The sequence below is a fragment of the Kitasatospora sp. NPDC088779 genome (assembly GCF_040685395.1).
GTDB lineage: Bacteria > Actinomycetota > Actinomycetes > Streptomycetales > Streptomycetaceae > Kitasatospora.
In genome coordinates this window covers 113,236-321,193 of record NZ_JBFBHW010000002.1, presented here as the reverse complement: position 1 = coordinate 321,193, position 207,958 = coordinate 113,236, and the positions used below count along the sequence as shown (strand labels likewise).

The 207,958-nt window shown below is 73.8% G+C and carries 169 protein-coding genes and 1 riboswitch (1 of these 170 cut by a window edge); of the genes, 88 read left to right on the top strand and 81 right to left on the bottom strand.

What is annotated here, in order from left to right; all coding sequences use genetic code 11:
- Positions 1–271: 271 nt before the first annotated feature.
- Positions 272–847: a TerD family protein gene (locus AB0P03_RS02925; protein WP_350883073.1), complete on the top strand. Its 576-nt coding sequence runs from the start codon at positions 272–274 to the stop codon at positions 845–847.
- A gap of 69 nt (positions 848–916) precedes the next feature.
- Here AB0P03_RS02925 and AB0P03_RS02920 read toward each other — a convergent pair whose 3' ends face one another.
- Positions 917–2,176, bottom strand: a complete 1,260-nt coding sequence (locus AB0P03_RS02920; protein WP_363627635.1) for an FAD-dependent monooxygenase — start codon at positions 2,174–2,176, stop codon at positions 917–919.
- Positions 2,177–2,360: 184 nt separating this feature from the next.
- Here AB0P03_RS02920 and AB0P03_RS02915 point away from each other — a divergent pair, with 184 nt between their 5' ends.
- The 3 genes from AB0P03_RS02915 (at position 2,361) to AB0P03_RS02905 (ending at position 5,929) form a co-directional block, all read left to right on the top strand.
- A complete protein-coding gene (locus AB0P03_RS02915; RefSeq protein ID WP_363627634.1) occupies positions 2,361–4,415 on the top strand; it encodes an NADPH-dependent 2,4-dienoyl-CoA reductase in 2,055 nt (684 codons plus the stop codon).
- A 77-nt stretch (positions 4,416–4,492) separates the two neighbouring features.
- Positions 4,493–5,080, top strand: coding sequence for a PadR family transcriptional regulator (locus AB0P03_RS02910; RefSeq protein ID WP_363627633.1), 588 nt, complete (start codon positions 4,493–4,495; stop codon positions 5,078–5,080).
- 90 nt (positions 5,081–5,170) lie between these two features.
- Positions 5,171–5,929 (top strand): hypothetical protein, encoded by a 759-nt coding sequence (locus AB0P03_RS02905; RefSeq protein ID WP_363627632.1) that lies wholly within the window; start codon positions 5,171–5,173, stop codon positions 5,927–5,929.
- Between the two features lie 239 nt (positions 5,930–6,168).
- On the opposite strand, the gene AB0P03_RS02900 is transcribed toward AB0P03_RS02905, so the two are convergent.
- Positions 6,169–7,419 (bottom strand): acetylhydrolase, encoded by a 1,251-nt coding sequence (locus tag AB0P03_RS02900; RefSeq protein ID WP_363627631.1) that lies wholly within the window; start codon positions 7,417–7,419, stop codon positions 6,169–6,171.
- Between the two features lie 446 nt (positions 7,420–7,865).
- Between AB0P03_RS02900 and AB0P03_RS02895 the strand changes: the two genes are divergently transcribed.
- The 4 genes from AB0P03_RS02895 to AB0P03_RS02880 all read left to right on the top strand — a co-directional run bounded on the left by AB0P03_RS02895 (position 7,866) and on the right by AB0P03_RS02880 (position 11,428).
- Positions 7,866–8,537 carry a DUF4097 family beta strand repeat-containing protein gene (locus AB0P03_RS02895; protein WP_363579637.1) on the top strand — a complete coding sequence of 224 codons (672 nt, stop codon included), beginning with the start codon at positions 7,866–7,868 and terminating at the stop codon, positions 8,535–8,537.
- A 65-nt stretch (positions 8,538–8,602) separates the two neighbouring features.
- The gene (locus AB0P03_RS02890) at positions 8,603–9,724 is read left to right on the top strand and encodes a serine hydrolase domain-containing protein (protein ID WP_363627630.1); all 1,122 of its coding nucleotides are present in this window, start codon (positions 8,603–8,605) and stop codon (positions 9,722–9,724) included.
- Between the two features lie 376 nt (positions 9,725–10,100).
- Positions 10,101–11,069 (top strand): DUF4331 family protein, encoded by a 969-nt coding sequence (locus tag AB0P03_RS02885; protein WP_363627629.1) that lies wholly within the window; start codon positions 10,101–10,103, stop codon positions 11,067–11,069.
- A gap of 116 nt (positions 11,070–11,185) precedes the next feature.
- The gene (locus AB0P03_RS02880) at positions 11,186–11,428 is read left to right on the top strand and encodes a helix-turn-helix domain-containing protein (protein WP_363627628.1); all 243 of its coding nucleotides are present in this window, start codon (positions 11,186–11,188) and stop codon (positions 11,426–11,428) included.
- Between the two features lie 404 nt (positions 11,429–11,832).
- Here the strand turns inward: AB0P03_RS02880 and AB0P03_RS02875 are convergent, their stop codons facing one another.
- The 4 genes from AB0P03_RS02875 to AB0P03_RS02860 all read right to left on the bottom strand — a co-directional run bounded on the left by AB0P03_RS02875 (position 11,833) and on the right by AB0P03_RS02860 (position 22,530).
- Positions 11,833–12,159: a hypothetical protein gene (locus AB0P03_RS02875; protein ID WP_363579631.1), complete on the bottom strand. Its 327-nt coding sequence runs from the start codon at positions 12,157–12,159 to the stop codon at positions 11,833–11,835.
- A 20-nt stretch (positions 12,160–12,179) separates the two neighbouring features.
- Positions 12,180–20,630, bottom strand: coding sequence for a ricin-type beta-trefoil lectin domain protein (locus AB0P03_RS02870; protein WP_363627627.1), 8,451 nt, complete (start codon positions 20,628–20,630; stop codon positions 12,180–12,182).
- Positions 20,631–21,056: 426 nt separating this feature from the next.
- Positions 21,057–21,908 (bottom strand): hypothetical protein, encoded by an 852-nt coding sequence (locus tag AB0P03_RS02865; protein ID WP_363627626.1) that lies wholly within the window; start codon positions 21,906–21,908, stop codon positions 21,057–21,059.
- 4 nt (positions 21,909–21,912) lie between these two features.
- Positions 21,913–22,530, bottom strand: coding sequence for a papain-like cysteine protease family protein (locus tag AB0P03_RS02860; protein ID WP_363627625.1), 618 nt, complete (start codon positions 22,528–22,530; stop codon positions 21,913–21,915).
- A gap of 445 nt (positions 22,531–22,975) precedes the next feature.
- On the opposite strand from AB0P03_RS02860, the gene AB0P03_RS02855 reads away from it, so the two are divergent.
- Entirely contained in the window at positions 22,976–23,935 is a 960-nt protein-coding gene (locus tag AB0P03_RS02855; RefSeq protein ID WP_363579627.1) for a helix-turn-helix transcriptional regulator, read from the top strand.
- A gap of 72 nt (positions 23,936–24,007) precedes the next feature.
- Here the strand turns inward: AB0P03_RS02855 and AB0P03_RS02850 are convergent, their stop codons facing one another.
- Entirely contained in the window at positions 24,008–27,229 is a 3,222-nt protein-coding gene (locus AB0P03_RS02850; protein WP_363627624.1) for an EAL domain-containing protein, read from the bottom strand.
- Between the two features lie 160 nt (positions 27,230–27,389).
- Between AB0P03_RS02850 and AB0P03_RS02845 the strand changes: the two genes are divergently transcribed.
- The 5 genes from AB0P03_RS02845 to AB0P03_RS02825 all read left to right on the top strand — a co-directional run bounded on the left by AB0P03_RS02845 (position 27,390) and on the right by AB0P03_RS02825 (position 35,815).
- Entirely contained in the window at positions 27,390–30,860 is a 3,471-nt protein-coding gene (locus AB0P03_RS02845; RefSeq protein WP_363627623.1) for an amino acid adenylation domain-containing protein, read from the top strand.
- Complete coding sequence (locus AB0P03_RS02840; RefSeq protein ID WP_363579624.1) at positions 30,857–31,612, top strand: leucyl/phenylalanyl-tRNA--protein transferase; 756 nt, start codon at positions 30,857–30,859, stop codon at positions 31,610–31,612. Before AB0P03_RS02845 ends, AB0P03_RS02840 begins: the two co-directional genes overlap by 4 nt.
- Positions 31,613–31,679: 67 nt before the next feature.
- Positions 31,680–33,197, top strand: coding sequence for a hypothetical protein (locus AB0P03_RS02835; RefSeq protein WP_363627622.1), 1,518 nt, complete (start codon positions 31,680–31,682; stop codon positions 33,195–33,197).
- A gap of 208 nt (positions 33,198–33,405) precedes the next feature.
- Positions 33,406–34,980, top strand: coding sequence for an alpha/beta hydrolase (locus AB0P03_RS02830; protein WP_363627621.1), 1,575 nt, complete (start codon positions 33,406–33,408; stop codon positions 34,978–34,980).
- A gap of 73 nt (positions 34,981–35,053) precedes the next feature.
- Positions 35,054–35,815 (top strand): serine hydrolase, encoded by a 762-nt coding sequence (locus AB0P03_RS02825; RefSeq protein ID WP_363627620.1) that lies wholly within the window; start codon positions 35,054–35,056, stop codon positions 35,813–35,815.
- Between the two features lie 117 nt (positions 35,816–35,932).
- Here AB0P03_RS02825 and AB0P03_RS02820 read toward each other — a convergent pair whose 3' ends face one another.
- The 6 genes from AB0P03_RS02820 to AB0P03_RS02795 form a co-directional block, all read right to left on the bottom strand.
- On the bottom strand, positions 35,933–37,066 hold the full coding sequence (locus tag AB0P03_RS02820) for an FAD-dependent monooxygenase (RefSeq protein ID WP_363627619.1): 1,134 nt from the start codon (positions 37,064–37,066) through the stop codon (positions 35,933–35,935).
- Positions 37,067–37,105: 39 nt separating this feature from the next.
- Positions 37,106–37,708 carry an ATP/GTP-binding protein gene (locus AB0P03_RS02815; RefSeq protein WP_363579619.1) on the bottom strand — a complete coding sequence of 201 codons (603 nt, stop codon included), beginning with the start codon at positions 37,706–37,708 and terminating at the stop codon, positions 37,106–37,108.
- Positions 37,709–37,711: 3 nt separating this feature from the next.
- Entirely contained in the window at positions 37,712–38,077 is a 366-nt protein-coding gene (locus AB0P03_RS02810) for a DUF742 domain-containing protein (protein WP_363579675.1), read from the bottom strand.
- A gap of 104 nt (positions 38,078–38,181) precedes the next feature.
- Positions 38,182–38,637 carry a roadblock/LC7 domain-containing protein gene (locus AB0P03_RS02805; protein WP_363579618.1) on the bottom strand — a complete coding sequence of 152 codons (456 nt, stop codon included), beginning with the start codon at positions 38,635–38,637 and terminating at the stop codon, positions 38,182–38,184.
- A complete protein-coding gene (locus tag AB0P03_RS02800; RefSeq protein ID WP_363627618.1) occupies positions 38,634–41,669 on the bottom strand; it encodes a nitrate- and nitrite sensing domain-containing protein in 3,036 nt (1,011 codons plus the stop codon). Before AB0P03_RS02800 ends, AB0P03_RS02805 begins: the two co-directional genes overlap by 4 nt.
- 269 nt (positions 41,670–41,938) lie before the next feature.
- Positions 41,939–42,631, bottom strand: a complete 693-nt coding sequence (locus AB0P03_RS02795) for an FCD domain-containing protein (protein ID WP_363579616.1) — start codon at positions 42,629–42,631, stop codon at positions 41,939–41,941.
- A 181-nt stretch (positions 42,632–42,812) separates the two neighbouring features.
- Between AB0P03_RS02795 and AB0P03_RS02790 the strand changes: the two genes are divergently transcribed.
- Positions 42,813–44,543: a 2-isopropylmalate synthase gene (locus tag AB0P03_RS02790; protein WP_363627617.1), complete on the top strand. Its 1,731-nt coding sequence runs from the start codon at positions 42,813–42,815 to the stop codon at positions 44,541–44,543.
- Positions 44,544–44,643: 100 nt separating this feature from the next.
- On the opposite strand, the gene AB0P03_RS02785 is transcribed toward AB0P03_RS02790, so the two are convergent.
- The 5 genes from AB0P03_RS02785 to AB0P03_RS02765 all read right to left on the bottom strand — a co-directional run bounded on the left by AB0P03_RS02785 (position 44,644) and on the right by AB0P03_RS02765 (position 48,481).
- Entirely contained in the window at positions 44,644–45,423 is a 780-nt protein-coding gene (locus tag AB0P03_RS02785; RefSeq protein WP_363579614.1) for a VOC family protein, read from the bottom strand.
- A 279-nt stretch (positions 45,424–45,702) separates the two neighbouring features.
- Positions 45,703–46,851 carry an epoxide hydrolase family protein gene (locus AB0P03_RS02780; protein WP_363627616.1) on the bottom strand — a complete coding sequence of 383 codons (1,149 nt, stop codon included), beginning with the start codon at positions 46,849–46,851 and terminating at the stop codon, positions 45,703–45,705.
- Positions 46,852–46,880: 29 nt separating this feature from the next.
- The gene (locus AB0P03_RS02775; protein WP_363627615.1) at positions 46,881–47,468 is read right to left on the bottom strand and encodes a helix-turn-helix domain-containing protein; all 588 of its coding nucleotides are present in this window, start codon (positions 47,466–47,468) and stop codon (positions 46,881–46,883) included.
- Positions 47,469–47,575: 107 nt separating this feature from the next.
- Positions 47,576–48,013, bottom strand: coding sequence for a GNAT family N-acetyltransferase (locus AB0P03_RS02770; protein ID WP_363627614.1), 438 nt, complete (start codon positions 48,011–48,013; stop codon positions 47,576–47,578).
- A gap of 81 nt (positions 48,014–48,094) precedes the next feature.
- Positions 48,095–48,481: a nuclear transport factor 2 family protein gene (locus AB0P03_RS02765; protein ID WP_363579604.1), complete on the bottom strand. Its 387-nt coding sequence runs from the start codon at positions 48,479–48,481 to the stop codon at positions 48,095–48,097.
- 322 nt (positions 48,482–48,803) lie between these two features.
- Here AB0P03_RS02765 and AB0P03_RS02760 point away from each other — a divergent pair, with 322 nt between their 5' ends.
- From AB0P03_RS02760 to AB0P03_RS02750, 3 genes are all read left to right on the top strand, one after another.
- Complete coding sequence (locus AB0P03_RS02760; protein ID WP_363627613.1) at positions 48,804–49,307, top strand: DUF3592 domain-containing protein; 504 nt, start codon at positions 48,804–48,806, stop codon at positions 49,305–49,307.
- A 104-nt stretch (positions 49,308–49,411) separates the two neighbouring features.
- Positions 49,412–49,843 (top strand): Rrf2 family transcriptional regulator, encoded by a 432-nt coding sequence (locus tag AB0P03_RS02755; protein WP_363627612.1) that lies wholly within the window; start codon positions 49,412–49,414, stop codon positions 49,841–49,843.
- An 84-nt stretch (positions 49,844–49,927) separates the two neighbouring features.
- Complete coding sequence (locus AB0P03_RS02750; protein WP_363579601.1) at positions 49,928–50,665, top strand: SDR family oxidoreductase; 738 nt, start codon at positions 49,928–49,930, stop codon at positions 50,663–50,665.
- A 93-nt stretch (positions 50,666–50,758) separates the two neighbouring features.
- On the opposite strand, the gene AB0P03_RS02745 is transcribed toward AB0P03_RS02750, so the two are convergent.
- From AB0P03_RS02745 to AB0P03_RS02735, 3 genes are all read right to left on the bottom strand, one after another.
- Positions 50,759–51,832: a serine hydrolase domain-containing protein gene (locus tag AB0P03_RS02745; protein WP_363579674.1), complete on the bottom strand. Its 1,074-nt coding sequence runs from the start codon at positions 51,830–51,832 to the stop codon at positions 50,759–50,761.
- A gap of 435 nt (positions 51,833–52,267) precedes the next feature.
- Positions 52,268–53,212 carry a hypothetical protein gene (locus AB0P03_RS02740; RefSeq protein WP_363579600.1) on the bottom strand — a complete coding sequence of 315 codons (945 nt, stop codon included), beginning with the start codon at positions 53,210–53,212 and terminating at the stop codon, positions 52,268–52,270.
- Positions 53,209–53,742 (bottom strand): SigE family RNA polymerase sigma factor, encoded by a 534-nt coding sequence (locus tag AB0P03_RS02735; protein WP_363579599.1) that lies wholly within the window; start codon positions 53,740–53,742, stop codon positions 53,209–53,211. Before AB0P03_RS02735 ends, AB0P03_RS02740 begins: the two co-directional genes overlap by 4 nt.
- A 105-nt stretch (positions 53,743–53,847) precedes the next feature.
- On the opposite strand from AB0P03_RS02735, the gene AB0P03_RS02730 reads away from it, so the two are divergent.
- Positions 53,848–54,609 (top strand): alpha/beta fold hydrolase, encoded by a 762-nt coding sequence (locus tag AB0P03_RS02730; protein ID WP_363579598.1) that lies wholly within the window; start codon positions 53,848–53,850, stop codon positions 54,607–54,609.
- A 20-nt stretch (positions 54,610–54,629) separates the two neighbouring features.
- Here the strand turns inward: AB0P03_RS02730 and AB0P03_RS02725 are convergent, their stop codons facing one another.
- Both AB0P03_RS02725 and AB0P03_RS02720 read right to left on the bottom strand, forming a co-directional pair.
- Entirely contained in the window at positions 54,630–55,286 is a 657-nt protein-coding gene (locus tag AB0P03_RS02725) for a MarR family transcriptional regulator (protein ID WP_363627611.1), read from the bottom strand.
- Complete coding sequence (locus AB0P03_RS02720) at positions 55,283–57,031, bottom strand: MFS transporter (RefSeq protein ID WP_363579596.1); 1,749 nt, start codon at positions 57,029–57,031, stop codon at positions 55,283–55,285. The genes AB0P03_RS02725 and AB0P03_RS02720 overlap by 4 nt, the downstream gene beginning before the upstream one ends.
- Positions 57,032–57,730: 699 nt before the next feature.
- On the opposite strand from AB0P03_RS02720, the gene AB0P03_RS02715 reads away from it, so the two are divergent.
- The 10 genes from AB0P03_RS02715 to AB0P03_RS02670 all read left to right on the top strand — a co-directional run bounded on the left by AB0P03_RS02715 (position 57,731) and on the right by AB0P03_RS02670 (position 66,488).
- Positions 57,731–58,702, top strand: coding sequence for an urea transporter (locus tag AB0P03_RS02715; protein WP_363579595.1), 972 nt, complete (start codon positions 57,731–57,733; stop codon positions 58,700–58,702).
- A 90-nt stretch (positions 58,703–58,792) separates the two neighbouring features.
- On the top strand, positions 58,793–59,098 hold the full coding sequence (locus AB0P03_RS02710) for an urease subunit gamma (protein ID WP_063349823.1): 306 nt from the start codon (positions 58,793–58,795) through the stop codon (positions 59,096–59,098).
- A gap of 3 nt (positions 59,099–59,101) precedes the next feature.
- Positions 59,102–59,968, top strand: a complete 867-nt coding sequence (locus AB0P03_RS02705; RefSeq protein ID WP_363627610.1) for a cobalamin biosynthesis protein CbiX — start codon at positions 59,102–59,104, stop codon at positions 59,966–59,968.
- 24 nt (positions 59,969–59,992) lie between these two features.
- Positions 59,993–60,391: an urease subunit beta gene (locus AB0P03_RS02700; protein WP_350887002.1), complete on the top strand. Its 399-nt coding sequence runs from the start codon at positions 59,993–59,995 to the stop codon at positions 60,389–60,391.
- Positions 60,391–62,115 (top strand): urease subunit alpha, encoded by a 1,725-nt coding sequence (gene ureC / locus AB0P03_RS02695; protein WP_363627609.1) that lies wholly within the window; start codon positions 60,391–60,393, stop codon positions 62,113–62,115. The genes AB0P03_RS02700 and ureC overlap by 1 nt, the downstream gene beginning before the upstream one ends.
- A gap of 86 nt (positions 62,116–62,201) precedes the next feature.
- Positions 62,202–62,882 (top strand): urease accessory UreF family protein, encoded by a 681-nt coding sequence (locus AB0P03_RS02690; RefSeq protein WP_363627642.1) that lies wholly within the window; start codon positions 62,202–62,204, stop codon positions 62,880–62,882.
- Positions 62,883–62,979: 97 nt separating this feature from the next.
- The gene (gene ureG / locus AB0P03_RS02685; RefSeq protein ID WP_063349828.1) at positions 62,980–63,600 is read left to right on the top strand and encodes an urease accessory protein UreG; all 621 of its coding nucleotides are present in this window, start codon (positions 62,980–62,982) and stop codon (positions 63,598–63,600) included.
- The gene (locus AB0P03_RS02680; protein WP_363616436.1) at positions 63,597–64,571 is read left to right on the top strand and encodes an urease accessory protein UreD; all 975 of its coding nucleotides are present in this window, start codon (positions 63,597–63,599) and stop codon (positions 64,569–64,571) included. The genes ureG and AB0P03_RS02680 overlap by 4 nt, the downstream gene beginning before the upstream one ends.
- 312 nt (positions 64,572–64,883) lie before the next feature.
- On the top strand, positions 64,884–65,420 hold the full coding sequence (locus AB0P03_RS02675; protein WP_363579592.1) for a hypothetical protein: 537 nt from the start codon (positions 64,884–64,886) through the stop codon (positions 65,418–65,420).
- Between the two features lie 162 nt (positions 65,421–65,582).
- The gene (locus tag AB0P03_RS02670) at positions 65,583–66,488 is read left to right on the top strand and encodes a class I SAM-dependent methyltransferase (protein WP_363627608.1); all 906 of its coding nucleotides are present in this window, start codon (positions 65,583–65,585) and stop codon (positions 66,486–66,488) included.
- Between the two features lie 24 nt (positions 66,489–66,512).
- Here AB0P03_RS02670 and AB0P03_RS02665 read toward each other — a convergent pair whose 3' ends face one another.
- The 5 genes from AB0P03_RS02665 to AB0P03_RS02645 form a co-directional block, all read right to left on the bottom strand.
- Positions 66,513–67,670 carry an NAD(P)-dependent alcohol dehydrogenase gene (locus AB0P03_RS02665; RefSeq protein WP_363627607.1) on the bottom strand — a complete coding sequence of 386 codons (1,158 nt, stop codon included), beginning with the start codon at positions 67,668–67,670 and terminating at the stop codon, positions 66,513–66,515.
- Between the two features lie 21 nt (positions 67,671–67,691).
- On the bottom strand, positions 67,692–69,107 hold the full coding sequence (locus AB0P03_RS02660) for an aldehyde dehydrogenase family protein (RefSeq protein WP_363627606.1): 1,416 nt from the start codon (positions 69,105–69,107) through the stop codon (positions 67,692–67,694).
- Positions 69,104–69,859 (bottom strand): (5-formylfuran-3-yl)methyl phosphate synthase, encoded by a 756-nt coding sequence (locus AB0P03_RS02655; RefSeq protein WP_363579672.1) that lies wholly within the window; start codon positions 69,857–69,859, stop codon positions 69,104–69,106. The genes AB0P03_RS02660 and AB0P03_RS02655 overlap by 4 nt, the downstream gene beginning before the upstream one ends.
- A gap of 248 nt (positions 69,860–70,107) precedes the next feature.
- Positions 70,108–70,572: a protein-tyrosine phosphatase family protein gene (locus tag AB0P03_RS02650; protein ID WP_363579588.1), complete on the bottom strand. Its 465-nt coding sequence runs from the start codon at positions 70,570–70,572 to the stop codon at positions 70,108–70,110.
- Between the two features lie 13 nt (positions 70,573–70,585).
- Positions 70,586–72,016 carry a LuxR C-terminal-related transcriptional regulator gene (locus tag AB0P03_RS02645; protein WP_363579587.1) on the bottom strand — a complete coding sequence of 477 codons (1,431 nt, stop codon included), beginning with the start codon at positions 72,014–72,016 and terminating at the stop codon, positions 70,586–70,588.
- A 147-nt stretch (positions 72,017–72,163) separates the two neighbouring features.
- On the opposite strand from AB0P03_RS02645, the gene AB0P03_RS02640 reads away from it, so the two are divergent.
- Together AB0P03_RS02640 and AB0P03_RS02635 are read left to right on the top strand one after the other, a co-directional pair.
- Positions 72,164–73,093, top strand: a complete 930-nt coding sequence (locus AB0P03_RS02640; protein WP_363627605.1) for an NADP-dependent oxidoreductase — start codon at positions 72,164–72,166, stop codon at positions 73,091–73,093.
- 104 nt (positions 73,094–73,197) lie between these two features.
- The gene (locus AB0P03_RS02635) at positions 73,198–73,986 is read left to right on the top strand and encodes an SDR family NAD(P)-dependent oxidoreductase (RefSeq protein ID WP_363579585.1); all 789 of its coding nucleotides are present in this window, start codon (positions 73,198–73,200) and stop codon (positions 73,984–73,986) included.
- Positions 73,987–74,057: 71 nt separating this feature from the next.
- On the opposite strand, the gene AB0P03_RS02630 is transcribed toward AB0P03_RS02635, so the two are convergent.
- The 3 genes from AB0P03_RS02630 to AB0P03_RS02620 form a co-directional block, all read right to left on the bottom strand.
- Positions 74,058–75,239: a PP2C family protein-serine/threonine phosphatase gene (locus AB0P03_RS02630; protein ID WP_363627604.1), complete on the bottom strand. Its 1,182-nt coding sequence runs from the start codon at positions 75,237–75,239 to the stop codon at positions 74,058–74,060.
- A gap of 94 nt (positions 75,240–75,333) precedes the next feature.
- Positions 75,334–75,756, bottom strand: a complete 423-nt coding sequence (locus AB0P03_RS02625; protein ID WP_063349838.1) for a MarR family transcriptional regulator — start codon at positions 75,754–75,756, stop codon at positions 75,334–75,336.
- Between the two features lie 31 nt (positions 75,757–75,787).
- Positions 75,788–77,020 (bottom strand): M48 family metalloprotease, encoded by a 1,233-nt coding sequence (locus AB0P03_RS02620; RefSeq protein WP_363627603.1) that lies wholly within the window; start codon positions 77,018–77,020, stop codon positions 75,788–75,790.
- A 282-nt stretch (positions 77,021–77,302) separates the two neighbouring features.
- On the opposite strand from AB0P03_RS02620, the gene AB0P03_RS02615 reads away from it, so the two are divergent.
- From AB0P03_RS02615 to AB0P03_RS02585, 7 genes are all read left to right on the top strand, one after another.
- Complete coding sequence (locus tag AB0P03_RS02615) at positions 77,303–78,496, top strand: CapA family protein (RefSeq protein ID WP_363627602.1); 1,194 nt, start codon at positions 77,303–77,305, stop codon at positions 78,494–78,496.
- A gap of 285 nt (positions 78,497–78,781) precedes the next feature.
- Positions 78,782–79,567, top strand: a complete 786-nt coding sequence (locus AB0P03_RS02610) for a 2,3-dihydro-2,3-dihydroxybenzoate dehydrogenase (RefSeq protein ID WP_363627601.1) — start codon at positions 78,782–78,784, stop codon at positions 79,565–79,567.
- A gap of 276 nt (positions 79,568–79,843) precedes the next feature.
- On the top strand, positions 79,844–80,995 hold the full coding sequence (gene dhbC, locus AB0P03_RS02605) for an isochorismate synthase DhbC (protein ID WP_363627641.1): 1,152 nt from the start codon (positions 79,844–79,846) through the stop codon (positions 80,993–80,995).
- 41 nt (positions 80,996–81,036) lie between these two features.
- On the top strand, positions 81,037–82,707 hold the full coding sequence (locus AB0P03_RS02600; RefSeq protein ID WP_363627640.1) for a (2,3-dihydroxybenzoyl)adenylate synthase: 1,671 nt from the start codon (positions 81,037–81,039) through the stop codon (positions 82,705–82,707).
- Positions 82,708–82,720: 13 nt separating this feature from the next.
- Complete coding sequence (locus AB0P03_RS02595) at positions 82,721–83,362, top strand: isochorismatase family protein (RefSeq protein ID WP_363579580.1); 642 nt, start codon at positions 82,721–82,723, stop codon at positions 83,360–83,362.
- Between the two features lie 5 nt (positions 83,363–83,367).
- Positions 83,368–83,592, top strand: a complete 225-nt coding sequence (locus AB0P03_RS02590; protein ID WP_063349844.1) for a phosphopantetheine-binding protein — start codon at positions 83,368–83,370, stop codon at positions 83,590–83,592.
- Positions 83,592–84,353: an AMP-binding protein gene (locus tag AB0P03_RS02585; RefSeq protein ID WP_363627600.1), complete on the top strand. Its 762-nt coding sequence runs from the start codon at positions 83,592–83,594 to the stop codon at positions 84,351–84,353. The genes AB0P03_RS02590 and AB0P03_RS02585 overlap by 1 nt, the downstream gene beginning before the upstream one ends.
- 152 nt (positions 84,354–84,505) lie before the next feature.
- On the opposite strand, the gene AB0P03_RS02580 is transcribed toward AB0P03_RS02585, so the two are convergent.
- Positions 84,506–85,630, bottom strand: a complete 1,125-nt coding sequence (locus tag AB0P03_RS02580) for an amidohydrolase (protein ID WP_363627599.1) — start codon at positions 85,628–85,630, stop codon at positions 84,506–84,508.
- A 124-nt stretch (positions 85,631–85,754) separates the two neighbouring features.
- On the opposite strand from AB0P03_RS02580, the gene AB0P03_RS02575 reads away from it, so the two are divergent.
- From AB0P03_RS02575 to AB0P03_RS02565, 3 genes are read left to right on the top strand one after another with little or no spacing between them, the layout of a single operon-like run.
- On the top strand, positions 85,755–93,077 hold the full coding sequence (locus tag AB0P03_RS02575; protein WP_363627598.1) for an amino acid adenylation domain-containing protein: 7,323 nt from the start codon (positions 85,755–85,757) through the stop codon (positions 93,075–93,077).
- Entirely contained in the window at positions 93,070–93,255 is a 186-nt protein-coding gene (locus AB0P03_RS02570; protein ID WP_063349847.1) for an MbtH family protein, read from the top strand. Before AB0P03_RS02575 ends, AB0P03_RS02570 begins: the two co-directional genes overlap by 8 nt.
- A complete protein-coding gene (locus tag AB0P03_RS02565) occupies positions 93,252–94,652 on the top strand; it encodes a DHA2 family efflux MFS transporter permease subunit (protein WP_363579576.1) in 1,401 nt (466 codons plus the stop codon). Before AB0P03_RS02570 ends, AB0P03_RS02565 begins: the two co-directional genes overlap by 4 nt.
- Before the next feature lie 65 nt (positions 94,653–94,717).
- Here AB0P03_RS02565 and AB0P03_RS02560 read toward each other — a convergent pair whose 3' ends face one another.
- The 3 genes from AB0P03_RS02560 to fhuB form a co-directional block, all read right to left on the bottom strand.
- A complete protein-coding gene (locus AB0P03_RS02560) occupies positions 94,718–95,572 on the bottom strand; it encodes an MBL fold metallo-hydrolase (RefSeq protein ID WP_363579575.1) in 855 nt (284 codons plus the stop codon).
- A gap of 12 nt (positions 95,573–95,584) precedes the next feature.
- Positions 95,585–95,645, bottom strand: a riboswitch (guanidine-III (ykkC-III) riboswitch).
- A 77-nt stretch (positions 95,646–95,722) separates the two neighbouring features.
- Complete coding sequence (fes, locus tag AB0P03_RS02555) at positions 95,723–96,838, bottom strand: enterochelin esterase (RefSeq protein ID WP_363579574.1); 1,116 nt, start codon at positions 96,836–96,838, stop codon at positions 95,723–95,725.
- A 21-nt stretch (positions 96,839–96,859) separates the two neighbouring features.
- Entirely contained in the window at positions 96,860–99,025 is a 2,166-nt protein-coding gene (gene fhuB / locus AB0P03_RS02550) for a Fe(3+)-hydroxamate ABC transporter permease FhuB (RefSeq protein WP_363627597.1), read from the bottom strand.
- Positions 99,026–99,130: 105 nt separating this feature from the next.
- Here fhuB and AB0P03_RS02545 point away from each other — a divergent pair, with 105 nt between their 5' ends.
- The 8 genes from AB0P03_RS02545 to AB0P03_RS02510 all read left to right on the top strand — a co-directional run bounded on the left by AB0P03_RS02545 (position 99,131) and on the right by AB0P03_RS02510 (position 114,851).
- Entirely contained in the window at positions 99,131–100,156 is a 1,026-nt protein-coding gene (locus AB0P03_RS02545) for an iron-siderophore ABC transporter substrate-binding protein (protein WP_363579571.1), read from the top strand.
- Between the two features lie 159 nt (positions 100,157–100,315).
- Positions 100,316–101,101 carry an ABC transporter ATP-binding protein gene (locus tag AB0P03_RS02540; protein ID WP_363579569.1) on the top strand — a complete coding sequence of 262 codons (786 nt, stop codon included), beginning with the start codon at positions 100,316–100,318 and terminating at the stop codon, positions 101,099–101,101.
- 200 nt (positions 101,102–101,301) lie between these two features.
- Positions 101,302–102,150 carry a DUF4132 domain-containing protein gene (locus AB0P03_RS02535; RefSeq protein ID WP_363579669.1) on the top strand — a complete coding sequence of 283 codons (849 nt, stop codon included), beginning with the start codon at positions 101,302–101,304 and terminating at the stop codon, positions 102,148–102,150.
- Positions 102,147–107,339: a hypothetical protein gene (locus tag AB0P03_RS02530; RefSeq protein WP_363579568.1), complete on the top strand. Its 5,193-nt coding sequence runs from the start codon at positions 102,147–102,149 to the stop codon at positions 107,337–107,339. Before AB0P03_RS02535 ends, AB0P03_RS02530 begins: the two co-directional genes overlap by 4 nt.
- A complete protein-coding gene (locus AB0P03_RS02525) occupies positions 107,336–108,535 on the top strand; it encodes an AAA family ATPase (protein ID WP_363579566.1) in 1,200 nt (399 codons plus the stop codon). Before AB0P03_RS02530 ends, AB0P03_RS02525 begins: the two co-directional genes overlap by 4 nt.
- 4 nt (positions 108,536–108,539) lie before the next feature.
- On the top strand, positions 108,540–112,310 hold the full coding sequence (locus AB0P03_RS02520) for a DUF5682 family protein (RefSeq protein ID WP_363627596.1): 3,771 nt from the start codon (positions 108,540–108,542) through the stop codon (positions 112,308–112,310).
- The gene (locus AB0P03_RS02515; protein WP_363579562.1) at positions 112,307–114,271 is read left to right on the top strand and encodes a hypothetical protein; all 1,965 of its coding nucleotides are present in this window, start codon (positions 112,307–112,309) and stop codon (positions 114,269–114,271) included. Before AB0P03_RS02520 ends, AB0P03_RS02515 begins: the two co-directional genes overlap by 4 nt.
- Positions 114,272–114,371: 100 nt before the next feature.
- Positions 114,372–114,851, top strand: a complete 480-nt coding sequence (locus tag AB0P03_RS02510; protein ID WP_363579560.1) for a MarR family transcriptional regulator — start codon at positions 114,372–114,374, stop codon at positions 114,849–114,851.
- Positions 114,852–114,996: 145 nt separating this feature from the next.
- On the opposite strand, the gene AB0P03_RS02505 is transcribed toward AB0P03_RS02510, so the two are convergent.
- The 5 genes from AB0P03_RS02505 to AB0P03_RS02485 all read right to left on the bottom strand — a co-directional run bounded on the left by AB0P03_RS02505 (position 114,997) and on the right by AB0P03_RS02485 (position 120,340).
- A complete protein-coding gene (locus tag AB0P03_RS02505; RefSeq protein WP_363579559.1) occupies positions 114,997–115,572 on the bottom strand; it encodes an ATP/GTP-binding protein in 576 nt (191 codons plus the stop codon).
- Between the two features lie 53 nt (positions 115,573–115,625).
- The gene (locus AB0P03_RS02500; protein ID WP_363579557.1) at positions 115,626–116,006 is read right to left on the bottom strand and encodes a DUF742 domain-containing protein; all 381 of its coding nucleotides are present in this window, start codon (positions 116,004–116,006) and stop codon (positions 115,626–115,628) included.
- Entirely contained in the window at positions 116,003–116,434 is a 432-nt protein-coding gene (locus tag AB0P03_RS02495; protein ID WP_360205186.1) for a roadblock/LC7 domain-containing protein, read from the bottom strand. The genes AB0P03_RS02500 and AB0P03_RS02495 overlap by 4 nt, the downstream gene beginning before the upstream one ends.
- A complete protein-coding gene (locus AB0P03_RS02490; RefSeq protein WP_363579555.1) occupies positions 116,434–118,575 on the bottom strand; it encodes an ATP-binding protein in 2,142 nt (713 codons plus the stop codon). The genes AB0P03_RS02495 and AB0P03_RS02490 overlap by 1 nt, the downstream gene beginning before the upstream one ends.
- Before the next feature lie 496 nt (positions 118,576–119,071).
- Positions 119,072–120,340 (bottom strand): acyl-CoA dehydrogenase family protein, encoded by a 1,269-nt coding sequence (locus AB0P03_RS02485; protein WP_363579668.1) that lies wholly within the window; start codon positions 120,338–120,340, stop codon positions 119,072–119,074.
- Positions 120,341–120,766: 426 nt separating this feature from the next.
- Between AB0P03_RS02485 and AB0P03_RS02480 the strand changes: the two genes are divergently transcribed.
- The 3 genes from AB0P03_RS02480 to AB0P03_RS02470 all read left to right on the top strand — a co-directional run bounded on the left by AB0P03_RS02480 (position 120,767) and on the right by AB0P03_RS02470 (position 126,060).
- Positions 120,767–121,840, top strand: coding sequence for a GAF domain-containing protein (locus tag AB0P03_RS02480; RefSeq protein WP_363579553.1), 1,074 nt, complete (start codon positions 120,767–120,769; stop codon positions 121,838–121,840).
- 235 nt (positions 121,841–122,075) lie between these two features.
- Positions 122,076–123,665 carry a lipase maturation factor family protein gene (locus AB0P03_RS02475; protein WP_363579667.1) on the top strand — a complete coding sequence of 530 codons (1,590 nt, stop codon included), beginning with the start codon at positions 122,076–122,078 and terminating at the stop codon, positions 123,663–123,665.
- Positions 123,666–123,870: 205 nt separating this feature from the next.
- Positions 123,871–126,060, top strand: coding sequence for a hypothetical protein (locus AB0P03_RS02470; protein WP_363579551.1), 2,190 nt, complete (start codon positions 123,871–123,873; stop codon positions 126,058–126,060).
- Positions 126,061–126,148: 88 nt separating this feature from the next.
- On the opposite strand, the gene AB0P03_RS02465 is transcribed toward AB0P03_RS02470, so the two are convergent.
- Positions 126,149–127,177 carry a transglycosylase SLT domain-containing protein gene (locus AB0P03_RS02465; protein ID WP_363579549.1) on the bottom strand — a complete coding sequence of 343 codons (1,029 nt, stop codon included), beginning with the start codon at positions 127,175–127,177 and terminating at the stop codon, positions 126,149–126,151.
- Between the two features lie 49 nt (positions 127,178–127,226).
- Positions 127,227–128,033, bottom strand: coding sequence for a helical backbone metal receptor (locus AB0P03_RS02460; protein WP_363579547.1), 807 nt, complete (start codon positions 128,031–128,033; stop codon positions 127,227–127,229).
- A 186-nt stretch (positions 128,034–128,219) separates the two neighbouring features.
- Here AB0P03_RS02460 and AB0P03_RS02455 point away from each other — a divergent pair, with 186 nt between their 5' ends.
- Genes AB0P03_RS02455 through AB0P03_RS02445 form a run of 3 tightly spaced genes read left to right on the top strand, consistent with a single transcriptional unit; the run spans position 128,220 to position 131,314 of the window.
- Positions 128,220–129,332 (top strand): ABC transporter substrate-binding protein, encoded by a 1,113-nt coding sequence (locus tag AB0P03_RS02455; RefSeq protein ID WP_363579545.1) that lies wholly within the window; start codon positions 128,220–128,222, stop codon positions 129,330–129,332.
- 3 nt (positions 129,333–129,335) lie between these two features.
- Positions 129,336–130,424, top strand: a complete 1,089-nt coding sequence (locus AB0P03_RS02450; protein WP_363579543.1) for an iron ABC transporter permease — start codon at positions 129,336–129,338, stop codon at positions 130,422–130,424.
- Entirely contained in the window at positions 130,421–131,314 is an 894-nt protein-coding gene (locus AB0P03_RS02445) for an ABC transporter ATP-binding protein (RefSeq protein ID WP_363579542.1), read from the top strand. Before AB0P03_RS02450 ends, AB0P03_RS02445 begins: the two co-directional genes overlap by 4 nt.
- Here AB0P03_RS02445 and AB0P03_RS02440 read toward each other — a convergent pair.
- From AB0P03_RS02440 to AB0P03_RS02425, 4 genes are all read right to left on the bottom strand, one after another.
- Positions 131,299–132,321, bottom strand: a complete 1,023-nt coding sequence (locus tag AB0P03_RS02440; protein WP_363579541.1) for an isocyanide synthase family protein — start codon at positions 132,319–132,321, stop codon at positions 131,299–131,301. The genes AB0P03_RS02445 and AB0P03_RS02440 overlap by 16 nt on opposite strands.
- 99 nt (positions 132,322–132,420) lie before the next feature.
- Positions 132,421–133,791 (bottom strand): cytochrome P450, encoded by a 1,371-nt coding sequence (locus tag AB0P03_RS02435; RefSeq protein WP_363579540.1) that lies wholly within the window; start codon positions 133,789–133,791, stop codon positions 132,421–132,423.
- A gap of 104 nt (positions 133,792–133,895) precedes the next feature.
- Positions 133,896–135,269: an MFS transporter gene (locus AB0P03_RS02430; RefSeq protein ID WP_363579538.1), complete on the bottom strand. Its 1,374-nt coding sequence runs from the start codon at positions 135,267–135,269 to the stop codon at positions 133,896–133,898.
- 257 nt (positions 135,270–135,526) lie between these two features.
- Positions 135,527–136,090 (bottom strand): sigma-70 family RNA polymerase sigma factor, encoded by a 564-nt coding sequence (locus AB0P03_RS02425; RefSeq protein WP_363579536.1) that lies wholly within the window; start codon positions 136,088–136,090, stop codon positions 135,527–135,529.
- A 55-nt stretch (positions 136,091–136,145) separates the two neighbouring features.
- Here AB0P03_RS02425 and AB0P03_RS02420 point away from each other — a divergent pair, with 55 nt between their 5' ends.
- A complete protein-coding gene (locus tag AB0P03_RS02420; RefSeq protein WP_363579534.1) occupies positions 136,146–136,415 on the top strand; it encodes a zf-HC2 domain-containing protein in 270 nt (89 codons plus the stop codon).
- A 310-nt stretch (positions 136,416–136,725) separates the two neighbouring features.
- On the opposite strand, the gene AB0P03_RS02415 is transcribed toward AB0P03_RS02420, so the two are convergent.
- On the bottom strand, positions 136,726–137,655 hold the full coding sequence (locus AB0P03_RS02415) for a hypothetical protein (protein WP_363579532.1): 930 nt from the start codon (positions 137,653–137,655) through the stop codon (positions 136,726–136,728).
- A 243-nt stretch (positions 137,656–137,898) separates the two neighbouring features.
- Here AB0P03_RS02415 and AB0P03_RS02410 point away from each other — a divergent pair, with 243 nt between their 5' ends.
- Positions 137,899–139,149 carry a cytochrome P450 gene (locus AB0P03_RS02410; protein ID WP_363579530.1) on the top strand — a complete coding sequence of 417 codons (1,251 nt, stop codon included), beginning with the start codon at positions 137,899–137,901 and terminating at the stop codon, positions 139,147–139,149.
- 68 nt (positions 139,150–139,217) lie between these two features.
- On the opposite strand, the gene AB0P03_RS02405 is transcribed toward AB0P03_RS02410, so the two are convergent.
- Entirely contained in the window at positions 139,218–139,676 is a 459-nt protein-coding gene (locus AB0P03_RS02405; RefSeq protein ID WP_063349872.1) for an Lrp/AsnC family transcriptional regulator, read from the bottom strand.
- 167 nt (positions 139,677–139,843) lie between these two features.
- Between AB0P03_RS02405 and AB0P03_RS02400 the strand changes: the two genes are divergently transcribed.
- The 3 genes from AB0P03_RS02400 to AB0P03_RS02390 are packed head-to-tail and all read left to right on the top strand — an operon-like array spanning position 139,844 to position 142,703.
- A complete protein-coding gene (locus AB0P03_RS02400; protein WP_363579528.1) occupies positions 139,844–140,473 on the top strand; it encodes a LysE family translocator in 630 nt (209 codons plus the stop codon).
- Positions 140,474–140,495: 22 nt separating this feature from the next.
- The gene (locus tag AB0P03_RS02395; protein ID WP_363579526.1) at positions 140,496–142,007 is read left to right on the top strand and encodes a CoA transferase; all 1,512 of its coding nucleotides are present in this window, start codon (positions 140,496–140,498) and stop codon (positions 142,005–142,007) included.
- A 60-nt stretch (positions 142,008–142,067) separates the two neighbouring features.
- Entirely contained in the window at positions 142,068–142,703 is a 636-nt protein-coding gene (locus tag AB0P03_RS02390; protein ID WP_363579524.1) for a DUF6461 domain-containing protein, read from the top strand.
- 63 nt (positions 142,704–142,766) lie between these two features.
- On the opposite strand, the gene AB0P03_RS02385 is transcribed toward AB0P03_RS02390, so the two are convergent.
- Entirely contained in the window at positions 142,767–143,366 is a 600-nt protein-coding gene (locus tag AB0P03_RS02385; protein ID WP_363579522.1) for an HdeD family acid-resistance protein, read from the bottom strand.
- Between the two features lie 263 nt (positions 143,367–143,629).
- On the opposite strand from AB0P03_RS02385, the gene AB0P03_RS02380 reads away from it, so the two are divergent.
- Positions 143,630–145,462, top strand: a complete 1,833-nt coding sequence (locus AB0P03_RS02380; protein WP_363579520.1) for an NAD-binding protein — start codon at positions 143,630–143,632, stop codon at positions 145,460–145,462.
- A gap of 136 nt (positions 145,463–145,598) precedes the next feature.
- On the opposite strand, the gene AB0P03_RS02375 is transcribed toward AB0P03_RS02380, so the two are convergent.
- The 5 genes from AB0P03_RS02375 to AB0P03_RS02355 form a co-directional block, all read right to left on the bottom strand.
- Positions 145,599–146,384, bottom strand: a complete 786-nt coding sequence (locus AB0P03_RS02375; RefSeq protein WP_063349877.1) for an enoyl-CoA hydratase — start codon at positions 146,382–146,384, stop codon at positions 145,599–145,601.
- 171 nt (positions 146,385–146,555) lie between these two features.
- Entirely contained in the window at positions 146,556–149,282 is a 2,727-nt protein-coding gene (aceE, locus tag AB0P03_RS02370; protein ID WP_363579518.1) for a pyruvate dehydrogenase (acetyl-transferring), homodimeric type, read from the bottom strand.
- A gap of 195 nt (positions 149,283–149,477) precedes the next feature.
- Positions 149,478–150,140 carry a GntR family transcriptional regulator gene (locus AB0P03_RS02365; RefSeq protein WP_363579516.1) on the bottom strand — a complete coding sequence of 221 codons (663 nt, stop codon included), beginning with the start codon at positions 150,138–150,140 and terminating at the stop codon, positions 149,478–149,480.
- A gap of 74 nt (positions 150,141–150,214) precedes the next feature.
- Positions 150,215–151,261, bottom strand: a complete 1,047-nt coding sequence (locus AB0P03_RS02360; RefSeq protein WP_363579514.1) for an enoyl-CoA hydratase/isomerase family protein — start codon at positions 151,259–151,261, stop codon at positions 150,215–150,217.
- Between the two features lie 148 nt (positions 151,262–151,409).
- The gene (locus AB0P03_RS02355; RefSeq protein WP_363579512.1) at positions 151,410–152,021 is read right to left on the bottom strand and encodes a TetR/AcrR family transcriptional regulator; all 612 of its coding nucleotides are present in this window, start codon (positions 152,019–152,021) and stop codon (positions 151,410–151,412) included.
- A 97-nt stretch (positions 152,022–152,118) separates the two neighbouring features.
- Between AB0P03_RS02355 and AB0P03_RS02350 the strand changes: the two genes are divergently transcribed.
- A complete protein-coding gene (locus AB0P03_RS02350) occupies positions 152,119–152,892 on the top strand; it encodes an SDR family oxidoreductase (protein WP_363579510.1) in 774 nt (257 codons plus the stop codon).
- Positions 152,893–153,029: 137 nt separating this feature from the next.
- On the opposite strand, the gene fahA is transcribed toward AB0P03_RS02350, so the two are convergent.
- From fahA to AB0P03_RS02315, 7 genes are all read right to left on the bottom strand, one after another.
- Complete coding sequence (gene fahA, locus AB0P03_RS02345) at positions 153,030–154,253, bottom strand: fumarylacetoacetase (protein WP_363579508.1); 1,224 nt, start codon at positions 154,251–154,253, stop codon at positions 153,030–153,032.
- Positions 154,250–155,128 (bottom strand): hypothetical protein, encoded by an 879-nt coding sequence (locus AB0P03_RS02340; protein WP_363579506.1) that lies wholly within the window; start codon positions 155,126–155,128, stop codon positions 154,250–154,252. The genes fahA and AB0P03_RS02340 overlap by 4 nt, the downstream gene beginning before the upstream one ends.
- Positions 155,125–156,339 (bottom strand): cupin domain-containing protein, encoded by a 1,215-nt coding sequence (locus tag AB0P03_RS02335; protein ID WP_363579504.1) that lies wholly within the window; start codon positions 156,337–156,339, stop codon positions 155,125–155,127. Before AB0P03_RS02335 ends, AB0P03_RS02340 begins: the two co-directional genes overlap by 4 nt.
- 76 nt (positions 156,340–156,415) lie before the next feature.
- Positions 156,416–157,630: a 4-hydroxyphenylpyruvate dioxygenase gene (hppD, locus tag AB0P03_RS02330; protein WP_363579502.1), complete on the bottom strand. Its 1,215-nt coding sequence runs from the start codon at positions 157,628–157,630 to the stop codon at positions 156,416–156,418.
- A gap of 206 nt (positions 157,631–157,836) precedes the next feature.
- Entirely contained in the window at positions 157,837–159,183 is a 1,347-nt protein-coding gene (locus AB0P03_RS02325; RefSeq protein ID WP_363627595.1) for a phosphoribosyltransferase family protein, read from the bottom strand.
- Between the two features lie 156 nt (positions 159,184–159,339).
- Positions 159,340–161,040, bottom strand: coding sequence for an acyl-CoA dehydrogenase family protein (locus AB0P03_RS02320; protein ID WP_363579498.1), 1,701 nt, complete (start codon positions 161,038–161,040; stop codon positions 159,340–159,342).
- 141 nt (positions 161,041–161,181) lie between these two features.
- Complete coding sequence (locus AB0P03_RS02315; protein ID WP_363579496.1) at positions 161,182–161,754, bottom strand: PadR family transcriptional regulator; 573 nt, start codon at positions 161,752–161,754, stop codon at positions 161,182–161,184.
- 186 nt (positions 161,755–161,940) lie between these two features.
- On the opposite strand from AB0P03_RS02315, the gene AB0P03_RS02310 reads away from it, so the two are divergent.
- Positions 161,941–162,411: an SPW repeat protein gene (locus AB0P03_RS02310; protein WP_063349890.1), complete on the top strand. Its 471-nt coding sequence runs from the start codon at positions 161,941–161,943 to the stop codon at positions 162,409–162,411.
- Positions 162,412–162,515: 104 nt separating this feature from the next.
- Here the strand turns inward: AB0P03_RS02310 and AB0P03_RS02305 are convergent, their stop codons facing one another.
- Both AB0P03_RS02305 and AB0P03_RS02300 read right to left on the bottom strand, forming a co-directional pair.
- The gene (locus AB0P03_RS02305) at positions 162,516–163,922 is read right to left on the bottom strand and encodes a class II fumarate hydratase (protein ID WP_363579494.1); all 1,407 of its coding nucleotides are present in this window, start codon (positions 163,920–163,922) and stop codon (positions 162,516–162,518) included.
- Positions 163,923–164,111: 189 nt separating this feature from the next.
- Positions 164,112–164,855 (bottom strand): carbon-nitrogen hydrolase family protein, encoded by a 744-nt coding sequence (locus AB0P03_RS02300; protein ID WP_363579492.1) that lies wholly within the window; start codon positions 164,853–164,855, stop codon positions 164,112–164,114.
- A 487-nt stretch (positions 164,856–165,342) separates the two neighbouring features.
- Here AB0P03_RS02300 and AB0P03_RS02295 point away from each other — a divergent pair, with 487 nt between their 5' ends.
- Positions 165,343–167,154, top strand: a complete 1,812-nt coding sequence (locus tag AB0P03_RS02295; RefSeq protein WP_363579490.1) for a cholesterol oxidase substrate-binding domain-containing protein — start codon at positions 165,343–165,345, stop codon at positions 167,152–167,154.
- Between the two features lie 21 nt (positions 167,155–167,175).
- Here AB0P03_RS02295 and AB0P03_RS02290 read toward each other — a convergent pair whose 3' ends face one another.
- Complete coding sequence (locus tag AB0P03_RS02290) at positions 167,176–167,757, bottom strand: helix-turn-helix domain-containing protein (protein ID WP_363579666.1); 582 nt, start codon at positions 167,755–167,757, stop codon at positions 167,176–167,178.
- Between the two features lie 164 nt (positions 167,758–167,921).
- Between AB0P03_RS02290 and AB0P03_RS02285 the strand changes: the two genes are divergently transcribed.
- Together AB0P03_RS02285 and AB0P03_RS02280 are read left to right on the top strand one after the other, a co-directional pair.
- Complete coding sequence (locus AB0P03_RS02285) at positions 167,922–168,788, top strand: AzlC family ABC transporter permease (protein ID WP_363579488.1); 867 nt, start codon at positions 167,922–167,924, stop codon at positions 168,786–168,788.
- The gene (locus tag AB0P03_RS02280; protein WP_363579486.1) at positions 168,785–169,096 is read left to right on the top strand and encodes an AzlD domain-containing protein; all 312 of its coding nucleotides are present in this window, start codon (positions 168,785–168,787) and stop codon (positions 169,094–169,096) included. The genes AB0P03_RS02285 and AB0P03_RS02280 overlap by 4 nt, the downstream gene beginning before the upstream one ends.
- 11 nt (positions 169,097–169,107) lie before the next feature.
- Here AB0P03_RS02280 and AB0P03_RS02275 read toward each other — a convergent pair whose 3' ends face one another.
- The gene (locus tag AB0P03_RS02275) at positions 169,108–169,647 is read right to left on the bottom strand and encodes a GNAT family N-acetyltransferase (RefSeq protein WP_363579484.1); all 540 of its coding nucleotides are present in this window, start codon (positions 169,645–169,647) and stop codon (positions 169,108–169,110) included.
- 117 nt (positions 169,648–169,764) lie between these two features.
- Here AB0P03_RS02275 and AB0P03_RS02270 point away from each other — a divergent pair, with 117 nt between their 5' ends.
- From AB0P03_RS02270 to AB0P03_RS02245, 6 genes are all read left to right on the top strand, one after another.
- Positions 169,765–170,943: an acyl-CoA dehydrogenase family protein gene (locus AB0P03_RS02270; RefSeq protein WP_363579482.1), complete on the top strand. Its 1,179-nt coding sequence runs from the start codon at positions 169,765–169,767 to the stop codon at positions 170,941–170,943.
- A 63-nt stretch (positions 170,944–171,006) separates the two neighbouring features.
- On the top strand, positions 171,007–171,387 hold the full coding sequence (locus AB0P03_RS02265) for an ADP-ribosylation/crystallin J1 (protein ID WP_363579480.1): 381 nt from the start codon (positions 171,007–171,009) through the stop codon (positions 171,385–171,387).
- A gap of 86 nt (positions 171,388–171,473) precedes the next feature.
- Positions 171,474–172,292: an ATP-grasp domain-containing protein gene (locus tag AB0P03_RS02260; RefSeq protein WP_363579478.1), complete on the top strand. Its 819-nt coding sequence runs from the start codon at positions 171,474–171,476 to the stop codon at positions 172,290–172,292.
- Between the two features lie 127 nt (positions 172,293–172,419).
- Positions 172,420–173,310, top strand: a complete 891-nt coding sequence (locus AB0P03_RS02255; protein WP_363579476.1) for an alkaline phosphatase family protein — start codon at positions 172,420–172,422, stop codon at positions 173,308–173,310.
- 407 nt (positions 173,311–173,717) lie between these two features.
- On the top strand, positions 173,718–174,200 hold the full coding sequence (locus AB0P03_RS02250) for a hypothetical protein (RefSeq protein ID WP_363579474.1): 483 nt from the start codon (positions 173,718–173,720) through the stop codon (positions 174,198–174,200).
- A 318-nt stretch (positions 174,201–174,518) separates the two neighbouring features.
- A complete protein-coding gene (locus tag AB0P03_RS02245; RefSeq protein WP_363579473.1) occupies positions 174,519–175,811 on the top strand; it encodes a multidrug effflux MFS transporter in 1,293 nt (430 codons plus the stop codon).
- Between the two features lie 139 nt (positions 175,812–175,950).
- Here the strand turns inward: AB0P03_RS02245 and AB0P03_RS02240 are convergent, their stop codons facing one another.
- The 9 genes from AB0P03_RS02240 to AB0P03_RS02200 all read right to left on the bottom strand — a co-directional run bounded on the left by AB0P03_RS02240 (position 175,951) and on the right by AB0P03_RS02200 (position 184,600).
- Complete coding sequence (locus tag AB0P03_RS02240; RefSeq protein WP_363579471.1) at positions 175,951–178,008, bottom strand: glycosyl hydrolase family 18 protein; 2,058 nt, start codon at positions 178,006–178,008, stop codon at positions 175,951–175,953.
- Between the two features lie 622 nt (positions 178,009–178,630).
- The gene (locus AB0P03_RS02235; protein WP_363579469.1) at positions 178,631–179,269 is read right to left on the bottom strand and encodes a hypothetical protein; all 639 of its coding nucleotides are present in this window, start codon (positions 179,267–179,269) and stop codon (positions 178,631–178,633) included.
- 210 nt (positions 179,270–179,479) lie between these two features.
- Positions 179,480–180,421 carry an ABC transporter substrate-binding protein gene (locus AB0P03_RS02230; RefSeq protein ID WP_363579467.1) on the bottom strand — a complete coding sequence of 314 codons (942 nt, stop codon included), beginning with the start codon at positions 180,419–180,421 and terminating at the stop codon, positions 179,480–179,482.
- Positions 180,422–180,460: 39 nt separating this feature from the next.
- Positions 180,461–181,138: an ABC transporter permease gene (locus tag AB0P03_RS02225; RefSeq protein WP_363579465.1), complete on the bottom strand. Its 678-nt coding sequence runs from the start codon at positions 181,136–181,138 to the stop codon at positions 180,461–180,463.
- Positions 181,135–181,803 carry an ABC transporter permease gene (locus tag AB0P03_RS02220; protein ID WP_363579463.1) on the bottom strand — a complete coding sequence of 223 codons (669 nt, stop codon included), beginning with the start codon at positions 181,801–181,803 and terminating at the stop codon, positions 181,135–181,137. The genes AB0P03_RS02225 and AB0P03_RS02220 overlap by 4 nt, the downstream gene beginning before the upstream one ends.
- The gene (locus AB0P03_RS02215; RefSeq protein WP_363579461.1) at positions 181,793–182,959 is read right to left on the bottom strand and encodes an ATP-binding cassette domain-containing protein; all 1,167 of its coding nucleotides are present in this window, start codon (positions 182,957–182,959) and stop codon (positions 181,793–181,795) included. The genes AB0P03_RS02220 and AB0P03_RS02215 overlap by 11 nt, the downstream gene beginning before the upstream one ends.
- 398 nt (positions 182,960–183,357) lie before the next feature.
- Positions 183,358–183,744: a rhodanese-like domain-containing protein gene (locus AB0P03_RS02210; RefSeq protein ID WP_363579460.1), complete on the bottom strand. Its 387-nt coding sequence runs from the start codon at positions 183,742–183,744 to the stop codon at positions 183,358–183,360.
- Positions 183,738–184,328 (bottom strand): cysteine dioxygenase family protein, encoded by a 591-nt coding sequence (locus tag AB0P03_RS02205; RefSeq protein ID WP_363579458.1) that lies wholly within the window; start codon positions 184,326–184,328, stop codon positions 183,738–183,740. Before AB0P03_RS02205 ends, AB0P03_RS02210 begins: the two co-directional genes overlap by 7 nt.
- Before the next feature lie 194 nt (positions 184,329–184,522).
- Positions 184,523–184,600 (bottom strand): putative leader peptide, encoded by a 78-nt coding sequence (locus AB0P03_RS02200; RefSeq protein WP_106981192.1) that lies wholly within the window; start codon positions 184,598–184,600, stop codon positions 184,523–184,525.
- A gap of 470 nt (positions 184,601–185,070) precedes the next feature.
- On the opposite strand from AB0P03_RS02200, the gene AB0P03_RS02195 reads away from it, so the two are divergent.
- The 4 genes from AB0P03_RS02195 (at position 185,071) to AB0P03_RS02180 (ending at position 190,037) form a co-directional block, all read left to right on the top strand.
- A complete protein-coding gene (locus tag AB0P03_RS02195) occupies positions 185,071–185,913 on the top strand; it encodes a nitrilase-related carbon-nitrogen hydrolase (protein ID WP_363579456.1) in 843 nt (280 codons plus the stop codon).
- Positions 185,914–185,924: 11 nt separating this feature from the next.
- Positions 185,925–187,355 carry a dihydropyrimidinase gene (hydA, locus tag AB0P03_RS02190; protein ID WP_363579454.1) on the top strand — a complete coding sequence of 477 codons (1,431 nt, stop codon included), beginning with the start codon at positions 185,925–185,927 and terminating at the stop codon, positions 187,353–187,355.
- A gap of 75 nt (positions 187,356–187,430) precedes the next feature.
- Positions 187,431–188,462 carry a TIGR03842 family LLM class F420-dependent oxidoreductase gene (locus tag AB0P03_RS02185; protein WP_363616574.1) on the top strand — a complete coding sequence of 344 codons (1,032 nt, stop codon included), beginning with the start codon at positions 187,431–187,433 and terminating at the stop codon, positions 188,460–188,462.
- A gap of 27 nt (positions 188,463–188,489) precedes the next feature.
- Positions 188,490–190,037 carry an NCS1 family nucleobase:cation symporter-1 gene (locus AB0P03_RS02180; RefSeq protein WP_363579450.1) on the top strand — a complete coding sequence of 516 codons (1,548 nt, stop codon included), beginning with the start codon at positions 188,490–188,492 and terminating at the stop codon, positions 190,035–190,037.
- A gap of 100 nt (positions 190,038–190,137) precedes the next feature.
- Here AB0P03_RS02180 and AB0P03_RS02175 read toward each other — a convergent pair whose 3' ends face one another.
- Positions 190,138–191,382: a glycosyltransferase gene (locus AB0P03_RS02175; RefSeq protein ID WP_363627594.1), complete on the bottom strand. Its 1,245-nt coding sequence runs from the start codon at positions 191,380–191,382 to the stop codon at positions 190,138–190,140.
- 178 nt (positions 191,383–191,560) lie between these two features.
- Here AB0P03_RS02175 and AB0P03_RS02170 point away from each other — a divergent pair, with 178 nt between their 5' ends.
- Complete coding sequence (locus AB0P03_RS02170) at positions 191,561–191,827, top strand: GlsB/YeaQ/YmgE family stress response membrane protein (RefSeq protein WP_350875097.1); 267 nt, start codon at positions 191,561–191,563, stop codon at positions 191,825–191,827.
- 87 nt (positions 191,828–191,914) lie between these two features.
- Here AB0P03_RS02170 and AB0P03_RS02165 read toward each other — a convergent pair whose 3' ends face one another.
- From AB0P03_RS02165 to AB0P03_RS02150, 4 genes are all read right to left on the bottom strand, one after another.
- A complete protein-coding gene (locus AB0P03_RS02165; protein WP_363627593.1) occupies positions 191,915–192,862 on the bottom strand; it encodes an ADP-ribosylglycohydrolase family protein in 948 nt (315 codons plus the stop codon).
- A 139-nt stretch (positions 192,863–193,001) separates the two neighbouring features.
- Positions 193,002–193,589 (bottom strand): TetR family transcriptional regulator, encoded by a 588-nt coding sequence (locus tag AB0P03_RS02160; RefSeq protein WP_363579444.1) that lies wholly within the window; start codon positions 193,587–193,589, stop codon positions 193,002–193,004.
- Between the two features lie 75 nt (positions 193,590–193,664).
- Positions 193,665–194,678 carry an aldo/keto reductase gene (locus AB0P03_RS02155; protein ID WP_363627592.1) on the bottom strand — a complete coding sequence of 338 codons (1,014 nt, stop codon included), beginning with the start codon at positions 194,676–194,678 and terminating at the stop codon, positions 193,665–193,667.
- Between the two features lie 132 nt (positions 194,679–194,810).
- Entirely contained in the window at positions 194,811–195,653 is an 843-nt protein-coding gene (locus AB0P03_RS02150; protein ID WP_363579440.1) for a methyltransferase domain-containing protein, read from the bottom strand.
- Positions 195,654–195,863: 210 nt separating this feature from the next.
- Between AB0P03_RS02150 and AB0P03_RS02145 the strand changes: the two genes are divergently transcribed.
- The 8 genes from AB0P03_RS02145 (at position 195,864) to paaE (ending at position 204,361) form a co-directional block, all read left to right on the top strand.
- On the top strand, positions 195,864–197,213 hold the full coding sequence (locus AB0P03_RS02145) for a histidine kinase (protein WP_363627591.1): 1,350 nt from the start codon (positions 195,864–195,866) through the stop codon (positions 197,211–197,213).
- A complete protein-coding gene (locus AB0P03_RS02140) occupies positions 197,210–197,869 on the top strand; it encodes a response regulator transcription factor (RefSeq protein ID WP_363579436.1) in 660 nt (219 codons plus the stop codon). Before AB0P03_RS02145 ends, AB0P03_RS02140 begins: the two co-directional genes overlap by 4 nt.
- A 732-nt stretch (positions 197,870–198,601) precedes the next feature.
- Positions 198,602–199,993: a M20/M25/M40 family metallo-hydrolase gene (locus AB0P03_RS02135; RefSeq protein ID WP_363627590.1), complete on the top strand. Its 1,392-nt coding sequence runs from the start codon at positions 198,602–198,604 to the stop codon at positions 199,991–199,993.
- Between the two features lie 313 nt (positions 199,994–200,306).
- The gene (gene paaA / locus AB0P03_RS02130) at positions 200,307–201,362 is read left to right on the top strand and encodes a 1,2-phenylacetyl-CoA epoxidase subunit PaaA (protein WP_363627589.1); all 1,056 of its coding nucleotides are present in this window, start codon (positions 200,307–200,309) and stop codon (positions 201,360–201,362) included.
- Positions 201,359–201,652: a 1,2-phenylacetyl-CoA epoxidase subunit PaaB gene (gene paaB, locus AB0P03_RS02125; protein ID WP_030056311.1), complete on the top strand. Its 294-nt coding sequence runs from the start codon at positions 201,359–201,361 to the stop codon at positions 201,650–201,652. The genes paaA and paaB overlap by 4 nt, the downstream gene beginning before the upstream one ends.
- Before the next feature lie 13 nt (positions 201,653–201,665).
- On the top strand, positions 201,666–202,583 hold the full coding sequence (gene paaC, locus AB0P03_RS02120) for a 1,2-phenylacetyl-CoA epoxidase subunit PaaC (RefSeq protein ID WP_363627588.1): 918 nt from the start codon (positions 201,666–201,668) through the stop codon (positions 202,581–202,583).
- Positions 202,577–203,143: a 1,2-phenylacetyl-CoA epoxidase subunit PaaD gene (gene paaD, locus AB0P03_RS02115; RefSeq protein WP_363627587.1), complete on the top strand. Its 567-nt coding sequence runs from the start codon at positions 202,577–202,579 to the stop codon at positions 203,141–203,143. Before paaC ends, paaD begins: the two co-directional genes overlap by 7 nt.
- Positions 203,144–204,361, top strand: a complete 1,218-nt coding sequence (gene paaE / locus AB0P03_RS02110; RefSeq protein WP_363627586.1) for a 1,2-phenylacetyl-CoA epoxidase subunit PaaE — start codon at positions 203,144–203,146, stop codon at positions 204,359–204,361.
- Positions 204,362–204,397: 36 nt separating this feature from the next.
- Here paaE and AB0P03_RS02105 read toward each other — a convergent pair whose 3' ends face one another.
- Together AB0P03_RS02105 and AB0P03_RS02100 are read right to left on the bottom strand one after the other, a co-directional pair.
- Entirely contained in the window at positions 204,398–205,501 is a 1,104-nt protein-coding gene (locus AB0P03_RS02105) for an NAD(P)-binding domain-containing protein (protein ID WP_363627639.1), read from the bottom strand.
- Between the two features lie 154 nt (positions 205,502–205,655).
- On the bottom strand, positions 205,656–206,027 hold the full coding sequence (locus AB0P03_RS02100) for a YbjQ family protein (RefSeq protein WP_363579424.1): 372 nt from the start codon (positions 206,025–206,027) through the stop codon (positions 205,656–205,658).
- 122 nt (positions 206,028–206,149) lie between these two features.
- On the opposite strand from AB0P03_RS02100, the gene AB0P03_RS02095 reads away from it, so the two are divergent.
- The 3 genes from AB0P03_RS02095 to AB0P03_RS02085 all read left to right on the top strand — a co-directional run.
- Positions 206,150–207,082, top strand: a complete 933-nt coding sequence (locus AB0P03_RS02095) for a hypothetical protein (RefSeq protein WP_363627585.1) — start codon at positions 206,150–206,152, stop codon at positions 207,080–207,082.
- Between the two features lie 86 nt (positions 207,083–207,168).
- Positions 207,169–207,708 carry a hypothetical protein gene (locus tag AB0P03_RS02090; protein ID WP_363627584.1) on the top strand — a complete coding sequence of 180 codons (540 nt, stop codon included), beginning with the start codon at positions 207,169–207,171 and terminating at the stop codon, positions 207,706–207,708.
- 165 nt (positions 207,709–207,873) lie between these two features.
- Positions 207,874–207,958, top strand: partial view of a peptidyl-tRNA hydrolase gene (locus AB0P03_RS02085; RefSeq protein WP_363579420.1) — the 5' end (the start) only. The gene runs 689 nt beyond the window's last position; only the first 85 of its 774 coding nucleotides appear in the window; it begins with the start codon at positions 207,874–207,876; the stop codon falls past the right edge of the window.

The window sequence follows — 207,958 nt, the reverse complement described above, 5'->3', positions numbered from 1 at the left end:
ATCGACACGCCAGGCTCAACGACCGGCACCCCACCGGGGTACCGGTCGCATCACCACATCATCCGAACTCGTTATGTGCGAAGGACGGGTCTAGGGCGTGTCTTCCAACCCCCGCCTGCGCGGCGGCGTGGGGGTGGTGCGGGCCGGGATGATGGGTGGTTCCCGGTGGAGCCCCTGAGAAATCCCCGGGGTGGGGCCCGACCGCAGGTGGATTCCCGTGATCTCTACAGTGTTGTAGATTCGTCCGCAGGGAGAGATCGAGGAGGGCATTGTGGGAGTTTCACTGGCCAAGGGCGGCAACGTCTCGCTGAGCAAGGAGGCGCCCGGTCTGAGCGCCGTGATCGTGGGTCTCGGCTGGGACGTGCGCACCACCACGGGCGCCGACTACGACCTGGACGCCAGTGCGCTGCTCTGCAACGCGCTCGGCAAGGTGGTCTCGGACCAGCACTTCGTCTTCTTCAACAACCTGCGCAGCCCCGACGGTTCGGTCGAGCACAGCGGCGACAACCTGACCGGTGGCGGCGACGGCGACGACGAGCAGATCAAGGTCGACCTGGCGCGGGTGCCGGCCGACGTGGCGAAGGTGGTCTTCCCGGTGTCGATCTACGACGCCGACGCCCGGCTGCAGAACTTCGGGCAGGTCCGCAACGCGTTCATCCGGGTGCTGAACCAGGCCAACGGCCAGGAGATCGCCCGCTACGACCTCAGCGAGGACGCGTCCACGGAGACCGCGATGGTCTTCGGTGAGCTGTACCGCAACGGCGCGGAGTGGAAGTTCCGCGCGATAGGGCAGGGTTACGCCTCCGGTCTGCGCGGCATCGCGACCGACTACGGCGTCAACGTCTGATCGCGGCAGGTGAATCGCGGCAGGTGATCTGACGGGGTTTCGGCGGCCACCGGCCTTTGCGGCCCACGCTCACTCGGGACGCCCGAGGGCGTGGCCGCCGAAACCCCCGCTGCCGGTGAGCTGACGGCGCCACCAGGCGTCCATCCCCGGTCCGTCCATGGCCGACCAGTCCGGTGCGGCGGCGACCTGCTCCCGGCCGAGCCGTCGGCCCAGTTCCACCAGCTCCCGCCCGACCACGCCCCGCTCCTGGTCGTACGCGGCCAGCAGGGCCGGCCAGGACCCGCCGTCCGCGGCGGCGGCCCGCCCGGCCTGCTCGAAGGCGTGCGCGTCCTGCAAGGCCTTCACGGCGCCGCTGGTGTTGTGCGGGCGGACGACGGTGGCCGCGTCCCCGCCGAGGAGCAGCCGGCCGGCCGTGCGGCGCGGGGTCTCCAGGTCGTAGACGGGCTGGAGGAAGGTCCGCTCGCGCGGGGTGAGGGTGACCAGGGCGGCCCAGTACGGCGGCAGGTGCCGTTCGGCGAGCTGGCGCAGGTCGTCCAGCCGCCCGTCGGTGAGGGTGCCCGCCGGGATGCTGGTCGGGCCGTCGAGGCGCAGCCAGGCGGGGGTGGGCGCGTAGAAGACCCAGTTCACCTGGGTGGTGCCGGGGGTGAGCCCGGGGATGCGGTAGATCACGACCTGGCCGCCGGGGTAGCAGACGGTGGCGCACTCGTCCTCCGGCCAGGCCGCGGCCCCGCCGGGCAGCTCCGCCAGCAGTGCGGCGTCGTAGCTGCCGCGCCAGCACACGTACCCGGCGTATGCGGGTCGGGCCTGCGGGCAGACCGCCGCGCGGACCACCGAGCGGTAGCCGTCGGCGCCGATCACCAGGTCGTACGGTTCGCGGGTGCCGTCGGGGCCGGCCGTCCAGGCGCCGTCCCGGTCGGTGCCGGCCGCGGTGACGGTGTGGCCTTGCCGGAACTCGACCCGGTCGGGGGTGCGTTCGCGCAGGGCCTGCCAGAGGACGGCCCAGTGGTGGGAGTGGAACGGCATCGGCTGGTTCCAGAGCACCCGCCCGCGCCCGTCCGGTCCGTCGCCGCCGCGGTCCTCGGCCGTCTCCCGGGTGACCCAGCGGCGGACGGTGAGGCGGTGGCGGCGGACGCCGTCGTGGAGGTGGCCGGCGTGGACCAGTTCGTCGAAGCGGTCGTCGTTGATGCAGATCCCGACGCCGCGGTCCTCCAACTGGCCCTCGCTGCGTTCCAGGACCACGATCCGGTCCGCTCCCAGCCGGGCGGCGGCCCCGGCGAAGGCGCTTCCGGCGATGCTGCCGCCGATCACGGCTATCGAGCTATCCCGCATGGCGGTCCTCTCCCAGCTGCCCACACTGCCGATCTGACAATACGCGGATCATGTCCGCGAGTTGGTGGGAACCGGCAGAGCGCGGGGCCTCGGCCCGCGGCCCCCTTATGCAACTAGTTGCACATCGAGCCGCCGTCCCCTACTCTGCGGTAACACCGACCCCCGCCGCCCCCAGGAGACGTCGATGAGCGCGTCGATGAGCACCACCCCCGGCAGCAGCCGCTACCCGCACCTGCTCAGCCCGCTCGACCTCGGCTTCACCACCCTGCCCAACCGCGTCGTCATGGGCTCCATGCACGTCGGCCTGGAGGAGGCCCCCGACGGCTACCGGCGGATGGCCGAGTTCTACGCCGAGCGGGCCCGCGGCGGCGTCGGCCTCATCGTCACCGGCGGCATCGCCCCCAACGAGGCCGGGCGCCCCTGGGAGGGCGGCGCGATGCTCACCACCGGGGCCGAAGCCGACCGCCACCGCGTCGTCACCGACGCCGTGCACGCCGCCGGCGGGAAGATCGCCCTGCAGATCCTGCACTTCGGCCGCTACGCCTACCACCGCGACCTGGTCGCCCCCAGCGCCCTCCAGGCCCCGATCAGTCCCTTCGTCCCGCACGAGCTCACCGCCGCACAGGTCGAGCAGACCATCCAGGACTTCGTCCGCTGCGCCGAACTCGCCCGCCGCGCCGGGTACGACGGCGTCGAGATCATGGGCTCCGAGGGCTACCTGATCAACGAGTTCGTCGTCGCGGCCACCAACCGGCGCGAGGACGAATGGGGCGGCCCGTACGAGCGCCGGATGCGCTTCCCGGTGGAGATCGTCCGCCGGGTCCGCGAGCGGGTCGGCGAGGACTTCATCATCGTCTACCGCCTCTCCATGCTCGACCTGGTGCCCGGCGGCTCCACCCTCGACGAGGTCGTCCGCCTCGCCCAGGCCGTCGAGGCCGCCGGGGCGACCATCATCAACACCGGCATCGGCTGGCACGAGGCCCGCATCCCCACCATCGCCACCTCCGTGCCGCGCGGCGCCTTCGCCTGGGCGACCAGGAAGGTGATGGGCACCGTCGGCATCCCGCTGGTCACCACCAACCGCATCAACACACCGGAAATCGCCGAGCAGTTGCTCGCCGACGGCTGCGCCGACCTGGTCTCGCTGGCCCGCCCGCTGCTCGCCGACGCCGACTTCGTCGCCAAGGCGGAGGACGGCCGCGCCGACGCCATCAACACCTGCATCGGCTGCAACCAGGCCTGCCTCGACCACACCTTCAGCGGCCTGATCACCTCCTGCCTGGTCAACCCGCGCGCCTGCCACGAGACCGAACTCGTGCTCACGCTCACCAGGTCGCGCAAGCGCATCGGCGTCGTCGGAGCCGGCCCGGCCGGGCTCGCCTTCGCCGTCTCCGCCGCCGAACGCGGCCACGACGTCACCCTGTTCGACGCCGCCGCGGCGATCGGCGGGCAGCTGAACACCGCCCGGCTCGTGCCCGGCAAGGAGGAGTTCGACGAGACGCTGCGCTACTACCGCACCCGGCTCGCCGAGTTGGCCGTCACCCAGCGCCTCGGCACCACCGCCACCGCCGACCGGCTCGCCGCCGAGAACTTCGACGAACTCGTCCTCGCCACCGGCGTCACCCCGCGAACCCCCGGCGACCTGCCGGGAGTTGACCACCCCAGCGTCGTCGGCTACCTCGACGTCCTGCGCGACGGCGCCCCCGTCGGCGAGCGGGTCGCCATCCTCGGCGCGGGCGGCATCGGCTTCGACGTGGCAGGCTTCCTCACCGACCCGGGTGACGCGGCCAGCCTCGACCCGGCCGTGTTCCAGGCCAAGTGGGGCATCGACCCGGAGTACCGCGAGCGCGGCGGACTGCGCCGCCCCGAGCGGCCCGCACCGCCGCGCGCCGTCCACCTGCTCCAGCGCAAGACCAGCAAGGTCGGTGCCGGGCTCGGCAAGACCACCGGCTGGATCCACCGCACCGAACTCCGGCACCGCGGCGTCACCATGGTCGCCGGGGCGACGTACGACCTGATCGACGACGCCGGCCTGCACTTCACCGTCGACGGCGAGCGCCAACTGCTGCCCGTGGACACCGTGGTGCTCTGCACCGGCCAGGAGCCGCGCCGCGACCTCTACGAGGCGCTGCGCGAGCGCGGCCTGGAGGCCCACCTGATCGGCGGCGCCGACGTCGCCGCCGAACTCGACGCCAAGCGGGCCATCAAGCAGGGCACCGAACTGGCCGCCGCGATCTGACCCTTCCTTGCGCGCTGGGTCCCTGTTCGGCCGGACAGGACCTGGGCACGCCTTGGGCACGCCCTAGGATCGACGGCATGTCGCTGCCGCACGCCATCCTCACCGCCCTGCTGGAGAAACCGTCCTCGGGGCTGGAGCTGACCCGGCGCTTCGACAAGTCGATCGGCTTCTTCTGGCCCGCCACCCACCAGCAGATCTACCGCGAACTGGGCCGGCTGGAGGCCTCCGGGCAGATCCGGGCCCTCCCGCCGTCCGGCCCCGTCCGCGGGCAGAAGAAGGAGTACGAGGTCCTGCCCGAGGGCCGTGCCGAACTCGCCCGCTGGACGGCCGAGGGCGCCGAGCCGCGCGCCGTCCGCGAACCGCTGCTGCTACGGCTGCGCGCCGCCGCGGTGGTCGGCACGGACGGCCTGGCGGCCGAGGTGCGGCGGCACCTGGCGCTGCACCGCGCGCAGTTGGACGACTACCGGGAGATCGAGCGGCACGACTTCCCGGCCGAGGCGACGGCCGGGGAGAACCGCCTCCAGCACGCCGTGCTGCGGGCGGGCATCGGGCTGGAGGCCTTCTGGGTGCAGTGGCTCGCCGAAACCCTCGAAACCCTTGAAGCGCTCGAAACCCCCGGCCCGCCCCCGGTGGACCAGGGGGACCAGCCGGACCAAGGGGTCTGACCTGCGGCGATCCGCGCCCGCGAGCCCCTTGCCAGGCCCGGTGGGACACTGGTGCCTGTCCCTGCCCGCACCCTCGACCGGGGGGCCCGCATGTCCCACCCGAAGCCGCTCCACGCCCTCGCCGCCGCCGCCCTCGCCGCGGCGGTCGCCTTGGGCCCGGCCCACCTCGCCGCGGCCGCGACGCCCGGCCAGTCCGTCCAGGGCCTGCCCACCTCCGACCAACTCACCGCGGCCCTGCTCACCGTCGACGACGTCGGCCCAGGCTTCACCCAGGTCCCCAGCACGGCCAGCCCCAGCCCCAGCGCCGGCCCCAGTACGATGCCCTCCCCGGCCAACGGCTGCGACGCCCTCAGCGACCTGATCAACATGCACACCGGCATTCCCGGCCCCGAGACCCCGCACGCCGAGGCCGAACTGGACGGCCCGGGCGGCAACCCGATGGTGACCGAGTCCCTCACCGCCGAGGACGCGGGAAAGCTCACCACCGACCTCGACGCCGCCACCGCGGCCCTCAAGAGCTGCCACACCATCACCTTCAACGCCGGCACCAACGACTCGGTGACGTTCACCGTCACCCCGGTCACCCTCGGCGACCGCCAGGACGCGCCCGCCGTCCGCCTCGACGGCACCCTGGCCGGCGTCCAACTGAACGCCTTCGTCGGCGTCGAGCGCTTCGGCACCGTCGGCATGGCCTTCGGCTTCTTCCAGCGCGGCGGCGACTCCCCCCAACTGGCCTCCTTCCAGTACCGCGCCGCCGTCGCCAAGGTCCAGCGCGCCCTCGGCACCACCGCCGGCAGCACCACCCCGCCCACCGCCACGGCCCCCGTCACCCAGGGCGCCTTGGTCTGAGCCGGACAACGCGACAGCCCCCGCCGAGCACGGAGCTCGACGGGGGCCGCGGCGTGCGGGGGCGCCGGTGCTGAGCGGATCGGCGCGCTGTTCGCCGACTACACGCCGGACGAGATCGCGGTGATCGCCGACTGGTTCACCCGGGCCAAGGGGGTGCTGGGGGAGTCGCTGGACGAGATCCGGGCCGAAACGCCGTAGCGGCCGGCCCCGGGGAGGGGCCGGCCGCCACGGTCGCGGGTTCACGGCAAGTAGGTCACCTCGGGGAAGGCCGCGGACGGGCCGTCGAGGAGGCGGCTGGCACGGTGCCGCAGGTGCAGGTCGAAGAAGGCCACCGGGTACGCCTGCTGGATCTTCACCGCGCGGGCCGGGTCGAGGGTGCCGATCATGCCCCGGACCTGCTCGTCGGTCAGGCCGAGGAGCTTCGCGGCCTGCGGGATCAGCACCTGGTTGTCGCCGTACGAGACGTGCACGGCGCCCTGGGCCTGGACATCGAGGCGCCAGCCGCGCAGGTGCGGCCAGAACTCGGCGACGTCCGGCTGGCCGGCCCGGGTGAACGCGGCGGTCATCATCATGAACGGCCGGTCCAGGTCGGTGGTGATGGTCGGCTGCATCGGGCCGTCCAGGCTCAGCCCGGCGCGGACGCGCCGGTCGGTGAGCATGGTGTAGGCGGTGGCCGTACCGCCCTTCGACCAGCCGAACATGCCGATCCGGTCCGGGTCGAGGGCGTGCAGCAGCCCGGCGGGCAGCGGCCTGCCGTCGACGTCGGGGTTGCACCCGGCGGCGAGGGCGTCGACCTGGTCGAGGAGGAAGCGGATGTCCGCGGCGAAGTCCTTCGGCCCCATCGGGACGCTCCGGTCCGGGGTGAGGACCAGGCCGTCGGGGAACTCGGTGATCGCGTCGCGGGTGTGGTCGACGGTGACCACCACGTAGCCGTGGCTGGCGAGTTCCTGGACCATCACGGTGTGGTCGGCGCGGTGGCTGTGCGCGCCGTGCGAGTAGACGACGACGGGCAGGCGGCGGCCCGCGCGGTGGACCGGGGCGCCCACGCGGCCGGAGGTGAGCGGGGCGAGGGCGGGGTCGATGGCGAAGCCCGTGTCCGCGAGGAACGCCCGCAGTGCGCCGTCGGCCATCCAGGGCGCGAGCGGGTGCTCACCGGCCTCGCGAGCGGGGTACCAGACGCTCGCCATCAGCTCGCGGAACCGGCCCGGGCCGGCCAGCGGGTCCGGGCGGGAGGCGTCGAGCAGGTGCAGCGGGACGGTGCCCACGGGGTGCGGCCCGGTGGGCTCGGGCAGGGTGAGGCGCGCCGGGCCGCCGGTGGCGGTGGTGGCGGCGGGCGTGGTGGTCCCGGGGGTGGTGGCCCCGTCCGCCGCCCACGCGGGGCGGGCGAGGGCGAGCGGTGCGGCGGCCCCGGTGGCCCCGGCGGCCAGTGCGGCCCCCAGCAGGCGGCGGCGCGTCATGGCGTGTCGGCTCGTGAACGGCGTGGTGGTCATGGGCCCTCCCTGGGTGTGCTGGACAGAACCGGGCCGAGGCGCGCGGTCTTCGCAGGTGCGGCCGTCGTTCGACACCGGACCTCCGGGGAAGCGCCCCTGACGGACCGTCCGATGGATCTCCGTGCACCTGAGCGGAAGGCTGTCATCGCGGCGCACCCGGCCACATCCGACCACCGGATGACAGTGCGGCCGGGCGCATTGGCCTGGGGGTTTACATCCGTGGGCTGATGCGGCGGCGCGCCGGGGCGGGGCCGCGCATAGCGTTCACGTGCAATCCAATGCAACGGTCGGCGCGACTGACGTTGCGTTAAATCTGCAACTGTTGCAACGATAATGAGGCATTGACCTGCGATGATGCTGATTGTACGCAACATGACTGTTGCCAGGAATCTTGAAGGCAACGTAGCGTTTCCGTTGTCAGAAACAACGAGCCGCAGGAGAGCATCATGCAGAAGTTCGCCACCCCCGCCCCGGTCTCCACCGTCCTCGACATCCCCGCCGGGCGCATCCGGTTCATCGCCGCCGACCGGGCCGACACCACGGTCGAGGTCCTGCCCGCCGACGCCTCGAAGAGCCGCGACGTGAAGGCGGCGGAGCGGACCACCGTCGAATACGCCGACGGCGTCCTGCGGATCGAGGCGGCGGCGGCCGAGAACCGGATCCTCGGCCAGTCCGGCACCGTCGAGGTGACCGTCCAACTGCCCGCCGGCTCCCGCATCCAGGCGAAGACGGCCAGCGCCGAACTCCGGGGCGTCGGGCGCCTCGGCGACGTCACCTTCGAAGGCGCGCAGGCCTCGGTCAAGCTCGACGAGACCGCCGGCGCCCACCTCGCCGTCCTCGCCGGCGACATCTCCGTCGGCCGCCTCAACGGCCCCGCCGAGATCACCACCGCCAAGGGCGACATCCACATCACCGAAGCCGTGCACGGCACGATCACGCTGCGCACCGAGGCCGGCGACGTCTCCGTCGGCGCAGCCCGCGGAGTCTCCGCCTCCCTGGACGCCGGCACCACCTACGGCCGGATCCACAACGCGCTCAAGAACGCCGACGGCGCCGCCGCCGGCCTGAGCATCCACGCGACCACCGCCTACGGCGACATCACCGCCCGCAGTCTCTGACGCGGCACCGCTCACCCACCCCTGAACTGCGCCGCGCACATCCCACCGCGAGACGAGGAACGACCATGACCAGCACCCTCCACACCGTCGAGAACGACACCGCCCAGGACCGCCCGGAACTGCAGCAGGCCACCCAGGAGTTCGTCGACGCCGGCTTCGCCGGGATACAGCTGCGCGTGCACGACGAGCGCGGGGAGTGGGTCGGCAGCGCCGGGGTGCGCAAGCTGGGCGAGGCCGCGAAGCCGTCGGTGGACGGGAAGTTCTGGGTCGGCAGCACCACCAAGACCTTCGTCGCGACCCTGGTGCTGCACCTGGTGGCCGACGGCGCCATCGGGCTGGACACCCCGGTGGCCGACCACCTGCCGCAGTTCGGGCTGGACCGGCGGATCACCGTGCGGATGCTGCTCCAGCACACCAGCGGATTGGCCAGCTACACCGGCGACCTCGAACCCGACGGGACGTTCGTACCGGGGATCCCCGCGATGGGCAAGGAGTGGGTGGACAACCGGTTCCACAGCTACCGGCCCGGGGAACTCGTGCAGTTCGCCCTCTCCAGGCCGGCACGGTTCGAACCGGGCACCGACCAGAGCTACTCCAACACCAACTACACGCTGGCCGTGCTCCTGATCGAGCAGGCCACCGGCCGCCCGTACGCCGAGGAGATGCGGCGGCGGATCCTGCGGCCGCTCGGACTGCGGGACACCGTGGTGCCCGGCGACTCGCCGGAGCTCCCCCGGCCGCACGCCCACGGCTACTACCGCTACCAGGACGGCGACCAGTGGAAGGTGGCCGACGTCGCCCGCCAGAACCTCTCCCTCCTGGTCGGCGCCGGCGACCTGATCTCGACCACCCGGGATCTCCACACGTTCTTCGCCGCACTCCTGGGCGGCACGCTCCTGCCCGCCCCGCTGCTGGACGAGATGCGCACGCCGCACGGGATGCTCGGCTACGGCCTGGGCCTGTTCGTCCAGGACCTCGGCCCGGACGGCGGCACCATCGTCCACCACAACGGCGGCGCCCCCGGGGGCTACGGGGCACTGATGATCGGCACCCCCGACGGCAGCAAGATCCTGACCGCCGGACTGACCACCGGCGACTCCGCATCCGACCCGGCGCAGGAGTTCCCGAAGGCGCTGGACCGGCTCATCAAGGCGGTGTTCGGCGGCGGCGAGCGGGCCGAGGGCTGACGGAGTGCGGTTTCGGCGTGAGGAGTGAAGCGGAGCGGCGCAATAGAGCCAATGGAAACTCAAGTCCAGCTCACCATTGGGAAATTGACTCTATGTCAAATGCCGAGTAGCGCCGACGCCGTAGCGGCCCGGGCCGCCGACGAAACCTTCGCCGGCCCGGAGGAAACGGCGGCGCCCTGGACGTATGCTGACCACGGATTCGGTGAGTGCTCGGCGCGCCTATCCGGATGCGGAGGGTTGGCCCGTCGCTTCCGCGCGGCGGGCGTCGGCGTTCCGTCGGCGGTCCGCCGGGAGATGACGGCCAATCGGCGGACGGGCGGGCGGAGTGCGGGTGTCGTCGGGCCGGTGCCGGGTGGGGGCTGCTACCAACGGTCCCATGTCCCATCACCTCAGTGGCCCCAACCTGCGCTCCCCCCGGGGCGACGCGCGGCTCGACCTGACCGACGTGTTCGCCTTCCCGGCCGCCGATGCGCCCGGCCGGACCGTCCTGATCATGAACGCGAACCCCTACGCCCCCACCCAGGCGGCCGAGTTCCACCCCGACGCCGTCTACCGCATCAACATCGACAACGACGGCGACCACCGCGCCGACGTCGCCTACTCCTTCACCTTCTCCGCCCCCACCCACACCGGCGCCCAGACCGTCACCGTCCACCGCGCGACCGGCGCCGCCGCGCAGAAGCACGAGCCCACCGGGGACGTCCTGTTCTCCGAAGCCCCGGTCGCCTTCGGGGACGCGCCCGACGTCATCGAGGTGAACGGCCGCAAGCTCTCCGTCGGCCTGCGCAGCGATCCCTTCTTCGCCGACCTCGAAGGGATCGTCAACGACTTCACCTGGACCGGCAAGGACGCCATGGCCGACGCCAACGTCTTCGGCATCGCCCTCGAAGTCCCCGACACCGACCTCGGCCCCGACCCGACGATCGGCGTCTGGGCCCGGGTCAGCCTCCGCCAGGACGGCCGGCTCGTCTCCGTCGACCGTGGCGCGCACCCCTCCCTCACCGCCTACTTCAACAAGGAGGAGGTGAAGGACGCGTACAACGCGGGCGAGCCGGCCGACGACTGGGAAACCTACCGCGAGGCCTGGACGGCCGTCCTCCAGCACACCGGGGACTACACCACTGCGGCCGCCACCGAGACCCTCAAGCTCGTCCTCCCGGACATCCTCCGCTACGACCGCTCCCGCCCCGCCGCCTACCCCAACGGCCGCACCCTCGTCGACGACGTGACCTCGGCCCGCCTCACCATGGTCTCCGGCGGCAAGATCACCAGCGACCACATCCCCCCGCACACCGACGTCCTCCCCGTCTTCCCCCACCTCGGCCACCCGCACCCCGTCAAGTAGCGAGTCAAGTGGCCGGACGACAAAGCGGCGGTCAAGAATCCTTGACCGCCGCTTCGCACTTCCCGCTCTGATCATGTGCCAGGCTGTGCGCCCCCACCCGCGTATGAGGAGGTTCGGTGAACCACGCGCGCCCCCTGATCGAGGACTTCCCCGCCCACCCGGACGGAGACCCGGCCGGCGCCCTCGCCCGGGTCGTCCGCGAGCGCCGCACCGCCCTCGGCCTCTCCACCGCGGACCTCGCCAAGCGCGCCGACCTCACCGACGCCCAGATCCGCGCCATCGAGGCCGGCCACGTCGCCCCCACCCTCTCCCTCCTCACCGCCCTCTCCCGGGCGCTGGAGGTTGCGCCGAAGCCGTGAGCGCGGCGGCCCGCGCCCGGAGCAGCCCGCAGTACTTCACGCTGTCCGCGCCGAAGGAGACCCCGTGGACCGGGGAGCGGAGCGTCAGGACCAGGCCCGGAACCCCGGCGAGGACGATCGGCATGAGGTCGTCGACCCTGGTGAAGAACGCCGCCGACGAGGCCGCGATCAGTGCGCACACGAGCCCGATCGGGAAGTACGCGAGAGCCCAGGGACTGCGCCTCTTCTGCATGTCCCACCCCAGTTGCGTTGTGCGTAGGGGCGCCATCCGAACTTCGGATGGCGCCCCTACGGGTTCGTTCAGTAGATCAATGGTTGGTCGAGCCGCAGGGGGACGCGCCCCCTGCGGCCGATGTGCTTCGAGAGGAAGTGGGAAAGCCGAGGACTTCCGGGGACGGGGCCCCTCAGTCTCCAGCGACGTAGACGAAGGTGCCGGGCGCCTCACTGCATTTGCTCAGCAGTGTGTCCAGGCGCACCAACTGCGGATTCTCCCTCCAATCGGGAATCGTTCGCACCTCTGCGCGTGCGGTCGCACACTGTCGGGAGTCCAGCAGTGTGTCGCCGTAGAGGTCGATGCGGAACAGTGTCGGGAAACCCTCGCGGGGGAGGTTGGCAATGGCGTCCATGAGCACGTCATCCTCATCCCCGAACGATTCGGTGACCGTCCTCTGCGAGAGTCCCCAGCTTGTCAGATCGGGGAGTTCGGAATTCCAGAAGACATCCAGCCCCATGTAGTGACCTCCAACTCGTGTCAAACCGGGTAGGCAGTGACGACCTTGCCATGGCGCACCACCACCTTGATGCTGGTCTTCCGTATGCCGTTCTTGTTGTGGCCGACCGTCCTGTTGCCGAAGTCGTAGACGTGGAAGTGGCCGGGCGTGCCATTGGTGTTCGGCTGAGCCGGGGCCTTCTTGATGGCCGTCTTGATCATTCGCTTGATCGTTCGCGGATTGCTCGTGGCGAACTTCGACTTCCAGGGGTTGGCCAACCGGAGCACGTGGCGCGGGAAGATGTGGCCCATGTACGTCAGGTGGGAAAGGCTGGCGCCTGAGCAGTTGTGCACCACGACGTCGTTGCTCGCGTCGCGCACCGAGTAGGTGTGCCGGTTGCCGACGTTGAGGTTGACGACCAGTTGCCCGTCCAGGTCACCGAGGTCGTCGACCGCAGTGACCACCGGCGTGGTGCCGTCGGGTGAGCGCAGCCGGTCTCCCGGTCGGACCTCCAGGGCCTTCACCCAGCCGCGGCCCTCCACCCAGATCGGGTGGCCGTCAGTGGCCTGTAGCGGGGCGGCCGAGGCGTCCGCGTCGGTGCTGATCTCGACGATGTGTCGAGTGCCGTAGCCGGTGATGACGTCCAGCACCGGCTCGGCGGAGGTGGTTCCGGTCTCCGGATCCGTTGCCGCCACATGGTCACCCACCCGCACGTCACCGATCGGCAGGTAGGTGCCGTCGGCCATGAGTACGGGAGTGTCGGGCGTGAAGGAGTTCCCGATCGGGCAGGCAACGGCCTCCGTGCGCCGGAAGACCGTTCTGGCGGCCGAGGCGATCTTGCCCGCCTTGGCCGCGACCCTGGTCGTCGTGGCGGCTGCCGCGACGGCCTTGACCACCGGGCCGGCGCCGACGGTGGCGGCGACCGCGGTGATGGCCATCTCCGCGGCCTTCCCCCAGTTGCCGGTCGCGGCGTAGGAGACCGCCGAGACGGTGGCGGCGACGGCGCCGATGGGGCCGGGGATGTAGGACGCGACTTCAGCGACCTTGGCGACGACCTCCACTGTCTTCTTCAGCCACTTGGGCATGCCCCAGTTGCCGTCGAGGTCGGTGCAGTTGACCGGATCGCCGGTGCAGTAGTCGTACGGACTGGCGTTGCCGCCGGGGACGGGGTCGATCTGGAGGAAGCGGCCCAGGGCCGGGCTGTAGAGGCGGGCACCCATGAGGATGTCGCCGTCCAGCGCCTCCGCGGAGCGCTCCTTGCCGCCGAGCCAGCCGTAGCGGACGTTGGCCTGGCCGTCCTGGGGGATGCCGAACTCGTCGAAGTCCAGCACGACCGGCTTGGTCAGCGCGGTGTCCGTGGTGACGACCACCGACCCGAACAGGTTGGTCAGTTGGAGCTGGATGTCACCGGTCCTGCTGGTGGTGGCGGCCAGACCGGCGTCCGGACCCGTGACGTTACGGGTCAGGTTGCCCTGGGTGGTGTCTTCGACCGTCCAGCGGACCTGGTCGGAGTCGTCGCCGTAGTGGTTGAGCTTCGACGTGGCGTTGGCCCAGGTGCCGTCGGCCTGCTTCTTGCTGGTGGTGAACGCGGTGAGGCGGTGGGCGGCGTCGACGGCCCACTCCTGCTTGGTGTCCCCCTTCTCCTGGACGGCGACCTTGTCGTTCGCCCAGTAGGTGTTGGTCGCGCCGGTGGCCGTCTTCACGGTGCGCCCGAACGCGTCGTAGACGAAGCCCGCGTCGGTGAGCCGGTCGGCGCTGTCGTAGGTGTGGTTCTCCGCCGTGGCCCCGGCCGTGCTGCACTCGCCGGCCGCCCCGCGCGGGGAGGTCTGCTTGGACAGGCGGTTGGAGTGGGCGTCGAAGGCGTACTGCCGGGTGACGCAGCCGGTGGCGGCCGTGGTCTGCTCGGCCTTCACCAGCCGGCCGAGCCGGTCGTACTGGTAGGAACGGGTGGCGGTGGAGCTGGTGTCCTTGGCGACCTGGCCCTGGGTGGACATGTCGGTGGTCTGGGCCCAGACCACCGTGTTGTCCGAGGTGCGGGTGTAGGTGCGGCCGGTGGCCTCACCGACGGCGTTGAAGGTGTCCTTGCGGACGATGCCGCCGGGGTAGGTCTGCTCGACCAGCTGGCCGTCCGGACCGTACTTGGCGGTGAACTCGCCTGCCACGCTGTCGGTCACGGAGGTGACCAGCCCGCGGGGCTCCTTCACCCGGTCGTAGGCGTAGCCGGTGGACCCGGTCGGGTCGCTCACCTTCACCGGCTTGCCGAACCGGTCGAACTCCGTGGTGGTGGTGCCGCCGTCGGCGTCCGTGTAGGAGATCAGTCGGCCCAGTTGGTCCATGACCCGGGTCAGGGACTTGCCGTCGGAGGTGGTCTTCACCGCGTCGCCGGTGGCCGGGTCGTACTCGACGGTGACCTTCGGCAGCGGCTTGCCCTCGTCCGAGGTGATCTCGGTCGAGAGGATCCGGTCCAGCTCGTTGTAGACGGTGACGGTCTTGCGGGACTTGCCCGCGTTGGTCTCGGTGACCTCCTCCGGCTCGTTGAACGCCGAGTACCGCGTGACCCGCTTCACCGGCAGGGTGGTGGGCATCCGCGAGGCGTCGGCCCCGGTGACGGCCCCGCCCGGCAGCGTGACGCAGGGCAGGCCCGCCCACTCGGGACGGTTGGCGCACGCGGCGTCGTCCGCATTGGTCCCGGCGGTGTAGAACACCGACTTGACCGTTCCGGCGTCGGTGCCGTTGGAGCCCGGCTTGCGGGATTCCAGCGCCCGCCCGGAGGCGTCGAACTTGACGTAGGCGGTCAGCTTGGCGCCGAGGGCGTCGGTGGTGACCGAGGTCGCCTTCTTCAGCGTCCAGCCGGGGGTGCCGCCGATCGGAGTGTCGAAACCGTGCTTGGTGACGCGCAGCTCCACGTCGTCGGCGTAGCCGTCGATGCGGGCGCCGTCGGTGGCGGTGGTGACCAGGTGGTAGGCCTGGCCGTCGGGCTTCCCTTCGTCGTAGGTGTTGGTGTTGTGGTCCCGCGCGACGACCGAGGTCCCGGCGGCGAGCGTCGGGTTGACGGTCGCCTTGGTGAGGGTGACGGTGTCGATGCCGGTGTGGAACCGCTCGCCGCTGCTGGCCGCGTTGGTGTCGACCACGGTGAGCTTCAGCTCGTGGTCGCCGCGCGTCAGCTTCACGGGTGCGCCGGTGGTGTACGGGGCCACCGCGGCGCTGGCGCTGTAGGTGTCGAGCCGCTGGCCGACGTCCTTGCCGTCGATCGCCCACTGGATGACGCCGTGGTCGCTGTTCTTCGTCAGCTGGCCGGAGAGGACGTACTCGCCCTCCTCGGGAACGGTGACGCGCATGGCGTCGAACGCTCCCGCCGCCGTGCCGCGGATGCCCAGCTGGGCACCGCCGGACCAGGTGACGCCGCAGCAGTCGTTGTCGATCTGGACCTTGGCGTTGGTCCCCAGCTGCGGCAGCTTCTCGGCCTCGGCCGTGACGACGGCCGGGTTGGTCTGCCCGTTGACCTGTTCGGCGAGCGAGGCTCGGTAGACCGGTCCGAGGATCTCCGTCACGTCCAGGCCGTCGGCCGTGTAGACGGTGCGGGAGTCCAGCAGCCGGGCGCGCGAGACGGAGTCGGCCGTCGTCAGGTTCAGCTCGGCAGCGAGCTTGTCCGCGTCCGGGTGGACGCCGAGCGCGATGGAGCGGTTGGTGGCCGACAGGCCGCGCACGGCGTGGCCGTAGCGGTCGTACTCGGTGGTGCTGATGTCACCGCCCGGTGTAGTGGACGGTGCCGCGGTGTTGACCTCGTTGCCGGAGGCGTTGAGGTAGTGGACGGTGGCCGGCTTGTAGCCGTCCGGACCGGGCTTCGCTGCCGAGGCGGTGTTGGCGCCAGGGTCGTCCTCGGGGCCGAACACGGCGGTGGCGTCGGTCGGCGCATCGGTCTGCGCCCACTTGGCGACGTCCGCGCCCGCCAGGTCGTTCGGACCGCCGGCGCCGCGGGTCAGCGGCACCTCGTAGACGACCGACGTCGCGTTCTCGCCGGTGACCTGGTCCTTGCTGCCCGGCGCGAGCGTGCCGCGACGGACCTTCAGCAGGCGGCCAGGATCCTGGTCGGCCGCTGCCTTGCCGTAGTCGAAGTTCCACGGCAGCTCACCGGCGGCGCCGATCCGGGTGACCCGGCCGGCGTCGTCGTAGCTGTACGCGGTCTTCAGCGGGGTGGCCAGGCGCGGGTCCCAGACCTGGGCGAGGCGGCCGCGGTCGTCGTACGCGTAGTGCGCGACCTCGACGGCCTCCTGCTTGGAGGTGGCCGGGTTCCACGTCCAGACCTTCACGCCCCGGACGCGGTCCAGATAGTCACCCGGGGTCGCGGCCGTGGCGGTGGTCGCCTTGGCGTAGTCGTACTCCATCACCTCGCAGCCGCGCGGCAGCGGGTCGACGGTGCAGCCGTTGACGTCGTCGACGCCCGGCTCGACGGCCGGGATGATGCGCTTGACGAGCGAGCGGCCGTCGGTGGTGTCGTACTGGTAGCGGGTGGTCGAGGCCGCGTCGGGCCCCGTCTCGCTCACCACCTGGTAGATGTTCGAACCGGCCTGGCGGGCGAAGACGGTCTTGGAACCGTCGAGCTCGCCGAGCTCGTAGGCGGTGCCGGAGGTCTGGAGGTCCCAGACCTGGTTGGGCCCGGTCCAGCAGACCCAGATCGAGGCGCCCTTGTCGGCGTCGAGGCACTGGCCCGACTGGCGGTTCATGACCGTGCCGTTGGTGCGCACCTCCCACTGCTGGTTGGCGCCGCCGTTGCAGTCCCAGAGCGTGAGCGCGGTGGCGTTGGCGGTCTGGCCCCAGGGGTTGTCCAGGCAGTAGCCGAGCAGGCGCAGGGTCAGGTCGTCCCCACGGGTCCACTGCTGGTTCGACCCGCCCGTGCAGGCGGCGGGCCGCAGTCCGGCGCCGTTGCCGGCGGCCCCGTTCGGGACCTCCAGGCACTGGCCGGTGGCCGACAGGACGATCGCGCCGGACTTGGCCGGCACGGCCTTGAGCGACATCGACTCGGCGCCCGGCTCGGGGAAGAACGTTCCGTCCGTGCCCTTGGCGAAGGTCAGCGAGTTGTCGTCGTTGCTCTTGATCTCGACCAGGTCGGACTGCGGGAAGGACAGCGCCCGGTAGTCCGAGCCGGTGCCCGCGTCCGGGCCGCCGGCCCACTGCGGGCCGAACGGGGCGACGATCTCCTTCAGCGACAGGTCGTCGAAGAAGACCTCCTTGCCGCTGCCGGCGGTGTTGCCGTTGTAGAGGCGGAACCAGGCCTCGGTGGCGTCCTTGGGCACCGTCAGGTCCAGCGTCAGCTGTTGCCAGCCGTCGGTGAACGACGCCTTCGGAGAGGCGGTCTCGCCGTAGCCGGCCGGGGTGCGGTAGACGCCGACCATCCGCAGGCCGCGGTTGGCCAGCGGGTTGTCCAGGCCGGTCGCGCCGGGGACGTAGATCCAACCGGTGAGCCGGTAGGTCCTGCCGGGCTGCATGCCCTGGCCGAGCGTGTACTCGGGGCCGAGCGCGGCGAAGGAGTCCCACCCGGAGCCGGCCGGGACGACCAGGAGCGAGTCGGGCGAGTTGTCGTGGCCGCGGACCGTGGAGCGGGACAGCGCCGCCTGCCCGGCGGTGAAGCCGGTGAGGTCGGTGCCGATCTGCCGCTGGTTGAGCGTCAGACGCTCGCCCTGGGGCTGCCAGCCGCGGCCGAGGTCACGCGAGGAGGCGGTGCGCTTGACCGACAGGCCGCGTTCGTCGGCGTCGGTGATGTCGGTCGAGTAGTCACCGGTGAGCAGGTTGACCGAGCCGGGGCCGATGCCGGCGCCGGCCGCGCCGTCGGCGTTGCGGTCGACCGTGATGGTGTTCCAGACGGTGGCGTAGCCGTTGCCGGAGCCGTCCTCGGGGAAGAGGAGAGCGCGGACCTGGACGACGCCGCCGACCTGGCCGAGCGTGTCGAGGACGCTCCAGTTGGCGTGCGGGCCGAGGTCCGCGAGACGCGGCTTGTCCTCGGTGACCGCGGTGTTGTCCGCCTTGGTCAGGTTGGTGCGCGGGACGTTGTACTCCGCGGCGCCGGGGCCCCGGCGGTACTGGTAGACGACGCGCTGGAACTGCGCCTGGGCGTCGACCGCGAGCTTGACGCGCTTCGCGGACTGGGTGCCGTTGACCGGCGAGCTCATGCCCGCCTGGCCGACCTGGAAGGTGTACGTCGCGGGCGGGGACAGGTTGCCCGCGCGGTCCTTGGACTGCACGCTGAGCACGCGCCGACCCTCGGTGGTCGGCGTGATCGACGTGGTCAGCGCGCCGGTGGCGGCGACCGTCACCGGGGTGCCGCCGTCCAGGGTGTAGACGTAGGCTGCGGTGTCGTCGGTGCCCGGGGCGGGGGAGAAGGTGAACGACCCGGCCTGGTTGGCGGTGCCGTGCCAGAGCCCATCCGCCGGGTAGTCCGCCGAACTCACGAACGGCGTACCGGGCTTGACGGTGTCGGCGATGACGTTGGTGCCGACCCAGCCGGAGCGGGACTTGCCGTCGTCGAGCATGGCCCAGATCGTGTACTGCACGCCCTCGTCGAGCTTGGCGATGCCGTAGTCGGAGGGGCGGACGGTCGCGATCGCGCCGTTCGGGGTGTCCCGGACGATGCTGCCGATGAACGTGCCGCCGCGCCACAGGTCCAGGTAGATCTTCAGCGGGTCGCCGTCGGGGTCGGCCGCCTGCACCTGGAAGCGCGGGTTCGCGTCCGAGGTGTAGCGCGGGTTGCCCTGCTGGGACGGCTGCACCTCCACTGTCGCCGGGGTGGCCGGGACGGTGTTGTAGGTGATCGAGAGGTACGGAGGCCAGTAGCCCTCGGCGGAGCTGAACTTCTTCCAGGACAGGTTGCTCGACTCGTCGGCCGCCTTGAGGGCGAACCCGTATTCGTTGTGACCGAACCCGGCGAAGTACCGGATCATCTCGGTGACGTCGGCCTTGGCCCAGAACGTGCCGTCGGAGGCGTAGCAGTCGTGGGTGTCACCGTCGTTCGCCACGTCGTACGTGTCGTTCGAGGTGGCCCACTTGCGCTCCATCGCGGGCTGGTTGCCCCAGCGGGTCCACCAGGCCGCGCCGGGCGCGTTCCAGACCTCCCACTGCTTCGGGATGCAGGACGAGGAGTGATGGTTGGCGAGGTTGAGCGTGGCGCCCAGGATCTGCTTGCCGTTGAACGACCCGCCCGGGACGGTCAGGAACGACCGGGCCACGACCTTGCCGTCGTAGCTGCCCAGTTTGAGGTCCGTCGACGAGGAGGCGTCGATGTTCTCGTTGGTCTGGACGTAGGTGTCGAAGGTCGTGCCGACGTCCACCACCGGGTCGACGGTGACCGGGAACTGGGTCTTCGGGTCCGCGAGGAAGGCGGCGTCCGGGGTGAACACCAGCTCGGTGTCCGCGCCCTGGCCGCGCACCTCCATCGTCACCGGGCCGCGGTTCAGGTGCTCCTGCGAGGCAGGGTCGACCGCGGCGTCCCACATGACGGGGGTCGGGATCTTGACCGCCGCCTTGCCGGTCGCCTTGTCGAGCAGCTGGATCGAACCGTCCTGCTGCGGCGAGACGGTGAGCCCGGTGGTGTCCAGCGGGAGCGTCACCGTGCCGGTCTGGGCGACGGCGGAGCGGTCCTTGACGATCAGGAACTGCTCGAAGCCGGTCCGGGTGGCTTCGAGGACCAGGTCGACGCCGGGGCGGGCGTTGACGTAGGTGGCCTTGTTGCCCTCCAGCTTGGGCTTGGGCAGCTTGCCCAGCCAGCCGAACTTGACCTGCTGCTCACCGGAGCCGATCCTGACCAGCTCGCGCTCGGCGGGGACCGGGGCCGGGGCGGACTGCGGGTCGGCGGCCGGGGCGGCGGCGCGGGCGCCGCTGCGGGAGGCCCGGCTCGCGTCGGCCGAAGCCGAAGCCGAGGTCGAAGCCGAAGCCGAAGCCGACGCCGACGGAGACGACGACGGGGACGCGGAAGCGGGGGCCGTCGGTATCGCACTGGGCGACGTCGCCGGTGCCGTGGTCGGCGCAGTGGTGGCTGCGGCGCTCGGTGCCGTGGTCGGTGCGGTCGTCGGTATCGCGGCGCCCGGCAGGCTGTCGCCCACCGTCACCCCGGCGTCGCCGCCCTCGAAGACCACCCCGCCCGGGTGCGCCTTCGGCGCCACCTTGCCGTCCGGGGTCTGCACCAGCGTGGTGTCGACGGGCACCCAGGCCTCGCCGAGCTTCATCCGGATCGGGCCGGTGGAGCGGTCGGAGGTCAGCGTGCCGTCCGGGTTCGCCCACAGCGTGGTGAACTCCGTCCGGGCGTTGGTGACCTCGATCCGTCGCTTCTGCAGCCGGGCCGAGAGCAGCGCCGAAGCCTCGTCAGGCGCCTCGGTGGCCGGAGCAGTGGGCGGAGTGGTGGGTGAGGGTGCGGCGGTGGCCGGAGCGGCTGTCACCGCGTCCACCACCACGCCGGCCTGCACCAGCAGGCCGAGCGTCAGGAGCGCTGATACGGGGCGCATCCGACGCGTAGAGAAGGCCCCGCCCGCAAAAGCGGACGAGGCCCGAGACCGTCGTTTCATCAAAAACTCTCTCAAGGGATGTGCATTGTTTTGAATGGCCTGATCGAAGCCGAAGCACAATCTCTCACCCCCAGCTGACTCCCAGTGACCAATCAGGATGACGATTGCGTAACAGATCGCTTACGCTGAGAAGCCGTGAGAAATGGAGTCATTTTGATGACATCGCCCCAGGTGAGCGAGGTGTCCGACATGCGAAGAGGGTCCCCAATCGCGTGCGCGAAAGGGCCTGGGACGGTCGTGAAATTAGTAAGTGACGTGCAGTCAATTGCTGTGCGGGCTTTCCACCGCTACCCGCCGATGGCGGGACACCCGGAGGTGCCCCGCCATCGGCGCTGTTCGCAAAGTGGAACCCGAGCACAGGTGCCGTCAGGCGGTGCCGCGGCCCGCCCGGCGGCGGCGCAGCAGCGCTGTGCCGAGCCCGAGGGCGGCGAGCAGGGTGCCGGCCCCGGTGAGCAGGGCGGCGGTCGGGGTGGAGTCGCCGGCCGGCGCCGCGACGGGGGCCGTTCCCCGGTCGAAGCCGCCGAGCAGGTGCGCCTTGGCGTAGTCGGTGCCGGGCAGCTTGTCGGCGTACCGGTCGTGGACCACCTGCTGGTACTGGGCGAGGGTGATGCCCGCGTCGCCCACGGACCGGACCGCGTCCGGGTTGAGCGGCCGTACCTGGCCGTCGACCAGGGCGTACCAGGCCCGGATCTGCGGTTCCTCGAAGGCCACGGCGCCCCGGCCCAGTGCTGCCGCGGCGGCGGCGTGGTCGGTCTCGTCGCTGCCGGAGGCTATGTTGATCTCGGCCCAGGACCCGCTGGCGTGCGGGTCGGGGGCCGTCCACACCGAGGCCTTGCGGCCGTCGGCCGCGTCGGCCTCGGTCGCCATGAACGCGAACTTCGCGACCGGCGCCCCGACGGAGGCCGCCGCGACGAAGTCCGGGTTGAGGTAGTACACGGGGACGGTGTCGCCGACCACCCGGGCCGGGGCGGCGGCCTGCGCCTGGCGGGCGTCGGAGGAGCCCTGGCCGGAGCCGTGGGCGAAGAACCCGCCGAGGGTCTGCACGACGGGGGCGGCCTTCGCCGCCGCGGCGGCCGCGGTGACGTCGGCCGCGGACGGGGCGGACGGGGCGCCGGCTGCCGTGGCCGAGGTGGCGGCGAGGGCGGGGGCGGCGGCGAGCAGTCCGCTGCCGGCCAGGGCGATGGCGGCGAGGGCGCGCGGGGCGCGGAAGTGCGTCATCGTGTCACGCCCCGATCCGGTACAGCGAGTCGTTCCAGTTGAACTGGCCGTTGTAGCCGGCGTAGTAGCTGTACGACGCCAGGTTGTAGCGGTTGCTGCTGGGCCACGGGTCGCCCCAGTAGATGGACTTGTTGCTCTGGTCGTAGCCGTAGATGACCTGGGCGTGCCCGCCGCCGGCCAGCCAGGAGATGCCGGTCTCGATCGGCCGGCCCGCGTTGATCTCGCTGACGATGGTGTTGAAGGACAGGGCGCCGGTCTCCTGGCCGGGGGACACCCCGAGGGCGGAGAGCGCGTTCTGCACCCAGGAGAGCTGGCCGGGCTGGTTGGGGCACTGGTACGAGGTGTCCTGGCCGTAGGCGAGGTCGCAGAACGAGTTCTGGTCGGTGCCGTGGCCGAGGAAGGTGGCGATGGTGTCGCCGGAGGCGGCCCAGCACCACTGGTCCTGCTCCTGCGTCTGCATGGAGATGTTGAGCCGGGAACTGGCGGCGAAGGTCTGGGAACTTCCGACGGCGGCCTGGGGGGAGGCCGAGGCGGTGCCGGCGCCGGTGGTCACGACGGCGGCCAGCATGCACAGCGCGGCCAGTGCGGCGCGCAGGGACGACCCACGGATGGGTCCGCTCATGGGGGAACTCCTTCGTGCGGGGGCACGGGCGGCTCCGTGTGCACCCGGCGCCGCCCTGGGGTGTGCCTTGTGTGGGGGTGTGCTGTGTGGGGGTGTGCCGCGCGGCCGACGCGGCGGGCCCGGACCGGGGTTGCTAGGAAGAGTAGGCAGCCCGCCGGGCCTCTCCCAGACCCCCCGGAGGGGCGCGGGCGGTGCTGTGAACGGGGCTGTGAAGAGGGGTGCTGCGGCGGAGGTGCTGAGCCGCAGACGGGCGGCCGGGAGCGGGGCTCCCGGATATGGACGCGGCCGGGGTAAGCCGGTAATTTCACAGCGCGCCGCGTCCCCCCGTACCGCGTCCCCCCGCCCCCGCGCCGCCGTCCCCCGCACCCCCCGCCCCCGCACCGCCGCCGTGTCCCCTCGGCCCCGCCGCCGCGTGCCGGCCGGGCCAGTAGCCCCGGGAGTCCCGATGGTCAGTCGTCAGGAACCGCCGCCCGGTGTTGCCCCGGAGAGCGCCGCCGTGCTGGCCGCGCTGCGGAGCGGGCCCTTCGGTCTCGCGCTGCGCACCGCGATCGAGGCCCGCGGGCTGCCGCTGGAGCGGCTGCGCAGCCGGCTGGCCGAGCGCGGACTGCGGATCGCCGTCACGACCCTGAGCTACTGGCAGCGCGGGCTGCGCCGACCTGAGCGCCCGGAGTCGTTACGGGTGGTGGCCGCGCTGGAGGAGATCCTCGGGCTGCCGACGCACGCGCTCACCGCCCTGCTGGGTGCGCCGCGGCCGCGCGGCGGGGCGGACCGCGACGGCGGCGGGCCGCGTCCGTACCCGCAGATGGTGCGCACCCCCGGTGATCTGGGCGGGCTGCTCGCGGATCTGGACAGCCCGGCGGCCGGGAAGCTCCAGGTGGTCACCGAGTGCGCGACGGTGACGGTCGGGCCGCATCGTGAACTGGCGGCGCTCAGTTCGATGGTGGCGGTCCGGGCCCGTCAGGACGGGGTCGACCGGGCGCTGCTGATCTACGACTGCGACGAGGGGGTGGACGAGGGGGCCGTCGAGATCGTGGCGGGGGACAGCTGCCGGCTGGGCCGGGTGCGCCGGGATCCGGTGGCCCGGGTGGTGCTCGCGGAGCTGCTGTTCGACCGCTCGCTGCACTGCTCCGAGACCCAGGTGTTCTCCTTCGAGGTGCGCCCGCACAGCGCGGCCGAGTGCTGCCGCTACCGTGCGGCCTTCCGCTTCCCGGCGGACCACTACGTCCTGCGGGTGCGCTTCGATCCGGGTGAACTCCCGGTGCAGTGCCAGTGGTTCACGGCGAGTGACTCGGAGGGTCCGGACGACAGCCTGGCCGACCTCACCCTGGACAGCCACCACCTGGCGCACGTGGTGGCGACCGCGCTGGGGCCCGGGGTCGCGGGCATCCGCTGGGCGTGGACCTGAGGCGGCCCTGAGGTGTGGACCTGAGGCGCGGCCCTGAGGTGTGGACCTGAGGTGTGGACCTGAGATCGGGGGTCAGGCCGGTTCGTGCGCGGTGCCGCCGACGAGGGCGCGGGCCTGCGGGGCGGTCATGGGGTGGGCGAAGAGGTAGCCCTGGCCGAGCGGGCAGCCCATGGCGGCGAGGAGGTCGCGCTGTTCGGGGTGTTCGATGCCTTCGGCGATGACCCGGACGCCGAGGGTGTCGGCGATGCGGGTGATGCCTTCGACGAGGGCGTACTGCTGCGGGGAGAGGCCGAGGCAGTCGATGAAGGACTTGTCGATCTTGAGGATGGAGATCGGGAACTCGCGCAGGTAGGAGAGCGAGGAGTAGCCGGTGCCGAAGTCGTCGATGGCGATGCCGACGCCGAGGTCGCCGAGGGTGGCCATGTCGGCGTGGACGCGGTCGTCGCGGCGCATCAGGACGGATTCGGTGAGTTCGAGGACGAGGGTGTGGGGGTCGATGCCGGAGCTGCGCAGGGCGCCGCGGACGACGTCGACGAAGCCGGCGTCGCGGAACTGGCGGGCGGAGACGTTGACGTTGACCCGCAGCGGGGGGAGGCCGGCGGCGGCGCGGTCGGCGGAGCTGGCGGCGTGCCAGGCGGCGGCCTCCTGGGCGGCGCGTTCCAGGACCCAGGCGCCGAGGGGGACGATCTGGCCACTCTCCTCGGCGAGGGCGATGAACTCGTCGGGCAGCACCATGCCGCGCCGCTGGTGCGGCCAGCGGACGAGCGCCTCGAAGGCGACCAGGCCGCCGGTGCGCAGGTCGACGATCGGCTGGTAGTACAGCTGGAAGGAGGATTCGGCGATCGCCGCGTCCAGGTTCTCGTTCAGCTCGTGCCGCTCCACCAGCCCGGTCTGGAGGGCGGGCTGGTAGTGGCGCCACTGGCGGCGGCCGGCCGCCTTGGCGGAGTAGAGCGCGAGGTCGGCATGGGTGAGCAGTTCGGCCGCGTCGACGCTGTCCTCGGTGGTGGCGACGCCGATGCTGGCCGTCACCCGGACGGCCCCCGCGCTCAGCTTGAACGGTTCTGCGAACACCGCCAGTACGGTGTCCGCGATGGCGTCCACGTCGGCCGGGCGCAGCGCGTCCTCGACCAGGACGGCGAACTCGTCGCCGCCGAGCCGGGCGGCGGTGTCCGAGCTGCGCAGCGCGGTGGAGACCCGCAGCGAGACGGCGATCAGCAGTTCGTCGCCGACCGCGTGCCCCTGGGTGTCGTTGACCACCTTGAAGTCGTCGAGGTCGAGGAAGAGCACCCCGGTGACGGCGCCGCTGCGCTCGCCGCGGGACAGCGCGTGGCCGACCCGGTCCAGGAACAGCACCCGGTTGGCGAGGCCGGTGAGGGAGTCGTGGAAGGCCCGGTGGGTGAGTTCACGCTCCATCTGGCGCTGCTCGGTCACGTCGCGCAGGGTGAGCACCAGGCCGCCGACCGTCGGGTCGGCGCGCAGGTCGTTGAAGCGGACCTCGGCCTCGATCGGGGTCCGGTCCTGCCGCAGCAGCCGCCAGTGCTCACGGGGCTGCTCGCGCAGCGGTTCGCGTGTCGGCGAGTGCGGAGGCGAGTGCGGCGGTTCGCGCGGCGGCGAGTGCTCCGGCGCGTGGGCCGGGGCGGCGTCCACCGGGCCGCGCATCCGGGCCAGCGCCCTGCCGACGGCCCGGCTGTCCTCGGGCGGGACGAGCTCGGTGAGCAGGGTGCCGTCCAGGCTGGGGTAGCCGAGGACCCGTTCGGCGGAGGAGGAGGCGTAGCGGACGCCGTCGTCGGCGTCCAGGATCAGGATGACGTCGCTGGCGTTCTGCACCAGGGTGCGGAAGTACAGCTCGCTGTTGCGGCGGTTGACCTCCTGGCTCAGCATGACCCGTTCGACGGCCAGCGCGGCCTGCGCGGCCAGGATCTCCAGCGAGCCCCACAGGCTGGTGAGCTCCTGCGCGGTGCCGGTGACGATGAGCGCGCCGATCAGCGGGTCGCCGGAGGGGCGCTCGTCGAGGGTGAGCGGGCACAGCAGGGCGGAGGGCATGCCGTCGAGGCGGGCGGCGAGGTCGCTGCCGATGTCCTCGACGGGCAGCAGCCGGGTCTCCCGGTAGGCGGCGAGGGCGAGCGCCTCGTCGGAGTCGGTGACGGGGCCGAGGTGGTGCTGGGCGGCGCCGCGTTCGGCGTGCCGCACGTGCAGGACGCCGGCCTCGGTGACGGCGAGCAGGGCGACGTGCCCGGGCTCGGTGGGCATCAGGGTGGAGGCGGTGGCCTGGACGGCGTCCGCGACCTCCTCGACGGTGACGGCCGCGGTGAGTCTGGCGCCGGCCTCGCGCAGGGCCCGCTCGCGGGCGATCGCCTGTCGGCGGGCGACCACGACGACCGCCAGCCGGGCCAGCACCAGCAGGTACAGGAGGGCGGAGAAGGCGCCGATCACGCCCGCGTTGCTGGTGTTGCCGTTCAGCGACTCGATGATCAGGATCGCCGGGGCGATCAGCGAGGCCAGGGTGAGCAGGGCGAGGCGGCCGGCGCTCAGGTCGGGCTGCTGGGTGGGGACGGGTCTGGTCAGCTCGACCATGGACGGGTGCAGCGCTGCCGCGCCCCAGGCGGTGTAGAAGGCGGCCCAGCCGAAGTCGACGGGGGTGCCGATGTGCCAGTTGCCGTGCAACTGGATCAGCCCGTAGAGGGTGTCCGCGACCAGCATGCCGACGGTGCCGACGGTGAGCAGTTGCAGCGCCCGGCTGTTGCCGCCGCGCGGGGTCAGCAGCCGCAGCAGCAGGGCGAGGACGACCACGTCGCCGAGCGGGTAGCCGATCGAGACGGCCTTCCGGAACCAGGAGAGGTCGGGGTTGCGGGCGTACGGGAGGATCAGGTAGATCCAGGCGAGCAGCGCCAGGCCCATGGTGAGGATCAGCGCGTCGAGCAGGCCGGCGCGGTCCTGACGGGCCGTGCGCCAGCGGATGAATCCGAGCACACCGGCCGCGTACAGCACGAACTCGGCCAGGTAGAAGCCGTCGGCGACGGACGGGAACGGGTTGTGCAGGTGCAGGAACTGGGTCTGGACGACCTGGACGACCTCGCCCGCGGTGAAGCTCAGGTTGGCGAGCGCCAGCACGTACCAGAACAGCGCGTGCGCGGGGCGGTTGAGGCGGACGCCGGCCACGATGGCCGCGCTGCTGCCGAGTCCGATGCCCGTCCACCAGATGATCCGCTGCGAGGGGTTGACGTAGTAGACGCCGGTGAACAGCACCATCCACAGCAGGTAACAGACCATCAGGCGTTGTCGCCGACGTGTCAACGGGGCTACCTCCTCCGCGACGCCACCCGGCCGGTGGGACGGGGGAGTTCGGGCGAGGACGGGTCTTGGCGGTCGCAGGGTCGTCTCGCCCCGGGCTGACGGGCACACGGCAGCGTCGCGTCCGGTCGGGTTGCGATCGGACGTTCGTCCTGTGCCCTGAGTGCGTATAGTCGGAAATGTCGCACCTCCCAGGAAACTGCCGCCACAGCACGAGGTCAAGCCGGTGGACGACGCAGCAGACAGCGCACAGGGCGTACGAACGGATGTGAACTCCGGGCGTCACGCCGTGGTTCGCAACGACAGCGGTCAGTACGCGATCTGGCCCGGCGACTTGACCGTGCCGGGTGGCTGGCACCTGGTGTACGGGCCGGCCGGCCGCGACGACTGCCGGGCCCACGTGGCCCGCGAATGGCGCCCGCCCGGGCTCGGCTTCCCCGGGCTCGGCTCCCCCGGGGAGCGCGGCCGCGGGCGGGCCGAGGGCGACGGCGGCACCGTGCCCGGACTGCTGCGCTCCCGCGCCGCGCAGCACCCGGACGCGGTCGCCGTCGTCGCCGACGACGCCACGCTGAGCTACCGCGAGCTGGACCGGCGCAGCGACCGCCTGGCCAGGGCACTGCGGGCGCGCGGGGCCGGCCCCGAGCAGGTGGTGCCGGTCTGCCTCGAACGCGGTGCGGGCCTGGTCGTCGCCTGGCTCGGCGTGCTGAAGGCGGGCGCGGCGCTGCTGCCGCTGGATCCGGCGTACCCGGCGCGGCGGCTGGCCCGGCTGGTCGAGGACAGCGGGGCGCGGGTGGCGGTCACCGAGGGCGGGGCGCTGCCGGGCGTCGAGCCGGTGCCGGTGGACGCCGAGGACGGGCCGGACGGCGGCGGTGAGCCGGTCCTCGCCGGGTTATGCGGCGCGGGCGGGCCCGACGGCGCGGGTGAGCCCGACGGTGCCGCGCCCGACGACCTCGCCTACCTGATCTACACCTCCGGCACCACCGGCACCCCCAAGGGCGTCCCCGTCACCCACCGCGCCCTGGTGTTCACCCTCGACCGGGTCGTCCACGCCTACGGCCTCGCCCCCGGCGAACGCGTCCTGCAACTCGCCGCGCTCGGCTTCGACACCGCACTGGAGCAGGTCTTCGCGACCCTGCTCGCCGGGGCCACCCTCGTCCTCGGCGGCGGCCGCACCTGGGCGCCCACCGAACTCGTCCACCGGATGCGCGGACTCGGCCTCGCCGTCGCCGACCTCACCCCCGCCTACTGGCACCACGTGCTCACGCTGCTCCCGCCCGGCGGGCCCGGCCCGGAGGGGCTGCGGCTGGTCGTCGTCGGCGGGGACGTCGTGCACGCCGACGACTGCCGCAGTTGCCTGGACCGGCTGCCCGGCGTCCGGCTGGTCAACGCCTACGGGGTCACCGAGGCCGCCGTCACCTCCACGCTCTGCGAGGTCACCCCCGCCCTGCTGGACGGCGCCGGCCCGGGCGGCCCGGCCGCGCCGGTGCCGATCGGCCGCCCACTGCCCGGCGTGCGGGTGCACGTCCTGGACGCCCGACTGTCCCCCGTACGGCCCGGCGAGAAGGGCGAGATCCACCTCGGCGGGCCCGGCCTCGCCCGGGGCTACTGGCGCGCCCCCGTGGCGACCGCCGAGGCCTTCGTCCCCGACCCGTACGCGCCGGTGCCCGGCGAGCGGATGTACCGCACCGGCGACGCCGGGCGCTGGCGGGCCGACGGGCAGCTGGAGATCCTCGGCCGCTTCGACGACCAGGTGAAGGTGCTCGGCCACCGCGTCGACCCCGCCGAGATCGAGGCCGCCCTCGCCGCCCACCCCGACGTCCGGCAGGCCCGCGTCGCCGCCGACGGCGGCGACCCCGACGGGGGCCGCGCGCTCACCGCCTACTACACGCTCGCCGACCACGCCGACGCCGGTGCAGAAGCCGGGGTCCGCCGCGACCGGCTCCGCGCCTACCTGGCCGAACGGCTGCCGGAGTACATGCTCCCGGCCGCCTTCGTGGCGCTGGACCGCATGCCGCTCACCCCGGCCGGAAAGGTCGACCGCCGCCGGCTGCCGCACGCCGAGCCGCGCACCCCGGGCCGGCCCGGCCCGGGCGGCACCGGGGCGGCGGGCGGTGGGGGAGCCGTCGAGGACGCCATCGGCCGGCTGTGGGCCGAACTGCTCGGCGTCGAGGAGGTCGGGCCCGCCGACGACTTCTTCGCCCTCGGCGGCAACTCCCTGCTGGCCATGGAGATGCTCGCCCGCGCCCGGATCATGCTCGGCCTCGACGTCACCCGCGTCCGCGCCCTCACCCGCGCCCTGCTGCGCGACGCCACCCTGCGCGCCTTCGCGACCGCCGTCCAGGCCGCCCGCGCCGACGGAGCCGCGCGCACCGCCCGCGTCGACGGAACCGACCCTGGCTCCGGCTCCGGCTCCGGCTCCGGCGAGGCCGCCGTCGACTGGGCCGCCGAAGCCCGGCTCGCCCACCCCGTCCAGCAGTCCTGGAGCCCGGCGCCCAGCCGGGCCGAACCCGCCGAGATCCTGCTCACCGGCGCCACCGGCTTCTGCGGCGCCCACCTGCTGCACGCGCTGCTCGCCACCACCGGGGCCCGGATCCACTGCCTGGTCCGCGCCCCCGACGAGGAGCACGCGCTGGAACGCCTGCGCGCCGCCCAGCAGCGCTTCCTGCGCCACGACCTGACCGACAGCCGGGTGGTGCCCCTGGTCGGCGACCTCGCCGCACCCCGACTAGGACTGACGCAGCGTCAGTTCGACGGTTTGGCCGGGAGTCTGGACGCCGTCCACCACCTCGGCGGACAGGTCAACTTCCTCTATCCGTACCACCAGCTGCGCGCGCCCAACGTCGGCGGCACCCGCGAGATCATCCGCCTCGCCGGGCACAGCCGGGGCGTGCCCGTGCACTACCTGTCCACCCTCGCCGTGCTGGCCGGCTTCGGCGCGGCCGGCGTCCGCGAGGTCACCGAACGGACCCCGCTCGCCCACCCCGACCGGCTCGGCGTCGGCTACGTCGAGAGCAAGTGGGTCGCCGAACAGCTGCTGCACGAGGCAGCCGCCGCCGGTCTCCCGGTCACCGTGCTGCGCACCAACGACGTCACCGGGGACCTCGCCACCGGTGTGATGAACACCGGCACCGAGATCTGCGCGCTCATCGCGTACCTGGCGGACAGCGGCACCTGCCCGGACGTGCTGCTGCCGCTCGACTTCGTCCCGGCCGACCGCTTCGCGCGCGCCGTCGCCCACATCGCCGCCCACGCCCCCGCCGACGGCGAGGTCTACCACCTCACCTCGCCGCGCCCGGCCGACCTCGCCGATCTCGCCGAACGGCTCCGGGCCCGGGGCCACCCGATCGCCGAACTCCCTTACCGCGACTGGGTGCAGGGCCTGGTCCGGTTCGCCGCCAGGCACCCCGCCCACCCCATCACGCCGTTCGTCCCGCTGTTCGTCGACCGCGCTCCCGGGTCGGCGCTGTCGATCAGCGAGCTGTACTTCCGGCCCGTCTTCCCGCTGTTCGACCGCGCCAACACCGACGCCGCGCTCGCCGGCAGCGGCATCGACCTGCCCGCCGTGGACGCCGGCCTGCTCGACCACTACCTGGGGCGGCTGGCGGCGGAGGGCTTCCTCGGGCCGCCGGCGTGAGCCCCTTCGACGGGCTGGACGTCCAACGCGGGCCCGGGGACGGGCCGGTGGCGTTCGGCGCCGGCCTGGGCGCGTCGGACCTGCTGGCGGCGTACCGTCGCGGCCTGTTCCCGATGCCCGCGGCGGACGAGTACGCAGGCGCCTACAACGAGGCGCGCTACGAACAAGCCGTCGAGGCGGGCGAGGTGGCGCTGCTGCCCGGCGGGAACGACCCGTACGCGCTGGCCTGGTGGTCGCCCGACCCCCGGCCCGTCCTGCCGCCCGACGGCGTCCGGCTCGGCAGCCGCCTCGCCCGGCGGCTGCGCCACCGGCCGCAGTGGTGGACCAGCGCCGACCGGGCCTTCGGCGAGGTGGTGGCCCGCTGTGCCGAGGGCCGCCAACCGGCCTGGCTGACCGGAGAGTTGCGGTCCGCACTGGAGCGGCTGCATGCGCTCGGGGCCGCCCACAGCGGCGAGGTGTGGGAGGGCGAGGAGCTGATCGGCGGGGTGTTCGGCGTCGCCGCCGGGCCCGTCCTCAGCCTCGACTCGATGTTCCACCGCCGCCCCGACGCCGCCCGCGTCGCCGTCGCCGACCTCGGGGTGCGCTTCGGCGCGGCCGGCGGTCGGCTGCTCGACGCCCAGTGGGACAGTCCGCACATCCGCAGTCTCGGCGCCGAGCCGGTGCCCCGCTCCCGGTACCTGGCCGCGTTGGCGGCGGACGCCGCGGTGGGCCCGCTGCCGGGAGCTCCGCTGCCCGTGGCCCGACTGGTCTGACCTGCGCCTTTTACCCTGCCTGGCCTGTCTTCGACAAACTTATTCCCCGTCAGTAACATGACGCCGCGTGTTCAAAAGCTCCATAGGCAGGGCCGTCGGCCCCGCCCTCCTCACCCTCGCCCTCGCCGGGGTCGCCGCCTGTGGGCCGACCACCTCCGGCACTCCGCAGGCCGCCGCCGGCACCACCGAAGCGGCCGTCACCACCGGCACGACCACGACCGCGTCCGCCGCCGGCAGTCAGGCCCCGACAGCCCAGGCCGCCGGCACCCCCCGCGCCCGGGCCGCCGCCGCCCCGACCACCGCCGCTGCCACCGCACGGCCGACCGGTACGGCCGGTACGCCGGTCACCGCCGCCCCGGCCGGCGACCGGCAGGCCGCCGTGGCCGCTCCCGCCAAGGACGGCGGCGCGGCCACCCCCGCCGGGCAGAACCTCCAGCTCACCGCGTACGACCCGGCGGGCGGCACGGCCGTCCTCTCGGCGCCGCCGGCCGCCGGGCCCACCGCGACCGCCGGCGCGACGCCGACCCCCGCCCCCGCCGTTCAGCCCGGGCAGCTCATCGCCAGCCCGCCCACCGCCGCCGCGCCCCAGGGCGCGCTGGTCGCCGTCACCGGCGTCCGCCCCGGCGCGGGCGCCAGCCTCAACCTGACCACCCGCCCCGCCACCCTCGCCGAACTCCTCGGCGGCACCGAGGCCGACGGCCCGGTGCCCGTCGACCCGCACGGCATCACCGTCACCCCGCTGGTCAAGGACCTCAAGGCCGTCGTCGGTGCGGACGGCGGCGGTGTGAAGGCCGACGCCTCCGGCACCCTGGAGGTCGACGTCAAGGCCCCCGTCCCGCTGCCCGACGGCGCGAGCGTGGACGCCTCCGGCTCCCTCCAGCTGCACCCCGCCGTCCACTTCGCCTACCACGGCGCCGCCGCCGGCAGCCCGCGCACGGCCTCCATCGGCTTCGACCTCGGCGCCCACGCCCAGTGGAAGGTCACCGGCGACGTCGCGCGCAGCACCGGCGCCGCGCCCGTCCGGCTGCCCTTCGCCACGTTGCAGGCCAGCCCGGTGCTCACCGTCGCCGGACTGCCCGTCGTGGTCAACCTGAAGCTCACCTGCTACCTGGAGGTCGGCGCCGACGGCCAGGTCCACCTGGAGGCCGAACAGGAGGCCACCGGCACCTGGGCCGTCCGCGCCGACTACACCGGCGGCAAGGGCTGGACCCCGACCACCGACGCCGACACCAAGGTCTCCCCGGTCCGGGTGCGCCTCACCGGCAGGGCCGGGGTGCGGGCCGCGCTCGGCGCCGAGGTCTCCGTCGGCCTCTACGACACCGTCGGCGTCCAGACCACCGTCGCCCCCTACCTGCGGGCCCGGGCCGAGGGCTCGCTGATCGCCGACTCCTCTGGCAACCCGCCTCAGGCCCAAGGGAGTTGGTCGCTGGTCGGCGGCGTCGACCTGACCGGCTCGCTGCTCGCCCACCTCAAGGTCTTCGGCACCCCGGTCATCGAGGGCACGTACCCGCTGCCGCCGTTCCACCGCGAATGGCCCCTGGCGGCGGGCTCCGCGGCCCTGCCGTCCCCGCGCCCGAGCGGCTGACCCGGGCACGCTCCGGCCCCGGGGTCCGGTTACTGCCCGGGTGGTACGCCGGGCAGCGGGGCTACTGCTCCTGACGTACCGACAGTTCGTGTCCCAGGGCGATGATCCGGCGCCGGGTGCGCTGGAAGGCTGACGCGCAGGAAGTCGGCCTGACCGACTTCCTGCGCATCCGCACCCGCATCCGCACCCGTCATCGTCAGGAGACCGCATGACCACCCCCAAGGCCCTGCGCCGCGTCGCGGCCGCGGGCCTCGCCCTCACCGCCTGCCTCGCCACGGCGCCCGCCGCCACGGCCGCCGCCGCCGAGCGTGACGGCGGCCCCGCGAGCGCCGGAGCCGGACTCGACCGCTACCACCACCAGCGCCTCGACTGGCGCAGCTGCGTCCTGGGCCCCGACGACGAGGTGGGCCGCGGCCTGGAGAGCGCGGGCGCGCGCTGCGCGGACGTGACCGTGCCGCTCGACTACAGCGACCCCCGGGGGCGGACGATCACCGTCGCGATCTCCCGGCTCAAGGCCACCGACACCCGGCACCGGATCGGCTCCCTCCTGCTCAACTTCGGCGGCCCCGGCGGGCCGGGCCTCGCCAACTCCGTACTGGTGCGCGGGGCGATGAAGGAGGCCGGCGCCCGCTACGACGTGATCGGCATGGACCCGCGCTTCGTCGGCCGCAGCACTCCGCTGGACTGCGGCCTGTCCACCGGCCCCGTCCTGCCCTCGGCCAGCGCCGACCGGGCGGTCTTCGACCGCCAGACGGCGTGGGCCAGGAGCGTGGCCGACCGGTGCCGCGCCACCAACGGCTCGGTGCTGCCGCACGTCACGACCCGGAACACGGCCCGCGACCTGGACGTCGTCCGGGCCGCGCTCGGCGAACGGAAGATCTCCTACCTGGGCTACTCGTACGGCACCTACCTGGGCACGGCCTACACCCAGCTGTTCCCCGGCCGCTACGACCGGGTGGTCCTCGACGGCGGGATCGACCCGCGCGGCTACAACCCCCGGCTGATGCGGGGCACCGAGAACGAGCACGAGCGGGCGCTCGACGGCTGGGCCGACTGGGCGGCCGCGCACCACGCCGACTACGGCCTCGGCGACACCCGCGCGCAGGTGCGCGCCACGATCGACCGCGTCGTCGCGGCGGCCGAGCGGGAGCCGCTCACCGTCGGTACCGCCCCCGACGTCTTCCGGCTCGACGGCAGCCAGGTCCCCTCCCTGGTGTTCGCCGGGATCGCGAGCGACCTCGATCCGGCGCGGGCGGGCCTCGCCGAGCAGCTGTCCGTGCTGGCCGGGGCCGCGGACGGGCGGCCCACCCGGGTGTCGCCCGGCTTCGCCGCCTTCCTGCGGGGGACGTTCACCAGCGCGGGTTCGGCCACCGGCAGCGTGCAGACCGCCATCCTGTGCGGGGACGTGGCCGCCCCGCGCGACCCGGAGCAGTACTGGCGCGACATCGAGCGCGGCCGGGCCGCCCACCCGCTGTTCAGCCCGATGACCGAGAACATCACCCCGTGCGCGTTCTGGGACGCGCCGCGCGAGGAGCCCACCCGGGTCCGGCGCGACACCGCGGCGCTGATCGTGGCCGCCAGCAACGACCCGCGCACCCCGTACCGGGGCAGTGTGGCCCTGCACGGCATGCTGCCCAGCTCCCGGCTGGTCACCCTCGAAGGCGCTTTCCAGCACACCAGCTTCGGCGTCTACGGCAACGCCTGCGTCGACGACTCGGTGAACACCTACCTGGCCACCGGCCGGCTGCCGGGCAGGGACCGCACCTGCGCCAAGCAGTCCTGAGCAGCCCTCAACAGTGCCGAGCAGCCGTGGGCAGCCCTTCCTGACCAGCCGAAGGCTGCCCTAGGCTGCGGCCATGCTCTCTGTGGTGGTGGCCCCCTGGGCGGGCGAGGCGGAGCCGGTGTTCGTGCGGGCGCCGGACGAACTGCACGATGCCGCGAGCACGATGAAGGTCGCGGTGTTGGCGGCGCTCGCCCGTGGCGGGGCGGATCTCGATGCCGAGGTGCCGGTGGTGAACCGGTTCGAGTCCGTGGTGGGCGGGGAGTTCGGCAACGATCCCGACTGGGACAGCGATCCGCTGCCGTGGGAGCTGCTGGGCACGCACGTGCCGCTGCGGCTGCTCGCCGAACGGATGATCACGCACTCCTCCAACCTGGCCACCAACCTGTGCCTGGCCCGGGTCGACCGGGCGGCGGTGGCCGAGGCGTGGCGGCGGGCCGGGGCGACGCGCAGCGCGAGCCCGCGCGGGATCGAGGACTACGCGGCGCGCGACGCCGGGGTGCACAACCTGGTGAGCGCGCGGGACCTGGTGCGGCTGCTGCACTCCCTGGGCGGGGAGCCGGAGTTGCTGGCGCTGCTGGAGCGCAACGCGTTCCGGGTGGACCTGGCGGCGGGCCTGCCGCCGGGCACCCGGATCGCCTTCAAGAACGGCTGGGTGCCCGGCGCCCGGCACAGCGTGGGCCTGGTCCACCCGCAGGACTGCCCGCCCTACCTGATCGCGGTCTGCTACACCGGCCCGCTGGCCTCGGGCGAGGACCGCACGGACCCGGCGGCCCGGCTGCTGGCCCGGGTCTCGGCGGCGGTGTGGCAGCGGCGGCACGAGCTCGCCGACGCGTGAGCCGACGCGTGAGCCGACGCGTGAGCCGACGCGTGAGCTGCCGCGCGAGCCGACGCGAGACCTGGCCGGCCGCCCGCCCGCCTGCTGCGAGGCTTCGCGCAGCAGGCGGGACAGCGGTCAGTACGGCTGGACGAGGACGTGGGCGGCGCCGGGGATGCCGACCTTGAGGAGTTCGTCCTCCTCCGGGGTGGTGGGCGTGCCGGTCTCCTGCTTGAGGACGGCCCGGGAGAGTGCCTGGACCCACATGGCGCGGGGCCGGCGGCGCTCCTCCCAGGCGGCGAGCGCGGCGGGGACGGCCTCGGCGGCGTCCAGGCTCTGGGCGAGGACGAGGGCGTCCTCGACGGCCATCGCGGCGCCCTGGGCGAGGTGCGGGGTGGAGGCGTGGGCGGCGTCGCCGGCGAGCGCGATCCGGCCGACGTGCCAGGGCTCCTCGACGCTGACCTGGGAGATCCGCGAGTAGACCACGGCGGACGGGTCGGTGACCTGGGCGAGGGCCTCGGAGATCGGGCCGCCGAAGCCGGCCAGGCGCTCGGCGAGCTGCTCGTGGGCGTGCCCGGGGTCGGGCCGGAAGTCCTCGGCCTCGGCGAACACCGAGCCCAGGTACATGAGGTCGTCGGTGATCGGGGTGAGCAGTGCCTTGGCCTTGAGGTTGCCGGTGGACATCACCACGCCCTGGACCTCGGGTGAACGCGGCAGGGTGACGCGCCAGTTGGCGAAGCCGGTGTACTCGGGCGCGTACTTCTCCCCGTAGAGGCGCTTGCGCAGCGGGGAGCCGATGCCGTCGAAGCCGACGACGAGGTCGTAGCGGTCGCGGTGCCCGTCGGTGAGGGTGGCGTCGACGCCGTCGGCGTCCTCGGCGAGGTCGGCGATGGTGGTGCCGAAGCGCAGGGTGGCGCCGGCCCGGGTGGCGGCGGTGGCGAGTACCTGGGCGAGGGCGGGGCGGGGGATGCCGTTGTTGGAGGGGGCGTCGCCCATCCGGGGCTGCGGGATCTTGGCGAGGGTGGCACCGGTCGGGTCGCAGATGGTGAGCACCTCCCACTCGAAGCCGGCGGCGAGGCAGTCGTCGAGGACGCCTATCTCGCGCATCACGTGGAGGGCGTTGGAGGGCTGGATGATGCCGACGCCGAGGGCTTCCAGCTGGTCGCGGAGTTCGGCGACGTCGACGTGGTGGCCGCGCTTGGCGAGGGCGGTGGCGAGGGTGAGCCCGCCGATGCCGCCGCCGTGGACGAGGACGCGCAGGGGTGAGGTCATGGGGTAGCTCCTGGGGAAGGGAGGTGGTTCAGCCGACGTTCAGCCGACGGGGGCGGCGGAGAGGTCCATCAGGTGGTCGACCAGGGCGAGCAGCAGGTCGCGTCCGAAGGCGCGTTCGCGGACGTCGCCGAGGAGCATCGGTACCTGCGGGTCCAGGTCGAGGGCGGCGCGGATCTCGTCGGGGGTGCGGGTGTTGTGGCTGTGGAAGCAGTTGATGGCGACGACGAAGGGGATGCCCCGACTCTCGAAGAAGTCGATGGAGGCGAAGCTGGTGTCGAGCCGGCGGGTGTCGGCGATGACGATGCCGCCGAGGGCGCCGTTGACGAGGTCGTTCCACATGAACCAGAAGCGTTCCTGCCCGGGGGTGCCGAACAGGTAGACGACGAGGTCCGGGTTGACGGTGATCCGGCCGAAGTCGAGGGCGACGGTGGTGGTGTCCTTCTGGTCGACGCCGGACAGGTCGTCCACGCCGACGCTGGCCCGGGTCAGGTACTCCTCGGTGCGCAGCGGGGCGACCTCGCTGACGGAGCCGACGAGGGTGGTCTTGCCGACGCCGAAGCCGCCCGCGATGAGGATCTTGACGGCGGCCGGCGCGGTGGCGACGCCGGCGTCAGCGGCACTGCTGGGGTGGGGTGTTGCCATGGTTCAGAGTCTCCGGAGTCCTTCGCGAACGGCCGTGAGCAGGCCGAGGTCCACGCCTCCGGCGGCCCGGGCCACCGAGAGCGGTGCCCGGGCCCGCAGCAGGCCCTGGGCGACCAGGTCGCCCAACAGGATCTTGGTGACCGAGACCGGGAGGTCCAGGCCGGCCGACACCTCGGCGACGGCGGCGGGCCGCCGGCAGTGGTCGAGGATCATCCGGTGCTCGGGCTGGAGGCCGCGGGCACCGGCGCGGCTGCCCCGCGCCAGGGCCCGGGTGGCCTCGTCCTCGACGGTGGTGAGCACGGTGATCAGGGTGAGGTCGTCGCGCTCGGGCGCGGTGCGGCCGCGGGTGATGGTGTACGGGCGCACCATGGCGCCCGACTCGTCCTCGGCGTCCTCGTCCGGCAGTTCGCTCCAGTGCGGGACCCCGCCGCGCTGCCCGCTCCCGTTTCCGCTCCCGTACGGGCCCACCGGTGTCAGCTCCGGTTCCGGGCGGCGAAGGCGTCGAAGCCGGCGGGGGAGGCGGCGCCGGCCTCGGCACGCACCGGGGTGGTCATCTTCTGGCCGACCTGCTGCACCAGGGTGTGCATGGCGACCGACATGACCTCGGCGTCGACCTCCTGGGAGGCGACGACGGCCAGGTGGGTGCCCCGGGCGGCGGCGATGATGAACAGCCAGCACTCGGCGAGTTCGACGATCACCTGGTGGACGGCCCCGCCGTCGAAGAGCTGGCCGACGCCGCGGGCCAGGCTCTGCTGGCCGGTGGCGACGGCGGCGAGGCGTTCGGCGTCGGCCCGTTCGATGGTGCGGGAGTGGCTGACGACCAGGCCGTCGTCGGAGAGCAGGACGGCGTTCCTGGTCCCGGGCACCGAGTCGACGAGTCCGTCCAGCAGCCAGTCCAGGTCCTGGTGGGTGGCGATCGTTCGGTTCATGACTGGTCATCCGTTCGTGTGGTTCGGGGGTCCGCGGCCGGCAGGGCCCAGGGGGAGGGGCCGGGCGCGGGCGTCGGGGAGCCGGCGGGGGCGGTGGGGGGAGCCGGTGGGGTCACGGCCCCGGGCAGCGGGTGCTCGCCGCTGTCCTGGGCGCGGGCGGCACGGGACTGGCGCTGGAAGGCGCCGATCGTCGCACCGGAACGCTTCGCCGGGCGCTGGAAGGGGCCGCCGGCGGGCTCGGTGGCCGGGGCGGCGGGTTCGGCGGCGGGCTCGGCCCACTGCGGGCGGGGCGCCGGCGGGACGCGCAGTTCGGCGGCCAGGCTGGCCTGCCGGACGCGCTGGGGCAGCGGGGGCTGCTCGGTCTCGGTGGGGCTGAGCGGCACCGCGGAGGCGTACTCGCGGCGCCGGCGCCGTTCGGCCAGCCGGTAGTGGTCGGCCGGGCGGTACTGCTCGTCGGCGTACGGGGCCTCGGCGTCGGTGACCCGGGCGTAGGCGATGTCCGGGTAGGCGGGCACGTCGTGCGAGGGCAGCTGGTCGACCGGGGCGTCGGGGGCCGGCGAGCTGTGCTCGATCGGCTGCTCGGCGTACGGGGCGGGGAACGGCGCGGGCTCGGCGGCGGGCGCGGCCTCGGGCTGGACGTACTCGACGTGCCCGAAGGCCTGGAGGGGGGCGGTCAGCGGGTCGTGCGGGAGCTGCTGGGTCTGCCCGAGCGGTTCCGCGTACCCGAGCGATTCCGCGTACCCGAGCGGTGCGACGTACCCGGGCTGCTCCACGTGCTGGACCTGCCCGAACGCCTCCACCGGGGGGAAGGATTCGGCCGCGGCGAAGGCCTCCACCGGTGGGAGGGGCTCCGCCGGCGCGAAGGACTCTCCCGGCGGGAAGGAGTCCACGGGCGCGACCGGCGGCCCCGCCGGCTCCGGCTCCGGGGCCTCGTTGGAGGCGGTGAGCAGCGCCTTGCGGGAGCGCCGCACGAGCGGGATCGGTTCGACGGGGGCGGCGTCGGGGAGTCCGGCGTCGCCGTCGATGACGAGCTCGTCGGGGACGAGCACGACGACCCGGGTGCCGCCGAAGGCGGACGGCCGGAACTCGATCTTGAGTCCGTTGTGCGCGGCCAGCCGGGCGATGACGTAGAAGCCGAGGCGGACGTCGTCCGCCCGGGCGAGCACGTCGGTGCGGGGCGGGCGGCTCATCAGTTCGTTGGCGGCGTCGTACTGCTCGGGGTCCATGCCGAGGCCGCGGTCCTCGATCTCGACGGCGAGTCCGCGGCCGACCATGGCGGCCCGGACCTCGACCGGGGTGGGCGGCTTGGAGAAGGTGGTGGCGTTCTCCATCAGCTCGGCGAGCACGTGCGCGACCGGGCCGACGGCCCGCTCGGACAGCCACGGGTGGCCCTCGACGTCGATCATGATCCGGCGGTAGTCCTGCACCTCGCCCTGCGCGGCGCGCAGCACGTCCAGCAGCGGGACGGGCTTGCGCCAGCGCCGCTGCGGCTGGCCGCCGGCCATGATGACGAGGTTCTCCTCGTAGCGGCGCAGGCGGGCGGTGAGGTGGTCGAGGTCGAACAGGCCCTCCAGGACCTCAGGGTCCTCGTGCTTGCGCTCCAGCTCGTCGAGCTTGCGCAGCTGGCGGCCGATCAGCAGCTGGGTGCGGCGGGCGATGCGCTGGAGCAGCCGCTCGAAGCCTCGGTGCTGCTCGGCCTGCTTGACGGCGGCCTCGACGGCGGAGGCGCGGGCCAGGTTGAGGGCCTGGCCGAGGCGGGCGAGCTCGTCGGTGCCGTTGCCGTGCGGGCCGGCGGTGATGGTGCGGCTGTCGGTCTCGACGTCGACCTGCTCGCCGCGGCCGAGGCGTTCGACGACCTCGGGGAGGGTGCGCTCCATCTCCTCGGCCTGGGTCTGGAGTTCCTTGATGCGCCGGCGCAGCGAGCGGCTGAGCCGCCAGGAGGCGATGATCACCGCGACGACGGTGATCAGGCCGACGACGGTGGTCAGGACGACCTTGGTGAGGAGGGAGAGGATGGTGCCCTTGCCGACGTCGACGATGGCGCTGGTGCGGTTCTCGATGGCCTTGACCAGCTGCGGGTTGAGCTGGTCGAGGGCCTGGCGCCACTGGTCCTGGGCGGCGGGGAGCTTGACGGTGCCGTTGGCCTCGGCGGCGGTGGGCTTGGTGAGCGACTGCTCGACGGCGGCCTTGGCCTGCCAGGCGGGGCTGTTCATCAGGTCGTGCCAGGCGGCGGCCTCGCCGTCCGGGATGTACGGGAGGACCTGGACGGTGAAGAGGTGCTCCTGCGCCCCGACGGCCTGCTGCACCTGCTGGTAGTCGGCGGCGGAGAGTCGCCCGGTGGGCCAGCCGCGGGCCAGGATGGCGTCCTCGCGGGCGAGCATCTCCTTGGCCCAGAAGGTGTTCACCAGGGTCTTGGAGACCCAGGTGACCTCGCCGGCGTCGACGCGGCTGAGTGCGGTGAACAGCCGCAGGTCGACGGCGATCAGGTCGGTGTAGTACGCGTAGAGGGCCTGCTGGTCGATCGAGCCGTGGTCGACGGCGGTGCGCTGCTCGGCGAGCTTGCCCATCGCCTGGCGGGCTTCGGTGACGGCGGTTCGGACCTCTTCGGGGGCGCTGTCGGCGGTCTCGCCGGAGAGGACCTGGAACTGGCGGACCGCGTCGTCGGTCTGCTGGCGCTGGCGGCGCAGCTGGTCGGTGTTGCCGCCGGGCCGGGCGAGCGCCTCGGCGCTGAGCCGGCGTTCTTCCTGGAGGCTGTAGTAGACGATGTTGGACGGCTGGCCGGCCTTCTGGGCGAGCAGGCCCTGGGCGGCCTGGCGCTGGAAGTCGAAGACGGTCTCGCCGCTGGTGACCGCCCACAGGGCGGCCAGGGCGATGCTGGGGACGACGGCGAGGACGAGCAGCGCCGTCCGCAGTGACAGGCGCGGACGCCTGCGGGGGGCCTTCGGCGTCGGGGGCCGCCGATTCGCACGCGCGCGCAGAGCAGTCTCCTTGGGGATGGCGGCCGGCCTGAGCGGGGCGGCCGTCCGGGGCACGGGCTTGACGAGGCGATACTAGTCATACCGTGTGATTGGAGTGAAAGTGCGTTCGCCGCCTGGGCCGTGGTCACACACGCTCCGGACACAATGTCATCTGACGGTTGATCGTGCGTGCTCGAAGCATCCCAGTTCGGAGCGGGTTGACGAGGCGTCGGCCATCGGAGCGGGCGGCCGGGTGGCCGCCGTGTGAAAACTGTGTGTCCGCGCTCCGGATATTCGCCCGACCGGTCGGTCGGTGGCCCCGGTGCCCGCTCCGCCCGCTCCGCTCAGTCGGCCAGCAGGCGCGACCGGGTGGCCTCCAGCTCGGCCGCCAGCACCCGCCCGGCCTCCTCGGGATCGCCCCGGTGCAGCGCCCCGACGAGGTCCGCGTGCGACGCGTAGCCGTGGTTCGGGTCCCCGCTGCGCAGCCCCAGCACCCCCACCAGGTCCACCAGGTGCTCCCTCAGGACCGGCGCGAACTGGGCGAACAGGTCGTCCAGCACCGGGTTGTGCGCGGCCGCCACCACGGCGGTGTGCAGCGCGATGTCGGCGTCCACGAAGGCCGCGTCGTCCGCGCCGCCCGCCGCCAGCCGGGTGGCCAGCGCCGTGTCCACGGAGGTGAGGTCCGTCTCCGTGCGGCGCGCGGCCGCCAGTCGGGCCGCCTGCACCTCGACCATGGTGCGCACCTCGTAGACGTGCGCCAGCTCCGCCCGGCGCAGCCGGGTCGGCCAGTCCAGGGCGGGCCGGTCCGCCGTCACGAACACGCCCGACCCCTGTCGGCTCTGCACCATCCCGGCGCCGGCCAGCGCGCGCAGCGCCTCCCGGACGGTCGAGCGGCCGACGCCCAGCTCCTTCGCCAGGGTCACCTCGCCCGGCAGCTTCCCGCCCACCGGCCAGTGTCCGGCGGTGATCTGCTCCTCCAGGCGTCGGGTGGCCTGGTCGACCAGGGGGGAGCGGTGGAGGGGGCCGAGCGGGGGCATTCGCGTTCACCTGTCAGCTTGTCTGAGGACTTGGTTCGTGGTTAGTCTACCCGGCATGCAGCCGTGGAGTCTCCCTCTGGGTGGCCTTCTTCTTGGTGGCCGCAGCGGGGCGTGACCGGACCGGCACCCCGCTGCGGGGCGCCGTCCTGCCGGTCCACCGGTACCTCCGTAAGGACTCATCATGCGATTCCCGACCCTGCGTACCCCCGCCGGCCCCGTCCCGGTCACCGCCCCCGCCTGGAACCCGCAGCGCCCGGGTGCCATGCCCTCCCACCGCTACCGGCCCGCCCACGAGCGCGTGCACGTCCCCGCGCTGATGCGGCGCTGGCCCGGCCGACGGATCGACCACGCCCCGCTGTGGGTCCCCGTCGACCTGCGCGACGGCAACCAGGCACTGGCCGAACCCATGGACCCGGCACGCAAACAGCGGATGTTCGACCTGCTCCTGGCCATGGGCTTCAAGGAGATCGAGGTCGGCTACCCCTCCGCCAGCCGCACCGACTTCGACTTCGTCCGGCAACTGGCCACCGTGCCCGGCGCGGTGCCCGAGGACGTCACCGTCGTCGTCTTCACGGCGGCGCGCGCCGACCTGATCGACCGCACCTTCGAGGCCGTCGAAGGCCTGCCCCGCGTCGTCGTCCACCTCTACACCGCCACCGCCCCGCTCTGGCGCGAGGTCGTCCTCGGGCGCGACCGGCACGAACTGCGGGCCCTGATCACCGAGGCCGCCACCCACCTGGCACGGCGGGCCGACGGCCGGCCCGGGGTGCGCTTCCAGTTCTCGCCCGAGGTGTTCAACCTGACCGAACCGGACTACGTCCTGGAGGTCTGCAACGGACTCACCGAACTGTGGGACGCCGGCCCCGACCGGCCCGTCGTCCACAACCTGCCCGCCACCGTCGAGATCGCCACCCCCAACGTCTACGCCGACCAGATCGAGTACCTGCACCGGCACCTGGAGCGCCGCGAGTCGGTGATCCTCTCCGTCCACCCGCACAACGACCGGGGAACGGGCGTCGCCTGCGCCGAACTGGCCGTGCTGGCCGGCGCTCAGCGGGTGGAGGGGTGCCTGTTCGGCAACGGCGAGCGGACGGGCAACGTCGACCTGGTGACGCTGGCGCTCAACCTGCACACCCAGGGCGTCGACCCCATGCTCGACTTCTCCGACCTCGACGAGATCCGCCGCACCGTCGAGCACTGCAACCGGCTGCCCGTGCACGAGCGCCACCCCTACGCGGGGGACCTGGTGCACACCGCCTTCTCCGGCACCCACCAGGACGCCATCAAGAAGGGCTTCGCCCACCACGCCAAGGTGGCGGCCGAGTCCGGCGTCCCGGCGCGCGAGGCGCCCTGGTCGGTGCCGTACCTGCCGATCGACCCGGCCGACCTCGGCCGCGACTACGAGGCGGTCATCCGGGTCAACAGCCAGTCCGGCAAGGGGGGCATCGCCTACCTGCTCCAGACCGGGCACGGGCTGGAACTGCCGAGGCGGCTCCAGATCGAGTTCTCCCGGGTTGTGCAGGAGGCCACCGACGACAGCGGGCGGGAGGTGACGGCGGAGGGACTGTACGGGCTCTTCCGCGCGGAGTACCTGGACGCGGCGCCGGACTGGCCGTGGCAGGCCGGCGACGACTGGGCGGAGGTGGACGGCCGGCGCGGCGAGGGCGCCGGGCCGCTCGACGCGGTGGCCGACGCGCTGCGGGTCGACATCCTGCACTTCAGCGAGCACGCCGTCGGGGCTGGTGCGGGTGCGGGTGCGGGCGCTGGTGCCGGCTCCGGTACCGACGCCGTCGCCTACGTCGAGGCCCGGGTCGGGGGACAGGTGGTGTGGGGCGCCGGGCGGGACGGCTCGGTGCTCACGGCGGGCGTACGGGCGGTGCTCAGCGCCGTCGGCCGCGCGCAGCGGGGGTGACGGACGGGGTGCCGTCGGCCGTCGCGCCGGAGTGACCCGTACGGACGGGAGTTGTACGGAGACGGCCCACCGCGACACCGCGCGCGGTGGGCCGCGCCGCCTACATCGGTTTCGGTGCGATCACCGCGAACGGCGCGCCCTGCGGGTCGGTCACCACCGACATCCGGCCCGCCACCATGTCGAACGGCGGGGCGAGGACGGTGCCGCCGTGCTTGACCAGGGCGTCGACGGTGGAGTCGACGTCGTCCACCGCGAAGTACGTCAGCCAGTGCGCGGGCGTGCCGGACGGGTCGTCGGCGAGCAGCGAGACCCCGCCGACGGCCCGGCCGCCGACCCGCAGCTCCCAGTACTGCTCGGCGCCCTGCGCCGGCTCGATCTCGATGCCGAACGCCTCGCCGTAGAAGGCGGTGGCGCCGGGCAGGTCGCTGGTGTGCAGCTCGTTCCAGATCAGCGCGCCACTCTCGTTGACGACCCGGGCGCCGAAGAACTCGCCCGGCTGCCAGACGCCGAACACCGCGCCCTGCGGGTCGGCGGCGATCAGCATCCGGCCGAGCTCGCCGACGTCCATCGCCGGGACGAGCAGGGTGCCGCCCGCGCCGACGATCGCGTCCTGGGTGGCCTGGGCGTCGGTGGTGGACAGGTAGCTGGTCCACACGGTCGGCGGGGTGGGCATCCCCTCCGGCGCCATCGCCGGTCCGATCCCGGCCGACGGCTTGCCGTTCAGCTCGCAGACCGCGTACCCGCCGAACTCGGCCGGGCCGACCTGCCCCTGCCAGCCCAACAGGTCGCGGTAGAAATCCAGTGCCGCCTGCTGGTCCTGCGCCATCAGATCGACCCAGCACGGGGTGCCGGTCGGGTACGGAGTGGTGACTTCGGGCATTCTCGCTCCTTCAGGTGAGGTCCTGCGTCGGTCACCCTCTCGTCGCGGACCGTGCGCCGCCACTCGACACGCTGTCACGACCCGGTGGCCGCCGCTCGGCGTCATCAGGCCGCCTGCCGCCCGCCCACGCGTAGCAGTGCCAGCGGAGGCCGGGCCTGTCCGAGTCCCGGGATGCGGCCGCGTCCCGAACGCCGGAGCAGATCTTCGAGAGCTACCTCTACGCCGGTACGTGCTGCACGCGACCGCCGATCCCGACGTCCCGACCAGTCACGGGTGGCGTCACGCCAGGGTGCGGAAGAAGGTCCGGATGTCGGTCACCAGCAACTCGGGCTGTTCCAAGGCGGCGAAGTGGCCGCCGTGGTCGAACTCCGTCCAGTGCACGATGTTGTCGATGCGTTCGGCGAAGGCGCGGACCGGCAGGGTGATGTCGTGGGGGAAGACGGCCATGCCGGTGGGGACGGTGGAGGGGGCGGCCTCGGTCCAGCCGTTGCGGGCCGACTCCTTGTACAGCCGCGCGGAGGAGCCGGCGGTGGCGGTCAGCCAGTACAGCATCACGTTGGTGAGGAGGTGGTCCCGGGGCACGGCACCTTCGGGAACGCCGCCGTCGCAGTCCGTCCATTCGCGGAACTTCTCGACAATCCAGGCGAGTTGGCCGACCGGTGAGTCGGTGAGCGCGTAGCCGACGGTGTGCGGGCGGGTCGCCTGGACGGCGGTGTAGCCGGAGGTTTCGGCCTGGTGGCGGGCCCAGGTGTCGAGCCGTTCGCGGTCGAGGGCGTCGAGGGTGGACGAGTCGCCGGTGGGGAAGGTGGGGGAGGTGTTGACGTGCACGCCGATGACCCGGGTGGGGGCGGCGAGGCCGAGTTCGCGGGAGATGCCGGAGCCCCAGTCGCCGCCCTGGGCGCCGTAGCGCGGGTAGCCGAGGCGGTCCATCAGTTCGGCCCAGGCACGTGCCACGCGCCGGTAGTCCCAGTCGAGTTGGCTGGTCGGTCCGGAGAAGCCGTAGCCCGGGATGGAGGGCGCGACCACGTGGAAGGCGTCGCGCGGGTCGCCGCCGTGGGCGCGGGGGTCGGTGAGCGGGCCCAGGATGTCCAGGAATTCGGCCACCGAGCCGGGCCAGCCGTGCGTGATGATCAGCGGGGTGGCGTCGGGTTCGGGTGAACGGACGTGCAGGAAGTGCACGTTGGCGCCGTCGAGGGTGGTGGTGTACTGCGGGAAGGTGTTGAGCCTGGTTTCGTGTTCGCGCCAGTCGTAGCCGGTCCGCCAGTACTCGGCCAGGTCCTGGAGGTAGTGGAGCGGGACGCCGTAGTCCCAGTCGGCGCCGGGCAACGAGTCGGGCCAGCGGGTGCGGGCGAGGCGGTCGCGCAGGTCGTCGAGCTGGTGCTGTTCGATGGCGATGCGGTAGGGGCGGATGTCGGTTTCGGCGGTCATGGCGGGGCCTTTCGAAGCATGGGGTGGGGTCAGGTCGTCGGCAGGATGTGGGCGAGCAGGGCCGCTTCCAGGTCGCGCAGCGGGAAGGCCGGGTCCTCGGCGGCGAGGGTGAGGCCGCCGCGGATGCCGGCGAGGAGGAGCAGGCGGGCGGCGGCGGGGTCGGGGACGCGGCAGGCCGCCAGGGCTTCGTCCAAGGCCTGTAGGAGGTCGGCGGAGGCGAGGTCGGCGCCTGCGGCGACCAGGACAGCGCGGGCTTCGGGGTCGGCGAGCAGGGCGGAGACGGCCCGGCTCTCCTCGACCTCCTCGGGGGCGGAGTCCAGGCCGAGCAGGGCGGAGCGGACCAGGAGTTGCAGGGTGGCGGCGGGGCTGTCGGCCGGTTGGGCGGCGAGCGCCGCGCGGGTCCGTTCGCGCCAGCCGTCGGCGATGTCGATCAGCAGGCCGTCCTTGCTGCCGAAGTAGCGGGAGGGCAGTCCGTCGGCGACGCCGGCCCGGGTGGCGACCTGGCGCAGGGTGGTGGCGCGGTAGCCCTGTTCGGCCATGAGCAGGACGGCGGCGCGCCGGATCTTGGCGCGGGTCGCTTCGCGGACGGCCGCCGAGGCCTCAGGCGTGCGGGGCATGGGGGCGTCCGGTGTTTGGTTGAACCATTGTTCAATATAAACACACGGCAAAGGTCCGCGTCACGCCCGGCGCGGGCCCCGGGGAGTCGGAGCTGGCGGGGCAGCCGCTAGCCCAGTTCGTAGCGGACGATCTCGTCGGTCGCGGTGGTCACGACGAAGCCGGTCTTCACCAGGACCCTTCCCGAAGCGGGGTTGCCCACGCGGTGCTCGGCGGTGACCCGTGGGGTGCGGTGGTGGGCGAGGAACCGGCGCACCGCTGTGGTGGCGTAGCCGTGACCCCAGGCGTCCTCGCGCAGGATGTAGCTGAGGCTGCCCGTGTGGCCGGTGATGCGGAGCCGGACGATGCCGAGCAGGTCGTCGTGGACGTCGATGCCGAGGATGCGTGCGGTGCGCGGCCGGCGGGCGTCGGCCTCCTGGGCTTCGCGTATGTAGTCGTGGGCCTGGGCGGCGGTCATCTGGCCGAACCACAGGTCGGCGACCGACCTGCCGCTGTAGATGCGGCGGACGGCGTGGGCGTCGCCCGGCCGGAGCTCGCGCAGGTGCACCCTTCCTCCAAGTCGTGGCGTCGGTCCGGGGCTTCCGCGCGCCGCGCGGGAAGCCGACGGGAGGCCCCGGGCCCGGACGGCTCAGGCGAAGATGAGGCGGAAGATCTGGTTGTGGACGAAGAAGCCGCCGGGCTGGCCGGGGATCGGCTGCAGGTTGAACGTCTCGGCGAACTGCAGGGGCTTGTCGAAGGCGTTGTCGATGAGGAGGTTGCCCGTGACGGTGACCAGTACGCCGTTGCCCGGGGCGGGCTGTGCGTCGGTGGTGTTCACCTTGTGCTTGACGGTGGCCAGTTGGGGCGTCGTCAGCTTCGCGAGGATGTTCTGCTGTCCCTGGACCTGGGCGTTCTCCCAGGTGAGCATCGACTCGGGTCGGTAGAGGCTGTTGAGGTTCGGGCGACCCGAGATGCCGGAGTCGAAGGTGTTGTAGTAGTGCGGCACGAACGAGTTGGCAACGGCGTTGAAGTCCATGCGCGGAACGTACCAGTCCGCTCACAGCGGGTGTGCGCTGTTTGACGGAACTGCCACCGGGGTGACCGGATCCCCTTATCCTGGACGGCTCCTGACGAGCCCGGTGCCCGTGCCCGCCTTGACCCTCCCGTCGTGGGAGAGCCGACAGTGGAGCGCAAGCACGTCGATGAGGTCGATGAAGCGGTGCTGTTGAGCCTCGGAGAGGTCGCGCGGCTGCGAGCGCCCTGCTGCCGGCGGCCAGTGTTCCGGCGCACCGCCGGTGTCGGTGGGTGCGGGTAGCGTGAGCGCACGTGGGCAGTTGGGCCGACACCCGGGGGGACCGATGGAGAACGCGCCGGACCACGGCCGGACCGTGCGGAACGGTTCGCTCGCCATGATCGGCCTGGGGGTCCTGCTGTTCGTCCTCAGCCTGGTCTACCTGATACCGCACGACATGGGGGTGACGTCGGCTCTCCGCAGTCGCGGCGTCCACATGCCGGCGGTCGTCACCGAGTGCACTGAGGTGAGCGCGCCGCAGGACAACCCGGCGGGCAACGCCAACTGCCGGGTGCGGTTCACGACCTCCGAGGGGGCGTCCGTCGAGACCCGACTCGCCTACGTGACCGACACCGTCAAGGCCCGCGACACCGTGGCGGTGGTGTACGACCCCCGGCACACGGACGTCGCCGCCCTTGCTTCAAGCATCGGTTTCTGGAACTCACTGGGCCGGAACGCGCTCGATGTGGTCGCACTGGTGGCGTCCGTCGTCATGACCCTGCTGGGCCTCGCGGTCCATCTCGCGTACCGCCGGCTCACCCGGGCACGCAGGCGGCCCACCGCTCTTTAGGCGGTGAGGAGTGGGAAGTCGGCCCCGCCGATGTGGCCGTGCCGCGCTTGCCGCCAGTCGATGTAACTATTACAGTTACGACATGGAGAGGGGTGATGGGCGGCATGAGCGCGAACAGTAGGTTGACCGTCGCCGCACACGCCCTGACCTGGATCGGGCTGTACCAGCGCCGTGGCCACGAGGTCGCCACCTCCGAGCAGATCGCGACGAGCGTCAACACCAACCCCGTGGTGATCCGCCGCCTGCTGGCCCAGCTGCGCACGGCGGGCCTGGTCGACTCGCGAAGGGGTGCCGGGGCCGGCTGGACGCTGTCGCGGGACCTGTCGGCGATCACCCTGCTCGACGTCTACGAGGCGGTGGAGCCAGGGCCGATCTTCGCCCTGCACCCCGCCACGCCCGACCCCGAGTGCGTCGTGGGCCACGGCATCGCTCCGGTGATGGCCGCCGTCTACGACGGGATCGAGGCCACCCTCCGCCGGGAGCTGTCGGGAACCACGCTGGAGGATGTGCTGCGCGATGTGCTGAAGGCCGCCTAGCCTCGGCCGTGGCAGTGCTTCCTGCGCCGGTTTTTGCGCCCAAAAATGTAACAAGAATAGTTACGTCAAGATTCGGAGAATCTCATGGGACAGCTGGACAACAAGACCGCCCTCGTCACCGGCGCCTCCACCGGCATCGGCCTGGCCATCGCCCGCCGCTTCGCCGCCGAGGGGGCGACCGTCTACCTCACCGGCCGCCGTGAAGCCGAGCTGGCGGCCGCCGTCGAGCAGGTCGGCAGCCGGGGCATCGGCGTCCGGGGCGACGTGTCGAAGCTCGACGACCTCGACCGGCTCTTCGCCGAGATCACCGAACGCAGCGGCCGGCTCGACATCGTCGTGGCCAACGCGGGCCTCGGGGACTTCGGCCCGCTCGGCGAGATCACCGAGGAGGAGTACGACCACACCACCTCCGTGAACCTCAAGGGCACGGTGTTCACCGTGCAGAAGGCGCTTCCGCTGCTGTCGGCCGGCGCCTCGGTGATCCTGCTCTCGTCCAGTGCGGCCCTGCGCGGCGTCCCGGGTCTGGGCGTCTACGCCGCGACCAAGGCCGCGATCCGCAGCCTCGCCCGCACCTGGGCCACCGAACTCGCCGGTCGCGGCATCCGGGTCAACGCCCTCACCCCGGGCCCGGTCACGACCCCCGGCGCCGACGAGCTGCGGGCCGCGTCCCCCCAGGTCGATCAGGCCGTCGCCACGACCCCGCTCGGCCGCGTCGGCCGACCCGAGGAGGTCGCCGCCACCGCCCTCTACCTGGCCGGGGACCAGAGCTCCTTCACCACCGGCGCGGAACTGCTCGTCGACGGCGGCCTCACGCAGCTCTAGGGCTGTTCCGTCTCGGCACGGAACCTGAGCGGGGTGGAAAGGCGGAGTGGGAAGTCGGCCCAGCCGACTTCCCACTCCCTCACCGGACTTCGGTCAGCGGCACAGGGCCGTGTCCACGACGTTCTCGACGTGCTCCGAGCCGGCGGCGTCCGGCGGGACGGTGGTCACCGCGATGTTGACGGCGCGGCCGTCGTCCGTCGCCCCGCCCCGGGTCTCGTAGCCGGGGATGTCGCCGCCGTGGCCCCAGTAGACGCCGCCGCAGGACAGCGGTCGGCTGATGAGCCCCAGGCCGTAGGCGGCGCCGCTGTCGCCGATGGGGACGGTGGTGCGCATCTGGGCGAGCTGGGCCGGTTGCAGGAGGCGGCCGCCGAGGAGGGCGGTGAAGAACTGGTTGACGTCGGAGTTGGTGGAGATCATCTGGCCCGCCGCCCCGCCCGCGGAGGGGTCCAGCTCGGTGAAGTCGATCAGGTGCCCGTCGGTCGCGTCCTTGAGGTAGCCCTGGGGGTGGGCCTCGCGGATGGTCCGGTCGCCCTGGGCGGGGTAGTAGGTGTGCCGCAGGCCGAGGGGCTTGATGATGCGCTGGTCGATCTGTTCGGCGATGGGGCGGCCGGTGACCTTCTGGACGACCAGGCCGGCGAGCACGTAGTTGGTGCTGCTGTACTTGAAGCTCGCCCCCGGGGCGAAGTCGGCCTTGTGCTGGAAGGCGATGTCCAGCAGGTCGCGCGGCTCGAAGTACCGGTGCTGGATGGAGGGTTCGTCGATGTAGCCCTCGTAGTCCGGGAGCCCGCTGGTGTGCTGGAGGAGCTGGCGGACCGTGATGTGGCGCCCGTCGATGCCGTCGCCGCGGACCAGGCCGGGGAGGTAGGACTCGACGGGCTCGTCGAGCCCGATCTTCCCCTCGCCGACCAGCTGCAGCACGACCACCGCGGTGAACGTCTTGGTGTTGCTGCCGATCCGCACCTGGCCGTCGACCGGCACCTTCGCGCGGGTGGTGACGTCGCCGACCCCCGCGGTGTAGGTGCGGGTGCGGCCGTCACGGCCCTGGACGCCGGCCAGCGCGGCGGGCAGGCCGTCGTCACGGACCAGCGCGTTCAGCCCCTGCTGGACGGCGTCCGGGCGGGGGGCGGCGGCTGCCGTGGACGGTGCCAGGGCGGTGCCCGCGGTCATGAGGCCGACGGCCACCGCGGCCGCCGCCGCCACGACGACCCCGCGCCGACCGGCCTGCGGGCGCCGGGAGGAGAGCCGGGACGAACGCCGGGAAGAAGGCCGGGAGGAAAGCGGCTGCCACATCTGCTCACGCACGAGTCAACTCCGGTGCAATCAAGGGGAGGCCGGGAGGTCCTCCCCGGGTGTGATCGCCAGTCTGCTCGGGCGGCTCGTCGATGACCTCCCCCGACCGGGGGAGCACTTTCTCCCACGTTTCCGCGATGCGCACCGACCGCGCCGACCGTCCCGCACGCCGACCGCCCGCACGCCGACGCGGGGCCGGCCCGACGGGGGTGCGGGCCGGCCCCGCGGGCCTGGTCGGGCGGTCGTGATCGGCCCGGTCGTGATCGGCCCGGTCGTGATCGGCCGGTCGTGTTCAGCCGGTCGCGCCGACCGCTACTCGGTCAGCATCTTCTCGCCGGCGTCCGGCAGCTTGGCGCCGTTCTTGTCGAAGAACTGCCACGACGTCACCTTCTTGCCCGGCTGCTCGGGGACCACCAGCCGCTGGTACGGGGAGTCCCCGACGGCCTTCAGCCACGGTTCCATGACCGAGCCGTCCGACCAGGTCACCAGGACCTTGCCGACGTCCGGGCCGAGGGCCATCACGGCGAGCTTGATCGGGAGCGGACCGGGCGTGCCGGCCTTGTCCCGGGCGCCCATCAGGCCGCCGCTGAACGTGTCGGCCATCCGCGGGTCGACGTGGCCCGGCGCCGGGTAGCTGCCCGCGTTGTCGTACGGCTGGCGCACGTCGTCCAGGGTGACGTAGTCGTTCACGACGTCCTCGGTGGGCTGCCAGTACTGCTGGATGAACGCCTCCGTCGGCTTGTCGAGTGAGGAGTCGACGGCGTGGCGCTCCTCCCAGACGGCCACCGCCTGCTCGTACGCCCGCTCCTTCGGGGCGACCGGCCAGAGTGCCGTCCAGAGCTTCCACGTCTTGCCGTCGGGGGTGCTGCCCTGGGCCAGCGTCACCCGGACCGGGGTGAACGGATCCCGCTCGGCCGTCGCCGTGCCGGACGGCTGGGCGGCCGGACCGCCCCCGGTGCCGCCGCCGGGACCGCCGTTGGCCGGGACGAGCGACTGGGTGCCGCTGCTCGCGGGGGAACTGTGCAGACCCGCCATCGTCCCGCCGCCCAGCACCACCACGGAGGCCAGCGCGAGCGCGCCGACCACCGACCGGCGACGGCGCCGGATCCGGCGGCCGCCCGCCATGATGTCCGCCATCGGCGCCGGGCCGACCTTGGCCCCGGCCGCCACCTCCGCCAGGCCGAGCCCGACCCACACGTCGCCGTCGTCGCCCGCCGCGCCCATGCCGACCGTCCCGCCGTTGCCACCCGCGCTCATACCGCACCTCCGATGCTCGTCATGCCCTTGATTTCCTTCAGCGCTGCGGCCCCCCGCAGTCTCGCGATCCCCTTGGCCGCGTGGCTGCGCACGGCTCCGGCCGAGCAGCCCATCGCCTCGGCGGCCTGACTGTCGCTCAGGTCCTCCCAGTACCGCAGCACCACGGCCTCGCGCTGGCGGGCCGGCAGGGCGGCCAGCGCCGTCATCAGCGCGCCGCGCTGGTCGGAGCGGGCGTAGCAGTCCTCCGCTCCGGCCTCGTCCGGCACCGCGTACACCAGCAGCTCCGGCGCGCGGCGGCGCCAGCGGCGGGCGTGTTCGTTCACCAGGATCCGCCGCACGTAGCTGTGCGGATCGCCGGCCCGTCGCACCTTCGCCCAGGCCGCGCAGGCCTTCTCCGCCGCGGACTGCACCAGGTCCTCGGCCGCGTACTGCTCCCCGGCCAACAGGTACGCCGTCCGCAGCAGCCGTGGCCAGGCCCCGACGATGAACGCCTGGAACTCCTCGTCCCGGTCGGTCTTCGTGCCTCCCATGAGCACCTCCTCACCCACCTAGAGCCCGGAAGCGGCCCAAAGCGCTTACTCCCGCCGATCACCAAACCGGTTGGCGCCCCCCGGGGGCGTCGATACGATCCGCGGATGATCCTCTCCCATGACGTATCTCATGACCTGCCGGGCAACCGCCCCACCGTGGTGCTGCTGCACTCGTCCGTGTGCGACCGGAGGATGTGGGACCCGCAGTGGCAGGGGCTGGTCGACGCGGGCTACCGGGTGATCCGGGGCGACTTCCGGGCCTTCGGCGACACGCCGCCGGCCGACGCCCCGTACAGCGACGCGCAGGACGTGCTGGCGCTCCTCGACCACCTGGGCGTCGAGAGCACCGCGCTGATCGGCGCCTCGTACGGGGGGAAGGTCGCCATGGACGTGGCGGCGCTGCGCCCCGGGGCCGTCACCGCGCTGGCCCTGCTCTGCTCCGGGGCGTCCGGGCACGTCGCCGGTGACGCCCTGATGGCCTTCGCCGCGCGGGAGCGGGAACTCCTCGCGACCGGGGACGTGGAGGGCGCCGTCGAGCTCAACGTCGAGAGCTGGCTGGGCCCGGAGGCGGGCGACGAGGCCCGCGAACTCGTCCGCCGGATGCAGCGGCGCGCCTTCGAGGTGCAGGCGGACGCCGAGGTCGGCCCCACCGACGACGAAGCGGACCTCTCCCGGATCACGGCGCCCTGCCTGGTCGTGACCGGCGGCCACGACCTGGACGACTTCCGGCAGATCGCCGACTCCTTGGCGACCCGGATCCCCGGTGCCCGCCGGCTCGAACTGCCCTGGGCCGGCCACTTCCCCGGTCTGGAGCGGCCCGAGGAGACCTTCGAGCTGCTCACCGGATTCCTCCGCGAGACGGCGTAGGCGCCCCGAGCAGCGCTGCCTCAGCCGGCGGAGCCGCGCCGGCCGGGGCGGGGCGGGTCTGGGCAGGCCGGGTCGGGGGAGGACGGATCGGGACAGGCTTGGCTGGGGCAGGCTGCGTCGGGATCGTCCAGCAGCAGCTCCAACAGCGGTACGGCCGCCTCCAGTCGGCGGCACTGCTGCGGGGTGAGCCGCGTGCTGCGGCGGGCCAGCAGAGCGGAGCGCTCCCGGCGGATCCGGGTGATCGCCGCCAGGCCGGCCGGGGTGAGTTCGAGCAACTGGGAGCGGCCGTCCAGCGGGTCGGGGGTCTTGGCGATCAGGCCGTCGGCGGTCAGCGGGGCGATCGTACGGAGCACGGACGGCACGGCCACCCCCTCCCGCGCGGCGAGTTCGCCGAGCCGCAGCGGGCCGTGCACCTCCACCCGGGCCAGGGCGGAGAGTTGGGCGACGGTGAGGTCCTGGCCGCCGGAGGCGCGGGCCATCTGCCGGTTGAGCCGGCCGATCGCCAGCCGCAGCCGGACGAGGGCCTCGGCGGAGAGACCGGCCCCGGCTCCGCTGTGGCTCCCGGTCCCGGTGTCGGCCCCGGCATCGGCATCGGGGTCGGTCACGGTGTCGGCGTCAGTCACGGCGTCAGTCACGGCGTCGGTGTCGGCGTCGGTCGCGGCATCGCGCCCGGTCATGGCCTGCGGGCCTTTCCGTGCGGTGCGGGCCGGTTCGCGCCGGGCCGTCCGGCGGCCTCGCCCGCGCCCGGCCGGGGGCGGCGGGGGCGGCGCGGCCCGGTCCGCTCGCGCACCAGCGAGGCCGCCGCGGCGACCAGCGACATGGCGATCGCCAGCCAGAACACCACGACCAGGCCGTCGTGGAAGGGGCCCGAGATCAGTTGCGGGAAGAACTCCCGGCCGGTCAGCGTCCGGGCGTTGGCCGCCGGGAGCATGCCGAGCACGTGCGGGCCCAGCAGCTGCTGGATCGGGTTGTAGCCGAGGAACGCGGCGAAGAGCGTGCCGACCGGTGGCAGCGAGGCGATGGTGTGCGCGTCGGCGGCGGGCACGCCCTGCGAGGTCAGCCCGGCGGTGAGGGTGTGCGGCAGCGAGCCGGCCAGGCCGGCCACCATCAGGGAGAAGAAGACGCCGATCGAGAGCACCATGCCGGCGTTCTGGAAGGTGGCCCGCATGCCGGAGGCGGCGCCGCGGGCCTCGGCCGGCACGCTCGACATGATCAGCGAGGTGTTGGGGGCCGCGAACAGGCCGCCGCCCAGGCCGTTGAGGAACACCAGGACGGCGAACCACGGGTAGCCGAAGTCGGTGGGCAGGAGCAGCAGTCCGGCGAAGGACAGGGCCATCACCACCAGCCCGCCGGAGGCGAACAGCCGGGCCCCGGCCCGGTCGGAGAGGTAGCCCGAGACCGGCCCGGCGGCCAGGAAGCCGACGGTCAGCGGGACGAGGTAGATGCCCGCCCACAGCGGGGTGTCGGCGTAGTCGTAGCCGTGCAGCGGCAGCCAGATGCCCTGGAGCCAGATGATCAGCATGAACTGGAGGCCGCCGCGGGCGATCGAGCCCAGCAGGGTGGCCGCGTTGCCGCCGGCGAAGACCGGGTCGCGGAACAGCGCCAGCGGGAACATCGGCTCGGCGACCCTGGACTCGACCAGGCAGAAGGCGATCAGCAGCGCCACACCGCCGAACAGCCCGCCCAGCACCCAGGGGCTGGTCCAGCCCATGGTGTGGCCGCCGTAGGGCTGGATGCCGTAGGTGATCGCGGCGAGCAGGGCGGTCAGGCCGACGGCGAAGGTGATGTTGCCCCACCAGTCGATCCGGGCGGGCCGCCGTACGCCGGTCTCGCGCAGCGACCGGTAGGCCCAGACCGTGCCGAGGATGCCGATCGGCACGTTGACCCAGAAGATCGACCGCCAGTTCCACTCGGCCAGCAGCCCGCCCAGCACCAGGCCGATGAAGGAGCCGGCGATGCCCGCGACGATGTTCACCCCCAGCGCCATGCCGCGCCGGTGGGCGGGGAACGCGTCGGTGATGATCGCGGCCGAGTTGGCCATCAGCATCGAGCCGCCGATCGCCTGCACCACCCGCCAGCCGATCAGCCACAGCGCGCCCGGCCCGCCGTGCAGCGGGTCGAGGGAGAGGGCCACCGAGGTGAGGGTGAAGATCAGGAAGCCGGCGTTGTAGATCCGCACCCGGCCGTGGATGTCGCCCAGCCTGCCGAGGGTGACCACCAGGACGGCGGTGACCAGCATGTAGCCCATCAGCATCCACAACAGGTAGCTGACGTTGCCGGGTTGGAGCGGGTCCAGGCCGATGCCGTTGAAGATCGCGGGGAGGGAGATCAGGACGATCGAGGCGTTGATGGTGGCGATCAGGGTGCCGAGAGTGGTGTTGGAGAGTGCGACCCACTTGTAGCGCGGATGGTCCGCCGCCACGGCCCCGCGGACCGTGCGGACGCGCCTGCCTCTGCCGTTGTTCGGGATCTTCGTCGCCACCGCTGCCCCCAGGTGAGTGGCAGGCCGGGGGGCCGCCAGTCGGAGAGTACTTCGATAGCTTTCGCTAACTAACGATAGTCCGACCATCCTGCTGCCGATAGCCCGCAGGCATCCCGGGGCCGCCACCGGCCACCGACCGTCGGCCACCGACCGTCGGTGGCCGGTGGCCGGCGGCCCGCTCCCGCGCGGCCGGGGCCCGGAGGCCGGCTCGTACGCACAGGCTCACGTCCGGCGGCCCCTGCTTTCCGACGCGGCGCATACACATTTCCGCCACATTCCCGCAGTGCTGCGCCGCCTTTTCGTGGCGCCGGATGTCCGAATTGCCTGACCGGGGCGGCTTCGTGTCGAATTCCTTGACATGACCACCTTCTCATTTTCGTCTGCCGCAAGTAAAACTTCGCAAAGAATGGCTCTCCGCAGGGGGGTCGCTGACCTGCGCAATCAACATATTGTTGCAGCTCAGAGGCCTGATGATCACCCTTCGCCATACGGGTGTAACCGGTCGTGTCCGCGCCGACCGGCATTCCGCAGGAGTACGGTTCCGGAGGAATCGCCGGGCGTGCTCGCGAGTAAAGTCGAGCAGCCTTGCGGGACTATTCGCCATGCCGTGGAAAGACGTACCGGGAATTGGTGCGAAGTATGGGTCAGAAAAAGGGTGAGCCGGGGGCCTCGGAGGCCGCCCGCCCGATATCCCTCAAGTTAGCCGTCGAAGTCCTGCGCGGCGTCGCGCAGGTGGACTTCATGCCGTCCGCCGTCTGCGGCCTGTTCTTCGTGGCCGCACTCTTCGCGGCCGGCTGGCGCTACGGCGTCTACGGCCTGCTCGGCAGCGCCGTCGGCACTGCCGTCGCGTACGGCCTGCGGTTGGCGCGCGACGCCGTCGAGGCCGGGCTGCACGGTTACAACGGCTGCCTCGTGGCGCTGGGGTGCGCGGTGTTCCTCGGCCCCGACCACCCCGCCACCGTCGCGGCGGCCGTCCTCGGCGCCGTCGTCGCCGTGGTGGTCACCGCGGGCCTCGGCGCGGTGCTCGACACCTGGAAACTGCCCGCGCTCACCGCGCCGTTCTGCCTGGTCGCCACCGCGACGACGGCCGCGGCGCCCGGCTTCCGCCACCTGTGGCACGGCACCGGCGCCCCGACCGCCCTGGCCGGGCCGGCCGCCGGCCCGACCGGGCTGACCTGGGACCAGCTGTGGCACGGGTTCTTCGCCAACATCGGCCAGATCTTCTTCATGCCCCAGTGGTACGTCGGCCTGCTGTTCCTGGCAGGCATCTTCGCGGCCAGCCGCCCGGCCGGCCTGCTGGCCTGCGCGGGCAGTGCGACCGGGCTGCTCACCGCCTGGACGCTCGGCGCGCCCGCCGACGCCGTCGGCCAGGGGCTGCTCGGGTACAGCGGGGTGCTCGTCGCGATGGCGCTGTGCGGCGTGTTCGTCGCCCCCGGCGGGTGGAGCGCGGCCTACGCCGTCCTCGGCGCGGCCGCCGCCACCGTCCTGACCCCGGCGCTGGCCGCCGCCACCGTGCCGTTCGGCGGCCACGCCTTCACCTGGCCGTTCGTCCTGACCACCATGCTGTTCCTGGCGGCGGTGCCGGCCATTCCCCGGCTGCGCAGGGTCTGACCGGGTTTCGGTAGTCCGAATTCCCGCTCGTGACAGGCGTGTTCATTCGGAGTTCCTGCGGAGTTCCCTCGGAAAGGAAGAGTGATTCCCGTGAATCTCGCCCCGCGTGAGATGGACAAGCTGTACATCTACGTTGTGGCCGATCTGGCCCGCAAACGCCGCGACCGCGGTGTGAAACTGAACTACAGCGAGGCCTGCGCGCTGATCAGCGAGGCGATCATGGAGGGCGCCCGGGACGGGCGCACCGTCGCCGAGTGCATGGAGATCGGCAAGCAGGTCGTCAGCGGCGAGGACGTCATGCCCGGCGTCCGCGAGATGCTGCCACTGCTCCAGGTCGAGGCCGCGTTCCTGGACGGCACCAAGCTGGTCTCCTGCCACGACCCGGTGGGTGCCTGAGCCATGACCGTACGTCAGGCGGAAGCGGCGACCGGTCCGACGCCGGCGCCGACCTCGGCCCCGCCGCCCGCCGCCACGGTGGTGCTGGCCGGCGGGCACGAGAGCGACGGCGGCCGGGACCTGGCCGCCCTGGTGGAGCGCGAGCCCGCCGTCCACGCCGCGGCCGCCGCCGGCCGGGCGCTCGGCGAGGCCGTCCGCTCGGCGCTGGCCGCCACCGACGGCCCGGTGTGCGTCGTCCCGATGACGCTGGGCCGCGACCCGAAGCTGGTGGCCGACACCGCCCGGGCGCTGCGCTGGCTGGCAGCAGGGGAGGGGCGCGGACGACTCGCCCTGACCGGGGCGTTCGGCGGCAAGGACCACCTCGTCGGCTGGCTGCGGGCCGCGGCCTCCGCCGCCCCCGGGCCCGACGGCGCCGTGCTGGTCACCGCCCCGGCGGCCGGCCCGTTCGAGGACGCGGACCTGTTCCGGATCGCCCGGCTGGTCCGCCAGTACGGCCACCACCGCTGGGTCGAGGTGGCCTTCGCGGGCGGCGACCCCGACCTCGCCGAGGGCGTCGAACGCTGCCGGCTGCTCGGCGCCCGCGAAGTGACGGCCGTACCGGCCTCGTTCGGACCGGCGCTGCGCACCGAACTGCCCGGGGTGCGGGACGGCGGGCCGCTGCTGCGGCCGTCCGCGATCGCCGGCGTCGTCGCGGCCCGCACCGCGGCGGCCCTGCACCTGCTCGGCCACGGCGAGGACGGCATCCTGGCCGGCCTCGACGCCGAGCACGGGCACGGCTACGCCCACAGCCACGGCCCCGGCGGGGACCACTCGCACGGCCACGGCCACGGTGCCACCGATGGACACACCCACGGCCACACACATCACTGAACCGACAGAGAGGAAGGGCCCGCCATGTCTGGTGGCGCCACGTACCTGTACGGCGACGACCCGGTGGAGATCAACGCCGGTCGCGCCCAGGTCACCATCACGGTCAGCAACACCGGCGACCGGGCGATCCAGGTCGGCTCGCACTACCACTTCTTCGAGGTCAACCGCGCCCTCGACTTCGACCGCAACGCCGCCTACGGCAAGCACCTGGACATCCCGGCCGGCACCGCCGTCCGCTTCGAGCCGGGCGACACCAAGGACGTCACGCTCGCCGAGTTCGGCGGCCACGGCCGCCTGATCGGCTTCAGCAACCTCGTCGACGGCGGCATCAGGTCGGCCGACACCCGCGCCCGGGCGATCGACCGGGCGATCGCCCTCGGGTTCAAGGGCACCAACCTCGACCACAAGGAAGGCGACCGCTGATGGCCACGCTGTCCCGCAAGCAGTACACCGATCTCTTCGGGCCCACGGTCGGTGACCGCTTCCACCTCGCCGACACCAACCTCGTCGTCGAGATCGAGAAGGACTTCAACCAGGGCCACTACGGCGACGAGGCCGTCTACGGCGGCGGCAAGGGCATCCGCGACGGCATGGCCCAGGACCCGGCCGCCACCTCCGCCCAGGGCGCGCTGGACCTGGTGATCACCAACGTCGTCGTGATGGACGCCGTCCTCGGCGTGGTCAAGGGCGACATCGGCGTCAAGGACGGCTTCATCACCGCCGTCGGCAAGGCCGGCAACCCGCACACCCAGAGCGGCGTGCACCCCCAGCTGGTCATCGGCCCCGGCACCGAGGTGATCTCCGGCGAGCACCTGATCGCCACCGCCGGCGGCATCGACACCCACATCCACTTCATCGCCCCGCAGCAGGTTCAGGAGGCGCTGAGCAACGGCATCACCACCCTCATCGGCGGCGGCACCGGCCCCTCCGACGGCACCAACGGCACCACCTGCACCCCCGGCCCGTGGAACATCCACCGGATGTACCAGGCGGTCGAGGACCTCCCGGTCAACGTCGGACTCCTCGGCAAGGGCAACGGCTCGCTGCCCGGCGCCCTGCGCGAGCAGGTCGAGGCCGGCGTCTGCGGCCTCAAGGTGCACGAGGACTGGGGCAGCACCCCCGCCGCCATCGACAGCGCGCTCGGCGTCGCCGACGAGTACGACGTCCAGGTGGCCATCCACACGGACACCCTCAACGAGGGCGGCTTCTTCGAGGACACCCTCTCCGCCATCGACGGCCGCACCATCCACACCTTCCACACCGAGGGCGCGGGCGGCGGCCACGCCCCCGACATCATGCGGATCGCCGGCGAGCCCAACGTCCTGCCGTCCTCCACCAACCCCACGCTGCCCTACACCGTCAACTCGGTCGACGAGCTGCTGGACATGGTGATGGTCTGCCACCACCTCAGCCACGACATCCCCGAGGACGTCTCCTTCGCCGACTCCCGGGTCCGCGCCGAGACGATCGCCGCCGAGACCGTCCTGCACGACGAGGGCGTCATCTCGATCTTCTCCTCGGACTCGCAGGCGATGGGTCGGATCGGGGAGTCCTTCACCCGCGCCTTCCAGACCGCCCACCACTGCAAGGACCAGCGCGGCAAGCTCGACGGCGACAGCGAGCGCAACGACAACTTCCGCGTCCTGCGCTACCTCGCCAAGCTCACCATCAACCCGGCCATCGCCTCCGGCACCGCCGACCACATCGGCTCGCTGGAGAGCGGCAAGCTCGCCGACATCGTGCTCTGGCCGATCAACTCCTTCGGCGCCAAGCCCAAGATGGTCATCAAGGGCGGCGTCATCAACTGGGCGCTGATGGGCGACCCGAACGCCTCGCTGCCCACCCCGCAGCCGGTCTACTACCGCCCGATGTACGGCGCGCTCGGCCGGGCCAAGCAGGCCACCCGGGTCTCCTTCATGTCGCAGGCCGCCATCGACCTCGGCGTCCCGGCCCGACTCGGGCTGGACAGCCGGGTCCTGCCCGTGCGGCGCTGCCGCTCGGTCGGCAAGCAGCACATGGTCCGCAACGACGCGCTGCCGAAGATCGCCGTCGACCCGGAGACCTACAAGGTCACCCTGGACGGCGAGCCGGCCACCATCGAGCCCGCCCGCGAACTCCCGCTCAACCACCTGTTCTACCTCGCGTGAGCGGCTCTCCAGGGCTCGGTACTTCGGGGCCCGGTACTTCGGGGCCCGGTTCTTCGGGGCCTGGCTCTCCCGGGCTCGGGGGAGGCCTGGACACCCTGCTGGTCAGCCTCCAGCTGACCGACTCCGCCTTCCCCAGCGGCTTCTACACCCTCTCGCACGGCCTGGAGGGCTACGCGCAGGCCAAGGCCGTCACCCCGGACACCATGCCCGACCTGCTCACCGACCTGCTGCGCCACTCGGTCGGCCCCGGCGACGCCACCGCGCTCGCCCTCGCCCACGGCGCCGCCCGGGCCGGCGACTGGGGCCTGCTGGTCGACGTGGACCAGCGGCTGCACGCCACCAAACTCAACCGCGAGCTGCGCCTGGCATCCACCCGGACCGGGCGCCAACTCCTCGACATCGCCCGGGAGTCGATCGGCGGCGAACCGCTGGACCGGTACGCCGAACTGGTCGCCGCTAAGCAGGCCCCCGGCTCCCAGCCGGTGGCCGCCGGAGTCGCCTACGCCTCTGCCGCCGTGCCCGTCGACCAGGCCGTCGCCAGCGACCTGTTCGCCTTCTGCACCAGCTTCGTCGGCGCCGCCCTGCGGTTGCGGCTGACCGACCACCGCAAGGCGCAGGTGGTGCTGCGGGCCGCGGCGCCGGTGATCGAGGAGACCGTACGGGCCGCCCTCGCCCGGGAGTTGGAAGACCTGGGCGGGTGCGTGCCGGTCGCGGACGCGATGTCCGGGCGGCACGAACGGGCCGAGGCCCGGCTGTTCGCCAGCTGAACCGCGTCCGGGAGGTGCGGGCGGGCGCCGGAGTGTCGCAGCTCCCGTTCCTCCCGGACGCAGAACCAACGTCACACCGCATCAGAAGGAGACAGCAATGACCGAGAACGTGCTCCGCGTGGGCATCGGCGGGCCGGTCGGCTCCGGCAAGACGGCGCTCATCGAGGCCCTCGTCCCGGTGCTGATCGCCAACGGCCACCGCCCGGCGGTCATCACCAACGACATCTACACCCAGGAGGACGCGCAGCACGTGCGTCGCACCCTGGCCGGCGTCCTCGACCCCGAGCGGGTCGTCGGCGTCGAGACCGGCGCCTGCCCGCACACCGCCGTCCGGGACGACCCGACGATGAACCTCGCGGCCGGCGCCGAGATGCTGGAGCGCTTCCCCGACGTCGACACCCTGCTGTTCGAGTCCGGTGGCGACAACCTCACGCTGACCTTCAGCCCCGTCCTGGTCGACCTCTTCCTCTTCGTCCTGGACACCGCCGAGGGCGAGAAGATGCCCCGCAAGCGCGGCCCGGGCATCACCGAGTCCGACCTGCTGGTCATCAACAAGATCGACATCGCCCAGTACGTCCGTGCGGACCTCGGCATCATGGAGTCCGACGCCCACCGCGTCCGCGAGGGCGGGCCGGTCGTGCTCACCAACTGCCTCACCGGGCACGGGCTGGACGAGATCGCCACCTTCCTGGAGACCTTCCGCAAGGTCCCGGCATGACCGTCACGGTGGCCGCGGGGGAAGCGGCTGCGGGGGAGGCCGCCGTGCCCCGGCTCGATCCGCGGCACTACGAGCCGGCCCGCGTCCCGTACGCCGTCCGCCGGTACGCCGGGACGCCCGACACCCTGGGTGTCGGGCGCCCCGGCAAGGTCGGCCTGCTGGAGCTGGCCTTCGAACGGATCGGCGAACGCACCGAACTCACCGGCCACTACCAGAAGTCGCCGCTGCAGATCATGCGCCCGCTCTACTTCGACCCGGCCCGCCCGGACCTCGCCGTCACCTTCCTGATGTCCACCGGCGGCGGCATCCTCCAGGCCGACCGGCTCCGCACCGACCTGCGCTGCGGCGCCGACACCGCGACCCACCTCACCACCCAGGCGGCCACCAAGGTCTACCGGATGGAGTTCGACTACGCGACGCAGCTGGTCAACCTGGACGCCGGCCCCCGCGCCTACGTCGAGTACCTGCCCGAGCCCGTCATCCCCTTCGTCGATTCCCGGCTCTACCAGCGCACCGTCCTCACCGTCGACCCCACCGCCACCGTGCTGGCCGGCGAGACCGTCCTCGCCGGCCGCCTCGCCCGGGGCGAGCGCAACGCCTACCAGGTGTTCGCCTCCGACCTCGAAGTGCGGCGCCCCGACGGCCAGTTGATCGCCCTCGACACCGTCCGGCTGGAGCCCCCGGAGGCCGGCGTGACCGGCCCGGCGGTCCTGGCCGGCCACGACGTCATGGCCAGCCTCTACGTCGTCACGCCGCTCGCCCCCGCCGCGCAGGTCGCCGACACCCTGCACGAGGCCCTGGCCGGCAGCGGCCTGCTCCACGGCGTCAGCGTCCTCCCGCACGACAGCGGCGCCTGGCTCCGCCTGCTCGGCTCCGACACCCGCGCCTGCGCCGCCGCCCAGCGCACCGCCTGGGACGCCGTCCGCCGGCTCCTCATCGGCGCCCCGGCTCCGGCCCTGCGCAAGACCTGACCCCGCTCCGCACCTCCCCGTACCTCCCCGCACCTCCCCGAAGCGCCCCGGCGCCTCGGGGAGGGGGCGCGAGGGGGCGAGGGGGCGAGGGGGCGAGGGCGGCCCCGGATGCAGCCGGACCGGCCTGGTCGCAGCATGGAACCGGAGGCTCTCATGCACCGACCCACGTTCGGACCTTCCCCACCCGACCCCGCATCCGGCGGCCCGGCATCCGGCGCGGCAGTCGATCCCGCCCCCGTCCCCGCCCCCGGTCCGGGGCCGGGACGCCAGAGCCGGGGCGGTCTGCGATCCGGCTCGGTCTTCCTCTCGTTCGTGCCGTGGATCGTGTTCGACGTCATCGCCGGGCCGAGCACCTGGAAACTGGCGGCCCTGACGGCGCTGGTCGCCGCGCTCGTCCTCGCCGTACCGGACGCGCGCCACCATGCGCTCAAGGTGCTCAGCATCGTCGGCGTGGCCTTCTTCGCCGTGCTCTGCGTGCTGGGCCTGGCGCTCGACCGGCACAGCCTGATCTGGCTGGAGACCTACGCGCAGGTGCTGTCCAGCGGCGTGCTCGCGGTGGTGGCCCTGGGGTCGCTGGCGTTCACACCGTTCACCGAGCAGTACGCCCGGGAGTCCACGCCGCCGGAGGTCTGGGGTACGCCGCGGTTCCAGCGCACCAACCGGTTGCTGACCGCGCTCTGGGGCGCGGTCTTCCTGATCACCGCGCTCCTGGGGCTGGCGGCCCTGCACGTCGGCTCGGCGAAGGACTGGCTGACCTGGGTTATCCCGGTGATCCTGCTGGTGCTGGCGTTCCGGATCACCCGTTGGTACCCCGAGCACGTGCGCGAACAGGCCCGGCGCGGTCGGTGAGCAGCACACCCGGGGGGCGTCCGGGCGCCGCGGCGGCGGGATTCACCCGGTCGGGTGGATCCGGTGGGACCGCTCCCGGACGGGCGAGGGCCGGCTGGATAGTGAGGAGGCAGTCGCATTCCTCGCTGTTCGCGTTCTCAACTCGCTTCAAGGGGAGGACACATGGTCGGTACGGCGCACCGGAGCACCGGTGTGGAGGGGGTGGAGGGCGGTGTCGGTCTGACGGCTCTCCTGGTCGCCGCGGCGCGCGCGATCGAGACCCACCGGCACGACACCCTGGCGCAGGACGTCTACGCGGAGCACTTCGTGCTCGCCGCGCCGGCGTCCGCGGGCTGGCCGGTCCGGATGCACCAGGTGCCGGACGGGGACGCGAACCCGCTGTGGGGGCGGTTCGCGCGCTACTTCGGCCTGCGGACGAGGGTCCTCGACGACTTCCTGCTCCGGTCGGTGCACGCGGGCGCCCGCCAAGTGGTCCTGCTCGGCGCCGGGTTGGACACGCGGGCGTTCCGGCTCGACTGGCCTCCCGGCTGCACGGTCTTCGAGGTCGACCGGGAGGGCGTACTGGCCTTCAAGCACGGGGTGCTCGGAGGGCTGTCGGCCTCCCCGAAGGCGGCGCGCGTACCGGTCGTCGCCGACCTGTGCGCCGACTGGGCCGGAGCGCTGACCGAGGCCGGCTTCGACGCGGCCGTACCGAGCGTCTGGCTGGCGGAGGGGTTGCTCTTCTACCTGCCCAACGGTGTCGAGGCGCAACTCATCGACACGGTCGACCGGTTGAGTGCGGGCGGCAGTGCCATGGCGTACGAGGTCAAGCTGGAGAAGAGCCTGTTGGAGTACCGCGAGAGCCCGCTCTACACCTCGACGAAACACCAGATCGGCATCGACCTGCTCGATCTGTTCGACGGAGAGCCGCGGCCCGACTCCGCGGGCGCCCTGGCCGGCAAGGGCTGGATCACCTCGGTCCACACCCCCTTCGACTTCACCCACCAGCACGGTCGCGGTCCCCTGCCCGAGCCGAACGACGCGCTGGAGGGCAACCGCTGGGTGTTCGCGCACAAGCCCCGGGTGTAGGTGCAGGAGGGCGGAGCGCCTCGCTCAGCGGGCGCTCCGCTCCGGGACCAGGACGGGTTTGACCACCCGGCCCGCGTCGCAGTCGCGTTCGGCCTCGTTGATGGCGGCGAGCGGGTACCGGCGGATCAGCTGGTCGAAGGGGAACCGCCCGGCCTGCCACAGCCGGGTCAGCCGGGGGATCAGCAGCGCCGGCACCGCGTCCCCCTCGCAGATGTGCGAGATCCGCCGGCCCCGGTCCAGTGTCCCCGGATCGAGCGACAGCGCGGTGCGGAGCCGGGCCACCAGCCCGAGGTGGCCGGTCGGGCGCAGGGCCCGGAGCGCCTCGTTGATCAGCGGGCCGGAGGCCGTGGTGTCCAGCGCGTACTGGGCGCCACCGTCGGTCAGCCGCTGGATCCGCTCGGCCAGGCCGGGCCGGGGGACAAGGCCGGGCCGGGAGGCCAGGTCGGGCCCGGAGGCGTGGTCGGCCGGTCCGGCGCGCAGCGGGATCGCGCCGAACCGCTCGGCGAGGTTCAGCCGTTCGGTGTAGCGGTCGACGGCCACGGCCACCGCCCCGGCGGCCGTGGCCGCCATCACCGCGGCGAGGCCAACCGCCCCCGCGCCGAGGACCAGGACGGTGTCGCCGGGGCCGGCGCCGAAGGAGTTGAACACCGCCCCGGCACCGGTCAGGAAGCCGCAGCCGAGGGGCCCGAGCAGGTCGACGGGCAGCGAGCGGTCGACCCGGACGGCGTTGCGCGCCGGAACCATCGCGTACTCGCCGAACGAGGACTGGCCGAACCACCGGGGGGCCAGCTCGCCCCCGGCCGCGTCGGTGAACCGCGCCGCCTCCTCCTCGCGCCCGCCGAAGAGGTTGAGCGCGGCGAAGGAGTCGCAGTAGGCGGGGGCCGCACCTAGGCAGTTCCGGCAGTGTCCGCACGAGTCGAAGCTCAGCACGACGTGGTCGCCGACGCTCAGCCCGGTGCCCGGGCCGCCGGTCTCCACCACGACCCCGGCCCCCTCGTGCCCGAGCACCGCAGGCAACGGCGAGCGGCCCGCCGAACGCCGGACCGCGAGATCGGTGCGGCACATCCCGCAACCCGCGATCCGCACCAGCACCTCGCCGTCGGCCGGCCCCCCGTTCAGGACCACCTCCTCGACGACGAACCCGCCCTCGTACGAGCGCAGTACCGCCGCGTCGAACCTCATCGTCACGCCTCCTCCGGATCGTCAAGCCTCCTCAGGCCGGTGCACGACGAACGGCCTGAGGTTCCCGTAGAGCCCCCACGGCCCGCCCGCGACGCCGACACCGCTGTCCTTGATGCCCGCGAAGGGCTGGGCGAGGGACAGCTCGGCGTGGTGGTTGATCCACGCCGTCCCGCACTCCAGCCGGTCGGCCACCGCCTCGGCCCGGTCGAGGTCCGTCCCCCACACCGAGCCGCCCAGCCCGAATCCGGTGTCGTTGGCCGCCTCGACGGCCTCGTCGACGCTCCGGTACGGCAGCACCGGCAGGACCGGGCCGAACTGCTCCTCCGTCACCACCGGACTGTCGGAGGGGACGTCGGCCAGCACCGTCGGGGCGAAGAAGTAGCCCGGCCGGTCCAGCCGGTGGCCACCGGCCGCGGCCCGGGCGCCGTCCGCCAGGGCCCGGGCCGTGTAGCGCTCGACCCTGGCCAGCTGGGGGGCGTTGTTGACCGGCCCCAGCTGGGTGCCCGGGTCGAGTCCGGCGCCGACGACGACGCTCTTCGCCCGTTCCGCGAGGGCCTCGACCACGTGGGAGTGGAGCCGGGCCGGGGCGTAGACGCGCTTGACCGCCATGCAGACCTGCCCGCAGTTGCGGAACGCCGCCCAGAACAGCCGGTCCGCGATCCGGTCCACGTCCACGTCGTCCAGCAGGACGGCGGCGTCGTTGCCGCCCAGCTCCAGGGTGACCCGGGCGAGCGAGACGGCCGCGCCCGCCGCGACGGCCCGTCCGGTGGGGACCGAGCCGGTGAAGGTCACGTGGCGGATCCCCGGGTGGGAGGCGAGCCGGGCGCCGAGGGGTTCGCGGCCGGTGACGATCGTCAGGACGCCCTCGGGGAGGGCGGTGGCGAGGACGGACCCCAGCAGCCGGGTGGCGAGGGGGGTGAACGGGGAGGGCTTGAGCACCATCGTGTTGCCCGCGGCGAGTGCGGGCGCGAACTTCGCCGCCGCGAGCTGGAGCGGGAAGTTCCACGGGACGATCGCGGCGACCGGCCCCAGCGGCCGCCAGCGGATCTCGCTGCGCACCGGACGGCCGTCCGCGATCGACTGGGGCCCGGGGGCCAGGTCGGCGAAGTAGCGCAGGCGGGCCGCCGTCCGGGCGACCTCGGCGGCCGACTCGGCCAGGGGTTTGCCCTGTTCCCGGGTGAGCAGCGGGGCGAGGTCGGCTCCGGCCGCCTCCACGGCGTCGGCTGCCGCGCGCAACGCGGCGGCGCGGGCGGCGGGGTCGGCCCGCCAGCTGCGCCAGGCCTCGTGGGCCCGGCCGACGACGGCGTCCAGCGCGTCCGGCTGCTGGTCGGGGGCCTCGGCGAAGGCCTTGCCCGTCGCCGGGTCGACGACGGCGAAGCGACCGCCGTCGGGCCCGGGCGGGCGGCCGGGCCGGCTCGCCGGCCTGCCGGGGGTCAACTCGCGGCGGTGACGACGGCCGCGTGGTCCCGGGCGTGCCGGTCCATCTCCGCCCGGAAGTCGGCCACCAGCTGCGGCCGGATCCTTCCGGCGGTGCGGTCGCCGCCCTCGCAGACGGCCCCGCGCACTCCCACGATGTCCGTGCCGATACGGGTCAGCGTGCCGAGGTCCGCCGCCTTGACGCTGCCCGCGAGCGCGGCGAGCAGATCGGCTTCGTGGGCCAGCCGGACGAACTCCGCGCAGACCTCGGGCGGAACGTGGTCGAACAGCCTGGTCCCGTCCTTGATCGCGGTGTCGAGCATGGCCGCGTCGGAGCCGGAGCGACGGGCGATGTCGGGCAACGCGAGCGGGTTGACGCAGCCGATCCGGTGGGCGTCGGCGTAGCCCGAGGCGACGACGAACGCGTCCGGCCGGTAGTCCTTCACGGCCCGGACGACCCCTCGCATGACGTCGACGGCCTGTTCGGGCGTCGTGCACCCGTAGAGGCCGACCTTGATGTACGTGGCGCCGGAGACGGCCGCACCGAGCGCGGCCTGGGCCACCGTGCCGGGCTTGTACGGGACGTCCCCCACGGTGGCGGACAACGGCTTGTCCGCCGGGACGGCGTCACGGATCTCCCTGATCACCCACGGGAAGTTCGCGCCGAGCGAGCCCTCGTCCGGCTTCTTGACGTCGACGATGTCGAGGTGCTCCGCCGCCTTCGCGCAGTCGAGGGCCTCCTCGACGCCGTCCGGGGAGATGAGCAGCAACAACGTGGGCTCCTTCCACCGCAGGTCCACCGGCCGGGGGCAGGTGTGCGGAGTCGTCTGGATCACGTGCGGTCCGCTCATCATTCCTTCGGCCCGTGGCCCCCGGTAGGGCGCGCGGAACCCGAACGGGTCACTGTCGTGGCGCGATCACCCCCCGACGCGCCGGACACGCCAGTTCGAACCCGTCGCACACGGGCGCGGTCGGGTCGCCGGGGTCGGGATTCCTGCTCCTGGCCGCCCGGGACGGCCGTTCAGGCCCACCGCTCCACGAAGCGGCGCTGCCAGGGCGTCTCCACCGCGTGCCGGTCGTAGTGCTCCCGGACGTACGCGACGGCCTCGGCGGCCGGGACGCCGTCCAGGATCGCGACGCAGGCGAGGGCGGTGCCGGTGCGGCCGTGGCCGCCGGCGCAGGCGAGTTCGACGCGTTCGGTCGCCGACCGCCGCCAGACCTCGCGGAAGGCGTCGGCCGCGTCCGCCCGGTCGGCGGGGAGCCGGAAGTCGGGCCAGTGCACCCAACGGCCCTCCCACGGGAACGGCTTGGGCGGGCGGCCCAGCAGGTAGAGCCCGAAGGAGGGGTGCGGGCCGGGCGGCAGCGGGCGGCTGAGGCCGCGCCCGCGCAGCAGCCGCCCGGAGGGCAGGCGCAGCACGCCGGGGGCGGCCGGGTCCCAGGGCGCGGTCGGCCCGGTCGGCCCGGTGGTCTCGGTGGTCTCGGTCATCTCGCGGTTCTCCTCAGGACGCCACGTGCAGGGCCGGGGTGCCCGGCATCCCGGCCCGGTGGGCCAGGGCCGCCGCCTCGCCGCGCGAGGAGACGCCGAGCTTGGCCAGGATGTTGGCGACGTGGAACTTCACCGTCGACTCGCTGATGTGCAGCGCCGCGGCGATGTCCCGGTTTCGCCGGCCCTGGGCCAGTTGGTCGAGCACTTCCAGCTCGCGCGGCTGGAGGCCGTCCAACGGGTCGGTGGCGCGCGGTTGTTCGGGCAGGCCGAGCGGCAGGTCGACGCTCACCGTGGTGCCCCAGCCGGGGACGGCCTCGATGGCGCAGCGCCCGCCGAGGGCGGCGATCCGGTCGGCGGTGCGGTGGACGGCCAGCGCGTCGGTGGCCAGCAGGCCGGGGCCGTCGTCCCGGACCACCGCCCGCAGCGTGTCACCGGTGAACCGCCAGCTCACGTGCAGCCTGGTCACGGCGTCCTGCTCCAGCATCACGAGGACGGCCGCCCGGACGGCGTCCCGGGCGGCGTGCGCGGTGTCCGCCGGCACGGACCGGCCTGCCTCCGCCGGCGGCGCGACGTCCAGCCGCACCCGGGTGTGCCGCAGCAGCGGGCGCAACTGCTGGTCGAGCCGGGCGAACGCGGCGTCGGCGGGCTCCTCGCTGAGCGCCCGGTCCAGGTCGGCGCCCCGGCGAAGGTCGAGCAGCGCCGTCACGGCCAGTTCGGTGGCGGCGCGGCGCGCGGTGGCGTCGTCCAGCGCGGCGGAGCGCAGCGGCGCGAGGATCGCGGTGAGCGCCGCGCCGTGGGAGCCGGTGAACTCGGCGATCGCCCGGGCGCGGGCGTTGGCGGAGGCCCGGGAGGCCACCGCGTGGGTGGGGCCGGCGTCGGTGGCGCGGTGGTGCGAGTGGGTGGTGACCAAGTCCCACAGCTGCTGGAGGACGGCGAGCGCCCCGGCCGCCACCGGGTCGGCGCCGCCGTCCCGGACCAGCACCAGCACCGCGGTGGTGGCGTCCGACGCCGACGCCGTGACCACCACGACGGACCTCGCCCGCCCGGCCAGCTGCGCCTCGCCCTGCCAGGCCCGGCCGTCGGCCGTCGCCGAGGTGGTCGTCTCGGCCAGCTTGGCGAGCTCCAGGCCGCTGACGGCGGCGGTCAGCTCGGGTGGGCCGAAGGCGAGCGTGGGGGAATAGGTGCAGATGCCGCTGAGCTGGGCGATCGCCACGTGCGGGACGAGGGTGGCGACCACCTCGGAGAGCCGGTCCATCAGGTGCGGCCGGGGGGTGCGCAGCACCTCGACGGCCCGCGCCAGCGCCTCCTCGGGGCGGCCCCAGTGCTGCCGCCACCGCTCGTCCGCGCCGTCCCCATCCCCGTTCCCGTGGTCCAGGTCCCTGCCGTCCACGTCCTCGCCCGTCTCGTTGCGCACGTCCTTGTCAACGCCGATGCCGTCGCCCATGCCGGCCAGCCTAGCCCGGGGGCCGGGGCGGGGGCCTGGCCGTTCGGACAGGTGGAACCATCCGAAAGGCGGGCCTGGCGACCACCCCGGACGATCCAGGATGGAGCCGTCGGAAGAAACAACTCACCGAACCCGCAAGGACATTCCATGACCAAGGCGATCGCCTTCTCCGAGTACGGCGGCGTGGACGTGCTGCGCCCGACCGACGTCGAGCTGCCCGCCCCGGGCCCCGGCCAGGTGCGGGTCGCGGTCCGCACGGTGGGCGTCAACCCGCTGGACCACAAGGTGCGCAGCGGCTCGATGGTGGCGGCCTTCCCGGTCTCCTTCCCGCACGTCGGCGGCTACGAGCTGGCCGGTGCGGTGGAGGCCGTCGGCCCGGACGTGACCGCGTGGGCGCCCGGCGACGAGGTGTTCGGCGCCGTCATGGGCGGCGCGTACGCCGAACAGGCGCTCGTGGACGCCGACCTGCTGGCCCGCAAGCCCGCCGCGCTGAGCTGGGAGGAGGCTGCGGCGATCCCGGTGGCGGCCGAGACCGCCGAGCGGGTGCTCGGCGTCCTGGGCGTGCGGGCCGGCGAGACGCTGCTGGTGCACGGCGCGGCCGGCGGGGTCGGCACCCTGCTGCTGCAACTGGCCCGGGCACGCGGGATCACCGTGGTCGGCACCGCCGGCGAGGCCAACCACGGCTACCTGCGCGAGCTGGGCGCGATCCCGGTGGCCTACGGCGACGGCCTGGCGGACCGGGTGCGGGCCGCCGCCCCGGGCGGGGTGGACCGGGCGCTGGACGCGGCGGGCAAGGGCGGGGTGCTGCCGCTCTCCATCGAGCTGACCGGCTCCGCGGACCGGGTGGTGACGATCGTCGACTTCGCCGGCTCCGCCGAGTACGGCGTCCGCTTCAGCGGCGGGGCGGAGGGCGTCGAGTCCTACCACCAGCGCGCCTACGCCGCCGTGCTGGCGCTGCACGAGGCGGGCACCCTGCGGCTGCCGCTGCACCAGGTGCTGCCGCTGGCGGAGGCGGCCGAGGCGCACCGGCTCAGCGAGCACGGGCACCTGCGCGGCAAGATCGTGCTCACGGTCTGAGCCATGGGTGCCGGGGTCGTCGACGACCGGCAGTCGGCCCGGTGCACTGGTCAACTGGTCGATGCACCGGGCGTTCTGACGCGGAATCGGTAGAGTCCGGTGGCATGGTGACTGAGAACGCATCAGGGGTGTCGGCGGGCCGCCTGGCCGGGCGGTCCTGCGTGGTGACGGGTGCGGCCAACGGCATCGGCCGGGCCGTCGCCGAACGCTTCGTGCGCGAGGGCGCGTCGGTGGTCGGCACCGACATCGACGTCGAGGGCCTGCGCCGGCTGGCCGACCGGTTCCCGCACGCCGTCAGCACGGTGGTCGGCGACGTGGCCAGCGACGAGGACGCCCGCCGGATGGTCGACGCCGCCGTCGAACGGCACGGCCGCCTCGACGTCCTGGTGGCCAACGCCGGGGTGATCCCGCTCATGGAGGTCACCGAGGCCACCGCCGAGGAGTGGGACCAGGTCATGGCCGTCGACGGCCGCGGCATGTTCCTCACCTGCAAGTACGGCATCCAGGCGATGGCCGCCCAGGAACGGCCGGGTGGGGCGATCGTCTGCGTCTCCTCCATCTCCGGCGAGGCCGGCCAGCGCGGCCAGGCGGTCTACGGGCCCGCCAAGTTCGTCGCCTCCGGCCTCACCCGGCACCTCGCCGTCGAATGGGCCGACCGCGGCATCCGGATCAACGCCGTCGCCCCCGGCACCATCGCCACCGACCGCGTCGCCCGCCTGTACGACGAACCCGGCGGGACGGAGTACCTCGCCGCGATCGAGAAGCGCCACCCGATGGGCCGCCTCGGGGCCCCGGCGGAGGTCGCGGCGGCCGTCCTGTTCCTCGCCTCCGACGACGCCTCCTTCATCACCGGCGCGGTGCTGCCCGTCGACGGCGGCTACCTCGCGCAGTAGCCGTCAGCCCCCGGTGTTCGCGACAGGGGAGCCAGGGGAGAGAGCCGGGCGAGCCGGGGGAGCCGGGGGAGCTAGGGAAGCCGGGGGAGCCGCTCGACGATGACCATCGCCGCGTCGTCGTCCAGCCGGCCGCCGACGTGGGCGAGCAGGTCGCGGCGCAGGTGGTGGAGCAGGGCGGTCGGGCGTTCGTCCTGCCAGGCGGTGACGCGGTCGGTGAGCGGGTAGAAGCGCCGGTCGGCGTCTCGGGCCTCGATCACGCCGTCGGTGTAGATCAGCAGCCGGTCGCCGGGGTGGAACGGGAAGGTCTCCACCTCGTACCGGACCGGGGCGAGCTCGCCCAGGCCCAGCGGCGGCGCCGGGTGGCGGGCGGCCAGCGTGGTGATGCCGTCGGGGCGCAGCAGCAGCGGGGGCGGGTGGCCGCAGTCGATCAGCCGGACCGCCGTGCCGTCGTCGGGGATGTCGAGCAGGACGGCGGTGATGAAGGACTCGCCGCTGTCCTCCGGCGGGGCCGCCTCGTCCGGGTCCTCGCCGCTCAGGCGGCGTCGGCGGGCCTGTTCGCCGAGCTGGGCGAGGTCCCAGCAGACGCTGCCGTCCAGGTAGGCGGCGAGCCCGGGCAGGTCGGCGTGCAGGTGGGCGGCGGCGCGGAAGGCGCCGAGCAGCAGGGCCGCGTCGCCGAGCGAGGACAGGCCCTTGCCGCGGACGTCACCGACCAGCAGCCGGGTGCCGGTGGCGGTGCGGGCGGCCGCGTACAGGTCGCCGCCGACCTGTGCCTCGGCCTCGGCGGCGAGGTAGACGGAGGCCAGGTGCAGCGGCCCGATCCGGTCCGGCAGCGGGCGCAGCAGGACCCGCTGGGCGGCCTCGGACACTGAGCGGACCTGGGCCAGCTCGCGTTCGTACCGTTCGCGCAGCGCCCGCAGTCCGATGATCAGGGCGGAGACGACGACCTGCGCGCCCAGCTGGGTCTCGATGTTGGCGCTGGTGAGGCCGTCCCGGGTGATGCCGATGACGGTGAGCGCGGCGAGGGCCAGCAGGGCGACGCCGGCGGTGGCCCGGGCGCCGGCGTAGGAGGCGGTGAGCGCGGGGGCGACGATCAGCAGCGGGCCGAGGTGGATCTGCGCGGGGGAGAGGATGTCGACGACGGTGATCACGACGATCAGCGCGAGCGACAGCGCCGTCAGCGCGCGGCGGTCGGGCCGCCGGGGGCGGCGGCGGTCGCGGGGCTGCGGGTCACGGGGACGCTGCCGGAGTGGCACCTTTCCTCTGTACACCGTCGGGGCGGTGGGGCGCACCCCGGGCGCTCCTCGGGTACACCCCGGAGGCCCCCGGGCGCACCCCGTACAGGGGGTCTCAGCCCTCTTCGCCGTAGCGGGCCAGGTAGGCGGCGAAGCGGGCGACGTCCTCGTCGGACCAGTCGGTGAAGCGGGCGGTGAAGGCCAGGCGGCGCTGCTCGTTGGCGTCCTGCAGCAGGGCGAGCCCGGCCTCGGTGGCGCGCAGGATCTGGCCGCGCTGGTCGTCCGGGTCGGCCTCGCGCCGCAGCAGGCCGAGCTTCTCCAGGGCGGTGACCTGGCGGCTGACGGTCGACTTGTCGAGCATGAAGTGGGCGGCCACGTCGGCGGCCCGACAGCCGCCGCGCTCGGTGATCAGGTCGAGGATGCTGTAGGTGACCAGGGAGAGGTCGGGGTGCAGCTGGGAGGCCTTGTGCCGGGCGCGCCGGGCGAAGGCGGTCAGCTCGCGCTGGATGGCGTCGATGGACGACTGGCGGCCGGGCACGGGCGTTCCTACCTCCTCGATATTTGTTGCACTATACAACGGATTCCCCCGGGTTCGCGCGCCGCTCCGGGCCTCCCTGTCCCTGAGTGGCCTGCCAGGCGCGGGCGGCGGCAATCCGGCGGGTCGCACTCGGGTGAGTGGCGAACAGTAGCTCAAGCGCCCTCGGCGGGTCGACATCGGAGACGTTCGCCAAGGCCAGTCTGCGTTGCATTGCGACGAACTGCTCGGCGTCCGACGTCAGTTCGAGCGCATGCCGGTCCGCCCTGGCCTCGATCCGGCGGCTCACTGCGCACTGGGCCGGCCCCGACAGCGCCCCCAGCAGCGCCGCGCACGCCGCCAGCAGCGGCAGCGCCCGCGGATCGGCCGCATCCGCCGCCCCCGCCGCCGACAGCAGAGGTCGCCAGGAGCCCAGCACCCCCAGCACGGCCACCGCCGCGGCCGCGCCCACCGCGCCCAGCAAGGTGCCGAACGGCACGTCCCGGTGCTTCACGTGGCCCAGCTCGTGCGCCACCACCAGTTCCACCTCGCGCGGCGTGGCCGTCGACAGCAGCGTGTCGTACGCGACGATCCGGCGGGTCGCGCCCAGCCCCGACACGTACGCGTTGAGCGCGGTGGTCCGCCGCGAGGCGTCCGCCACCAGGACGTCCCGCACCCGTACGCCGTCCCGCTCGGCCAGCGCCAGCAGGGCGCTGCGCAGCGGGCCCGGCGGCATCGGGGTGAAGCGGTTGAACACCGGCTCGATCAGCAGCGGGTGCAGGAAGGACAGCGCCGCCGTCAGCACCGCCGCCGCGCCCGCCGCCGGCAGCCACCAGTGCCGCGGCGACCAGGCGGTCAGCGCGAACAGCCCGAGCGCGAGCGGAAGGACCAGCACGAGGGCCAGCCCCAGGCCGCGCAGCGCGTCCACCGTCCAGCCGACCCAGCCCTGCGTCACCAGCCCGTACCGGGCCCGGACCACCCGCAGTCGGGCGCCGAACGGCAGCTGCAACGCCTGGCCGAGCACCACCAGGGCCGCCGCGCCCGCCAGCACCCCGGCCGTCCGGGAGCCGCCGAACCAGCCGCCGACGGCCGAGACCAGGCCGGCCCCGGCCGGGGTCAGGCCGAGCAGCAGGGTGAGCGCCAGGCCCGCCAGCCGACCGCCCAGTGCCCAGGGGAGCTGGGCGCGGCGCAGCGCGCGGCCACGGGCGCGCTCGGCGGGGGTGAAGTCGGCTGGTGGGCGGCCGGTGGGGGCGGGGCCGGCGGAGGCGGTGGTATCGGTGTCGTCCATGGGGTGGGTGCGGCTCCGGGCTCTGGCGGACGGGGGCGGTTCAGCATCTCCTACCGCGCCGGGGCGGCGCTCAGTCCTCGGCGCCCGGTGCTCCAGTCTTTGGTGTCCGGCCGTGGGTGTCCGGCCGTGGGTGTTCGTCGGCTCGTGTCCGGCCGTGGGTGTTCGGGGGTGGGTGTCCGGCCCGCCGGTGTTGTGCTCGGAATGTTGCGGAACCGAGGCGGATGGGTGCGGAACCCGTGCCGTAGGCTGACCGCTTCTGGATCGACCCGGGGGGAACCACTCATGCGCCGTGCCGCGGCCGCCGTCGCGCTGTTCGTCGGCCTGACCGCCGTCGCCGCCTGCGGGCCCGACGACCCCGCCCCGGCGCCGGCCGCCGCGCCCGGCTCGACCGCGGCCTCCTCGGGTGGGGCGGCGGGCGCGTCCACCAGCCCGGGTGCGACGCCGTCCGGAACCGCCGCCGGGAAGAACGCCGCGCCCCGGCCCGACGGCAGCATCACCGTCGCGTTCGCCGGAGACGTCCACTTCGAGGGCCGCACCGAGGCCCGGCTCGCCGTCCAGCCGCCGGAGCAGGCCCTCGGCCCGCTCTCCCGGACGCTCGCCGACGCCGACCTGTCCGTCCTCAACCTGGAGACGGCGATCACCGGGCGCGGCGCCCCCGAGCCGAAGACCTACACCTTTCGCACCTCGCCCAAGGCGCTCTCGGCGCTCAAGGACTCCGGCGTCGACGTCGTCTCCATGGCCAACAACCACGCCGTCGACTTCGGCGCCGACGGCCTCACCGACACCCTCGCCGCCAAGGACTCCTCGCCGATCCCGGTCGTCGGCGTCGGCCGCAACGCCAAGGAGGCGTACGCCCCGTACGTCACCACCGTGCGCGGTGTGAAGGTCGCCGTCGTCGCCGCCAGCCAGGTCGAGGACCTGACCAACCAGAAGTGGCGGGCCGGTGCCAACAAGCCGGGAATCGCCTCCGCGCTGGACGTCCCCGCGCTGGTCAAGGCGGTCGAGGCGGCCAAGCAGCAGGCGCCCGTCGTCCTCGTCTACCTGCACTGGGGCGACGAGGGCAAGGCCTGCCCCACCGGCCCGCAGACCGCCATCGCCAAGAAGCTCGCCACCGCCGGCGCCACCGCCGTGGTCGGCACCCACGCCCACACCATGGTCGGCTCGGGCATGCTCGGCAACACGTACATCGGCTACGGCTTCGGCAACTTCCTCTGGTACGGCACCTCCAACTACGCCTTCTCCAACGAGACCGGCGTCACCACCCTCACCCTCACCCGCGACGGCAAGGTCACCGGCGAGGCCTTCGCCCCGGCGACCATCGACGACAAGGGCGTCCCCGTCCCGGCCACCGGCGCCACCGCCGAGGCGGCCCGCAAGCGCCGCGACGCCCTCCGGGGCTGCACCGGCCTCGCCCCGGCCCCGGCGGCTCCGTCGGCTCCGGCTCCGTCGGCTCCGGCGACGGGCGCGACGGGCTGAGTCGCCTCCGGGGGCCCGTGGCCCTCTCGTGAGCGACCGGTAGCCGTCCTCAGCTCTCGGTCGCCGTCGGGCAGTTCACCGCCCTCCAGTCGCCGCGGCACCGCGGCCGTGGGGGTTCGATCCATGCTCTCGGCGAGACGAAACGTCTCGTACCGGTGTGCCCGGAAATGGCGGAGATCGGACCGGAGTCGAGAGGGTGGCGGTGAGTTGACGACTGCACAGGGCATCGGCGCAGCCGAACATATGTGTTAGGTTAGGCTTACCTAATATTGCTGGTCGGAGGGGATGTCCGTGCAAAAGTCCGAATTCGCCGGTGCCGTCGCGATGGTCACCGGGGCCGGGCAGGGCATCGGTGCGGCCGTGGCCCGGGCGCTCGTCGCCGAGGGTGCCGTCGTCGCCGCGGTGGACCGCAACCCCGGCCCGCTCGCCGCCCTCGCGGCGGAGTCGCCCGCCGTGCACCCGTACGTCCTGGACGTCGCCGACGGCCGGGCGGTGGACGACACGGTCGACCTGATCGAGCGCCAACTCGGGCCGATCGCCGCGCTGGTGAACGTCGCCGGGATCCTGCGCACCGCACCCGTCGTCGAACTCACCGACCAGGACTGGGCGGAGACCTTCGCGGTCAACACCACCGGCGTCTTCCACACCGGCCGCGCGGTCGGCCGCCGGATGGCCGACCGCGGTCGCGGCGCCGTGGTCACTGTCGGCTCCAACGCCGCCGGGGTGCCGCGCGCCGGCATGGCCGCGTACGCGGCGTCCAAGGCGGCGGCCACCATGTTCACCCGCTGCCTCGGGCTGGAACTCGCCCGCTCCGGCGTGCGGTGCAACATCGTCTCGCCCGGCTCGACCGACACCGGGATGCAGCGCGCGCTCTGGGGCGAGGACGCCGAGGCCGCCGAACGGCGGGTCATCGACGGCGACTTGGGCGCCTGGCGGGTCGGCATCCCGCTCGGGCGGATCGCCGCACCCGCCGACATCGCCGAGGCGGTGGTCTTCCTGGCCTCCGACCGGGCCCGGCACATCACCATGCACGACCTCTACGTCGACGGCGGCGCGACCCTGCGCGCCTGAGCGCCCTCGCCGTCCCCACGCCTTCCTCGCAGCTTCCCTCCGCTCCCCTCCGCGCCCCGGGCAACCCCCGGGCGTCGGCCATGCCCTGACTTCCTTCCCCGACCTTCCACCCCGACGTCCAGACCGTCCAGACCGTCCCAGACTGGAGACTTCACGGTGACCACGGTGCACCACGCCCCCGCCGGGGGTGTCGTCGAGCACGCCGCTCCCGTCCCCGCTGCCCCGGCCCCCGCCGGGTCCGCCGACCCTTCCGCCCCGGCCCCCGACCACGCCGTCATCGGCGCGGCCAGCGGCCTGCTCGGCCAGTACCGGGCCGCGGCCGACGAGGCGTTCTTCGCCTCGCCGACCCGCACCCTGCTCACCGCCGGGGTGCACGCCCGGGTCCCGCAGGACGGGCGCCCGCTGCCCGTCCGGGTCGCCGCGACGCTGGCCGAGGCCCGTCGTGCCGGGGTCGAACGGCCGCTGGTGGTCGGCGCAGTGGCGTTCGACCACGACAGCCGGGTCGAACTCGCCGTCCCCGAGAGAGTCCGCAGAGCCGGGGCGCTGCGCGACGACCCGCTGATCGCGCTGCCCGCGCCGCCGGCCGAGGTGGTCGACTGGCAGGTGCGTCCGATCCCCGAGCCGGCCGCGTACGGCGCGGGCGTCGCGGCGGCCGTCGAGCGGTTGCGCGGCGGCGAGTTGAGCAAGGTCGTGCTGGCCCGCACGCTGGAGCTGAGCGCCGACCGCCCGCTGGACCTGCCCGCGATCCTCCAGCGGCTCGGCCGCCGTGACCCGGGCGGCTACACCTTCGCCGTCCCCGCCGGCGGCGGGCGGACGCTGATCGGGGCCAGCCCCGAACTCCTGCTCTCCCGGCGCGGAACGGCCGTCCTGGCCAACCCGCTGGCCGGTTCGGTGCCGCGCAGCGCCGACCTCGGCGAGGACGTCCGGCGCGCCGCCGCGCTGCTGGAATCGCCCAAGGACCTGCACGAGCACGCCGTCGTGGTGGACGCGATCCGCGCCGCGCTGGCGCCGTACTGCCGCACCCTGGACGTGCCGGCGCGGCCGACCCTGGTGCGCACCGCCGCGATGTGGCACCTGGCCACCACCATCACCGGCGAACTGGCCGATCCGGCGGTCTCCGCCCTGGAGTTGGCCACCGCCCTGCACCCGACCCCGGCGGTCTGCGGCGCGCCGACGGCCGTCGCCCGGCGGGTGATCGGCGAGGTCGAGCCCTTCGACCGGGGCCTGTACACCGGCATGGTCGGCTGGGGTGACGCGGACGGCGACGGCGAGTGGGTGGTCACCATCCGCTGCGCGGAGGCGGACGAGCGGACCCTGCGGGTGTACGCGGGTGCGGGCGTCGTCGACCGGTCCCGGCCCGAGGACGAACTCGCCGAGACCAGTGCCAAGTTCCGCACCTTCCTGGACGCCGCGGGGGTGTCGCAGTGACGGCGACGGAGAGCTTTCTGACGCAGAACCAGTCCGCCGTTGTGGGCCGGACCTCCGTTCAGGAGTCCGCCTTCACCCCGTACCCCGCCGAGTTCGCCGAGCGCTACCGGGCCGCCGGGTACTGGCGCGGCGAGACCTTCGGGCGAATGCTGCGTGAGCGCGCCGCCGCGCACGGCGAGCGGATCGCGATCGTCGACCCGGCGGGGGAGGGGCGGCGCTGGACGTACGCCGAACTCGACCGCCGCGCCGACCGGATGGCCGCCGGGCTGCTCGCCCGGGGGATCGGGCGCGGCGACCGCGTGGTGGTCCAACTGCCCAACGTGGCCGAGTTCTTCGAGGTGGTCTTCGCGCTGTTCCGGATCGGCGCGCTGCCGGTCTTCGCGCTGCCCGCCCACCGCGCCACCGAGATCGGCTACTTCTGCTCCTTCACCGGGGCGGCCGGCTACGTCGTCGCGGCCGTCGACAACGGCTTCGACTACCGCGAACTGGCCTCCCGGGTCAAGGCGGAGAGCCCGGCGCTGCGGCTGGTCCTGGTGGCCGGGGACGACCCGGGCGAGCACCTCCGGTTGGCGGACGTGCCCTGCGACGGGCCCGGGCCGGTCGAGGAGCCGGAGCCCGGGAGCGTCGCCTTCCTCCAGCTCTCCGGCGGCAGCACCGGCGTGCCCAAGCTGATCCCGCGCACCCACGACGACTACATCTACTCGCTGCGCGGCTCGGTCGAGCTGTGCGCGCTCGACGAGGACAGCGTCTACCTGTGTGCGCTGCCCGCCGCCCACAACTTCCCGCTCAGCTCGCCCGGTTCGCTCGGCACGCTGTACGCGGGCGGCCGGGTGGTGCTGTGCCCGCGGCCCAACCCGGAGACGGCCTTCCCGCTGATCGAGCGCGAGGGCGTGACCATCACCGGGCTGGTGCCGCCGCTGGCCCTGCTCTGGCTGGACGCCGCCGAGCGCGACGCGGGCGGCCCCGGCGCGGGGGACCTGGACAGCCTGGAGGTGCTGCTGGTCGGCGGTGCCAAGTTCAGCGCCGAGGCTGCCCGGAGGGTGGGCCCGGTGCTCGGCTGCACGCTTCAGCAGGTGTTCGGGATGGCGGAGGGGCTGGTCAACTACACCCGCCTGGACGACCCGGAGGAGCTGATCACCACCACCCAGGGCCGGCCGATCTCCCCCGACGACGAGGTCCGGGTGGTCGACGACCAGGACCAGGACCTGCCCGACGGCGCCACCGGCCACCTGCTCACCCGCGGCCCGTACACCATCCGCGGCTACTGGAACGCGCCCGAGCACAACGCCAACTCCTTCACGGCCGAGGGCTTCTACCGCACCGGCGACCTCGTCCGCCGCACCCCGACCGGCCACCTGGTGGTCGAGGGCCGGGCCAAGGACCAGATCAACCGGGGCGGCGAGAAGGTCGCCGCCGAGGAGATCGAGAACCACCTGCTCGCCCACCCCGCCGTGCACGACGCGGCGGTGGTGTCGATGCCCGACCCCTACCTCGGCGAACGCACCTGCGCCTACGTCGTCCTGCGTACCGAGCATCGCGAACAGCCGCCGAAGAGCATCGAGTTGAAGCGCTTCGTACGGCAGCGCGGACTGGCCGAGTACAAGGTGCCGGACCGGGTCGAGTTCGTCGACGCCTTCCCCGCCACCGGGATCGGCAAGGTCAGCAAGAAGGACCTGCGCGCCGCCATCGCGGCCGCACTCCCTACTCACTGAAGGAAAGACCACCGTGGGCCTGCCCCGCATTCCCTCCTATCCCCTGCCCGCCGCCACCGAACTGCCCGCCAACCGGGTCGAGTGGACGGTCGACCCGGACCGCGCCGTGCTGCTGGTGCACGACCTGCAGAACCACTTCCTGGACGCCTTCGACGCCGCCGCCGCGCCGGTGCCCGAACTCCTCGGGAACGTCGGCCGGTTGGCCGGGGCGGCGCGTGCCCACGGCATACCGGTGCTCTACTCGGCCCAGCCCGGCGGGCAGAGCCCGGCCGAACGTGGCCTCCAGCAGGACTTCTGGGGCCCGGGCATCCCGGACGACCCTCGTGCGACGGCGATCGCCGACGCCGTCGCCCCCGCACCGGGCGACACGCTGCTCACCAAGTGGAAGTACAGCGCCTTCGTGCGCACCGATCTGGACCGGCTGCTGCGCGAACAGGGCCGGGACCAGCTGGTGATCACCGGCGTGTACGCGCACATCGGGGTACAGGCCACCGCCTGCGACGCCTGGATGCGCGACCTGCCGGCCTTCGTGGTGGCCGACGCGGTCGCCGACTTCGGCCCGGACGAGCACCGCGCGGCGCTGTCCTGGGTGGCCGGCCGCTGCGGGCAGGTCACCACCACCGACGCCGTCCTGGCGATGCTGGAAGGGAAGTGACGGGCATGGCCTTCACCGTGGAGCGGATCCGGGCCGAGGTCGCCGACCTGCTCGGCGAGGACCCGGCGGACGTCCCGCTGGACGAGAACCTGGCCGACTGGGGCCTGGACTCGGTCCGGCTGATGGCGCTCGCCGAGCGCTGGCGGGCCGAGGGCGCCGAGGTGGCGTTCGTGCAACTGGCCGAGCGCCCGGCCGTCGAGGCCTGGGCCGCACTGCTCGGCGCGGCCTGATGGAGACGGTGCTGCTGGAGGCCGCCGGGCCGCAGGCGCCCCCGCGCACGGACCGGGCGGCGAAGTACCCGCCGACCACCGTCGTGGGGCCGGTCGAGGCGCAGGCCGCCCGGACCCCGGACGCCCCCGCCGTGCTGCTCGCGGGCGGCGCGGCCGTCACGTACCGGGACCTGAACGCCGCGGCCAACCGGCTGGCGCGCGCCCTGGCCGCGCGCGGCGCCCGGCCGGGGGCGGTGGTCGGCCTGGCGCCGGCCCGCCACCCGGCGCAGCTGCTGACCGCGCTGCTCGCGGTGGCCAAGTCCGGCGCGGCGTACCTGCCGCTGGACCCGGCGGACGCACCCGGGCGCCGGGAGCGGCTGCTCGCGGAGACCGCGCCGGTCTGCGTGCTGGGGGAGGGGGTGCCGGAGGCGCTGGCCGGGCTGGACGTGGACGGCGAGCTGGCCACCGACCCGCCCCGGGCGCTCACGCCGCAGCACCTGCTCTGCGTCGGGTACGGCCCGGGCGGGCGACCGGACGCCGTCGGGCTCACCCACGCCGAGGCCGACCGCCGGGTGCGCGAGCTCCAGGCGGCCCACCCGCTCGGCCCGGGTGACCGGGTGCTGCAACTGGGCCTGCCGCTCTGGGAGTTCCTCTGGCCGCTGCGGACCGGCGCCGCCGTGGTGCTGGCCGACCCGCAGCGGTCGGGCGAGGTCGGGGAGCTGGTGAGGGAGCTGGGCGTCACAGCGGTGCGGGCGTCGTCGGCGGCGCTGCTGGGCGACTGACGGGGGCGGGGCGAGGGCGGCGAACAGATGACAACGTTCGGTGAACAACTTTCAGATAACAGATGATGAAATCTGTTATCTGAAAGTTGTCATCTGTCAGTCGTCAGTCGTCAGTCGTCGATCGGCGGCCGTCGGTCGGCATGCGTCGGCTGTCAGGCGTGTGCCGCCAGGTCGGCCGCCGTCCAGGCCATGGCGACCGCGCCGTCGAGCACCGCCCGGTCGGCCTCCGCCCCCACCGCGGCCTCGGCGAACGCGGCCTCGTGCGGGGCGCAGGCACCACCGGTGATGTCCAGCACCGGGTGGATGGCGGGCACGGCGTGGGAGACGTTCCCCATGTCGGTGCACGCGAACGGCCCGCTCTCGACCGGCTCCGGCCGGCCGAGCGCCGCCGCGTTGGCCCGCCAGAGGGCGAGCAGGGCGGGGTCGGAGCGCATGTCCAGGTAGTCCGGTTCGGGCCGGTCGAGCGTCACCTCGCAACCGGTGGCGAGCGCCCCGGCCCGGAAGCAGTCCTCGACCCGGGCCCGCAACTGCGCGAGGTCCTCGGCCGCCGAGGCGCGGATCTCGTACTCCGCGCTCGCGCTGTCGGGGATCAGGTTGGGCGCGGTGCCGGCGGCGGTGGTGATGCCGTGCACCCGCCACTGCGGCGGCAGGTGCTGGCGCAGCAGCCCGAGGGCGACCTGGGCGACGGTGAGGGCGTCGGCGGCGTTGCGGCCCTGGTGCGGGTTGAGGCTCGGGTGGGCGGCGCGGCCGGTGTAGCGGACGGAGAGGGTGCCGAGCGCGAAGGAGCGGAAGTCGGCGACCTCGACCGGGCAGGGGTGCACCATCATCGCCGCGTCCACGCCGTCGAAGGCGCCCGCCTCCAGCAGGAGTGCCTTTCCGGCTCCGCGTTCTTCGGCCGGCGCGCCGATCACCCGTACGGTGAGCCCGAGTTGGTCGGCGTACGGGGCGAGGCCGAGTGCCGCGCCGAGGCCGGCGGCGGCGATCAGGTTGTGCCCGCAGGCGTGCCCGAGGCCGGGCAGCGCGTCGTACTCGCAGACGAGTGCGACGGTGACCGGCCCGCTGCCGAGGCTCGCGGTGAACGCGGTGTCCAGTCCGTGCGCGGGCGCGGTGACGGCGTAGCCGTGGGCGCGCAGGAGTTCGGCGCACCAGGCGGCCGCGCGGTGCTCCTCGAACGCGGTCTCGGGGTGGGCGTGGATGCGGTGGCTGAGCGCGAGCAGTTCCGCGCGGTGCGCGTGGACGCGTTCGCGGACGGCCTGTTTGGTCGCGGTCAGGGGCATGGGCGGCGCCTCCGTGATGTCAGGGCCCCCGCGCTGGGGGGCCGTTGACCAGATCATATGAAGTTAGATTAGGCTAACCTAACTAGGCGTTTCGTTCGCCGGACCCCGAGGAGCACCCCGAACCATGCCTGCCGTCGAAACCCAGGCCGTCGATGTCCCGCTGCTCGCCGCCCAGGCCGCCATCTGGTACGCGCAGTCACTCGACCCCGACAGCCCGGTCTACAACACCGGCGACGCCGTCGAGATCACCGGCCCGCTCGACGAGGCCCGGTTCGAGGACGCGCTGCGGCAGGCGGTCGACGAGGCCGAGGCACTGAGCGCCGTCGTCGTCACCGGCCCGGACGGCACGCCCCGCCAGCAGCCGCGCCCCGGCCGCCGCTGGCCGCTGCACCACCTCGACCTGCGCGCCGCGCACGACCCGGCCGCCGAGGCCGAGGCCTGGATGCGCGCCGACCTCGCCCGCCCGGCCGACCTCGCCGAGGGCCCGCTGTTCACCCACGCGCTGATCCGCCTCGCCGAAGACCGGTACCAGTGGTACCGGCGGATCCACCATCTCGCCGTCGACGCCTACGCGTTGAACCTCCTCGGCGAGCGCCTCGCCGAGCTGTACACCGCGCACGCCACCGGCACCGAGCCCGCCGCACGCCCGTTCGCCACCCTCGCCGAGGTCGCCGCCGAGGAGGCCGCCTACCGGGACGGCGAGGAGTACCCGGCCGACCGCGCCTACTGGGCCGACCGCCTGGCCGGAGCCGACACCCCGGCGACCCTGCCGGGCAGCCCGGCGCCCGCACTGTCCGCAACCCCGGCCCAGGCCCCCCTGCGCCTCACCGCCGAGCTGCCCGCCGGCACCCGCGACCGGCTGGAGCGCGCCGCCGCCACCGCCCGCGCCACCTGGGCCGAACTGCTCCTCGCCGCCACCGCCGGCTACCTGCACCGCCTGGCCGGCACCGAGGACGTCGTGCTCGGCCTGCCGCTCGCCAACCGCCGCGGACCGGCCGCCCTGCGCACCCCCGTCGCCGCCGCCAACGTCCTCCCGCTGCGCCTGGCCGTCCGTCCCGCCGACAGCGCCGAGGCGCTGCTGCGCCGGGTGGTCCGCGAACTGCGCGCCGTCCGCCGCCACCAGCGCTACCCCCTGGAGGACCTGCGCCGCGACCTCGGGCTGACCGGCGAGCGGCGCGCCCTGTTCGGCCCGATGGTCAACATCAAGGCCTTCGAGGGCGATCTCGACCTGGCCGGCCTGCCCGGCGTCGTCCGCAACCTCGCCGCCGGGCCCGTCGACGACCTCGCCGTCGGCGTCTCGCCCGCCCCCGGCGGCGCGCTGCGCCTCGTCCTGGACGCCGACCCCGCCCGCCACGACACCGCCTCACTCGCCGCCCACCGCGACGGGCTGCTGCGCTACCTCGACGCCCTCGCCGACCTGCTGCTCACCGCCCCGCAGACGCCCATCGCCCGGATCGACCTGCTCGACCCGGACGGCCTGCGCCGCGCCACCGCCGGCCGCACGGAGCCGCCGCTCGGCCGGACGCTGCCCGAGCTGTTCGCCGCACAGGCCGCCCGCACCCCGGCCGCCGTCGCCGTCCGCAGCGGCAAAGTCGCCCTCACCTTCGCCGAGTTGGACGCCGCCGCCAACCGCCTCGGCCACCGCCTGAACGCCCTCGGCGTGCGCGCCGGTGCGCCGGTCGCGCTCGCCCTGCCGCGCGGCGTGGACACCCTGGTCGCGATGCTCGGCGTGCTCAAGGCCGGCGGCGCCTGCGTCTCCCTCGACCTCGCGCACCCCCGGCAGCGCCTGGCCGCCGTCCTGGACGACGCCCGCCCGGTCTGCGCGGTCGGCACCGCCGAGGCCCTCGCCCAACTGGACCTGCCGGCCGGCCTGCCCGCCGTGCTGCCCGGGGACGCGGACGCCGAGCCCGCCACCGCACCCCCGGCCCCCCGGCCCCACCACGCCGCCTACGTGCTGCACACCTCCGGTTCCACCGGCCGCCCCAAGGGCGTCGTCGTCACCCACGCCTCGCTGGCCAACCTGTACGCGGGCCACGGCGAGGACCACATCGCCCCGGCCGTGCGCCGCACCGGCCGCGAGCGCCTGCGTGTCGCGCACAGCGCCTCGTTCGCCTTCGACGCCTCCTGGGACCCGGTGCTGTGGATGGTCCACGGCCACGAGCTGCACCTGCTCGACGACGCCACCTACCGCGACCCGGCCGCCCTGGCCGGCCACCTGCACCGGGAACGCGTCGACTACCTCGACGTCACCCCCTCCTACCTCGAAGTCCTGCTCTCCGAAGGCATCCTGGACGAGGAGTGGCACCGCCCGGCGGTCATCGCGGTCGGCGGCGAGGCCACCCCGCCCGCCCTCTGGCAGCGCCTCACCGCCGCACCCGGCCTGCACCCGATCGACCTCTACGGCCCGACCGAGACCACGGTCGACGCCTACGCCTGGACGCCCGGCCCGGACGGCGCCCCGGTCGGCCGGGTGGTGCGCGGCTCCCGCGCCTACGTCCTCGACGGCTCGCTGCGCCCCGCGCCCGACGGCGTCGCCGGCGAACTGTACGTCGCCGGGGCGTGCCTGGCCCGCGGCTACCTCGGCCGCCCCGACCTCACCGCCGAACGCTTCCTCGCCGACCCGTTCGGCCCGCCCGGCGACCGGATGTACCGCACCGGCGACCTCGCCCGCCGCCGACCGGACGGCACCCTGGAATTCCTCGGCCGCGCCGACGACCAGGTGAAGATCCGCGGCTTCCGGATCGAGCCCGGCGAGATCGCCGCCGTCCTCGCCCAACTGCCGGGCGTCGCGCAGGCCGTGGTGATCGCCCGCTCCGGTCCGCAGGGCAAGCGGCTGCTCGGCTACGTCGTGCCCGAGGTGCTCTCCGAGGCGGCTCCCGAGGCAGCCTCCGAGGCGGTTTCCGAGGCGGTCTCCGAGTCCGAGGCCATGCCGGAGGACACCGCCGAACCCGCCCCCGCCCCCGCCCCCCGCGTCGCCCTCGACCCGGCCGCGCTGCGGGCCGCCCTCGCCGCCCGGCTGCCCGGACACATGGTCCCGGCCGCCGTCCTGGTCCTCGACGAACTGCCGCGCACCGCCCACGACAAGCTCGACCACCGCGCCCTGCCCGAGCCCGCCGCGGCCGAGCCCGGCACGGCCCCGGCCACGCCGCAGGAGGAACTGGTCTGCGGGCTGTTCGCCGACGTCCTCGACCTGCCGCAGGCACCCGGGCGGGACACCTCCTTCTTCGACCTCGGCGGCCACTCGCTGCTGGCCGGCCGCCTCGCGGCCCGGCTGCGCGAGACCTTCGCCGCCGCCGTCGGGTTCGCCGACGTCTTCCGCCACCCGACCCCGGCCGCGCTCGCCGCCCTGCTCGACGCGCACCCCGGCGGCGAGCCCGAGGCCCGCCCCGCGCTGGTGCCCGTGCCGCGCACCGACCGGATGCCGCTGTCGCCCGCCCAGCGCGGCCTGTGGTTCCTGCACCGGCTCCAGGGCCCCAGCCCCACCTACAACATCCCGCTCGCCCTCACCCTCACCGGCCCGCTCGACCGGACCGCCCTCACCCTCGCCCTCGGCGACCTCGCCGCCCGGCACGAGGTGCTGCGCACGGTCTACGGCGAGGAGCCGGACGGCACGCCGTACCAGCGGGTGCTGCCCGCCGAGCCCGTCGAACTGCACGACGGCACCGAGCTCGCCGAAGCCGTGCGGCACGCCTTCGACCTCACCGGCCGGCCGCCGCTGCGCACCACCCTGTTCACCCACGGCCCGGCCGAACACACCCTGCTCCTGCTGCTCCACCACATCGCGAGCGACGGCGCCTCCACCACCCCGCTGGTCCGCGACCTGTCCGCCGCCTACACCGCCCGGTTGGCCGGCCGCGCACCGGAACTCCCGTTGCCCGCCGTGCAGTTCGCCGACCACGCGGCCTGGCAGCGGCAGCTGCTCGGCACCGCCGAGGCGCCCAGCCCGCTCGCCGCGCGGCAGTCGGAGTACTGGCGCACCGCCCTGGCCGGCCTGCCCGACCAGCTGGAACTGCCCACCGACCGACCGCGCCCCGTCGTCGCCGGCCACCACGGCGCCACCGTGCCCTTCACCCTCGACGCCGAGGCCCACGCCGCCCTCGCCGCGCTCGCCCGGGCGGCCGGCGGCACCGTCTTCATGGCCGTCCAGGCCGGACTCGCCGCCCTGCTCACCCGGCACGGCTGCGGCACCGACATTCCCGTCGGCACCCCGGTCGCCGGCCGCGACGACCCCGAAACCGCCGACCTGGTCGGCTACTTCGTCAACTCCGTGGTCCTGCGCACCGACACCTCGGGCGACCCGACCTTCCGCGAGCTGCTCGGCAAGGTCAGAGGCACCGTCCTCGCCGCCCACGAGCACGCCGACCTGCCCTTCGACCGCCTGGTCGAGGAGCTCAACCCGCCGCGCTCCCTCGCCCGCCACCCGCTGTTCCAGGTGATGCTTGCCTGGCAGAGCCGCCCCGACGAGCTCCACCCGCTGGGCGGCGGCCTCACCGCCCGGATCGCCGCCGTCCCCAGCGGCACCGCCAAGTTCGACCTCACCCTCAACGCGGGCGAGCTCCCCGACGGCGGCATCGGCGGCTTCCTGGAGTACCGCACCGACCTCTTCGACGCCGCCACCGTCGAAGGGCTCGCCACCCGCCTCGCCCGGCTGCTCGCCGCCGCCGCCACCGCCCCCGACACCGCGATCGGCCGGCTCCCGCTGATCGGCGAGGAGGAGCGGCTGCGCGCCCTCGTCGAGTGGAACGGCACCCCGTACACGTCGGCGCTGCACACCTCGGCGCTGCACACCTCGGCTCCGCACACGTCGGCCCCGGACGCCACCCTGGCCGGGCTGTTCGAGGCCGCCGCAGCCGCCAACCCGCGGGCCGTCGCCGTCAGTTGCGGTGACGAGCAGCTCGACTACACCGAACTCGCCACCCGCGCCGACCGCTTGGCCCGGCTGCTGGCCGCCAACGGCATCGGCCCCGGCACCATCGTCGCCCTCGCCCTGCCGCGCTCGCTCGAACTCGTCGTCGCCCTCCTCGCGGTGGCCAAGTCCGGCGCCGCCTACCTGCCGCTCGACCCCGACTACCCGGCCGACCGCCTCGCCTACATGCTGGCCGACGCCGCCCCCGCCGCCCTGCTCACCGACCGCGCCACCGCGCCCCGGCTGCCCGCCCACCAGGTGCCCCAACTGCTCGTCGACGGACCGGAGTCGGCCACCCACCCGGCCGCCCCGCTGGCCCAGCACGAGCGCACCCGCCCGCTGCGCGCCGAGGACACCGCCTACGTCATCTACACCTCCGGCTCCACCGGCCGCCCCAAGGGCGTCCCCGTCACCCACCACAACGTGGTCCGGCTGTTCAGCTCCACCGACCGCTGGTTCGGCTTCGGCGCCGACGACGTCTGGACCCTCTTCCACTCCTACGCCTTCGACTTCTCCGTCTGGGAGCTGTGGGGGGCCCTGCTGCACGGAGGCCGCCTGGTCGTCGTCCCGCACCTGGTCAGTCGCGACCCGGCGGCCTTCCTCGACCTGCTCGCCCGCGAACGCGTCACCGTGCTCAACCAGACCCCGTCCGCCTTCTACCAGCTCAGCGCCGCCGACCGGGACCGCCCCGGATCCGAACTCGCCCTGCGCTACGTGGTGTTCGGCGGCGAGGCGCTCGAACTGGCCCGGCTCGACGACTGGTACGCCCGCCACCCGGAGGACGCGCCCACCCTGGTCAACATGTACGGCATCACCGAGACCACCGTGCACGTCTCCTACATCGCCCTCGACCGGGCCACCGCCGCCGCCGGAAGCAGCAGCACCATCGGCGTCAACATCCCCGACCTGCGGGTCTACGTCCTGGACCAGCACCTCCAGCCCGTCCCGCCCGGCGTCACCGGCGAGATGTACGTCGCCGGGGCCGGCCTGGCCCGCGGCTACCTCGGCCGCCCCGACCTCACCGCCGGACGCTTCGTCGCCGACCCGTACGCCGAACTGTTCGGCGAACGCGGCACCCGGATGTACCGCTCCGGCGACCTCGCCCGCCGCCGCGCCGACGGCGTCCTGGAGTACTTCGGCCGCGCCGACCAGCAGGTGAAGCTGCGCGGCTTCCGGATCGAACTCGGCGAGATCGAGGCCGTGCTGGCCGCCCACCCGGGCGTCGCCGACGCCGCCGTGGTCGTCCGCGAGGACGCCCCGGGCGACAAGCGACTGGTCGGCTACGCGGTCACCACGGCGAGCCCCGAGGACCCGAGCGCCGTCGCCGCCCCCACCCCCGAGGACCTGCGCGCCCACGCCGCCGCCGGACTGCCCGCCCACATGGTGCCCTCCGCCGTCGTCCTGCTCGACCGGCTGCCGCTCACCGCCAACGGCAAGCTCGACCGCCGCGCCCTGCCGGCCCCCGACGCGCCCGCCACCGGCGCCGGACGCCCGCCGCGCACCCCGCGCGAACAGCAGCTGTGCGAACTCTTCGCCGAGGTGCTGGGCGTCGCGGCGGTCGGCGTCGACGACGACTTCTTCGCCCTTGGCGGCCACTCGCTGCTGGTCGTCCGCCTCGCCGGGCGGATCCGCGAACTGCTCGGCCTGGACGTCGGCATCGGCACCCTGTTCCAGTCGCCCACCGTCGCCGCCCTCGACACGGCCCTGGCGGCCGGCTCGCAGAGCGCCGACGCGCTGGACGTCCTGCTCCCGCTGCGGCCCGCCGCGCCCGGACGCCGTACCCCGCTGTTCGCCGTCCACCCCGCCGGCGGCCTCAGCTGGTGCTACACCGGCCTGATCCGCCACCTGCCCGCCGACCTGCCGATCTACGGCCTCCAGGCCCAGGGCGTCGGCGCGGCCACGGCGGCCCGGCCCCTGCCGCAGACCCTGGACGAGCTGGCCGCGCACTACGTCGACCGGCTGCGCGAGGTCCAGCCCGAGGGCCCGTACCGGCTGCTCGGCTGGTCCACCGGCGGGATCATCGCGCACGCCGTCGCCGTCCGGCTCCAGGACCTCGGCCACGCCGTCGAGTTGCTCGCGATCCTGGACGCCTACCCCGCCGAGGGCTTCCGCGACCTGCCCGTCCCCGACCAGGCCGAGGCGCTGGAGGCGCTGCTCACCATGGGCGGCTACGGCCCCGAGGACCTCGCCGGGCGGCCGCTCGAACTCGCCGCCGTCACCGAGCTGCTGCGCCGCGAGGGCAGCCCGCTCGCCGGACTCGACGACGCCACCGTGGCCGCCCTCAACCGGATCTACCTCAACACCAACCACCTCGTCCGGGGCCACGACCACCGCCCCTTCGACGGCGACGTGCTGTTCTTCCGCGCCACCGTCGACACCATCGACGAGACCCTGGTGCCCGAACTCTGGACCCCGTACGTGTCCGGCCGCATCGACAACACCGACGTCGCCTGCTCGCACAAGGACATGACCCTGCCCGCCCCGATCGCGCACATCGCCCGCGTGATCACCGACCACCTGGAGAAGTCCTCCGATGAGTGACGCCCCCGCCAACCCCTTCGACGGCGACGGCGAGTTCCTCGCCCTCGTCAACGACCAGGGCCAGCACTCGCTCTGGCCGGCCTTCGCCGCCGTCCCGGCCGGCTGGAACGTCTCCCACGGCCCGTGCGAGCGCGCCGACGCCGTGCAGTGGATCACCGCCCACTGGACCGACCTGTGACCCCTCCGGCCGTCGAGGCCGCCCCGGCGCGCCCCCTGCTCGCGGGGCGCGCCGCGGTGGTCGTGGTCTACACCGCCGCGATGTGCATGAACGGCCTGGACTCGACCATCGTCAACCCCGCGCTGTTCACCATCGCCGAGGACTTCGGGCGGCCCGTCTCGGCCGCCAACGCCGTCGAGACGGCCTTCCTGGTCGGCCTCGCCGTCGGCCTGCCGGTGGCGGGCTGGCTCGGCGACCGGTTCGGCGTGAAACGGGTCTTCCTCGGCTCCCTGGCCGCGTTCACCCTCGCCTCCGCCCTGTGCGCCGCCGCCCCCGGCCTCGGCTCGCTCGCCGCCGCGCGGGCCGTCCAGGGCGTGGCCGGCGGGCTGCTCACCCCGGTCGGGATGACCCTGCTGTTCCGGGCCTTCGCCCCGCACGAGCGGGCCGGCCTGGGCCGGATCCTGATCGTCCCGACCGCCCTGATGCCCGCCCTCGGCCCGCCGCTCGGCGGCCTCCTGACCGAACACCTCTCCTGGCACTGGCTGTTCCTGGTCAACGTGCCGGTCGGGGTCGCGGCCGTCGTGACCGGGCTCATCGGCCTGCGCGCGGCGGACGAGCCCCCGGCCGGCCGCTTCGACACCACCGGCTTCCTGCTCGCCACCCCCGGCCTCGGACTGCTCACCTACGCGCTCGGCTTCGGCCCGGCGCACGGCTGGTCCTCGCCGGGAGTGGCGCTCAGCGGCGTGGCCGGTCTCCTCCTGCTCGTCATCGCCGTGCGCCACCAACTCCGCTCCGCCGAACCACTGGTGGATCTTCGGCAGCTCGCCGACCGCACCTTCGGCACCGCCACCTGGCTGGCCCTGCTCACCTCGGCCGGCCTGATGGGCGCCCTGTTCGTCCTCCCGCTGCTCTACCAGGCCGCCCTCGGGGCCTCGGCCCTCGACGCCGGGCTGAGCGTCTTCCCCGAGGCGATCGGCCTGATGGCCGCCTCCCAGGTGGTCGACCGCCTGCTGCCCCGGTTCGGTCCCCGCCGCCTCGCGCTGCCCGCGCTGCTGCTCGCCGCCCTCGTCCTGGCCGCCCTCGGCTTCGCCGAGAACCCCTGGGCCGTACGGGCGTTGATGTTCGCGGTCGGGCTCGTCCTGGGCACCGCCGTGCTCACCGTCCAGATCGCCGGCTTCGCCGACGTCCCCGGGCCCGCGATGGGCCGCGCCATGGGCCTGTTCACCATCGTCCGCACCCTCGGCGGCGCCCTCGGCATCGCCGCCACCGCCGCCCTCATCGGCGCCCTGGACACCGACGGCGGCTCACTCGGCCCCTACCGCCTCGCCCTTCTGCTCACCGCCGCCCTGGTCGCCGCCGGCACCCTCCTCACCACCCGCCTCCCCCGGGAGGCGCCGGCACCACCCCTCGCCGACTGAACAGCCACGCCGCACCCCGCGATCGCGGGGTGCGGCGTCAGTTCGTTGGACGCGGCCTTCCGGGCTCAGGCGCTCGGCCAGAGGATCAGGTCGGGCAGGGCGTGCCGGCGCGGTCGGTCGCCGAGGTCGGCGAGTGCGGTGCGGATGGCCCGGAGGTGTCCGACGGTCAGCTGCAGGGGCGGCTCGTCGGGTTGGTGGGTCGTGCGGATGGGGTAGTCGACGCCGGGGGTGCGGGTCATCTCGATGTGGCAGCCGAGCAGGTGCGTCACCGGGCGGCGTTCGGCGAAGTCGATCAGCCGGTCGACGGTGCGGGTGAAGGCAGGCCAGTCGTCGATGTAGAGGCGGCCCGGGTAGACGGTGTCGCCGGTGAGCAGCAGGCCCGTCCACGGGTCGTAGTAGGTGACGGCCGCCGGGTGGTGGCCCGGGGTGGCCAGGCATTCGAGCACCCGGCCGCCGCCCAGGTCCACCCGCGCGACGGCGTCCGGGTCCTGGTCGAAGCCGAAGTACGGCCAGGCCGTGGCCGGGTCGGCGCCGACCAGGGTCGTCGCGGGCCGGTCGGCGAACTGCCCGTCGCCCGCGACGTGGTCGCCGTGCGGGTGGGTGTGCAGGACGAGCAGTCCGTAGCCGTCGCGGGGGTGGTCGGCGAGCCACTGGTCGATGAGTCCGTCGACCACGGTGCGCAGGGGGAAGTACGCGGCGGAGGCGGTGGCCCCGGTGTCGATCAGGACCGCCCGCTCGCCCCCGAACAGCAGGAACAGGAACGGCGCCTCGTAGTCGACCGCCTTGTTCTGCCGCAGGATGACGGTGTGCTCGTCGTACGCGTGGACCTGGATGTCCGGGTCCGTGTTGTGCTTCGCGGACGGGGACCCGTGGATCCACCGCACGTCGAGCGGACGGGCGATCGGGGCACCGGCGGCCATGACGTCTCCCTCGGTGCGTCGTCTTGGCGGGCCGGGTACGGCGCACATCTCGTCCGGGGCGGTCACCGGCGCGCCGCCACCGGGACGCTAGCACGCCCGGGTGGCGGGACGCCTCGGCCGCCGTCGGTCCGGATGGTCCACCGGGAGTTCTCAGGCACGCCCCAGCAGGTGCGCCAGCCCGTCCGCCAGCCCGCCGCGCCAACAGGCGTAGTCGTGGCCGCCGTTGAACTCGCGGTACGCGAGGTCGTAGCCGCGGGCGGTGAGGACGTCGCGCAGGTGACGGTTCTGCGGGAGCAGCATCCACTCCTGGAGGCCGACCTCGACGTAGAACCGGGCCTCCCGCCTTTGCTCGCGGGCGAATTGGCGGGTCAGCCACTCACTGCCCTCGTCGAACTCGGTCTCGTCCGGCCACCAGAAGGAACCGGACTGACAGAGCGCGCCGCCGAAGCGGTCGGGGCGCCGGAACGCGGCGAAGGCGGCGGTGAGGCCGCCCGCGCTCTGGCCGGCGATCACGGTGGCGGCCGGGTCGGTGGTGGTGCCGAACTCCGCCGCCGCCCAGGGGAGGAGGCGGTCGGCGAGGAGGTCGACGAAGGCCGGGTTGCAGCTGAGGTCGTCGGGTCGGCAGGGGCCCATGGTGTGGACGAGCAGGGCGACGGTGGGCGGGATGGCGCCGTCCGCCGCCAGGTTGTCGAGGGTGTCGCCGACCGACAGCACCTCGCCCCACATCTCGCCGTCCAGCAGCACGGCCACCGCGAACGGCCCGCCACCGGCGGAAGGCCCGCCCCCGGCGGGGAGGTGGACGTCCACCCGCCGCCCGGCCACCTCGTGGGCCACCGTCCGCCCGCGCGGCACGCCGTCGCGCCGCCGGACGTACGGCTGGGCGGGGGCGTCGGGCAGGCTGAGCACGGACGACGGGTGGCGCCCGTCGCGGGCGGGCAGCCGGGGGGCGGCGTCGTGCGGGTCGGGGCGGGCGTGGTCGAGGACGCGCAGCCAGTCCGCCCGGGCGGTGCCGGGGGCGTCCCCCCGGAACGGGTACAGCTGGTAGGACGCCCGGTGGTCGGCGCGCAGCCGGTAGGTGATCGACCAGCGGCCGTCGTCGCGGCGGGTCATCAGGTGCGGGGCGAGGTCGCCGGCGTGCCGGTCCTTGTCGGTGACGGTGTGCAGGAGGGCGAGCACGCCGTCGCACGACGCGTCCTCGTGCACGAAGGTGACCAGGCGGTAGGCGGGGTCGGCCGGATCGGGCTCGACGAGGGGAAGGGTTTCCATCTGCGGTACTCCTCGGGAAGGTTAAGCGGGGGTGCCCTTGCGGCCGAGCAGCACCCAGAGCAGGAAGGGGCCACCGAGGACGGTGGTGACGATGCCGACCGGGATCTCCACCCCGTCGATCAGCACCCGCCCCACGGTGTCGGCGAGCACGACGAGGACGGCGCCGGTCAGTGCCGAGCCGAGGACCGGCACGCGCGCCGGCCCGGCCAGCCGCCCGGCGATCACGGGCGCGGCCAGCGCGACGAAGCCGACCGGCCCGCACACGCCGACGGCCAGCCCGGCCAGCGCGACGGCCAGCAGCAGGCAGCCGAGCCGGACCCGGCCCGGGTCGACGCCCAGCGAGGCGGCCACGCTGTCGTCGAAGCGCAGCACCGCAAGCCGCCGGGCCACCGCCAGCGCGAGCGGCACGAGTACGGCCAGCCCGATCAGGACCGGGGTGGCGACGGCGTAGTCCCGCCCGTTGAGACTGCCGGAGGTCCAGACGTACAGCGAGCCGGCCGAGTTGAGCGAGCGGCGGGCGAGCGCGACCTGGATGACGGCCGAGGCGAGCGCGGACATCGCGAGGCCGACGACCAGCACCCGGTAGCCCTGCGCGCCGAGCCCGCCGGAGACCAGGGTGACGACCAGGACGGCGGCCAGCGCGCCGAGCGGGCCGGCCCACCAGGCGCCGAAGGTGCCGGAGACGGTGGCGGAGATCAGGACGGCGGCGGTGGCACCGTCGTTGACGCCGAGCAGTTCGGGGGTGGCGAGGCGGTTGCGGGCGAGGGTCTGGGTGAGGCAGCCGGCCAGGCCGAGGGCGGCGCCGGCGGCGAGCCCGGCGACGATCCGGCCGAGCCGGAACTTCTGCACCAGCAGCACGTCCAGCCGGTCGCCGTAGCCGAACACGGCCTGGAGGGTGCGGCCGAGGCCGAGTTCGCTCTGCCCGGCGTGGGCGGACACGACGACGACGGCGAGCAGCGCCGCGGCCAGGGCGAGCGAGGCGAGCAGCGCCCGGCGGGGGAGCAGCAGCGACCAGGCGCCGCGCCGCAGCACCAGGTCGGGTTTCGGCGCGGGCGGCTCGGACCGCCGGACGGGGGCGGGCTCGGCCGGGTCGGCCATGCCGAGCGCGGCGGTCCGGCGGGAGCGGACGATCGCGATCAGCGTGGGGGCGCCGACCAGGGAGACGATCACCGACACCGGCGCCTCGAACGGGCGGGCCACCAGCCGGGCCAGCACATCGGCCCCGGTGAGCACGGCGGCACCGAACAGGCCGGCGAGCACGGTGAGTTGCCCGACCCTGGGGCCGGCGACGGCCCGCGCCAGGAACCCGGCGAGCAGACCGAGGAAGGAGATCGGGCCGGCCAGCGCGACGGCCGAGGCGGTCAGCAGGGTGACGGCGAAGGCGACCGCGGCCCGGGTGGCGCCGGGCCGGTGGCCGAGACCGCGGGCGAGGTCGTCGCCGAGCGCGAGCGCGGTGAGCGGCCGGGTGGCGAGCAGGGCGAGCAGGAAGCCCACGCCGAGCACCGGGGCGAGCTGGCGCAGCGTCGTCCAGCCCTCCACCCCGGCCAGCGAGCCCAGCACCCACACCCGGTACCGGTCGTACGCCTCGGGCGAGTTGACGATCAGCACGCCGGTGAGCCCGCCGAAGGTGGCGCCGACCGCCGAGCCGCCGAGCACCAGTCGCATCGGGGACCCGCCCCGGGCACCCGCGATGAGCAGCACCAGCGTGCTGGCGAGCACGGCGCCGCCGAAGGCGAAGGCCAGGTACCCGTACGAGGTCTGGATGCCGAGCACGGCGATGCCGAGCACGACCCCCAGCGAGGCGCCGGCGTTGACGCCGAGCAGTCCGGTCTCGGCGAGCGGGTTGCGGGTGACGGACTGCAACTGCGCCCCGGCGACCCCGAGCGCGGCGCCGACCAGCAGGGCGGTGGCCGTGCGGGGCAGGCGCAGGTCGCCGACGACGAGGGCGAGCCGGCCGTCCGCGCGGGCCCCGTGGCGGTCCAGCAGGTAGTCCAGCACCCGCCCGGGGCCGACCTCCCCGGCGCCGACGGACAGCGAGAGCGCGGCGAGGGCGAGCAGGACCGCGACCGCGCCGAGGGCGATCGGCCAGGCGGCGCGGCGGCCGTCCCCGCGCGGTGGCGTCGGCGGCGGCGGGGCGTCCGGCTCGGTGCGGGACTCCCCGGGGGCGCCCACTTGCGACAATGTCATAAGGTAAGGCTAACCTAATGAGCGCATCGTCCTGTGGGCACCGTCACCGTGCCGGGTCGCCCGGACGCCGCCCAACCCCCGTACCACCGCTGCCCGGAGGCACCCATGCCGTTCGCCCAGAGCCCGCTCCACCCCGTCCGCCGCCGCGCGGCCCGGGCGCTGGCCGTCACCGGGGCGGCCGCCCTCCTGCTCGCCGGGTGCGGCTCCTCCGGGTCCTCCTCCGGATCCTCGGGCTCCGCGGGCGGCTCCTCCGCCGCCGGCAGCCCGGCGGCGGACGCGGCCGGCGGCAAGCGCACCGTCAAGGACGCGACCGGCAAGGCCGTCGAGATCCCCGCCGCGCCCCAGCGGATCGTCACCCTCACCCAGGAGGACCTCGACGCGGTGCTCGCCCTCGGCGTCAAGCCCGTCGGCATCACCAACGGCCAGGGGCTCAACGAGCCGCCCGCCTACCTCAAGGACAAGGTCCAGGGCGTCCCGGTGGTCGGCAACCTGCTGCAGCCCGTGATGGACAAGGTCATCGCCGCCAAGCCCGACCTCATCCTGGCCGGCGACATGCAGGACGAGCAGATGCTCAAGCAGCTGCGCGAGATCACCCCCGCCACCCTCGTCACCATGGCGCCCACCGACGACTGGAAGCTCGCCTTCCGCGGCATCGGAAACGCCGTCAACAAGCTCGACCAGACCAACAAGGTGATCGCCGACTACGAGGCCAAGGCGGCCAAGGCCGGTGGCGACCTCGGCAAGAACAAGGGCGCGGCCGTCTCCATCGTCCGCTGGAACCCGACCGGGCCGAGCTGGATGGAGAAGAAGCAGTTCGCCAGCGGCGTCGCCCTCGACATGGGCCTCACCCGCCCGGCCGCGCAGGACAAGGACGGCAACGCGCACAGCCCGGCGCTCAGCCTGGAGAAGCTCGCCGAGATCGACGGCGACTGGCTGTTCCTGTCCACCCTCACCGACGACGGCAAGACCGCGCTCAAGGACGTCCAGTCCAAGCCCGCCTACCAGGAGCTGGGCGCGGTGAAGAACAAGCACGCCGTCACCGTGGACGGTTCGGTCTGGTCCACCCGCGGCGGGCCGCTCGCGGCCGACGTGGTCATCGGCGACATCGGCAAGGCGCTCGCCGCCTCCTGACCGGTCCGCGTTCGGGCCCGTGCCCGCGTTCGGGCCCTGTTCGGGCTCGTACCCGCGCTCGGGCCCTGTTCGGGCCCGTGCCCGCGTTCGGGCCCGTACCCGGTCGGCCGGCACCTTGCCCGGTCGGCCCGCAGCCCCCTCCAACCGAAGGAACCCTCGATGGAGTTGACGATCCAGGGCCTCACCGCCGGCTACGGCCCCGGCCGCCCGGTGCTCGCCGGCGTCGACCTCACCGTCCCGGCCGGCCGGGTGGTGGCCGTCGTCGGCCCGAACGGCTGCGGCAAGTCCACCCTGCTGCGGGCCGTCGCCCGGCTGCACCGGCCGGACGGCGGGCGGGTGCTGGTCGGCGGCGAGGACGTCTGGCGGCTGCGGCCGCGCCAGGCCGCGCACCGGGTCGCGCTGCTCCCGCAGAGCCCGCAGGCCCCCGAGGCGGTCACCGTCGCCGGACTCGTCCGCTATGGCCGCCACCCGCACCAGGGGCTCTTCCGCCAGTGGTCGGCCGACGACGAGCGGCTCACCGCCGGGGCGCTGCGCGCCACCGGCGTCGAGGAACTCGCCGACCGCCGGCTGGACCGCCTCTCCGGCGGCCAGCGGCAGCGCTGCTGGCTCGCCATGGTGCTCGCCCAGGACGCGCCCGTCGTGCTGCTCGACGAACCCACCAGCGCGCTCGACCTCGGGCACGCCGTCGAGGTGCTGGAACTGGTCCGCGAGGTCGCCGCCGGCGGGCGGACGGTCGTCATGGTGCTCCACGACCTCGCGGCGGCGGCCCGCTACGCCGACCTGGTCGTCGCCCTGCGCGACGGCTCGGTGGTGGCCTGCGGCCCGCCCCGCGAGGTGGTCGACGCACCGCTCGTGCGCGCGCTGTACGACATCGACAGCGACGTGCTCGCCGCCCCCGGGGACGGCGCGCCGGTGATCGTTCCCCGTGCGGCGCCGGTGCGTTGACGATGCGTCAGGCATGACCTGGCGCGCGACGGGAGGCGGGTGGCGGGGCAGGCGGCGTGCCGTCTGCCCCGTTCACTCGTTCGACGGGTTTGCGCCCAGGAAGCCGCGGAGCGGCCTCTCCGGCTGCCGCTTTGTCAGTGGGCCTCGCTACGTTCCTCGCATCGCTGACCGGCAGGTGGGAGGAGACGTCCGTGGCATGGGTGGAAACAGGCGCGGGAGGGTACCGCGTCGCGCTCGACGGGGAGGGCAAGGTGGTCTGCCGCAACGCGGCGGGCCGCGAGCTGAAGTCCCTGCCGTCGAAGCTCGGTGACGATCCGGTGGTCGTCCAGCTCAGGCAGCTCACCGAGTGGCTGGCCGCGCACGAGCGGCGCTGCCAGGAGGACGTCGAGCGGTGGATGGTGCGCTCGCTGCCGGTGCCCGCCGCCGTGCTGACCGCGGTCTGGGCGGACGAGGCCTGGCAGGCCGTCCTGCGCGACCTGGTGGTCACCGGCTCGGACGGCGCCGTCGCCGGCTTCCTGCGCGGTGCGGACGCCGAGCGCGGGATCGGCCTGGTGGACCTGGACGGCGACACCGTCCGGCTCACCGACGGAGAGATCCTGATACCCCACCCCGTGCTGCTCCCGGACCTCGACGACCTGCGCGAGTTCGCCGTCGAGCTCGGCGTCTCCCAGCGCGTGCCGCAGCTCTACCGGGAGGTCTGGCACCGGCCGGACGAACTGCCGGCCGGCACCGAGGTCACCACCTACGCCGGCGGCCGCTACCGGGAGCTGCGCGAGCTGCTCGGACGCTGCGCCCGGCTCGGCCACCGGGTGCGCGGCGGCTCCGCCGTCCAGCCCGTGGTGGAGGCGGGGCGCACCGTCGAGGCCCGCGTCTGGGTGGGCGACTACTACGAGTACGACGCCTGCGAGACGGGTGCGCTCAGCTGGGCGGGCCCGGACGGCCGGGTGCTGCCGCTCGCCGAGGTCGGCCCGATCGCCTGGTCCGAGGGCATGCGGATGGCCGCCGCACTGTACGCAGGCCGCACCATCGAAGGGGAGGACGCCGCATGACCGCCACCGGACTCGACCAGAGGGCCGTTCAGGACGCCGACCGGGCGGCTGCCCAGGACACCGGGCCGCACGAGCGGCTGCTCGACGCGGGGGCCGTGCTCCCGCCCGGCACCCTGCCCGGCGCCGGCCGCCCCGACAGCGCCGCCGACGTGCTCACCGCCCGCGCCTACACCCACCCCGCGCTCGACGGGCGCCGGATCGTCCGGCTGGTCCCCGGCGCGCTCGGACCGGCCGAGGACCTCGCCGTCGACTTCCTCGGGCTCGTCCCCGACGGCGCGCCCGCCGAGGTCGGCCAGGTCCGCCAGGAGGCGCTCGGCTTCCCCGCCTGGGCGCTGGTCCACGACCCGGCCAACGGGCACCACGCGCTCGCCCTGGTCAAGGAGATGGAACGGCTCTCCCGCCAGGCCCGGTCCAAGCCCGGCACCGCCAAGGACGGGTTCGAGGCGCTGGCCGCCCGTCTCGGCCGCGCCGTGCCGCACTTCCTGCCCACCTTCTGCGAGGAGGTCGGCCGGATCTTCCTCGCCCACGGCAACCAGACCTACGCCGCCAGCTACTTCGGCAAGGCCCGCGAGGCCGAGCGCACCTACCGCCTGACGGTCGACGAGGAGCGGCTGCGCGCCGTCTTCCTGGAGTTCGCCCTGGCCGGCGCGCTCACCGTCAAGTCCCTGCGCCAGTACGTCAAGGAGCTCACCGGGCGGCTCGACGCGCTGACCGCCTGGCAGCGCTTCCGCCAGCTGTGCACCGAGCGCTCCGCCGCCGGCATGGCCCCCTACGCCGGGGTCGCCGAGGACGCCCGCGCGCTGATCAAGGCCGCCGGGCTGGACCGCGCCGAGCACGAACAGGCGCTGCTCGCCGAACTGCTGGCCGCCCCGGGCGTCAACCGGGCGCCCGGCGCGTTCTGGAAGTCCTGGCACGGTTCCCTGACCGAACTCGGCCGGCGCGACCCGGCGGTCCGGGCCCGGCTGCTGGAGCTGATGCCCGACCCGGCCGGCACCGACGCCGCCCTGAACGACACCGCCTGGCTCGGCCTGCTCGCCGAGACCGGGGCCGAGCAGCTGCTCACCGGCCCGCGCCCCGAGGGCGCCGAGGACTCCGAGCCTGCCGCCGCGTGGCTCCGGCGCTGGTGCCACCACCTCGGGCGCGGCTGGCGCTCCCGGCCCAGTTGCGCCGCCACCGTCGCCCTGGCCGGCCGGATGGCCGAGCGGCTGCGGGCCGACGGAGTCCCGGTGGACCTGTACACCGACGTCCGCCGCAGTCAGACCCAACTCGACCTGCTGGACCAACTGCTCGCCGACGGCGTGCCCGTCGCCGACCCGTCGGCCACCCACCGGTTCGACCTCAAGGACTGGGTCGACCAGTGCGGCGCCGACAGCACCGGCCTCGCGGCCGTCGCCGCCGACCCGCGCTTCCGGCCCGCCCTGCGCGCCGCGACCGCGCCCGCCTGGGACACCGCCGTCAAGCGGCAGGTGCCCGCCCTGCCGCTGCTGCGCCGCCTGTTCGAGGAGTGGGCCGAACTCCGGGCCGACGAGCTGACCGCCGCCCGCGGCCTGGCCGGCGCCGCCGACCTGGTGCAGTCGCTGAGCCCGTACCGCACCGCCGTGCGGGCCGTCGCCCCGGACGCCGCCGAGCGGATCGCCGCCCTCGACGTCACCGCCCTGCTCGCCGGGGCGCTCGGCGCCGGCATCCTCGACGAACTCGGCTGGCCCGCCCTGGAAGAGGCCCTGGCCACGCTCGCCGACCCGGCCGACCCGACCGACCCGACCGACCCGACCGACCCGACCGACCCCGCCAAACCCGTGGACCCTGCGGACCCCGAATCCGCCGGGCCGGACTCGGAGTCGCCCGACACCCCCGGCCTCAACGGCGGGCGCCTCACCGGCCTGATCGTCGAGGACGCCTGGCCGCACCTGATCCTCGCCCGCCACGACCAGGCCGTCGTGGTCGGCCCGCAGGGCGTCCTGCTGGAGCACACCCTGCGCCTGCCCCCGGCGAAGGAACGCTGGAACCAGCCCCGGTTGCGCTTCGTCGACGGCGAACTCCTCGTCGCCTGGTACCAGGACGGAAAGCAGCACGCCTACTGGTCCAGCCGGCCCGGGGAGGTCACCGAACTCACCGGCGAGACCATCGCCGGCTACTACTACGGCGACCGGGATCCCGAGCCCCCCTCCCTCCCGCTGCCCGGCGGCGGCCGCACCACCGGCGAACGCCCGCTGCACCCCGGCGACACCCGGATGCCCGGCGAACACCGGGTCCTCGGAGACGGCACCGGCCACTGGACGCTGCGCTACGGCCAGGACGGCGCCGTCCTGCGCGAACTCGACCCGCACACCGGCGCCCTCGGCCGCGCCGCCGAACCACCGGTGATCGCCGCCACCGCGGCCGCAGGCTGGCTGCCCGCTGCTCGCGCCCGACTGCTGCCGCTCCAGCCCGGCCTGGAGCAGACGCCGCTCGGCACCGACGGCACCGTGCTCGGCAGCTGGGTCCGGATCGACCCCGGCCGCGCCGTCACCACCACGACCGCCGACGGACAGGCCATCGTCCTGCCGATCACCGACGGCCACCCGGACCACGTCCCGGTCGGCCGCCTCACCCTCCCCGGCCAGGCCCGACCGGTCGTCACCGAGGCGCAGCGCGGCGGCCTCGCCCTCACCCTGCCCGACCTGGCCACGGACACCGACCGCACCGCCGACCTGCGCCCCTGCCGCCCGGGGGACTTCGCCGCCGCCGGCACCGGGCTCGTCCCCCCGCTCGACCACTGGCACGCCCTGCGGCCCCGCGACGAGGCAGGCTCCCGCGTCCTGCGTGGCGTCGACACCGAGCAGGCCGCCCGCCTGATCGACGCCGCCTGGCCGACCGACAGCCGGCCCGCGCCCGAGGAGGAGCAGCGCTGGATCACCGTCCAGGGCGTCCGGCGCCCGCTCGCCCGCTCCGGTGGCGCCCGCCGCGCCCTGCCCGTTCAGGCGGTCGGCACCGTCCTGCCCGGCATCAGCCACCCGCTGCTGCTCGCCGGGGTCGCCGGGCTCGCCCGCACCGCCGCCGACCTGCTCGACCGGACCGCACGGTTCGTCCCGCAGCCGGAGGCCGAGAAGCCGTCCAAGGCCGAGGCCGCCGAGTACCGGCCCGAGCACGGCCGTGACCACGAACTGCGCGAGGCCGTCACCACCCTCCTGCCCGACGTCGCCTGCTTCGGCCCCAACTGGGGCGACGGAGACCGGTGGCGGGTGCTCACCAACCTGCGCGCCGTCACCGCCGTCCTGGCCGACCCGCCGACCGCCACCGGCGAGGGCTGGAGCACCCCGGCCACCGTCACCCTGCAACACGGCGACACCCACCACGGCTGGCTCCACCTGCTCGGCCGTCTCGACACCCTCGCCTACGCGGTGGCCGCCCCGCTCACCGAACCGGCCCACCGCGCCAGCCTCGTGCTGCTCCTCGGCGAACTGACCGAGGGAGTGCTCGCCGACCGCGGCGCCACCCTGCGCGAGATCGTCCTCGGCGAACCCGCCGACCGCGCCGACCGCCGCCGGCCCGCCGTCCCCCGCGAGGGGCAGGTGCTGCGCCACGGCGACCGCACCGTCGTCATCCTCGGCCACCGCCGGCACCACGAGGGCACGGAGCAGTGGTACGCCGTCGACCACGACCCGAGCGGCGCGTTCGGCCCCGTCGCCCACTTCACCACCGTCAAGGAACGCGGCACCGAGGAGCGGGTCGACGCCGCCTGGATCGCCGCGCTCCGGCAGGCGGCCGTGCTGCACGGCGGCGCCCCCTGGCAGCCCGCCCGTGCCATCGCCTTCGGCGGGCTCACCGGGATCGGTGCCGCCCGCGCCGCCCTGCTGCTCAGCCCGCCGCCCGGGCTCTTCCAGTGGCACAGCGCCGTCCTGTCCGCCGACCGCCTCGCCGAGTACGGCCTCAAGTCCACCGAGGCCAAGGCCGCCCGGGACTGGCTGCGCGGTCGCGACCGGACCGCCCTCACCGACGTCTGGGGCGCCCTGCTGCCCGCCGACCCGAAGACCCTCTGGACGGAGGGCCCCGACGTCGACGCCGGCGCCGCCGCCTGGATCCGGCACTTCGGCCGGCTGGTCACCCTCCCCGAGGCCGCCCAGGCCACCGTCACGGGCGCGCGGATCGAACACATCGAGGCGGTGCTCAACCTCGCACAGACCCCCTGGCTGACCGGCACCACGGCCTTCCGGCTCAGCGACGACGGCGGGTCCACCCCCCAGCTGCTCGCCGAGGACCAGAGCGCCGCACCGGCCTCCGGCGACCTCGGGCACGCCGTCGACGCCCTGCGCTGGCTCGCCTACCACCTGCCCGCCGACAGCCCGCTGCGCCCGCTGCTGCCCGCGGCCGCCGCCGCGCTGCGAAGCCGCCTCGCCGACCCCGACCTGCTGCTCGACCTCCACCTCGTCCACACCACCAAGGGCGCCTCGATGTCGGCCGTCCTGCGCACCCACTTCGGCCTGCCGGCCGCGGGCGGAGTCGACCCGAACGGACTGGTCGACTGCGGCCCGGCCCTCGTCCTGACGCCCTACCACGGCGAGTACGAGCGGGTCTGGCTGCGCCCGGCCGGGCTCACCGGCCCCGACGACCCGGTGCTCGAACTGCTCGGCGGGCTGGGCGCCAGCTACTGGCTGGAAACCGAGCGGGGCGCCATCGAGGCCGTCCTGCGCGGCGAAGTGGAGCGTCTGGCGGCCTCCGCCGCCGGCCCCGCCGCCGCGGCCGGTGACGCCGCGGCCTGGCTACAGCACCCGCAGCTCACCGTCCCCGACCTGGTCGCCGAGGCGGCCCGGGCCCACGGCCTCGGCGAGGACGCCGCGGTGCTCTACCTCCAACTGCTGGCCCTGCCCGACCCCACCGACCGCAACATCGCCCGCTGGACGGGCTGGAAGCCGGCCAGGCTCAAGCGCGCCCGCGCCGAACTCGCCGCCACCGACCTGGTGCTGGAGGCCAAGCGGGCCCGGGCCGGCCGCACCCTCTTCCTGCCCGGCGGCTGGCAGGAGGCCAAGGCCCCCGCCCTGCCCGCCGAGACCTGGAAGGCCGCGCTCTACGAACTGCCCACCCACCGCGTCTCGCTGCCCTACCTGCCCGTCCCGGAGCTGTTCGCCCGGGCCTGGCAGCGGACCCTCGACGGCGACGCCCCCGGCTACGAAGAGCTCCAGACCAGCAAGCGCAGGAAGGCCCGCCGATGAGCGCCACGCCGACGAACAGCATGCCGACCAACAGCACACCGACGGGCAGCACACCGGGGAGTGCCGACGCCGCCCCCGCGAGCCGGCAAATCATCCCGCCCGAGGAGAAGCACGCCGCCGAACTGGAGTTCCTGGCCGCGTACGACACCGGCCCGCGCCCGCCCGGCTGGCGGCTCACCCCGCGCGCCGTCGTCACCTTCGTCATGGGCAGCGACGGCGAGAAGCTCAAGGCCGGCCGCCGCGGCCTCGCCATCGAGCAGAAGTTCGTCGGCGAGCGCGCCCTCGTCGAACGCTGCGTCGTCACCCTCGCCGGGGAGCGCGGCCTGCTGCTCGTCGGCGAGCCCGGCACCGCCAAGTCCATGCTCTCCGAACTGCTCGCCGCCGCCGTCTGCGGCACCAGCGCGCTCACCGTCCAGGGCACCGCCGGCACCACCGAGGACCAGCTCAAGTACGGCTGGAACTATGCCCTCCTGCTCGCCAAGGGGCCCAGCCGGGACGCCCTGGTGCCCTCCCCGGTGCTCACCGCGATGACCGGCGGGGCGGTGGCCCGCGTCGAGGAGGTGACCCGCTGCCTGCCCGAGGTGCAGGACGCGCTGGTCTCCCTGCTCTCCGAACGGCGGGTCGCCGTTCCAGAGTTGGCCGGCACCCCGGACGGACAACTGCACGCCGCCGCCGGTTTCACCCTGATCGCCACCGCCAACCTGAGGGACAAGGGCGTCAGCGAGATGTCCGCGGCGCTCAAGCGGCGGTTCAACTTCGAGACGGTCGGCCCGATCGCCAGCCTCGCCGCCGAGGTCGAACTCGTCCGCCGGCAGTCGACCGTCGCCGTCGCCCGCGCCGGAGCCACCTACGCGGTGGACGACGCCGTCCTGGAGGCCCTCGTCACCGCCTTCCGCGACCTGCGCACCGGCCGCTCCACCGAAGGCTGGGACGTCGAGCGCCCGTCCACCGTGATGAGCACCGCGGAAGCCGTCTCGGTCGCCACCGCGCTCGGTGTCACCGCCGCCTACCTGCCCGACGGCGGCGACCTGCTCGGCCGCCTCCCCGGCCAGCTCATCGGCGTCGTGCGCAAGGACGACCCGGCCGACGCCGCCCGGCTGCTCGGCTACTGGGACGGACCGGTCCGCCGGCGCGCCGAACAGGGCGCCGGCACCTGGCGCACCCTGTGGGACCTCCGCTCGGCCCTGGAGGCATGAGGCCATGACCAGCACGGTGACGCCCGCCCCGGCCGGCCCTGATCGCCAGGCCGGCCGCGACCGCCAGGACGGCCCCGCCCGTCCGCTCGGTCCTGACCACCTGGACGGCCTGGACGGCTTGGACGACCCGCGCCAGGCCGTCCGGGCCGCGGCCGACCAACTGGCGGCCTCCGGCACCGGCCGGCCCGGGCCCTACCTGATCGGCGTGCGGCACCACGCGCCGTCGCTCAGCGCGGTCCTCCCCGCGCTGCTCGACGCCGCCAAGCCCGAGGTGGTGCTGGTCGAACTCCCCGCCGAGTTCCAGCCCTGGCTCGGCTGGCTGGCGGACGAGGCCACCCAGGCCCCCGTCGCCCTCGCGGCCGCCCCGGCCGGCCGCGAGGGCGGTCGGGGCACCGCGGCCGATTCCGGCCCCGGCCGGCTCGCCTTCTACCCGTTCGCCGACTTCTCCCCGGAGCTGGTCGCCCTGCGCTGGGCCCGGCGCAACGGCGTCGAGACACTCGCCTGCGACCTCCCGCTCGCCCACCGCACCACACTCCACGGGGAACAACAGCCCGTCGCCGACGCCCCGGGCACCCCCGGCGTCGCCGACGCGCTGCGCCACCGCCTCACCGGGCGCGCCTTTGACGACGACCTGTGGGACCGCCTCGTCGAGACCGCAGCCCCCGGTTCCACCCCCGACGCCGTCCGGCGCGCCGCCCTGCTGGTCGGCTGGGCGCTGCGCCGCGACGCCGAGACCGGCTCCGGCGTCGACCCGTACGACCTGCGGCGCGAAGCCTGGATGCGGGCCCGGATCCGGGCCGCGGCGGCCGACGGGCGCCGGGTCGCCGTCGTCGTCGGTGCCTTCCACGCGCCCGCCCTGCTCGACGGGCCCGCCGCCACCGAGGAACCGCCGCACCCGGACGACCTCGGGCACGCCCTCTCCCTGATCCCCTACACGTACCCGCTGCTCGACGCCCGCTCCGGCTATCCGGCGGGCATCCGCGATCCCGAGTGGCAGCACACCGTCCTCGACGCCGGCGGCGACCCCGACCGCCTCACCCTGGCCCTCACCACCACCGCCGTCCGGATCTGCGAGGCACTGCGCAGCCAGGACCACCCCTCCGGCCCGGCCGACGCCCGCGAGATCGTCCGCCTCGCCGGAGACCTCGCCCGCCTGCGCGGCCACGCGGCCCCCGGCCGCGGCGAACTCGTCGAAGCCGTCCAGACCGTCCTCGCCCAAGGCGAACCCCTCGGCCGCGGCCGGGCCGTCGCCCGGGCGCTCGAACGCGTCCTGGTCGGCACCCGAACCGGCCGCGCCACCCCCGCGGCCCCGCGCAGCGGGCTCGCCCCCGCCGTCGAAACCCTCCTCGCCGACCTCGGCCTCCCCGGCCCCGCCGACCCCGAGCCCCGCGAACTCCGCCTCGACCCGCTGCGCACCCCCCTCGACCGCCGCCGCGAGATCCTCCTCCACCGCCTCACCACCTGCGGGGTCCCCTACGCCGACCCCGTCACCACCACCGGCGCGGGCGGCACCGAAACCATCGGCACGCGCTGGAGCCTCCACTGGACCCCGGCCACTGCCGCGATGCTCACCGTCGCGGGCACCCGGGGCGTCACTCTCGCGCAGGCCGCCGAAGGCACCCTGCGCGAACGCCTCCGCCGAGAACAGCAGGCCGACGGTCCCACCGCCCGCGAGGTCCTCCAAGGCCTCACCGACGCGGCCGCCTGCGGCCTCCCGGCCCTCGCCGACACCCGCCTCACCCAACTCGCCGCCGTCCTCCCGTCCTCCGGCACCCTCCCCGAACTCCTCGACGCCCTGGCCCTCCTCGACCGCCTCGCCGCCGGCCACCTCCCGGGATACCCCTCACCCGACACCCCCGACGGCTCCGCACCGTTGCCCGATGCACCCGATGCACCCGATGCACCCGATGCACCCGATGCACCCGATGCACCCGATGCACCCGATGCGGGCGGGTCGTCGGCCGTGCGGGCGGGGCGGTTGGGGGCGGTGGGCGAGGTGTTGACCGTGGCGGCCGTACGGCAGCTGGAGGGGCTGGGCGGGTCGGACGATCCGGCGGATGCGCGGGCACTGGTGGAGCTGGCGCGGCGGGCGGACCTGGACGGCGGGTTGCGGCTGGGGCACGTGCTGGCCGAACTCGCGGACCGGGGGAGTCCGTTGGTGCGAGGTGCGGTCGGAGCGGTGCGGGTGCTGCTGGGCCGGGAGCGGGCGGAGGTGCTGGGCGGGCGGGCGGCTTCGTGGGTGGACGGGGCGACCGGTCCGGAGGCCCGGCACGCGCTCGGTCGGGGGCTGGTCGGCCTGCTGACGGCGGCGGAGGGGCTGTTCGCCGCCGCACCGGAGGCGCTGGAGCCCGTGCTGGAGCGGATCACCTCGCTGCCCGACGCCGCCTTCCTGGACCGGCTGCCGGCGCTGCGCGGCGGCTTCGACACGCTCAGTCCGGCCGCCCGGGACCGGTTGCTGGTCCTGGTCGAGGAACGTCTGGGCACCCGGCTCGCGAGCCTGCCCGAGGACGTCCCACCGGCGGTGGTGGCCGGCTGGGTCCGCGCGGATCTGGCCGCCCGCGCGGCGCTGGCCCGGCGCGGCCTGCTGCCGGCGCCCGGGGACGACCCGGTGCCCGAGCCTCCGCACCACGTCGGCCCTCTCCCTTCCGCACCTGTCGCCACGCGGCACGCCCTCGCCCCGGCCGAGCGCTGGCGGCTGCTCCTCGGTCGCCCCGGCAGCGGCCTGAACGGGCGTTGCGCCCGACTCGCCACCGCCCTGGACGAGTTGTACGGCAGCGGGCGAGGCGAGGGCTCCGGCCCGGGCCTGGACGGGCGGTCCGGGCGAGGAGGCCGCGAGGCGCCCTTTCCGGGGGTGCGGGAGTGGGCCGAGGAACTGTCGGCGCTGTTCGGGCCGGGCGTTCGGGAGGAGGTGCTGGCGGCCGCCGTGGCGCAGGGCCGGACGGACGTCCTGGAGGCGATCGAGCCGGGCGCCGTCCGCCCGTCGGTCGACTTGCTGCGCACGGTGTTGGAGCATGCGGGCGGCCTGCCGGAGGCGAGGGTGGCGCGGCTGCGTCCGCTGGTGCGGCGTCTGGTGGACGAGCTGACGCGCGCGTTGGCGACCAGGCTGCGTCCGGCGCTGACCGGGATCAGCGTGCCGCGTCCGACGCGTCGGCCGGGTGGCGGATTGGACCTGGACCGGACCATTCGCGCCAATCTCGCCACGGCCCGCCCGTCGGGGGACGGCGGCACGCTCATCGTGCCCGAGCGCCCGGTGTTCCGGACCAGGGCCCGGCAGTCGGCCGACTGGCGGCTGATCCTGGTCGTGGACGTCTCCGGGTCGATGGAGGCGTCGACGGTCTGGGCGGCGCTGACGGCGTCGATCCTGGCCGGAGTGCCTTCGCTGAGCACCCACTTCGTGGCGTTCTCCACCGAGATCGTCGACCTGACCGAGCGGGTGGAGGATCCGCTGAGTGTGCTGCTGGAGGTGCGGATCGGTGGTGGCACCAGCATCGCGGGCGGCCTGCGGTACGCGCGGAAGCTGGTGACGGTGCCGTCCCGGACGCTGGTCGTGGTGGTCAGCGACTTCGAGGAGGGCGGTCCGGTGGGCGGGCTGCTGGGCCAGACCCGGGCACTGGTGGATTCCGGTGTGCACCTGCTCGGTTGCGCGGCGCTGGACGACACGGGGACGGCCCGCTATTCGAAGGCGGTCGCGGGCCAGCTGGTCGCGGCCGGCATGCCCGTGGCGGCGTTGAGTCCGCTGGAACTGGCCCGCTGGGTGGGGGAGAAGGTGCGATGAGTGTGACGGAGCGGACGAGCGGCTGGCCGGTGGTCCGGCCGGAGGTGGTCGCGGAGGTGGTGGCCGGGTTGAGCGCCCGGCTGCAGAAGCGGCTGGACGGTGCGGCGGCGAAGCTGGCGGAGCGGCCGGTGATCCGTTGCGGCGACGAGTGGCGGGTGGAGGTGGACGAGGAGACGGCGCTCGTGCTGCACGCCCCGGGCGCGGTGGTCGCGGATGCGGCCGACGTGCGCTGCGGCTGCCTGCTGGCCCCGGCCTGCGTGCACCGGGCCGCTGCGGTCACGCTCTGCCCGTTGGCCGAACTGGCCGAACTGGCCGAGGAGACCGAGGAGACCGAGGAGACCGAGGAGGTCACGCCGACCGAGGCCGCCCCAGCGTCCTCGGAGGAGGCGCAGCCCGAGGCCGGGCCCACCCCGGTGGAGGTGGCGGCGGCCCATCATCTCCACCGAGCCGGGTGTGCCGTGCTGGCCGCCGGGGTGAGCGGCGCGGGGGCGGTCGCGCAGGCCGAGCTGCTGCGGGCGGCCCACCGGGCGCGGCTGGCGGGGTTGTACCGCCCGGCCGTGGCGGCGGTCGCGGTGGTGACGAGGGTGCGCGCGGCCCGGTCCGGGGCGCCGGACCACCGGCTGGCGGACCTGGTGGCCGGTCTGCGTGAGCTGCTGGACCTGACCACCGCTCTGAGCACCGGCTGCGGCCCGGTCTCCGAGCTGCGCGGCACCGCCCGCCAGGCGTACGGCGAGGAGGGCGGGTTGCGGCTGTACGGGCTCTTCGCCGAGCCGGTGCTGACGGCCACGCATGCGGGAGTGGTGAGTTGGGCGGTGGACGCCGGGGGGCGGCTCAGCACGGTGGCCGAGGTGATGCCGCACGGTGATGCGGCGGACGCGGCCCCGCAGGCGGTCGGTGCGGGCAACCGGACGGTCCGGCTGGGGGAGGCCCCGCTCAGCCACCGGGAGTTCAGCCGCGCCGGGCTGGCCGTCCAGGGCGCCACCCGGTCCGCCGCCGGGCGGCTGGGCGCGGGTGCTTCCGTCCGGGCGGTTCGGGCGGCGGGCGCGGCGTGGACGGCGGAGCCGGTGGCCGCGCTCTGGGCCGAACCGGCGGCCGCCCAGGTGGCGCGGGTGCTCGCGGCGGAGCCGCTGCCGTACGAGGGCCGTCCGGCCGGGAGCGACCTGCTGTTCCTGGACGTGACTCTGCTGGGCCCGGCTCCGGCCGGCCCGGGCGGGGCGCCGAGGCTGCTGGCGCGCTGCGAGGGCGGTGCCGACGGCGCCGACGGCGGCGACGGCGGCTTGGTGGTCGGTCTGTGCACGGGGCACGAGCACCCGGGGCTGGCCTTCCGGGCGAACCTCGCACTGCTCGCCACCGCGCCCGGCCTGCGGCTGCGGGTGATCGGCCGTCTGGAGCGATCGGACCGGCCGGAGCTTCGCCTGCTCGCGATCGGTACACCCCCGGAGCCCTCGATGGCCCCCGAGATCCCCGGCCTTCCCTCGCTCGCCGTCCCCGCGGACCGGGCCGACCGGGTCAATCTCGGCCTCGAACGCCTCCAGACCGCCGACCTCCGGACCGCCGACCAGCGGACCGCCGCACCCGCCGATGCCGGGCCCGGCTTCCCGGCCGGTCTCCCGAACGAGGCCCCTTACGGTCCACCCGTCCACGTGCTCGGCCGCCGGGTCGAGCAGGCGGTCACCACGGGGCGCCACGCCCTGGCCCCGAGCGCGGCCACGGCGGCCGCCGACGGGAGCCTGCTGCGCGCCGCCGGGCTGGTGACGGCCGCCGAGCTCCTGGACGCCCTGCGGGCCGCCGCGGCCGACCGGCGCCGCGACGTGTTCGGCCGGGTGGTCCCGGACGACCACGACGCCTTCGCTGGGTCCTGGCTGGCGGCCGCCTGCTACACGGAGGAGCTGGCCGCCGCGCTCTGCGCCGCCGCCTGGGCCGGGGAGCCCGCTCTGGACCGGCATCGGGGGGAGGTATAAGGAAAAGTATTTGCATAGACAGCTAATCCGCGTCAGCTGGCATACTTGTCGCAGGGAAGACGTCGCGAGACGTGCAGGGACGTGGAAGGGAAGGCGAGCTATGGGTATCCGCGACGACGCGGCCGAGGTCCGGGCCCGTGGCTGGCGAACTCTCGCCGCGCTGCACGGGCTGATCGACGCGGCGCTGGAGAAGGCGCTGCAGGCGGAGCACCGGCTCTCGGTGGTCGAGTACACGGTGCTGGACGCCCTGTCGCGGCAGGACGGGTGGCACATGCGGATGCAGCAGCTGGCCCGCGCCGCGGCGCTGAGCAGCAGCGCGACGACCCGCCTGGTGACCAGGCTGGAGGACCGTGGGCTGCTCAGCCGCTACCTCTGCGCCGACGACCGGCGCGGGATCTACACCGAGCTGACGCCGGAGGGCCGCACCCTGCTGACGTCCGCCCGCCCGGTGCACGACGCCACCCTGGAGGCGACGCTGGCGCAGGCCGCCGAGGTGCCGGAGCTGGCACCGCTGGTCCACGCGCTCTCCGGACTCGACGACCCGGCCGGGCTCACCGGCCGCACTCCGGCCAACGCCTGAACCCTGGCCAACGCCTGAACCCCGGCCCTGACCTGACCCCCGACCCCGACCTGGCCCCCGACCCCGACCTGGCCCCCGACCCCGACCCCGACATCAAGGTCGGCGCCGGCCCCGGCAAGCCGGCAAGCCCGTACGGACCGGACGCTCAACGCCGCCCGGCGGACAGGGCGTTGCGGTGCACCTGGTCGAGCAAGGCGAGCAGCAGCTCCTTGCTGGACGCCCGTTCCCGCACGTCGCAGAGCACGATCGGGACCTCGGGGTCGAGGTCGAGGGCGCGCCGGACGTCCTCGGGGCTGGCGTCGCGGCGGCCGTGGAAGCAGTTGACGCCGATCGCGAACGGGATGCCGCGCTGCTCGAAGAAGTCCACGGCGGCGAAGCTGGATTCGAGCCGCCGGGTGTCGGCGAGGACGATCGCCCCGAGGGCGCCGAGCGCGAGGTCGTCCCACATGAACCAGAACCGGAACTGGCCGGGTGTGCCGAACAGGTAGAGCACCAGGTCCTCGCGGACGGTGATCCGGCCGAAGTCCATCGCCACGGTGGTGGTGGACTTGCCCTGGACGCCGTCGAGGCTGTCGACCCCGATGCTGGCGCGGGTCATCCGCTCCTCGGTCTGCAGCGGTTCGATCTCGCTGACCGAGCCGACCATGGTGGTCTTGCCGACGCCGAAGCCGCCGGCGACGAGGATCTTGACCGCGCCCGGCACCAGGCTCTGGGTCGTCAATTCGGTTCTCCTGGAGTGGGACTGAGAGGTGCGGGGCGGTCGGGTCCGCAGGGTCAGAGCCGGCGGACGCCCTCGATCACGGCCTGGATCAGCGAGATGTCCGGCGCCTCGGCGAGCTGGACCGGGGCGCGGGTGAGGATCAGCCGGGCCTCGGCGAGGTCGTCGAGCAGCACCTTGACGACGCTGACCGGCAGGTCGAGGGTGGCCGCGATCTCGGCCACGGCCAGCGGGCGTTCGCGGCACAGGTCGAGGATCGCGGCCGGTTCGGGCGTGAGCCGGCTGGTGTCGGTGCGCGGGTCGGAGGTGACCACCAGGGTGATCAGCGCGAATCCGTCACGGACCGGGCCGGTGCGCCCGTTGGTGATCGCGTAGGGGCGGACCAGATGGCCTGCGTCCTTGTCGTAGAACCAGGCCTCGTCGGCGTCGGCGGTCACGCACCGCCGCCCGCGCCGGCCTGGCCTGCGTCGCTGCGCGGCGCCGCGGTGAGGTACTGGCCGACCTGCTTGACCAGCATGTTGATCTCGTAGGCCATCAGCCCGGCGTCCACCTGCTCGCTGGTGAGGACGGCGAGCCGGGCGCCCTGCCCGGCGGTGGTGACGAACAGGAACAGCTGGTCCATCTCGACCACGGTCTGCCGGACCCGGCCGCCGTTGAAGCGGTGGCCGGCGCCGCGGGCGAGGCTCTGCAGGCCGGAGGCGACGGCGGAGAGGTGTTCGGCGTCGGCCCGGTCGAGACCCTGGGACATGCCGACCAGCAGGCCGTCCTCGGAGAGGACGATGGCGTGCCGGGTCTCGGGTACCCGCGCCACCAGCTGGTCCAGCAGCCAGTTGAGGTCGCGCTGGGTGTCGGTGTGCTGCGTCATCACTGCTGTTCCTTGGCTTCCTGAACGGCGGAGGCTTCCCGGGCGGCGGAAGGTGCGGCCGGGAAGTGGGGCGCGGCGGGCGCCTGGGGGGCGGTGGGGCTGGTCGGCGCGTCGGGGTCGGCCGCGCGGGCGGTCCGGGTGCCGCGCTGGATGGCGGCCATGGTGGTGCGGGATCGCTGTGGCGACGGGTCGTCGGCCCTGGCGGCCCCGGTTTCTCCGGTGGCCCCGGCGGCTCCGTGCCAGGGCCCGGCCTGGGTCGGCGGGCCGACCACGGGGGGCGGCATGGCGCCGGGAGCGTGGGCCTCGCGGAGCTGTTCGGCGAGGCTGGCGTTGCGGACCCGCTGCGGCAGGACCCGCGGGGTGCGCAGTTCGCCGTCCGGTCCGTGGTTCAACTGCTCCTCCTGGGCGCGTTCGTGCGCGGGCGCAGGGGGCTCGGCGGTGGCACCGTAGAAGGGCCCGGCCGTGGTCCCGGCCGTGGTTCCGGCCGGCACGTCCGCAGCACGGCCGTCGGCCGACGGCTCACCGGGCGAACTGTCGGACGGGGCCTCGTACGGGCGCGGGAGAACGGGCCGGGGGACGACCACGGCCCCGGGCAGTCCGGGTATCTCGGCACCGACCGGCAGACCGCCGTTGGCCGGGCCGGGGGCGGCTCCCCCGGCCGGGCCGCCCTCCAGGGGGTACTGGGCGAGCAGTTCGCCGATGATCACACCGCTGCCACCCGCACCGGGCACGCCGGGAACGCCGGGAGCTCCGGGAACGCCAGGCGCCACCAGGCCGCCGGCGACACCACCAGTCCCGGGCTCGCCGGGCCCGCCGGGCGCACCCGGCTCGGCCCCGGGCGCCGGAGCGCCCGGTCCGGTGCCGATCAGCCCGCCGAGCACTCCGGCGAGCGCGCCGGTCAGCCCCCCGTCCGGACCGCCGGGGTCGTTGCCGCCCGCCGCCCGCAGGGGCTCGGGGACGGGGGTCCGGGTGACCCGCGCGCCGGACGGCAGCCCGGCCATGGCGGCCGGCTGTTCGGCCTGCTCCAGCAGCACCGACGGCACCAGCACCACGGCCCGGGTGCCGCCGTAGGGCGAGGGCCGCAGGGTGACCTGGATGTCGTGCCGGGCGGCCAGCCGTGCGACGACGAACAGGCCGAGGCGCAGGTCGTCGCCGAGGGCGGAGACGTCCAGCTCGGGCGGGTTGGCCAGGTAGTCGTTGAGCCGCTCGTACTCGTCCTCGCCCATGCCGAGGCCGCGGTCCTCGACCTCGACCGCCAGGCCCTTGGGGACTTCCTGCGCGGAGACCTGCACCTGGGTGTACGGCGGGGAGAAGGTGGTGCCGTTCTCGATGAGTTCGGCGATCAGGTGGATGACGTCTGCGACGGCCTGTCCGCTGAGTGAGGCGCGCGGCACGCCCTGGACGACGACGCGGGCGTAGTTCTCGGTCTCGGAGACGGCACTGCGCAGCACGTTGACCATGGGCACGGCGTTGCGCCAGCGCCGGGCGGGCAGGGCGCCGCCGAGGATGACGAGGTTCTCGGCGTTGCGCCGCATCCGGGTGGCGAGGTGGTCGACCGCGAACAGTTCGCGCAGCAGCTCGGGTTCCTCGTGCTCGCGCTCCAGGGCGTCGAGCATGCTGATCTGCCGGTGGATCAGGATCTGGGTGCGGCGGGCGATGTTGAGGAAGACCTTCTTCGTCCCCTCGCGGCCCTGGGCCTGGTGGATGATGGCGGCGACGGCTGCCTGGCGGACGGCGGCGAGGCCGTCGGAGGTCTGCTGGACCTCGTCGCCGGTCCGGCGGGACGGCGACCAGGCGGGCGGTGTGGGCACGGGCTCCCCGGCGCGCAGCCGTCCGACGACCTCGGGGATCTCGTCCTGGGCGAGCGCGAGGGTGTCGGCGCGCAGTGCGCCGAGGCGGGCGGACAGGGTTCGCGCGGTCCGGATGCCGTGGACCAGGCTGATCAGCAGGACCAGGGCGACGACGGCGCTTCCGGCGATCACGGTGGTGCGGTGTTCGGCGCCGCGCAGCAGGTAGGCGGCGTAGCCCCAGGCGGCGGCGAGGCCCAGGCTGGGGACCAGGACGAGGGCGAGGAGCGAGCTGCGGAGCGAGCCGGACCGGCCGGCGCGGTGGGCCGTGCGGGGGGCCGATATGCCTGGCATCTGATTCCTTGGTGCAGGGCCGAGTCGCTGGGCCGAACGGCGGGTCGGCCTGAACGAGGTCCGGCCGGGGCTTCAGGGCGCCACGGCCGGGGTGGCCGGACGGGGTGACGCGGTGTCATCGCCCGGGCGGGGGTGCAGCACGGCCGCCGACGGCAGGAACGGTATCAGTCCCAAGTGCCCTCATCGCAACATCAACTGACGATATGTGGGCGGGTGATGGCGATGGCGGAGGTGCCCGGAAGGAGTGTCCGCCGGCGGAACGTCGCAGCTCACGTCGGCCGCGGGCGGCGCGTGGGCGGTGCGCGGACGGCTCTCCGGGAGCCGGGAGAACCTCCCGGAGAGTCGTCAGGAACAGGTCAATTCACCGCCGCGCCGAACGTTCGCCCTCGTCCGACAGCCCGGCCCGCCGGTCCGCCGGTGCGCAGGTCGGTCGGTGTACAGGTCCGTCGGTGCGCAGGTCGGTCGGTGTACAGGTCCGTCGGTGCGCAGCGCCGGTTCAGCCCGCCAGCGGTATCGGTACCACCTGCCCGCCGCCGATGGCCTGAAGCTCCACTGCGGCCTCCCGCTGGGACAGTTCGGTCCACGCCCAGCTCGCCAGGTCGGACAGCTCCGCCGACCACTGCTTGCCGTAGGTGCCGCAGGCGACCTGGCCGAGCCGCAGCCGCTGGACGTCCGAGGTCCCGGCCGGCGGGTAGACGTGGGTGGCGTCGCGCAGGTAGCGCTCGATGCTGAACTCGGTTTGCAGGCCCCGGGCGGCGTGGATCTCCATGGCGTTGCGCGCGGAGTCCAGCGCGTACTCGGTGTTGATGAGTTTGGCGTTCATCAGCTCGGCATCGCAGGCCTTGCCGTGGTCGAGCAGGTGCGAGGCGTGGTAGGCGGCCAGCTTGGCGGTCATCAGCCTGGACTGCATCTCGCCGAGCTTCAGCGCGATGTTGGGCAGGCGGTTGATCGGCTTGCCGTAGAGCACCCGCTCCTCGGCGAAGCGCGCGGTGTCCTCGACGATCGCGGTGTGGATCCCGAGCGCGACGGCGGCGAGGTTGAGCCGGCCGTAGAGGGTGGAGGAGGAGTAGGCGACGTCCAGGCCCTGGCCCTCCAGGCCCAGCCGGTTGCCGACGGGGATGCGGCAGTCCTCGAAGACGATCTCGCCGAAGCTGAAGCCGTGCAGGCCGCTCTGCGAGCCGAGTTCGCCGACGCGGAAGCCGGGGCGCTCGCTCTCGACCAGGAACGCGGACAGGCCCCTGCTGCCCTCGCCGGTGCGGAGGACCACGCCGTGCACGTCGCCGATGTGGGAGTTGCCGACGAACCACTTGCGGCCGTTGAGCACGTACTGGTCGCCCTCGCGGCGGGCGGTGCCGGACATGCCGAGCACGTGGCCGCCGCACTCCGGCTCCGTGACGGCGATGGTCGGCAGCGACTCGCCGGAGGCGAACCTCGGCAGCCACTTGCGCCGCTGGACGTCCGAGCCGAAGTGGATGACCTTGGCGACACCGAGCTGTGAGGCCTGCGCCACCGCGCCCATGGCGCCGCTGACCCGGGCGAGTTCCTCCACGATGACGGTCTTGGCGAGGTGCCCCAGCCCCAGTCCGCCGAATTCGCGCGGAATGGTCACCCCGATCCAGCCCCGCCGGGCGATCTCCCGCGACAGTTCGAACTCGACGGTCCGTTCGGCCTCCATTCGGGCCACGTGCGGGCGTACCTCCTTCTCCGCGAACTCCCGGACCTCCGCTCGGAGACTCTCGTGGCGCTCGTCGGTGAAGTAGTCCATCGCCATGCTGGGGTCCTCTCGTGTCAGTGGATGTGCCGTGCCTCCGTCCGTGCTGTCGAAGTCGCTCCAGCCGCTCCCCGGGGATGAGTGGGGGTTCGAGGTGGTGGCGGCCGACTGCCCCGTCGCAATCGGTGCATGCGGAACTCGGGGCGGCTTCCCGGGGATTGGGAATGCCGCCCGTGTCTTCGGCAGGGCTCATTGTCGTATGGGCCTCCTGTGCTGACCCAGAGTCGATCTTGAATTGGCGGAAATCGGCCCGTCCTTACGCTGAGGAGTTTTGCCATGGCTCTGAGTGGGAAGTGATCTTGACCCGCCGCGGCAACCTGCTGAGCGGCCGCTCACATGCGGCTTTGACTGTCCATCAGCAACGGTGATGAGCCGGACCGGGAGCACCGAACCGCCCGGATGTCTGATTACATGTGCGCCATGACTGATGTGATGAGCACTCAAGGCCAGTTCCCGGGTGCCGCCGGGGAGTCCGAGCGGACCCGCAGGCTGCGCAGCCTTGGTCTCAACGAACCGTCCGCGGACGAGGCCTTCGACCGCTTCGCCCACCTGGCCGCCAGCATCACCCGCGCTCCCATCGCGATGGTCAACTTCATCAACGACGAGCGCCAGATGTTCCGGGGGCTCTACATTCCGCCAAACTCGAACGACGTCGCGGTCGACGACGGCGCTTCCTGGGCCGATCGGGGCATCGCCTTCGACCTCCCCACCCGTCAGATGCCGCTGAGTCACGGTTTCTGCCCGCACGTCGTCGCCCAGCGCTCCCCCCTCGCGCTCGACGACATCCTCGCCTACCCCCGGTTCTCCGGGAACCCGGTCGTCGACGAACTGGGCGTGCGCGCCTACCTCGGCGCCCCGCTCGTCGACGACACCAACACCGTCATCGGCACCGTCTGCGTCCTCGACCGGGAACCCCGGCAGTGGGGGCGCGAGCGGCTGCGCGACATCCAGCACCTCGCCGAGGCGCTGCTCTCCGAGATCCGGCTGCGCGACAACCTGCTCGCCCAGCAGCAGGAGATGTTCGCCGCCTTCGACGGCTCCCCGTTCCCCATCATGCTGACCGACGGTCCCGGTCAGGAGATCCGCTACGCCAACGCCCAGCACGCCGACACCTTCGGCGCCCCGGTGGCGTACGGCGCGATCGGCCTGGCCTACCCGCAGCTCGGCGCCGCCGGCCTCCAGCAGGCCATCGTCGAGGCCTACCACACCGGGCGCAGCACCGTCCTCAACGACGTCCGGATCCAGTCAGGCCGCCCCGACGCCCAGCGCGGCCAGCAGGTCTTCAGCTTCACCTGCACCCCGCTGCGGGCCGCGCGCACCGGCCAGGTCAACGGTGTCCTCACCGTCGGCATGGACGTCACCGCGCAGTCCCGCACGGAGGAGGAACTCGGCACGCTGGCCGCCCTGCTGGTCGACCGGCTCCAACAGAACGGCGCCACCCCCGTCGGCCGCCCGGGCATCGCCGGGGAGTCCGGACTCGTCCTGCCGAACTGAGCCGCCGACCCGCCGACCCGCCGTCCGCGTGCGGCGTCGCCGTCCCCCTCCGCACCATCGCTCGCCGATCCGCACCACCGCGCACCACCCGCCACCGTGGCGGGGCGCCTCTCACCCCCGAGGAGAGGCTCCCCGCCACGGTGCCGTCCGGGTGCGGGCCCGAGCGGGTGAACCGTCCCCGCCCGCACCCCGGCCGCGTCCCGCCCGGCGGCCGCCGATGGTAGGCATGGGCCGCATGGACTGGTTCGCCGCCCCCGACCACTGGCTGAGCCGACTGCTCGTCCAACGCCTGCTCGCCGGCCTCTACCTGATCGGATTCCTCGCCGCCGCCGCACAGTTCCGCGCCCTCATCGGCAGCGACGGCATGCTGCCGGTGCCCCGCTTCACCGCCCGGGTCCCGTTCCGCCACGCGCCCGGACTGTTCCACCTCCACTACAGCGACCGCTTCTTCGCCGCCGTCGCCTGGAGCGGCGCCGCGCTCGCCGCCGCCGTGACCGCCGGACTCGGTGACGCCGTCCCGCTCTGGGCGTCCGTCCTGCTGTGGGCGGTGCTCTGGGGGTTCTACCTCTCGATCGTCAACGTCGGACAGACCTGGTACTCCTTCGGCTGGGAGTCGCTGCTGCTCGAAGCCGGCTTCCTCGCCGCCTTCCTCGGCAACGCCGACACCGCGCCGCCCACCCTGGTGCTCTGGCTGATGCGCTGGCTGGTCTTCCGGGTCGAGTTCGGCGCCGGACTGATCAAACTGCGCGGTGACCGCTGCTGGCGCGACCTCACCTGCCTGCGCTACCACCACGAGACCCAGCCCATGCCCGGGCCGCTCAGCTGGTTCTTCCACCACCTGCCCGACCCGCTGCACCGCGTCGAGGTCGCCGCCAACCACTTCGTCCAACTCGTCGTCCCCGTCGGACTCCTCCTCCCGCAGCCGGTCGCGAGCTACGCCGCCTGCGCCGTCGTCGCCACCCAGCTGTGGCTGATCGCCTCGGGCAACTTCGCCTGGCTCAACTGGCTCACGATCACGCTCGCCCTCGCCGCCGTCGACCCGGCCCGCATCGGACTGCCCGTCCACGCCCGCGTCCACCCCGCCACGCCCGTCTGGTTCGAGGCGCTGGTGATCGCCCTGACCGCGGCCGTCGCCGTCCTGAGCTACTGGCCGGTCCGCAACCTCGTCTCCCGCCGCCAGGCCATGAACCGCTCCTTCAACCGGCTGCACCTCGTCAACACCTACGGCGCCTTCGGCAGCATCAGCCGCGTCCGCCAGGAGGTCGTCGTCGAAGGCACCGACGAACCGACCCTCACCCCGCACACCGTCTGGCACGAGTACGGCTTCAAGGGCAAACCCGGCGACGTGCGCCGTCTCCCGCGCCAGTACGCCCCCTACCACCTGCGGCTCGACTGGCTGATGTGGTTCGCCGGCATCTCACCCGCCTACGCCCGCCCCTGGTTCCTGCCCTTCGTCGCGCGCCTGCTCGCCGGCGATCCCGCCACCCTCCGCCTGCTGCGCCACAACCCCTTTCCCGGCACCCCGCCGACCCACGTCCGGGCGACCCTCTACCTCTACCGGTTCACCAGTTGGCGCGAACTGCGGGAAACCGGCGCATGGTGGCACCGCACCGCGCTCCACGAGTACCTCGCGCCGGTCGACCTCACCTCCCTCGGCCACGCCGGGTACCGCCCACCCCTCGGCCGACGGCTCCGCGCCGTCCCGCTGGACCGGCTGCGGCGGCCCGGGGCCCGCCCGGGGGCCCCGCCCGCCCGGCCCGACGGCCGTGGGCCCCAGTACCCGTCCGGCCCAACGTCCCACCACCCGTGCGGCCCTCCCGGGTAGCGGCCAGGCGGGGGGTATGGCACACGACACCGGCCCGTCGGGCGGTGGGTGCGTGCAAGGCTCGAACGGGCACCCGTATTCTGGGCGTCCACAACCGGCGGCCCGCCCGCGCGCCCCCCAGCCCCGCCCCCGGGGCACCCCGCGCAACCGGTCCGCCGCCCCCTCGCCGCCAGCCCCGCCGTCGTCGCCCAGAACCGGACCTCACATGACAGTGCTTCACTCGCGCAACGCCGACGCAGCCGACCCGGCGGACGTCGCCGACGCCGCAGACGTCAAGGACCCCCAGGACGCCAAGGCCACCACGGCGGAGACCGACCTCCGCGAGGACCTCGGCCGCTACGCCGAACTCGGGGCCTTCACCCTCACCGCCGACACCCACGCCTGGTACGCGGCCGTCGACACCGTCGCCACCCCCGAGGACGCCCGGGCCGCCTCCACCGCCCTCGCCGAACTGCGCGGCCGCGACCTCCGCCAGACCTGGGACGCCGTCACCGTCCTCGCCGCCGACGCCAAGCTCGACGAACCCGACACCGTCGCCAAGGCCGCACTCCTCGTCGAGATGCTCCAGCGCGTCCACCGCACATCCGCCACCCTCACCCCCGCCGCCTACGACGCCGACCTCGGCGCCCTCGCCGCCGCCACCGCGGACGGCACCTGGCGCCGCGAGAACGGCGTCAAGCTCTCCTGGCTGCGCGCCCGCTCCCTGCGCAAGCAGGCCACGGCCCTCGCCGCCGACCGCCGCATCCGCCGCGAGGACCTGCACGAGGCACTCGCCTCCGCCGAGGTCGAGCGCCGCGCCTGGGCCGCCCTCGCCCCCGCCGGCACCCTGCCGGTCGTCCCCGCCGACGGCGCCCTGGTCGAGCGGACCGCCCAGGCCTTCGAGGCGATCAACACCGGACTGCGCGGCCTCGCCCGGCTGCTCCCCGACCACGACCTCGACGGGCTGGCCTTCGCCGAGCTCGTCGACCTCGTCGAGCGGCTCGCCGCGGACGAGGGCACGCTCTACCGCCTGCCCACCATCCGCGGGCTGCGCACCACCCTGGAGGAAGCCGGCCTCGGCGACCTGCTCACCGAACTCGCCGCCGCCCGGGCCGACCGCCGCGCCGCCGAAGCCGCGTTCGCCGCCCGCCAGGCCCTGGCCGGCGGCCAGCGCGATGGGCTCGCGGGGGAGGGCAGCACCGTCGAGGTTCCGGCTTCGGTTCCGGGTCCGGGTCCGGTTTCGGTCGAGGAGACGGTGACCGACGCGGACACGGAAGCGGAAGCGGAAGCAGACTCGGGCGAGGCTGAGGCCGTGGTCGAGACGGCCGAGGCAGCCGAGGAGGAGGTGACGGAGGAAGCCCCGTCCGCTGTCGTGGTCTCCCTCCCGGCACCGTCCCCGGCCGCCGACGACCTGGTGGTCGCCGCGACCGCCGCCCTGGCGGAGGCCGCGGAAACCACGGAGGCCGAGGCCGCCGTCGAGGTTTCCGCTGTCGAGGCCGTGGCCGACGCCAAGGCCGAGGTCGAGCTTGCGGAGGAAGCTCCGCTCCTGGAGGACGCGCCCGTCGTCGAGCCGGAGACGATCGAGCCGGCTGCGGAGCCTGAGACGGTTGCCGAGGTCGACGCGGTCGAGGTTCCCGTGGCCGAGGTTGAGCCGGTCGCTGAGCCTGCCGTTGTCGTGGAGCCGGTGGTCGAGGTCGAGGCCGTCGAGGAGGCGCCCGCCGTCGCCGTTGCGGAGCTGGTGGTCGAGGTCGAGGAAGCTGCGGAGCCTGAGACGGTTGCCGAGGTCGACGCGGTCGAGGTTCCCGTGGCCGAGGTTGAGCCGGTCGCTGAGCCCGCCGCTGTCGTGGAGCCGGTGGCCGAGGTCGAGCCGGTTGCTGAGCCTGCCGCTGTTGCGGAGCCGGTGGTCGAGGCTGAGGCCGTCGAGGAGGCGCCCGCCGCTGTCGTCGTGGAGTCGGTTGAAGCGACCGAGGCCATTGAGGACGTGCAGCCGGTGGCTGAGGCCGAGGCCGTCGAGGAGGCGCCTGCTGTCGCCGTCGCGGAGCCGGTGGCCGAGGTCGAGCCGGTTGCTGAGCCCGCCGCCGTTGCTGAGCCCGCCGCCGTTGCTGAGCCCGCCGCCGTTGCGGAGCCGGTGGCCGAGGTCGTCGAGCCCGCGCCCGCCGTCGAGCCCGCGCCCGCCGTCGAGCCCGCGCCCGTCGCGGCCGGCCGGCCCGAGAAGCCGGACTTCACGCCCGGCCGGCCCGTGACCGCCTACTCGGCCGACGAGCTGCTCGCCGTCGTCCGGTGGGTGGACGGTGACGGTGTGAAGCGTACGGAGGAGGAACTGCTGCGGGCGGCGATGAAGGAGCTGGGCTTCGCCCGCCTCGGGCCGCGGATCAAGGAGGCGCTGGGCGCCGCCGTCACTACCGCGCGGGGCTGACGTACCAGCGGGGAACAACGGCGAAGGGCCCGGGACGCGAGACCGCGTTCCGGGCCCTTCCGCCGTCCCGCGCGGGTTCGGGGGTTTGTCAGCCGGTCTTGGTCCACGGCTGGCCGGTCATCAACGCCTTGACGTTGGCCACGTATCCCGGGTTGGGGATGACCAGGCTGCCGACGACCTGGCCGGTGGCCGGGTCGGTGACGGTGTTGTAGTGCACGTTGCCCGCCCCGGCGTTGTACGCGGAGATGACGAGGTCGAGCAGCGGCGTCTTGCCGGTGGCCGGGTCGGGGGAGAGGTCGTATTTGCCGTCGAAGGAGGAGTCGCCGTAGTAGGCGACCAGCCAGTCGAGCAGCTGGGTGCCGAGCTGGACGTTCCCGGGGAGGGTCTTCGCATCGGAGGTGGTGCCGAACTTGCTGTTCATCCAGCTGATCGTGTTCGGCATGATCTGCATGGTGCCGATCCCGCCGTCGCAGGCGAGGATGCCGGACTGCCAGCCGCTCTCCTGCCAGGCGATCGCCTTGACCAGGTTGACGGGCAGCGGCGGGAGCTTGTCGGTGCCGCCGCTGCTGAGGTTGAGCGTGCGGGCCTGGCCGGCGGCGGTGGCGAGGGCCGCGCCGACGGCCTCCTTGGGCTCGTCGGGCTGGGGCTTGCTGGGCTGGCAGCTGCTCTGCAGCGGCGGGACGTGCGGGGTCGGCGGAGCGGGCGGCGGCGGGGGAGCGACCGGGCCGGGCTTGGCGACGGGCACGGGGGCCACGACGGCGGGCTTGGCGACCGGGGGCGGTGTGGTGGGAGCGGCGGGCGGGCTGCTCGGGGCGCCGGGCTTGGTGGCGGTCGGGGCCGGGGTGGTCGGGGCGGGCTTGCTGGACTTGCTCGCGGACGGGTTCGGGCTGTGGGAGGCACTGGCCGTCGGGGAGGCGGTCGGCGTCGGGGTGGCGGTCGCGGACGGGCTCGCGCTCGGCGTCTCGGTCGGCGTCCCGGTGGCGGCGACCGCCGTGGTGTCCGGCGCGCTGTTCTGGTGGTTGTCGGCGTGCTTGGTGCCGCAGCCGGCCAGGACGGCCGTCGAGACTGCTGCGGCCGACACCATGACCAGTGCTCTCCGGGATGCGCTGACTGCCACTGTGGTTCCCCCCACTCGTCACCGGCGGTCCCGGTGAGTGGCGGTCATCCTACGATGTGCCGTTCGAGCCCCGTACGAACGGGTGGTCCAACGCGTGCGCGAGGACCGTCGGCGCCGTCACCAGGGACGGTCCGTACCAGGTCAGGTGGCGTCCGCTGACCAGCGCCGACGGGACGCCGGGGAACGCCTCGGGGCCGTCCTGTGCCGTGAAGCGGTACGGCTCGTCCGGGAGGACCACCAACTCAGGGCGGCAGGCGAGCAGTTCGGGCAGCGGGATGGCGGGGTAGCGCTCGGCGTGCCCGGCGTGGACGAGCCGGAGGCCGAGGCGGCGCAGCAGGTCCCCGGCGAAGGTGTCGCGGCCCAGGACCATCCACGGGCGGCGCCAGACCGGAACGATCGCCCGCGGGCCGTCCGGCGGGCGCCGGACCGGGGACCACGCTGCCTCGGCCCGGTCCAGCCAGTCCGGGCGCGGGAGCGCACAGGCGGCGGTGAGCAGCCGGTCGAGCGAGCGGAACGCGTCGTCCAGGGTGCGGATGTCGGTGACCCAGACCGGCAGGCCGGCCGCCCGCAGCGCGTCCAGGTCGGGGCGCCGGTTCTCCTCGTCGTTGGCGAGGACGAGGTCCGGGGCGAGGGCGAGGATGCCCGGCACGTCCGGGTTCTTGGTGCCGCCGATCCTGGTGACCGCCAGGTCGGCCGGATGGCTGCACCAGTCGGTGGCGCCGACCAGCAGCCCGGGTGCGGTGGCGGCGACCGCCTCGGTCAGCGACGGCACCAACGACACCACCCGGCGCGGCGGGCGCGGGCCGAACCGGACGGGCAGGTCGAGATCGTCCCGCAGGACGGTGGGATCGGCCATCCGGTCACCCTACGCCGGGGGTTCGCGGATGGGCGGCGGTCGGGCGGCGAACGGGCAGCGGCCGGCGGGTGAACGGGAGCCGGGCGGTGCGGAAATCCCCGGGAACCCCCCGGACGGTCCGGCCGACTACCTGGTCCGGGTTCGCAGGACGGGCCCCGAGCACGATCACCGACCAGGAGAATTGTCATGCGCCCTCGCGTTGTCTGCGGAATCGCGGCCGCCGTCGCCCTGTTCGCCACGGCCTGCGGAAGCGGCGCCGGAAACGGCGTCGGAAACGGCGGCGGGGGAGGCGGAGAGCGCGGCGCGGCCGGCGCCGCCCAGACCGCCCCGGCCGGCGGCTATCCCGTCAAGGTGGCCGACTGCGCGGACCGCGAGTCCACCATCGCCAAGGCCCCCGCCAAGATCGTCACCAGCAACGCCGCCGCCCTGGAGATACTGCTCCAACTCGGCGCGGGCGACCGGGTGATCGGCACCGGCTTCCCGCCCGGCAAGGGCACTCTCCCGCCGGCCCTGGCCGAACAGGGCGCCAAGGTGCCGGTGCTCGGCGACAAGACCATCCCCAAGGAGAAGCTGCTCGGCTCCGGCGCCGACCTGTACGTCGACACCTTCGGCGCGATGCCGATGATGGGCGGTGGCGCCACCGGGCCCAGCGAGGAGGAGTTCGCGGCGGCCGGCATCCAGCACGTCTACCTCCTCTCGACCGCCTGCGCCGGCACCCCCAAGGCCGCCAAGGCGCCGCGCACCGACCTGTCCGGGGTCGAGAACGACATCCACCGCCTCGGCGCGGTCACCGGCACGGCCGCCCGTGCGGAGGAACTCGTCACCGGGATGGAGAAGCAGATCGGCGAGGTGCGCACCGCCCTCGCCGGCGTTGCGGAGGCGCAGCGGCCCGGCTACTTCGTCTTCGACTTCGACGCCGGCACCAAGCAGCCGGTGGCGGTCTGCGGTCGGCAGGTCGCCAACGCGGTGATCACCCAGGCCGGCGCCCGCAACGTGTTCGCCGACTGCGACGCCGACTTCAAGCCCGGCTCCTGGGAGGACGTCGTCGCCAAGAACCCGGACTGGATCCAGCTCGCCGTCCGCAACCGGGGCAGTGAGGAGGCCACCCGCAAGGCCTTCGACGACGCCGAGGCGTTCCTGCGTGGCTTTCCCGCGACCCAGGGCCTGAAGGCCGTCCAGGAGGGCCACTTCGTGCGGCTCGGCTCCGAGGTCACCACCATCGCGGGCGTGCGCAACGCCGATGCCGTCCGGCAGATCGCCGCCACCGTCCACCCCGACCTCGTCAAGAACGGGCAGTAGCCGGTGACGTCGGCCGTCTCCGCCGAACGGCGCGACGAGCCCCGCCCGGCCCGCACCCTGCGGGCCGGGCCGCTGGCCGTCGCGCTGATCGCCGCCTTGGTACTCGCGCTGACCGCCGCCGTGTCGTTCGGCGCAGTGGACATCCCGCCCGGCGAGGTCTGGTCGGTGGTCGCCCACCACCTCACCGGGCGGGCCCCCGAACCCGGCACCCGCGACCTCATCGTCTGGCAGCTGCGCGTCCCGCGCGCCCTGCTGGCGGCGATGGTCGGGGCCGGGCTCGGCCTGGTCGGCACGGCCGTGCAGGCCCTGGTCCGCAACCCGCTCGCCGACCCCTACCTGCTCGGCATCTCCTCCGGCGCCTCCCTCGGGGCGGTCGCCGCGATCGTCCTCGGCACCTCGCTCGGCCTCGACCTCGCCTTCGGCAGCGCGCTCGGCCTCACCGTCTCCCTGGCGGCCTTCGCCGGCGCGCTCGCCGCGTTCTCCCTGGTCTGGCTGGCGGCCCGGCGCGGCGGCGGCTTCTCCCCGCTGCGCCTGGTCCTCGCGGGCATCGCCATCGCCCAGTTCCTCGGCGGCATCACCAGCTACCTCGTCCTGCAGACCCGCGACGAGCAGCAGACCCGTGGCGTGCTGTTCTGGCTGATGGGCAGTCTCGGCGGCGCCGTCTGGGCCCAACTCGCCGTCCCCGCCGTCGCGGTGGCGCTCGGATTGGCCCTGCTCCAGGCCCGTGCCCGCGGGCTCAACGCGATGCTCATGGGCGACGAGACGGCCGCCGGGCTCGGCGTGGACGTCACCCGGCTGCGGCGGGAGGTCTTCGTCGTCACCAGCGTGCTGACCGGCGTGCTGGTCGCGGTCTCCGGCGCGATCGGCTTCGTCGGACTGATGGTGCCGCACGTCTGCCGTCTGCTCGTCGGCGGCGACCACCGGCGCCTGCTGCCGCTGTCCGCGCTCACCGGCGCGCTGCTGCTGGTCGTGGTCGACACCGTGGCCCGCACCGCGCTGGACGGCCAGGAACTGCCGATCGGCGTGGTCACCGCCGTCCTCGGCGCCCCCACCCTGCTCTACCTGCTGGACCGACGACTGGAGCGCACGTGAGGATCGCCGTCGAGGACCTGAGCGTCACCCTGTCCGGGCGGGCGGTGGTGGCCGGCGTCCACCTGGTCGCCGAGGAGGGGGAGATCGCCGGCCTGGTCGGGCCCAACGGCAGCGGAAAGTCCAGCCTGCTGCGCACCGTCTACCGGCACCTGCGGCCGAGCGCCGGGCGGGTGCTGCTGGCCGGGCGCGACCTGGCCGGGCTGCGCCCCGCGCAGTCCGCCCGGCACATCGCTGCGTTGCCGCAGGAGCGGGGCGGGGACTTCGAGTTGAGCGTCCGCGAAGTGGTCGCGATGGGCCGCACCCCCTACAAGCGGTCGTTCGCCGCCGACGACGCCGAGGACCACCGGATCACCGCCGACGCGCTGGCACGCGTCGGCATGGCGGATGCCGCCGACCGCCGCTTCGCCCAACTGTCCGGGGGCGAACGGCAACGGGTGCTGCTGGCCCGCGCGCTCGCCCAGCAGCCTGACGTCCTGGTGCTGGACGAGCCGACCAACCATCTGGACGTCCGCCACCAGGTCGAACTCCTCGCCCTGCTGCGGGACCAGCGCCGCACCACCCTGGTCGCGCTGCACGACCTCAACGCCGCCGCCTCCGTCTGCGACCGGCTGCACGTCCTGCACCGCGGCGCCCTGGTGGCCTCCGGGGCGCCGCGCGAGGTGCTGACCGCGGAGCTGCTGGCCGAGGTTTTCGGCGTTCGGGCCGCGGTGGTCGAACACCCGCTCACCGGCGACCCGTTGATCGCCTTCGACCACCGCACGCCGGCCGTCCCGACCGCCCCGGCCCCGGCCCCGGTGGAGGGTGCCGGGGCCGGGGCGGACGCTGGTGGGGCGGGGGTCGAGGGGGTGCAGGCTGCCGAGGTGGGGCCCGCGCGTCAGAACGCCTCGTAGTGGCTCGGCCGGCCGTCGAGTTCGACCAGCCGGCCGCGCTGCGCGGCGTCCTCGCTGCGCAGCAACTCCCAGTCCCCGTCGGCACGGTGGAGTACCGATGAGTGCCAGGGCGTCATCCAGGCGTCGGCGGCCTCCAGCAGCCGGATGCCGAACTTCGGTGCGCCCGCCGGTTGCGGGTGGATGGAGAGCCGGACCGACCGGGGGTGCTGCTCGGCGATCAACTCGCCCCAGGCGCGGCTGCGCTGGATCACCCCGTACGCGCGGCGGCGGCAGTCGCGTTGCAGGGCGGAGCGGGTGCCGGTGAAGCCGACGGTGTCGTCGGTCAGGAAGCGGGTGATGCCGCGGTAGAGCCGCAGGGTCTCCTCGTCCGTCAGCACCAGCTCGCGCAACTCCTCGACGCTCGGCGCGTACTGGGCGTGCACCCGGGCGCGTTTGTCGTCGTACGGCAGGTCGCCGAGGACGTCCCGCAGGTCGAAGGTGGCGAGGTGGGAGAGGTCCTCGCGTGCGATCATCGCCGTCAACTCGTCGGAGTACTCGTCGATGTGGTCGTCGGGGACGTGGACGAGGTCGCCGAAGATGTGGCCGTCCGAGCAGATCAGGATCCGCGCGCCGGGCTCGTAGTACCCGCCGATCTCCGCGCAGAGCCCGTCGAGGAAGGTGAGCGACAGCCGCTCGCCCTCGTCGGGCAGGTGGCTGAGCACCTTCGCGGGATTCGGCGACTTGCAGGGGAAACCGGGCAGGGTGAACAGGATCGGGTCGCCGGCGGTGATGAAGTCCGTCAACTGGGCTATCTGGAACGGGAAATGCTCGGGCTTGGCGTCCAGCCTCGGGTCGGAGGCGCGGCGGTGCGGCAGCAGCAGGCCGAGGATCCGGGCGGCGAGCCGCGCGGCGGACTGCGGGTCGGACTGCGGGTCGGCGCCGCCCCCGGTGTTCGCGGGCTCGGGCGCGGGTGTGGGCCCGGGTGCGGTGTGGTGGTGGCGGGTGGAAACGGTGCCGGCGGGCGGCATGGTGGTCCTCCGTGGAAGGTGGTGCGGGTGTGGAGCGGACGCCGGGTAGACGTCGGCGGGCGGCCTCGGGGTGTTCGTGCGGTGGCCGAGGGCCCCGGCTCAGACGCGCCGGTCGTAGCCGACGGGCAGCCGGTTGACCCCGCGCGCCAGGACGGCGGGGATCCAGGCGAGGGAGTCCAGGCCCTCACCGGCGGCCGCGGACGGGCGCAGCCCGGGCAGCCGGGTGAGCAGGGTGGCGATGGCGGTCTGGAGTTCGGCCCGGGCCAGGGCGGCGCCGGGGCAGTAGTGGATGCCGTGGCCGAAGGCGAGATGGGCGTTGGGCGTGCGGTCGAGGTCGAGGCGGTCCGCGTCCGGGAACCGCGTCTCGTCCCGGTTGGCGGCACACAGCGAGACGATCACCGAGTCGCCGGCCGGGACGGTGGTCCCGAACAGGTCTCCGTCCTCGGCGAGGAAACGCCAGGTGGTGAGCTCGAACGCGGCGTCGTGGCGCAGCAGTTCCTCCACCGCGCGGGCCAGCAGGCCGGGGTCGTGGGCGGGCCCCTCGGAGAGGGAGCCGCGCAGCCGGGCGAGCTGGTCGGGGTGGCGCAGCAGGGTGATCAGCATGGTGGTGATCTGGTTGGTGACCGGCTCCTGGCCCGCGACCAGCAGCTGGAACACCATGGAGTCGAGTTCCTCGCGGCTCAACTCGCCCGCGTCGTGGGCGGCGACGAGGCGGCCCAACAGGTCGGCGCCGGCCGTGGCCGGGCCGTGCCGGTCGTGATCATCGGCGGGGTTCCCGGCGCGCTTGTGGGCGACGACGTCGGCGATGTACGTCTGGAGGCCGCGCAGCCGCGCCTCGTACGCCGGGCGGCCCGGGTCGTGCGGGCCGACGGGCTGCACGACCTTGCCCCAGTCGCGGTCGAATCGCCTCGCCAACTCGGATGGCAGGCCGATCACTTCGGCGAGCACCCGGAACGGGAAGTGTGCCGCGAAGCCGGCCACCAGGTCGGCGCCGCCGGCCTCGGGCAGTTCGTCGACCAGTGCGTCGGCCAGCTCCTGGAAGCGCGGGCGCAACGACTCCACCCGGCGCGGCGCGAAGGCGTCCAGGACGAGCCTGCGCATTGTGGTGTGCTTGGGCGGGTCCTGGTGCAGCAGGTGGACCTGCAACTGGGAGTGCTGCGGCTCCGGCATGATCGACGCCAGCTTGCGCCAGTCCTCGTTGCCCAGCGCGTGGTTCTTGCCGAACCGGGGGTCGTTGAGGGCCTCGTGGGCGGCTTGGTAGCCGGTCACCAGCCAGGCGTGGATGCCGCTCGGGAACTCCACCCGGTGTACCGGCCCGGCCTCGCGCATCCGCCGGTAGAGCGGGTACGGGTCGCTCTTGTACGCGGGGCCGTACAGCGGTACGGGGTCCGGGAGCTGGTCGTACCCGTACGGGCAGCGCGGCTCGTCCGCCGGGTGGGCCGGCGCCGGGTCGTGGACGGTGTCGGTCATCTGCGGTGTTCCTCCGGTCGTGCGGGCATGACGGGGTGCGGGCTCTGGGGGCACGGGCCCCGGGGTGCGGGCGAGGGGAGTCGGGGAGACGCGGTCCGGCGGTCTCAGGTCCGTGGACGGCGGTGCAGGGCGAGCAGGACCACGGCCGTCGCCGCGACCAGGGCGGCCATGGCGATACCCGCCCGGGTGCCGGTGGTGGCGCGGTCGCCGGCCAGCGCGGCGGCGCCGGCCAGGGCCGGGCCGAGGGCGAAGCCCAGGCTGCGGGCCAGTTGGACGGCGGAGCCCGCGGTGGCGAGCTTCCCGGGGGGCGAGGCGGTCATCACCAGGGCCTGGGTGGGGCCGCCGTTGAGGCCCATCCCGACACCGGCCAGGGCGAGCCGCCAGGCGACGTCGGCGGCGGACCAGCCGGTGTCCAGCGGGACGAGCAGCGCCAGGCCGAGGGTGGTGACGGCGGCGCCGGCGAGCGCGGTCGGGCGGGCGCCCCAGCGGTCGGCCAGCCGCCCGCCGACCCGGCCGGCCAGCACCATGCCGAGCGGGAAGGCCAGCATGGTGAGCGCGGTGGCGGTGGCGCTCTCGCCACCCGGGCCGCGCAGGTGCTGGGCGAGCAGGTAGTGGCAGGCCGCGAAGCCGGCGGCGAGGGCCAGCACCGACGCGTTGACCCCGACGGTTCCGGCGGCCCGCAGTACCTCGGCGACCGGCCTGCCCCCGGGGCGGCGCAGCCAGACCAGCACCAGAGGGGCGGCGGGCAGCGCCAGCAGCAGCCACAGCGGCGCCTCCGGGGCCAGGGTCAGCGCGAGCAGCACGGCGGCGACGGCCGCGCCTATCAGGGCGGCGTCGCCGAGTGATGCCCGGTCGGGCGGGCGCAGGCGGCCCCGCCGCGGGGCGTACCGGCGCACGATCAGCACGGCGGCCAGACAGACCGGCAGCTTGATCAGGAAGACCGCCCGCCAGCCGAAGTGGTCCAGCAGCAGGCCGCCGATGACCGGCCCGGTGACGGCGCCGAGCGGGCCGAGCGTCGCCGGGACGCTCATCGCCCGTCCGCGGGACTCGGGGCGGACGGAGGTGGCGGCCAGCACAGGCATCAGGACGAACAGCACCGCGCCGAAGGCGCCCTGGAGCAGCCGGGCGGCGATCAGCCAGCCCGCCCAGGGGGCGAGGGAGGCCAGCACGCTGCACGCGGCGAAGCAGCTGACGGCGAGCAGCAGCGCCGAGCGGGTGCCCACCTGGTCCAGCCAGCGCCCGGCGGGCAGGAGGAGCGCCACCAGAGGGAGTTGGTAGCCGAGGGTGGCCCACTGGGCGACCCCGGCGGACACGTGCAGGCTGGCCGAGATATCGGTGAGGGCCAGGTTGACCACGTTCATGTCGAGCATCGCGACGAACGAGAGCAGCCCGGCGGCCACGACCAGGATCCACCGGTCCGCTGCATCGGATTGACGGTTCGTCAGCGTGGCGGCGGCCAGTGGCTGTTGCGCTGCCATGGAGTCCCTCCGTTGCCCGACTGCTGTCCCGGACACCGCCTCGGCGGCGGGGTCCGGTACAGCAGTCGGAGGCGCGGGGGCTCCAGTTCCGAACATGTGGGGGAATTTTCGGATGGGCCGACGGATGGGCGGGTGGGGGTGGCAGGTGGCGGGCGGCGGACAGATGGCAACCGACAACTAACAGATAACAGATGACAGATTTCGAAATCTGTTATCTGTTAGTTGTCATCTGTTACCGCCACCTGCCGTCCGTCCGCTCAGCAGGCCGCTGCGAGTTCCCCGCCCTCGGCCGCGCGGAGCCGGGCTATCAGCTCCTCCCGGGCGCGGGCGACTCGGGAGCGTACGGTGCCGATCGGGCAGCCGGCGACCTCGGCCGCCTCGGCGTAGCTCAGGCCGACCACCTGGGTGAGCACGAAGGCCTCCCGCCGCTGGGCGGGCACCCGGTCGAGCAGGTCCCCGAGCGCGACGCCGTCCTCGAACCCGGCCGCCGGTTCGGCCCCCTGCCGCTCCGCCGCCTCCTGCCAGTCCGGCAGCGCCGCGCAGCGAGGTCGGGCGGCAGCCGTCCGGTACCGGTCGATCACCGTGCGCCGGGCGATCGACAGCAGCCAGGTGCGGGCCGAGGAGCGGCCGGCGAACGCGGGCAGGCCGCGCAGCGCGCGCAGGAAGGTCTCCTGTGCGAGGTCGTCGGCGGACTGGACGTCGGTGAGGTGGGCGACGAACCGCCAGACGTCCCGCTGGGTGGCACGGACGAAGGCCTCGACGTCCGGGGCCCGGCCCGCGCGGGCGGTCAGCGCGAGCGCGGTGAGCTGCTCGTCATCCACGGCGGCCTCCCACCCGGCCGGTCCCACCGCGAGGGCAGTGCGGGACGATGGTCGTATGAGATGCGCGCAGTTCCGTACCGCCCTGTCGGCCCGGCTCGACGGCGAACCGACCGGACTGCCGGTTGGCCGGCTGGACGGGCACGTCGCGCGCTGCGCCGGCTGCCGAGCGTGGCTGGAGCGGGCCGAGCAACTGCGCGGCCGCGTCCGGGTGAGCGCTGCTGCCGGCCCGTCGGAGGAGTGGTCGGCCCGCTTGCTGGACGGGCTCGGCGTGAGGGGGCTCGGGGGCGGTCAGGCTCCGGACGGGCCGGAGGCCGTGGAGCGGTAGGACGGTGGCGCTGGCCCAAGCCGGTGCGCCGTCGTAGTCAGGCATGCGAAGGTCCTGAGGGGAGGGCTGGGAGCGGCGCCACCCGAGGCGGCGCCGCCGGCGGTCCATGGGACTTCCGCGCGGCCCACGGCGCCTCCACGGAGGAGACGGCGGGCGGGCGGGCGCGGGCCCGGGCCCTGGCGGCACGGCGGCGAAGGCGCGGCCGAGCGGCAGGGCGACCTGCCCGCCGAGCGAACCCCGTGGGCCCTGCGGTCCCCGGCGGCGGTGGGCTGCCGGGGCGGTGGGCGGAGGAGTGGGGGCGGCGGGCGCGTCAGCAGGCGAGGGCGAGCGCCGGCGGGCCGCGCCGGACCACGGCATGGGTGAGCAGCACCGACCGGGATGGCCGGGTCCGGCCGCCGGTGGGCCGGGGCGCAGTCGGCGGGCGGTAGCCGAAGGGGCGCGCGAACAGCGCCAGCAGCGGGAGCACCAGCACTCCCGCGACCACGGTGCCGAGCGCGCCGAGCAGGTCGAAGAGCCGGACCAGCGCGGCGTCACCGCGCCACAGCAGCAGCGCGCAGGCCAGCGCGGCGAGCGCGTGGGCGGCGATCATCCCGAGGGGCATCCCGTGCGCCATCCCGTGGGCCATGCCGTGTGTCGTCCCGGAGGGCATCCCCGCCATCCCGGCCACGTCCAGCGCCGTCCCATCGGCCGAAGCCGAAGCCGAAGCCGAAGCCGAAGCGGACGCGGAGACCGACATGGAGACCGACGCGGACGTGGATACCGATACCGGGGCGGAAACCACACCCGCCGCCGTCCCGTGGTGCATGCCCGCCATGGCGTGCAGGCCGTTGGCGGCGGGCGGGACGTCCGGGTCGAGGCCCGCCATCCGGGCCAGCTCGACGGGGGAGAGCCCGCCGGGGATCCGCTCGGGGTTGCAGAGCAGCAGCGAGGCCCAGTCCGTGGTGGCGAGCCGGCCGAGCCCGCCGCCTCCCCGGCCGAGCGCCGCGGCCTGTTCGAACAGCAGGTGCAGCGCGCTCTGCGCCGCGACCATCCAGGCGCTGATCGCGCCGAGCCCGCGCCGCCTGCCGGCGAGCAGCCAGGTCAGACCGAGGACGGCCCCGAACGCGCCGGCCAGCACCGGCGGTGAGACCCCGGCTCCGGCCATGGCGACGTGCGCCGCGGCGGCCAGCGCCACGCACAGCGCGGCGAAGACCACGGCGCGCAGCAGGCGGATCCGGTCGGTCATCACGATGGCACTCATCGTCGCACCCGTCCCGCCCGGCCCGGACCGCACCCTCCGGTATTGGCCGGTTCCACCCCGTGAGACCATGCCCGGCCCCGTGCCGCCGCGCGTCGAGACACCCGGTCCGGCCGCCGCACCAACCCGTTCGTACGACCATCGACGCGGTTTGACATCGCCCTCCGCTTGCTCACTAAATGTGCACACCCCGGCACCGATGGTGGCCGCCGGGCGAACCCCGAACGCGAAGCAGGAGGCCCGGCCATGGAGACCTCGACCGGCTTGGCGGCCCCCGCCGCCGACCTCGCCGACCCCCGCTTCTGGCAGCTGCCCGCCCCCGCCCGCGCGGTCGCCTTCGCCGAACTGCGCCGACTCCCCGCGCCGGTGTTCTTCGGAGATCCCGCCACCGGTCGGGGCTTCCACGCGCTGGTCCGCCACGCCGACGTGGTCGAGGCCAGCCGCACCCCCGCGGTGTTCCTCAGCGGCCCCGGCGTCACCACCCCGGAACCGCCCCGCTGGGTCCGGCTGGTGTTCGGCGACTCGATGGTCAACCTCGACGACCCCCGGCACGCCCAGCTGCGCAGGATCGTCTCGCGAGCCTTCACCCCCCGGCTGCTCGGCCAGGTAGAGGAGGACATCCGCCGCGTCGCCACCCGTCTGGTCGACGACGTCGAGCGGCGGCGGCCGGAGGACTTCGTCACCTCCGTGGCCGCCGAGCTCCCCTTCCAGGTGATCTGCACCATGATGGGGATCCCGGAACACCCGCGCCGAATGATCCTGGACCAGGTCAACCACGCTTCCGAGAACATCGGCGTGGCCCGCCCGCTGCGCCGCCGGATCCGGATGCCCGGGCGCGGGCTGCTGGCACTGGCCCGCATGCAGGGCATGGTCGCCTCGATCGGCCGTGAGCGCCGCCGCAGGCCCACCGAGGACCTGATCTCCGCCCTGGTCACCGCCGACGTGGACGGCCGTCGGCTCACCGGACGCGAACTCGGCGCGTTCTTCTCCCTGCTGCTGGTGGCCGGCGTGGAGACCACCCGCAACGCGCTCGCCCACGGCCTGCACCTGCTGACCGCGCACCCGGAGCAGCGCGCCCTGCTGCTCGCGGACCTCGACGGGGGGCTCGGCGGTGCGGTCGACGAGATCATCCGCCACGCCACGCCGATCATCCACTTCCGCCGGACCCTCGCCGTCGACCACGAGCTCGGCGGCCCCGGGGGCCCGCTGCTGCGCGCGGGAGAGAAGGTCGCACTGTTCTTCGGCTCGGCCAACCGGGACGAGACGGTCTTCCCCGACCCGGACGCGTTCGACATCACCCGCACGCCCAACCCCCACCTCGGCTTCGGCGGCGGAGGGCCGCACTACTGCATCGGGGCGCACCTGGCCCGGCAGGAGATGAAGGTGCTGTTCCGCGAGCTGTTCGCCCGGCTGCCCGAGGTGCGGTCGGTCGGCGAGCCGGACATCGTTCCGTCCAACTTCGACCACCGGGTCCGGTCGCTGCGCTTCACGTTCTGAACCGTCCGAGCCCTCCGAGCCCTCCGAGCCCTCCGAACCCTCCAGCCCTCCGAGCCCCCGTTCGCGCCCTACCCGCCGATCGGCAGCCCCCGGTCGGCCTTCACCTGCTTCATCGTCAGATGGGAGTTGACCTGCGCGATCCCCGGCAGGCCGGAGAGCACGTCGGTGATGAAGCGCTCGTACGCGGCGATGTCGGCCACCGCGATGCGCAGCAGGTAGTCGGGTTCCCCGAAGAGGCGGTGCGCCTCCACCACTTCCGGCAGCTCCGCCACCCGGCGTTCGAACTCGGCGACCGTCACCTGATCCTCGTGACGCATGGTGATCGTGACGAAGGGTTGGAAGCCGCGTCCGACCGCCGTGCCGTCCAGGAGCGCGCGGTAGCCGCGAATCACGCCGTCCTGCTCCAGTTGTCGGACCCGGCGCAGGCAGGGGGAGGGGGTGAGGTCCACCCGGGCGGCCAGGTCGGCGTTGGTCAGGCGGCCGTCCTGCTGGAGCTCGCGGAGGATTCTGCGGTCGATTCGGTCCATGGCGCAATATTCTGCCAAAACGCGGGCCGGGCGAGCAGGAAGTGGCCATCGTGTGCCAGGGCTATCCGGCTACCTTCAGTGACCGAACGCACCGGACAGGTGCCGCGAGGATCACCGGACCAACGGCCGGGACCCGCCCGAACGAGCACGACAGGTCACCGCCACCCATGGACACCCACGCCCTCCTCCTCTTCCTCGGAGTCGACCTGCTGCTGGTCTGCACACCGGGGCCCGACTGGCTCTACATCGCCGCCCGGGGCCTCGGCCAGGGCCGGCGCGCCGCCTTCACCGCGGTCGGCGGCGTCTGCGCCGGCTACGCCGTCCACACCCTGCTCTCCAGCGCCGGCCTGGCCGCCGCGCTGCGTGCCGTCCCCGCCGCCCTGCCCGTCCTGCGCCTCACCGGCGCCGCGTACCTGCTGGTGCTGGCCGTCACCATGCTGCTCGCGCTGCGCAAGGGCGGGGGCGCCACGGCCCTCACCGAGCCCAAGCCGCAGCCCACCGCGACCGTGCTGCGCCAGAGCATGCTGACCGCCCTGCTCAACCCCAAGGGGCTGCTGCTCTACCTCTCCCTGGTGCCGCAGTTCGTCGAGCCGGGCGCCGCGCTGCCGGTCGGCGGGCAGGTGCTCGCCCTCGGCTCGCTCAACGTGCTGGCCTGCGCCGTCGTGTACGGGCTGGTCGCGCACGCCAGCGGACGCCTGGGCGGACGGCTCGGCGGCACCCCGCGCGCGGCGCGCCGGATGACCCTCGTCTCGGCGGTGCTGCTGATGCTGGTGGCGGGCGTCACGGCGAGCGCCTGAGAACGGGAGCACAATGCCGGGCATGACAGAGCGTCCGACCTTCCCCGGCACCCGGCCCGCCGATCAGCCCGCCTCCACCGATCAGGCCGTGCCCGCCGATCAGCCCGCCTCCACCGATCAGGCCGTGCCCACCGAACAGCCCGCCCCCGGCGGGGAACCCACGGACCGGCCCACCGCCGAACTCTGGACCGCCCTCGGCGGATCGGCCGACCTGCTGGGGCGGGTCTCCTTCCACGGCCCCGGCGACGTCCTGCCCTCCGGCCTGCCGGTGCGCCGGCTCGCCCGGGCCACCGTGGCCGCCTGCTCGCTGGCCGCCGCCGAACTCGCCGCCCACCGCGCCGGCGGCCCGGTCCCCGCTGTCCGGGTGGACCAGGGCGCCGTCGCCACCGCCTTCGTCAGCGAACGCCACCTGACCGTCGACGGTCGCACGCCCGTCAGCTTCGCCCCGCACTCCGGCTTCTGGCGCACCGCCGACGGCTGGGTCCGCACCCACGCCAACTACCCGCACCACCGCACCCGACTGCTCGCCGCCCTCGACCTGCCCGCCGACGCCGGGCCCGAACAACTCGCCGAGCTGCTGGGCGGACTGCCGGCGGGGCAGGTCCAGGAGCGGGCGTTCGAAGCGGGGGCGCTCGCCGTCGCCGTCGCGCCGGCGAGTGCCACCATGCACCCCCTGGTGGAGAGCCGGGTGACCGGCACCGCGCCCGTCCGCCCGCTCGGCGACGCCGGCCCGGAGCGGCCCGCCGCCGGGATCCGCGTCCTCGACCTCACCCGGGTCATCGCCGGACCGGTCGCCACCCGCACCCTCGCCCTGCTGGGCGCCGACGTCCTGCGCGTCGACCCGCCCCAGCTCCCCGAGGCCGACGACGCCCACGCCGACACCGGCTTCGGCAAGCGCTCCACCCGCCTCGACCTCGCCGATCCCGCCGACCGAGCCGTCTTCGACGGCCTGCTCGCCACCGCCGACGTCCTCGTCACCGGCTACCGCCCCGGCGCCCTCGACGAGCACGGCCTCGCCCCCGACGCACTGTCGGCCCGCCACCCCGGCCTGATCGTCGCGCAGCTCTGCGCCTGGGGCTGGACCGGCCCCTGGGCCGGCCGGCGCGGCTTCGACAGCCTCGTCCAGGCCGGCGTCGGCATCGCCGCCCACGAGGCCGGCCCCGACGGCCGCCCCGGCGTACTGCCCGCCCAGGCCCTCGACCACGGCACCGGCTACCTCGTCGCCGCCGCCGTCCTGCGCGCCCTCACCGAGCAGCGCACCGGTCGGCCCGGCGGCCGCCACCTGCGGTTCTCCCTCGCCGGTACGGCCTCGTGGCTGCTGCACGGCATCCCGCCCGAGGCGCCCGCCCCTGCTACCCCGGCGGACGGCGCTCCGGACACCGGGGCGTACGACCCGGCCCGGTGGCTCGCCGAGACCGACTCCGCCTACGGACGGCTGCGCCACGCCCTGCCGCCCATCGCCTACACCGGCGCGCCCACCGACTGGTCCCGCCCGCCGGGGCGCTGGGGGACGGACGCGCCGGTCTGGCTCTGAGGACGCCGCGCAACCGCCGCCCCGGCCGGCGGTGTCACAGGCAGCTGGCAGCATCGGCGCATGACTGCACACGCCACCGACTACACCTGGTTCGAGCAGCGCTACCCCATCCCCGGGGCGGCCCACTGCCTGACGCTGGTCGAGGGGATCACCGCCGACGAACTGCTGCGCCGCTTCGGCGCCCTGCCCGGTCGGGAGGTCACCGGCCTGGACGCCGTGGTCGCCGCCTGGGAGACCTTCGACGACGGGGAGGACGAGGAGGCGGAGGCCCGGATCGAGCCGGAGGATGACCGGCTGCTCGTCGCCGTCACCGAACTCGACGGGTGGGCCGTCGTCGTCGAGGTCTTCGGCTACCTCGGCAGCCTGCCCGACGTCATCCGCCGCCTCGCCGACGGCACCCGGCTGGTCTCGCACTTCCGGAACGCCGTCGCGGTGGACCACTTCAACTGGTGGGAGCAGGGCAGCTGCCGGCTCCAGTTCGAGCCGCTGTTCCCCACCCAGCGGCACGGTTCGGACGCCGACGCCCCCGGTGTCCCCGCGCTGCTGACGGCCTGCGGCTTCCAGCTCGACGGGGAGGGTCATGACCTGCACACCGAGGCCGCGTTCGCGCTGGCCGAGCGGCTGACGGACGTCCGGCTCACGCCGGAACGGCTGGAGGCCGCCACGTTCCGGATCGGCTACGCGCCGATGCGCTAGCTGCGGAGTGAGGCCCGTGAAGTCAGGCCCGTGAAGTCAGGCCCGTGAAGTCAGGTCGTGAAGTCAGACCCCCGCCGGGATCTGCTTGGCCCGGCCTCGCATCTGGAGGGCCGTCACGATCTCGATCAGCCCGAGGATCAGTAGCCAGCAGCCGGCCAGGACGGTCAACGCGGCGATCGAACCGACCGGCCAGACCAGCAGCAGCACACCGGCCACCGTGTTGGCCGCTCCTGCGAAGGCCTGCCAGCCACGGGCCGGCATCTCCGGGTCGGAGACCGCGGCGGCGAGCTGGGTGATGCCCCGGAACAGCCAGCCGATGCCGATCCAGATCGCCAGCAGGACCAGCGACTGCGCCGCGCTGCGGAAGCAGAGCAGCCCCAGCAGGACGCAGATCGCCCCGCTGATGAAGGCCAGCACCCGCAGTGCGGTGGACGCGTGGGTGCCGAACGCGGCGACCAACTGCACGATGCCGATGACCAGCAGGTAGAGGCCGAACAGCACGCCCACCACCAGCAGGGTCTCCCTCGGCCAGACGAAGACGACGATTCCGAGGGCCAGCGAGACGATTCCGGCGAGCAGCAGGACCTGCCAGGCGGCCTTGGCGAGCTGGCCGAGCGGACCCTGGACCGGGGAACCGTCGGGGGTGATGATCGGGGAAACCACGGTGGTGTACTCCTCGGGGCCGGGGACGGGCAGGGGTCGAACCCCAGACTGGCCGGGCCACCGCCGACCGGCGCGTCGGGTGCGGCCGTTCGGGGGACGGAGACAGGAGAGACAGGAGAGGGAAGAGAGGAGGCGGAGGGGGATGGAAGGGGGACGGGAGGGGAAGCACGGAGGAGACGAATGTTCGATGGAGCGGCTCCGGTGGCCTTCCGGTCGCCGGAACGACACCGTCCGGCCGCCTGCCGTCGATATCATCCGGCGGTATGACTTCTGAAGGGTGGGGGACCCGTTCGGTCGAGCCGGTCAGTCAGCACTACATCGTCTGCGGGGGCAACGCACTCGCCCACCGGCTGGTCCTGGAACTCGTCGAGCACTACGAGGTCCCGGTCGTCGTCCTGGTCGCCGATCGCACCCGCGACCACGCGCCGCAGATCGAGCAACTCCCCGGCGTCGCCGCCGTCGTCGAGTCCGCCAGCATCACCGACGAGGCGCTGCGCGAGGTGTCGATCGACACCGCCCGCGGCCTCGCCCTCGTCGAGGGCAGCGACCAGGACAACATCCACGCCGCGCTCAGCGCCCAAGGCCACAACCCGGACATCCGGATCGTGCTCCGGATGTTCAACCAGCGCCTCGGCGAGAACATCGAACGGCTGCTCAGGAACGGCGCCGCGCTCTCCGGTTCCGCCACCGCCGCACCCGCCTTCGCCACGGCGGCGCTCGGGCGGCCCAACTCGGTCGAGATCGGCGGACGCTTCCTGCACATCGCCTTCGACGACGCCATCACCTCCGACCGGATCTGCGTGGTCGCCGACCACATCGACCGCCAGGACCTCAGCAGGATCCGCCTGCTGCCCGAACAGCGCGGCGACTCGGCCGACTTCGTCCGGCTCGCCAGCGAGTTCGGCGACGACGGGCCGGTGCGCCCCGGTGGCGTCCGCCGCGACGCGGAACCGGAGCCGGTGCCCGAGGAGGAGCCGGTGCCCGAGGAGGAGCCGGGCGGCGTGGCCGCCCTCCAAGCGCTGCGCATCGAACCCAGGGAACCGATCAGCTGGGCGCGGCGGGCGCGCTGGCGGCTGCTCGACATGATGCGCTTCTTCACCAGCGCCCGGATGCGGCTGGTGCTGCTCACCGCCCTCGCCGCAGTGCTGATGGCCTTCGGCGTGCTCTGGTACCTGAACCGGAACTTCGGCTGGACCCTCTACATCTCGCTGCTCGACCTCGCGGGCGCCGCCCAGCCCGACCAACTCGCCGACATCGCCGCCGGGACCGGGACGGGCGGGCTGTGGCAGCGGGTGGCACAGGTGGTGATCACCATCTGCGGGATCACCTTCGCCCCGGTCGCCACCGCCATCGCGGTCGAGGTGCTCGGCTCCGGGCGGCGCGGGCAGCCCCGCAACCCCGGGGCCGGCACCCGGGACCACGTGATCGTCGTCGGCCTCGGCAACGTCGGCACCCGGGTCGCGGCCCAGCTGCACGAACTGGGTGTGCCGGTGGTCTGCATGGAGCGCGACCCGCAGGCCCGGGGCATCGCCGCCGCCCGGGCGCTCGGCATCCCGGTGGTCCTGGGCGACGGCCCGTTCGAGGAGCAGTTGCGCCGCGCCCGGTTGAAGCACAGTCGGGCGCTGGTCGCGGTCAGCGGCGACGACGCCACCAACCTGGAGGCGGCCCTGGAGGCGCGCCACGGGAATCCCGAAGTCCGCGTGGTGGTGCGGCTGTTCGATGACAACTTCGCCGGGCACTTCTACGCGACGCTGGACAACGCGGCCTCGCGCTCGGTCTCGTACCTGGCCGCACCCGCCTTCGCCGCCGCCCTGATGGGGCGCGAGGTGCGCGGGATGCTGTCGGTGTTCCGGCACGTGCTGCTGATCGCCGAGTTGACGGTCGAGGACGGCAGCGGGCTGATCGGGATGAACCGGCACGACCTGGAGGACCCGGGCGGCGTCCGGGTGATCGCCGTCCGGTTCGCCCGCAGCGCGCAGTTGCAGTGGAACTTCCCCGACCGCACCCGGCGCCTCACCCCCGGCGACCAGATCGTGGTCGCCGCCACCCGTAGCGGGCTCGCCCGGCTCAACACCGCGCTGGTGGACGAGGTGTGATGGCGGCTGACGGGTAACAGCCGACAGATAACAGCTAACAGATAACAGCTGACAGATTTCAGATGACGAAATCTGTCAGCTGTTATCTGTTGCTTGTCGGCTGTTACCCGTCAGCTGTCAGTCGTGAGCGGCCAGGTCACCGGTTGGTGAAGGACGGCGGGCGCTTCTCGGCGAACGCCGCCATGCCCTCCTTCTGGTCCGCCGTGGCGAACGCCGCGTGGAACAGCCGGCGCTCGAAACGGACGCCCTCGGCGAGGGTCGTCTCGAAGGCGCGGTTGACGCTTTCCTTCAGCATGACCGCCGCCGGGGTGGACATCGCCGCGACGGTCTCGGCCACCGTCAGGGCCTCGGCCAGCAGCTGGTCCGCCGGGACGATCCGGGAGACCAGGCCGGCCCGCTCGGCCTCCTCGGCGCCCATCATCCGGCCGGTCAGGCACAGTTCCATCGCCTTCGCCTTGCCGACCGCCCGGGTCAGCCGCTGCGAGCCGCCGATGCCGGGGATCACGCCGAGCTTGATCTCCGGCTGCCCGAACTTCGCGGTGTCCGCCGCCAGCAGGATGTCGCACAGCATCGCCAGCTCGCAGCCGCCGCCCAGCGCGAACCCGGCCACCGCCGCCACCACCGGCTTGCGCAGCGCGCCGAGCCGGTCCCAGGGGCCCAGCCAGTCGTCCAGGTAGACGTCCGGGAACCGGTTGCCCTGCATCTCCTTGATGTCGGCGCCGGCCGCGAACGCCTTCTCCGAGCCGGTGATCACCAGACAGCCGATCTCCGGGTCCCGGTCGAAGGCGGTGGCGGCCGCGACCACCTCGTTCATCAGCTGGGTGTTCAGAGCGTTGAGCGCCTTCGGTCGGTTGAGCGTGATCAGCCCCACCCGGCCCTTGCGCTCGACCAGGATCGTCTCGTAGGTCTCGGTCTCGGTCATCGCCGTTGACTCCCATTCCGCTGCTCGGCGCCGCGCGGGCGCGCCCTGACCATCCAACGATCTACGACGCGCCCCGCCTCGCGCCAGTCTTGGTATGCGAGACGGTCGTCACGGGCCCGGCTCTCCGCTGCGGAGCCGGGGCCCAGGGCTCCGGACACGGGCCGCCAGGGGTCAGAAGCGGACCCCGTAGCGCTCGGCCGCCTGCCGGACGGTCTCCGCCTTGACCTCACCCCGGCGCGCCAGCGCGGCCAGCGCCGCCACCGCGACCGACTGGGCGTCCACGCCGAAGTGCCGGCGCGCCGCGTCCCGGCTGTCGGAGAGGCCGAAGCCGTCCGTGCCCAGCGACGTCCAGTCCTGCTCCACCCACGGGCGGATCTGGTCCGGCACCGCGCGCATCCAGTCGCTGACCGCCAGCACCGGCCCGGGCGCCCCTGCCAGTGCCCGCGTCACGTAGGGGACGCACGCCGCCGCGCCTGTACCGGCCGCAGCCTGTGTCAGGTTGGCCGCGTCGCAGTCCAGTGCCTCCCGGCGCAGCTCCGTCCAGGAGGGTGCCGACCAGACGTCCGCCGCCACGCCCCAGTCCTCGCCGAGCAGTTGCTGGGCGGCGAGTGCCCAGCGAACGGCGGTGCCCGAGGCGAGCAGTTGGAGTCGCGGCGCGTCGCCGTCCGGGGAGGGCTCCGCCGGGCGGTAGCGGTACAGCCCGCGCAGGATGCCGTCGGTGATGTCAGTGACATCGGTGACGTCGGTGACATCCGCGCCGGTCGGCAGCGGCGGCTGTGGCAGCGGCTCGTTGTAGACGGTCAGGTAGTAGAACACGTCCTCGCCGTACGGGTGTCGGGGGCTGCTGCCGTACATCCGGCGCAGGCCCTCGCGGACGATCACCGCGACCTCGTACCCGAAGGCGGGGTCGTAGGACAGTGCCGCCGGGTTGGTGGAGGCGATCAACTGCGAGTGACCGTCGGCATGTTGAAGGCCCTCGCCGGTCATCGTGGTGCGTCCGGCGGTGGCGCCGATCAGGAAGCCCCGGCCCAACTGGTCGGCCAGGGCCCACATCTGGTCGGCAGTGCGCTGCCAGCCGAACATCGAGTAGAAGATGTAGAACGGGATCACCGGCTCGCCGTGGGTGGCGTAAGCGGTCGCGGCGGCGGTCAGCGAGGCCATCGAACCGGCCTCCGTGATGCCCTCGTTGAGGATCTGGCCGGTCGCCGACTCCTTGTAGTGGAGCAGTTGGTCGCGGTCGACCGGGTCGTAGGTCTGCCCCAGCGGCGAGTAGATGCCGGCGCTCGGGAAGAGCGACTCCATGCCGAAGGTGCGTGCCTCGTCCGGGACGATCGGCACCCAGCGGTGGCCGGTGGCCTTGTCCCGCATCAGGTCCTTGACCAGTCGGACGAACGCCATGGTGGTCGCGATCTCCTGCGTGCCGGAGCCCTTGAGCAGCGTCTCGAAGGGCTTCGCGGGCAGCTCGGGCAGCGGGGTGAAGCGCACCCGGCGGGCGGGCGCGGGGCCGCCCAGCGCGGCGCGCCGCTCCCGGAGGTAGCGGGCCTCCGGGGAGTCCGGGCCCGGGTGCGCGTACGGGACCAGCTCGCCGGTCAAGGCGCTGTCCGGAATGGGGAGTTCGAGCAGGTCGCGCATCGCCCGGAACTCGGCCCCGGAGAGCTTCTTCATCTGGTGGTTGGCGTTGCGGGCCTCGAAGCCGGGGCCGAGCGTCCAGCCCTTGACCGTCTGCACCAGTACCACCGTGGGGGCGCCCCGGTGCTCCAGCGCCGCCCGGTAGGCGGCGTACACCTTGCGCGGTTCGTGCCCGGCCCGGGAGGTCGCGACGATCTCCAACAGCCGCTGGTCGTCCACGGTTTCGGCGATCGCCCGGAGCTCGGGCGCGGCCTGGAACAGGTGCTCGCGGACGTAGCGGGCGTCCGAGGCGGCGTAGGTCTGGAACTGTCCGTCCGGCACCGCGCCGAGCCGGCGCACCAGCGCGCCCGTGGTGTCGTGGGCCAGGAGGTCGTCCCAGGCCTCGCCCCACAGTGACTTGACGACGTTCCAGCCGGCGGCGCGGAACTGGCGCTCCAGCTCCTGGACGATCTTTCCGTTTCCGCGTACCGGTCCGTCCAGGCGCTGGAGGTTGCAGTTGACCACGAAGGTGAGGTTGTCCAGCCCCTCGCGGGCGGCCAGGGCGAGCGCGGCGGTCGACTCCGGCTCGTCCATCTCCCCGTCGCCGAGGAATGCCCAGACGTGCGAGCCGGAGGTGTCCTTGATGCCGCGCGCGGTCAGGTACCGGTTGAACCGGGCCTGGTGGATGGCCGAGAGCGGTCCGAGGCCCATGGAAACGGTCGGGAACTCCCAGAACCACGGCAGCCGGCGCGGGTGCGGGTACGAGGGCAGGCCGTCGCCGCCGGCCTCCTGCCGGAAGCGGTCCAACTGGGCCTCGCCGATGCGCCCTTCGAGGAAGGCGCGGGCGTAGACGCCGGGCGCGGCGTGGCCCTGGACGTACAGCTGGTCGCCGGAGCCGTCGGCCTCCTTGCCGCGGAAGAAGTGCTGGAAGCCGACCTCGTACAGCCAGGCGGCGGACGCGTACGTGGCCATGTGCCCGCCGAGGCCGCCGCGGTGGTTGCCCCTGGTCACCATGGCGGCGGCGTTCCAGCGGTTCCAGGCGGTGATCCGGCGCTCCATCGCCTCGTCGCCGGGGAACTCGGGCTCGGCGCCGGTCGGGATGGTGTTGACGTACGGGGTGTCCAGGAGCGGCGGGACGTCGAGCCGGCGCAGTTCGGCGTGTTCGACGAGGCGGCGCAGCAGGTGGGCGGCGCGGTGCGCTCCGCCGAAGTCGCGGGCGGCGTCCAGGGAGGCGCGCCACTCCGCCACCTCTTCGGGGTCGTGGTCGGGAAGCTGGTCGAGCTGGGACACGGATGGTTCCCCTTTGCCGGTGCTTCAGAGTGCCGATTCCGGGATGCGGAATGACATTTCTCTCCATGGAAGGTCTCTATGGACGGTAGGGAGTGATCCGGCGGCGCGTCAACCGCTACTGGAGGGTAATGTGAGCGATGATCGATCATCTTTATGCGAACTATGATCCCGGGCCAGGACCCCGTCCGGATCCGCTCAGGCGGAGCGGTCGGCGTACTCCAGAACGTGTTCCGCCAGCAGCCGCCCGACTTCCGGATCCCGCCGCCGGAAGGCCTCGATCAGCGGAGCGTGGTCGGCCGCGTTCTCGTGCAGCTCCGGGCGGACCCGGTGCAGCGACAGCACCGTCCACACCTCCACGCCCAGCCCCTCCCAGGTCCGCAGCAGTGCCCCGTTGCCGGCGGCGGCCACGATCTCGCGGTGGAAGGCCACGCCGTGCCGGGCCTGCCCGAGCGCGTCACCCGCCCCGGCCGCCGCCGCCATCCGTTCCGCGTGCTGCTCCAGGGCGGCGGTGTCCCCGGCCAGGCGGATGACCGCCGACTCGGCGGCCAGCCGCTCCAGTGCGGCCCGCACCTGGTAGACCTCGCGCAGTTCGGCCGGGCTGATCTCGCGCACCCGCACGCCCCGGTTGGGCTCGGCGTCGAGCAGCCCGAGCGACTGCAGCGAGCGCAGCGCCTCGCGCACCGGCGCCTGGCTGACGTTCAACTCGGCGGCCAGGCGCCGTTCCACGATCCGGTCGCCGGGCTGCCAGCGCCCGTTCAGCAGGCCCTCCAGCAGTAGTCCGCGCACCTGCTCGCCGAGCGGCACCCGGGACAGCGGGTCGGCGTCCCCGGTAGGCGGCGGAGGGCTCGGGCGGGTCATGCGGGCTCCTTGATCGTGGTTCATGACGCGTGGTTCATGACGCGTGGCGGTGCGGGGCCGGCGCCGCCGCCCGGTCAGGCCAGGCCCAACTCGTCGCCCACGCGAGGGGCGAGGAAGCGGGCGACGTCCGCCTCCCCGACCTCGGCGAGCGTCGCCGGGGACCAGCGCGGGGTGCGGTCCTTGTCGATCACCTGGGCGCGGATGCCCTCGACCAGGTCATGCCCGCCCAGCGCGGCGCAGGAGACGCGGTACTCCTGGTCGAGCACGGCCTCCAAGGAGGGGAGCGTGCGGGCCCGGCGCAGCGCGGCGAGGGTCACCGTGACGGCCGTGGGGGAGTTGCCGAGGACCAGCTCCGCGGCCTCCTTCGCCTCCGCCACACCGGAGTTCAGCAGTCGTTCGACGATCTCCGCGACGCTGTCGGCCGCGTAACAGGCGTCGATCCAGCCGCGCTGCTCCGCGAGCGGGGCCCGCGGCGCGGGCTCGGCGTGCGCGGCGACGACGGCGGCCGGGTCGGGGCTCTCGGCCAGGGCGTCGAGCAGCGCCGCGATCCGCGCCGAGGGGACGAAGTGGTCCGCGAACCCGCACAGCAGCGCGTCACCGGGGCCCATCGAGGCCGAGGTGAGGCCGAGGTGGGTGCCCAACTCGCCCGGGGCGAGCGCGAGCAGCCGGCTGCCGCCGACGTCCGGGACCAGCCCGATCCGGGTCTCGGGCATGGCGACGGTGGAACGTTCGGTGACGATCCGGACCGCGCCGTGGGCGGACAGGCCGATGCCGCCGCCCATGGTGATGCCGTCCATCACCGCGACGTACGGCTTCGGGTAGTGGGCGATCAGCGCGTTCAGCCGGTACTCGTCGCGGAAGAAGGCCCGGGTGCCGGCCCCGCCGGCCTTGACGTCGTCGTGCAGTGCGCGGAGGTCGGCCCCGGCGCAGAGGCCGCGCTCGCCGGCGCCGGTCAGGACGACGGTGCGCACCCGGTCGTCCGCGGCCCACTCGGCCAGCGTCGCGTGGACGGTGGTGATCATGCCGTGGGTCAGCGAGTTGAGCGCCCGCGGTCGGTTCAGCACGATCCGTCCGGCCCCGCCGTCCAGGGAGACCTGGACCTCCGCCACCTCTGCGCTCATCGGGTCCGTTCCCGTCGTTCGGTCGTTCCTCGGTCTTGACGACTCCTGTCGCCCACCGTACCGGGGCGGCGCGGAGCCGTGATCACCCGGCGGGCGGCGGGCCGTCCTCGCGGCCCGCCGGCAGGCCGCCCGGGCCCGGTTCGGGGCCCTACGGCCAGGCGCGCAGGGCGAGTTCGGCGGTCCGGGCCAGGTCGGCGGCGGTGGCGCCGTCCCGGGCCTGCTGCGACATGCCCTGGATGACCGTGCCGAAGTAGCCGGCCAGCGCGTGCGGGTCGGCGTCGGGCGGGAGTTCGCCGTCCGCCTGGGCCGTGCGCAGCCTGGTCTCGAAGGCGTGGAGGTTGCGGTTGCGCAGGTCGCGCAGGTGGGCCTGGACCTCGGCGTCCTGCGGGGAGACGTTGGTGGCGGCGCTGATCACCAGGCAGCCGGCCGGGTGGGAGGGGTCGGGGTAGATGGCCGCCGCCTCGCGCAGGATCCGGGCGAAGGCCGCGTACGCGGTGGTCTCCTCCTGTAGGGCGGCCTCCGCGAACGCGCCGACGGGGGAGTGGCCGTAGTGGCGGACGACCTCCTCGAAGAGCGAGCGTTTGTCGCCGAACGCGGCGTAGAGGCTGCCGGGCCGGATGCCCATGGCGGTGGTCAGGTCGGTGACGGAGGTGGCCTCGTAGCCGCGCTCCCAGAACAGCCGGGTCGCCGCCGTCAGCGCCTCGCCCCGGTCGAAGGTCGGCGGTCGTCCGCGCCGGGGCCGCGTCGGGTTCTCGGTCATGCCGGAATTTTAGAACACCCGCTCAACAAGTGTGTTAGCTTCTTTCTTGAGCGACCACTCAACAAATAGGGTGGGCGAAGCGGGAAGGGGATCAGTCATGGGCAGGCAGGCACTCAAGGGCAAGACCGCGCTGGTCACCGGGGGCAGCAGGGGGATCGGCCGGGCGATCGCCCGCAGGCTCGGCCGCGACGGCGCCACCGTCGCCGTCGGCTACGCCCGCGATCAGGAGGCGGCGGGTGAGGTCGTCGCGGGCATCCGCGCCGACGGCGGCCGAGCCTTCGCGCTGCACGCCGAACTCGGCCGGCACGGGGACGCGGCCGCGCTGTGGGAGGCGTTCGACGCCGGGATCGGCGCGCACGCGCCCGACGGCGGCGTCGACATCATCGTGAACAACGCCGGGATCGGGCGCAGTGCCGACCTCGCCGCGCTCACCGAGGAGGGCTTCGACGAGGTCTTCGCCGTCAACGTCCGTGCGCCGTTCTTCGTCGTCCAGCACGGACTGCACCGGCTGCGCGACGGCGGCCGGATCATCAACGTCTCCAGCGGCGCGGCCCGCCTCGCCATGCCGGAGATCATCGCTTACGGGGCGACCAAGGGGGCGCTCGACACCTTCACCCTCAACCTCGCCAAGCAGCTCGGCCCGCGCGGGATCACCGCCAACTCGGTCGCGCCGGGTGTCGTCGACACCGACGTCAACGCCGGCTGGCTGCGCGGCAACGCGGAGGCGGAGGCCCATGCGGCCTCGCTCGCGGCCCTCGGCCGGGTCGGGCAACCGGAGGACGTCGCGGACATCGTCGCCTTCCTCGCCTCCGATGACGCCCGCTGGGTCACCGGCCGGGTCATCGACGCCACCGGTGGGGCGGGCCTGTAGGCGCGGTGGGTCCGGTGCGCGGGGGGAGTTCGAGGAGGGGGCGGGGGTAACAGATAACAGCTGACAGATGATGAAATCTGTCAGCTGTTATCTGTCATCTGTTCGCCGTCAATTGTGGGCCAGCGGCTGTGGACCGGCTACGGCTGGACCCGCCCCGTCACCTCGCCGAACCCGATGACGGCGCCGTCCGCCCCCGGCGCGGTGGCCGTGATGGTGACCTCGTCGCCGTCCTCCAGGAACGTCCGGGTGGTGCCGTCCGGGAGCTTCAGCGGCTCCTCGCCGTTCCACGTCAGCTCGATCAGCGCGCCGCGGGTCTCCGGCTCCGGCCCGCTGACGGTGCCCGAGGCGAACAGGTCGCCGGTGCGCAGCGAGGCGCCGTTGACCGTCATGTGGGTGAGCTGCTGCTGTGCCGTCCAGTACATCGAGGCGAACGGCGGCCGGGACACCAGGTGCCCGTTCAGCCGGACTTCCAGCGCCAGGTCCAGTCCCCACGGTTCGCCGCCGCGGTCGTCCAGGTACGCCAGCGGCTCGACGTCGCGCTCGGGCGGCGCGACCCGGGCGTGCTGCAGGGCGTCCAGCGGGACGATCCACGGGGAGACGGAGGTGGTGAAGGACTTGCCGAGGAACGGGCCGAGCGGCACGTACTCCCAGGCCTGGATGTCGCGCGCGGACCAGTCGTTGACCAGGCAGACGCCGAACACGTGCTCGCGGAAGTCGTCCAGGACGACCGGTCGGCCCAGCTCGGACGGGGTGCCGACGACGAAGCCGACCTCCGCCTCGATGTCCAGCCGCCGGGTCGGCCCGAACGACGGCGCCGGGTCGGCGGGCGCCTTGCGCTGCCCGTGGGGCCGCACCACCGGGGTGCCGGAGACGACCACCGTGCCGGCCCGCCCGTGGTAACCGATGGGCAGGTGCTTCCAGTTGGGGGTGAGCGGCTCCGAGCCCGGGCGGAAGATCCGGCCCAGGTTGGTGGCGTGGTGCTCGGAGGCGTAGAAGTCGACGTAGTCGGCGACCTCGAACGGCAGGTGCAGCTGGACCTCGCCCGCCGGCAGCAGCGCAGGCGACAGCGCCTCGCGGTAGGACTCGTCCGTCAGCCACCGCGTGAGGTCGGCCCGGACCTGCGTCCAGGTCGAACGCCCCGCCGCCAGAAGCGGGTTGAGCGAGTCCGCGGCCAGCAGCACGGACGGCGCCCCGGCCGCCCGGGCGGCCGCCGCGGCGTCCAGCACGAAGTCCCCGACGCGCACGCCGATCCGGCGCCGGCCGGGCTGGTCGGCGGCGGTGAACACGCCGTACGGCAGGTTGTGCACGCCGAACGGCGAGTCCTGGGCGCTGGCGAGCCAGCTGCGGGGGGTGGTGCTCAACGGTCCTCCTGGGGCTGTGACGTGGACGACAGCAGGCCGAGCGCGGCCAGGTCGTCCAGGGGCTCGGCGATGCTGCACGTGCCGAACGCGGTGAACGAGTTCCGGATCACCGTGACCTGACGATCGGTCAGCGCTTGGGCGGCCTTGGCCAGCACCGCGCCGTCGCGTTCCGCCAGCACCGCCGCTGCTGCGGCCCGGTCGGTCTCCTGCGCGGCCAGCAGCACGTTGAGGAAGCCGTGGTGCTCGAAGCCGGTGGTCGGGTCGGTGTGCCGGACGGCGTTGTGCAGTCCGGCGGTGCACTTGTACGGCAGTCCGCGCAGCGCGCAGCCGGTGAGGAAGGCGGCCAGCTCCTCCTCGTCCGGGAACGCCTCGGCCACCACCCCGCCGGTGCGGAACTTCGCCCGGTAGGGGCTGTCGACGAGCACGTCCAGCACTTCGCCCAGGCCGTCGCCGCGCAGGAGTTCGCGCGGCAGCTCGATGGCGGCCGGGACGTCCGGCGGCAGCAGCCGGTCCAGGGCGGCGACCGCCTCGGCGGCGTCCCGGACGGCGAGTTCGACGCCGGCCACCTCGAAGGGCGCGGCGGCGAGCGCCGGGCCGAGTTCGGCACTGCCCCCCGGCAGTACGAGCCCGACCCCGAGCGGCGCACCGCCCGCCACCGCCGCGGCCAACTCGCCCAGCCGGCCGGCCCCGCACAGGAGCGGGCCGACCGCCTCGGCGTACCAGGCCGCGCGGTGCCCGCGGTGCGCGGGCACCGCCTCGGCGACCGGCAGGTTCCCCGGGGGGAACACCGCGGCGTCGTCGAAGAGCCCGTGGAACAGCTCGGGGATCGCCCCGGTGGCCGGTGAGTCGGGCGCGGCGGACGAGGCGGCGCTCATCGCCCGGGCCCCCGCCCGGCCCAGGTCCAGGCGTAGTTGCCGTCCTCGCCGGCCCGGCCGCCCTCGCCGAGCTCCAGCGGGCGGAACGTGTCCACCATGACGGCGAGTTCGTCGAAGAACTCCACGCCGATGCTGCGCTCGTACGCGCCGGGCTGCGGCCCGTGGGTGTGCCCGCCGGGGTGCAGCGAGATCGAGCCCTGGCCGATGCCCGAGCCCTTGCGGGCCGCGTAGTCGCCGCCGCAGTAGAACATGACCTCGTCGCTGTCCACGTTGGCGTGGTAGTACGGCACCGGGATCGACAGTGGGTGGTAATCCACCTTGCGGGGAACGAAGTTGCAGATCACGAAGCCGTTGCCCTCGAACACCTGGTGGGCCGGCGGCGGCTGGTGGACCCGGCCGGTGATCGGTTCGAAGTCCCGGATGTTGAAGGCGTACGGGTACAGGCAGCCGTCCCAGCCGACCACGTCGAAGGGGTGGTGCGGCACGGTGTAGCGGGTGCCCGAGACGCCGTTCGGGCCGCGGTGCTTGACCAGCACGTCGACGTCTCCGGCGGCGTCCCCGGTGGCGTCGACGACCAGCGGGCCGACCGGGCCGCGGAAGTCCCGCTCGCAGTACGGCGCGTGCTCCAGCAGCTGCCCGTACTTGGAGAGGTAGCGCTTGACCGGGGTGATGTGGCTGTTCGCCTCGATGCAGTACGCGCGCAGCGGTTCGTCCCCGGTCGGCACCCAGCGGTGGGTGGTGGCGCGCGGGATGATCACGTAGTCGCCCTGGCCGACCTCGATCGAGCCGAAGACCGTCTCGACCGTGCCGGAGCCGGACTCCACGTACACGCACTCGTCACCGAGTCCGTTGCGGTACAGCTCGCTCGGGGCCCCGGCGGCGACGTACGAGATCCGCACGTCGCCGTTGCCGAGGACCAGTCGGCGGCTGCCGACGACGTCCGCGGACTTCCACTCCTGGTCCGCGAACAGCTCGTGCAGCTTGAGGTGGCGGGGGAGCAGGGGGTGGTTGGGCACCGTGGACTGGTCCGGCAGCTCCCACGGCACCGCGTTCACCACGGCCGAGGGGATGCCCCGGTGGTAGAGCAGCGAGGAGTCCGACGAGAACCCCTCCTCGCCCATCAACTCCTCGTAGTACAGCCCGCCTTCGGGTGTGCGGTGCTGGGTGTGCCGCTTGGGCGGGATGCTGCCCAGCTGCCGGTAGTACGCCATCTCCCTGCTCCTCCTCGACCGTGCTCAGCCGACCGTCCTCACGGTACGCCCGACCGTGCTCAGAGTTCCCCAGCACTCACAGGTTGCCGCGGGCGTCCTGCTCGCGCTCGATCGCCTCGAACAGCGCCTTGAAGTTGCCCTTGCCGAAGCCCAGCGAACCGTGCCGCTCGATGAACTCGTAGAAGACGGTGGGGCGGTCGCCGATCGGCTTGGTGAAGATCTGCAGCAGGTAGCCGTCCTCGTCGCGGTCGACCAGGATGCCGCGCGACTTCAGCTCGTTGATGTCCACCCGCACCTTGCCGATCCGGGCGCGCAGCTCCGGGTCGTCGTAGTACGAGTCGGGGGTGTCGAGGAACTCCACGCCGCGCGAGCGCAGCACGTCGACGGTGGTGAGGATGTCGTTGGTGGCGAGCGCCATGTGCTGGCAGCCGGGGCCGGTGTAGAACTCCAGGTACTCGTCGATCTGCGACCGCTTCTTGGCGATGGCCGGCTCGTTGAGCGGGAACTTCACCCGGTGGTTGCCGCTGGCGACGACCTTGGACATCAGGGCGGAGTAGTCGGTGGCGATGTCGTCGCCGACGAACTCGGCCATGTTCACGAAGCCCATGACCCGGTTGTAGAACGACACCCACTCGTCCATCCGGCCCAGCTCGACGTTGCCGACGGCGTGGTCGAGGGCCTGGAACAGGCGCTTGGGCGAGCCCTCCGGGTGCTGGACCTTGCTCTGCGCGGTGATGTACCCCGGCAGGTAGGGGCCGTGGTAGCGGGAGCGGTCGATCAGGGTGTGGCGGGTCTCGCCGTAGGTGGCGATGGCCGCGCGGCGCACGGTGCCGTTCTCGTCGGAGACGTCGTTCGGCTCCTCCAGGACGGTGGCGCCGGTCGCGCGGGCGTGCGCGATGCACTTGTCGACGTCCGGGACCTCCAGGGCCAGGTCGACGACGCCGTCGCCGTGGCGGCGGTGGTGGTCCAGCAGCGGGCTGTCCGGCAGCACCCCGCCCTTGATCACGAAGCGGCAGGAGCCGGAGCGGAGCACGAAGGCCTTGCGGTCACGACGGCCGGTCTCCGGGCCGGAGTAGGCGACCAGCTCCATGCCGAACACGGCCTGGTAGAACTGGGCCGTCTGGGTGGCGTTGCCGACCACGAAGACGACCGCGTCCTGCGCGGTGACGGGGAACGGGTCGGTGGCCGGGTCGTGCTCGACGAGGCCGACGAGGCGGCGCAGCTGGTCGGCGTCGAGGCCGGCCTCGCGCTCCTCGGGGGTCAGCTCAAGGGCGTGGGACTGCGGGGTCATCGGTCGTTCCTCCACTTTTGGCCTCGGCTCTGAGGCGTCCGCTTGAGGCGGCCGCGCCGCGAACGGGTGGGCGGTGCGGCTGGCGGAGAGCTTGCTCCTGTCCGGGTGGCTGGGCAACAGGTCGGGATTTCACTGTTCAATGTGTACAAGCTGATCAGGAAATCCCGCATTCGGCTGCGCAAAATGTGCTGCCGATCGGGACCGGTTCACGGGGCCCGCGACACCGGGTCCTGGGCGGTCCCGAGCGGGGGGAGGTGGCGCAGGAACCAGGCCCCGGCGAGCTCGGCGACCTGGTCCAACGTGCCCGGCTCCTCGAACAGATGGCCCGCACCCGGCACCACCGCCAGTTCGCTCACGCAGTGCAGCCGGGCCCGGGCCCGCCGGTTCAGGTCGATCACGGTGGTGTCCAGGCCGCCGACCACGAGCAGCGTCGGGGCGCTCACCCGGCCCAGGACGTCGGGACCGGCGAGGTCGGGGCGCCCGCCGCGGGAGACCACCGCGCCGACGGCGGGCCCGAGCGCGGCGGCGGTGTGCAGGGCGGCCGCGGCGCCGGTGCTGGCGCCGAACAGGCCGAGCGGCAGGCCGCGGGTCTCCTCCAGCCGGCTCAGCTCCTCGGCGACGGCGGTCAGCCGGTCACCGAGCAGAGCGACGTCGAACACCTTGCGGCGGTCCGGCTCCTCGGCCTCGGTGAGCAGGTCGAACAGCAGCGTGGCCAGCCCGGAGCGGTTCAGGTACCGGGCGACGTGACGGTTGCGCGGGCTGCGCCGGCCGCTGCCGTTGCCGTGCGCGAAGAGCACGATGCCGCTCGGTGCGGCGGGGACGGTCAACCGGCCGGCGAGGCGCACACCGGCGGCGCGCAGGACCAGCTCGCGGTCCACGTCCACCGGCCCCGGCGCGCGCCGCCCGCCCGCGGCCTCGGCGAGCAGCCGCAGGACCTCCTCGTCGCCGGTCTGCGCGAAGTCCCCGTAGAACTCGCCGATCGCGAAGAACGGCGACGGTGTGCCGACGCAGACCAGCTCGTCGGCGACCTCGGACAGGCGCTCCGTCCAGTCCGCCGGGGCCACCGGGACGGCGAGCACCACCCGGGCCGCGCCCCGGGCCCGGACGATCCGGCAGGCGGCCCGGGCGGTGGAGCCGGTGGCGACGCCGTCGTCCACCACGATCACCGTGCGGCCGCGCAGGTCGGTGGGCGGGCGGCCGCCCCGGTAGCGGCGGGCCCGGCGCTCCAACTCGGTGCGCTCGCGCCGCTCCACGGCGGCCAGCTGGTCGTCGCCGACCCCGGCCAGCCGGATGACCTGCTCGTTCAGCACCCGGACGCCGTCCTCGCCGATCGCCCCCATGCCCAGCTCGGGCTGGTAGGGCACGCCGAGCTTGCGGATCACGCAGATGTCCAGCGGCGCGCCGAGCGCGGCCGCCACCTCGGCGGCCACCGGAACCCCGCCCCTGGGCAGCGCCACCACCACGGTGTCGGCGCCGCCCAAGTGGCCCACGCGGGCGGCCAGCCGCCGGCCCGCGTCGGTCCGGTCGGTGAAGTGGGTCCCGGTGCCGTGCATGACGCGCCCTCCGTGTTCCACGGTACGTCCGGGCGGCGTCGGGCGGGGCACCGAGGGGGCGGGGCCCCGGGGGCGTGGGCCGGAGGTGCGGACCGGGGGTTCAGGCCCGTGCCCCCGGTCCGCGCCCCCGGGGTCGTTCCACGTTCCGCGCGGCGGCTACGGCCGCATCTCGTACGCGCCCGACAGCTCCTCGACCCGGGCCCACACGGCGGCGGCCCGCTCCGCGTTGGCGACCGGCCGGCGCACGTTCGCCAGCGCCCAGGCGGCCTGCTCCGGGGTCGTCGAGGCCTTGCCGTGCAGCTCGGTCGCGTGCGCGGAGAAGTCGCGGACCAGCGCGTCGAAGATCTGGTCCAGGACGTCCTCGTCCAGGCCGGTCAGCTCCGCCTGCTCCAGCACCAGCTGGCCGTAGACGATCAGTGCGAACAGCTGGCCGATCTCCAGCAGGAAGTCCAGGTCCGCCTGCTGCTCCTTGCTCGGCGCGTGGCTGAGCAGCAGCTCGCAGAAGCCGTCGGCCTGTTCGCGGAAGCGGGCGACGTTCGGCAGCTGCGTGTGGCGGTCGTACGCGGTGCGCCAGTCGTGGAAACGGATCGCGCCGAGGCCGCGGGCCGCGCCCTGGCGGAACAGGAAGGCGTCATCGGCGGCGTCCAGCCGGGTCGGCACCGGAGCGTAGTCGCTCGGGGCGAACAGGTAGTTGCCCATGAACTTGAGGATCAGCGCCAGGTTGACGTGGACGGTGCCCTCCAGCTTCGGCAGGCCGCGGATGTCCTTCGCCGCCTTGTCGAAGTAGGTGTCCGCCTCGAAGCCCTTGGCGGCGATGACGTCCCACATCAGGTCGATGACCTTCTCGCCCTCGGTGGTGACCTTCATCTTGGTCATCGGGTTGAACAGCAGGTAGCGGCGGTCCTCGGGGGAGGCGGTGCGGAAGTAGTCCACGGCCCGCGCGCTGAACATCTTCATCGCCACCAGACGGGCGTACGCGTCGGTCAACTCCCGTCGCACGTGAGGGAAGTCGGTGACCTTCCGGCCGTACAGCACCCGGTTGTGGGCATGCGTGACGGCCTCGTACATCGCGTGCTCGCAGATGCCGACCGAGGCCGTGCAGAGGTTGAACTTGCCGACGTTGACGGTGTTCAGCGCGGCGTCGAAGGCGGCCTGCCCGGTGTGCAGCACGTCCTCGGCGCGCACCGGGTAGCCCTCCAGCCGGAACTCGCTGACGTACATCTGGGCGTTCACCACGTTCTTGACCAGGTGGTACGCGTCGTGGCGGCTGTCGGCGGCGAAGAAGACGTAGCCCTCGGGGCCCTCGACGTCGGAGCGGCGGCCGAACACCGAAACCAGGCCGGCCACGTTGCCGTTGCCGATGTAGTACTTGGAGCCGGTCGCGGTGAAACCGCCCTCGCCGTCCGGGGTGAGGATCATGTCGGTGGAGTAGATGTCGGCGCCGTGGGTGCGCTCGGAGAGGCCGAACGCCATGACGTGACCCTCCGTCAGGAGCTTTGCGGCGCGGGCCCGGACGGCCTCGTTCTTGCTCTGCCAGACCGGCCCGAGGCCGAGGATGGTGACCTGCCAGGTGTACCAGTAGCCGAGGCCGTAGAAGCCGAGGATCTCGTTCAGCTCGGCGATCCGGGAGGTGTCCCAGCGCTTGCCCGGGTCGGCCGCGGACGGGGTCAGGAACTCCGCGAACAGGCCCTCCTTGGCGGCGAATTCGAGGAAGTCGGCGTACCAGGTGCGGTCGACGTAGGTGTCGATCAGTGCCTTCTTGCCGCGGGACTCGAACCAGTCCACGGTCGCGCGCAGCAGCCGGCGGGCCGGCTCGTCGAACTGCGCGGGGTCGTACGTACGCGGGTTGAAGAGCATCACGGGCTCCCGGGGGTCGAGGGTGAGGGGTCGAGGGTGAGGGGTGGCGGGTGAGGAGGCGGCGGGTGGTGGCCGGCGGGTGACGGCGAACAGTGAACAGATGACAACTGACAGATTTCAGATTTCAGCGTTCAGATTCTGTTATCTGTCACCCGTCATCTGTGACCTGTCATCCACGGCGAGGCGGTGCAGGGTGGCGAGCACGTCGTCGAGCCAGGCGAGGGTCATCCGCTCGTACTCGATGCCGCCGCGCAGCACCACGTGCTGGAGCTCCTGCTGGGTGTCGAGCGCGGTGAGGTCGGGGAAGTCGCGCTGCTCGCCGTGCAGGTAGCGGGCGAGCAGGGCGGCGTGGCTCTCGCGGTGCCGTTCGACCTCGGAGATCAGCGCGGCCGGGTCGTCGAAGGCGGCGGCGCGGATCTTGACCGCGAGCTCGTGTCGGACGGACTCCGGCTCGACCGGTTCGCGCAGCCAGCCGGCGAGCACGGCCCGTCCGGCGTCGGCCGCCGAGTAGACCTTCTTGTCCGGTCGGCCGTCCTGGGCGACCTCTTCGGCGGCGACCCAGCCGTCGGCCTCCATCCGCCGCAGCACCTTGTAGATCTGCTGGTGGGTGGCGGTCCAGAAGCGCCCGATGGAGCGGTCGAAGCGCCGGGCCAGTTCGTAGCCCGAGCCCGGCTGCTCCAGCAGTGAGACGAGGATCGCGTGCTCCAGTGCCATGTCCGGCATCCTGCTATGCAACGAATTGCATAGGCAATGGGGGGCCGGAGTGGTGAGACGCAGGTCACCGCCGTGATCGGATGGTTGTCGAGCATTTACGGCCAAAAGGCGCAAATCATCGGAGAAGCGCCAGAATGGGTACGGGGCAAGAGCCCTCCATGTTCCGAACCATAGGAGGTGGTATCGGTGTCTACCCAGATTCCGATGGGCATGGAGCATCACCCGGACATCGTCGAACTACGGGAGCACTACGAGCGGATCACCTCGACCCCGCGCGCCCAGGCCACGGAGGCCCTGGCCGTGCTGGCGGGCCTCTTCCTGGCGGCATCGCCATGGATCGTCGGCTTCACCGCCTTCAACACGCTGACCGTGACCTGCCTGATCGTCGGCCTGGCCTACTGCGTGCTGATGGCGGGATACGGGTCGGCCTACGAGCGCACCCACGCGAGGGCCTGGGCGGCCACCGTGCTCGGCGCGTGGACGATCGTCTCTCCCTGGCTCGTCTCCGGATCGGCCGCGCAGGGCAGGAACATCGTCACCTGCGTCATCGTCGGTGCCGTGATGTTCCTGCTCGGTCTCGCGGCGATCTCGATGGCCACGATCACGGCGAACGGAGCAGCGATGCGGCTCGGCCGCGCCGGCCGCGCCAAGGGCTGACGTCACTGACAGCCCGCGTCCGGGGCGTGGAGGGCCGAACCGTCCTCCGCGCCCCGGCGCACGTCGTCAGGGAGCCGCGGCCGTCACGGGCGGGTCGGTGGCCGTCACGGGCGGGTCATCCGCAGGACGTCGAGGGCTTCGTCGAGCTGCTCACGGGTGAGCTTGCCCTGTTCCACGTAGCCGTGCTCCAGCACGACCTGTCGGATCGTCTTCCGCTCGGCCAGCGCCCGCTTGGCGACCTTCGCCGCCTCCTCGTACCCGAGGTAGCGGTTCAGCGGGGTGACCACCGAGGGGGAGGACTCCGCGTACTCCCGGGCCCGTTCGACGTTGGCGGTGATGCCGTCCACCGTCCGGTCCGCCAGCAGGCGGGCGCTGTTGGCGAGCAGCCGCACCGACTCCAGCACGTTGCGGGCGAGTACCGGGAGCATCACGTTCAGCTCGAAGTTGCCGCTCGCGCCGGCCAGGGTGACCGTCGCGTCGTTGCCGACCACCTGGGCGGCGACCATCAGCACCACCTCGGGGAGCACCGGGTTCACCTTGCCCGGCATGATCGACGAACCGGGTTGCAGGTCCGGCAGGTTGATCTCGCCGAGGCCGGTGCGCGGGCCCGAGCCCATCCACCGCAGGTCATTCGCGATCTTCGTGAATCCGACGGCCACCGTGCGCAGTTGCCCGCTCAGCTCGACCAGGGAGTCGCGGGCGCCCTGCGCCTCGAAGTGGTCCCGCGCCTCGGTGAGCGGCAGGCCGGTGGTGCGGGCGACCTCCTCGATCACCGCCGCCGGGAAGCCCGGCGGGGTGTTGATCCCGGTGCCCACCGCCGTGCCGCCGAGGGGCAGTTCGGCGACCCTGGGGAGCGTCGCCAGCAGCCGCTCCCGCCCGTGCCGGACCTGGGCGGCGTAGCCGCCGAACTCCTGGCCGAGGGTGACCGGCGTGGCGTCCATCAGGTGCGTCCGGCCCGACTTGACCACCTGCGCGAACTCGGCGGCCTTGCGCTCCAGCGCCTCCGCCAGGTGCTCCAGCGCCGGGATCAGGTCGTGCGTGACGGCGGCGGTGGCGGCGATGTGGATCGAGGACGGGAAGACGTCGTTGGACGACTGGCTGGCGTTCACGTGGTCGTTCGGGTGGACCGGGCGGCCCAGCCGCTCGGCGGCCAGGGTGGCGATCACCTCGTTGGCGTTCATGTTGGACGAGGTGCCCGAACCGGTCTGGAACACGTCCACCGGGAACTCGTCGTCCCACCGCCCTTCGGCGACCTCCTCGGCCGCCGCCGCGATCGCCGCCGCCGTGTCCTCGTCCAGGACGCCGAGGCGGGCGTTCACCCGGGCCGCTGCGGCCTTGATCCCGGCCAGCGCGGCGATGTGCGCGCGCTCCAGCCGCTGGCCGGACACCGGGAAGTTCTCCACCGCCCGCTGCGTCTGCGCCTGCCACTTCGCGGCGGCCGGCACCCGGACCTCGCCCATCGAGTCGTGCTCGACGCGGTACTCCCGCTGGTTCTCCTGCTCGTCACCCATCACGCGCTGCACCTCCTGAACGGGCCGGTGGTCCGGCCCCGAGCGGTCTCCGATCACCACAGCCGCGCGTGGGCCCCGGGTATTTCCGCCCGGCCGCATCCGGTTGTCGCAGCCCGGCCACGCTCGCCGTTCCGGCCCGGTCGCGTCCACGGTGACGGTCGGGCCGCGTCCGCCGGGCCGCCTCCGTCGTTACCGCCGGGGCAGCTCGGCGCGGACGAGTTCGCCCGGCGCGGTGCCGGCCTGGGCGATCAGGGCGCCGCCCGGCGCCCAGAAGCCGGAGCCGCCCGAGGTCTGCGGCTGCTCGCCGCTCGCCCCGGCGGAAGTGGCCAGCACGGTCCACACCCCGTGGGCGGCGGCGCGGTCGCGGAGGTGCCCGTCGCGGCGGGCGGCCTGCGCGGGCCCCGCGCCGTACAGGGTGGAGGCGACATAGGCGTCGATGCCGAGCGCGGCGGTCTCCTCGGCGTGCGTGGGATCGGCGGCGTCGGCGCAGATCGCGAGGCCGAACCGCAGGCCGTCCAGCTCCAGGGCGGCGGGCCCGTCGCCGGGGGTGAACCGGTCGTTCTCGGCGCCGTGCAGCCGCGTCTTCCGGCACACGACGACGGCGCCTTCGCCGGTGACGGCCAGGGTGGCGATGGACTCGCCCCCGTCGGGCTCGGTGACCGGCGCGCCGACCAGGGCGGTCGTGCCGGTCGCGGCGCAGGCGGCGACCAGCGGGGCGAGGCGCGGATCGGCCGGGCCGAGCGCGGGCGCGGCCAGGTCGTACCCGGTCAGGGACAGCTCGGGGAACACCACCAGGCGCGCGGCGGCCTCCCGTACCGCCTGCGCGTGCCGTTCGACGTTCACGGCCACGGTGTCCGGGCGGCCGGCGTCGGCGCAGGCGGGCTGGGCGACGGCCACGGTGACGGTGGCGGCGGCGATCAGGGGTGCGGGCATGGCGGTGCCTCCGGGCGCGAGGTGGAAAAGATCAACGTATGCGCAGGTCCGGGCGGTGGACAAGGGTTTCGCGTGGCAGCCGGGAGGGAGGCGGCCGGGGCGGACGCACGTACCGCTCCGCGTTGTGCCGGGAGCGGGCGCCGGCCCGGGGCATGATCACCCGAATGGATGAATAGCTGCGTGGAGTGCTTCAAACTGCCGTACGCCACTTCGTACGCTCCTGCCTGGGCCGGATTCACACCGGCCCCACCCTGATCGCCGCTGCTCGGCATCATCGCCGTGCGGCATCACCGCCGCTCGGCGCGGGTGACCGGCTAGTGGGGGCGGACTCATGACGACGACAGGGCGGGGCATGGCCGGGGGCACGGAAGACCGCAGGGGGACCGACCCGGGGGTGGAGTCGAGGGCGGCCCCGGGCGCGGCTCCGCAGACGGGCCACGGGAAGCGCCGTGGAAACGCCAGGGGCGGCGGGCTCACCAGGCGGCAGATGCTCGGCGCCTCGGCCGCCCTGGGCGGCGCGGCCTGGCTGCTGCGCGGCACCATCGGCCCGGACAGCGCCGAGGCGGCCACCCCGGTGCCGCCCGGCCTGCCCGCCGGCACCGAGCTGTACCAGCGGGTCTTCCAGAACTGGTCCGGCGAGATCCGCACCGACCAGCTGTGGACCTGCGCGCCCCGCACACCGGAGGAGGTACCGGCGCTCGCCGACTGGGCGCACGCCAACGGCTGGCGCCTGCGCGCCACCGGCTACCGGCACACCTGGGCGCCGCTCACCGTCGCCAACGGGACCCCGGACAGCGCCCGCGTCCTGCTCGTGGACACCAGCCGCCACCTCACCGCGATGACCGCCGACTCGCCGACCACCGTCCGGGTCCAGACCGGCGCCACCATGGAGGACCTGCTCGCCCACCTGGCCGACCGGGGCCTCGGCCTGACCGCGTGCCCGGCACCCGGCGAACTGACCGTCGGCGGGGTGCTCGCCATCGGTGGCCACGGCACCGCCGTACCCGCCGCCCACGAACTCCGGCCGGAGGGGCACGGCTACGGCTCGGTCAGCAACCAGGTCGTCCGGCTCACCGCCGTCGTCCTCGACCCGGCCACCGGCCGCTACACGCTGCGCACCTTCGAGCGCGCCGAGGCCGACAGCGCCGCCTTCCTCGTGCACCTGGGCCGCGCCTTCCTCACCGAAGTCGTGCTGCGGGCCGGCGCGGACCGGCCGCTGCGCTGCGTCAGCCGTCTCGACATCCCGGCCGCCGAACTGTTCGCCCGCCCCGGCACCGGAGGCGGCGGCGGTGGGCTCCTGGGTGGCCTGCTCGGCGGTGGCGGCCCGCGCACCCTCGCCGACTTCGTCGAGCGCGACGGCCGGGTCGAGGCGATCTGGTTCGCCTACACCGAGTACCCCTGGCTGAAGACCTGGAGCGTCGCCCCGGCCAAACCGCTGGGCTCCCTGCCCGTCGACCAGCCCTACAACTACCCCTTCTCGGACAGCATTCCGGAACCGGTCGCCCGGCTCGCCGGCCAGATCGTCGCCGGCGCCTGGGGATCGGCCCCGCTGTTCGGCCAACTCCAGTACCTGATCGCCAAGGTGGCGCTCACCGGCGACCTCACGGACGTCCTCCTCTCCGGCGGGCTGCTCCGCGACCTGCTCAGCGGCGACCTGATCACCCACCTGCTCGCCGGCGGCCTGCGCTCCGACCTCTGGGGCCCGTCGCGCAGCCTGCTGCAGTACGTCCGGCCCACCACCCTGCGGGTCACCGCCAACGGCTACGCGGTCCTCGCCAAGCGTGCCGACCTCCAGTGGGTGGTCAGCGAATTCGCCGCCTACTACCGGAAGTTGCTCGCCGACTACCAGGCCCGAGGGGAGTTCCCGGTGAACGGCGCGGTGGAGATCCGGGTCACCGGCGTGGACGACCCGACCTCCTCCGGCGTCCCCGGCGCGCGGCCGCCGCTGCTGTCCGCGCTGCGTCCTCGGGCGGACCGTCCGGAGTGGGACACCGCGGTCTGGCTCGACGTCCTGGCCTTCCCCGGTACCCCGGGGCTGGAACGCTTCGCCCGCGACCTGGAGCAGTGGCTGCTGCGCACCTTCGACGGCACCCGGGCGGGCCTGCGGGTCGAGTGGTCCAAGGGTTGGGCGTACACCGCCGACGCGGCCTGGTCCGACCCGGACCTGATCGGTCGGGTCATCCCCGCGAGCCTGCGCGACGGCGGCGGGCCGGGCTGGGATGAGGCGGTCGCCGTCCTGGACCGGCACGACCCGCACCGGGTGTTCGGGAACCCCTTCCTGGACAGGTTGTTGAAGTAGCGGAGCGCATTCGACGGATCGTCAGATGTGCTCCATGACGATCACCGCGAGGGTGTCCGGCGCCAGCGCGCGGAAGACGTGCGGGGCGTCGCCCGGGTAGCTCACGTAGTCGCCCGGGCCCAGCTCGACCGGGGCCTCCGCCGGCCCGGCCAGCGCCCGGCCCGAGCCGACCAGCACGTGCTCGACGGTGCCGGGCATGTGCGGGTCGGAGGCCCGGGTCTCGCCCGGCTGCGCCTCGATCCGGTAGATGTCGCGCCGGGCGTTCGGCGGGCAGGAGGACAACACGGTCGCCGCGTAGTCGGCGCGCTCGGAGTGGGTCACCGGGCCCTCGCCGGCCCGGATCACCTTGACCGCCGGGCGCGGGGGGTCGACCAGGCGGCTGAACGGCACGTTCAGTGCGACGGCGAGGGCCCAGAGCGTCTCCACGCTCGGGTTGCCCGCGCCCGACTCCAGCTGGGAGAGCGTCGACTTGGCGATGCCCGCGCGCCGGGCCAGCTCCGCCATCGACAGCCCGCCGCGTTCGCGCTCGCGCCGGATGGAGACGGAGATCAGGCCGATCAGGTCCGCGCCGGAACCCGCGCTCGGGGTGGTCCGGTCACTCATGCTTGCCACTCACGCTCTCCTGGCTCCTTCTCCGGCTCCCGTGCGGCTGGTGCCGTTCATGCTGCCACTCGTGAGGGCGGCTGTCCGCATCCGCCCGCCGTTCGCCCTGCCGGTCCAATCGTTCGCCTTGACGAACGGCGGGCGATGGGTTCAGGCTGGTGGACATGCGTTCGATACTCCGAACACTGGAGCGTGCCACCCTTCGGGACATCGCTCTCGTCTGCCTCGCCGACGCGCTCGTCGGCGCCTCCTTCGGCGCGATCAGCGCCTCCGGCGGCCTGCCCCTGTGGGTGCCGGTCGCGCTCTCCGTCCTCGTCTTCGCGGGCGGCTCCCAGTTCGCGGCGGTCGGCGTGGTGCTGTCCGGCGGCGGTGCGCTCGCCGCCGTCGCCACCGGACTGGTGCTCAACGCCCGGCTGCTGCCCTTCGGCTTCGCCGTGGCCGACGTGCTCGACGGCCCGTGGTGGCGGCGGGTGTTCGGCGCGCAGCTGATCACCGACGAGACCGCCGCGTTCGTCCTGCGGCAGGACGACGGGCGACGGCGACGGGCCGCTTTCTGGCTCTGCGGACTGGCGTTGTTCGTGGTGTGGAACGTCTCGGTGGTCCTCGGGGCCCTGGCCGGCGGGCTGATCGGGGACACGGACGCGCTGGGCCTCGACGCGGCCTTCCCCGCCGTGCTGCTCGCGCTCGTGCTGCCCTCGCTCGCGGACCGCCGCGTCCGTACCGCCGCCGTGGCAGGCGCCGTCGTCGCGGTCGCGGCCACGCCGTTCGTCCCGGCGGGGCTGCCCGTCCTGCTCGCCCTCGTCGGGCTGTTGTTCGCCGGGCGGCCCGGAACGCGCGAGGGTCGCGAGGGCCGTGACGGTCGCGAGGGCCGTGACGGTCGTGAGGTGCGGGAGGGTCGTGAGGTGCGGGAGCCGCAGAACTCGCAGAACTCGCAGAACTCGCGGAACTCGCGGGAGTCGCGGGAGTCGCGGAAGGGGGCGTCGGTCGAGGAGCCGGGCGTCCCGGTGATCGAGCGGGAGGAAGCCCGATGATGCCGTTGTACGCCGTGCTGCTGCTGGCCGTCGGGACGTACGCCTTCCGCCTCGCCGGGCCGCTCCTCGGCCACCGGCTCGCCCTCTCGGAGCGCGTGCGGCACCTGCTCGCCGTCGCCGCGGCCGTCCTGCTGGTCGCCCTGGTCGCCACCGGCGCCCTCACTCAGGGCCAGGGCTTCGCCGGTTGGGCCCGCCCGGCGGGCGTCCTGGTCGCCGGTGTGCTCGCGCTGCGGCGGGCGCCGTTTCCGGCGGTGGTGGTCGCGGGCGCGGCGGCGACGGCGCTGCTGCGGCTGTGCGGGGTGGGGTGAAGGGCGGTCCGTCAGCCGCCCAGCGCCTTGAAGAAGATCGTCGTCGGGTGCGCGCGCCCCGAGGGGTCGGTCGCGTAGTCCGGCACCGAACCGACCCGCGTCCACCCGGCCGCCTCGTACAGCCGCTCGGCCGGGCTGTCCGTCTCGGTGTCCAGCACCAGCAGCCGAAGCCCCAGCTCGGCCGCCCGCTCCTCCAGCACCGCCAGCAGCCGCCCGGCCAGCCGCTGCCCCCGGTCCGCCGGGTGCACCATCAGCTTGGCGACCTCGCCCCGGTGCCGCCCGTTCGCGGGCACCGCCGGGCGCAGCTGGATCGTCCCGGCGAGCCGCCCGTCGGCCTCCGCCCGGACCGTCCACAGCAGCAGCCGCTCCGCCGCGACCTCCGGGGCGAGCGCCCGCCACCACGCGACGGCCTCGGCCCGCCCCAGCGGTGCGAGGAAGCCGAGCGACCCGCCACCGTGGACGGTGTCGACCAGCAGCCCGGCCAGTTCCTCCGCCGCGCCGTCCAACTCCTCCGCCGTCACCTGACCGACCGCGTACGCCTCGCCCGCCATGTCGTCTTCCTCACTCGCTCGCGCCCGCCCACCGTCCGGGCGGTTGCGCCATACTCGCCGGTACCGCGCCGAGACCGGGATCCCGTCGATATCCCGCCGACACTACAAGGAGCTTCGATGACGAAGCCGACCCGGATCGACCCGTCCGACCTGCTCGCCGTCGGCGACCTGCTCTCCGACGAGGAGCGGCTGATCCGTGACACCGTCCGGAGGTTCACCGAGGAGCGGATCCGCCCGCACATCGGCGACTGGTTCGAGCGCGGCGTCTTCCCGGCCCGCGAACTCGCCCCCGAACTCGGCGCCCTCGGCGTGCTCGGCATGCACCTCGACGGCTACGGCTGCGCGGGCGCCGGCGCGGTGGCGTACGGGGTCGCCTGCATGGAGCTGGAGGCGGCCGACTCCGGGCTGCGCAGCTTCGTCTCGGTGCAGGGCTCGCTCGCGATGCGCTCGATCCACGCCTTCGGTTCCGAGGAGCAGAAGCAGCGTTGGCTGCCCGGCATGGCCGCGGGTGAGCTGATCGGCTGCTTCGCCCTCACCGAGCCGGACTTCGGCTCCGACCCGGCGAACATGCGGACCCGCGCGGTGCGCAAGGGCGGCGACTGGGTGCTCTCCGGCAGCAAGATGTGGATCACCAACGGCAGCATCGCCGACGTCGCCGTCGTCTGGGCGCAGACCGAGGAGGGCGTGCGTGGCTTCCTGGTCGAGCGCGGAGCGCGCGGCCTGACCGCCACCGACGTGCACGGCAAGCTCTCCCTGCGCGCCTCCGTCACGAGCGAACTCGCCTTCGACGAGGTGGTCCTGCCCGCCGACGCCGTCCTGCCGGGCGTCACAGGCCTGCGCGGACCGCTCTCCTCCCTCAACGAGGCCCGCTACGGCATCCTCTGGGGCACCGTCGGCGCCGCCCGCGACTGTTACACCGCCGCCCTCGACTACGCGAAGAGCCGGATCCAGTTCGGCCGCCCGATCGCCGGATTCCAGCTCACCCAGCACAAGCTCGTCGAGATGATGCTGGAGGTGGAGAAGGCCTACCTGGTCGCCCTGCGGATCGGCCGGCTCAAGGAGGAGGGCGCGGCCCGCCCGCCGCACGTCAGCTTCGGCAAGCTCAACAACGTCCGCACGGCGCTGGAGATCGCCCGCAGCGCCCGGACCGTCCTCGGGGCCAACGGCATCACCACCGAGTACCCGGTGCTGCGGCACGCCAACAACCTGGAGTCGGTGCTCACCTACGAGGGCACCAGCGAGATCCACACCCTGATCCTGGGCGAGGCCATCACCGGCGAGTCCGCCTACCACTGACGGGCCGTCCACCTCGGGAATTCCGGTGGCCGGGGCCGTCGCGGCCCGGCTACCGTGCCCACCGTGAACAGCAAGCCCACCACGCCCGGCACCGCCCCGACCACCACCCTCTGGCGCCCCACCGGCCCCGAGGAACTGGCCCTGGTCGAGGCGTCCGGCCGGCGCGCCTGGCCGCCCCGGCTGCCCGAGCAGCCGATCTTCTACCCCGTCCTCAACGAGGACTACGCGATCCGCATCGCCCGCGACTGGAACGTCCCCGCCTCCGGCGTCGGCTACGTCACCCGCTTCGAGGTCGACACCGCCTTCCTCGCCCGCTATCCGGTGCAGCGGGCGGGCGGCCGTACGATCCTCGAACTCTGGGTCCCGGCCGAGGAGTTGCCGGAGTTCAACCGGAACATCGTCGGCCGCATCGAGGTCGTCCACGAGTTCCGCCCCCAGCCGTGACGCGCCCCGCCGCGCCGCGCCCGGGTGAGGTGCGCCCCGCCGCGCCGCGCCCGGCTGAGGCGTGCCAGGGCGGGGCGCCCGCAAGCGTGCCCCACTCGGCAGCGACGGCGCGCGAGGTGCGCTCGGACCACGTGCTGCTCAGCTCCGCCCAGCGGACCAGCACCACCGCGCTGCTCACCCAGGCCGCCGCCCGGCGCGGCCTCGACACCGCCGTCCTGGACGGCCCGGCCACGGTCGAGCGCCTCGCGGGGCGGCCCGTCCACTGGTACGGCGGCCCGCTCTCCGCGGCCCGGATCGCCGGACCGCTCGGCCTCGCCCTGCTCGAACCCGACGACGACTGGCTCACCCGCCTGCCCGAGGAGTTCACCCGGCGCCGGATCGAGCTCACCACCCTCGCCGAGGCGTGGACGCTGCGCCGCCCGGCGTTCGTCAAGCCACCCGCCGACAAGTCGCTCCCGCCCGCGGTCTACCCGGACGGCACCCGCCTGCCGCGCACCGGCGACCGGATCGGCCCCGACATGCCCGTCCTGGTCAGCGAGCCGGTGACCTTCGCCGCCGAGTACCGGCTGTTCGTCCGCGACGGCGAGGTGCTCACCGGTAGCCGCTACGCCCGCTTCGGCCGGCTCGACCCGGCGCCGCTGACCGCCGAGGCCGGCGCCTTCGCCCGGCGCCTGCTCGCGGCAGTCGGCGACACCCTGCCCAGCGCCGTCGCCCTGGACGTCGGCCCGATCGCGGACCCCTACGACCCGGTCGAGCACTGGGCCGTCGTCGAGGCGAACCTGCCGTGGTTCGCGCACTGCTACGCCGCCGACCCGGACCGCGTCCTGGACGTCGTGCTGCGCGCCGCCGGACCGGTCTCCCAACTCGCCCGGGCCGACCGCCGATTCGTCCGTACGGCCGCCTGACACCCGGCGGACACCCCGCGTTCGGCGGGCGGATGCCGGACGGTACGGCGGGCGGTGGAGCATGGCGCGGTCGGCGGCGCCCTCGGCGGGCGCGGCCGGGTGTGCACGACCGAAAGGAACCCCCGCCATGTCCGCTGCCCAGTGGCCCCGCCCCCGGGTGCTCGTCGTCGGGATCGACGGCGTCCGCCACGACTACCTGGAGCACGTGCCGATGCCGCGCCTCCAGGAGCTCGCCGAGGCCGGGTTCCTGGTGCCGGTGACCGTGGCGGACACCACGCCCACCATGTCCGGGCCGTGCTGGGCCACCATCGTCACCGGCGTCGAGCCCGCCAAGCACGGTGTCTGGGGCAACCACCTCGGCGGCAACCGGCTCGACGTGTTCCCCGACTTCGCCACCCGGCTCGCCCGCGGCGACCGCCGCCGCACCTTCGTCGCGGCCGGCTGGGACCCGCTGATGATCAACGAGTCCGGCGGCCCGCTGTTCCGCGCCCCCGGCCGGCTCTCGTACATCGCCCCGGCCGAGGACACCCCCGAAGCCTGGGAGGCCGTCGACGAGGAGGTCACCCGCGAGGCCGTCCACGTCCTGGGCACCGCCGACCCGGAGGCCTCCTTCGTCTACCTCGGCGCCGTCGACGAGACCGCCCACTTCCTCGGCTGCGGCGACGAGTACCGGGCGGCCATGCGCACCGCCGACGAACGGCTCGGCCGACTGCTCGACGCCGTCCGCGGCCGCGCCGACCGCGCCGACGAGCAGTGGACCGTCATCGTCGTCACCGACCACGGCCACGTCGACGCCGGCGGCCACGGCGGCCGCACCGTCGAGGAGCGCACGGCCTGGGTCGCCTGCGCCGGGCACGGCATCCCGGCCGGTCCGCCCACCGGGGAGATCCGCCACCCGGACGTCGCCGCCCAGGTGTACGCCTCGCTGCTGCGCCCCATCGACCCGCACTGGACCCTCGACGGCCGGCCCTTCCCGGTCGCCCGGCCGGTGCCGGAGACGGTGTCGGCGCCGATCTGACCGGTGCTCTGATCGGCGGTCCGGTCGGTGCTCTGACCAGCGATCCGACCAGCTATCCGACCGGGGCCGGCACCGTCGCCGACCCCGGGACCGACGACGCCTCAGGGGCGCGCTGATGCATCCGGGTGCAGCAGGCCGGGCTGCGCCGGAGGCCGGCTTGAGTGACGCTCGATCGAGGCCCGGGCGGCACTCGAAGACGGTGTGCCAGCCTGGGCGCCCCACCGTGTAACCCCGAGACCGGGTCGCTGGACATACCTCTGAAGGTGGAGACGGTACCCCGTGGGATGGAGACAAGATCGCGACCTCGTGGTGACGCTCCGGAGGGACGGCAAGGGCCACGATGGATACACCCGGACGGCAGACCTCGCCGACCGGACCGGAACCGGAGACGGAGAGGACAGGCGGGCATGAAGGGCATCGTGAGCAAGGTCGCACTGGGAGTCGCGGGCACCGGCATGGCCGTCGCCGTGGCGGCCGTGGCAATCGGCCCGAGGGTGTCCGAGTGGTACGACGGACGCCACCAGGAGCAGGCCACCTACGACACCGGCAGCCAGGCCAAGGCCGAGCGCCGTTCGATGCCGACCTGGCTGCCCGACAACGCCTCTTCGGTGAAGTACCTGATGTCCACCACCGGCGACGACCGCCTGCTGCGCGCCACCCTCCCGGAAGGCCGGCTGCCCGTCGGCTGCAGCACCGGCCTGCCCGGCAAGTCCGCGCACTCGGTGCCGCTGTCGCTCAAGGCCGGCTGGTTCCCCGAGGGCGTCGCGGCCAAGGCCAGTGGCACCTGCGGGCACTACAACGTGACGCTCACCGGCAACCAGCTCTACGCGTGGCAGGACGGCGCGGCGGTGCAGGCGGCCCTGCGCGCGGAGCGGCCCACCAAGCACTGAGCCGGGTTCCGTGCGCTGAGCCGGGCACCCTGCACTGAGCCGGGCACCAAGCGCTGCGCCGGGTTCCGTGTACCGCGCCGGGTGCCCGCACCGAGCAAGCCGTGAGGCTCCGAGAACGCCGTCGGGCTCCGACCGGCCCGCCGGGCACCGACAGGTGCGGGCGGGCCGTCGTCGTGCGCGGGTGCCGCCGGTGTGGCCGACGGTGGACCAGCGGGAGGACCCCCGCTGTCGGAAACGGCCGGGGCTGCGATAGGACGGAGCGTGGACAAACCCGTCCCGCCCCCGTCCCGTCCCGTTCCCCGTTCCGTGAGGAGCCCCATGCCCGGCCCGACCGTCGGCCCTGCCGGCGACACGTCGACCGCTCCCTCCGCCGCCCCCACCACCGGCCAGTCCCGCCCCGGCCGGGCCACCATCGCCGTCCTGGGCGGTCTCGTGGCGCTCGGCCCGCTCACCACCGACCTCTACCTGCCCGGGCTGCCCGAGATCGCCGACGACCTGGTCGCCGAACCGGCCGCCGTCCAGCTCACCCTCACCTTCTCCATGTTCGGGGTCGCGGCCGGGCAGTTGCTCTTCGGACCGCTCAGCGACCGCTACGGCCGCCGCCCGCCGCTGCTCGCGGGGCTCGTCCTCTACACCCTGGCCAGCGTCGTGTGCGTGATCGCGCCGAGCCTGACGGTGCTGATCATCGCCCGCTTCATCCAGGGCGCGGCCGGATCCGCCGGGCTGGTCATCGGCCGGGCCGTCGCCCGGGACCGCTTCCAGGGCGTCGCGATGCTGCGGTTCCTGGCCTCCATCGCGCTGATATCCGGGCTGGCGCCGATCCTCGCCCCGATCCTCGGCGCGCAACTGATGCGGTTCACCTCGTGGCGCGGCACCTTCGGCGCGCTGACCGCGCTCGGGCTGCTCCTGACCCTGGCCGCCTTCGGGGCGCTGCGCGAGACCCTGCCGACGCAGAACCGGGGCACCGGCGGGGTGGGCGCGGCGCTGCGCACGATGGGGCGGTTGCTGCGCAACCTGCCGTTCCTCGGGCTGGCGCTGACCAGCGCCTTCGCCTTCGGTGCGCTGTTCGGCTACATCAGCGGGTCGTCCACGGTGCTTCAGCACGTGTACCAGGTCTCGCCGCAGACCTACAGCCTGCTGTTCGGGGCGAACTCGCTGGCCATCGTCGTCATGACGCAGTTGAACGGACGGGTGCTCGCGCGCCGCTTCGCCCCGCGGGGGCTGATGCTGGCCGGGCTGGCGACGGCGGTGGTCGCCGGGGTGGCGCTGGTGCTGCTGACGGCGGTCTGGGACTTCGGGCTGGTCGGGTTCTGCCCGCCGTTGTTCGTGATGATGGGCAGCATGGGTGTGGTCCTGCCGAACACGGCCGCGCAGGCGCTCAGCCTGGTCGAGCCGCGGGCGGCCGGGACGGCGTCGGCACTGCTCGGCACCGGCAACTTCCTGTGCGGGGCGGTGGTCGCACCGCTGAGCAGCCTCGGCGGCCGGCCGTCGTCGGTGCTGCTGGCGGTGGTCGTCCTGGCGAGCGGGGTGCTGGCGATGGTGGCGTACGTGACGCTGTGTCGGCCCGGGCGGATGAGAACGGCGGAGGTCGAGGTGGTGGCCGGGAGCTGACGGCCGCCGACCGGCGACGAACAACAAACAGAAAACAGATAACAGCTGACAGATGATGAAATCTGTCAGCTGTTATCTGTCATTCGTTCCCTGTCGGCCGTCAGCCGTCAGCCGTCAGCCGTCAGCCGTCGGGCGCAGCTCAGGCGATCGAGAAGTCGTCGCCGAAGACGTTGCCCTGGCCGTACCAGCCGTGCAGGTACACGGTGACGGTGCCGGAGGCGCCGGTGGTGAAGGGGACGGTCAGCTTGGTCCAGCCGGAGGCGTTGGTCCAGGAGCTGGCGGTGGCGTCACCGCTGACGCCGAGGTACGCGTAGTTGCCCTGCACCCAACCACTCAGCGTGTAGCTGGTGTTGGCCTTCAGCGTGACGGTCTGCGAGCACTCGCCGGTCTGGCCGGCGGTCGCCGCCGCCTGGAGCGCGTAGGAGCCGGAGTGGACCGGGGTGGAGACCACGGCGCCGCCGCTCTGGCAGGTCCACGGGGCGAGGCTGCCGGTCTCCAGACCGCCGTTGACCAGACCGGTCGGCGGCGGGGTCGTCCCGGTGATGGTCAGCGCGTACGTGGCGGTGTGGGTGCCGGACGGCCCGGTGGCGGTCACGGTGAGCGGGTAGCTGCCCGCCGTGGTGGCCGAGGTGGTGGCGATGTTGAGGGTGGCGCCGGTGCCGGCGGTGACGCTGCCGGGGGTGACGGTGGCGGTGACGCCGGCCGGGGCGCCGCTGACCGACAGGTTGAGGTTCTGAGCCGAGCCCGCCGTCACTGCCGTGGCGATGGCCGCGGACGTGGACGAACCAGCGGCCAGGGTGCCGGAGTTCGGGTTCACCGCGACCGAGAAGTCGTTGCCGGGCTGGGTGCCCGTGACGTTCAGGGTGAAGACGCCGGTGTGACTGCCGGAGGCCGCGCTGCCGGTGACCGTCAGCTGGTAACTCCCGGGCGCCACCGCCGAGGTGGTGGTGACGTTGAGGGTGGCGCCGGTGCCGGCGGTGACGCTGCCGGGGGTGACGGTGGCGGTGACGCCGGCCGGGGCGCCGCTGACCGACAGGTTGAGGCTCTGCGCCGAGCCCGCCGTCACTGCCGTGGCGATGGCCGCCGACGTGGACGAACCAGCGGTGACCGTCGCGGAGTTGGGGTTGACGGCCACGGAGAAGTCGTTGGTCACCGTCGAGCCGCTGGTGAACGGCGCGAAGATGTGGGTGAAGTCCCAGGTGTTCTGGCTGATGCCGGAGCAGGAGTCGTCCCCCGCCTTGCCCGGGCAGCCGCCGTTGTCGCGCTGGAGCGCCCAGAAGGACAGTGTGTTGATGCCCTTCGACACCGCCCAGTTGTAGACGGTGGTGGCGTTGGCCACGGTGAAGGTCTCGGCCGCGCCGTAGTCGTCGATGCCGGGCATCTCGGTGATCCCGATCGAACCCCACAGCTGGGCTGGGGTCTTGGACGGGTAGAGCTTGGCGAGCTGGTTGTAGAGGCCCTGCGCGGAGGTCTGGGTGTCGGCAGCCATGTCGTGGGTGGCGCCGTCGTAGTAGTCGAAGGTCATCATGTTGACGACGTCGATCCGGGCGTTGTTGCTGACCGCGTTCTTCAGCACGGCGAGACCGCTGGAGGCGAGCCCGGTGGTGGTGGTCGGCAGCGTGTAGGAGAACTGGACGTTCCGCCCGTTGGTGGCGGCCCAGTCCTGCACGATCTTGATCGCCTTGTTGCGACGGTCGATTCCGGCCGTGTTGGTCAGCGAGTTGTCCTCGATGTCGAGGTCGATCCGGCTGACGTCGTAGGTGGTGACGAGGTTCTCGAAGGCTGCTGCGATCTGGTTGACGTCGGTGCAGCTGTCGGCCAGTTCGGTGCCGGTGTTGTCGGCGGTGTAGCCGCCGAAGGAGGGGATCACGTCCCCGCCGTTGGCCCGGATGGTGGCGATGTCGGCGCCGAAGGTCGAGGAGGAGACCGGCTTGGAGGTGTCGCCGTTCCAGTACGGGGTGCAGGAGCCCTTGGTGGCGGCCTGGAGGAACGCCATCGTCAGGTGCTTGGCCCCGGACTGGGCGGCCAGGGCGGCGGGGCTCTGCCCGGTCCAGGACTCGAAGTAGGGGGCGAAGACCCGGCTGGGGAGCGGGGTCGCGGCCTGGGCGGAGCCCGTCCCGGCGGCGACCAGGCCGGCCGAGGCGGCCAGCGTGGCACAGGCTGTCAGGGCCGCCTGGATGGTTCTGCGTAGACGCATGGATTCTCCAACATACGTGGTGGGGCAGGACGTTGGGGATACGCGCATGATCGGGGCGCGACGGCCGTGTGGGGTCGGCTGCGCGGGCCCGGACGTGCGGACGTGTGGGTGTGCTGACGTGCGGGACTGCTGGGTGTCCGGATGTGCGGGCGCGCGGAAGCCCACCGACTCGCGCGGAGGCGGGTGGCGGGTACGCGTGTGCGCACGCCGTACGGAGCGGGGGTGGTGCGGGACAGGGCAGGGCAGGGCAGTGCCTCAGCCGCCGGTGGTCACACCCCCACAGTGCATCCCGGTCGGATCGACATGCTTATGGTTGGACTAGACCACTGGTCTGTCAAGAGACCTAACAGTTCGTCGACACACCGCCCTCGTGGCCGAAGGGCCGTCCGATCGGCCGGGTGTGCGCGGTGCGGCCGGGGCTGTGGAGGTGGGCGGTGCGGCGGAGGTGGCCGGTGGGGCGGGGTGGCCGCGCTGCCGAAGGGCGGATGCACCGAAGGATGGATCCGCCGAAGAGCGAAGGCGCCGAAGAGCGAAGGTGCCGTGGCCGCGCGCCCGTCGGCGGGAGCGCGGCCACGGCGGCCCGGTGCTCAGGACACCGGGCGGTTCGGGTGGACGCTCCGGGTCACGCCGGCGGCGGGCAGAGGGTGGTCCGCAGCGCGTCGTTGATCTTCGCGGCGGTGTCCGGTCCGAAGCCCTGCGGGTGGTCGGGCGAGGTGAAGCGCTGGTTGGCCAGCTCGACCAGCTTCGACTTGTCCTTGGGGAACTGGAACAGCGCCTGGCACTGGTTGCGGGCCCGGTCCACGGCCTGGTCCGGCTTGCCGCCGACGATTGCAGGGTCGATCGCGTCCAGCGCGGCGACCAGCTTGCCGGTCAGGTCGGTGCCCGGCTTTCCGGGCAGGCCGGCGTCGCTGGGGGGCGTGGGCTTGGCCGGGGCGGGGGCTCCGGAGGAACCGGAGTCCGGGGCGGGGGCTCCGGAGGAACCGGAGTCCGGGGCGGGGGCCGAGGGGCTGTCGGGCGCGGGCGCCGAGGGGGCCGCGGGCACCGAGGGGGAGGCGGCCGGGTCGGGCGCGGAGGCCGAGGGCGACTCGGGCGCCGACGGCGTCGAGGCGGTGCCGGGGGCGGGAGCCGAGGCGGCGGCCGGGGTGGTGGGGGAGCCGGCCGCGGCGGTGGCCGGGTGGGGGCCCGGTCCGGAGCTGGAGCAGGCAGCGAGGCTCACCGCGGCGAATGCCGTGAGGGTGGCGGCGAGGAGACGAGTGCGCATGGCGTCACACTGTCATGTCCGCGGCGTCGAAGGGAAGATCCTCCCGCGAGCGCGGACGGCCCGGGAGGGGGACCTCCCGGGCCGCCGACTCGCCGCGTTCGCAAGACACGGGCGAGGCGCCAGCAAGGCACGGCCAGGGCGCGGGCGAGGCGCCAGCAAGGAACGGCCGGGGCGCGACCGGGCACGGCCAAGGGGCCGGCCGAGGCGTGGTCAGCCGAGGCCGTTGGCCTTCAGCCAGTCCTTGGCCACCGCCGACGGGTCGTCCTTGTCGATCGCGACGCGCTTCATCAGCGCCGTCAGCCCCGCCGTGTCGAGCTTGGCCGACACCGCGTTGAGGGCCGCCGTCGCGGTGGGGTTCACGCTCGCCTTGTTGACCAGCGGGGTGACGTTCTGCGCGCCGAAGAGGTTCTTCGGGTCGGTCAGCGGGACGAGCTTCAGCTGGACGATCTTCGGGTCGGTGGTGAACACGTTGCCGACCTGGATGGTGCCGTCCTTGAGCGCGTTCGCGGTGGCGTCGCCGGTGGGCTTCCACTCCTTGAAGTTCAGCCCGTAGACGTCCTTGAGCTGCTGCTCGCGGCGGGACTTGAACTCCGGCGGACCGCCTATCGTGAACTCGCCCGCCTTGGCGGCCAGGTCGGCGATGCTCTTGAGGCCGTACTTGTCGGCGTTCTCCTGGGTGACGCTGAGCGAGTCCTTGTCCTCGGCGGGGGAGGAGTCGAGGATCCCCAGCGCGGCGGGCAGCGTCTTGGCCAGCGCCGCGTTCACCTCCTCGGTGGTGGCGGCGGTGGACTTGGCGTCCAGGTAGGCGAGCAGCGAGCCGTTGTACTCGGGCAGGACGCTCAGGCTGCCGCCTTGGAGCTGCCCGTAGAGCACCTCGCGGCTGCCGATGTTGAACTTCTCCTCGACCTTGACGCCCTTGGCCTTGAGGGCCTGCGAGTAGATCGAGCCGAGCAGCACGTTCTCCGGGAAGTTCGCCGAGCCGACGACCACCGTCGAGCCGGCGCCGGCGCCCGAGGCGGCGGGGGAGCCCGCCGCGGAGCCGCCGCCGAGCGGGTCGCCGCCGCCGGAGGAGCCGCAGGCGGTGGCGCCGAGGGCGAGTGCGGCGAGCGTGCCGAGGACGACGGCGCGCCTGCTTCCGTGGTTTGTCGACATGGTGACAGATGTCCTTCCGGAGAGGATGGGGAACGAGGTTCAGCGGGCCCGGCGCTGGGCGCGCATCCCGGGCGGGAGCGCGTACCGGGCGAGCAGGGCGAAGAACAGCTGGGCGCCGACCGCGAGCAGCACCACCAGCAGTGCGCCGCCGACGGTGACGGCGTACTTGCGGGTGGCCAGTCCGTCGATGACGTAGCGGCCGAGGCCGCCCAGCCCGACGTACGCGGCCACGGTGGCGGTCGCGATCACCTGGACGGTCGCGGTGCGAAAGCCCGCGAGCAGGGTCGGCGCCCCGGATGGCAGGCAGACCTGCCACAGCACCTGCGGGTGGGTCAGCCCGATGCCGCGCGCCGCGTCCCGGACGTCCGGGTCGGTGCCGCGCACCCCCTCGACGGCGGCCACCAGCAGCGGTGGCGCGGCGAGCGCGACCAGCGGGATCAGCACGGCCGTGTCCCCGACCCCGCCGAGCAGCACCGCCAGCGTCACCAGGCCGAGCGTCGGCAGGGCGCGGGTGGCACCGGCGAAGGCCGTCACGAGCGTGACGCCGCGCCCGGTGTAACCGATCAGCAGCCCGAGCGGCACGGCGAGCAGCGCTGCGAACAGCAGGGCCTCGCCGGAGAGCACCAGGTGCTCGGTGATCCGGTGCACGATCGAGTCCGGGCCGCTGCGGTGGTCGGGGGCGGAGAAGAAGTCGCCCAGCCAGTTCAGCCAGTTCACGAACCGGCTCCCTTCTCCCGGACGGCCCAGGGCGCGAGCAGCCGGCGGGCGCCCACCAGCAGCAGGTCGACGGCCAGCGCGAGGGCGGCGATCAGCGCGATGCCGGCCACGATCGGGGTCGGGAACGTGCGCTGGAAGCCGTCGATGAACAGGTAGCCGAGCCCGCCGCGCCCGATCAGCGCGCCGACGCTGGCCAGCGAGATGCTGGACACCGCCGCGACCCGCAGCCCGGCGATCAGGTACGGCACGGCGGCGGGCAGCTCGACGGAGGTCAGCCGGTGCCACGGCCCGTACCCCATCGCGGTGGCGGCCTGCCGGACCGGGTCCGGGACGGCGCGCAGGCCGTCCACGGTGGTCGGCAGCAGCACGGCGAGCGCGTAGAAGGTGAGCGGGATCATCACGGTGGCCTGGGTGGCGAGGCCGGTGTAGGGGATGAGCACCACGAACACGGCCAGCGAGGGCAGCGCGTAGACGATGTTGAAGACGGCGGACAGCGGTTGGTACAGCCGGGGGAAGCGGGTGCAGGCCAGGCCCAGCGGGACGGCCAGCAGCAGGCCGATGAGCACCGGAAGCAGGGAGATCACGGCGTGGTCGGCGAGTAGGTCGCCGAGGTAGCCGAGGTGGTCGCCGATCCAGTACCAGCGGACGATCGGTTCACCGTCCACCGGCCGCCCCGTCCGTGAGGTCACCGGCCGCCGCGCCGGCTGCCGCACCGCCCGCCGCGTCCACAGGGCCACCGGCTCCCGCACCGCCCGCCGTGCCCGCTGCGTCGGCCGCCGCGGCGGCCACAGGGGTGGACAGTGCGGCGAGGACGGCCTCGCGGCTCGCGGTGCCGGTGGCCCGGCCGTCGGCGTCCAGGGCCACGGCGGCCCCGGCGGGGGAGAGGACGGCGGCGTCCAGCGCGGTGCGCAGGGTGTCGGCGTCCGGCCGGTAGCCGGAGACCGGGTGCAGCTCGGCGGTGGCGGCGTCGCGGTCGATCCAGCCGATCGGGCGGCGCTCGTCGTCCAGCGCCAGTTCCCAGCCGCCGTAGCGCAGCCCGTCGGCCACCGGGCGGACGGCGACGGTGGTCGCGGGGCGCAGGGCGAGGCCGCGCAGGCCCCGGTCGCGGCCGAGGAAGGCGGCCACGCCGTCGTCCGCGGGGGTGGTGAGCAGGGTGTGCGGGTCGGCGAGCTGGGCGATCCGGCCGTGTTCGCGCAGGACCACCACCTGGTCGCCGAGCCGGACGGCCTCCTCGATGTCGTGGGTGACGAACAGCACCGTCTTGTGTAGCTCGGACTGGAGCCGCAGCAGTTCCTCCTGGAGCCCGGCGCGCACCACCGGGTCGACGGCGCTGAACGGCTCGTCCATCAGCAGCACCGGCGGGTCGGCCGCGAGGGCGCGGGCCACGCCCACCCGCTGCTGCTGGCCGCCGGACAGCTGGAACGGGTACCGCTTGCCGGTCTCGGGAGCGAGCCCGACCAGTTCGAGCAGTTCGGCGGCCCGGGCGCGGGCCTTCTTGCGGTCCCAGCCGAGCAGGTAGGGCACGGTGGCGACGTTGTCGATCACCTTGCGGTGCGGGAACAGGCCGGCCTGCTGGATCACGTAGCCGATGCCACGGCGCAGCTTGGCGGGCTCCAGTTCGGCGACGTCCGTGTCGTCCAGCAGCACCCGGCCCGAGGTCGGCTCGACCATCCGGTTGACCATGCGCAGCAGGGTGGTCTTGCCACACCCGGACGGTCCGACCAGGACGGTTATCCGACCGGTCGGGACGTCCAGGTCCAGGCCCTCGACGGCGATGGTGCCGTCGGGGTGGCGCTTGCCGGCGCCCTCGAATCTGATCACGGGGAGTTTCCTCGTCAGGGCGCCCCGGGGAGGCGGCGCCTGTTTCGGTCGTACGGTTGATGGCGGTTCGTCGACAAGCGGCGACGGCGTGGGCCGTACCGGCCGCTGCCGTGACGGCGTCTGTCGGATCGACCGCCCGGGCGTTCTTCCGCCCGCGTGGCTGCCCAGCTTCGGACCGGCGGAAACTCTGATCAGACTATGACCTGCATCATCTCCTGTCTCTCACTTACCACCCGGCACGGGGCCCGGACCCCGCCTCCGGACGGCCGGGGCCGACCGGACGCCCGACGTTCCGGCAGGTCAGAGGGGCGGGACACGGACACCCTGACGGCGGGTCGAGGGCTCGGGCCCCGGACGATCAGCCCGTCAGCCGCCGAGCGCCCCGGCCCTCCAGACTCTCAGCCGCCCCGGCGCGTCGGCAGCCCGGAGGCCGCCCAGCCGACGAAGCCGCCGTCCAGATCGGTCGCCCGGTGCAGCCCCAGCTCGCGCAGCGAGGCCGCCGCCAGGCTGGAGGCGTACCCCTCCGAGCAGACCACGATCACCTCGACGTCGTAATCCGACGCCTCGGGGATCCGGTGACTGCCCGTCGGGTCCAGCCGCCACTCCAGGACGTTGCGCTCGATGATCAGCGAGCCGGGGATCTCCCCCTCCGCCGCCCGCTGCGCCGCCGGACGGATGTCCACCAGCAGCGCGCCGTCCAGCTGCGACTGGTACGCCTCTCGGGCGCGCGGACGGTGGACGCCCTCGCGGGCCCGCTCCACCAGGTCGTCGATCGTGGTCACCATTGCTCCGGTCCTTCCTCCGAGGTACGGACGAGCCCGCCGGCCCGCAGGTCGTAGTGCGCCATCGAGCCCAGCGGGGGCGAGTAGGCGTGCAAAGTCACGGCCGGGCCGGACGCGGTGTTGCGCACGTCGTGCACGTACTCGGGGCCGAAGGCGCGGGCGGTGCCGGCCGGGACCCGGCGGATCAGCAGGCCCTGCTCCGGCCCGCCGAGGGACAGCTCCTCCAGCTCGCCGAGGGCGACGGTGAACGCGCCGCGCGAGCCGCCGTGGTCGTGGAAGCCGGTGGACTGGCCGGGCAGCCAGCTGATCAGCCACACCTCGTGGTCGTCGTCGGCCACCAGCCGCCGGTACCAGCGCTCCTCGGTGGAGAGCCGGACGAGGTGGATCCACTGGTCGGGCTGTTCGGCCAGTTCGCGGACGACGGTGCGCAGGGCGCTCGGGGTGAGCGGCGCGCGGGTCTCCGCGGTGGCGGTGGCGGTGGCGGTGGCGGTGGCGGTGGCCGTGGCCTTGGCTGTTCTGGCCGGTGCCGGTGCCGGGGTCGGGGCTTGGGCGGCAGCGGGTTCGTCGGGGGCGAGGTTCAGGCTCATGGGGGCGTCCTCGGGTGCAGCGGGAACGTCGGCGGGGTGCGCCCTGGTCCGGCGGCGGGCGAGGGCACGGGCCGACGGAGCGGCACGGCACGCGCGGATGCGCCGGGCGGGGCGGGAATCAGAACGCTGGGTGCGGGTGTGCGGCGCGGGCCCTGGCGGACGTCACAGGGCGGGGGCAGCGCGGAGAGCCAAGGTCAACAGGCACAGATGGAACTCGCCTGGCGTCGCAGATCGACGTGCAGGCGGCAGACCAGAGTGGTGCCGGTGTCCATGCGCCGGATCCTTCCCGAGCCAACCGGACGAAGTCAAGCCGGATGGGGCCGGATCGCCCGGCTCCGCCGCCGGTCGGCTCGCCGCCGGCTGCCCGTTACCCCTCGGCCGGCCGCCTTCGGCTGCGCCGCGCTAATCCACCCCCGGCCGACCGGCCGACCGGCCGTCGAGCCGTTCTGGACCGGAACCGCCGAACGGCACTCGCATGCGTAAGGACCCCACTCGCGGGGTAAATGATCGTTTCATCCCATCCAGGACCCTCTGCGTGTCCGCGTCACGAGATCGCCCCAGATGCGTTACCGCCAACGTATTGTCAGGCCACCGAGGCCCGGCCTACGGTCTACAGACCGCTTTCTACGCACGTAGACCCCTGCGGATCCCCGGCGGTCCGCAGACGAGACCCGCCCGCCCCGTCAACCCTCAGACCGCAGGCCCGACCCCATGGCCGGGCGGCGGAGTTGCGGAGGTATCCATGTCGCAGATCGTCCGTGCCGCGCTCGTCCAGACCCGCTGGACCGGCGACCAGGAGAGCATGATCGCCCTTCACGAGCGGTACGCCCGCGAGGCCGCCGCCCAGGGCGCGAAGATCATCGGTTTCCAGGAGGTCTTCAACGCCCCGTACTTCTGTCAGGTCCAGGAAGCCGAGCACTACCGCTGGGCCGAAGCCGTCCCCGACGGCCCCACCGTCTGCCGGATGCAGGACCTCGCCCGTGAACTCGGCCTGGTGATCGTCGTCCCGGTCTACGAGGAGGAACAGGCCGGGGTCTACTACAATACCGCCGCCGTCATCGACGCCGACGGCAGCTACCTCGGCAAGTACCGCAAGCACCACATCCCGCAGGTCAAGGGCTTCTGGGAGAAGTACTACTTCAAGCCCGGCAACCTCGGCTGGCCCGTCTTCGACACCGCCGTCGGCAAGGTCGGCGTCTACATCTGCTACGACCGCCACTTCCCCGAGGGCTGGCGCGCCCTGGGCCTGGCCGGAGCGCAGATCGTCTACAACCCCTCCGCCACCAGCAGAGGCCTCTCCGCCTACCTCTGGCAGCTGGAACAGCCCGCCGCCGCCGTCGCCAACGAGTACTTCGTCGCCGCCATCAACCGCGTCGGCACCGAGGAGTACGGCGACAACGACTTCTACGGGACCTCCTACTTCGTCGACCCGCGCGGCCAGTTCGTCGGCGACGTCGCCTCCGACAAGGAGGAGGAGCTCGTCGTCCGCGACCTCGACCTCGGCCTGATCGAACAGGTCCGCCAGCAGTGGGCGTTCTACCGGGACCGCCGCCCCGACGCCTACGGACCGCTCGCCGAGGCCTGAGGAGCAGCGCGATGACCACCCGCGACCCGCACCAGCGCACCATCGTCCGCGGCGGCCTCGTCATCACCGCCGCCGACGAACTCCACGCCGACGTCCTCATCGAGGGCGAACGCATCGCCGCCCTCGCCACCACCGGCAGCTCCACCGCCGAGGCCTGGAGCGCCGACACCGTCATCGACGCCACCGGCCACTACGTCATCCCGGGCGGCGTCGACGCCCACACCCACATGGAACTGCCCTTCGGCGGCACCTCGGCCTCCGACACCTTCGAGACCGGCACCCGGGCCGCTGCCTGGGGCGGCACCACCACCATCGTCGACTTCGCCGTGCAGTCCGTCGGCGGCTCGCTGCGCGAGGGCCTGGACACCTGGCACGCCAAGGCCGACGGCAACTGCGCCGTCGACTACGCCTTCCACACCATCGTCTCCGACGTCAACGAGGGCGTCCTCAAGGAGATGGACGCCCTCGTCGACTCCGGCGAGTCCACCTCCTTCAAGCTCTTCATGGCCTACCCCGGCGTCTTCTACAGCGACGACGGCCGCATCCTGCGCGCCATGCAGCGCGGCGCGGTCAACGGCGGGCTGATCATGATGCACGCCGAGAACGGCATCGCCATCGACGTCCTGGTCGAACAGGCCCTCGCCGCCGGGCACACCGCACCCCGCTACCACGGCGAGGTCCGCCGCGAACTCCTGGAGGCCGAGGCCACCCACCGGGCCATCAAGCTCGCCCAGGTCGCCGGCAGCCCGCTCTACGTCGTCCACGTCTCCGCGGCCGCCGCCCTCGCCGAGCTCGTCCAGGCCCGCGACGCCGGGCTCAACGTCTTCGGCGAGACCTGCCCGCAGTACCTGTTCCTCTCCACCGACAACCTCGCCGAGACCGGTGCCGACGGCTTCGAGGGCGCCAAGTACGTGTGCAGCACGCCGCTTCGGCCGCGCGAGCACCAGGAGACGCTCTGGCGCGGACTGCGCGCCAACGACCTCCAGGTGGTCTCCACCGACCACTGCCCGTTCTGCTTCACCGGGCAGAAGGAACTCGGCCGCGGCGACTTCTCGAAGATCCCCAACGGCCTGCCCGGCGTGGAGAACCGGATGGACCTGCTCCACCAGGCCGTCGTGGACGGGCACATCACCCGTCGGCGCTGGATCGAGATCGCCTGCACCACGCCCGCCCGGATGTTCGGGCTGCACCCGCGCAAGGGCACCATCGCGCCCGGCGCCGACGCCGACCTCGTCGTCTACGACCCCACCGCCGTGCAGACCGTCTCCGCCGCCACGCACCACATGAACGTCGACTACTCGGCGTACGAGGGCCGCCAACTCGCCGGCCGCGCCCGCACCGTGCTCTCGCGCGGCACCGTCGTGCTGGACGGCGAAACCTGGCTCGGCCGGGCCGGCCACGGCACGTTCCTGCGCCGCGACACCTGCCAGTACCTGACCTGACCACTCTCCCGCGCCGCCGCCCGGGCCTGTGCGCACGACCGCCCGGGCGGCGGAACCACCCTCCCCGGAGCCACCATGGACATCGGCCTCGTCCTGCAGACAGACCCGCCCGCCCGCCTGCTCATCGACCGGATGATCCGCGCCGAACAGGCCGGGTTCAGCCACGGCTGGACCTTCGACTCCTGCGTCCTGTGGCAGGAGCCGTTCGTCATCTACAGCCGGATCCTCGCCGAGACGCGGAGGTTGACCGTCGGACCGATGGTCACCAACCCCTCCACCCGGACCTGGGAGGTCACCGCCTCCCTGTTCGCCACGCTCAACGACATGTACGGCAACCGCACCGTCTGCGGCATCGGCCGCGGCGACTCCGCCATGCGGGTCGCCGGACGCCACCCCGCCACCCTCGCCCGGCTCTCCCAGGCCATGCACGCCATCAAGGAGCTGGCCGAGGGGCGGACGGTCGAGGTGGACGGCACCGAGATGCACCTTCCGTGGGTCGGCCCAGGCGCCCAACTCCCCATCTGGATGGGCGCGTACGGGCCGAAGGCGCTCGCACTGACCGGTCGTCAGGCCGACGGATTCATCCTCCAGCTGGCCGACCCGTACCTCACCGAGTACATGGTCAAGGCGGTGCGGTCCGCAGCGGCCGAGGCCGGCCGGGACCCGGACGCCGTCACCATCTGCGTCGCCGCCCCCGCCTACGTGACCGCCGACGACTCGCCCGCCGCGCTCGCCCACGCCCGGGAGCAGTGCCGCTGGTTCGGCGGGATGGTCGGCAACCACGTGGCCGACCTGGTCAGCCACTACGGCGCACACTCCGAGCTCGTCCCGGAGGCCCTCACCGACTACATCAAGGGCCGCCAGGGCTACGACTACAGCCACCACGGCCGGGCCGGGAACCCCGACACCGCCTTCGTGCCGGACGAGATCGTCGACCGCTTCTGCCTCATCGGCCCGCCGCAGGCCCAACTCGCCCGCCTGGAGCACCTCCGCTCCCTCGGCGTCGACCAGTTCGCCGTCTACGCCATGCACGACGCCGTCGAGGCCACCATCGACGCCTACGGGACCGACGTCATCCCGCACCTGTCCCGCCAACCCCAGACGTAACGCCATTCACGCGGAGGGGAGTTGACCATGGCCGACACCGCGACCAGCGGCGGCGGGCAGCGGCATCACTCCGACGGCCGGGTCGAACTCGAACCGGCCGCAGGAGAGTTGCCGTCCAACGGCTTCACCAACGACGACCTGCGGCCGGTCCCGGTGGCACGGCGCACCTGGACCACCTACAACTTCCTGGCGCTCTGGGTCGGCATGGCCCACAACATCCCGTCCTGGACGCTCGCCTCGGGGCTCGTCGCGCTCGGCATGGACTGGAAGCAGGCCGTGCTGACCATCGCGCTCGCCAACCTCGTGGTGCTCGTGCCGATGCTGCTCACCGGGCACGCCGGGACGAAGTACGGCATTCCGTTCCCGGTGTTCGCCCGGGCCGCGTTCGGACTGCGCGGCGCCAACCTGCCCGCGCTCATCCGGGCGGCGGTGGCCTGCGCCTGGTTCGGCATCCAGAGCTGGATCGGCGGCGAGGGGATCTTCCTGCTGGCCGGCAAGCTGCTGGGAGAATCCTGGCGCACGGCAGCGGAGTTCGGCGGCTATCCATGGACGCAGTGGGTGTCGTTCCTGCTGTTCTGGCTGATCGAGATGGCCATCATCGCCCGTGGGATGGAGACCCTCCGGCGGTTCGAGAACTGGGCCGCGCCGTTCGTGATCGTCGGCGCGCTGGCGCTGCTGGCATGGATCACCGTGAAGGCGGGCGGGTTCGGTCCGTTGCTCGACCAGCCGTCCGAACTGGGCTGGGGCGGCGGGTTCTGGAAGGTCTTCTTCCCCGCGCTGATGGGCATGATCGGGTTCTGGTCGACCCTGTCGCTCAACATCCCCGACTTCACCCGCTTCGGGGGCAGCCAGCGCGCCCAGATCCGCGGGCAGGCGCTCGGCCTGCCGACCACGATGACGCTCTTCGCGCTGCTGTCCGTCCTCGTCACCTCCGGCTCGCAGGCCGTCTACGGCGCACCGGTGTGGGATCCGATCGAACTCGCCGCGAAGATGGAGAACCCGGTCGGCATCCTGTTCGCGCTGCTGACCGTCCTGATCGCGACGCTGTCGGTGAACATCGCCGCCAACGTCGTCTCGCCGGCCTACGACCTCGCCAACCTGCTGCCCCGGCTGGTCGACTTCCGTACCGGGGCGCTGATCACCGGCGTCGTCGGGATCGCGATCTTCCCGTGGAGGCTGATCTCCGACCCGCACGTGTACATCTTCACCTGGCTGGGTGTGGTCGGCGGCCTGCTCGGGACGGTGGCCGGGGTCCTGATCGCCGACTACTGGGTGCTGCGTGGCACCCGGCTGCAACTCGCCGAGCTGTACCAGCCGGGCGGGGCCTACTGGTACGCGGGCGGGTGGAACTGGCGGGCGGTGACGGCACTGCTGGTCGGGGGCGTCCTGGCGATCGGCGGCTCGTACGGCGGGCCGTTCCCGGCGGACGGGCTGCTGCCCGTGTTCAAGCCGCTGGCCGACTACGGCTGGGCGGTCGGCTTCGGGTCGGCCTCGGTGCTGTACCTCGTGCTGGGCGCTGTCCCGGGTGCCCGGCGGGTGGGCGGGCGCCACGGGCGGACGGCGGCGGACGGCTGACAAGTGACAGCGGACGGATAACAGCAAACAGATGACAGATTTCGAAATCTGTCATCTGTTTGCTGTTCACTGTTACTTGTTCACTGCCGTTTGCCCGCTGTCATTCGCCAGTCGCTGCCCGGTCGACGGCCGCGAGCACCTTCGCCGCACCGTCCTCGGCCGCGAGCGTGGCGGCCGCCGCCCGGGCCTGGTCGCGGTAGCGGGGGTCGTCGAGGGCCTGGCGGATGGCGGCGGCGAGGCGTGCGGCGGTGAGGGCGTGCAGCGGTACCGGCCCGGGGGAGACGCCGAGGCGGGTGAGCCGGTCGGACCAGAACGGGGCGTCGAGCTGTGCGGGTACCGGTACGGCCGGCGTGCCGCAGCGCAGGGTGGCGGCGGTCGTGCCGGCGCCGGCGTGGTGGATCACGGCGGCCATGCGGGGGAACAGCCAGTCGTGCGGGGCGTCGCCGATGGTCAGGACGTCCTCCGCCTCGCCGGCTCCGAGGTCGCTCCAGCCCGACTGCAGGACGGCCCGGACCCGGGCGGCGCGGACCGCGGCGACCACCGTCGCGGTGAGCCGGCCGGGGTCGGGGACGACCAGGCTGCCGAAGCCGACGAAGACCGGCGGCGGTCCGGCGGCGAGGAAGTCGAGCAGTCGGGCCGGGGGGTGCCAGTCCGGATCCCGTACCGGCCACCAGTAACCGGCCACGTCCAGCCCCGGGCGCCAGTCGGCGGGCCGCGGGACCACGGCGGGCGAAAACCCGTGCAGGACGGGGTACTTGCGCCTGGCGTGGGCGGCGCCGAGCGGCGGTAGGCCGAGGCGGCGCCGCAGCCCGCGTACGGCGGGGGCGAAGAGCTGGTCGGTCGCGACCTGGACGGCGTGCCCCGCGAGCAGGTTGCCCGGGCGGCCGAGTGAGCGGGCACCGGTGACAGCGGGCGCGAACTCCCTGGTGGGGGAGAGGGGTTGGAGGTGTAGGCCGATGCTGGGAATGCCCGCAGCCTCGGCGGCGACCTGGCCGAGCGGGCTGGTGGTGCTGGTGGTGAGCAGCAGGTCGGTGCCGAGTGCCGTGGCGTCGGCGATGCCGTCGGCGAGCTCCGGCATGAACTTCCGCCCCAGCTGTAGAAGTTGCAGGACGGCGCGAGGTCCGGTGCCGGCCTGGAGCAGGCGCCGCCCCTCGGCGGAGGCGAGTTCGGCGCGCGGGTCGACCGGCAGCGGGCGGAACTCCAGCCCTGCGGTCCGCACCGAGGCGGCGAAGGTGGCGTGGGTTGCGACGGCCACCTGATGGCCGGCCGCCTGGAGGCGGGCGCCGAGCCCGGTGAACGGGGCCACGTCGCCCCGGGATCCGGCGGTGGCGATCAGGATGCGCATGGCCGCAGTATCCCGGCGCGGGCGCCCCGCCGGAAAGGTGCCGTGCCCGGAGCGGCCCGGTCCGGGGTGGCCGGTTCGGGCCGGTGCTCCCGCGGCGCCGGAACCGGGCGGTGGTGGGCGGCGTCCTTCCTGGCAGAGCGGCGGAACGGGGCCGCCGCGCCGTGGACGGGAGGGACAGATGAGCATCGTCGCGTGGATCGTGCTTGGCCTGCTGGCGGGGGCACTGGCCAAGCTGCTGCTGCCGGGGAAGGACCCGGGCGGCCTGATCGTGACAACCCTGATCGGTATCGCCGGCTCCTTCGTGGGCGGTTGGATCGCCTCGCACTTCCTGCACAGGTCGGTGACGGCGCACTTCTTCGACATGGCGACCTGGGTGTCGGCGATCGGCGGGGCCCTGGTGCTGCTGATCATCTACCGGCTGGTGTTCGGCAGCTCCCGACGCTAGCCCGAGCGCCGGGAACCGGCCCCGCGCCGACGCGGACACGGTGTCGCACAGCCGAGCCGGCCAGGCCCACGGGGCGGCCGGCTCGGCTCAGCGCGTCGGTGCCGACGCCTCCGCGACCCACTCCGGCAGGTCCTCGCGGGCGGCCAGCCAGGCGGTCGGCACCTCGGCGAGGCCGGTGCGAGCGGCGACCGCCCCGGCGGCGATCGCGCAGGTGGTGTCCATGTCGCCCCAGCCCTCCAGGGTGTGCCAGATGACCTCGGGAAGTGAGTCCAGGTGCCCGGCGGCGGACCAGAGGGCGAACGGGACGGTGTCCGGGGCGGAGATCATGAACCCGGAGCCGAGTACGTTGGCGGCCTGCCGGACGCTCGTGTGTCCGGGCAGCCGGGCGGCGATCCGTAGACCGGAGCGCACTTCGCCGTCCGGCAGACGCCCGGCCACCTCCGCCAGCAACTCGGCACGGCCGTGGGGGTTTTGGCCCCGGCTGCGGACAGCGAGTGCCGTGGCGAGGGCGACTGCCACCGCGCCCGCGACCGCCTCCGGGTGGAAGTGCGTGGTGAGCGCCTGGAGTTCGGCCTGCCGGGCGACGGCGTCCAGGTCGTCTGCGAACCAGGCGCCCAGTGGGGCGACCCGCATCGCGGCGCCGTTCCCGTACGAGCCCTGACCCTCGAACTGGCGCGAGGTGATGGCGCGCCAGTCCCCGCCGGCGCCGATCTCACGCAGTACCCGGTGCATCGACGGGCCGTACTTGCGCCCGTACTCGCGGGCGTACTCCTCGGCGAACTCGCCGGCCAGCGCATCCTGTCGGACCTCGCCCCAGGAGGCCAGGTGGCGGACGAGGACCAGCGCCATCGCGGTGTCGTCGGTCCAGTACCAGGGCGCCGGGCGGAGCCGGCGAGCGGCCAGCGCGGCGGGCGCCTCGTCGAGCGGCCACGAGAACCAGCGGTCGCCGAAGGCGTCGCCGAGGGCGAGCCCCTGCAAACTGTCCAGGGTCGGACGGGTTGGACGGGGCGGAGGGGTCGGACGGGCCGGACGCATGTCGTCCTCCAAGTGAGATCAACCGTGCGCGGCAGTCTGCCGGACGGCCGGGCCCGCCGGCGACCGGGTTTCGCTCCGGTGCCGGCGAGCCCGGCCGTCGGTGTCCGGGTTCAGGGGCGCCCGGGGCTTCGGAGGGGCGTCACTTGGTGAGCAGGCCGCCGAGGATGAGCTTCCAGAGGGCCTCGAAACGGTCCTCGATGGTCGGCTCGGACCACGAGGACGCGTACGCCGGGTCGTGGAAGGGGCCGGTGGCGTCGAAGACGGCGCGGGCCGTGGAGAGGATGTGGGCGAGCTTGAACTCCTTGCTCTCCATGCCGTCCTGGACGATCTGGGCGATCTGGGTGACCAGGGTGTCGATGTGCGCCTCGACGATGCCGCTGTTCTCCTCGACCAGCACCATGTAGGTGGCGAACAGCTCCGGGTCGTCCAGCGCCTTCTTCCGCTTGGCCGCGAACAGCGTCACCAGCCAGCGGTGCAGCCGCTCGACGGCCGAGCCGGCCTCGGTCGAGATGAAGGCGAGCTGGTGGTGCGCCTGGTCGAGCCAGCGCTGGGTGACCGCCTCGCGCAGCGCGGCCTTGCTCGGGAAGTGGCGGTAGACGCTGCTGTGGCTGACGCCGAGGATCCGGGCGACGTCCACGACGGTGGCCTTGGCCGGGCCGAACCGCCGGAGGACGTCCTCCGCCGCGATCAGGATCTGCTCGGCGGTGAGTGTGGTGTCCGTGGTCACGGGGAGGTCCGTCCTTAGGGTCGTGCGGTCGAGGGTGGTGCTGCCGTCCCCGGCCGTCGGGCCGGTTCCGGTGGGTCAGTGCTCGCTGTCCAGGTGCTCCATCTGGGCGGCAGCGTAGCGGTCGCCCGCTGCGGAGCCGGCGGGGACGGCCGCCTCGATGGCCGCGAGGTCGGCCGCGGTGAGCGTGACGTCCAGCGCGCCCAGCGCCTCGGTGAGGCGGTCGCGGCGGCGGGCGCCGACCAGCGGAACGACGTCCTCCCCGCGCGAGGCGACCCAGGCGATGGCGACCTGGGCGACGCTCGCCTCCTTCGCGGAGGCCACCGCGCGCAGTGCCTCGACGAGCGCGAGGTTGTGGGCCAGGTTGTTGCCCTGGAAGCGCGGACTGTGGCCACGGAAGTCGGTGCCGGCCAGGGCGCGGCCCTGGTCCCAGTGGCCGCTGAGCAGGCCGCGCGAGAGCACGCCGTAGGCGGTGATGCCGATGCCGAGCTCGCGGGCGGTGGGGAGGATGGCGTCCTCGACCGAGCGGGAGATCAGCGAGTACTCGATCTGCAGGTCGCTGATCGGGTGGACGGCGGCGGCGCGGCGCAGGGTGTCGGCGCCGACCTCCGACAGGCCGATGTGACGGACGTAGCCGGCCTTCACCAGGTCCGCGATGGCGCCGACGGTCTCCTCGACCGGGACGTTCGGGTCCAGGCGGGCGGGGCGGTAGACGTCGATGTGGTCGGTGCGCAGTCGGCGCAGCGTGTAGGCGAGGGCGGTCTTGGTGGCGGCGGGGCTCGCGTCGTAGCCGAGCCACTGGCCGTCCGGGCCGCGCTGGGCGCCGAACTTCACGCTGATCTGCACGCTCTCGCGGGCGCGGCCGCGCAGGGCCTCGTGGATCAGCAGCTCGTTGTGGCCCATGCCGTAGAAGTCGCCGGTGTCGAGCAGGGTGACCCCGGCGTCGATCGCGGCGTGGATGGTGGCGATGCTCTCGGCCTCGTCGGCCGGGCCGTACAGGTCAGACATGCCCATGCAGCCGAGGCCGAGGGCGGAGGTGACCGGTCCGGAGGTGCCGAGGGTGCGCTGCGTGGGGCGGGAGGTCGTGGCCACGGGGACTCCAGGGGTGGGTGCGGCGATGGGTGGGGTGACCCGGGGTCCACTATGACACGACAGCGAACAGATTTCAAAATCTGTTCGCTGTCGTCTGTTATCTGTTATCTGAAAGCTGTCACCTGTTATCTGTCACCCGCCGACTCGATCGGCCGCCCGGCTGCGGTTCTCGTACGCGAGTGCCTCGCCGGCCGCGGCCTCGCCGGCCGGGGGCTCTGGCGGCGAGGCCGGACCCCAGTCCTCCCGCCCACCCAGTGACCGCAGCAGGTAGGCGCGGGCCGGCGGCAGGTTGCGCCACACCGTGCGCTCACCCAGCCCGTACGCCGCCTCGAACCGCCGCAGCAGTCGCACCACTGCCCGGTGGCGGGCGCTCTGCCGGGGCCCCGAGGACAGGGTGCGGGCCGTCGTCGTGCCGAGGTAGCCGAAGTACGTCAGCTCGCCCCCGGGCAGAAGCAGCCGCAGGTAGAGGTCGAGGAGGTGGCGTACCTGGGCCGGCTCGAAGTTGGTGAACGGCAGGCCCGACACGATCACGTCGTACCGCTCGTCCGTCTCGCCGGCTCGGCCCGTCACGTTCGTCTGGTCCTGGGGCAGTTCCTCCACCCGGCAGGCCGACAGCCGCAGGGCGACACCCGGGCGTCGTGCGGCCAGCACCGGGTCCTCGCGCAGCCGGTCGGCGAAGCGCGGGTTCGCCTCGACGACGTGCAGCCGGTCGCCCGGGAGCAGTACTTGGGCCAGCCGGCGGGTCACCACGCCCGTCCCGGCGCCGACTTCCAGCACCGAGATCGGCCGATTCGGGCGGCTGGTGGCCGGAACCACCAGGGCGTTCACGAGGTCCTCACCGCTCGGGGCCAGCGCTCCGGTGTCGTGGAAGGTGCGCAGGGCCTCGGCGAGGAACAGCAGGTGGTCCCCGGCGGACCGTGAACTGCGCTGCGGGGTGAGGAAGTCGGGGCGCGGGCGGAGCTGTTCGGTGGTCATGCCTTCGACGCTAGGCAGCCCCGCCGCACCCCGAATCGGCCGACGAGCGACGCGTACCCCCGACGAAAGTCGAGGGTGCGGGTACCCGGGAGAAGGGGGCACCCGCCCGCCGCCCGCCCGTAACATCGAGCCGGACGGACGGACGGACAGGCGACGGACGGACGGAGCGAGCGCGGAGGGAGCCCGATGCGAGAGGACGGGAGCGGCCCGATGCGCGCAGGCCTGTTGGGCTGGTACGGCCCGGGCCGCCGGCTGTGGAGCGAAACCCTGCTGCTGCTCGGCATCCTCGCGCTCACCGCCGAGGAGGGCCTCTCCCAGTGGGTCCACGCCGATGAGCCGTTTCGGCTGCCCCGGACCGTCGTGGCCGTCCTCGCCTCGCTCTCCCTGCTGTTCGCCCGCCGCTACCCGATGGCCTCCGCCGTCCTGCCGGTGCTCACCGGCGGCCTGTTCAACCGCGCCTTTCCCGGGCTGTTCAGCGTCTACTACCTCGCCTCCCTCGGCCGGACCGGCCCGGCGGCGGCCGGCGGCGCCCTCATCGCGATGGTGGGCGCGACCCGAGCCGATTCGCTGGTCGGCTGGGCGGGCACCACCGGATCCCAACTCCTCGTTCAGGCGGCGACCTTGTCCTTCGGCCTGTGGCTGCACGGCCGCAGGGTGCTGATCCGCACCCTGCACGAGCAGGTGGACGCGCTGCGCCGGGAGCGCGAGTTGCGCGCCGAACGGGCCCAGGCCGCCGAACGGGCCCGGATCGCCCGGGAGATGCACGACGTGCTCGCCCACCGTCTCAGCCTGCTGGTGCTGCACGCCGGGGTGCTGCGCGACCAGGCCCTCGCCGGTACCGTCGCCGCCGACCCGGACCGGCTCACCCACCGCCTCGAACTGCTGCGCACCACCGCCGCCCACTCGCTCGACGACCTGCGTGACGTCCTCGGCGCCCTGCGGGCCGACCCGCCGACAGCACCGGCCGCCGAGGAGGTGCCGGCCGCACCGCCCCGGGTGGCGCGCGTCCCGGTGCCCGTCCCGGCGTGCGTCCCGGCGCCCGCGCTGCGCGACCTCACCGAACTCGTCGGTGAGGCCACTTCGGCCGGGCAAGAGGTCGAACTGGCCCTCTCCGGCGACCCGGAGACCGTCCCCACCACCCACCGGCTGGCCGTGCACCGCCTGGTCCAGGAGGCGCTGACCAACGCCCGCAAGTACGCGCACGCCGCGCCCGTCACCGTCCGGGTCCGCTACGGCGCCCCGGCAACCACCGTCGAGGTCCGCAACGGTCCGGGGGAGGCGTCGCCGAACGGGCCGGGCACCGGCGGCGGGTACGGTCTGGTGGGGCTCGCCGAACGGGTCGACGCGCTCGGCGGCTACCTCGACGCGGGACCGGACGGTGGTGGCGGCTTCCGGCTCGCAGCCCGCCTGCCCGCACCGGAGCGCCCGCCGCGGACCGTGCCAGGACCCGTGCCAGGACCGGGCCCAGAACCGGGCCCAGAACCGGGACACGACCCCGGATCCGGGCCTTCCCCGGCCCTTGCCCCCTCCCCGACCCCGCAGCCGAAGGACGCCGAATGATTCGCACGATGGTGGTCGACGACGACGCGCTGGTGCGGCTCGGCCTCGTCGACCTGCTCGCCCAGGACCCGGCCCTCACCGTGGTCGCCGAGGCCACCGACGGACTGCAGGCCGTCGAACTCGCCCGCAGCCAGCGGATCGACGTGGCGCTCATGGACATCCGGATGCCCAGGCTCGACGGCATCGCCGCCACCAGGCGCCTGCGCGAACTGCCCGACGCCCCGCGCGTGATCGCGCTCACCACCTTCGACCTCGACGAGTACGTGTACCAGGCGCTCGCCGCCGGGGCCGACGGCTTCCTGCTCAAGGACACCCCGCCCGCCGAGATCGCCCGGGCCGTCCACGTCGTCGCCGGCGGTCAGGGGATGCTGCACCCTGCGGCCGCGCGGCGACTGATCGACCGCTACCACCGCACCGGCGCGCCCCGGTCGGTCGCCGCCCGCAACCGGGTCGCCGGGCTGACCCCGCGCGAGACCGACGTGCTGCGCGAACTCGCCGACGGGCTCTCCAACGCGGAGATCGCCGGCGTCCTCGGGATGCGCGAGAGCACCGTGAAGGCGCACGTCAGCCGGATCCTGACCGGGTTGGGCGTCGGCAACCGGGTCCAGGCCGCGCTGCTCGCGCGCGATTCCGGGCTGGTCGGGGACGGCGCCTGAGCCGGTACCGGGCGCTGTGGGGCGGTGCGGTGCGGTGGTGCGGTGCCGTCGTGGCTCGTGTGGTCGCTGGTCCTGCCGATGCGCGACGCCCGGTGGTGCGCGCGGTGGTGAGTGAGGCGTCATGTCGTCCGGTGTTCACGCGAGTGTTCCCGGGGCGTCGGACCGGGCTCCCCCTGAGCCGGTCGCGTGCTCCCGGTTCGTACCGCGCGCTGAGCCGTTGTCACCCATCCGGCGTGGAAATCCCGCGCCTTGGCGGTTTGCGCTGCCGAACCCGGGCGGCGGGTCCATGGTGGAGATGGGCGCGATCCGGCGACCGCGCCCGCGCGCCGATCCAGGCCCGCGCGCCGCGCGCCCGCCGCTGTTCTCCGACGGGTGTCCGAGGCTGAGGGCCCGGTCCCGGCACGCTGGGAGCAGGGCCACCTCGCAGGAAGCCGAACGGTTCTTCTAGGCTCACATCTCGGCTTCCCTGCGGCGGTCCGGCCCGTTGCGCCCGCCGTCAGGAAGCCGCCGTCCACGGGGCCCCGGGCGGACCGGGGCCACCGGATCGAGCGAGGAGGACGCAATGCCAAGCACGCCGCCCAGCCGTTCCACCGCACTTGGGCCAGACGGTCCGTTCCGAAGGGCCGGGCACCATCCCGGTCGATCGGCGCGGTCCGGCCGGGCCTGGCAGCCGGGTTGGGGTGGCCGGCCGGTCCGGCCGCTGAATACCGGCGGCGGCCGCGGAGGCGAACGTTGAGTCCCCAGATCGTCGGGTCGCCCGCCGCGCCGAGTGCCGCCGCCCCCGACGGTGACTCCGCCCCCGCGCCCGCCCCTGCCTCGGACCGCGCCCCCGTCGACCTCCCGGCCGCTGCTGACGGTGAGGCCCTCACCGCTACCGCTACTGCTACCGCTCATGCCACGGCCACGGTCACGGCCACCGTCACGGCCTCGGCCACCGCTGCCGCGACCGCCGCACTCCCCGGCCTGCCGCAGGCCCTCAGCACCCGCGCCCGTACGCTGGCCGGGGCCGTCCGGCGCCGGTGCACGGACCTGGCCCGGATCGAGTCGCCCAGCGGAGACGTGCCCCGACTCGACGCTCTCGCCGAGGAGTTGAGCGCCGGTTTCAGCGCCACCGGTGCCACCGCGCGACGCGAGCCCGGGCCGGCCGGTGACCACCTGGTCCTGGAGTGGGAGGGACAGGACGAGACGCTGCCGCACCTGTTGATCGTCGGCCACCACGACACCGTCTGGCCGGTGGGCACCCTCGCCGACTGGCCGGTCACCGAGCAGGACGGTCTGCTCAGCGGCCCCGGCGTCGTCGACATGAAGGGCGGACTCGCCATCCTGGAAGGCGCGTTCGCCCTGCTCGCCGACCTCGGGCAGCGGCCGCACCGCGCCGTCCGGCTGGTCGTCGTCTCCGACGAGGAGGTCGGCAGTCCGGACGGACGGCGCCTGGTCGAGCGCCAGTTGCGCGGTGCGGCCGCGGTCCTCGGGCTCGAACCTCCGCACCCCGACGGCCGGTTGAAGACGGCCCGGCGCGGCAGCACTCGGGTCCGGCTCACGGTCACCGGGCGTGAGGCCCACGCGGGCAACGACGCCCACGACGGGGTGTCGGCGGTCGACGAACTCGTCGACCAGCTCGTCGTCGTCCGCGGCCTCGCGGGACAGCCGGGGACGGAGCTCAACGCCGGTCGGATCAGCGGGGGTTCGCGGGCCAACGTGGTCGCGGGCCGGGCCGAGGCCGAGCTCGGCCTGCGGTTCTCCACCGTCGAGGCGCAGCGCCGTACGCTCGACAACCTGGCTCGGCTCACCGCGCTGCGCCCGGGGGCCAGGGTCCGGACCGAGGTGCTGTCCAGCCGTCCGGCGTGGCCCGAGCGCACCGGCAACCCGCTGCTGCGGCACGTTCGTTCACTCGCCGCGGTGCTCGGGCAGCAGCTGGACGGCGGTCCGGCGGGCGGCGCGGGGGACACCAATCTGCCGGGCTCGCGCGGGCTGCCGACGCTGGACGGCTTCGGCGCGGTCGGTGCCGGTGCTCACGCCCGGCACGAGCACATCCGGCTCGACCAGCTGGCACCCCGGATCGCCCTGCTGGCCGCGCTCCTCGCCGTACCGCTGCCGAGGCTGCGCGACCGCACGGAGGGTTGAGCGGGCTGCCGGCGGCCGGGGGCTGTCGGCGAACAGGGAGCAGGGAGCAGGGAGCAGGGAACAGAGAACAGAAGACGGATGACAAGTAACAGCTGACAGATAACAGCTAACAGATAATGAAATCTGTTAGCTGTTATCTGTTTGTTGCCCACCCGCTCGCGGCAGCCCGCCCGTCGACGACTGTCCGCCGCCCGAAACCCCGCCCCTCACCCGCGTCCCTTGCCATCCCTCCACCTTGCCGCGCAGAATGGTACCGACCGAACGGTCAGTCGGTTGGCGCCGCGGGCGCCGGCGCGGGACACGAGAGGTGATCGTGGTGACAGCAGAGGTGGCCGAGGCGGTCCCCGCGCAGGCGCTGGAGGACCGGTTCGAGGCGGTCGTCGCCGCCGAGCAGCGGATCGAGCCCAGGGACTGGATGCCCGACGCCTACCGGGCCACGTTGGTCCGCCAGATCGCCCAGCACGCCCACTCCGAGATCATCGGCATGCAGCCCGAGGGCAACTGGCTCACCCGCGCCCCCTCGCTGCGCCGCAAGGCGATCCTGCTCGCCAAGGCCCAGGACGAGGCCGGCCACGGCCTCTACCTCTACGCCGCCGCCGAGACCCTGGGTGTCGACCGCGCCGAGCTGACCGAGAAGCTGATCTCCGGCCGGCAGAAGTACTCCTCGATCTTCAACTACCCGACCCTCACCTTCGCCGACGTCGGTGTGATCGGCTGGCTGGTCGACGGCGCCGCGATCTGCAACCAGGTCCCGCTGTGCCGCTGCAGCTACGGCCCGTACGCCCGCGCGATGGTGCGGATCTGCAAGGAGGAGTCGTTCCACCAGCGGCAGGGCTACGAGCTGCTGCTGACACTGATGCGCGGCACCGAGGCGCAGCGCCGGATGGTCCAGGACGCGGTGGACCGCTGGTGGTGGCCGTCTCTGATGATGTTCGGGCCCCCGGACGCCGACTCGCCGAACACCGCCCGCTCGATGGCCTGGCGGATCAAGCGGCACACCAACGACGAGCTGCGTCAGCGCTTCGTCGACATGACCGTCCCGCAGGCCGAGCACCTGGGCGTCACGCTCCCGGATCCCGAGCTGCGCCGGAACGAGGAACGCGGCGGCTGGGACTTCGGCGAGCCGGACTGGTCCGAGCTGACCAGGGTCATCCACGGCCAGGGCCCGTGCAACGCCCAGCGGGTCGACCGCCGCCGGACGGCGCACGAGGACGGTGCCTGGGTCCGTGAGGCGGCCGTCGCCTACGCGGCCAAGCGCCGCGCCGAACAGTCCGCCGAACCCGGGCAGCCCACCGGATCCGAACCGCCCGTCGAAGCCGGGCAGCCCGGGCGTACGGGCGAGCCCACGGAACAGGAGAACGGAAAGTGACCGAGTCCAAGGCCGGCTGGCCGCTGTACGAGGTGTTCGTGCGCCCCCGGCGCGGGCTGAACCACGTCCACGTCGGTTCGCTGCACGCGGCCGACGACCGGATGGCCCTGCTCGCCGCCCGCGACCTCTACACCCGCCGCAACGAGGGCGTCAGCCTCTGGGTGGTCCGCTCGGACGCGATCACCGCCTCCACCCCGGACGAGCGCGACCCGTTCTTCGAGCCCAGCGGGGACAAGGTCTACCGCCACCCGACCTTCTACGACATCCCCGAGGATGTCCCGCACATCTGACGGGGGAACCGCCATGCAGGACCACAGCACGCAGGCCGACGCTGACGTCGACGCCGACGACCACGTCTACCTCGGCCTCGCCGAAGCCACGCCCGGCCCCGAGGGCGAGGGCCGCTGGGCGTACGGGACGGGCTTCGCCGACCCGCTGCTCGGCGTGGACACCGCCGTGCCCGCCGGAGTGGACGGCGCGGACCTCGCCGCCTACTGCCTGATGCTCGGAGACGACGCCCTGATCCTCTCCCAGCGCCTGATCGAGTGGTGCACCCGGGCGCCCGAACTGGAGGAGGAGGTCGCGCTCGCCAACCTGGGCCTCGACCTGCTCGGCCAGGCCCGGCTGCTGCTCACCCGGGCCGGCCAGGCGGACGGCTCCGGCCGCACCGAGGACGACCTGGCGTACTGGCGGGAGGACCACGAGTTCCGCAACGTCCGGCTGGTCGAGGCCCCGAACGGCGACTTCGCCCACTCGATCGCCCGGCTGCTGCTGTTCGCCACCGCGCGCTGCGCCCTGTACGAGGCGCTGAGCGCGCACCCGGACCCGGTGCTGGCGGCGGTCGCCGCCCGGGGCGTCAAGGAGCTGGCGTACCACCGCGAGTACGCCACCGCCTGGACGCTTCGGCTCGGTGACGGCACGCCGTACTCCTCGGCGCGGATGCAGGCCGGGCTGGACGCGCTCTGGCCGCTGCTGGAGGAACTGTTCACGGCCCACCCGGTGGAGCTGCGGACGGGCGCCGATCCGGCGGCGCTGCGCGAACCGGTGCTGCGCTCGCTCGGCGCCGTTCTCGCCGAGGCCGGGCTGACCGTACCGGACGTGCGGTCGCTGGCCACCGTGCTCGGCCGGGCCGGCCGGGACGGCGTGCACACCGAGGCGCTCGGCCCGCTGCTCGCCGAATTCCAGGTGCTGGCCCGCGCGCACCCGGGGGCGACGTGGTGAGCGCGGCGCTGACGGAGCGCGGGACGGCCTGGGAGGTCGCGGCGGCCGTGCCGGACCCGGAGCTGCCCATGCTGACCCTGGCCGACCTGGGCGTGCTGGCCGAGGTGGCGGTGGACGACGGCGCGGTGACCGCCTGGCTGACCCCGACCTACTCGGGTTGCCCCGCCGTGGCCGAGATGGCCGCAGACGTGGACCGCCGGCTGCGCGCGGCCGGGTACCGGGACGTCCGGGTCCGGCTGCGGCTGGATCCGCCGTGGTCGACCGATCTGATCACCGCCGAGGGCCGCCGCAAACTCGTCGAGGCGGGTATCGCCCCGCCGCGTCCGACCTCCGCCGCCGGCGTGGCCGGCCCGGTCCCGCTCGCGCTCGGTCCCACCCGCACCGCCGCTCCGGCCGGCACCTCCGCTGCCGCTTTCGCTTCCGCAGCCGCCCCCGTGCCCTGCCCGCGCTGCGGCGGTGCGGACACGGAGGAGCTGTCCCGCTTCGGTTCCACCGCCTGCAAGGCGCTCTGGCGCTGCCGCGCCTGCCGGGAGCCGTTCGAACGCGTCAAGGAGATCTGAATGCCCGCCGCTTCGCCCGCCGCGTCCCAGGCCGACGCCTCCCAGCCCGCCGCGTCCCAGGCCGACGCATCCCAGACCGAAGCCTCCGCCGCCGCGCACGCCGACACTCCCGCTGAGGCCGCGGTGTCCACGCTGCGCCCCGCCCGCCGCCCGACCTTCCACCGGCTGCGGATCGAGCGGGTCGAGCGGCTCTGCGACGACGCCGTGGCGGTGACCTTCGAGGTGCCGGACGGGCTCGCGGCGGACTTCGTATTCCGGCCGGGGCAGACCCTGACGCTGCGCAAGGTGGTGGAGGGCGTCGACGAGCGCCGCTCGTACTCGATCTGCGCCCCCGCCGACGGGCCGCTGCGGATTGCCGTCCGGGAGGTGCCCGGCGGGCTGTTCTCCCGGTGGCTGGTCCGGGACGCGGGGCCGGGCGAGGAGGTGGACGTGCTGACGCCGTCGGGCCTGTTCACCCCCGACCTCGGCGTTCCGGCCGAGCACGTGCTGCTCGCGGCCGGTTCCGGCATCACCCCGATGCTGTCGATCGCCGCGTCCGTCCTGGCCGCCGACCGCAGCTCCACCGTCACCCTGCTGTACGGCAACCGGCGCAGCGACACCGTGATGTTCGCGGACGAGCTGGCCGACCTGAAGGACCGCTACCTCGGCCGCTTCCAGCTGGTCCACGTCCTGTCCCGGGAGACCCGTGACGCCGAACTGCTCAGCGGGCGGCTGGACCCGGAGCGGGTGGGGGCGCTGCTGGGGGCGCTGGTGGATGTCGGGAGCGTCGGGCACTGGTGGCTGTGCGGCCCGTTCGGGATGGTCGCGGGGGCGAAGGAGCTGCTCGCCGGGCTGGGCGTGCCGGGCGAGCGCGTGCACCAGGAACTGTTCCACGCCGAGGACGAGCCGGTGTCCGAGCGACCGGAGGACCGGGACGGCGCGGCGGGAGCGGCCGACGGCCCGCACAGCGAGGTCACCGTCGTCCTGGACGGGCGCGGCAGCACGCTCTCCCTGCCGTGCGACCGCTCGATCCTGGACGGTGCCCAGCGCTCCCGCCCCGACCTGCCGTTCGCCTGCAAGGGCGGGGTCTGCGGCACCTGCCGTGCGCTGGTCACCGAGGGCGAGGTCGAGATGCGCCGCAACTTCGCGCTGGAGGAGAAGGAGCTGGCTGCCGGCTACGTCCTCACCTGCCAGGCCCGCCCGATCACCGACCGGGTGACGGTCGACTACGACCGCTGAGCGGCCGACCGCCCCGCCCTTCCCCTCCCGACTGCTTCAGACCACGGCCGGGGCGGGCAGCCTGGCCGGGTCGCCGAGCAGGTGGACGAGGTCGCTGACGGCGGCGCGACCGGCCCGGTTGGCGCCGATGGTGCTGGCGGACGGGCCGTAGCCGACCAGGTGGACGCGCGGGTCGGCGGTGGCACGGGTGCCGGTGAGCGCGATGCCGCCGCCGGGGGAGCGCAGCCCGAGCGGGGCCAGGTGGCCGACCTCCGGGCGGAAGCCGGTGGCCCACACGATCGCGTCCACCGCCAGCTCCTCCTCCCCCCAGGCGACGCCGTGCTCGGTGAGCCGGTCGAACATCGGGCGGCGGTGCAGGGCGCCCAGTTCCTCGGCACGCCGGTAGGCGACGGACGGGCCGAGCCCGGTGACGCTCACCACGCTGCGCACCGGCAGGCCCTGCCGGACCCGTTCCTCGACCTTGGCGACCACCGTGCGTCCGTACTCGGGGGTGAACGGCCCCTCGTGGTAGACGGGCGGGGTCCGGGTGACCCAGGCCGTCTCGCCGACCGCCGCCACCTCGGACAGCACCTGGATCGCCGAAGCGCCCCCGCCCACCACCAGGACGCGCCGGCCGGCGAACTCCCCGGGGCCGCGGTAGTCGGCGTAGTGCAGCTGGCGACCGGCGAAGTGGCCCGGGTAGTGGGGCAGGAACGGGCGGGTCCAGGTGCCGGTGGCGTTGATCAACGCCCGCGTGGACCAGGTGCCGTGGTCGGTCTCGACCAGCAGCCGGGAGTCCGGGCGGTCCGACTCGGCGCGCACCGCGCGAACGGCGACGGGGCGTACGACCGGGAGCGCGTGCCGGGCCTCGTACGCCGCGAAGTACCCCGGCACGACCTCGCGCGCCGGGGCCTCGGGGTCGGGCGCGGGGAGTTCGGCGTCCGGGAGGTCGTGGAAACCGTGCACGGTGGCCATCCGCAGGGACGGTGAGCGGTGCGCCCAGGCGCCGCCCGGCGCGGGGTTGGCGTCGAGCACGACGAAGCCGCCGTCGGCGTCCGCCCGGTAGGGGGCGAAGCCGCGGCGGCGGAGGTGGTAGGCGGCGGACAGTCCGGCCTGTCCGGCGCCCACCACCAGGACGTCCACCACGTGGACGTCCACCACGTGGACGTCCACTACCAGGACGTCCGCGTGCCGCTGCCCGCCATTGGTTGCACCGTAAACAGTCACGCCGGTGAAACATCGGGGGTGCGGCGGGTGTTCCCGCGTCCGCGGGTGCTTGCGGTCCCGCCGCGTGGCGCCCCGCGCGGGCGACGCGTCAGACGGCCGGGGAGATCACCGCGGCCGTGCCGTAGGCGCAGACCTCGGTGCCGACGTCCGCCGCCTCCGTCACGTCGAAGCGCATCATCAGCACCGCGTTCCCGCCGCGCGCCTTGGTCTGCTCGATCAGCCGCTGCATCGCCTCGTTGCGGCTCTCGACCAGGGTCTTCGTCAGGCCCCGCAGCTCGCCGCCGATCAGCGACTTCAGTCCGGCGCCGATCTGGCTGCCGAGGTGGCGGCTGCGCACGGTCAGTCCGAAGACCTCGCCGATCACATGATCGACCCGGAAGCCGGGGATGTCGTTGGTGGTCACGACCAGGACGTCGGCGTTCGGGCCCTGCCCGCCGCCGTACTCGTTGATGTCAGCCATGGGTCCATCCTGCCGTGTCGTACGTCCGAGTGATCGAGGCGGGGCCGGGCGATGGCCGAGAAGGGGTCCAGAAGCTGGTTCAGACCGGTGATCGGGCGGCCGAAAGGCCGTACCGTAGCCCCATGGGCGAGCGAAGCGATCATCCACAGGGGCCGGGCGCGGCGGAGGACTCCGGCGCGCAGGAGATCGAGGCGACGGTGGTGCTGGGCCTGCGGATCACCGACTGGCCGGCGCTGCGCGCCGCCGCGATCAGGGCCGTCGAGGAGCTGGTGTTCGAGGGCGTCGACCCGGTCGGCCAGCGCCGCGAGCTGCTGCGCGAGGTCTCCGAGGACGCCAACGCGGCGCTCGGCGCACTGCTGCACCCGGACCGGCTGGTGGCCGCGATCCCCGGGGTCGAGGCGATCGGCGGCACGCTGGAGATCAGCGTCACCGAGGACTTCGCGCCGGACTTCGCCGAGCTGTTCCCGCTGGAGGGCGACGAGGACGAGGACGGCGGCGCCGGCGCGGACTGGACCCTCACCCCGCGCACCGCCTGCCTCCTGCACGCCCAGCTGATCGGCCTGGCCGACGCCGCCTACGACGACTTCGACGAGCACGGTGACGACCCGGTCGTCGACGGCGAGGACGCCGACTGGGCGGTCTACGCCCGCCTGCCCCAGCGCACCTGGCGGCTGCACCGGAACTGGCGCCGCGCCATGGCCCGGGCCTTCGACGACCTGGCCGACGACCTCGCGCTCGGTGAATGGCCGCTGCCGCGATGTCTGGCCGAGGACATCGGGCTGCGGATGGCCCTGGTGGACGCCCGGGCCCTGCTCGGCGCGCAGCCCGAGTCGGTGGCCGACATGATGGGCGACCTGCCGGCCGACCTGTACGACTACGACTGGGACGGCTGTCACGACGAACTGTTCGGCGTCTACGGACCGGACGACGGCGACCCGGAGCTGGGCGCCGAGCAGCGCACCGAGGTGCTGCTGGCGGCCACGCACCCGGAGGGCTGGTTCCTGACGTACGAGGACGCGGAGGCGCGGGACCCGCAGCGCGGCTACCGGCGCTGACCGGCCGTCGGGCCGGGTTGGCCCTGGTCGGGATGGTGCGAAGTGCTCTTCGGGCGCTGCGACGGGTGGGCGACTAGGCTGCGGGCATGTCCGATACGTCTGATGTGCGTGCGGTACCCGGGGGACCGGACGGGGCGGACGGTCCGGCCCGGGCAGACGGTCCGGCGGGCCGGGACGACCAGGTGCTCGCCCGGATCGCGCTCGGACTGGACGGCGTGCAGGCCGCCCAGCGCGGGCGGACGGCCGAGGCGCGGGCCAGCTTCGAGGCGCTCTGGGCGGCGCTCGGCGAGCGGGGCGACGTCTTCCACCGCTGCGTCCTCGCCCATTACCTGGCCGACCTACAGGACCATCCGCAGGACGAGCTGGAGTGGGACCGGCGGGCGCTGGCCGCCGCCGACTCGCTGACCGCCGAGCGTGCCCAGACCTACGAGTCCGCCCTCCAGGTGCGCGCGTTCTACCCCTCGCTGCACCTCAACCTGGCCTCGGACCACCTCAAGCTCGGCGAGCCCGACCTCGCGCGCGAGCAGCTGGAACGCGCCGTGCGCAGCCTGGACGCGCTCCCCGAGGACGCCTACAGCGCCGGCATCCGGTCGGCCGTCGACGAACTGCGGCAGCGGCTGCGCTGAGCGGCGGTGTGCGGGGGCGGGGGTGTGCAGGGGCAGGGGCGTGCGGGGGCAGGGGCGTGTAGGGACGGGGGTGGAGATGGCGGCGGCTCGGGTGGTTCGGGGCGGGTCGTACGGGCTCCCGGCACCGCGTGATCACCGGGGTGGCGGGGCTGGCATGCTGGACGGGTGACTTCTCCGTTCGACACCCCTGCTCCCGATGCCGCTTCCGATTCCGCTCCGGCGCCCGTTTCCGCTGCCGACGACGCCCCGG

Coding starts and splice junctions, on each gene's coding strand:
- AB0P03_RS02645 (WP_363579587.1), bottom strand. CDS start 72,016: ATGGGCGACGGCATCGGCGTTGACAAGGACGTGCGCAACGAGACGGGC.
- AB0P03_RS02795 (WP_363579616.1), bottom strand. CDS start 42,631: ATGCCCCCGCTCGGCCCCCTCCACCGCTCCCCCCTGGTCGACCAGGCC.
- AB0P03_RS02475 (WP_363579667.1), top strand. CDS start 122,076: ATGGACTGGTTCGCCGCCCCCGACCACTGGCTGAGCCGACTGCTCGTC.
- AB0P03_RS02865 (WP_363627626.1), bottom strand. CDS start 21,908: ATGACGCACTTCCGCGCCCCGCGCGCCCTCGCCGCCATCGCCCTGGCC.
- AB0P03_RS02615 (WP_363627602.1), top strand. CDS start 77,303: ATGCGCCGTGCCGCGGCCGCCGTCGCGCTGTTCGTCGGCCTGACCGCC.
- AB0P03_RS02895 (WP_363579637.1), top strand. CDS start 7,866: ATGCAGAAGTTCGCCACCCCCGCCCCGGTCTCCACCGTCCTCGACATC.
- fes (WP_363579574.1), bottom strand. CDS start 96,838: ATGGAAACCCTTCCCCTCGTCGAGCCCGATCCGGCCGACCCCGCCTAC.
- AB0P03_RS02780 (WP_363627616.1), bottom strand. CDS start 46,851: ATGACCGCCGAAACCGACATCCGCCCCTACCGCATCGCCATCGAACAG.
- ureC (WP_363627609.1), top strand. CDS start 60,391: ATGGCCACGCTGTCCCGCAAGCAGTACACCGATCTCTTCGGGCCCACG.
- AB0P03_RS02480 (WP_363579553.1), top strand. CDS start 120,767: ATGACTGATGTGATGAGCACTCAAGGCCAGTTCCCGGGTGCCGCCGGG.
- AB0P03_RS02870 (WP_363627627.1), bottom strand. CDS start 20,630: ATGCGCCCCGTATCAGCGCTCCTGACGCTCGGCCTGCTGGTGCAGGCC.
- AB0P03_RS02230 (WP_363579467.1), bottom strand. CDS start 180,421: ATGTCGACAAACCACGGAAGCAGGCGCGCCGTCGTCCTCGGCACGCTC.
- AB0P03_RS02150 (WP_363579440.1), bottom strand. CDS start 195,653: ATGACCACCGAACAGCTCCGCCCGCGCCCCGACTTCCTCACCCCGCAG.
- AB0P03_RS02210 (WP_363579460.1), bottom strand. CDS start 183,744: ATGGTGACCACGATCGACGACCTGGTGGAGCGGGCCCGCGAGGGCGTC.
- AB0P03_RS02295 (WP_363579490.1), top strand. CDS start 165,343: ATGCTCGGCGCCTCGGCCGCCCTGGGCGGCGCGGCCTGGCTGCTGCGC.
- AB0P03_RS02490 (WP_363579555.1), bottom strand. CDS start 118,575: ATGCCAGGCATATCGGCCCCCCGCACGGCCCACCGCGCCGGCCGGTCC.
- AB0P03_RS02435 (WP_363579540.1), bottom strand. CDS start 133,791: ATGACCGACACCGTCCACGACCCGGCGCCGGCCCACCCGGCGGACGAG.
- AB0P03_RS02745 (WP_363579674.1), bottom strand. CDS start 51,832: ATGACCGCGGGCACCGCCCTGGCACCGTCCACGGCAGCCGCCGCCCCC.
- paaC (WP_363627588.1), top strand. CDS start 201,666: ATGCAGGACCACAGCACGCAGGCCGACGCTGACGTCGACGCCGACGAC.
- AB0P03_RS02570 (WP_063349847.1), top strand. CDS start 93,070: ATGAGTGACGCCCCCGCCAACCCCTTCGACGGCGACGGCGAGTTCCTC.
- AB0P03_RS02640 (WP_363627605.1), top strand. CDS start 72,164: ATGACCAAGGCGATCGCCTTCTCCGAGTACGGCGGCGTGGACGTGCTG.
- AB0P03_RS02495 (WP_360205186.1), bottom strand. CDS start 116,434: ATGACGCAGCACACCGACACCCAGCGCGACCTCAACTGGCTGCTGGAC.
- AB0P03_RS02270 (WP_363579482.1), top strand. CDS start 169,765: ATGACGAAGCCGACCCGGATCGACCCGTCCGACCTGCTCGCCGTCGGC.
- AB0P03_RS02400 (WP_363579528.1), top strand. CDS start 139,844: ATGGACACCCACGCCCTCCTCCTCTTCCTCGGAGTCGACCTGCTGCTG.
- AB0P03_RS02315 (WP_363579496.1), bottom strand. CDS start 161,754: ATGGCACTGGAGCACGCGATCCTCGTCTCACTGCTGGAGCAGCCGGGC.
- AB0P03_RS02255 (WP_363579476.1), top strand. CDS start 172,420: ATGTCCGCTGCCCAGTGGCCCCGCCCCCGGGTGCTCGTCGTCGGGATC.
- AB0P03_RS02170 (WP_350875097.1), top strand. CDS start 191,561: ATGAGCATCGTCGCGTGGATCGTGCTTGGCCTGCTGGCGGGGGCACTG.
- AB0P03_RS02750 (WP_363579601.1), top strand. CDS start 49,928: ATGGGACAGCTGGACAACAAGACCGCCCTCGTCACCGGCGCCTCCACC.
- AB0P03_RS02900 (WP_363627631.1), bottom strand. CDS start 7,419: ATGACCACCACGCCGTTCACGAGCCGACACGCCATGACGCGCCGCCGC.
- AB0P03_RS02815 (WP_363579619.1), bottom strand. CDS start 37,708: ATGGCAACACCCCACCCCAGCAGTGCCGCTGACGCCGGCGTCGCCACC.
- AB0P03_RS02195 (WP_363579456.1), top strand. CDS start 185,071: ATGTCGCAGATCGTCCGTGCCGCGCTCGTCCAGACCCGCTGGACCGGC.
- AB0P03_RS02145 (WP_363627591.1), top strand. CDS start 195,864: ATGCGCGCAGGCCTGTTGGGCTGGTACGGCCCGGGCCGCCGGCTGTGG.
- AB0P03_RS02415 (WP_363579532.1), bottom strand. CDS start 137,655: ATGAGTGCCATCGTGATGACCGACCGGATCCGCCTGCTGCGCGCCGTG.
- AB0P03_RS02700 (WP_350887002.1), top strand. CDS start 59,993: ATGTCTGGTGGCGCCACGTACCTGTACGGCGACGACCCGGTGGAGATC.
- AB0P03_RS02470 (WP_363579551.1), top strand. CDS start 123,871: ATGACAGTGCTTCACTCGCGCAACGCCGACGCAGCCGACCCGGCGGAC.
- AB0P03_RS02875 (WP_363579631.1), bottom strand. CDS start 12,159: ATGGGGCTGGATGTCTTCTGGAATTCCGAACTCCCCGATCTGACAAGC.
- AB0P03_RS02180 (WP_363579450.1), top strand. CDS start 188,490: ATGGCCGACACCGCGACCAGCGGCGGCGGGCAGCGGCATCACTCCGAC.
- AB0P03_RS02140 (WP_363579436.1), top strand. CDS start 197,210: ATGATTCGCACGATGGTGGTCGACGACGACGCGCTGGTGCGGCTCGGC.
- AB0P03_RS02820 (WP_363627619.1), bottom strand. CDS start 37,066: ATGACCTCACCCCTGCGCGTCCTCGTCCACGGCGGCGGCATCGGCGGG.
- hydA (WP_363579454.1), top strand. CDS start 185,925: ATGACCACCCGCGACCCGCACCAGCGCACCATCGTCCGCGGCGGCCTC.
- AB0P03_RS02350 (WP_363579510.1), top strand. CDS start 152,119: ATGGGCAGGCAGGCACTCAAGGGCAAGACCGCGCTGGTCACCGGGGGC.
- AB0P03_RS02525 (WP_363579566.1), top strand. CDS start 107,336: ATGAGCGCCACGCCGACGAACAGCATGCCGACCAACAGCACACCGACG.
- hppD (WP_363579502.1), bottom strand. CDS start 157,630: ATGACCCCGCAGTCCCACGCCCTTGAGCTGACCCCCGAGGAGCGCGAG.
- AB0P03_RS02545 (WP_363579571.1), top strand. CDS start 99,131: ATGCCGTTCGCCCAGAGCCCGCTCCACCCCGTCCGCCGCCGCGCGGCC.
- AB0P03_RS02890 (WP_363627630.1), top strand. CDS start 8,603: ATGACCAGCACCCTCCACACCGTCGAGAACGACACCGCCCAGGACCGC.
- AB0P03_RS02290 (WP_363579666.1), bottom strand. CDS start 167,757: ATGAGTGACCGGACCACCCCGAGCGCGGGTTCCGGCGCGGACCTGATC.
- AB0P03_RS02585 (WP_363627600.1), top strand. CDS start 83,592: ATGGAGACGGTGCTGCTGGAGGCCGCCGGGCCGCAGGCGCCCCCGCGC.
- AB0P03_RS02420 (WP_363579534.1), top strand. CDS start 136,146: ATGAGATGCGCGCAGTTCCGTACCGCCCTGTCGGCCCGGCTCGACGGC.
- AB0P03_RS02410 (WP_363579530.1), top strand. CDS start 137,899: ATGGAGACCTCGACCGGCTTGGCGGCCCCCGCCGCCGACCTCGCCGAC.
- AB0P03_RS02680 (WP_363616436.1), top strand. CDS start 63,597: ATGACCGTCACGGTGGCCGCGGGGGAAGCGGCTGCGGGGGAGGCCGCC.
- AB0P03_RS02185 (WP_363616574.1), top strand. CDS start 187,431: ATGGACATCGGCCTCGTCCTGCAGACAGACCCGCCCGCCCGCCTGCTC.
- AB0P03_RS02355 (WP_363579512.1), bottom strand. CDS start 152,021: ATGACCGAGAACCCGACGCGGCCCCGGCGCGGACGACCGCCGACCTTC.
- AB0P03_RS02455 (WP_363579545.1), top strand. CDS start 128,220: ATGCGCCCTCGCGTTGTCTGCGGAATCGCGGCCGCCGTCGCCCTGTTC.
- AB0P03_RS02165 (WP_363627593.1), bottom strand. CDS start 192,862: ATGCGTCCGGCCCGTCCGACCCCTCCGCCCCGTCCAACCCGTCCGACC.
- AB0P03_RS02360 (WP_363579514.1), bottom strand. CDS start 151,261: ATGAGCGCAGAGGTGGCGGAGGTCCAGGTCTCCCTGGACGGCGGGGCC.
- AB0P03_RS02485 (WP_363579668.1), bottom strand. CDS start 120,340: ATGGACTACTTCACCGACGAGCGCCACGAGAGTCTCCGAGCGGAGGTC.
- AB0P03_RS02515 (WP_363579562.1), top strand. CDS start 112,307: ATGAGTGTGACGGAGCGGACGAGCGGCTGGCCGGTGGTCCGGCCGGAG.
- AB0P03_RS02765 (WP_363579604.1), bottom strand. CDS start 48,481: ATGGACTTCAACGCCGTTGCCAACTCGTTCGTGCCGCACTACTACAAC.
- AB0P03_RS02830 (WP_363627621.1), top strand. CDS start 33,406: ATGACCACCCCCAAGGCCCTGCGCCGCGTCGCGGCCGCGGGCCTCGCC.
- AB0P03_RS02860 (WP_363627625.1), bottom strand. CDS start 22,530: ATGAGCGGACCCATCCGTGGGTCGTCCCTGCGCGCCGCACTGGCCGCG.
- AB0P03_RS02650 (WP_363579588.1), bottom strand. CDS start 70,572: ATGACCGAGACCACCGAGACCACCGGGCCGACCGGGCCGACCGCGCCC.
- AB0P03_RS02460 (WP_363579547.1), bottom strand. CDS start 128,033: ATGGCCGATCCCACCGTCCTGCGGGACGATCTCGACCTGCCCGTCCGG.
- AB0P03_RS02305 (WP_363579494.1), bottom strand. CDS start 163,922: ATGGGTGACGAGCAGGAGAACCAGCGGGAGTACCGCGTCGAGCACGAC.
- AB0P03_RS02325 (WP_363627595.1), bottom strand. CDS start 159,183: ATGCACGGCACCGGGACCCACTTCACCGACCGGACCGACGCGGGCCGG.
- AB0P03_RS02580 (WP_363627599.1), bottom strand. CDS start 85,630: ATGCCCCTGACCGCGACCAAACAGGCCGTCCGCGAACGCGTCCACGCG.
- AB0P03_RS02090 (WP_363627584.1), top strand. CDS start 207,169: ATGTCCGATACGTCTGATGTGCGTGCGGTACCCGGGGGACCGGACGGG.
- AB0P03_RS02175 (WP_363627594.1), bottom strand. CDS start 191,382: ATGCGCATCCTGATCGCCACCGCCGGATCCCGGGGCGACGTGGCCCCG.
- AB0P03_RS02805 (WP_363579618.1), bottom strand. CDS start 38,637: ATGAACCGAACGATCGCCACCCACCAGGACCTGGACTGGCTGCTGGAC.
- AB0P03_RS02560 (WP_363579575.1), bottom strand. CDS start 95,572: ATGGCCGCCGGTGCCCCGATCGCCCGTCCGCTCGACGTGCGGTGGATC.
- AB0P03_RS02915 (WP_363627634.1), top strand. CDS start 2,361: ATGAGCGCGTCGATGAGCACCACCCCCGGCAGCAGCCGCTACCCGCAC.
- AB0P03_RS02610 (WP_363627601.1), top strand. CDS start 78,782: ATGTCCGTGCAAAAGTCCGAATTCGCCGGTGCCGTCGCGATGGTCACC.
- AB0P03_RS02635 (WP_363579585.1), top strand. CDS start 73,198: ATGGTGACTGAGAACGCATCAGGGGTGTCGGCGGGCCGCCTGGCCGGG.
- AB0P03_RS02785 (WP_363579614.1), bottom strand. CDS start 45,423: ATGCCCGAAGTCACCACTCCGTACCCGACCGGCACCCCGTGCTGGGTC.
- AB0P03_RS02205 (WP_363579458.1), bottom strand. CDS start 184,328: ATGAGCCTGAACCTCGCCCCCGACGAACCCGCTGCCGCCCAAGCCCCG.
- AB0P03_RS02665 (WP_363627607.1), bottom strand. CDS start 67,670: ATGAGGTTCGACGCGGCGGTACTGCGCTCGTACGAGGGCGGGTTCGTC.
- AB0P03_RS02200 (WP_106981192.1), bottom strand. CDS start 184,600: ATGGACACCGGCACCACTCTGGTCTGCCGCCTGCACGTCGATCTGCGA.
- AB0P03_RS02250 (WP_363579474.1), top strand. CDS start 173,718: ATGAAGGGCATCGTGAGCAAGGTCGCACTGGGAGTCGCGGGCACCGGC.
- AB0P03_RS02430 (WP_363579538.1), bottom strand. CDS start 135,269: ATGGCAGCGCAACAGCCACTGGCCGCCGCCACGCTGACGAACCGTCAA.
- AB0P03_RS02855 (WP_363579627.1), top strand. CDS start 22,976: ATGGTCAGTCGTCAGGAACCGCCGCCCGGTGTTGCCCCGGAGAGCGCC.
- AB0P03_RS02395 (WP_363579526.1), top strand. CDS start 140,496: ATGACAGAGCGTCCGACCTTCCCCGGCACCCGGCCCGCCGATCAGCCC.
- AB0P03_RS02825 (WP_363627620.1), top strand. CDS start 35,054: ATGCTCTCTGTGGTGGTGGCCCCCTGGGCGGGCGAGGCGGAGCCGGTG.
- AB0P03_RS02440 (WP_363579541.1), bottom strand. CDS start 132,321: ATGCCGCCCGCCGGCACCGTTTCCACCCGCCACCACCACACCGCACCC.
- AB0P03_RS02670 (WP_363627608.1), top strand. CDS start 65,583: ATGGTCGGTACGGCGCACCGGAGCACCGGTGTGGAGGGGGTGGAGGGC.
- AB0P03_RS02705 (WP_363627610.1), top strand. CDS start 59,102: ATGACCGTACGTCAGGCGGAAGCGGCGACCGGTCCGACGCCGGCGCCG.
- AB0P03_RS02365 (WP_363579516.1), bottom strand. CDS start 150,140: ATGACCCGCCCGAGCCCTCCGCCGCCTACCGGGGACGCCGACCCGCTG.
- AB0P03_RS02405 (WP_063349872.1), bottom strand. CDS start 139,676: ATGGACCGAATCGACCGCAGAATCCTCCGCGAGCTCCAGCAGGACGGC.
- AB0P03_RS02590 (WP_063349844.1), top strand. CDS start 83,368: ATGGCCTTCACCGTGGAGCGGATCCGGGCCGAGGTCGCCGACCTGCTC.
- AB0P03_RS02725 (WP_363627611.1), bottom strand. CDS start 55,286: ATGACCGGGCGCGATGCCGCGACCGACGCCGACACCGACGCCGTGACT.
- AB0P03_RS02100 (WP_363579424.1), bottom strand. CDS start 206,027: ATGGCTGACATCAACGAGTACGGCGGCGGGCAGGGCCCGAACGCCGAC.
- AB0P03_RS02730 (WP_363579598.1), top strand. CDS start 53,848: ATGATCCTCTCCCATGACGTATCTCATGACCTGCCGGGCAACCGCCCC.
- paaE (WP_363627586.1), top strand. CDS start 203,144: ATGCCCGCCGCTTCGCCCGCCGCGTCCCAGGCCGACGCCTCCCAGCCC.
- AB0P03_RS02575 (WP_363627598.1), top strand. CDS start 85,755: ATGCCTGCCGTCGAAACCCAGGCCGTCGATGTCCCGCTGCTCGCCGCC.
- AB0P03_RS02510 (WP_363579560.1), top strand. CDS start 114,372: ATGGGTATCCGCGACGACGCGGCCGAGGTCCGGGCCCGTGGCTGGCGA.
- AB0P03_RS02300 (WP_363579492.1), bottom strand. CDS start 164,855: ATGCCCGCACCCCTGATCGCCGCCGCCACCGTCACCGTGGCCGTCGCC.
- AB0P03_RS02375 (WP_063349877.1), bottom strand. CDS start 146,384: ATGACCGAGACCGAGACCTACGAGACGATCCTGGTCGAGCGCAAGGGC.
- AB0P03_RS02905 (WP_363627632.1), top strand. CDS start 5,171: ATGTCCCACCCGAAGCCGCTCCACGCCCTCGCCGCCGCCGCCCTCGCC.
- AB0P03_RS02740 (WP_363579600.1), bottom strand. CDS start 53,212: ATGAGCGCGGGTGGCAACGGCGGGACGGTCGGCATGGGCGCGGCGGGC.
- AB0P03_RS02790 (WP_363627617.1), top strand. CDS start 42,813: ATGCGATTCCCGACCCTGCGTACCCCCGCCGGCCCCGTCCCGGTCACC.
- AB0P03_RS02390 (WP_363579524.1), top strand. CDS start 142,068: ATGACTGCACACGCCACCGACTACACCTGGTTCGAGCAGCGCTACCCC.
- AB0P03_RS02340 (WP_363579506.1), bottom strand. CDS start 155,128: ATGAGCGCCGCCTCGTCCGCCGCGCCCGACTCACCGGCCACCGGGGCG.
- AB0P03_RS02335 (WP_363579504.1), bottom strand. CDS start 156,339: ATGGCGTACTACCGGCAGCTGGGCAGCATCCCGCCCAAGCGGCACACC.
- AB0P03_RS02775 (WP_363627615.1), bottom strand. CDS start 47,468: ATGCCCCGCACGCCTGAGGCCTCGGCGGCCGTCCGCGAAGCGACCCGC.
- AB0P03_RS02280 (WP_363579486.1), top strand. CDS start 168,785: ATGATGCCGTTGTACGCCGTGCTGCTGCTGGCCGTCGGGACGTACGCC.
- AB0P03_RS02530 (WP_363579568.1), top strand. CDS start 102,147: ATGACCGCCACCGGACTCGACCAGAGGGCCGTTCAGGACGCCGACCGG.
- AB0P03_RS02760 (WP_363627613.1), top strand. CDS start 48,804: ATGGAGAACGCGCCGGACCACGGCCGGACCGTGCGGAACGGTTCGCTC.
- AB0P03_RS02735 (WP_363579599.1), bottom strand. CDS start 53,742: ATGGGAGGCACGAAGACCGACCGGGACGAGGAGTTCCAGGCGTTCATC.
- AB0P03_RS02380 (WP_363579520.1), top strand. CDS start 143,630: ATGACTTCTGAAGGGTGGGGGACCCGTTCGGTCGAGCCGGTCAGTCAG.
- AB0P03_RS02095 (WP_363627585.1), top strand. CDS start 206,150: ATGGGCGAGCGAAGCGATCATCCACAGGGGCCGGGCGCGGCGGAGGAC.
- AB0P03_RS02275 (WP_363579484.1), bottom strand. CDS start 169,647: ATGGCGGGCGAGGCGTACGCGGTCGGTCAGGTGACGGCGGAGGAGTTG.
- AB0P03_RS02235 (WP_363579469.1), bottom strand. CDS start 179,269: ATGCGCACTCGTCTCCTCGCCGCCACCCTCACGGCATTCGCCGCGGTG.
- AB0P03_RS02920 (WP_363627635.1), bottom strand. CDS start 2,176: ATGCGGGATAGCTCGATAGCCGTGATCGGCGGCAGCATCGCCGGAAGC.
- AB0P03_RS02245 (WP_363579473.1), top strand. CDS start 174,519: ATGCCCGGCCCGACCGTCGGCCCTGCCGGCGACACGTCGACCGCTCCC.
- AB0P03_RS02320 (WP_363579498.1), bottom strand. CDS start 161,040: ATGCTCTTCAACCCGCGTACGTACGACCCCGCGCAGTTCGACGAGCCG.
- AB0P03_RS02885 (WP_363627629.1), top strand. CDS start 10,101: ATGTCCCATCACCTCAGTGGCCCCAACCTGCGCTCCCCCCGGGGCGAC.
- AB0P03_RS02240 (WP_363579471.1), bottom strand. CDS start 178,008: ATGCGTCTACGCAGAACCATCCAGGCGGCCCTGACAGCCTGTGCCACG.
- AB0P03_RS02755 (WP_363627612.1), top strand. CDS start 49,412: ATGAGCGCGAACAGTAGGTTGACCGTCGCCGCACACGCCCTGACCTGG.
- ureG (WP_063349828.1), top strand. CDS start 62,980: ATGACCGAGAACGTGCTCCGCGTGGGCATCGGCGGGCCGGTCGGCTCC.
- AB0P03_RS02715 (WP_363579595.1), top strand. CDS start 57,731: ATGGGTCAGAAAAAGGGTGAGCCGGGGGCCTCGGAGGCCGCCCGCCCG.
- AB0P03_RS02910 (WP_363627633.1), top strand. CDS start 4,493: ATGTCGCTGCCGCACGCCATCCTCACCGCCCTGCTGGAGAAACCGTCC.
- AB0P03_RS02810 (WP_363579675.1), bottom strand. CDS start 38,077: ATGGTGCGCCCGTACACCATCACCCGCGGCCGCACCGCGCCCGAGCGC.
- AB0P03_RS02285 (WP_363579488.1), top strand. CDS start 167,922: ATGCGTTCGATACTCCGAACACTGGAGCGTGCCACCCTTCGGGACATC.
- AB0P03_RS02520 (WP_363627596.1), top strand. CDS start 108,540: ATGACCAGCACGGTGACGCCCGCCCCGGCCGGCCCTGATCGCCAGGCC.
- fhuB (WP_363627597.1), bottom strand. CDS start 99,025: ATGACATTGTCGCAAGTGGGCGCCCCCGGGGAGTCCCGCACCGAGCCG.
- AB0P03_RS02540 (WP_363579569.1), top strand. CDS start 100,316: ATGGAGTTGACGATCCAGGGCCTCACCGCCGGCTACGGCCCCGGCCGC.
- AB0P03_RS02620 (WP_363627603.1), bottom strand. CDS start 77,020: ATGGACGACACCGATACCACCGCCTCCGCCGGCCCCGCCCCCACCGGC.